193 protein-coding genes, 4 tRNA genes, 3 rRNA genes, 1 other RNA gene, 3 pseudogenes and 1 riboswitch (2 of these 205 only partly in view) are annotated in these 230,686 nt (G+C 43.5%); of the genes and pseudogenes, 107 read left to right on the plus strand and 97 right to left on the minus strand.

The features are described from left to right. Both nadC and KKZ03_RS07210 read left to right on the plus strand, forming a co-directional pair. Positions 1 to 758, plus strand: partial view of a carboxylating nicotinate-nucleotide diphosphorylase gene (gene nadC / locus KKZ03_RS07205; RefSeq protein ID WP_243220839.1) — the 3' portion only. 91 nt of this gene lie to the left of the window's left edge; only the last 758 of its 849 coding nucleotides appear in the window; the start codon falls outside the window, past its left edge; it ends in the stop codon at positions 756 to 758. Positions 759 to 854: 96 nt separating this feature from the next. Next, positions 855 to 1,240 (plus strand): annotated as a pseudogene (locus KKZ03_RS07210) (flavin reductase family protein). Between the two features lie 235 nt (positions 1,241 to 1,475). On the opposite strand, the gene KKZ03_RS07215 reads toward KKZ03_RS07210, so the two are convergent. The 3 genes from KKZ03_RS07215 to KKZ03_RS07225 are packed head-to-tail and all read right to left on the minus strand — an operon-like array spanning position 1,476 to position 3,057. Continuing rightward, positions 1,476 to 2,060, minus strand: a complete 585-nt coding sequence (locus KKZ03_RS07215; RefSeq protein ID WP_243220840.1) for a BON domain-containing protein — start codon at positions 2,058 to 2,060, stop codon at positions 1,476 to 1,478. Positions 2,061 to 2,091: 31 nt separating this feature from the next. Then, positions 2,092 to 2,676 carry an SIS domain-containing protein gene (locus KKZ03_RS07220; protein WP_243220841.1) on the minus strand — a complete coding sequence of 195 codons (585 nt, stop codon included), beginning with the start codon at positions 2,674 to 2,676 and terminating at the stop codon, positions 2,092 to 2,094. 15 nt (positions 2,677 to 2,691) lie between these two features. After that, a complete protein-coding gene (locus KKZ03_RS07225; RefSeq protein ID WP_243220842.1) occupies positions 2,692 to 3,057 on the minus strand; it encodes a YraN family protein in 366 nt (121 codons plus the stop codon). A 157-nt stretch (positions 3,058 to 3,214) separates the two neighbouring features. Here KKZ03_RS07225 and rsmI point away from each other — a divergent pair, with 157 nt between their 5' ends. From rsmI to ftsZ, 18 genes and pseudogenes are all read left to right on the plus strand, one after another. Next, on the plus strand, positions 3,215 to 4,075 hold the full coding sequence (gene rsmI, locus KKZ03_RS07230; protein ID WP_243220843.1) for a 16S rRNA (cytidine(1402)-2'-O)-methyltransferase: 861 nt from the start codon (positions 3,215 to 3,217) through the stop codon (positions 4,073 to 4,075). A 144-nt stretch (positions 4,076 to 4,219) separates the two neighbouring features. After that, an RNA gene (gene rnpB / locus KKZ03_RS07235) (RNase P RNA component class A) lies at positions 4,220 to 4,570 on the plus strand. A 392-nt stretch (positions 4,571 to 4,962) separates the two neighbouring features. Then, positions 4,963 to 5,430, plus strand: a complete 468-nt coding sequence (gene mraZ, locus KKZ03_RS07240; protein WP_243220844.1) for a division/cell wall cluster transcriptional repressor MraZ — start codon at positions 4,963 to 4,965, stop codon at positions 5,428 to 5,430. A gap of 18 nt (positions 5,431 to 5,448) precedes the next feature. Next, on the plus strand, positions 5,449 to 6,375 hold the full coding sequence (gene rsmH / locus KKZ03_RS07245) for a 16S rRNA (cytosine(1402)-N(4))-methyltransferase RsmH (RefSeq protein ID WP_243220845.1): 927 nt from the start codon (positions 5,449 to 5,451) through the stop codon (positions 6,373 to 6,375). Then, positions 6,376 to 6,642 (plus strand): cell division protein FtsL, encoded by a 267-nt coding sequence (ftsL, locus tag KKZ03_RS07250; protein WP_243220846.1) that lies wholly within the window; start codon positions 6,376 to 6,378, stop codon positions 6,640 to 6,642. Next, the gene (locus KKZ03_RS07255) at positions 6,643 to 8,370 is read left to right on the plus strand and encodes a penicillin-binding protein 2 (RefSeq protein WP_243220847.1); all 1,728 of its coding nucleotides are present in this window, start codon (positions 6,643 to 6,645) and stop codon (positions 8,368 to 8,370) included. A gap of 8 nt (positions 8,371 to 8,378) precedes the next feature. Next, the gene (locus KKZ03_RS07260; protein ID WP_243220848.1) at positions 8,379 to 9,887 is read left to right on the plus strand and encodes a UDP-N-acetylmuramoyl-L-alanyl-D-glutamate--2,6-diaminopimelate ligase; all 1,509 of its coding nucleotides are present in this window, start codon (positions 8,379 to 8,381) and stop codon (positions 9,885 to 9,887) included. Between the two features lie 2 nt (positions 9,888 to 9,889). Next, positions 9,890 to 11,269: a UDP-N-acetylmuramoyl-tripeptide--D-alanyl-D-alanine ligase gene (gene murF, locus KKZ03_RS07265; protein WP_243220849.1), complete on the plus strand. Its 1,380-nt coding sequence runs from the start codon at positions 9,890 to 9,892 to the stop codon at positions 11,267 to 11,269. Between the two features lie 3 nt (positions 11,270 to 11,272). Continuing rightward, positions 11,273 to 12,355: a phospho-N-acetylmuramoyl-pentapeptide-transferase gene (mraY, locus tag KKZ03_RS07270; RefSeq protein ID WP_243220850.1), complete on the plus strand. Its 1,083-nt coding sequence runs from the start codon at positions 11,273 to 11,275 to the stop codon at positions 12,353 to 12,355. 67 nt (positions 12,356 to 12,422) lie between these two features. After that, a complete protein-coding gene (gene murD / locus KKZ03_RS07275; RefSeq protein ID WP_243221560.1) occupies positions 12,423 to 13,793 on the plus strand; it encodes a UDP-N-acetylmuramoyl-L-alanine--D-glutamate ligase in 1,371 nt (456 codons plus the stop codon). Beyond that, positions 13,790 to 14,965 carry a putative lipid II flippase FtsW gene (ftsW, locus tag KKZ03_RS07280; protein ID WP_243220851.1) on the plus strand — a complete coding sequence of 392 codons (1,176 nt, stop codon included), beginning with the start codon at positions 13,790 to 13,792 and terminating at the stop codon, positions 14,963 to 14,965. The genes murD and ftsW overlap by 4 nt, the downstream gene beginning before the upstream one ends. Further along, positions 14,950 to 16,026, plus strand: a complete 1,077-nt coding sequence (gene murG / locus KKZ03_RS07285; protein WP_243220852.1) for an undecaprenyldiphospho-muramoylpentapeptide beta-N-acetylglucosaminyltransferase — start codon at positions 14,950 to 14,952, stop codon at positions 16,024 to 16,026. Before ftsW ends, murG begins: the two co-directional genes overlap by 16 nt. Then, positions 16,023 to 17,489, plus strand: a complete 1,467-nt coding sequence (gene murC, locus KKZ03_RS07290; RefSeq protein WP_243220853.1) for a UDP-N-acetylmuramate--L-alanine ligase — start codon at positions 16,023 to 16,025, stop codon at positions 17,487 to 17,489. Before murG ends, murC begins: the two co-directional genes overlap by 4 nt. Then, positions 17,486 to 18,349, plus strand: a pseudogene (gene murB / locus KKZ03_RS07295) (UDP-N-acetylmuramate dehydrogenase); the annotation flags it as partial. The gene murC and the pseudogene murB, both read left to right, overlap by 4 nt. Beyond that, the gene (locus KKZ03_RS07300; RefSeq protein ID WP_256452013.1) at positions 18,338 to 19,297 is read left to right on the plus strand and encodes a D-alanine--D-alanine ligase; all 960 of its coding nucleotides are present in this window, start codon (positions 18,338 to 18,340) and stop codon (positions 19,295 to 19,297) included. The pseudogene murB and the gene KKZ03_RS07300, both read left to right, overlap by 12 nt. Continuing rightward, positions 19,297 to 20,061, plus strand: a complete 765-nt coding sequence (locus KKZ03_RS07305; protein WP_243220854.1) for a cell division protein FtsQ/DivIB — start codon at positions 19,297 to 19,299, stop codon at positions 20,059 to 20,061. Before KKZ03_RS07300 ends, KKZ03_RS07305 begins: the two co-directional genes overlap by 1 nt. Before the next feature lie 39 nt (positions 20,062 to 20,100). After that, positions 20,101 to 21,327 carry a cell division protein FtsA gene (gene ftsA, locus KKZ03_RS07310; RefSeq protein ID WP_243220855.1) on the plus strand — a complete coding sequence of 409 codons (1,227 nt, stop codon included), beginning with the start codon at positions 20,101 to 20,103 and terminating at the stop codon, positions 21,325 to 21,327. Between the two features lie 32 nt (positions 21,328 to 21,359). Continuing rightward, positions 21,360 to 22,520 (plus strand): cell division protein FtsZ, encoded by a 1,161-nt coding sequence (gene ftsZ, locus KKZ03_RS07315; RefSeq protein WP_243220856.1) that lies wholly within the window; start codon positions 21,360 to 21,362, stop codon positions 22,518 to 22,520. 218 nt (positions 22,521 to 22,738) lie between these two features. On the opposite strand, the gene KKZ03_RS07320 is transcribed toward ftsZ, so the two are convergent. From KKZ03_RS07320 to hemP, 7 genes are all read right to left on the minus strand, one after another. Continuing rightward, entirely contained in the window at positions 22,739 to 24,895 is a 2,157-nt protein-coding gene (locus KKZ03_RS07320) for a TonB-dependent siderophore receptor (protein ID WP_243220857.1), read from the minus strand. A gap of 371 nt (positions 24,896 to 25,266) precedes the next feature. Continuing rightward, positions 25,267 to 25,962: a PepSY-associated TM helix domain-containing protein gene (locus KKZ03_RS07325; RefSeq protein ID WP_243220858.1), complete on the minus strand. Its 696-nt coding sequence runs from the start codon at positions 25,960 to 25,962 to the stop codon at positions 25,267 to 25,269. Between the two features lie 319 nt (positions 25,963 to 26,281). Beyond that, entirely contained in the window at positions 26,282 to 28,450 is a 2,169-nt protein-coding gene (locus KKZ03_RS07330) for a TonB-dependent siderophore receptor (RefSeq protein ID WP_243220859.1), read from the minus strand. A 72-nt stretch (positions 28,451 to 28,522) separates the two neighbouring features. Next, entirely contained in the window at positions 28,523 to 28,948 is a 426-nt protein-coding gene (locus KKZ03_RS07335; protein WP_243220860.1) for a biopolymer transporter ExbD, read from the minus strand. Then, positions 28,948 to 29,637: a MotA/TolQ/ExbB proton channel family protein gene (locus KKZ03_RS07340; RefSeq protein WP_243220861.1), complete on the minus strand. Its 690-nt coding sequence runs from the start codon at positions 29,635 to 29,637 to the stop codon at positions 28,948 to 28,950. Before KKZ03_RS07340 ends, KKZ03_RS07335 begins: the two co-directional genes overlap by 1 nt. A gap of 4 nt (positions 29,638 to 29,641) precedes the next feature. Further along, positions 29,642 to 30,499 carry an energy transducer TonB gene (locus tag KKZ03_RS07345; protein WP_243220862.1) on the minus strand — a complete coding sequence of 286 codons (858 nt, stop codon included), beginning with the start codon at positions 30,497 to 30,499 and terminating at the stop codon, positions 29,642 to 29,644. An 89-nt stretch (positions 30,500 to 30,588) separates the two neighbouring features. Beyond that, a complete protein-coding gene (hemP, locus tag KKZ03_RS07350; protein WP_243220863.1) occupies positions 30,589 to 30,780 on the minus strand; it encodes a hemin uptake protein HemP in 192 nt (63 codons plus the stop codon). A 391-nt stretch (positions 30,781 to 31,171) separates the two neighbouring features. On the opposite strand from hemP, the gene KKZ03_RS07355 reads away from it, so the two are divergent. The 3 genes from KKZ03_RS07355 to KKZ03_RS07365 all read left to right on the plus strand — a co-directional run bounded on the left by KKZ03_RS07355 (position 31,172) and on the right by KKZ03_RS07365 (position 33,724). Continuing rightward, on the plus strand, positions 31,172 to 32,614 hold the full coding sequence (locus KKZ03_RS07355) for an ATP-binding protein (protein WP_243220864.1): 1,443 nt from the start codon (positions 31,172 to 31,174) through the stop codon (positions 32,612 to 32,614). Continuing rightward, the gene (locus KKZ03_RS07360) at positions 32,611 to 33,297 is read left to right on the plus strand and encodes a response regulator (RefSeq protein ID WP_243220865.1); all 687 of its coding nucleotides are present in this window, start codon (positions 32,611 to 32,613) and stop codon (positions 33,295 to 33,297) included. The genes KKZ03_RS07355 and KKZ03_RS07360 overlap by 4 nt, the downstream gene beginning before the upstream one ends. A 112-nt stretch (positions 33,298 to 33,409) precedes the next feature. Continuing rightward, complete coding sequence (locus KKZ03_RS07365; protein WP_243220866.1) at positions 33,410 to 33,724, plus strand: Spy/CpxP family protein refolding chaperone; 315 nt, start codon at positions 33,410 to 33,412, stop codon at positions 33,722 to 33,724. A gap of 121 nt (positions 33,725 to 33,845) precedes the next feature. Here KKZ03_RS07365 and KKZ03_RS07370 read toward each other — a convergent pair whose 3' ends face one another. The 4 genes from KKZ03_RS07370 to KKZ03_RS07385 all read right to left on the minus strand — a co-directional run bounded on the left by KKZ03_RS07370 (position 33,846) and on the right by KKZ03_RS07385 (position 39,864). Then, positions 33,846 to 35,801: an alpha-amylase family glycosyl hydrolase gene (locus KKZ03_RS07370; RefSeq protein ID WP_243220867.1), complete on the minus strand. Its 1,956-nt coding sequence runs from the start codon at positions 35,799 to 35,801 to the stop codon at positions 33,846 to 33,848. Between the two features lie 171 nt (positions 35,802 to 35,972). Then, positions 35,973 to 36,866, minus strand: coding sequence for a carbohydrate kinase (locus KKZ03_RS07375; protein ID WP_243220868.1), 894 nt, complete (start codon positions 36,864 to 36,866; stop codon positions 35,973 to 35,975). Beyond that, complete coding sequence (locus tag KKZ03_RS07380) at positions 36,856 to 37,710, minus strand: HAD-IIB family hydrolase (RefSeq protein ID WP_243220869.1); 855 nt, start codon at positions 37,708 to 37,710, stop codon at positions 36,856 to 36,858. The genes KKZ03_RS07375 and KKZ03_RS07380 overlap by 11 nt, the downstream gene beginning before the upstream one ends. A 15-nt stretch (positions 37,711 to 37,725) precedes the next feature. Next, entirely contained in the window at positions 37,726 to 39,864 is a 2,139-nt protein-coding gene (locus KKZ03_RS07385) for an HAD family hydrolase (protein ID WP_243220870.1), read from the minus strand. Between the two features lie 525 nt (positions 39,865 to 40,389). Here KKZ03_RS07385 and KKZ03_RS07390 point away from each other — a divergent pair. The 7 genes from KKZ03_RS07390 to KKZ03_RS07420 all read left to right on the plus strand — a co-directional run bounded on the left by KKZ03_RS07390 (position 40,390) and on the right by KKZ03_RS07420 (position 46,280). Beyond that, positions 40,390 to 41,697 (plus strand): NAD(P)/FAD-dependent oxidoreductase, encoded by a 1,308-nt coding sequence (locus KKZ03_RS07390; protein ID WP_243220871.1) that lies wholly within the window; start codon positions 40,390 to 40,392, stop codon positions 41,695 to 41,697. A gap of 30 nt (positions 41,698 to 41,727) precedes the next feature. After that, positions 41,728 to 42,258: a YcxB family protein gene (locus KKZ03_RS07395; protein WP_243220872.1), complete on the plus strand. Its 531-nt coding sequence runs from the start codon at positions 41,728 to 41,730 to the stop codon at positions 42,256 to 42,258. A 220-nt stretch (positions 42,259 to 42,478) separates the two neighbouring features. Continuing rightward, entirely contained in the window at positions 42,479 to 42,703 is a 225-nt protein-coding gene (locus KKZ03_RS07400) for a hypothetical protein (protein ID WP_243220873.1), read from the plus strand. Positions 42,704 to 42,811: 108 nt separating this feature from the next. Next, the gene (locus tag KKZ03_RS07405) at positions 42,812 to 43,207 is read left to right on the plus strand and encodes an MAPEG family protein (RefSeq protein ID WP_243220874.1); all 396 of its coding nucleotides are present in this window, start codon (positions 42,812 to 42,814) and stop codon (positions 43,205 to 43,207) included. 55 nt (positions 43,208 to 43,262) lie between these two features. Then, positions 43,263 to 45,146, plus strand: coding sequence for an ATP-binding cassette domain-containing protein (locus tag KKZ03_RS07410; protein WP_243220875.1), 1,884 nt, complete (start codon positions 43,263 to 43,265; stop codon positions 45,144 to 45,146). Positions 45,147 to 45,310: 164 nt separating this feature from the next. Continuing rightward, positions 45,311 to 45,823 carry a hypothetical protein gene (locus tag KKZ03_RS07415; protein WP_243220876.1) on the plus strand — a complete coding sequence of 171 codons (513 nt, stop codon included), beginning with the start codon at positions 45,311 to 45,313 and terminating at the stop codon, positions 45,821 to 45,823. Positions 45,824 to 45,833: 10 nt separating this feature from the next. Then, the gene (locus KKZ03_RS07420) at positions 45,834 to 46,280 is read left to right on the plus strand and encodes a universal stress protein (RefSeq protein WP_243220877.1); all 447 of its coding nucleotides are present in this window, start codon (positions 45,834 to 45,836) and stop codon (positions 46,278 to 46,280) included. Between the two features lie 514 nt (positions 46,281 to 46,794). Here KKZ03_RS07420 and KKZ03_RS07425 read toward each other — a convergent pair. From KKZ03_RS07425 to KKZ03_RS21995, 6 genes are all read right to left on the minus strand, one after another. Then, positions 46,795 to 47,100, minus strand: a complete 306-nt coding sequence (locus tag KKZ03_RS07425) for a hypothetical protein (RefSeq protein ID WP_243220878.1) — start codon at positions 47,098 to 47,100, stop codon at positions 46,795 to 46,797. A 236-nt stretch (positions 47,101 to 47,336) separates the two neighbouring features. Then, positions 47,337 to 49,091 carry a GGDEF domain-containing response regulator gene (locus KKZ03_RS07430; RefSeq protein ID WP_243220879.1) on the minus strand — a complete coding sequence of 585 codons (1,755 nt, stop codon included), beginning with the start codon at positions 49,089 to 49,091 and terminating at the stop codon, positions 47,337 to 47,339. Between the two features lie 8 nt (positions 49,092 to 49,099). Beyond that, the gene (locus tag KKZ03_RS07435; protein WP_243220880.1) at positions 49,100 to 52,000 is read right to left on the minus strand and encodes a response regulator; all 2,901 of its coding nucleotides are present in this window, start codon (positions 51,998 to 52,000) and stop codon (positions 49,100 to 49,102) included. Positions 52,001 to 52,058: 58 nt separating this feature from the next. After that, positions 52,059 to 52,604: a YfiR family protein gene (locus tag KKZ03_RS07440; RefSeq protein ID WP_243220881.1), complete on the minus strand. Its 546-nt coding sequence runs from the start codon at positions 52,602 to 52,604 to the stop codon at positions 52,059 to 52,061. 3 nt (positions 52,605 to 52,607) lie between these two features. Beyond that, the gene (locus KKZ03_RS07445) at positions 52,608 to 54,644 is read right to left on the minus strand and encodes a TonB-dependent siderophore receptor (RefSeq protein ID WP_243220882.1); all 2,037 of its coding nucleotides are present in this window, start codon (positions 54,642 to 54,644) and stop codon (positions 52,608 to 52,610) included. Positions 54,645 to 54,885: 241 nt separating this feature from the next. Beyond that, positions 54,886 to 55,020, minus strand: a complete 135-nt coding sequence (locus tag KKZ03_RS21995; protein ID WP_371744870.1) for a hypothetical protein — start codon at positions 55,018 to 55,020, stop codon at positions 54,886 to 54,888. A 204-nt stretch (positions 55,021 to 55,224) separates the two neighbouring features. On the opposite strand from KKZ03_RS21995, the gene KKZ03_RS07455 reads away from it, so the two are divergent. The 3 genes from KKZ03_RS07455 (at position 55,225) to KKZ03_RS07465 (ending at position 56,668) form a co-directional block, all read left to right on the plus strand. Beyond that, entirely contained in the window at positions 55,225 to 55,569 is a 345-nt protein-coding gene (locus KKZ03_RS07455) for a transposase (RefSeq protein WP_243220883.1), read from the plus strand. A gap of 51 nt (positions 55,570 to 55,620) precedes the next feature. After that, positions 55,621 to 56,022 carry a transposase gene (locus tag KKZ03_RS07460; RefSeq protein ID WP_243220884.1) on the plus strand — a complete coding sequence of 134 codons (402 nt, stop codon included), beginning with the start codon at positions 55,621 to 55,623 and terminating at the stop codon, positions 56,020 to 56,022. A 232-nt stretch (positions 56,023 to 56,254) separates the two neighbouring features. Continuing rightward, complete coding sequence (locus tag KKZ03_RS07465) at positions 56,255 to 56,668, plus strand: TM2 domain-containing protein (RefSeq protein WP_243220885.1); 414 nt, start codon at positions 56,255 to 56,257, stop codon at positions 56,666 to 56,668. A 91-nt stretch (positions 56,669 to 56,759) separates the two neighbouring features. On the opposite strand, the gene KKZ03_RS07470 is transcribed toward KKZ03_RS07465, so the two are convergent. The 8 genes from KKZ03_RS07470 to KKZ03_RS07505 all read right to left on the minus strand — a co-directional run bounded on the left by KKZ03_RS07470 (position 56,760) and on the right by KKZ03_RS07505 (position 64,919). After that, a complete protein-coding gene (locus tag KKZ03_RS07470; protein ID WP_243220886.1) occupies positions 56,760 to 56,963 on the minus strand; it encodes a cold-shock protein in 204 nt (67 codons plus the stop codon). Between the two features lie 130 nt (positions 56,964 to 57,093). After that, the gene (locus KKZ03_RS07475) at positions 57,094 to 57,504 is read right to left on the minus strand and encodes a CBS domain-containing protein (protein ID WP_243220887.1); all 411 of its coding nucleotides are present in this window, start codon (positions 57,502 to 57,504) and stop codon (positions 57,094 to 57,096) included. Next, positions 57,501 to 57,851: a P-II family nitrogen regulator gene (locus KKZ03_RS07480; RefSeq protein WP_243220888.1), complete on the minus strand. Its 351-nt coding sequence runs from the start codon at positions 57,849 to 57,851 to the stop codon at positions 57,501 to 57,503. The genes KKZ03_RS07475 and KKZ03_RS07480 overlap by 4 nt, the downstream gene beginning before the upstream one ends. 20 nt (positions 57,852 to 57,871) lie before the next feature. Then, on the minus strand, positions 57,872 to 58,633 hold the full coding sequence (locus KKZ03_RS07485) for a DUF1538 domain-containing protein (protein ID WP_243220889.1): 762 nt from the start codon (positions 58,631 to 58,633) through the stop codon (positions 57,872 to 57,874). Further along, complete coding sequence (locus KKZ03_RS07490) at positions 58,630 to 59,358, minus strand: DUF1538 domain-containing protein (protein WP_243220890.1); 729 nt, start codon at positions 59,356 to 59,358, stop codon at positions 58,630 to 58,632. The genes KKZ03_RS07485 and KKZ03_RS07490 overlap by 4 nt, the downstream gene beginning before the upstream one ends. Before the next feature lie 259 nt (positions 59,359 to 59,617). Next, a complete protein-coding gene (locus KKZ03_RS07495) occupies positions 59,618 to 60,553 on the minus strand; it encodes a response regulator transcription factor (RefSeq protein ID WP_243220891.1) in 936 nt (311 codons plus the stop codon). Positions 60,554 to 60,637: 84 nt separating this feature from the next. Next, positions 60,638 to 63,994 carry an ATP-binding protein gene (locus tag KKZ03_RS07500; RefSeq protein ID WP_243220892.1) on the minus strand — a complete coding sequence of 1,119 codons (3,357 nt, stop codon included), beginning with the start codon at positions 63,992 to 63,994 and terminating at the stop codon, positions 60,638 to 60,640. 121 nt (positions 63,995 to 64,115) lie between these two features. Next, positions 64,116 to 64,919 (minus strand): hypothetical protein, encoded by an 804-nt coding sequence (locus KKZ03_RS07505; RefSeq protein WP_243220893.1) that lies wholly within the window; start codon positions 64,917 to 64,919, stop codon positions 64,116 to 64,118. 266 nt (positions 64,920 to 65,185) lie between these two features. On the opposite strand from KKZ03_RS07505, the gene fmdA reads away from it, so the two are divergent. The 20 genes from fmdA (at position 65,186) to KKZ03_RS07605 (ending at position 85,651) form a co-directional block, all read left to right on the plus strand. Continuing rightward, a complete protein-coding gene (gene fmdA, locus KKZ03_RS07510) occupies positions 65,186 to 66,409 on the plus strand; it encodes a formamidase (RefSeq protein WP_243220894.1) in 1,224 nt (407 codons plus the stop codon). A gap of 29 nt (positions 66,410 to 66,438) precedes the next feature. Continuing rightward, a complete protein-coding gene (locus KKZ03_RS07515; protein WP_243220895.1) occupies positions 66,439 to 66,804 on the plus strand; it encodes a zinc ribbon domain-containing protein in 366 nt (121 codons plus the stop codon). A gap of 108 nt (positions 66,805 to 66,912) precedes the next feature. Then, on the plus strand, positions 66,913 to 68,163 hold the full coding sequence (gene urtA, locus KKZ03_RS07520; RefSeq protein ID WP_243220896.1) for an urea ABC transporter substrate-binding protein: 1,251 nt from the start codon (positions 66,913 to 66,915) through the stop codon (positions 68,161 to 68,163). Positions 68,164 to 68,267: 104 nt separating this feature from the next. Continuing rightward, positions 68,268 to 69,185, plus strand: a complete 918-nt coding sequence (gene urtB / locus KKZ03_RS07525; protein WP_243220897.1) for an urea ABC transporter permease subunit UrtB — start codon at positions 68,268 to 68,270, stop codon at positions 69,183 to 69,185. Positions 69,186 to 69,196: 11 nt separating this feature from the next. Next, the gene (gene urtC / locus KKZ03_RS07530) at positions 69,197 to 70,345 is read left to right on the plus strand and encodes an urea ABC transporter permease subunit UrtC (RefSeq protein WP_243220898.1); all 1,149 of its coding nucleotides are present in this window, start codon (positions 69,197 to 69,199) and stop codon (positions 70,343 to 70,345) included. Continuing rightward, positions 70,338 to 71,081: an urea ABC transporter ATP-binding protein UrtD gene (urtD, locus tag KKZ03_RS07535; RefSeq protein ID WP_243220899.1), complete on the plus strand. Its 744-nt coding sequence runs from the start codon at positions 70,338 to 70,340 to the stop codon at positions 71,079 to 71,081. Before urtC ends, urtD begins: the two co-directional genes overlap by 8 nt. Before the next feature lie 52 nt (positions 71,082 to 71,133). Next, complete coding sequence (gene urtE, locus KKZ03_RS07540; RefSeq protein WP_243220900.1) at positions 71,134 to 71,823, plus strand: urea ABC transporter ATP-binding subunit UrtE; 690 nt, start codon at positions 71,134 to 71,136, stop codon at positions 71,821 to 71,823. 959 nt (positions 71,824 to 72,782) lie between these two features. Next, the gene (locus KKZ03_RS07545) at positions 72,783 to 74,054 is read left to right on the plus strand and encodes a hypothetical protein (protein ID WP_243220901.1); all 1,272 of its coding nucleotides are present in this window, start codon (positions 72,783 to 72,785) and stop codon (positions 74,052 to 74,054) included. A 172-nt stretch (positions 74,055 to 74,226) separates the two neighbouring features. Further along, the gene (locus KKZ03_RS07550; RefSeq protein WP_243220902.1) at positions 74,227 to 74,814 is read left to right on the plus strand and encodes a HupE/UreJ family protein; all 588 of its coding nucleotides are present in this window, start codon (positions 74,227 to 74,229) and stop codon (positions 74,812 to 74,814) included. A 4-nt stretch (positions 74,815 to 74,818) separates the two neighbouring features. After that, a complete protein-coding gene (locus KKZ03_RS07555; RefSeq protein ID WP_243220903.1) occupies positions 74,819 to 75,670 on the plus strand; it encodes an urease accessory protein UreD in 852 nt (283 codons plus the stop codon). A 21-nt stretch (positions 75,671 to 75,691) separates the two neighbouring features. Continuing rightward, positions 75,692 to 75,994, plus strand: coding sequence for an urease subunit gamma (gene ureA, locus KKZ03_RS07560; RefSeq protein ID WP_243220904.1), 303 nt, complete (start codon positions 75,692 to 75,694; stop codon positions 75,992 to 75,994). Between the two features lie 63 nt (positions 75,995 to 76,057). Further along, complete coding sequence (locus KKZ03_RS07565) at positions 76,058 to 76,375, plus strand: urease subunit beta (protein ID WP_243220905.1); 318 nt, start codon at positions 76,058 to 76,060, stop codon at positions 76,373 to 76,375. After that, entirely contained in the window at positions 76,372 to 78,075 is a 1,704-nt protein-coding gene (ureC, locus tag KKZ03_RS07570; protein ID WP_243220906.1) for an urease subunit alpha, read from the plus strand. The genes KKZ03_RS07565 and ureC overlap by 4 nt, the downstream gene beginning before the upstream one ends. Positions 78,076 to 78,221: 146 nt before the next feature. Continuing rightward, positions 78,222 to 78,659 (plus strand): urease accessory protein UreE, encoded by a 438-nt coding sequence (gene ureE / locus KKZ03_RS07575; RefSeq protein WP_305852369.1) that lies wholly within the window; start codon positions 78,222 to 78,224, stop codon positions 78,657 to 78,659. After that, positions 78,652 to 79,326, plus strand: a complete 675-nt coding sequence (locus tag KKZ03_RS07580; protein ID WP_243220907.1) for an urease accessory protein UreF — start codon at positions 78,652 to 78,654, stop codon at positions 79,324 to 79,326. Before ureE ends, KKZ03_RS07580 begins: the two co-directional genes overlap by 8 nt. A 12-nt stretch (positions 79,327 to 79,338) precedes the next feature. Continuing rightward, a complete protein-coding gene (gene ureG / locus KKZ03_RS07585) occupies positions 79,339 to 79,962 on the plus strand; it encodes an urease accessory protein UreG (RefSeq protein WP_243221563.1) in 624 nt (207 codons plus the stop codon). A 504-nt stretch (positions 79,963 to 80,466) separates the two neighbouring features. Next, a complete protein-coding gene (gene cysK, locus KKZ03_RS07590) occupies positions 80,467 to 81,444 on the plus strand; it encodes a cysteine synthase A (protein WP_243220908.1) in 978 nt (325 codons plus the stop codon). Further along, positions 81,441 to 82,379: a serine O-acetyltransferase EpsC gene (epsC, locus tag KKZ03_RS07595; RefSeq protein WP_243220909.1), complete on the plus strand. Its 939-nt coding sequence runs from the start codon at positions 81,441 to 81,443 to the stop codon at positions 82,377 to 82,379. The genes cysK and epsC overlap by 4 nt, the downstream gene beginning before the upstream one ends. Positions 82,380 to 82,626: 247 nt before the next feature. Continuing rightward, the gene (locus KKZ03_RS07600) at positions 82,627 to 83,544 is read left to right on the plus strand and encodes a family 2A encapsulin nanocompartment shell protein (protein WP_243220910.1); all 918 of its coding nucleotides are present in this window, start codon (positions 82,627 to 82,629) and stop codon (positions 83,542 to 83,544) included. Beyond that, the gene (locus KKZ03_RS07605) at positions 83,531 to 85,651 is read left to right on the plus strand and encodes a family 2A encapsulin nanocompartment cargo protein cysteine desulfurase (protein WP_243220911.1); all 2,121 of its coding nucleotides are present in this window, start codon (positions 83,531 to 83,533) and stop codon (positions 85,649 to 85,651) included. Before KKZ03_RS07600 ends, KKZ03_RS07605 begins: the two co-directional genes overlap by 14 nt. Before the next feature lie 133 nt (positions 85,652 to 85,784). On the opposite strand, the gene ald is transcribed toward KKZ03_RS07605, so the two are convergent. Together ald and KKZ03_RS07615 are read right to left on the minus strand one after the other, a co-directional pair. After that, positions 85,785 to 86,894 (minus strand): alanine dehydrogenase, encoded by a 1,110-nt coding sequence (ald, locus tag KKZ03_RS07610; protein WP_243220912.1) that lies wholly within the window; start codon positions 86,892 to 86,894, stop codon positions 85,785 to 85,787. 223 nt (positions 86,895 to 87,117) lie between these two features. Continuing rightward, on the minus strand, positions 87,118 to 88,008 hold the full coding sequence (locus KKZ03_RS07615; RefSeq protein WP_243220913.1) for a hypothetical protein: 891 nt from the start codon (positions 88,006 to 88,008) through the stop codon (positions 87,118 to 87,120). A 440-nt stretch (positions 88,009 to 88,448) separates the two neighbouring features. On the opposite strand from KKZ03_RS07615, the gene KKZ03_RS07620 reads away from it, so the two are divergent. After that, a complete protein-coding gene (locus KKZ03_RS07620; RefSeq protein WP_243220914.1) occupies positions 88,449 to 89,258 on the plus strand; it encodes a sulfite exporter TauE/SafE family protein in 810 nt (269 codons plus the stop codon). Between the two features lie 47 nt (positions 89,259 to 89,305). Next, positions 89,306 to 90,742, plus strand: a complete 1,437-nt coding sequence (glgA, locus tag KKZ03_RS07625) for a glycogen synthase GlgA (RefSeq protein WP_243220915.1) — start codon at positions 89,306 to 89,308, stop codon at positions 90,740 to 90,742. 167 nt (positions 90,743 to 90,909) lie between these two features. Here the strand turns inward: glgA and KKZ03_RS07630 are convergent, their stop codons facing one another. From KKZ03_RS07630 to KKZ03_RS07765, 28 genes are all read right to left on the minus strand, one after another. Continuing rightward, on the minus strand, positions 90,910 to 92,436 hold the full coding sequence (locus tag KKZ03_RS07630) for a PepSY domain-containing protein (RefSeq protein ID WP_243220916.1): 1,527 nt from the start codon (positions 92,434 to 92,436) through the stop codon (positions 90,910 to 90,912). 257 nt (positions 92,437 to 92,693) lie between these two features. Beyond that, the gene (locus tag KKZ03_RS07635; RefSeq protein WP_243220917.1) at positions 92,694 to 93,455 is read right to left on the minus strand and encodes a cytochrome c; all 762 of its coding nucleotides are present in this window, start codon (positions 93,453 to 93,455) and stop codon (positions 92,694 to 92,696) included. 2 nt (positions 93,456 to 93,457) lie between these two features. Beyond that, a complete protein-coding gene (locus tag KKZ03_RS07640) occupies positions 93,458 to 94,048 on the minus strand; it encodes a peroxiredoxin (RefSeq protein ID WP_243220918.1) in 591 nt (196 codons plus the stop codon). 30 nt (positions 94,049 to 94,078) lie between these two features. Continuing rightward, positions 94,079 to 94,465 (minus strand): hypothetical protein, encoded by a 387-nt coding sequence (locus KKZ03_RS07645; protein WP_243220919.1) that lies wholly within the window; start codon positions 94,463 to 94,465, stop codon positions 94,079 to 94,081. Between the two features lie 212 nt (positions 94,466 to 94,677). Beyond that, positions 94,678 to 96,126 carry a DUF1501 domain-containing protein gene (locus KKZ03_RS07650; RefSeq protein WP_243220920.1) on the minus strand — a complete coding sequence of 483 codons (1,449 nt, stop codon included), beginning with the start codon at positions 96,124 to 96,126 and terminating at the stop codon, positions 94,678 to 94,680. A 124-nt stretch (positions 96,127 to 96,250) separates the two neighbouring features. Next, entirely contained in the window at positions 96,251 to 98,797 is a 2,547-nt protein-coding gene (locus tag KKZ03_RS07655) for a DUF1549 and DUF1553 domain-containing protein (protein ID WP_243220921.1), read from the minus strand. A 58-nt stretch (positions 98,798 to 98,855) separates the two neighbouring features. After that, positions 98,856 to 99,332: a rhodanese-like domain-containing protein gene (locus KKZ03_RS07660; RefSeq protein ID WP_243220922.1), complete on the minus strand. Its 477-nt coding sequence runs from the start codon at positions 99,330 to 99,332 to the stop codon at positions 98,856 to 98,858. Positions 99,333 to 100,073: 741 nt separating this feature from the next. After that, positions 100,074 to 103,040: a TonB-dependent receptor plug domain-containing protein gene (locus KKZ03_RS07665; RefSeq protein ID WP_243220923.1), complete on the minus strand. Its 2,967-nt coding sequence runs from the start codon at positions 103,038 to 103,040 to the stop codon at positions 100,074 to 100,076. 764 nt (positions 103,041 to 103,804) lie between these two features. Continuing rightward, complete coding sequence (locus KKZ03_RS07670; protein ID WP_243220924.1) at positions 103,805 to 104,266, minus strand: cytochrome c; 462 nt, start codon at positions 104,264 to 104,266, stop codon at positions 103,805 to 103,807. Between the two features lie 248 nt (positions 104,267 to 104,514). Then, positions 104,515 to 105,234, minus strand: coding sequence for a cytochrome b/b6 domain-containing protein (locus tag KKZ03_RS07675; RefSeq protein WP_243220925.1), 720 nt, complete (start codon positions 105,232 to 105,234; stop codon positions 104,515 to 104,517). A 16-nt stretch (positions 105,235 to 105,250) separates the two neighbouring features. Next, entirely contained in the window at positions 105,251 to 105,871 is a 621-nt protein-coding gene (locus KKZ03_RS07680) for a redoxin domain-containing protein (RefSeq protein ID WP_243220926.1), read from the minus strand. Between the two features lie 439 nt (positions 105,872 to 106,310). After that, the gene (locus tag KKZ03_RS07685; protein WP_243220927.1) at positions 106,311 to 108,449 is read right to left on the minus strand and encodes a protein-disulfide reductase DsbD; all 2,139 of its coding nucleotides are present in this window, start codon (positions 108,447 to 108,449) and stop codon (positions 106,311 to 106,313) included. 198 nt (positions 108,450 to 108,647) lie between these two features. Beyond that, on the minus strand, positions 108,648 to 109,538 hold the full coding sequence (locus KKZ03_RS07690) for a dienelactone hydrolase family protein (RefSeq protein WP_243220928.1): 891 nt from the start codon (positions 109,536 to 109,538) through the stop codon (positions 108,648 to 108,650). A gap of 104 nt (positions 109,539 to 109,642) precedes the next feature. Then, positions 109,643 to 110,608 (minus strand): SMP-30/gluconolactonase/LRE family protein, encoded by a 966-nt coding sequence (locus KKZ03_RS07695; protein ID WP_243220929.1) that lies wholly within the window; start codon positions 110,606 to 110,608, stop codon positions 109,643 to 109,645. Between the two features lie 174 nt (positions 110,609 to 110,782). Beyond that, positions 110,783 to 111,196: a biopolymer transporter ExbD gene (locus KKZ03_RS07700; protein WP_243220930.1), complete on the minus strand. Its 414-nt coding sequence runs from the start codon at positions 111,194 to 111,196 to the stop codon at positions 110,783 to 110,785. Beyond that, a complete protein-coding gene (locus KKZ03_RS07705) occupies positions 111,196 to 112,143 on the minus strand; it encodes a MotA/TolQ/ExbB proton channel family protein (RefSeq protein ID WP_371744871.1) in 948 nt (315 codons plus the stop codon). The genes KKZ03_RS07700 and KKZ03_RS07705 overlap by 1 nt, the downstream gene beginning before the upstream one ends. A 10-nt stretch (positions 112,144 to 112,153) precedes the next feature. Further along, complete coding sequence (locus KKZ03_RS07710) at positions 112,154 to 112,963, minus strand: energy transducer TonB (protein WP_243220931.1); 810 nt, start codon at positions 112,961 to 112,963, stop codon at positions 112,154 to 112,156. Positions 112,964 to 113,902: 939 nt separating this feature from the next. After that, positions 113,903 to 114,235, minus strand: coding sequence for a hypothetical protein (locus tag KKZ03_RS07715; RefSeq protein WP_243220932.1), 333 nt, complete (start codon positions 114,233 to 114,235; stop codon positions 113,903 to 113,905). Positions 114,236 to 114,266: 31 nt separating this feature from the next. After that, a riboswitch (cyclic di-GMP riboswitch) is annotated at positions 114,267 to 114,340 on the minus strand. Positions 114,341 to 114,709: 369 nt separating this feature from the next. Further along, positions 114,710 to 115,099 (minus strand): glycine zipper family protein, encoded by a 390-nt coding sequence (locus KKZ03_RS07720; protein ID WP_243220933.1) that lies wholly within the window; start codon positions 115,097 to 115,099, stop codon positions 114,710 to 114,712. Between the two features lie 591 nt (positions 115,100 to 115,690). Further along, positions 115,691 to 117,169, minus strand: a complete 1,479-nt coding sequence (locus tag KKZ03_RS07725) for an efflux transporter outer membrane subunit (protein WP_243220934.1) — start codon at positions 117,167 to 117,169, stop codon at positions 115,691 to 115,693. Positions 117,170 to 117,185: 16 nt separating this feature from the next. After that, positions 117,186 to 120,311: a multidrug efflux RND transporter permease subunit gene (locus tag KKZ03_RS07730; RefSeq protein WP_243220935.1), complete on the minus strand. Its 3,126-nt coding sequence runs from the start codon at positions 120,309 to 120,311 to the stop codon at positions 117,186 to 117,188. Next, entirely contained in the window at positions 120,311 to 123,454 is a 3,144-nt protein-coding gene (locus KKZ03_RS07735; RefSeq protein WP_243220936.1) for an MdtB/MuxB family multidrug efflux RND transporter permease subunit, read from the minus strand. Before KKZ03_RS07735 ends, KKZ03_RS07730 begins: the two co-directional genes overlap by 1 nt. 2 nt (positions 123,455 to 123,456) lie before the next feature. Continuing rightward, entirely contained in the window at positions 123,457 to 124,728 is a 1,272-nt protein-coding gene (locus KKZ03_RS07740) for an MdtA/MuxA family multidrug efflux RND transporter periplasmic adaptor subunit (protein WP_243220937.1), read from the minus strand. An 11-nt stretch (positions 124,729 to 124,739) separates the two neighbouring features. Then, complete coding sequence (locus KKZ03_RS07745; protein ID WP_243220938.1) at positions 124,740 to 125,384, minus strand: CerR family C-terminal domain-containing protein; 645 nt, start codon at positions 125,382 to 125,384, stop codon at positions 124,740 to 124,742. A 550-nt stretch (positions 125,385 to 125,934) separates the two neighbouring features. Beyond that, entirely contained in the window at positions 125,935 to 128,187 is a 2,253-nt protein-coding gene (locus KKZ03_RS07750; protein WP_243220939.1) for a xanthine dehydrogenase family protein molybdopterin-binding subunit, read from the minus strand. Further along, a complete protein-coding gene (locus KKZ03_RS07755; RefSeq protein WP_243220940.1) occupies positions 128,184 to 128,657 on the minus strand; it encodes a (2Fe-2S)-binding protein in 474 nt (157 codons plus the stop codon). The genes KKZ03_RS07750 and KKZ03_RS07755 overlap by 4 nt, the downstream gene beginning before the upstream one ends. A gap of 135 nt (positions 128,658 to 128,792) precedes the next feature. Continuing rightward, complete coding sequence (locus tag KKZ03_RS07760; protein WP_243220941.1) at positions 128,793 to 129,221, minus strand: desulfoferrodoxin family protein; 429 nt, start codon at positions 129,219 to 129,221, stop codon at positions 128,793 to 128,795. Between the two features lie 129 nt (positions 129,222 to 129,350). Beyond that, positions 129,351 to 130,085 (minus strand): lectin, encoded by a 735-nt coding sequence (locus tag KKZ03_RS07765; protein ID WP_243220942.1) that lies wholly within the window; start codon positions 130,083 to 130,085, stop codon positions 129,351 to 129,353. A gap of 805 nt (positions 130,086 to 130,890) precedes the next feature. Between KKZ03_RS07765 and KKZ03_RS07770 the strand changes: the two genes are divergently transcribed. Further along, complete coding sequence (locus KKZ03_RS07770; protein ID WP_243220943.1) at positions 130,891 to 132,018, plus strand: sigma-54-dependent Fis family transcriptional regulator; 1,128 nt, start codon at positions 130,891 to 130,893, stop codon at positions 132,016 to 132,018. A gap of 81 nt (positions 132,019 to 132,099) precedes the next feature. Here the strand turns inward: KKZ03_RS07770 and KKZ03_RS07775 are convergent, their stop codons facing one another. The 13 genes from KKZ03_RS07775 to hrcA all read right to left on the minus strand — a co-directional run bounded on the left by KKZ03_RS07775 (position 132,100) and on the right by hrcA (position 146,845). After that, on the minus strand, positions 132,100 to 132,999 hold the full coding sequence (locus KKZ03_RS07775) for a LysR substrate-binding domain-containing protein (RefSeq protein WP_243220944.1): 900 nt from the start codon (positions 132,997 to 132,999) through the stop codon (positions 132,100 to 132,102). Between the two features lie 346 nt (positions 133,000 to 133,345). Beyond that, complete coding sequence (locus tag KKZ03_RS07780; RefSeq protein WP_243220945.1) at positions 133,346 to 134,389, minus strand: sulfate/molybdate ABC transporter ATP-binding protein; 1,044 nt, start codon at positions 134,387 to 134,389, stop codon at positions 133,346 to 133,348. A gap of 108 nt (positions 134,390 to 134,497) precedes the next feature. Beyond that, positions 134,498 to 135,364: a sulfate ABC transporter permease subunit CysW gene (gene cysW, locus KKZ03_RS07785; protein ID WP_243220946.1), complete on the minus strand. Its 867-nt coding sequence runs from the start codon at positions 135,362 to 135,364 to the stop codon at positions 134,498 to 134,500. A 13-nt stretch (positions 135,365 to 135,377) separates the two neighbouring features. After that, on the minus strand, positions 135,378 to 136,205 hold the full coding sequence (gene cysT / locus KKZ03_RS07790) for a sulfate ABC transporter permease subunit CysT (RefSeq protein ID WP_243220947.1): 828 nt from the start codon (positions 136,203 to 136,205) through the stop codon (positions 135,378 to 135,380). 259 nt (positions 136,206 to 136,464) lie between these two features. Next, positions 136,465 to 137,502, minus strand: a complete 1,038-nt coding sequence (locus KKZ03_RS07795; RefSeq protein ID WP_243220948.1) for a sulfate ABC transporter substrate-binding protein — start codon at positions 137,500 to 137,502, stop codon at positions 136,465 to 136,467. Between the two features lie 144 nt (positions 137,503 to 137,646). Continuing rightward, positions 137,647 to 138,657, minus strand: a complete 1,011-nt coding sequence (locus tag KKZ03_RS07800) for a sulfate ABC transporter substrate-binding protein (protein WP_243220949.1) — start codon at positions 138,655 to 138,657, stop codon at positions 137,647 to 137,649. 25 nt (positions 138,658 to 138,682) lie between these two features. Continuing rightward, positions 138,683 to 140,242: a porin gene (locus tag KKZ03_RS07805; protein WP_243220950.1), complete on the minus strand. Its 1,560-nt coding sequence runs from the start codon at positions 140,240 to 140,242 to the stop codon at positions 138,683 to 138,685. 118 nt (positions 140,243 to 140,360) lie between these two features. Further along, the gene (locus tag KKZ03_RS07810) at positions 140,361 to 140,531 is read right to left on the minus strand and encodes a DUF2292 domain-containing protein (RefSeq protein ID WP_243220951.1); all 171 of its coding nucleotides are present in this window, start codon (positions 140,529 to 140,531) and stop codon (positions 140,361 to 140,363) included. 373 nt (positions 140,532 to 140,904) lie between these two features. After that, complete coding sequence (gene dapB / locus KKZ03_RS07815; RefSeq protein ID WP_243220952.1) at positions 140,905 to 141,708, minus strand: 4-hydroxy-tetrahydrodipicolinate reductase; 804 nt, start codon at positions 141,706 to 141,708, stop codon at positions 140,905 to 140,907. A gap of 3 nt (positions 141,709 to 141,711) precedes the next feature. Further along, complete coding sequence (gene dnaJ, locus KKZ03_RS07820; RefSeq protein ID WP_243220953.1) at positions 141,712 to 142,842, minus strand: molecular chaperone DnaJ; 1,131 nt, start codon at positions 142,840 to 142,842, stop codon at positions 141,712 to 141,714. Between the two features lie 289 nt (positions 142,843 to 143,131). Continuing rightward, entirely contained in the window at positions 143,132 to 145,057 is a 1,926-nt protein-coding gene (gene dnaK, locus KKZ03_RS07825) for a molecular chaperone DnaK (RefSeq protein ID WP_243220954.1), read from the minus strand. A gap of 71 nt (positions 145,058 to 145,128) precedes the next feature. Beyond that, positions 145,129 to 145,731 carry a nucleotide exchange factor GrpE gene (grpE, locus tag KKZ03_RS07830; RefSeq protein ID WP_243220955.1) on the minus strand — a complete coding sequence of 201 codons (603 nt, stop codon included), beginning with the start codon at positions 145,729 to 145,731 and terminating at the stop codon, positions 145,129 to 145,131. 61 nt (positions 145,732 to 145,792) lie between these two features. Continuing rightward, a complete protein-coding gene (gene hrcA, locus KKZ03_RS07835; protein WP_371744890.1) occupies positions 145,793 to 146,845 on the minus strand; it encodes a heat-inducible transcriptional repressor HrcA in 1,053 nt (350 codons plus the stop codon). A 602-nt stretch (positions 146,846 to 147,447) separates the two neighbouring features. Here hrcA and KKZ03_RS07840 point away from each other — a divergent pair. The 3 genes from KKZ03_RS07840 to KKZ03_RS07850 all read left to right on the plus strand — a co-directional run bounded on the left by KKZ03_RS07840 (position 147,448) and on the right by KKZ03_RS07850 (position 149,469). Next, complete coding sequence (locus tag KKZ03_RS07840; RefSeq protein ID WP_243220957.1) at positions 147,448 to 148,011, plus strand: SRPBCC family protein; 564 nt, start codon at positions 147,448 to 147,450, stop codon at positions 148,009 to 148,011. Positions 148,012 to 148,021: 10 nt separating this feature from the next. Then, positions 148,022 to 148,981: a cytochrome D1 domain-containing protein gene (locus KKZ03_RS07845; RefSeq protein ID WP_243220958.1), complete on the plus strand. Its 960-nt coding sequence runs from the start codon at positions 148,022 to 148,024 to the stop codon at positions 148,979 to 148,981. 200 nt (positions 148,982 to 149,181) lie between these two features. Further along, positions 149,182 to 149,469 carry a hypothetical protein gene (locus tag KKZ03_RS07850; RefSeq protein ID WP_243220959.1) on the plus strand — a complete coding sequence of 96 codons (288 nt, stop codon included), beginning with the start codon at positions 149,182 to 149,184 and terminating at the stop codon, positions 149,467 to 149,469. Positions 149,470 to 149,567: 98 nt separating this feature from the next. On the opposite strand, the gene rfbB is transcribed toward KKZ03_RS07850, so the two are convergent. The 4 genes from rfbB to rfbA are packed head-to-tail and all read right to left on the minus strand — an operon-like array spanning position 149,568 to position 152,911. Continuing rightward, complete coding sequence (rfbB, locus tag KKZ03_RS07855) at positions 149,568 to 150,575, minus strand: dTDP-glucose 4,6-dehydratase (RefSeq protein ID WP_243220960.1); 1,008 nt, start codon at positions 150,573 to 150,575, stop codon at positions 149,568 to 149,570. After that, complete coding sequence (gene rfbD / locus KKZ03_RS07860) at positions 150,572 to 151,459, minus strand: dTDP-4-dehydrorhamnose reductase (protein ID WP_243218360.1); 888 nt, start codon at positions 151,457 to 151,459, stop codon at positions 150,572 to 150,574. The genes rfbB and rfbD overlap by 4 nt, the downstream gene beginning before the upstream one ends. Further along, positions 151,452 to 152,024 carry a dTDP-4-dehydrorhamnose 3,5-epimerase gene (gene rfbC / locus KKZ03_RS07865; RefSeq protein WP_243220961.1) on the minus strand — a complete coding sequence of 191 codons (573 nt, stop codon included), beginning with the start codon at positions 152,022 to 152,024 and terminating at the stop codon, positions 151,452 to 151,454. Before rfbC ends, rfbD begins: the two co-directional genes overlap by 8 nt. Further along, the gene (gene rfbA, locus KKZ03_RS07870; protein ID WP_243218358.1) at positions 152,021 to 152,911 is read right to left on the minus strand and encodes a glucose-1-phosphate thymidylyltransferase RfbA; all 891 of its coding nucleotides are present in this window, start codon (positions 152,909 to 152,911) and stop codon (positions 152,021 to 152,023) included. The genes rfbC and rfbA overlap by 4 nt, the downstream gene beginning before the upstream one ends. 618 nt (positions 152,912 to 153,529) lie before the next feature. Between rfbA and KKZ03_RS07875 the strand changes: the two genes are divergently transcribed. The 16 genes from KKZ03_RS07875 (at position 153,530) to tadA (ending at position 169,112) form a co-directional block, all read left to right on the plus strand. Beyond that, positions 153,530 to 154,357: an ABC transporter ATP-binding protein gene (locus tag KKZ03_RS07875; protein WP_243220962.1), complete on the plus strand. Its 828-nt coding sequence runs from the start codon at positions 153,530 to 153,532 to the stop codon at positions 154,355 to 154,357. A gap of 115 nt (positions 154,358 to 154,472) precedes the next feature. After that, on the plus strand, positions 154,473 to 155,252 hold the full coding sequence (gene mlaE, locus KKZ03_RS07880; RefSeq protein ID WP_243220963.1) for a lipid asymmetry maintenance ABC transporter permease subunit MlaE: 780 nt from the start codon (positions 154,473 to 154,475) through the stop codon (positions 155,250 to 155,252). Between the two features lie 4 nt (positions 155,253 to 155,256). After that, positions 155,257 to 155,724, plus strand: a complete 468-nt coding sequence (gene mlaD, locus KKZ03_RS07885) for an outer membrane lipid asymmetry maintenance protein MlaD (protein ID WP_243220964.1) — start codon at positions 155,257 to 155,259, stop codon at positions 155,722 to 155,724. Continuing rightward, a complete protein-coding gene (locus KKZ03_RS07890; RefSeq protein ID WP_243220965.1) occupies positions 155,721 to 156,074 on the plus strand; it encodes a lipid asymmetry maintenance protein MlaB in 354 nt (117 codons plus the stop codon). Before mlaD ends, KKZ03_RS07890 begins: the two co-directional genes overlap by 4 nt. 9 nt (positions 156,075 to 156,083) lie before the next feature. Continuing rightward, a complete protein-coding gene (gene murA / locus KKZ03_RS07895) occupies positions 156,084 to 157,349 on the plus strand; it encodes a UDP-N-acetylglucosamine 1-carboxyvinyltransferase (protein WP_243220966.1) in 1,266 nt (421 codons plus the stop codon). Positions 157,350 to 157,358: 9 nt separating this feature from the next. Further along, a complete protein-coding gene (gene hisG / locus KKZ03_RS07900; protein WP_243220967.1) occupies positions 157,359 to 157,985 on the plus strand; it encodes an ATP phosphoribosyltransferase in 627 nt (208 codons plus the stop codon). Positions 157,986 to 157,989: 4 nt separating this feature from the next. Further along, positions 157,990 to 159,300, plus strand: a complete 1,311-nt coding sequence (gene hisD, locus KKZ03_RS07905) for a histidinol dehydrogenase (protein WP_243220968.1) — start codon at positions 157,990 to 157,992, stop codon at positions 159,298 to 159,300. 66 nt (positions 159,301 to 159,366) lie between these two features. Further along, on the plus strand, positions 159,367 to 160,449 hold the full coding sequence (gene hisC, locus KKZ03_RS07910) for a histidinol-phosphate transaminase (protein WP_243220969.1): 1,083 nt from the start codon (positions 159,367 to 159,369) through the stop codon (positions 160,447 to 160,449). Positions 160,450 to 160,755: 306 nt separating this feature from the next. After that, entirely contained in the window at positions 160,756 to 161,355 is a 600-nt protein-coding gene (gene petA, locus KKZ03_RS07915) for a ubiquinol-cytochrome c reductase iron-sulfur subunit (protein WP_243220970.1), read from the plus strand. Further along, the gene (locus tag KKZ03_RS07920) at positions 161,352 to 162,779 is read left to right on the plus strand and encodes a cytochrome bc complex cytochrome b subunit (protein ID WP_243220971.1); all 1,428 of its coding nucleotides are present in this window, start codon (positions 161,352 to 161,354) and stop codon (positions 162,777 to 162,779) included. The genes petA and KKZ03_RS07920 overlap by 4 nt, the downstream gene beginning before the upstream one ends. A 1-nt stretch (position 162,780) precedes the next feature. Next, positions 162,781 to 163,500: a cytochrome c1 gene (locus KKZ03_RS07925; protein ID WP_243220972.1), complete on the plus strand. Its 720-nt coding sequence runs from the start codon at positions 162,781 to 162,783 to the stop codon at positions 163,498 to 163,500. 239 nt (positions 163,501 to 163,739) lie between these two features. Further along, entirely contained in the window at positions 163,740 to 164,345 is a 606-nt protein-coding gene (locus KKZ03_RS07930) for a glutathione S-transferase N-terminal domain-containing protein (RefSeq protein WP_256452014.1), read from the plus strand. A gap of 10 nt (positions 164,346 to 164,355) precedes the next feature. Beyond that, positions 164,356 to 164,736 (plus strand): ClpXP protease specificity-enhancing factor, encoded by a 381-nt coding sequence (locus KKZ03_RS07935; RefSeq protein WP_243220974.1) that lies wholly within the window; start codon positions 164,356 to 164,358, stop codon positions 164,734 to 164,736. A 743-nt stretch (positions 164,737 to 165,479) separates the two neighbouring features. Beyond that, on the plus strand, positions 165,480 to 166,946 hold the full coding sequence (gene guaB / locus KKZ03_RS07940; RefSeq protein ID WP_243220975.1) for an IMP dehydrogenase: 1,467 nt from the start codon (positions 165,480 to 165,482) through the stop codon (positions 166,944 to 166,946). Between the two features lie 127 nt (positions 166,947 to 167,073). Continuing rightward, positions 167,074 to 168,660 (plus strand): glutamine-hydrolyzing GMP synthase, encoded by a 1,587-nt coding sequence (gene guaA / locus KKZ03_RS07945; protein ID WP_243220976.1) that lies wholly within the window; start codon positions 167,074 to 167,076, stop codon positions 168,658 to 168,660. After that, positions 168,651 to 169,112: a tRNA adenosine(34) deaminase TadA gene (gene tadA, locus KKZ03_RS07950; protein ID WP_243220977.1), complete on the plus strand. Its 462-nt coding sequence runs from the start codon at positions 168,651 to 168,653 to the stop codon at positions 169,110 to 169,112. The genes guaA and tadA overlap by 10 nt, the downstream gene beginning before the upstream one ends. 65 nt (positions 169,113 to 169,177) lie before the next feature. Here tadA and pgi read toward each other — a convergent pair whose 3' ends face one another. Continuing rightward, a complete protein-coding gene (gene pgi / locus KKZ03_RS07955; protein ID WP_243220978.1) occupies positions 169,178 to 170,815 on the minus strand; it encodes a glucose-6-phosphate isomerase in 1,638 nt (545 codons plus the stop codon). 274 nt (positions 170,816 to 171,089) lie between these two features. Here pgi and KKZ03_RS07960 point away from each other — a divergent pair, with 274 nt between their 5' ends. From KKZ03_RS07960 to KKZ03_RS08050, 19 genes are all read left to right on the plus strand, one after another. Then, a complete protein-coding gene (locus tag KKZ03_RS07960; protein WP_243220979.1) occupies positions 171,090 to 171,704 on the plus strand; it encodes a hypothetical protein in 615 nt (204 codons plus the stop codon). Positions 171,705 to 171,892: 188 nt separating this feature from the next. Then, on the plus strand, positions 171,893 to 172,792 hold the full coding sequence (locus KKZ03_RS07965) for a copper oxidase (RefSeq protein WP_243220980.1): 900 nt from the start codon (positions 171,893 to 171,895) through the stop codon (positions 172,790 to 172,792). A 62-nt stretch (positions 172,793 to 172,854) separates the two neighbouring features. Then, positions 172,855 to 173,280: a YqaA family protein gene (locus KKZ03_RS07970; RefSeq protein WP_243220981.1), complete on the plus strand. Its 426-nt coding sequence runs from the start codon at positions 172,855 to 172,857 to the stop codon at positions 173,278 to 173,280. Positions 173,281 to 173,347: 67 nt separating this feature from the next. Then, positions 173,348 to 174,118, plus strand: coding sequence for a hypothetical protein (locus KKZ03_RS07975; protein WP_243221565.1), 771 nt, complete (start codon positions 173,348 to 173,350; stop codon positions 174,116 to 174,118). Positions 174,119 to 174,234: 116 nt separating this feature from the next. Next, positions 174,235 to 174,663 (plus strand): desulfoferrodoxin family protein, encoded by a 429-nt coding sequence (locus tag KKZ03_RS07980; protein ID WP_243220982.1) that lies wholly within the window; start codon positions 174,235 to 174,237, stop codon positions 174,661 to 174,663. A gap of 57 nt (positions 174,664 to 174,720) precedes the next feature. After that, positions 174,721 to 175,596 (plus strand): glycosyltransferase, encoded by an 876-nt coding sequence (locus KKZ03_RS07985; protein ID WP_243220983.1) that lies wholly within the window; start codon positions 174,721 to 174,723, stop codon positions 175,594 to 175,596. A gap of 165 nt (positions 175,597 to 175,761) precedes the next feature. After that, positions 175,762 to 176,979, plus strand: a complete 1,218-nt coding sequence (locus tag KKZ03_RS07990) for an O-antigen ligase (protein ID WP_243220984.1) — start codon at positions 175,762 to 175,764, stop codon at positions 176,977 to 176,979. Further along, on the plus strand, positions 176,972 to 177,709 hold the full coding sequence (locus KKZ03_RS07995) for a glycosyltransferase family 2 protein (protein ID WP_243220985.1): 738 nt from the start codon (positions 176,972 to 176,974) through the stop codon (positions 177,707 to 177,709). The genes KKZ03_RS07990 and KKZ03_RS07995 overlap by 8 nt, the downstream gene beginning before the upstream one ends. 9 nt (positions 177,710 to 177,718) lie before the next feature. Further along, positions 177,719 to 178,804, plus strand: coding sequence for a hypothetical protein (locus KKZ03_RS08000; RefSeq protein WP_243220986.1), 1,086 nt, complete (start codon positions 177,719 to 177,721; stop codon positions 178,802 to 178,804). Between the two features lie 88 nt (positions 178,805 to 178,892). After that, positions 178,893 to 180,647 carry a lipid A export permease/ATP-binding protein MsbA gene (gene msbA / locus KKZ03_RS08005; protein WP_243220987.1) on the plus strand — a complete coding sequence of 585 codons (1,755 nt, stop codon included), beginning with the start codon at positions 178,893 to 178,895 and terminating at the stop codon, positions 180,645 to 180,647. A gap of 48 nt (positions 180,648 to 180,695) precedes the next feature. Further along, on the plus strand, positions 180,696 to 181,250 hold the full coding sequence (locus KKZ03_RS08010) for an SIS domain-containing protein (RefSeq protein WP_243220988.1): 555 nt from the start codon (positions 180,696 to 180,698) through the stop codon (positions 181,248 to 181,250). Beyond that, entirely contained in the window at positions 181,240 to 182,664 is a 1,425-nt protein-coding gene (gene hldE / locus KKZ03_RS08015; protein ID WP_256452001.1) for a bifunctional D-glycero-beta-D-manno-heptose-7-phosphate kinase/D-glycero-beta-D-manno-heptose 1-phosphate adenylyltransferase HldE, read from the plus strand. The genes KKZ03_RS08010 and hldE overlap by 11 nt, the downstream gene beginning before the upstream one ends. Further along, on the plus strand, positions 182,661 to 183,614 hold the full coding sequence (gene rfaD / locus KKZ03_RS08020) for an ADP-glyceromanno-heptose 6-epimerase (protein WP_243220989.1): 954 nt from the start codon (positions 182,661 to 182,663) through the stop codon (positions 183,612 to 183,614). Before hldE ends, rfaD begins: the two co-directional genes overlap by 4 nt. 433 nt (positions 183,615 to 184,047) lie before the next feature. Then, positions 184,048 to 185,582: ribosomal RNA gene (locus tag KKZ03_RS08025) — 16S ribosomal RNA — on the plus strand. A gap of 68 nt (positions 185,583 to 185,650) precedes the next feature. Beyond that, positions 185,651 to 185,727 (plus strand) — tRNA-Ile (locus tag KKZ03_RS08030). Positions 185,728 to 185,790: 63 nt separating this feature from the next. Then, positions 185,791 to 185,866, plus strand: a tRNA-Ala gene (locus KKZ03_RS08035). A gap of 393 nt (positions 185,867 to 186,259) precedes the next feature. Beyond that, positions 186,260 to 189,152: ribosomal RNA gene (locus KKZ03_RS08040) — 23S ribosomal RNA — on the plus strand. A gap of 228 nt (positions 189,153 to 189,380) precedes the next feature. Continuing rightward, positions 189,381 to 189,496: ribosomal RNA gene (gene rrf / locus KKZ03_RS08045) — 5S ribosomal RNA — on the plus strand. Together the 16S, 23S and 5S rRNA genes with 2 tRNA genes alongside form the textbook arrangement of a ribosomal RNA operon. Positions 189,497 to 189,660: 164 nt before the next feature. Then, complete coding sequence (locus tag KKZ03_RS08050) at positions 189,661 to 191,241, plus strand: peptide chain release factor 3 (RefSeq protein ID WP_243220990.1); 1,581 nt, start codon at positions 189,661 to 189,663, stop codon at positions 191,239 to 191,241. 118 nt (positions 191,242 to 191,359) lie between these two features. On the opposite strand, the gene KKZ03_RS08055 is transcribed toward KKZ03_RS08050, so the two are convergent. Continuing rightward, positions 191,360 to 191,626: a hypothetical protein gene (locus tag KKZ03_RS08055; RefSeq protein WP_243220991.1), complete on the minus strand. Its 267-nt coding sequence runs from the start codon at positions 191,624 to 191,626 to the stop codon at positions 191,360 to 191,362. Positions 191,627 to 191,859: 233 nt separating this feature from the next. Beyond that, the gene (locus KKZ03_RS08060; RefSeq protein ID WP_243220992.1) at positions 191,860 to 192,663 is read right to left on the minus strand and encodes a metallophosphoesterase family protein; all 804 of its coding nucleotides are present in this window, start codon (positions 192,661 to 192,663) and stop codon (positions 191,860 to 191,862) included. Between the two features lie 240 nt (positions 192,664 to 192,903). Between KKZ03_RS08060 and KKZ03_RS22000 the strand changes: the two are divergent. The 4 genes and pseudogenes from KKZ03_RS22000 to KKZ03_RS08075 all read left to right on the plus strand — a co-directional run. Continuing rightward, positions 192,904 to 192,957 (plus strand): annotated as a pseudogene (locus KKZ03_RS22000) (PT domain-containing protein); the annotation flags it as partial. Between the two features lie 265 nt (positions 192,958 to 193,222). After that, on the plus strand, positions 193,223 to 193,879 hold the full coding sequence (locus tag KKZ03_RS08065) for a biliverdin-producing heme oxygenase (RefSeq protein ID WP_243220993.1): 657 nt from the start codon (positions 193,223 to 193,225) through the stop codon (positions 193,877 to 193,879). 3 nt (positions 193,880 to 193,882) lie between these two features. Then, entirely contained in the window at positions 193,883 to 194,185 is a 303-nt protein-coding gene (locus tag KKZ03_RS08070; RefSeq protein ID WP_243220994.1) for a hypothetical protein, read from the plus strand. 54 nt (positions 194,186 to 194,239) lie between these two features. Beyond that, positions 194,240 to 196,984, plus strand: coding sequence for a PAS domain S-box protein (locus tag KKZ03_RS08075; RefSeq protein ID WP_243220995.1), 2,745 nt, complete (start codon positions 194,240 to 194,242; stop codon positions 196,982 to 196,984). A 22-nt stretch (positions 196,985 to 197,006) separates the two neighbouring features. On the opposite strand, the gene KKZ03_RS08080 is transcribed toward KKZ03_RS08075, so the two are convergent. Together KKZ03_RS08080 and KKZ03_RS08085 are read right to left on the minus strand one after the other, a co-directional pair. Beyond that, positions 197,007 to 197,531, minus strand: a complete 525-nt coding sequence (locus tag KKZ03_RS08080) for a carboxymuconolactone decarboxylase family protein (RefSeq protein ID WP_243220996.1) — start codon at positions 197,529 to 197,531, stop codon at positions 197,007 to 197,009. Positions 197,532 to 197,750: 219 nt separating this feature from the next. Then, entirely contained in the window at positions 197,751 to 198,077 is a 327-nt protein-coding gene (locus KKZ03_RS08085) for an EthD family reductase (RefSeq protein ID WP_243220997.1), read from the minus strand. 115 nt (positions 198,078 to 198,192) lie between these two features. Between KKZ03_RS08085 and KKZ03_RS08090 the strand changes: the two genes are divergently transcribed. Beyond that, positions 198,193 to 199,065 carry a LysR family transcriptional regulator gene (locus tag KKZ03_RS08090; protein ID WP_243220998.1) on the plus strand — a complete coding sequence of 291 codons (873 nt, stop codon included), beginning with the start codon at positions 198,193 to 198,195 and terminating at the stop codon, positions 199,063 to 199,065. A gap of 39 nt (positions 199,066 to 199,104) precedes the next feature. On the opposite strand, the gene KKZ03_RS08095 is transcribed toward KKZ03_RS08090, so the two are convergent. Further along, complete coding sequence (locus tag KKZ03_RS08095; RefSeq protein WP_243220999.1) at positions 199,105 to 200,169, minus strand: TIGR03790 family protein; 1,065 nt, start codon at positions 200,167 to 200,169, stop codon at positions 199,105 to 199,107. Between the two features lie 275 nt (positions 200,170 to 200,444). On the opposite strand from KKZ03_RS08095, the gene nspC reads away from it, so the two are divergent. From nspC to KKZ03_RS08135, 8 genes are all read left to right on the plus strand, one after another. Further along, positions 200,445 to 201,665 (plus strand): carboxynorspermidine decarboxylase, encoded by a 1,221-nt coding sequence (gene nspC / locus KKZ03_RS08100; RefSeq protein WP_243221000.1) that lies wholly within the window; start codon positions 200,445 to 200,447, stop codon positions 201,663 to 201,665. A gap of 13 nt (positions 201,666 to 201,678) precedes the next feature. Then, positions 201,679 to 203,106 carry a saccharopine dehydrogenase family protein gene (locus KKZ03_RS08105; protein WP_243221001.1) on the plus strand — a complete coding sequence of 476 codons (1,428 nt, stop codon included), beginning with the start codon at positions 201,679 to 201,681 and terminating at the stop codon, positions 203,104 to 203,106. An 899-nt stretch (positions 203,107 to 204,005) separates the two neighbouring features. Next, the gene (locus KKZ03_RS08110) at positions 204,006 to 205,910 is read left to right on the plus strand and encodes a LapD/MoxY N-terminal periplasmic domain-containing protein (protein WP_243221002.1); all 1,905 of its coding nucleotides are present in this window, start codon (positions 204,006 to 204,008) and stop codon (positions 205,908 to 205,910) included. Then, complete coding sequence (locus KKZ03_RS08115) at positions 205,897 to 206,595, plus strand: transglutaminase-like cysteine peptidase (RefSeq protein WP_243221003.1); 699 nt, start codon at positions 205,897 to 205,899, stop codon at positions 206,593 to 206,595. The genes KKZ03_RS08110 and KKZ03_RS08115 overlap by 14 nt, the downstream gene beginning before the upstream one ends. Before the next feature lie 445 nt (positions 206,596 to 207,040). Then, positions 207,041 to 207,640: a polysaccharide biosynthesis/export family protein gene (locus KKZ03_RS08120; protein WP_243221004.1), complete on the plus strand. Its 600-nt coding sequence runs from the start codon at positions 207,041 to 207,043 to the stop codon at positions 207,638 to 207,640. Between the two features lie 34 nt (positions 207,641 to 207,674). Then, positions 207,675 to 208,892 (plus strand): TonB-dependent receptor, encoded by a 1,218-nt coding sequence (locus KKZ03_RS08125; RefSeq protein WP_243221005.1) that lies wholly within the window; start codon positions 207,675 to 207,677, stop codon positions 208,890 to 208,892. 1,285 nt (positions 208,893 to 210,177) lie between these two features. Continuing rightward, positions 210,178 to 212,211 (plus strand): LamG-like jellyroll fold domain-containing protein, encoded by a 2,034-nt coding sequence (locus KKZ03_RS08130; RefSeq protein WP_243221006.1) that lies wholly within the window; start codon positions 210,178 to 210,180, stop codon positions 212,209 to 212,211. Between the two features lie 162 nt (positions 212,212 to 212,373). Continuing rightward, positions 212,374 to 213,912: a hypothetical protein gene (locus tag KKZ03_RS08135; RefSeq protein ID WP_243221007.1), complete on the plus strand. Its 1,539-nt coding sequence runs from the start codon at positions 212,374 to 212,376 to the stop codon at positions 213,910 to 213,912. 107 nt (positions 213,913 to 214,019) lie between these two features. Here the strand turns inward: KKZ03_RS08135 and KKZ03_RS08140 are convergent, their stop codons facing one another. The 16 genes from KKZ03_RS08140 to KKZ03_RS08215 all read right to left on the minus strand — a co-directional run. Then, complete coding sequence (locus KKZ03_RS08140; RefSeq protein WP_243221008.1) at positions 214,020 to 214,919, minus strand: beta-1,6-N-acetylglucosaminyltransferase; 900 nt, start codon at positions 214,917 to 214,919, stop codon at positions 214,020 to 214,022. Positions 214,920 to 215,057: 138 nt separating this feature from the next. After that, positions 215,058 to 215,837: a polysaccharide deacetylase family protein gene (locus KKZ03_RS08145; RefSeq protein ID WP_243221009.1), complete on the minus strand. Its 780-nt coding sequence runs from the start codon at positions 215,835 to 215,837 to the stop codon at positions 215,058 to 215,060. Then, entirely contained in the window at positions 215,834 to 217,351 is a 1,518-nt protein-coding gene (locus KKZ03_RS08150; protein ID WP_243221567.1) for an O-antigen ligase, read from the minus strand. Before KKZ03_RS08150 ends, KKZ03_RS08145 begins: the two co-directional genes overlap by 4 nt. Positions 217,352 to 217,700: 349 nt before the next feature. After that, positions 217,701 to 218,345 carry a bifunctional 2-polyprenyl-6-hydroxyphenol methylase/3-demethylubiquinol 3-O-methyltransferase UbiG gene (locus tag KKZ03_RS08155; protein WP_243221010.1) on the minus strand — a complete coding sequence of 215 codons (645 nt, stop codon included), beginning with the start codon at positions 218,343 to 218,345 and terminating at the stop codon, positions 217,701 to 217,703. A 506-nt stretch (positions 218,346 to 218,851) separates the two neighbouring features. After that, positions 218,852 to 219,940: a Gfo/Idh/MocA family protein gene (locus KKZ03_RS08160; RefSeq protein WP_243221011.1), complete on the minus strand. Its 1,089-nt coding sequence runs from the start codon at positions 219,938 to 219,940 to the stop codon at positions 218,852 to 218,854. After that, positions 219,937 to 220,995 (minus strand): NAD(P)-dependent oxidoreductase, encoded by a 1,059-nt coding sequence (locus tag KKZ03_RS08165; protein ID WP_243221012.1) that lies wholly within the window; start codon positions 220,993 to 220,995, stop codon positions 219,937 to 219,939. Before KKZ03_RS08165 ends, KKZ03_RS08160 begins: the two co-directional genes overlap by 4 nt. A 42-nt stretch (positions 220,996 to 221,037) precedes the next feature. Beyond that, entirely contained in the window at positions 221,038 to 221,943 is a 906-nt protein-coding gene (locus tag KKZ03_RS08170) for a glycosyltransferase family 2 protein (RefSeq protein WP_256452002.1), read from the minus strand. Between the two features lie 279 nt (positions 221,944 to 222,222). After that, positions 222,223 to 224,052, minus strand: coding sequence for an asparagine synthase-related protein (locus KKZ03_RS08175; RefSeq protein WP_243221014.1), 1,830 nt, complete (start codon positions 224,050 to 224,052; stop codon positions 222,223 to 222,225). Between the two features lie 208 nt (positions 224,053 to 224,260). Further along, positions 224,261 to 224,335 (minus strand) — tRNA-Thr (locus KKZ03_RS08180). A 204-nt stretch (positions 224,336 to 224,539) separates the two neighbouring features. After that, a tRNA-Thr gene (locus tag KKZ03_RS08185) sits at positions 224,540 to 224,614 on the minus strand. 44 nt (positions 224,615 to 224,658) lie between these two features. Next, entirely contained in the window at positions 224,659 to 225,594 is a 936-nt protein-coding gene (locus tag KKZ03_RS08190; RefSeq protein ID WP_243221015.1) for a hypothetical protein, read from the minus strand. Positions 225,595 to 225,664: 70 nt separating this feature from the next. Continuing rightward, the gene (locus KKZ03_RS08195; RefSeq protein ID WP_243221016.1) at positions 225,665 to 226,618 is read right to left on the minus strand and encodes a glycosyltransferase family 2 protein; all 954 of its coding nucleotides are present in this window, start codon (positions 226,616 to 226,618) and stop codon (positions 225,665 to 225,667) included. Between the two features lie 32 nt (positions 226,619 to 226,650). Further along, on the minus strand, positions 226,651 to 227,823 hold the full coding sequence (locus tag KKZ03_RS08200; RefSeq protein ID WP_243221017.1) for a hypothetical protein: 1,173 nt from the start codon (positions 227,821 to 227,823) through the stop codon (positions 226,651 to 226,653). A 149-nt stretch (positions 227,824 to 227,972) separates the two neighbouring features. After that, on the minus strand, positions 227,973 to 228,983 hold the full coding sequence (locus KKZ03_RS08205; protein WP_243221018.1) for a glycosyltransferase family 2 protein: 1,011 nt from the start codon (positions 228,981 to 228,983) through the stop codon (positions 227,973 to 227,975). 148 nt (positions 228,984 to 229,131) lie between these two features. After that, entirely contained in the window at positions 229,132 to 230,202 is a 1,071-nt protein-coding gene (locus tag KKZ03_RS08210; protein WP_243221019.1) for a glycosyltransferase, read from the minus strand. Between the two features lie 88 nt (positions 230,203 to 230,290). Next, positions 230,291 to 230,686 carry the final stretch of a glycosyltransferase gene (locus KKZ03_RS08215; RefSeq protein WP_243221020.1) on the minus strand. It continues 576 nt past the right edge of the window, so 396 of the gene's 972 nt are visible here — the last part of the coding sequence; its start codon lies off the right edge, out of view — the gene reads right to left on this strand; the stop codon is at positions 230,291 to 230,293.

Genomic DNA, 230,686 nt, shown 5'->3' on the forward strand with positions numbered 1-230,686 from the left:
CCGATCATGCGCTTGCAGAAGTCGTTACGCGTGAAGATATGATAATGTGTGGCCAGGCTTGGTTTGATGCGGTATTCAAGCATTTGGATGCTAACGTAACTATTAGTTGGTTGGTAGCAGAAGGCGAGGCCGTTAAAAAAAATAGCACATTATGTAAGCTCAGTGGTTTGGCGAGAGGGTTGCTAACCGGCGAGCGTACGGCGTTAAATTTTTTACAGTTTTTGTCGGCGACCGCAACCGTTGCCAAGCATTATTCAGATGCGGTTGCCGGCACCGGATGCAAAGTGCTGGATACCCGCAAAACTATTCCGGGACTAAGAAATGCGCAAAAATATGCCGTTGCCTGTGGTGGCTGTTATAACCATCGTATAGGTTTGTATGATGGTGTGTTAATCAAAGAAAATCATATTATGGCAGCAGGCTCGATTACCGAGGCAATAGTAACGGCTAGATTACTAACTAAAGTGTTGGTGGAAGTTGAAGTTGAATCCATGACGGAATTAATTGAGGCGCTTGCGGCAAAACCGGATCGGATTATGCTTGACAATTTCAGTCTTGACGATTTGTACGCAGCGGTAAAACTGACTGCCGGCGCCATAGAGCTTGAGGCATCCGGTAATATTGAACTCGATAATATACGCAGCATTGCTGAAACCGGCGTTGATTATATTTCTATCGGCGCATTAACTAAACATGTTAAAGCGGTTGATTTATCCATGCGTATAAAAGTTGGTGAGTTAGATAAATCGTCAATGTAGAGGCAATGTTGTGTGATTGAAAAATAACGTAGGGGCAATCCTGTGTGATTACCCAAGACAAGTAACCTAAAAAGGCGACTTAGATGGCTGAAAATATTGAAGCATTATTTAAATAAACTAGTTGCGGGGGGTTATGTTATTGGCGTCAGCGATGGTGAGCGGAAAAATGCATTTATCGCAGCGTGGGTGATGCCCGTTTCTTTTACCCCGTCTTTGCTGGCGATCAGCATTAATCCGGAACATTATTCTTATCAGTTGTTGCAAGCTGGGGGCGTTTGTACGGTCAATATTTTGGGGCAAGACAATCTACCGTAGAGGAGCATTTTGGTCGCTCAGCCCAAGATAAAATAAGTGGCTTTCAATGGCAAAAAGGTAAAGCCGGTGCGCCGATTTTATTAGCAAGCCTGACATATTTTGATTGTGAGGTCAGTCATTACGCCGATGCCGGCGACATGGATGGCAGTAGTCAGTTATATGAATAATTTGTTCTTGTTATCCACGAAAATTACAAAAAAATCAAATAGATAGGAGGCTGTAGATGCCTATAGATTGTTACCTGACGGTGAGTTAATATCTTGATATATTTGGTTTTTCTTGGATTCGTTTGTTTTGGGCTTTGGTGTTCGAGTCGCTATTTTAAAACGAGGCAGGCACCAAAGTTAGCCAAGGTGTTGCTCGGAAAACGCCAGTTGTTAGCGTCAAAAAATAGCGGGTTTTTCAATCAACGTATTCAAAAACGGTGATGATTTGTTTTATGCCAGGTTGGAGTCTGGTAACGTTGATAACAATAGTACCTTCATCACGATGGACTAAACCCATCAAGTAAACAATTCCATTTTCAGTAATGACTTTTATCATGGCCGGGTCAAAATCGGGCATTGTTCTAATTTGATCAAGTGCTACTTTTACGGTTTCGGTAATTAATTGGTCATTAGCGCGTGAACTGGAATCACTGGGATACGCAATAGTTAAATTGTCATGTATTAGTTTTACATTGGGAGCAACCTGGACGATAGCAATGATTTTTTTTTTCAATTCTTCGCTAGGGGCTTCTCCGGTAATCAGTACCGCACCATTATAGGCAGTTATAGTAAAGTGACATTGGCTGGGCAAATCATCTTCGGAATTTAGCTCCGAGTAGGCTTCCATTTCAATATTTTTATCAATTAAAATGGCTTCACGAGAACGACGGTCTTGTAATAACGATTGCTCTGTTATTTCCTGGTAGTTTCTTGGGGCGGTAGAGCATGCGCCAATCAAAAAGCAATTAAGCAGGATAAAGGACAAAAATATTTTTTTCATGGCTTAAGTAAAGTAAGTAGATAAATAGTTATCAACCGAATAATTGATGATCAATCAAATCACACAGGCAATGGGTAATTAGTACATGAATTTCCTGAATGCGTGCGTTTGAGCTTGACGGTACCCGAATTTCTATATCTGTTTCACGCAGTAAGGGGGCAATCATGCCGCCATTGTTGCCGGTTAACGCGATAACTGATATGTCTTTGTCATGTGCAGTGGTAATCGCTTTGGCTATATTGGCTGAATTATTGCCATCGGTATATACCATTAATATATCTCCGCTTTGCCCTAGTGCTCTAAGTTGTTTCGCGAAAATGTCATCAAAGTTATAGTCATTAGCTATTGCAGTGATGGTTGCCGTGTCTGTGGTTAAGGCGATGACCGGTAACGAAGGGCGATCTCGCTCAAATTGGTTAAGCATGGCTGATGATAGTAGTTGTACGCAGGTTGCTGAGCGACCATTGCCACAGGCGAGTATTTTTTTATCATTCAGTAACGTAGTAACCAGTCGTTGCGAGGCATACTCTATCAGTTCACACAGGTAGGTCATGGCATCCTGCTGGGCTTGGATGCTGTCAGAGAAATGATTAATGATTCTGTCTTGTAAGTTCATGGTGTGATGATTAGTTTAAAAAGCATTTTGTATCCACTCCAGGTTACCATTGCCGGAAATGGCAACAACATCAAAGCGTAGTGGTCGGTCTTCTTTTTGGGTTGATAAGTAACTATGCGTTGCCGCTATTATACGTGATTGTTTTGCCCGCGTGATACTCTCTAAGGCACTACCGTATTGATCTGTTTTACGATAGCGAACTTCGATAACAACCAGGGTTTTCTGGTCGCTCATAATTAAATCGAGTTCCCCCATTTTACAGCGGTAGTTACGGCAAACCGGCTTTAGTCCTTTATTTACCAGAAATTTATGGGCCTGTTCTTCAGCGCTTTCACCGCGAATCAAGTGTGCCGCTTTGGTTTTTAATTTAGTAAACAGCATGGTTAATCTCCTGTTGGCATTTATTCTGTTAACAATAAAAAGATCAAGATACTGATATAATTTGGCACTATTTGGGCAAGTGCTGAACATAATCATGGTAGTCCATGATTTTTATAATGTATCTTTTAATTAGAGGTTATATGAATGAGCGTATCGAATGTTAACTGAGTTTGGCAAATTATACGTTGTTGCTACGCCAATAGGTAATTTAGGCGATATGAGTTTTAGGGCGGTCGAGGTATTAAAAAAAGTTGATTTGATTGCTGCTGAAGATACCCGGCACGTAAAAATGCTGTTACAGCATTATGGCATTACCAACAAGCTGGTTTCATTGCATCAGTATAACGAGGATAAAGCATCTTTGGTATTACTGGAAAAATTGCGGGAAGGACAGTCAGTTGCGCTGGTCTCCGATGCGGGAACGCCGTTGTTAAGCGACCCGGGCATGCCGCTGGTGAAAATGGTGAAGGATGCGGGTCTTGATGTTGTGCCCATTCCGGGAGCTTGTGCGTTAATTGCAGCATTATCGGCGGCAGGGTTGCCGGTTACGCAGTTTTCATTTGAGGGCTTTTTACCGAGAACCTCATCGGCACGTAAAGCTTTTTTTAGCGAAAGGCTTTTGTCCCAAAAAACCTGGGTATTTTATGAGTCCTGTCATCGAATTTTGGCCTCATTACAAGATATGGCAGAGATATTACCTTTGGATCGCCAGATCGTCATTGCCAGAGAATTGACCAAAATTCATGAGACTATTGTGAAAACCACTTTGGGGGATGCCCTGCAATTGGTAGAGCAAAACGATAATATGAGAAAAGGCGAATTTGTTGTTATTGTCGATGGGGCTGTTTTTGATAAAAAAGAACAACTTGTTACCCCTGATCAGGAAAAATTGCTTAATGTGTTATTGCGAGAGTGTTCTATTAAGACTGCTGTTGCAATGGCTGTAGAAATTACCGGAGTTAGAAAGAAGTTGTTGTACCAGGCAGCATTAGAAATTGATAAAGGAAAAGACGCTTAACTTTAATGTTATCGATATGCGATAAATAATCTTGCTCACCTATGTTTTTACTATAAATAGTGCAAAAATTAAATAATTCTGGAGCAATTGCTTGATTTATTAGATTAGCGTTGGCTTGATTAATACAGTATACTAAGGAGTGAAAGAGTTGGCTGGACAGTCGCTGTTTTATCGTCATGATAAAATGGAGGAAAGTCCGGGCTCCATTGGGCAGGGTGCCAGGTAACGCCTGGGAGGCGTGAGCCTACGGAAAGTGCCGCAGAAAATATACCGCCTGTCATTTATGATCGGTAAGGGTGAAAAGGTGCGGTAAGAGCGCACCGCGCAACTGGTAACAGGAGTGGCATGGTAAACCCCACCCGGAGCAAGATCAAATAGAGGGACAGACGCGTGGCCCGCGCGGTTCCTGGGTAGATTGCTTGAGCTGCAGGGTGACTTGCAGTCTAGATGAATGACTGTTCTCGACAGAACCCGGCTTACAGGCCGACTCTTTCTTTTTTGTTGCTGCCGCGTGTTTTTTGATCATGGAATTACTTGATATCAATGAAATTCATTGATATTTTTGACTTAAAGAAGCGCCGGTTAGCATAGCGCCACAATATCCTCTTCGTTATTCCACTCCTCATTAAAAAGCCTACCTCCTTTTTGTAAGCTTGTACTTAAAGTATTACCTTAACTAGAGTAATTAACCACCTGATAAAACATAGGATTTTTTTTGCCGTATTTTGCGTGGTGTAAGCTTTTTTGGAGGGACAGGCAAGTCATTGTAAAAAAAAAAAGACTTTAAGTGAAATCATCCTTGACTATGAACAGTTTGGAATTTATAGTGATTCCAAGTGGTAATAAAGTGGTTAAAAGTGGTTTTTTTAGGGTATATGGATTAAGTCATGTTTCGGGGAATCAGTTTAATTAATTTGGATGATAAAGGACGTCTTGCAATTCCAACCCGTTACCGGGAAGAATTACAGGATTGTTGTGAGCGTCAAATGATTGTAACGGTTGCTGTAGACGAACGATGTATTGGAGAAAATGGCTGTTTATGGCTTTATCCACTACCTGAATGGGAAAAGCTTGAGTTAACTATTAGCAAGTTACCAACTTTAAATAAGATGGCCGGAAAGTTAAGGCGCTTTGTTATTGGTAACGCATCTGAATGCGAAGTTGATGGACAAGGTCGTTTGTTATTACCGGACAAGCTAAGGAAATTTGCTGGTATGGATAAAAAAATTATCTTGGTCGGTCAGCTTAACAAGTTTGAAATATGGAATGAAAGTGCCTGGACAGCCAAAGAAAAACAATGGCTGGATGGTGATGATAATGAAGGTCTGGAAGAGTTGGGGTCTTTATCTTTTTAAATTACGGGAGATTTGTTAGTGAAGCATTTACCCGTTATGTATGCAGAAGCCCTGCAGCAATTGGCGATTAAAGAAGATGGTATTTATCTTGATTGTACATTTGGACGTGGTGGGCATAGTCAGGGTATCTTGAATCTGCTGGGCGAAAATGGACAGCTAATTGCTTTTGATCGTGATTCTGATGCGATCAACTCAGATTATGCAGAGGCAATGCTTTCGGACAAGCGGTTCACGCTAAAGCATAGCTGCTTTTCTCAATTGGAAAGTATAGTCGAAAGTGTAAGCTTGGTAGGAAAAGTTGATGGAATCTTGCTGGATTTAGGGGTGTCGTCACCTCAATTGGATAATCCTGAGAGAGGTTTTAGTTTTTTGCGGGATGGTCCTTTGGATATGCGCATGGATGGTAATGCAGGTGTTTCTGCCGAGCAGTGGTTGGCAAGTGTTGATGAGAAAGATCTGGTTAAGGTCTTGTTTGAGTATGGTGAAGAAAAATTTGCACGGCGTATAGCTCGGGCAATAGTAGAAAAAAGGGTGGAATCATCTATTTCAACAACCCGGCAATTAGCCCAGCTAATTGAAGATGTAGTTCCGTTAAGAGAGAAGCACAAGCATCCTGCAACACGGACTTTTCAAGCAATACGTATTGAAATTAATAGCGAACTGGATGAATTAAAAAATGTTTTGGAGCAGTCGGCTCGGGTGCTTGCACCGGAAGGGCGATTGGTCGTGATTTCTTTTCACTCGTTGGAAGACAGAATTGTAAAGCGTTTTATTAGAAACGAATCCGGTGCCAAGTATAACCCTGGTAAATTACCTATAAAGGAAGTTGATATTGCCAAAGGTATCTTAAAGAAAGTGAGTAAAGCGTTGAAAGCTGATGCGCAGGAAATAAGAGAAAATCCAAGAGCCAGAAGTGCCGTCATGCGAGTTGCTGAGAGAGTTTAAGTGGTTATAAATCGGCTGGTAAGTGTGGTAGGTATCGTACTTTTATTGTCGGCGTTAGCAGTGATTTATAGTAAATACTACTCACGTTTGATTTTTATTGAGATCCAAAAACAGGAAAGAGCTTTGGATCAATATGAAGTTGAATGGGGACAGATGCAGTTAGAGTTGACTATGCTGGCAGAACAAAATCGGATAGAACTGGTGGCACGCGAGCAATTGAAGTTGGTTATGCCATTACGAGAAAAAATTATTTATATCAAACCGTAAATGTTAGATTTTCGAGCAAGAAGTACGACAAAACAATCGACAGACAATTTTTCAGGTAGAAGAAAATTTCTGGTTATTTTTATGATGGTTTGCATGCTGTTACTGACCGGGCGTGCGATTGATTTACAAGTCGTGAGCAAACAATTTCTTAAGCACCAGGGTGATATGAGGCAGGTTGATGAGGTTTCTGTCTCAGCATACAGGGGTATGATTACAGACAGAAATGGTGATCCTCTGGCAATTAGTACGCCAGTCGAATCTATCTGGATAAATCCCCGAGAGCTTAAGTTTGCGAAAGAAGATCAGTTAAGACTGATGGAAAAACTGTTGCATTTGCCAATTGGAAAAGTCACTGAATGGATTAAGGAGGATTCACACAGACAGTTTCTTTATATTGCACGCCGGGTTAATCCACAACTGGGTACTCAAGTGAAAGAGTTAAAACTTGAAGGCGTTTATTTTGAGCGCGAATTCAAACGTTTTTATCCTTCAGGGGGCGTTTCTGCACATTTGGTCGGCTTTACCAATGTTGATGATATCGGGCAGGCAGGAATGGAGTCTGGTTATGAACAATTGTTGAAAGGAATTTCTGGTAGCAAGCGGGTTATCAGGGATGGTCAGCGTCGAATTATTGCTGATATAGAAAATATACAAGAACCTGTTTCAGGAAAAACTCTTGAGTTAAGTATTGATCAGCGTATTCAATATCTGGCGTATCGAGAATTGCAATTGGCAGTTAGCGCCAATAAGGCAAAGTCCGGGGCATTAGTGGTATTGGATGCAAAAAATGGGGAAGTTTTGGCGGCAGTTAGCCAGCCATCTTTTAATCCGAATACCAGAAGTAATTTGAAAGAGAGTTTGTATCGGAATAGGGCGGTTACTGATGTATTTGAGCCCGGATCAACGGTTAAGCCTTTTGTTGTTGCTGCGGCTTTGGACGGCGGTTATATAAGTCCTAATGCCATTTTTGCTACGCATGGAACCTATCAAATAGGGCGCAATACCGTTAAAGATACCCATAATTACGGCACCATGGATTTAACACATGTTATCAAGAAATCCAGCAATATTGGTGTCACTATGATGTCCTTAAAAATGCCACCGAAATATTTTTGGGGTATTTATCATCAGCTTGGTTTTGGCGTTTCAGCGGGTTCAGGTTTTCCAGGCGAGGCCAGTGGTACTTTGCTGGGTTATAAAAAATGGCACGATTTCGATCGGGCTATTTTGTCATTCGGTTATGGTTTGAGTAGTTCGACATTGCAACTGGCAAGGGCTTATACGGCGTTGGCAGATGATGGTATTTTGCATTCGGTAAGCTTGCTAAAACGTGAAGAAGATGATGATGCTGTGCGGATATTTTCAGCTAAAACAGCAAAAAGTGTCAGGAAAATGATGGAAACCGTGATTATGAAAGATGGTACTGCTTATGAAGCCAGAGTAGACGGTTACAGTGCCGCAGGTAAAACCGGGACAGCAAAAAAAGCCGGCTCCAGAGGCTATACAGAGAAGAGTTATTTTGCTGTTTTTGCCGGAATGGCGCCTGCCAGTGACCCGCGTTTGATTATTGTCGTTATGATTGATGAGCCTTCTGCCGGTCAGTATTATGGCGGTCTGGTTTCAGCACCGGTATTTTCAAAAGTAATGGCTGGAGCATTAAGAATACTTGGGGTTGCTCCCGATCAAGAAGGAACTATGCCGGTTTTGTTAACGCAGAAAAGTCAGTAACACAGATTATGAAACTCAGTGATTTGTTGGAGGATTTTGTCTCATTTCCTGGTTCAAGCTTGGACTTGATAAATACTGTGCCCATTACGGGTCTGACTTTAGACAGTCGGAAAGTCGCTAAGGGTAATGTATTTATTGCCTTGGCAGGTGCCAGCCAACATGGACTGGTTCATGTTGTACAAGCTCTTGATAAGGGTGCTTGTACGGTTGTTTTTGATCCTGCCGGTGAGGGCAGGCAATTGGCTGGTCAGATTAGTTATGTGCCGATTATTGCGGTCGACGATCTGAGTTTGAAGCTGGGTGATATGGCATCCCGTTATTATGATCAACCGTCTAAATTTATGGCGGTGATTGGTATAACCGGGACTAACGGAAAAACGTCTTGTAGTCAGTTTTTAAGTCAGATGCTTAATGATTGCGGCATCATCGGCACATTGGGCTGGGGTGAGTGGGGCAAGCTGGATAAAACGCTTAATACCACGCCTGATGCCTTGGAAACACAACGCATATTGGCAGAATTAAAAAAAGACAACAAAAAAATAGTCGCTATGGAGGTTTCGTCGCATGGTTTGGAGCAGGGCAGGGTTAATGGCGTTACTTTTAAAGGTGCGGTGTTTACCAATATTAGCCGTGATCATTTGGATTATCACGGGACTATGGAAGCCTATTTACAGGCTAAATTAAAACTGCTTAACAAGCCGGGGCTGGAATTTGCCGTAGTCAACCTTGATGATTTCTATAGCGACCGTATTATTGCCGCTGTGCCTGAATCAGCAGTTGTCTGGGGTACTAGTGTTCAAGGGAGAATGCTCGGCTCCTGCGAATCCGTTAGCGCAGACGCTGTTGTGCATAAAGCCGATGGTATTGAATTTGATGTCCGCTGGAGGCAAGACAGTCAGCGGGTAAAAGTGCCACTTTATGGTGACTTTAATATTGAAAATATCTTGACCGTGCTTGCTGTGATGTTGGCAATGGGTGTTTCAATGTCTGAGGCGGTAAAAAAATTACATTTTATAACGCCGGTTACAGGACGTATGGAGCGTTTTGGTGGCGATGGACAGCCACTGATTTTTGTCGATTATGCACATACTCCTGACGCACTGGACAAAGTTTTATCCAGCTTGAGAAAACATTGCGAGCAAGCTTTATGGGTGGTATTCGGCTGTGGAGGCAACAGGGACAAGGGTAAACGTCCACAAATGGGGCATATTGCCGAGCAGTGGGCGGATCATGTGATTGTTACCGATGATAATCCGCGATTTGAAAATAGACTGGACATAGTTAAGGATATTTTAGCGGGTTGTACTGAGCTGATTGATCAAAATTCCAGCGGTAAAATTGAAGTGATAGAGCATAGAGAGCAGGCAATACATAGTGCGATAGCCAGGGCTGGTGAACAAGATTGTATTGTGATCGCAGGTAAGGGCCATGAAAGTTATCAGGATATCAGTGGAGTGCAAATAGCATTCAATGATAGTCAGGTTGTTATTGACGCATTAAAAATGAGAACCGGATAAAAATGAAAATGATGCTAAGTGAATGTGCTGAAGCAGTAAAAGGGATGCTGGTTGGAGAAGATACCGCCATTACATCTATCAGCATAGACACGCGGGCAATTAAGCCGGGACAACTTTATATTGCTATTAAAGGATACAACTTTGATGGTAATGAGTTTGTTGATCAAGCCGAACAAGCAGGAGCAGCTGCGGCTGTTGTGCACCAAGGTGTTAAATCAACTTTGCCGCATATTATTGTCGACGATACACGCTTGGCCTTGGCTGGACTGGCAGGAGCTTGGCGACGGTATCTGGCCGGGCATGGAAGCCAGGCACTTTCGGTAGTCGGTATTACCGGTAGTAACGGTAAGACGACGGTCAAGGAAATGGTTGCTGCAATCTTGGCAGTTGATGCGTCTGTACTGTTTACGCAGGGTAACCTGAACAACGATATTGGGGTGCCATTGACGTTGCTGCGATTGAATGAACAGCATCGTTATGCGGTGATTGAAATGGGCGCCAATCATGCAGGAGAAATTGCCTACACCAGTACTTATGCGCAGGCTGATGTTGTCATTATTACCAATGCAGGCGCGGCACATCTGGAAGGCTTTGGAACTATTGAGGGTGTTGCAAAAGCGAAAGGCGAACTTATTGAGACACTTAAAAAAGACGGCATTGCTGTTATTAATCATGATGACGACTATTTTGACTATTGGAAAGCAGTCGCCGGAACTAGACAAATTACCTCATTCGGTCTGAATGACGGTGCCGATGTATCGGCTAAAATGATTAAAGCGGAAATACGTAATCAAGCTTTTGTTACCACATTTGATTTGGTTACCAGGCTGGGTACGGTTGATATTATTTTAAAACTGGCAGGTCAGCATAATGTGGTTAATGCTCTCGCGGCTACGGCGGCAAGTCTGGCTTTGGGGTTGAACCTCAAACAGATTAAGCAGGGCCTGGAAAGTGTCAAGCCGGTGACCGGAAGGTTGCAGCCTTTGGTTAGTCGTTTGGGCAATATCGTTATTGACGATACTTATAATGCAAATTCGGCTTCACTGACAGCAGGGCTTGATGTGCTGGCTAATTTTACGGGTAAGCCTTGGTTGGTCTTCGGTGCTTTTGGTGAATTGGGTCCTGATAGTCCAAAAATACATGAGGAAATGGGTGTTTTTATTAAAGCCAAGGGCGTTGTAAGGCTGTTGGCTGTTGGTGAGGATAGTAAAAATACTGTAAAAGCCTTTGGCGATGGAGCCACTTTTTTTGAAAAACAACAAGATTTGATTGACGCACTAAAACAAGAATTAAAAGGCGATGAAACGATTTTGATTAAAGGCTCACGAGTGCAGCACATGGAAAATGTAGCGGCAGCTTTAGTTGAAAATTTCAGGAATTAAACGATGTTACTTTATTTTGCAGATTATTTAATGACTTTTGATGGCGGTTTCAGGGTATTTCATTACCTGACTTTTCGCGCCATTTTGGGTGCATTAACCGCATTGCTGATTTCTTTTATTATCGGTCCGGTAATGATTAGAAAATTAAGTCATAAAAAAATAGGCCAAAGTATTCGTGAACTGGGACCGCAATCACATTACGAGAAATCAGGAACGCCTACCATGGGCGGAACTTTAATACTGGTTGCCATTGCGGTTAGTACTTTGCTTTGGGCTGATCTTGGTAACCGTTATATATGGGTAATCCTTTTGGTAACAATGGGTTATGGCGTCATTGGTTTTGTCGATGATTACCGCAAAGTTGTCAAGCGCAATAGCGATGGTTTGTCGGCTAAAGCCAAATATCTGGCGCAATCAGTCATAGGTTTAACGGCTGCGATTTTTTTGTATAAAACGGCAATTTTACCGGCAGAGACCCAATTCATCATTCCCTTTTTTAAGGACGTTATGGTGGATATGGGCTGGATGTATATTGTCCTGACTTATTTTGTCATCGTTGGAACCAGTAACGCCGTAAATTTGACTGATGGACTGGATGGTTTGGCAATTATGCCGACAGTTATGGTTGCCGCAGGTTTGGGTATTTTTGCTTATCTGTCAGGACATGTGACTTTTTCAGATTATCTGGCTATTCCTTATCTGCCTAATGCCGGGGAGTTGATGGTATTTTGCGCTGCTTTAGTGGGTGCCGGACTAGGTTTTTTATGGTTTAACGCCTATCCCGCCATGGTGTTTATGGGGGATGTCGGAGCATTGGCACTGGGTGCTGCTTTAGGTGTGTTGGCGGTGTTGGTCAGGCAAGAAATTGTATTGATGATTATGGGTGGTGTTTTTGTCATGGAAACGTTATCAGTGATCATTCAGGTTGCCTCTTTTAAGCTAACGGGAAAACGGGTTTTTCGCATGGCTCCGATACATCATCATTTTGAATTGAAAGGATGGCCGGAACCCAGGGTTATTGTTCGATTCTGGATTATCACGTTCATTCTGGTGCTGATTGGCTTGGCAACATTAAAATTGAGATGATAAAAATGCACAAGATAAGTAAATGGTTTTGTCTGCTTTCAGCTTGGCGAGTGATTTCAAGATGATCATGGATAGTGTGGCGATTATCAACTCGTTAAAAAAGAATTTTGCACTGGATCCACAAACTTCAAAAGTTTTGGTGGTAGGGCTTGGACATACCGGTATTTCGGTTGCGCATTATTTACACAAACTCGGGTTTAATTTCGCCATCACTGATAGTCGTGATAAGCCGCCATTAATTGATGAATTTTTGCAGGTGATGCCTGATATGCCGGTTTTTAGCGGCGGTTTTGATGAGGCTGCTTTTAAAGTGGCAACACATTTGGTGGTCAGTCCAGGCGTCCCTCTGACTGAAAAGTCGATTGTCAAAGCAATTGCCAATGGTTCAAAGATAGTTAGTGATATTGATCTGCTCGCCTGTTCCGTTAACGTACCGATTGTCGCAATTACCGGCTCTAACGGTAAAAGTACGGTTACGACCATGCTCGGCGAAATGGCAAAATATGTAGGGAAAAAAGTTGGCGTTGGTGGCAATTTGGGTACGCCAGCATTGGAATTGTTGGAGCCGTCCACCGAATTGTTTGTCCTGGAGCTTTCCAGCTTTCAGCTTGAACGAACTACTGTTCTGAATGCCGCTGCGGCAACTGTGCTTAATATTTCTGCCGATCATCTTGACAGGCATGTCGATATACAAAATTACGCACAGGAAAAACAGCGCGTGTTTAGAGGTAATGGTGTCATGGTCATTAATATCGATGACCCTATTGTCGACGCGATGCAAAAAACAGGGAGGCGTATTTTGACATTTTCGATTAAAAAAGAGGCTGATTTTTATATCTCCCATAAGCAGGGTGTCGAGTATCTGATGCACAATCAACAGTGTTTGATGCCATTAGCCCAATTACCGCTTGAAGGCAGGCATAATGCCGCCAATGCGCTGGCTGCGCTGGCGCTGGGTGTGTCGATAGGATTAGATGAACAAGTAATGTGTCAGGCCTTGAAAACATTTAAAGGGCTTGATCACCGAATGCAACTAGTCGCAGAAATAGCTGGTATTACTTGGGTAAACGATTCAAAAGCAACCAATATTGGTGCCTGTATTGCAGCATTACAAGGTTATGATCGTAAGGTCATTCTGATTGCGGGTGGTGACGCGAAAGGGGCTGATATGAACGAATTGACACCTGCCATCAAAGAAAAAGCAAAAAGTGTTGTGTTAATGGGTAAGGATGCTGGCTTGATAAAACAGGCCTTGAATGATTGTGTTCCTGTTTATACGGCTGAAAATATGGCGCAAGCGGTACAAATTTCCGCTGGTCTTGCACAGGTTGGCGACAGTGTATTGTTGTCTCCTGCGTGTGCCAGTCTTGATCAATATAAAAATTATCAGGATAGAGGCGATCAATTTTCTAAAGCAGTATTAGGGTTGCTTGCATGAATAAACGAGCGAAGCCATCCCGGATAGGACGGTTTCATTTTGATCCCATACTGATTGTTGTAACTACCAGTTTATTACTGATGGGTTATGTCATGGTGGCATCATCATCTCTGCATTTGGGGGTAAAAATAAGTGGTAACAGCTTTTATTATCCGATCAGGCAGACTCTGCATATAGGTCTTGGCTTGTTTTTAGGAACCTGTGTAGCACTAACACCTATCCATGTCTGGGAAAAAGCCGGGCAATGGTTGTTCATCGGCGGCTTGTTATTATTGGTGATTGTTCTGATTCCGGGGCTTGGCGTAAAGGTTAACGGGAGTACACGTTGGCTGTCACTAGGTGGTTTGAGGATACAGGTATCAGAAGTCGTTAAGTATTTTTCTATTATATATATGGCCGGGTACGTCACCCGACATCATAAATCAATACGGGAATCTGCTTTCGGCTTGATTAAGCCGTTGATTTTGTTTTCAGTAGCTAGCGTATTGTTGTTAATGGAACCGGATTTTGGTTCATCTGTGGTGATACTGGTTATTGCCATGGGTATTATGTTTTTGGCAGGCGCACGGCTATCGCAATTTATCATGTTGTTATCTTTTGTGGGTTTGCTGGCAGGATTACTGGTTTATTTTGAGCCTTATCGTATGAAACGGGTAACCAGTTTTATGGATCCATGGGCCGATCCTAAAGATACCGGTTATCAATTGGTTCATGCCCTTATTTCATTTGGACGTGGAGAATGGACGGGCGTGGGTTTGGGTAGTGGAATACAAAAGTTATTTTATTTACCTGAAGCGCATACCGATTTTTTATTTTCAGTTATCGCTGAAGAGTTAGGGTTGGTTGGCGTATTGACTGTTATCGGTTTATTTTCATTATTGGTCTGGCGCACTTTTCAGATAGGTATGGCAGCAGAGAAAGCCGGCGAGCAGTTTTCTGCTTTTATTGCTTATGGTTTGGGTATCTGGTTTGGATTTCAATCATTTGTCAACATGGGCGTTAATATGGGAATTTTGCCAACGAAAGGATTGACCTTGCCATTAATGAGTTATGGTGGAGGCAGTATGATGATTATGTGTTGTGCAGTGGCGTTGTTATTCCGGGTACAAAGCGAAGTTGCGGAGATCAATGCGAACACGCCAAAAGAAAGGTCAAAATGGTCAAGCGTATAGTTATTATGGCCGGAGGAACCGGTGGACATGTATTTCCGGCATTGGCAGTTGCACAATTGCTAACCGAAAAAGGCTGGCAAGTTAGCTGGTTAGGTACGCATAAGGGCTTGGAAAGTCGTGTAATTCCAGAGCATGGCATTGAAATCGACTGGTTGTCTGTTGCCGGTGTTCGTGGCAAGGGTTTGGCTGCCAAGATAACGGCCGTATTTATGCTGTTCAAAGCAGGTGTTCAGGCTATGAAAATATTACGCCGGCGTAAACCTGATGTGGTATTGGGGATGGGTGGCTTTGTTGCCGGTCCCGGTGGTTTGGTAGCAAAGCTGTTAGGTTTGCCTTTGGTTATTCATGAGCAAAACCGCATACCAGGCACTACCAATCGCTTGCTTGCACGTTTGGCGAATCAGGTGCTGGAGGCATTTCCAGGCAGTTTTAATGTCAAGATTAAAGCAAAGTGCACCGGTAACCCGCTAAGAAAACAGTTTCTTACCGCCTTGGAAAATGGCCGTCAGCGGCCTGAAAAAGAGGTCAGAATATTGGTTTTTGGTGGTAGTCAGGGTGCGCAAATATTAAATGAAATGGTACCGGAAGCTATCGCCGAATTTCAAAAATTCGGCTTGGCAACACAATCCGTGCAAATCAGGCATCAAACTGGCGCAGCTATGTTGTCTCAGGTTGAAAGTCGATATCAAGCTTTAGGTATTAAAGCAGAAACCAGTGCGTTTATTGATGACATGGTAGCGGCTTATCAAGAAGCTGATTTAGTGATTTGTAGGGCAGGAGCAATGACCGTCAGTGAAGTTGCGGCAATGGGTATTCCCGCCATTTTTATACCGTTACCAAGTGCTATTGATGATCATCAAACGGCTAATGCACGCTATTTAACTGATGCAGGCGCAGGACTACTATTAATGCAAAATAATTTAAATCCGCTAACGCTGGCAGAGCATATCACCAAGGCTCTCAATAATCTGGCTGTCATGAGCGATGCTGCACAACACTGCGCGCGTCTCGATGCAACAGCGGTTGTTGCCGGTTATTGTATTGCTGAGGCCGGTTTATGAATATCCCAAGCAGTACGCATGTGGCTTCTACCTTTGGTAATATTGAACGCATACATTTCGTTGGCATAGGCGGCACGGGAATGAGTGGTATCGCGGAGGTTTTATCTAATCTGGGTTATAAAGTTTCGGGTTCAGATATCAAAGCCAGTCCGGTGACGCAAAGACTCGTGGATTTGGGTGTGACGGTAACTATTGGCCATAAGCGTGAAAATGTCACGAAAGTTGATGTGGTGGTTGCGTCAACTGCCATAGATCGTAGTAATGAAGAAATTGACCAGGCGTATCTTAATAGAATTCCGGTGATTCCGCGTGCGGAAATGCTGGCTGAATTAATGCGCTTTCGATTTGGTATTGCGGTTGCCGGCACCCATGGTAAAACGACGACTACCAGCCTGACAGCCAGCATACTCGCAGAAGGTGGGTTGGATCCTACATTTGTTATTGGCGGTCGTTTAAATAGTTCGGGTAGTAATGCCAAGCTGGGTTTGGGTAATTATTTGGTTGCCGAAGCCGATGAAAGTGATGCGTCATTTTTATATCTCCAGCCCATGATGGCGGTGGTCACGAATATAGATCAAGATCATATGGAAACTTATCAGAATAGCTATCAACGCTTAAAAGATACGTTTGTAGAATTTTTACATCACTTGCCATTTTACGGTTTGGCGGTGATGTGTCTGGATGACGAAGGCGTAAGAGAAGTTTTACCGCAGCTATCCAAGCCGGTAATAACCTACGGGGTTCATGAAGATGCGGATATTCGTGCGGTAGCTATTAAGCAAGACGGGATGCTGACGACTTTTAGCGTCATTCGTCGAGGTGACTATCCGCCGTTACAAGTAACCTTAAATATGCCTGGTTGGCATAACATGCTTAATTCACTGGCGGCTATTGCTGTGGCAACCAAGTTGGAAGTTGCTGATGATGCCATCGTTAAAAGTCTGGGTGCATTTAAAGGCGTAGGCAGGCGTTTTCAGGTTCAGGGCGATTTGGCACTTGATGGCGGCAAGCTTACTCTGGTTGATGATTATGGACATCATCCTCGAGAAATTGCTGCAACTCTGGAGGCATTACGTCAAGCCTGGCCTGATAGGCGTTCTGTGGTCATTTTTCAACCACATAGATACACAAGAACTCGTGACTTGTTTGAAGATTTTGTACAAATACTGTCAACGGTCGATATCCTGATTCTTATGGATGTTTATTCGGCAGGCGAAGCCGAAATTGCCGGCGCAGATGGCAGGGCATTATGTCGGGCCATTCGAATGCGTGCACAAGTTGACCCAATATTTGTTGATGAATGGCAAGAGCTGCCAACAATATTGGCCGGCATCGTCAAGCCTGATGATGTGATTCTGACCATGGGCGCCGGCAATGTTGGACACTTTGCTACGCAGTTGCCCGAGTTATTGGCTGAAGCGCTAGAGTGTCGGACTTTGTCTGCGCATACGTTACCGGTATGAAAGGACGCTTGTTAAGCAATGAGAAACTGGCCAAATATACCAGTTGGCGTGTGGGCGGCCCCGCTGACCGACTGTATATTCCTTTTGACAAGCAAGACTTGTGTGAGTTTATAGGAGCTTTGCCAGCTTTAGAACCGGTATTTTGGATGGGATTGGGTAGCAATTTATTGGTCAGGGATGGTGGTATACGTGGCACGGTTATTAATACCAAGGGACGCTTGAAAGCAATGGAACTTGCCGAAGATGGTTCGGTTTATGTTGAGGTGGGTGTGCCTTGCGCCCATGTGGCCCGTTTTTGTGCAGAACAAGGTTTGATCGGTGCCGAGTTTTTGGCAGGTATACCCGGAACCATGGGCGGTGCTCTAAAAATGAATGCCGGAGCCTTTGGCGGAGAGACGTGGGGCATTGTTAAGCAGGTAGAAACGGTTGATTTGGCGGGTAAAACAGCATGTCGATATCCCGCAGATTTTAAGGTCAGCTACCGCTCGGTAAAAAGTATTGAAAACCAATGGTTTCTGAGTTGCCGATTGGAGCTGACGCAAGGTGACACCTTGACCAGTCAGCAAAAAATAAAAGGCTTTTTGGAAGCGAGGGCAAAAACACAGCCAACCAACCAGCCTAGTTGCGGATCGGTATTTAAAAATCCGGACGGTGATTATGCGGCAAGATTAATAGAAGCAGCAGGGCTAAAAGGATTTGCAATTGGTGGGGCCTGCGTATCGACAAAACATGCCAATTTTATTGTCAATACGGGTAACGCGACTGCTACTGATATCGAAGAATTAATTTACACTGTTCAACATAAAGTAAAGGAGTATCAAGGCGTGGAATTGCTGACTGAGGTTTGTATGGTAGGCGAACGTGACATAGAAACGAAAAATCTTGTTTCGCTACAAAACCCCGAAAAATTTGGCCGTGTTGCCGTATTGATGGGGGGATCAGCTGCAGAAAGACCGGTTTCACTAAGAAGTGGTGCCGCTGTTTATGACGCGCTAATACGTAAAGGTGTAGATGCTGTTGCTATTGATGTCAAGGGTAGCCCTATCGACGCGTTGGCCGGCATAAAAGTGGATAGGGTATTTAATATTATTCATGGTCGTGGCGGTGAAGACGGAGTACTTCAGGGTGTTCTGCAGGTTATGGGCATTCCTTATACCGGTAGCGGCGTTATGGCTTCGGCATTAACCATGGATAAGCTCAGAACCAAATTATGTTGGCAGGGATACGGCTTGACAACACCCGAATGGTGTTTGTTGCAAGATGAAAATGACATTGATAGCTGTATCGAAAAATTGGGTTTCCCTGTTATCGTCAAGCCTGCACAGGAAGGTTCGAGTATAGGAATGAGTAAAGCAAACTCAAGAGATGAGCTGCAAAAAGCGCTGCAAGTCGCATTGGCCTATCGTTGTGATGTTTATGCCGAAAGCTGGGTTACGGGCAAGGAATATACGGTTGCGATATTAAATGATGGGTCCTTACCGGTCATTCGTCTGGAATCTCCCAACGCTTTTTATGATTACGAAGCAAAATATAACGCGACGACGACTCAATATCATTGTCCTTGTGGTTTGGATCAAGAGCAGGAATTGTTCGTCAGAAATCTGGCATTAACTGCCAGTAAAGTCGTCGGCGTAAAGGGGTGGTCAAGAGTCGATGTTTTTATTGATGATTCTGGGCAGTATCAACTGATTGAAATCAATACCGTGCCCGGTATGACCGATCATAGTTTGGTGCCGATGGCCGCCAAACAGGCCGGTATCGATTTTGAAGAATTGGTCTGGCGGGTATTAGAAACCAGCCTAGAGTAATGAGTAACGTCGGCACTAAAATCTTGGTGATCGGGTTACTATTATTCGGTCTGGTTGGAATAGTTGGGTATGAAGTAGTAACGAATGAGTACATTAGGTCATTGCCTATTAAAAGTGCCTCACTACCCATTAAGTATGTGAGAACTGAGGGTGTTTTTCAATACCTTGCCAAAGACGAGGTAAAGGTTGTTTTAGAACCATTAGTCTTAACCGGTTTTTTTGATGCGGATATGCAGGCTATACACTTGGCGGTTTCAACCCTGCCATGGGTAGATTCAGTGACGGTAAAGCGTATTTGGCCTGATGCGATTGATATAAAAGTGCATGAAAAAAAACCTTATGCACGATGGGGTAAGGATAGTTTGATTACCGGGCAGGGTGCGATATTTACGCCAAAGAATATAGAGGGGTTTCAGAAGCTGACGGTTGTGACCGGGCCGGAGTTACAGCAAGTAAAAGTCCTGGAAATAATGAAGGGTATTAAAACAGCGTTGGCCGATCAGTCTATGGAATTGGCTGAGTTTAGTGTTAATAATCGGGGTGCCTGGAAAATCAAGTTGGCAACCGGCCTGGAAATACTGTTGGGGCGAAATGAGCAATTAAAAAAATTACAACGTTTTTTAAAAACGTTGACAGTACTAAAAAAAGAGCAAGTTGAGCAAATAGCAATTGTTGATTTGAGATATCCCAATGGCTATGCAGTTTCATGGAAACCTGGAGTCGCTGAGATTGATTGGCATGCCATGCAACCGACCCCCCAATGAACAAGCAAGAACACGAAAAGGCGAGACAGAGTAAATAACATGGCAAAAAAAACAGAGCGTAATTTAATAGTCGGATTGGACATCGGAACGTCAAAAGTCGCGGCTATTGTTGGTGAGCTCACCAGTGATGGCAACATAGAAATAATAGGCATAGGCACTTCGCCATCGCGAGGTCTTAAAAAAGGCGTTGTAGTCAATCTGGAGTCAACTGTTCATTCTATACAAAAAGCAATTGAAGAAGCCGAGCTAATGGCAGGATGCCAGATTAAGTCAGTTTTTGCGGGTATTGCAGGTAGTCATATTAGAAGTCTTAATTCTCATGGCATTGTGGCCATTAAGGATAAAGAAGTTACCCAATATGATATAGATAGGGTGATTGATTCTGCACGCGCTGTTGCCATTCCTGCTGACCAGAAAATTTTACATATTTTGCCGCAGGAGTTTGTTATTGATCTTCAGGACGGGATTAAAGAACCAATCGGGATGTCGGGTATTCGTCTGGAAGCTAAAGTACATATGGTTACAGGGAGCGTTAGCGCATCTCAGAATATCATTAAATGTATTCGCCGTTGTGGACTGGAAGTTGAGGATATAGTCCTTGAGCAATTGGCATCTTGTAACTCTGTGCTTACCGAAGATGAAAAGGAATTGGGTGTCTGTTTAATTGATATTGGCGGCGGCACAACGGATATTGCTATTTTTGTCGAAGGCGCAATTAAGCATACTGCGGTTATACCCATAGCTGGCGATCAGGTGACTAATGATATTGCCGTTGCTTTACGCACGCCAACGATAAATGCAGAAGATATCAAACGAAAATATGCCTGTGCGTTAACCCAATTAGCGAATGTTGATGGCATTATTGAAGTGCCGAGCATCGGCGATAGGGCACCACGAAAAATTTCAATGCAAAATCTGGCCGAGATTATAGAGCCGCGCTATGAAGAATTAATGTTGTTGGTGCAGTCGGAACTTAGGCGCAGTGGCAATGAAGAGTTAATAGCTGCTGGAGTTGTATTGACGGGTGGTAGTTCAAAAGTAATGGGATTAATTGAGCTGGCAGAAGAGATTTTTCACATGCCGGTGCGGATGGGTGGACCACAAAATGTTACCGGGTTAACTGAAGTGGTGAGAAATCCTATTCACTCCACGGGGGTAGGATTATTAATGTATGGAAAAGAACATCAAAGCTTGGGTAGAAGCATTGATTCTGAAGGTTTAGGGTGGTTTGCAAAAATGAAAAACTGGTTTCAGGGTAATTTTTAATAATATAAATTGTTTTTTTAAGGGGTAGTGTCGTGAAATATGAATTGGTTGATACATATAGTGAAACAGCCGTCATTAAAGTTATTGGTGTTGGTGGTGGTGGTGGTAATGCAGTTAATCACATGGTTGGTTGCCATATTGAGGGGGTTGAATTTATCTGTGCAAACACCGATGCACAGGCATTAAGAAAATTAACTGTTGATACCATCATCCAGTTAGGCGTCGAATTGACCAAAGGTTTGGGCGCAGGTACCAATCCTGAAATTGGCAAACATGCCGCAGAAGAAAATAAAGAGCGTATAAAAGAAGTTTTACAAGGCGCAGATATGGTTTTTCTGACTGCCGGTATGGGCGGTGGCACAGGTACTGGTGCTATTCCTGTTATTGCCCAAATCGCAAGAGAGATGGGTATCTTGACGGTTGCTGTAGTCACCAAGCCTTTTCTGTTTGAAGGCAAGAAGAAGCAGATCGTTGCAGAGCAAGGTATTGTAGAGCTTGAAAAATATGTAGATTCATTGATTACTATTCCTAACCAGAAATTATTGCCGGTACTGGGTAATAATGTGTCCTTGATAAATGCCTTTAAAGCGGCAAATGATGTATTACTGGATGCGGTACAAGGCATTACCGAGCTTATTATTCATCCCGGCATGATCAATGTCGATTTTGCCGATGTCAGAACGGTAATGTCGGGTATGGGTGCCGCTATTATGGGCATGGGTTCTGCATCTGGCGAGCATCGTGCACGTGAAGCTGCTGAAAAAGCCATTGCTTGCCCATTACTTGAAGATATCAATCTTCAAGGTGCGCGAGGTATTCTGGTTAACATTTCTGCAGCTGATATGGGGGTTGCCGAGTTTAATGAAGTGGGTAATATAGTTCATGAGTTCGCCTCAGAAGATGCCATTATTAAAATTGGTATGGCTATTGATTCTACCTTGGGTGATGAACTTAAAGTAACTGTTGTGGCTACCGGCATGGGTGCACCTCCGATGGCTGTTAAAGCACCGGTTAAAATGATGCAGAAATCGACTGCCAGTAATGCTAATTATGATGAATTGGATAAACCAACAGTTATGCGGCAGGGGGGCAAGAGCGAAAACAGAGAAACCCGTTTTGGTGCGCAAAGTAAAAAAGAGGTCGATTTGGATTATCTGGATATTCCGGCTTTTTTAAGACGGCAGGCAGATTGATTGTACTGAAAACAAAAAGCATAAATTCGGGAAAGGACAGGGTGCTCACCCTGTCCTGAACTTTATGTTGGTTTTTATCCCTGATCATGCCAACCAGGAATTTTGGGTTAATGTTGATTGGGTATTTGTTTAGCCTTGAAAATTATCGCGAGGAGTCTTGGTATTCTTCAGTCTACACAAAATTAAAGTACCTATTAATATCTGACATGAGCAATTATTTAGAAATCGTAACTTAAGGTAACCCGACCGGTAATGGGGGAGCCAGGCATGATGTTATTGTTATTATGTGCGGTCAGTACATAATTTTCGTTGGTTAAATTTTCCATATTCACTTGTAAACGTAACTTCTGGGTAAGTTTGGCGAAGAGTGCTGCATCCAGACGAGCATAAGCTGGGAGTACGGCACTTTGCGTTGCTGTTGGTAATTGTGCATACATATCAGAACGACTGACCACACCAATCGCAGCACCCCACATATTATTGATGTTATATCGATTCCACAGTGAGAAGGTATGCTTGGGTGTTTGCGCCAATTGGGTACCTTTCAGGATTGCGTTAGCACCGTTACCTTGTTGTTTGGTAATTTCACCATCCTGATAAGCGTAACCACCGAAAACACTCCATTTTTCAGTGATGTTGCCCGAAAAACCTAATTCTATACCGCGAGTTTCCTGACCATCTACCAGAATCGATTGTGTGCTATTTTGTGGGTCGGTAATGGCGACATTGGCCCGCTCCAATATATATAGTGCTGATGTAAGCGCAAAATTGGAATTTACGTCCCATTTAGCACCAATTTCATAGTTGGTAAATTTTTCCGGGTCAAATGTTTTATTGCTTAGCGTCAGTGAGGTCAGTTGATCGCCTGCACGTGGCACATATGAGATACTATAATTGGCATAAATAGAAACCGGTTCTATAGGTTTAAAAATCAACCCGGCGCGTGGTGACAAAAGATTATTGGTAACATCAAAGTTCTCGGAAACAGTTGTGCCACTGGTAGTGCCTTTTTTTATACTATCAACATTAGTTTGAAATTTATCATATCTAAGGCCCAGAATGGCTTGCCATTTCGGCGAAAATATAATTTGGTCTTGAACATAAAGCCCTACGGTATCGACCATGGATTTATTATCACTAAACGGACTGTTACTGTTGACAAGGTTGGGTCTAAAGCTGACCGGCATGTTACCAATTTGTGTGGTGTTATTGGCATTTAAATTTACTTGGGTGCCTGTGCTTGTAAAGTCATTGTTAAAAAAACCTGCCATACGCAAGTCTTTTGTATCTTGCGAGACAAGTTCCATACCGGTAAGCAGTTTATTCTCAATACCCCACCACTTTGCGGTATAAGTCAAATCTGTTTGGTTAACAACATTTTCACGGTTAGTTGCGTTGTTATAAGCACTTACTGCGAAAGTACCATCATTGGCAACAGAGCTATTAGCAAACACATTTTGATAGAATTTGTTGTAATTTGCCCAGCGGGTACGATTTTTTACGTTAATGCCGCTATTAAACTGATGTTCAATCATGGCATTAAATGCAAATGTCTCTGTATCGGTGGGGCTAAGCTCTGAGCTACCAAAGAATGCAGAGTTATCACCAAGATTAAAAGGTTTTCTGCTGTTAACGTCATTATATGCACCGTTTGCAGAGGGAATACCTCGATCAGCAATACGTTTATCTTTAAAGTATTCTGCTCCTATTACAACTTTAGTGTTGTCAGAAGGACGGATTGTGAAAGTTGGCGTAGCGCCATAACGCTCAATATTCACTCCATCACGATAGGAGTTGGAATTTTCATAAACTGAATTGAGGCGAAACGCTATATCCTCGGTTAACGATTGACCAAGATCGCCGGCAATGCGTCTTTGGTTATATGCACCATAACTGGCAGTAAGTTGCCTGACAGGATCCCAACCAGCTTCTTTAGAGACGCGATTAACTACTCCGCCTGCGCCGCCACGACCAAATATCATGCCGTTAGAACCTTTTAATACTTCAATGCGGTCTGTATTATATAAATCGCGGTAGGTTTGTACATCATCACGAACACCATCAACAAAAAAATCACCTGTGGTTGCATTTCCGCGAAGCACAATGGCGTCACGGTTACCTTCACCCTGAGATGCCTGTACGCCAGGAACGTAACGAATAGCTTCAGCAACACTTTGAACAGATTGGTCTTTGATTATATCTTGCGTGACGACTGAAATTGATTGCGGTATATCAAGCAGTTTTGTGTCAGTTTTTGTGGCTGTTGTGCTGCTTATGGCATTATACCCATCTACGGGTCTTGTATCGCTTGCTATAGGTGCAGTAACGTCTATTGTTTCAAGTTTAATGATATTATTTTCAGCAGGTTGCGTCATTGCGTTACCTGATACCAAAGTAGCCGAGACTGAGACTGCCAAGCTAAAAATTTTTTTGTTTATTTTTGACTTCATAAGATAGAAACAATGATTATTATTTGTCTCAATGATAATCGTTCTCATTAATAAAGTAAACTGTTTATCTTAAATTTAATAGCCTTTGCATTTACCAATTGTTTGGAATACTTTGGACTTTAATGATTTTATAATGGAGTCCTCTCATAGGCCTTTGGTGCTGGATTTTTGTATTGATAGGACTAACGAGCGCTATTAACGATTTCTTGATATTCGCGTAAATTATAGTGGCAATCAGCCAGGTCGGCTCTTGAAGAGCTATCGATCTGAGTGCTCGGAATCCCTCTCAACAAGGTTTACCCTTCAATGGTTTGTAATGCGAAAAATATCGCCAATCCTAACGAACCGAAACCAAGACCTGCGGCTACCAGTCGCTTGCCGTGCAGCCCCGTCCATAGTAGGGTGCCAGTCAAACTCAGTAATATCAAGCCGCCAGCTAAGGTATCAACTAGTAGCACCCAGCCCACCCCCATACCGGTACCTTTATGTAGATTAGTCAGTACCGATAATATATTGCCTTGACCTTGTTTGACGCTGACAAAGGCATTACCTTCCCAGTATTCGGCCTGCATCATTCGTTTAGGATTACGCACAGTGATTTTCCAGAACGACGGCTGTTGAAACTGGACATTATTCCATATCACCATTTTTCTGGCTTCTTGCTGGATTTTGGCGTGATTGGTGTTTAGTCCCAATGATTGACCGAGCCAAGCCGCCATAGCTTCAGGATCGGCAGGTCGTGGTTCCGGTAGCGCCAGTTGGATTTCCTGTTGTTCCATTTTACCGATCGGGATTTTCATAACATCACGGTGATTGAGTAAAATACCGGAAAATCCAAACAATAATCCTAGCGCTGCACCCCACAACCCTACCCAGGCATGAGTTCGGCGCAGCCATTTTAAAAAGGTGCCGCGCGACAAGCGTTTGGGGAGGAATAAATAGCCGCCTGAAGGTTTATGAGGTGGTGGCACGATAGTGTTTGGAATATTCATTGTTTATTTTTTCAAGTTTGAATGGGTTGATATTTATTATGAGGTTCGTAGAATTAGTTGAAGTAAAAGGCATCTGAAAAAACGTCTTTCCCGTGAAGGCAGGAAATCCGTTTGTCGATTTAACTGGGTTCCAGATTTAATAGGGATGACTATTAATTTAATAAGAATGTCCTGAATAAGAGCCTTTTTAAAAAGTATTGTTGGGCAAGCAGGTTCAATGACTTATCCTGTAAGCTACCATAGTTTACAAAAACGACAGAGTTTGTTTGGGAATCGATTTTTATTGCTTTTTACCAGTGCTAATCAAGTATAAATTTTACTAAAACTTTATAGTGATTCCGCCGTTAACAGCAATTGGTGATCCTGGCGTGATATTGTTGTTACTGTGGGCCGAAGCATAATACTGTTTGTCAAACAGGTTTTCGATATTCACTTGCAGTTGAATATTTTTAGTAACCTTATAGTAAACGGCTGCATCGAAACGCAGGAAGCCCGGTAGGGTCACCAGATTGTCCGTGGCCGCATACATTTTGCCGCGATATATCGAGCCTAGGCCGACGCCCCATTGTTGGGTAATGTCATAACGGTTCCACAGCGAAAAAGAGTGTTCCGGCACTTGCGCCATGGTTGCACCCGCCAAGGCGGAACTTGAAATACTTTTGGTTATCTCGCCATTCTGGTAGGCATAGCCGCCAAAGACTTTCCATGCATCGGTAATGCTACCGCTCAGACCCAATTCTATGCCTCGTGAACGCTGGCCATCGACCAAAAACGATAGCGCTGAATTATTGGGGTCAGTAGCAATGGCATTGAGGCGATCCAGTTGGTAAAATGCCAGAGTCGCCGATATATCGGGGATAATATCCCACTTGGCACCCACTTCGTAATTTCTGAATTCTTCCGGTTTTAGCGCTTGATTACTCAGCGTAAGCGATGATAGTTGTTCGCCGGCCCTGGGTACATAGGCAATGCTGTAATTAGTATACAAGGAGAAGTTGTCAAAAGGTTTATAGAGTAAACCACCTCGTGGTGACACCAAGTTGTTGGCAGTCGTAATATTTTGACCATTGTTGTTATTCTGGAAATCGACGTCAAAGCGATCATAGCGTACCCCCATAATAGCCTGCCAATGCTGCGTTAATTCGATCTGATCCTGCACATAACCTGCGGCGGTAGTTGCAACGCCGTGATTATTCGCGTCTGTGGCGCTATGCCGGAAAGCGACAGCGCCGTTATATCTTGGATTGGCCACGGAAACATTAGCTGACGTAGCATTAGCTCCTATATCGGTAAAATAACCACTATTCCTGAAGTTATCGGTTTCCTGATGGCCAAACTCGGCTCCGGTCAGAAACTTATGCTTGAAAGGCCCGGTGTGCAGCGAAAAGGTCAGATCGGTTTGGTTAAAGAAATTCTCACGCTGGGTAGCGCTATTATAGGCTGCGATCGCTACCTGGTCGCCTACGGCGTTGACCGCGCCGGCAAATATATTTTGAGCGAACTGATCATAACTAGCGTAACGACTGCTATTACGAACCGAGACACCACTACCAAAGTCATGATCAATTATTGCACTGAAAGAATCAACCTTTGCTCCGGTTGGACTTCGATCCGGATCCCCAAAAAACGTAGAGGCATCGGTGTTGACCGGCCGACCATTGAATGAGGAAATTCCTCGATCCGCCGTTCTGTTATCCTCGTAATGCTCATAGCCCAGCGTTACATTAGTCTGGTCGTTGGGACGCCAGGATGCAGTAGGATTAATCCCCCAGCGCCGGGCATTGAAGCCGTCCCTATAGCTGCGGGAATTTTCCCACATACTGGTCAGGCGCACGGCAAAGTTATCGTTAATAGCTTGATCGACGTCCCCTGTTAACCGGTATTTATCGAAGGAACCAAACTGTATATTCATTTCGCGGCCAGTATTCCAGTTTGCTTGTTTGGTAGCCCGATTAATCAAGCCGCCCGAGCCGCCGCGACCGAAGATCATCGCGTTGGGGCCCTTCAGTACATCTACCCTTTCGATGTTGTAAAGATCACGATAATACTGTACGTCATCGCGTATGCCATCGACATACATATCTGAACTTGAACTGTTGCCACGAAAAATCGGATTATCTCGCCTGCCTTCACCTTGAGCGATACTAACACCAGGTACATAGCGAACGGTATCGGCTATGCTCTGCATGTTTTGGTCCTTGATTAATTCTTGCGAGATAACGGTGATTGACTGCGGGAGGTCGATCAGGGCAGTGTCGGTTTTAACGGCTGTGGCGTTACTTTTGGCTTGATAGCCTTTAATTATATTTGGCTTTTTATTGCGTACCGCCTTAACTTTAACGTCCTTTAGAATGATTTCCTGCTCTTCATTCACTGCGGGTTTCTTGATCGGTTCGGCGGCCACTGCCATACTGCTTAATAGCGCTCCCAGCGGTAACAAAGTCCTCAGTAGCCAGCTGTTTTTTATTTTTGCATTTTTTTGATACATACGTTTCCCGCTTTTGTCGCTTAAAAAGTAAATGGCTGCCTGGCGGAAAACGCGGGGTGGCTGATTATTTTGTTATTGGTTATTAGTATCTGGTTCAGAAACAAAACCGATGTGGGTAATACCGGCCTTGGTTGCATCAGCCAGGGTTTCGGCAACAAGTCGATATGGCGCGGCTTGGTCGGCCCTGATATGCAATTCCGGTTGCGGCAGTTGTACGGTGATTTCCAATAAGTGTTGTTGTAGTTCTGTACGTGTTACCGGTATTTCGTTCCAGAATAACTGCTCGTCAAGATTGATGGATAAGGTAATATGTTCAGGTTGTTCGGGCTGCGCCTGACTGCCCGCTTTGGGCAAGTCAATTTTCACCGTATGCGTCATCATCGGTGCTGTGATCATAAAAATGATCAGCAGCACCAGCATCACATCAATTAGTGGCACCATATTGATTTCGGCGACAGGGTGGGTGTTTTTACTTTGATCGAAACCGCCGAATGCCATTACTCTGCTCCTGAATTAAGCGGTACAGACGCACCTGTGGTTAGAAAAGCAAATAAGTCATGGGCAAAAGCATCCAGCTTTGCCAGCACCAGTCGATTGGATCGGGAGCAATCGTTGTACGCCAGCACCGCAGGGATAGCCACGGCTAGCCCTAAGCCTGTCATAATCAAAGCTTCGCCGACCGGCCCGGCAATTTGGTCGAGTGTGCCCAGACCGCTTTGGCCAATACCGATCAGAGCGTGGTAAACCCCCCATACCGTGCCGAACAAACCGACAAAGGGTGCAGTGCTGGCAATCGACGCCAGCGCGGTCAAGCCCCATTCCAGATGGGTGGTTTCCTCATCAATAATACGACGCATGGCACGCGTTAAAAATTCGGTGGATGAGCCAGCCTCATGCAGTCTATGGGCACCATGTTTGGCATGGTGCCGGGCAGCAGCGATGGCATGGCTGGTCAAATGCCCAAACGGTTCGCTGCTTGGGTGTTGCTTTAGTGACTTGGCTACTTCATCCAGCGAAGCGGCATCCCAAAAAGTGTTTAAAAATTGCTTGCTGCAATGGCGTGCCCGCCTGACTTGCCAAGCCTTGATAATAATAAAATACCAACTGGCCATCGACATAAAGATAAGCATGCCAAACAGGAACAGCCCTACTGTGTCGTTTTGTGTTAAAAAATGTTTGAAATCCATATATTTATCCTTCAAGTGAAAATGTAACGGGTACTACAATCCAAGCCGATATTTTCTGTTCGCCACGCTGAGCAGGAACAAATCGCCATTTTTTAACGGTATCCAGTGCGGCTTGGTCCAACCGGTTAAATCCGCTACTTTTTCGTAGTACTACTTGTGCAACAGTGCCATCGCTATTGATCATGGCGCGTAGCAGTACCCGGCCTTGTTCGCCAAGTTCGCGTGAAACAGATGGGTAATCCGGTGCCGGATTATTTAGATAGTCGGCATTAAGATTCGGTAGTGTTACCGGCACATCGTTGGCAGTAGTATCTGGTGTCACGGTTATCGCATTGATTGCCGCAACAGTCGGGAGTTCTGCGTGAGTGTTCTGTGACTGTGTTATAGTCGATTCGGCTTCCGGACTGGGTGCGGCGATGACTGGTTTAGAAGCAGCTATTTTTTTAGATTTTAGTTTGGGTTTGGATTTGACGGCTGGTTTTACAGTAACCTGTTTAGGTTGAGTTGCAGGTTTGACGGGTTCTGCATGAGTTGGCGAATTGTCAAGCCATTCCACCATGATGGGTTTTGGCGGTGCAATGGTTTGCTTGGTTTCGACTATCGGAGTCGTAACAAACCATAGTAGATGTAGTGCCAGGGTTAACAAAATACCAATCAGGTATTCATTGCGTGTTAAAGAGGCGTATAAATTCAAACGACCATGTTTATTAGGTCGATTTTTGTCGGTTGCGTCAGGGTATTTGTTACTGCTGTTAACAACAGTTAATAGCCTGGTAACAGGTAGTTGATTGTGTGTAGTCGAATTAAGATTTTGTTCGGAAGATGCCGGAAAATCTGGTTTCTTTAGAAAATTTACTGACATAACCATACCTTGAGTTTAAATGAAGGCTGGCTGGCTTCCTGTCCCAATAGGCAAGGTGGCTGGCTGTGCTGCTAATAAGAGGGTTTGAACTATTTGGTCAAAATCAGTTTGCCGTTACTGGTAATGCGAAGACGATAGTCGTCACTCTGATGCTCAATGATAATTTCATTTTGCGTACCAAAAAGCTGTTGACAGTTAAACCGAGGCTTGGCGATTGCAATTTCGCGCCTGTCTTGCGATTTTATTAAATCAGATACCTGATCGTTAACGGGGATTTTCATTTTTATAAGTACATAAGTTGTTTATATAATCAGTTTAATTACATTAACTCTGTTGGTGTGGTTTCTGGCATGTTGATGTTACTGACGAGAAGTTAATGGGCATGTACTGATTCGACTATTGGGTGACTAAACAGGTGTAGCAATAATAGCAAAATAGCCATTACTTGTAAATGATAATGATTGTTATTTGTAAATAAAATAATAGGATTTTAATTTGTTTTGGCTTTTTGAAAAACAAACAATACTTCAGATAAATAAATTCTATTCTTTGAGTAGGGTAACTCTAATTTTAATGAGAAAATTTGGAAATTTAAATTCTGAAGATTTCTGTTTTCATAATTCTTGCACAGTTAATGATAACAATAGGTTATTCATTGTTGGGAGTGTAGCCATGCATAAAACAATCCGGGCCAAATTTTTTTTAACGTTTCTTATGACTACGCTTCTGGTCGTTTCAGGGATGTATGTTTTTATGCGCTGGTCTTTAAATCAAGGCTTTACTGAATTTGTAGAGACCCGGCAGCAGGAACAGGTGACAAACCTGATTGAAGAACTGACCGAATATTATGCAGGTAATCAGAGCTGGAGCAATCTTGCCACTGACAAGCAAAAATGGATTGATTTGTTGTGGCAGTCCAATCCCCACGGTCATCATCGACCTCCACTGTGGGCCAAGCAGGCACAGAAAGAAGCCAATAATATTTGGCCGCCGGTAATACCTGATTTGCCTGTAAAAAAACGTTTTATCCCTCTTGAGCTTCGAGCTATGTTATTAAATAGTGACAAGACGATTATTTTTGGTCGTAAAGAAGCTCTACTACAACTAGCCTTGCAACCTGTTTTTTTTCAAGAAAAAATAGTTGGTTTTCTTGGGCTTTTACCGGGTAAAACAATTAACCAAGTCAGTGAAGTCCGATTTATGGAGCGGCAATCTGAAGCCTTTATCTGGATTGCCTTGCTGATGATTTTTTTGTCTGCCGGTCTTGCCTGGTTACTGGCCTACACCTTGGGACGACCGCTCAAACGTATCACCACAGCGGCAAAGGCGCTTGCTGTAGGTCGTTATGATAGCCGCTTACCCGTCGAATCTAACGATGAGTTAGGCCAATTGGCCCGAGATTTTAATGATATGGCTGCAGCATTGGAGCAATCAGAACAGGCAAGGCGGCGCTGGGTGGCGGATATTTCTCATGAATTGCGTACCCCTCTGGCCATATTACGTGGTGAACTGGAAGCCTTGCAAGATGGCATTCGACCTCTTACCGCTGAGGCTATAGATTCGCTATTTGGTGATGTGATGCGACTTAATCGTTTAACGGAAGATCTTTATCAATTGTCCCTGTCTGACCAAGGTGCATTAAGTTATCGCAAAGTACACGTTGATCCGGTGGAACTATTAAAAGAAGACTTGGCGGCATTAAAACCGGAATTTCAAAATAAAAAAATCACTATTGAGCTGACTAATAAACTGGCCGGCTCTATCCGTATTTACGCTGATCCAGACCGCTTGTCCCAACTTTATCGAAACCTGCTTAACAATAGCGCGAATTACACCGACAATAATGGACAGTTAGCTATTATCATCTTTCAGGAAGGCGATAAGCTGGTGCTCAACTTCTCTGATAGTTCACCTGGCGTGCCCGAAAGCGAACTGCCCAAATTATTCGACCGGTTTTATCGACTGGAAAGCTCACGCAACCGTCATCATGGCGGTGCTGGTCTTGGCTTGGCTATTTGCAGTAATATTGTTGAGGCTCATAATGGTACGATACAAGCACAACTGTCGCCTTTAAAAGGGCTTACTATCCGCATTGAATTACCGATTAGCTCATGAATCATATCCTGATTGTAGAAGATGAATTAAAACTGGCTCGCCTGCAAGTCGATTATCTGCAAAACGCAGGCTTTGACACCGATTTTTTAAGTAATGGTTTGGAGGTGTTCCCGTGGCTTAAAGTAAATCACACTGATTTAATCTTGCTGGATTTAATGTTGCCGGGCCGTGATGGTCTGGATATTTGCCGTGAACTTCGACGTTTCAGTACTGTGCCTATTATCATGATTACTGCGCGTATTGAAGAAATAGACCGCTTGCTAGGACTGGAGCTGGGAGCAGATGATTATATTTGTAAACCTTTTAGTCCTCGTGAAATGGTTGCCCGCGTCAAAGCAGTGCTTCGCCGGCAGCAAGTGCCAACGATAGAGGCTGGCGCCAGGGCTGTAAAGCTGGATCATAACAGTTTCCGGGTACTGGCCGGTGAGCAAGACATAGAATTAACCACAGTCGAATTTCAGTTGTTACAGGCTTTATATCAGCAGCCCGGGCGTATTTTTTCACGTTCAAAATTAATGGATCTTATTTATCCCGATCAACGTATCGTTTCAGACCGGACTATTGATAGCCATATCAAAAAACTTAGAAAAAAATTAACCGATTTATTGCCAGATCAGGAATTGATTCATTCGGTTTATGGTGCCGGCTATCGATACGATCCTCAGGACAGAGTTGTCGATTAACAGATTCACATTATTTACACATTTTCTTCAAATTTTTTGCGCTTTTCATCGTTAAAGTAATAACCAAGAACAGAGAACTGTTCGGTAACCTTAAATCAATGAGAGAGCAAACATGAACAAGAAAATCATAATTTTGGCAATGGCATTAGCGCTTCCATTAACTGTAGCGGCATCTTCTGGCGATAAAAACCATGTCGGCGGCCATCATGGCAACAGAATTGAACATATGACCAAGAGTTTGGACTTGACGGCTGAGCAAAAAACCAAAGTGGAAGCCTTATTCAAGGAACAAGGCGAAAAATCAAAAATCATTCACGAAGAAACCCAAGCACGATTACAGTCTGTTTTGAGCAAAGAACAACTAACAAAAATGACGGAGCTGAAAAAACAACGTCATGAAAAATGGCAAAAAAACATGAAGCATTAACCGGTCAAAAAGCCGTTGAACAAACGCAATAATTTTCTACTTTCTGCATAAATAAAAATGCCTGATCGATATTGATCAGGCATTTTAGTATCAAAAATAGTGACTACTTTGTCTGATGACCTTATATTTCTGTTAACCAATAAAATTGATAAGGCTGTAAGATAATTTGGCGATCATGTTGAGTAGGACTGCTGCCAGTATATAAATCAACGACGTGGTTATAAAAATTAATACCTTTGCCGTTTAAGGATTCCAAATCAAGATATTGAGGTTTGGCATCAAAATTGGCGATGACCATGACCCGATCTGCGGGACGTAGGGGATTAAATCGGACAAAACAAATTAAATGTTCATTGCTGATATCCAGTAATTCACGATTGTTGAAATCGGCAAATGCTGATGTTTCTTTGCGAATAGCGATCATCTTTTTCAGGCCATTAAACAAGGTATATTCTACTGTGCCTTGTTTTTTTCGTAATTCAGCCCTTTCCCAGTCGATTGTGGGGCGGTTAATCCAGCGGCTATCGTCGCTTTTGCTGGGATTATCCTGATAACTATAGTCGTTGGTTACACCAAGTGCATCGCCACTATAAAGCAGAGGAATACCGCCAAAAGACATAATAATACTGTGTAGTAACAGAATTTTATTGATGGAGGCCGAAATCAGGGTCTGGTCATCATTTTCCAATGCTGACTCCAGGCCTGCCAAAGATGCCAGAGAACCGCAAATACGTGCATCGCCGGTTTCGTTGTTAAACATAAAGACCATGCCTCTGGCAGGAGAAGCATTGAACTGACCACTAAAATAATCGACCAGAAATTTTCGATGTGCAAAAGGCTCGTACCCTGAGGCCCGGACGTCGTTGTCATCGAAACCGAAGCCGATGTCATCGTGGCAGCGCACATAGTTGAGCCAGGTTGCCCGTTCCAGTTTGTCAGGCAGGTTTTTTATCCCTTGATAGAGCAATTTAGTATTTTTGGTGGCAATGCCATCCCACAACAATGCCATCAACGTGGCGTTGTAAGCAATTTCACATTCCTTGGCAATGATGGCATCTTCGCCGAAATATTTAATGATTTCAACCGGTGCAACAATTGCTTCAGCAATAAACAATACGCCAGGTGCGGTCACTTGGCAGCAATCTTTCATCAACTGTAAAATCAAGTGTGCATTGCGCTCATTCTGGGAGGCTGAGCCGATTTTTTTCCACAGGAAAGCAACGGCATCAAGACGTAGCACGTCAACACCCTGATTGGCCCAGAACAGGATGATATCGAGCATCTCAATAAGTACGGTAGGGTTACTATAATTTAAATCCCACTGGTAATTGTGGAAGACTGTCATTACCCATTTTTGCGTCTCTTCATTCCAGGTAAAGTTACCCGGATCGCTTTCGTGAAAAATTTCCGGCATATTCTGCTCGAACATATCCGGAACTTCACGGTTATCGAACATAAAGTAATAATCTTGATAACGGGGATCGCCGCTCATCGCTTTTTGGGCCCATTCATGTTCATCGGAAGTATGATTCAGCACGATATCCAGAACCAATAGAATATCGCGTTTCCTGAATTCTTCCGCTACCCTGTGTAAATCCTTGAGATCGCCGATCCGGTCGTCGATTTGCCGGAAATTACTGATGGCATAGCCGCCATCACTTTTACCGGCAGGGCACATCAAAATGGGCATAATATGTACCATATTGATGCCTAGCTCCTGGAAATAAGGCGTTTTGTCAGCCAAATCATCTAAACTCTCGGCAAAACCGTTGGTATAAAGTGCCATACCGACCCAGTTTTGTGACAAGAACCAGTTATGATCCTGCTCACGTTGGATATCGATACCTTCAAGTTCCGAAGAACGATTAATATAGCCTTCGGCCATCGTTTCAACAAGGCGTAACATTTGCTCTTTAAAGTCCTCACGATGTCCGTAGAGGGTAAAAAAAAGCGAATAAATAGCATAAAAATTGGCGCCCAGACGAGTATAAAAATGCCGTAAATTCTGCCTCCTGATTTCCGGTTTTAAATCATCCAGAATGGCATTCAAGAGGGAGTGGGAAACTTGTTCGTACATTTTTTATTATCCTAGATATGTTAAGTGTGCCGGATACGGCAAGGCAATTGTTGTATTGATATGGGCGATTGACTTTTATCGCTCATACCCTTCGGGAGACTGCTTTCAAAAAAGTGTAAATCGTGACGGTTTGCCGTATTGTCGAACATTATTGGCTATTAATTGTGGTGTTCAATGCCATTGTTCGCTGAATAATTGATAAAATTCTTTATCAGTTACGGTAGCTCCACGTCTGCCAACCAAGGCACAGGCGAACGCTTGCGCCCGGTCGAGGGTTACTTCAACAGGCCATTGTTTGCTCAGTCCCAGTAGCAACACTGAAGCGAAAGCATCGCCGGCACCGACGGTATCAATTACCGGTGTGCTTGCCGGTGGCTCGACAGTTATGAAGTGTAGTTGCTTATCGTAAGCGGCGGCACCTTTTGCGCCACAAGTTACGACCAGCGTTTCCAGGTCGAATTGCGCACAAAATGCCTGCATGATCTTTTCCAGTCCCTGGTCTTTAAAGCCTTCAGGGCATAAGGCAGCCAGTTCGAGTTCATTGAGTTTGACCCAATCGGCATCATGTAGCAATGGCACCAGTATTTCTAGCTCCCACCAGGGTTGCCGTAAATTGATATCAATAAAAACCTTGCCTTGATGGCTGGCTTTAATGACTTGCAATGCTGCAAGTGAGACAGGATTTCTGATGGCTAACGAGCCATGGTATAAAATGCCTGCGGTGTCTTTTTTTTCCAGTAATGCCGTGTCGATAAAATCGTAGGCACTATCGGCAACGATATCGTAATATGGCTCTCCATCCTTGATGATTACCCGAACACTGCCGGTAGGATGCTTACAATCTTTTTGCACGGCATCACGGTTCATGCCCCAGGTATCCATTAACGTGGCAATTTCATGGCCCGCAAGATCATTGCCAATCCTGCTAATGAAGCGGGGAGCTTGTCCAAAGGCCTGCAAATGCCATGCGACATTAAATGGTGCGCCGCCCAGAACATCGCTGCCATCGGGGAAATGGTCGATTAGTACTTCCCCGAAAATATGGATAAGAGGATTATTGCTCATGGTTTTCTTCCATCCAAAGTCGTGTTTCAGGGTGATAATGGGCGATGCCCTCAAGAATTCCGGCACTATAATTGCCGTTCATGCCCAGAAAACCACCTTGCGCAAGATAAAATGCCGCCATCGTTTTCAGTTTTCGGGCTTCGATTTTAGCCTGCTCAATAACATCGCCATCGGCATTGGCAACCAATACCGATTGAATGGCGCTAGTGAGTACCGGTAAATCGTTACCGCTATCGCCAGCGAAAACTGTATTGGCGTAGTCAAAGCCCTGATGCTGCATTAAAAATTCTACCGCATGCAGTTTTGTGGCGTGCGCAGGTAATATATCCAAGAGCCCCATCGACGTTGCCTCATCAACGCTGTAGATCAAACTGGCAGCCAAGTTTTGCGCTTCCAAGCGCTGTGCCATTGTTTTTTGCAGGGCAGTAATATCTGTTTGTAATGGCACATAATAGCTTAATTTGTAGCGATTTTGCTTGGCTTCTTCCTGTAAGCATAACGCGGGTAAATCTGTAAATAAAGCGCGTAAATCGTTGGCTGTTCTTCCTTGCCAATCAGTGGCGATTTCCTGTTCCCATTCAAACCAATGTAGCCATTCCCGGTTCTGTAACCGGTAAATAGTTGTGCCGACATCACCGATAATCCAATCGGGTAACGGCAGTTCGTATTCACTGATGGCATTTTTGACTAATTCAAGATGCCGACCACTGACATAAGCCAGTGTCACTTCGGGGCGCGAAACCAAACGGCTAAAAACTGATCGGGCTTTGGGCGATTCTGGTTGCTTGCCATTTGGCAACAACGTCCGGTCGAGATCGGTGCAAATCAGGATATGCTTAGGCATGGGCTCTATGCTCCATTAAAGGTTAAGAAAATCATAGTGCTTGATCGCTTCCAATATGCCCCAGGCATGCGGTCCCTCGGCGAAATAGACATGTTCGGTATCGCCCAGTAACGATAATTCTTCACGGTGGCGGTTGGCAACCACTACACCGAGTGTGTTGCCACGCAGCATGTCTTCATCGGCACCGGAGCCGCCTGTAACCAGGATACGCTCCAGAGGAATATTCCATTGCCGGGCAATATAGCGTAAGGCAAGTCCTTTGGAGGCTCTGGCCGGGATAATGTCGAAAAATTGACCAAACGAGAGTGTCGGGTTGGCAGGTAGTTCATGTTGTCGCAGTAGCGTAAGGATTTCTTCAATTGACGGTGCAATATTGCTGTCGTAATGATAGGAAAGTTTAAACCGGCTTTGCTCGCTTTTAACTTGTGGTGTCAGACCGGGTAAACCACTAACGATGCGTTGTAGCACTTTTGGTGTCCACAAGTGATCAATATGATGAGCCCAGGTGATGTCAGCAACTAATTGCGGGGCGTAATAGATTTCAGTGCCGAGACTGGAAATTAAAATATCCGGCATGGGGATGTGGTGTTTTTTTAAAACGGCCAGTGCCGAATCCATTCGTCGTCCAGTGGCTATGCCGAACAGAAATTTTTTACGATTCTCGCGAATAAATTGTACGAATTGTTCAAGCCCTTTGGGATCGCCCAATAGGGTATGATCAATAGAGGTGAAAATGGCACGTGCAGGATAGCGCCCTGTTTTGGTAACCGGAGGCATTTTCGGAAGGTTTTCACGGTATTGCGAAAATGTCTGTATTTTCTGCAAATAGGCTTGTGCGTGGGTTTCCCAGGAATAAAGTCGGGCAACGTTCTTCAGCCCGTTTTCGGAGAATTTTTGCCAGATTTTTGGATTTTCGAGGATAGTCAACAGTGCCTTGGCAATTGCCGGTTTATCCAATGGATCGACCAATAAGCCGTTATGGCAATTACCGATAATATCGACCGGACCGCCATTTTCCGTGGCAACTAGCGGCAATCCACTAGCCGCAGCTTCCAACAAGGTTAAACCAAACGGTTCGGTTAATGCCGGGTTGATAAAAATACCGCCAGTTGCCGCCGCAAGACGATAAATATCGGCAACTTCATCAGATGAGTGGTGTTTGGGTAGGGCGACAAGGCCGTAGAGATCGTAGTAATCTGTCACCAGTAATAATTCGGTTAAAACGCCTTGCGGGCCGTCACTCATTTCCCTGATATCTTCCCTATTACCAGCGACTATCACCAGATTGGCTAATTGTTGTAATCGTGGTGATTCACCATAGGCTTCCAAAAGCCCTATGATGTTTTTTCGTTCATCGGGTCGGGAAAGCGCCAAAATCATCGGCTTATCCTGCTTATGCAGAGACATTTCAAGAGTTGCTGCAAAACTAATGTCTTTGCCTGCGCAGGTGGGCGGATGAAACATGTCGAGATCGGTTCCCGGCGGAATGATAGCCATCTTTTCAGGCATATAGCAATCGTAGAGCTCGTATTGCTCTTCAATTTCATTACGGGTACTGGTTATCACCATATCGGCATTGGTCAGCGTATCTTCTTCGGCATCAATGCGGCGTGATAAATGATAGCGTTGTTCGATATCTTCCATCGACAAGCCGTTGGCCAGCAGTTGGCGGCATTTGTCGCGCCCCAGAGAATGCCCGGTATGAATTAACGGTAAGCCTGTTCTATGCGAAAGGCGGACGCCAACATAGCCGGCATCGGCATAATGGCTGTGCAAAATATCCGGTAATCGGGGCTGACGGTGTAGCCAACTGAGTAAATTATCGGCGAAACTGTCCAGATGATCCCATAGTTCTTCTTTGCAGATATAGGCTTCGGGACCGCCTTCAATACGGATTATTTGTAAATTTTTAGCCAGTAGTTCGATGGGTTCTGCATAATCGGTGCTTACTTGACTGTCGATTATTCGCCGCGTTACCAAATCCACGCGTTCGACATCCGGTTGCTGTGCGAGCGCTTTAGCCAGCTCAACGACATATTTGGTTTGGCCTCCCGTATCGGCATCACGTCCCAATTCCAGGTCGTGTCCCCGAATCAGACCGTGGATGCTAATTAATACAATATACAGTGGACCGGTTTTAGTATGTTCAATCATGATGGTCATTCTCTAAATTATCGGTTTCTTAATTAAAATAAGTCTCTAAGTAGGGTTCAATAAAGGCCTGATTTTATGGGTATATTTTATTATTGAAGAGCGTTCAGTAATCATTCAATATAGCCAGATAAATTTTCTGATGTGATATTTTTAGTTATTGACTGGGATATCAAACAAATAATTTTGAAATTTTGATAATCCTTAGCGGTAGGAAAGTCATTGATACCAACTTGTTTCCTAAAGGCTTACTCTCATAGTAACAGTATCGAGGTCATTTGTGTGATTGGTCTTTGAATTAATTACCGTTAATTAGTTGAATAGTTAGTGGTTTATTCTGGTTAATTGACATTGTTTTAAATAGACAGGGTATGCCAAATTTTATCGGAATTGAATATTTTAAATGCAGTAATAACCGTATTTTTAAGGATAAGGAGCAAATTTAAAAGCAGTCTGTTTAGTCACTGAGGTACTGATTAAATATAATGTTATAGTACGCAAACACATTTGAGTGGGGAAGGAAGGACAATGGCTGAAAATAATAATGAAAAACATAAAATAGTAATCGTTGGTGGCGGAGCTGCTGGTCTTGAGCTGGCGACCAGTTTAGGCAGTAAGTTAGGTAAAAAAGGCTTGGCGGAAGTGACGTTAATTGATGCAGCATCGACGCACATCTGGAAACCGTTATTACACGAAGTTGCCGCAGGAACATTGGATGAGTCAGAACAGGTTGAATATTTGCCACAAGGGCATCGTAACCATTTCCGTTTTAGATTAGGCAAAATGGAAGGTCTGGACAGGCAGAAAAAGCAAATTTTTGTCAGCCCCACGCTGAGTGACAGCGGCGAAGAGCTTATCCCTGGTCGTACTTTTAGTTATGATACCTTGGTCATGTCGGTTGGTAGCGTCAGCAATACCTTTAATATTAAAGGTGTCGCAGAACATTGTCTGTTTTTGGATGTAACTGCTCAAGCGTTTAAATTTCAAAAGCAATTATTTGAATCTTATCTAAAAAGTTATATAGGTAAAGACAGTGCCAATGTTAAGCCTTTGTCCATCGCTATTGTAGGTGCAGGTGCTACCGGCGTTGAGTTAGCTGCACAACTGCACGAAGTAACCAATGTTCTGGCAATTTACGGCTTAAATGAAAAAAGTACGGTTAAGTTGACAATTATTGAGGCAGCAACGCAATTATTACCGGCTTTACCGATTAAACTGGCTGCTGCCACACAGCAGCAACTTATTGATTTGGGCGTTGATCTTAAAATGGGCCGCCGGGTCATCGAAATAACCAAAGAAGGTATCACGACCCATGATGGTGAATTTATTGAAGCCGATCTTAAGGTTTGGGCTGCGGGTATTAAAGCACCGGATTGGATGAAAAATCTGGATGGGTTGGAAACCAATCATATTAATCAGTTAGTCGTTGATAGTACCTTAAAAACCAATGATGATGATATTTTTGCCATGGGTGATTGTGCGGCTTGTGTTTGGCAAGGCCATACCGGCAACGTACCTCCCAGAGCGCAAGCGGCTCATCAACAGGCATCAGTTTTATGTAAATCAATTATCAATCGCTTAAAAGGCCGTCATCTGGTTAATTTTGTTTATTATGATTACGGCTCGCTGGTTTCCTTGGGTAAATACACTACGGTCGGTAATTTGATGGGTAATTTAATGGGAACGGTGAGCATTGGCGGTTTTATTGCCAAAGTCGTTTATTTGTCCCTTTATAAAATGCATCAGGTAGCCATTCATGGTTATTTTAGAACGGCCATGTTAACGCTTTCCAATGCTTTCAGGCGTGGTGTTTATACCAAAATAAAAATGCACTAATATTTTTTAAACTTCAAAAGAACTAAGACTATGTTTGAAATAGAATACGAATTTGGCGAAGAAGATTTAATTCATTTTAATGAAATTCAATTCATGAAGAATGACGAGATACAGTTCAACATTAAGAAAAATCGCTGGATAGTGCCTGGTATGATGGGGCTTATCGGGGCTTTTTATTATTTTTATTATGGTGATAAGAACTCGGCAGGCTATGTACTGGTTATTGCCGTTCTTTGGGCGCTGCTGTCACCTAAAATAATGATGTTGGATTTACGCAGACAAATCCTTAAAAATTATACCCCTAAAGAAAAAATCAATTTATTTGGTACTTACACCTTAACCATAGACCCTGCCAATCCTAATTATTTACTGGAGCAATCACCCAGTGGTAAAAATAAAATGGCATGGGGGGATTTAGTCAGAGTGGAATATGGCAAACGCTATGTTTATATCTATATTGATTTAAGCACCGCTCTGGTTATTCCCGTCGATAAGATAAAAAAAGGTAATCTTGAGCAGTTCGCTGAACAAGCCGAAAAAATGATTGAACGATTTGCGTAAAAAATATAAGACGCAAGGCAAAAGGTGAAAATATCATGGATATTTGCCGAAGCGTGACGGGGGGTTGTAATCCCGTCACTCACTCCTTGCGACCTTCAAACGTTCTGGTCGGGGTTACAAACCCCGACCAGTTTAGTAGATTTTTGTCAATGGTACTTCGTTTAAGCTCGATGAACGGCATTCCGTTTTCCAGTATCGCTAGTTGGCGAAGAAGCATTTTATGATCGCGAGAATATTATTTGGCATTTTCGGTTTGCTGATGATTCTGTTAGGAGTATTGATTATTGTGTTTGACTCGACGGCGCGATGGGAATGTATGGTATTAGGTATTTGCTTTTGCATTATTGGTGTATTCATGGTTCGCGAGTCGTACTGCGGAACTACTGGCACTGTTGTGCAAGCTCTTGGTACTTTTATTGAGGGCTTTTTCAGGGGGTTATATTAACAAACGAAGCGTGACGGGGTTTGTAACCCCGTTACTCACGTTTTGTAAATCCTTGCGGTGTTCAAACATTCCGGTCAGTTACAGGTTAAAAAAACAATAAGGGTATCCATGATTACGTCACTATATGCATCGCTCTTAGCTTTATTGATAGTGAGACTTTCTCTTTCAGTAATAAAACTTCGTAGAAAAAACCGGATAATTATTGGTGACGGGGGAAATGAAGAGCTGCAATTAGCAATTCGCACGCAAGCTAATGCATTGGAATATATTCCTATAACACTGTTGCTTTTATTAGCGCTCGAATTAAACGGAGCGCCGAAAATACTTATCCATATATTGGGAGCCACGCTGATAATAGGGCGAATAATTCATGCGATCGGTCTTCCCGCAAAGAATCTCCGGAAAAGAGTATTGGGAATGCAGATAACCATTTATCTATTAATTGCCTTGGCAATACTGAATATACTATTCTTGGTATTTTCTGGGCCGCTTAAACTTTATTAATCACAGACATATGAAGCATTTGTCCACAAACTTTAACCTTTTTTCTTGAACATTAATGCTAAATTTTAAAAATATAGCCCTGCGCCGTGGAGTGCGGGTGCTGTTTGCCAACTCTACTTTTACTATTCACAAAGGCCAAAAAGTCGGCTTTACCGGTGCGAATGGCGCCGGTAAGTCCAGTTTATTTGCGCTGGTAAAAAATGAACTACATTTGGATGAAGGCGATTTTTCCATGCCGCCCAATCTGGAAATCGCTCACGTTGCCCAGGAAACTCCTGCTGTTTCCAGTTCGGCAATTGATTATGTTATTGATGGCGATCAGGAATTAAGGCGATTAGAGGCCAGATTAAAGCTTGCGGAAGAGGCTGATGATGGTTTAAAGCAGGCCGAATTACACGCGGTTTTAGATAACGTTGGCGGTTATACGGCTCAAGCCAGAGCTTCCCGACTATTGAACGGTTTGGGTTTTACGGCTGATCAGGAACACAATGCCGTCAACTCGTTTTCCGGTGGTTGGCGGATGCGTCTTAATCTGGCGCAAGCCTTGATGTGCCGTTCCGATGTGTTACTGCTGGATGAGCCAACCAACCATCTTGATTTGGATGCGGTTATCTGGTTACAAGACTGGTTATGCAAATATCCGGGTACTTTGTTGTTGATTTCTCATGATCGTGATTTTCTTGATTCTATCAGCGATCACATCGTGCATATTGAGCAAGGTAAAGCCGAAATATATACCGGCAACTATTCCGCCTTTGAAAAAATGCGCGCCGAAAAATTGTCGCAGCAACAATCCGCTTTCCAGAAACAACAACGCGAGATTGCCCATATTCAAAGTTTTGTTGACCGCTTTAAAGCGCAAGCGACAAAAGCGCGGCAAGCACAAAGTCGTATCAAAGCCTTGGAGCGTATGGAGTTAATTGCCATGGCGCATGTGGATTCGCCGTTTAATTTTAGTTTTGCCAAGCCGGGGAAAATGCCTAATCCCTTATTAACCCTTGATAAAGCCGATATAGGTTATGGCGATACCTGTGTGATCAAGCAGGCCGGATTATCCATTTCACCGGGTGATCGTATCGGGTTGTTGGGGCCGAATGGGGCAGGTAAATCCAGCTTAATTAAAGTGCTGGCGGGCGATATGTTGCCTTTATCGGGCAAAAGACAGGAAGCTGAATCTTTAAAAATCGGTTATTTTGCCCAGCATCAACTGGAGCAATTACATCTGGATGAAAGTCCGTTATGGCATTTACAAAAGCTGGATAATCAGGCTACGGAAAAAGACTTACGTAATTTTTTGGGTGGTTTTGATTTTCAGGGTGATAAGGTTTTAGAGGCGGTAAAACCTTTTTCCGGTGGTGAAAAAGCGCGTCTGGTTTTGGCGTTGTTGGTTTATCAAAATCCCAACCTGTTATTACTGGATGAGCCAACCAATCATTTGGATCTGGATATGCGCCATGCCTTGAGTGTGGCTTTACAAGGCTACGAAGGAGCTATTGTGGTGGTCTCGCATGATCGACATTTATTGCGCTCAGTGACAGATCAGCTATTATTGGTTGCTGGAGGTAAAGTACAGCCTTTTGATGGTGATCTTGACGATTATCGGTTATGGTTGACCGAGCAGAAAAAGGGTGATGAAAGAACGGAGATTGAGGTTTCGCCAACGGTATCACGCAAAGACCAAAGAAAGCTGGATGCAGAACGCAGGCAAAAACATAAGCCTTTGTTTGATGCGTTGAAAAAAGCGGAAATTGCTGTTGAAAAATATCATAACGAACAGCGACAACTGGAGCACCAATTGGCTGATCCCGAGATTTATGCGGAATCCGAAAAGGTGCGTTTGAAGCAGTTGCTGGAAAAAAAAGTACAAATTGATAAGGCGCTGGATGAAGCAGAAACGGCGTGGATGGAAGCAGAAGAAAAGATTGAAAATACTGAGTGATCTATCATTTCTGGTGAATTAATAGCTGGCAAAAATTAACCTCCAAGTTGACCGGTAAGGTCGGCGTGTTGAATTTTCTGGTGGCTTTCGTGTATTTCATGGAATGAGGTTATTGCTGATAGTCGTATTTTTGCCAACGTTGTTTATGGATCAGGAAGAAGCTAATGTTTGACATTATAAAGTTGGTATTTGATATTTGTCTGTTTAAAAAAGGACCCCAGGATTTACCCGGCTCTATATGGCTGTTACGGTTATTATTGGCTGGTTATATCGTTATCCGGGCCTTAATGTTAAGGATCTACTTCGATTGGCTTGATACGCTATTACAGCTCATGGTTGAGATTTTTCTGCTGGTCGGATTTGTCTGGATATCATTATATCTGGTGCGAAAGTTGGGGCGATTTTCTCAAATGCTGGCGGCTTTATTGGGTACCGATGCGCTGATCAGTTTTTTTGCTCTGCCCGCAATAGCCTCAATGGCTTCGGGGCACGGCGGAATATTCGCATTTTCGGTCATGCTGGGATTAATTGGCTGGCATTGGGCGGTTACCGGGCATATCATTCGTCATGCGTTGGACAAAAACTTAATTTTTAGTTTAGGTCTGGCATTTTTATATCTACTGGGATCTTATCAGGTAATGGCGTTATTATTTCCTGAAGTTGCCGGCGTTGAATAGGGGGAGAATCATGGAAAGCTATACACATATTTTATTGGCAGTGGATTTTTACGAACACTGTGAAGTTGTTGCAAACAGGGCGAAGGATTTGGCTCTTAAATATCAGGCAAAGCTGAGTATTATTCATGTGGTGGATAGTTTGCCGATTACGGATGCCAGTTATGGGGGGGATATTCCTTTTAACATGGATATAACAACAGAGTTAATGACCGGGGCGAAAAAAAGACTGGCTAAATTGGCTGAAAAGCTGGCTGTTACCGAAGACAGGCAATGGTTGGAAATGGGCAGTCCCAAGACAGAAATAGTAAGGGTTGCCGAAGAAAACAAGGTAGATTTAATTGTTGTTGGTTCCCATGGTCGACATGGCTTGGCTTTGTTGCTGGGGTCGACTGCCAACGGGGTGCTACATCATGCAAATTGTGATGTGTTGGCGGTGCGTTTGCTGGATGATGAATAGTCAACGATACGTCTCGCAACATTTATAACACCGTCACTAAAACACTATACCTAATATACTATAAGGTAGCCACATAAGCTCTTTTCTCTCCGTGTAGCAAATATAAGCTGTAGAGTTGGATTTATCCGCAGTACAATGCGAATAAATCCGCCGCTACAAAGGACAAAATCCCCCCGGGTAGCGATATCAATCGGGCTCACTAACTAAAAAATAAAAGTGCTTATACAATGACCCAATTTTTAAATTGGCTGATTTCGTAAAGCCCTTATTGGTAGCTGAAATTCAAATTTTCATAGCTGCCAGTCGATTTTAGTAAACTAACCGGATGATAAAAGCGTGTCAAAGATGGCTAAATGAGTAACCAGCACAGATAACTTTGTATTTTATTGCATACCTTCATGATGTGCGTATATGATGTTTTACTAAAATTACAGTGTTTGATTGGGGTGAAGGTAATGCGCGTAAGAACGACAAGCATGGCGTTTCAATGGCTGAAACTGTAAAGTGAACCGTTCTAAAACCAGTCCAGGCCGTAACTGCTGCGACCGCTTTTGGGTAAAAAGCTGGCATCAATTGCTGATATCCATTCACCTTTATCCGTTGAATCTTTCAAGCTCAGCAAATTGAAGGTAACAAAATAGAACGAGCGATGAAACCATCTTGAAAAGGTTTTTTCATTCAGAGGACTATAACGGCCAAGGTTTCGGAAATTCATCCTTCGCGGCAGATATGTCAGGGCTGTTAGCAAAATGAATATAAACTTACGCTGCGGTTTTTCTACACTGGAAATTTGCTGAAAAATGGGTTCTATTAAGTTCATGGAGGCCTTTGGCGTGTTGGGCTGTTATCGTCGTTGACGACATCTTCACATGTTAGAGGCTTCCAGACTATTTTTTAATCAAATCAAAACTGTCCGAAGTATTGATATCTGTGTTGGTTAATTTTAACTTTTTACGGTTACTTAAACCTTTCCCGAAAATCTTACCGGATTTTTTCAGCATTGTAGTCAAGTCTGTACACTATTTTTGGGGCTCCATGAATTTACGACAGGCTTTCCTAATTTCCATGTATCTGCTTCATAAGAAATTCTTCGGTTTGTGCCATTGGTAGAGGCTTACTCAGAAGATACCCCTGTACTTCGTTACAGCCCTTATTGGTCAGAAATGCCAGCTGGCCTTGGGTTTCAACGCCTTCTGCTATAACTTTTAATCTAATGCCTTTGGCCATGTTGATGATAGCGACTACAATCGCCGCACTGTCCGAATTTAGTTCCAAGTCGCTAACAAAACTTTGATCTATCTTCAATCGATCGATGGGAAAATTATTGAGTCGACTCAAGCTGGAGTAGCCTGTCCCAAAGTCATCTATCGCCAATTGGACGCCTATTTTCTTCAGCGATCGCAGGATGTCCAGAACGATAGTTTCATCATTGATCAAAATGCTTTCGGTTAGCTCCAATTCCAACACGTCAGGCTCTAGTCCTGTTTCAGCCAATATCATCTCTACTTGTTTGGAGAAACCTTTTTGCAGGAATTGAGTTGCCGAGATATTGACGGCCATGTTGCTCAAAGGAATACCCTGATCTCGCCATTTTTTGGCCTGTTGGCAGGCCTCGCGTAGCACCCACACACCAATAGTTACGATCAGACCGATCTCTTCTGCCAAAGGAATAAATTGATCAGGAGAAAGGCGACCCAACTCCCGGCAGTTCCAACGTATTAATGCTTCCAGACCGCTAAACTCACCTGTTCGAATATCGAGTTGCGGCTGGTAATGTAGCTCCAGTTCATTGAGTTCTATAGCCTTACGCAGATGATTTTCCAGATTGAGTCGAAGTAATGCCGTTTCTGACATCTTGGCCGTGAAATACTGGTATGTATTACCCCCAAGGCGTTTTGCGTAGTACATGGCCAAATCGGCATTTTTTAGCAGTTCCTCTGCGGTCTCTCCGTCGTTCGGGTATATGGCAATACCGATACTGGTACTCGTGTAGAGTTCTTGATCACCACAGAGGAATGGTTGGGCCAAACTGGTACATATTCGCTGGGCAACGGTTGCAGCATCTTCATTACGATCTATCATCGGCAAGAGTACGGTGAATTCATCACCACCCAGTCGTGCTATTGAGAGTCCGTCTTGGGTCGCGCCCGTTCTTACCAAGGTATCACTACTTCGTATGTTTTTGCGCAAGCGGTCGCCAGTAGTCTGAAGAACCAAATCGCCCAGATGGTGCCCTAAGGTATCATTGATTCGCTTAAAGCCGTCAAGATCCATAAACAGTACAGCTAGTTTTATTTTTTTCCGTTGCGCCAAATTAATCATGATCTGTAAGTGTTCTAGAAAAAAATGTCGGTTGGGTAATTCGGTCAGACAGTCAAAATAAGCCAAGTTGTGTAAGCGTTGCTCACTTTCTACCAAGCGCCGTGTAGTTTGACTGGCTCTGAGCATATAGCGAACCCGGTAACCCAACAACGGGATATTGATGGGTTTGGTTATGAAGTCGGTCGCACCGACTTCAAAAGCGTGATTAATTGACTCCATATCCTCCAAGCCTGTCATCATCAGCACTGGGATGTACTTGGCTGTCGGCAATTTTCGAAACTCCGAACAGGTCTCAAAACCATCCATGCCGCCCGGCATGATGACGTCCAGCAAGATCGCGTCCGCTCCTTTTTTATGAAATAATTGCAAGCCTTCTTTGCCGCTAGCCGCTTCGCTGGTTATAAAGCCGGCCGCCTGTAGTGCCATGGCAACCACTAATCGGATCAGGGAGTCATCGTCGATGATGATAATGTGGGATGGGACTTGCATGTCTGTTCCTAATTAATGGGTAAGGATTGCTCAAGATACGTGTTCAACGCAGCATGGGTATTGGAGAATTCCTGTTTTATACGTAAAAGCGTTTGCTCCGAAGTATCATAGCAATGATTTCGCGCATCGTTTTCTACCTCATGGCACAGCTGGGCCAGCCCATTGGCACCGACCTGATTGCTGCTGGACTTTAGCGTGTGAGACGCCGAGCGGATGGCACCGAGATCGCCTGTGGCCCAGCCTTGTTCTAATGATTGTAGGAGTGTGTGGGCATTACTCAGATAGAGTGTAATTACGCGGAGCAGTAATTCATTACCGCCTATGGTGCGAATTGCTACCAGCGCGGTATCATTGATGACCAATTTTGCTGCTATGGCAGGATCTCCGATGTTATCGGCCATAATTGCGAAAGCTTTTACCCATAGTTTAATTAAGCGGAGCAAGGCTTCAGTCCTGAACGGTTTAGCCAAGTAATCGTCCATGCCGGCCATTATGCATTTCTCGCGGTCACCTTCGATCGCATTGGCTGTCAAGGCAATGATGGGAATATGGGGTAACTTACCGGAGCTTTGGCGGAGTCTTATTTCCTTAGTTGCAGCGTAGCCGTCCATTTCCGGCATCATGCAATCCATCAGCACCAGGTTATAGGAATTGTGCTCAATGGCCTGGAGCGCTTCCAAACCATTTTGGGCGATGTCAACCAAGCAACCGAAGCCTTGCAACATGGCTTGGACAACCTCCCGATTGACGGGATTATCCTCGACCAGCAGGATATGTGCGCTTGGCGATGTCGATGTGGAGCAAGAAACGTCGATATTTTCTGTCGTTGTCAGGTTTGAGTCAGGCAACAAGGCGCTCAGCAGAGATTGATAAAGTTCGGCCTTACGTATTGGTTTGATAATAAAAGCTGCAAATTCGGTTTTTTTCGCTTCGGTGACTTCGGCTTTAAACTGCGTAGAGGCCAGCATAACTAGAGGTATGAGTGCCAATTTCTGGTCGGCTTTGATGTGTTGACCTAATTCGAGTCCATTCATGTCGACTATCTTCATATCGATTATCACCAAGTTGTATTGCGATTGGTGATCGGCCGATTTTCTGAGCAAGCCCAAGGCCGATAAGCCGCTTGATACAGCGTCCACCGACATGCCCCAAGACATTGCGTAGTTTTTTAAAATATCCCTGTTGGTATCATTATCTGCAACGATCAGTAGCTTAAGGCCCGCCAGCCCTGAAGGCTCCAACGATAGGTTTGGTTCTAAACTGTTTGCTGTCAATAGAGGGAGGGTAAAGGAGAAGGTGCTTCCTTGGTCGGGATAAGAGTTTACGCTGATCTTCCCCCCCATTAATTCTACCAATTGCTTGGAAATCGCTAATCCTAGACCGGTGCCACCATATTTACGAGTGGTTGAGCCATCGGCTTGAGAGAATGCTTTGAATAGATGTGACAGTTCATCTTCACTGATGCCAATACCGGTGTCGCGCACTGTAATGCGAATATTCAACGGGGCGGCATCGGCTACCTGCGCGGATGCTCCCGGATTGTCGTTTAGGCTGACATCAACCATTATTTCGCCATGTCCGGTAAATTTGACGGCATTATTTACCAGATTGCCAAGAACTTGCTGTATTCGGGTAGGATCGCCTTTGAATATTTCGGGTATTTCTGATGCAATACGGTAGTTCAGTCGCAGGCCCTTGTCATGGGCTTGTTCAGCAAAAATTTCAACAACGTCCTCAATGATTTTATGGAGTTTGAAATCCAGATTTTCCAATTCCAAGTGTCCTGCTTCGATTTTGGAAAAATCGAGGATGTCGTTTATGATCGATAGCAGTAATTCCCCGGATTTATGCGCCATTAGCGCGAAACGCCTTTGTTTTTCCGATAAGTCGGTACGTAGCAATAATTCGGTCATACCCAGCACTCCGTTCATAGGGGTGCGGATTTCATGACTCATATTGGCAAGAAATTGGGATTTGGCATTGCTGGCAGCTTCAGCCTGCTCTTTTGCCGTGATTGCATCTTGAATAGCTGCTTCAAGGCTCTGGTTTTTCTCGGATAACTCCTGGGTACGAGCGATAACTTGTTGTTCCAGATGCATTCTATATTGCTGTAATTGTTCGTCACGTTCCTGAACTTCGATCAGCATGCTGTTATAAACAGTTGCCATTTCACCAAATTCATCAGCGCCGATTTTGGTGATCCGATGTGTGAAGTTTTTTTCACGGGCTACGGTTTGCATAGCCAGTATCAGTTCCAATAGAGGCGCCAGAAAAACCTGTTGTAATTTAGTGGAGACAATGATGATTGCGATGCCGGTAACAACAAAAATCAGACTAATGATTAAATAAAATCTGTTAAGTAAGGCTTGCAGTCCACTTTGGTCATCAGCTAAATGTAAAATACCTTGTAGTTCATCATCTTGTAAAATAGGCCTGAATAAATTTAAAATATTGTTTTCATCATAAGTAATGACTTGTCTATAACGTGGTAATGGTGCATTTTTTGTATTTGGCTGTAATAATTGACTATACCAAGTGATTAATTGTGATTGTAGGTATTCAATCAGGCTATGTGTTGGCGTACTGTTTTGAGGGATAGCGATGATGTTTTTGATGGTTTCGCTGGTTCGGATTGTTACCGGCTCTTTTGATGATTGGTAAGCCGCAAAAATAGTGCCGTTCTTGTCATACAAACGGGCAGCGATTACGCTGGACTGGCTACGCATACCGTTTAGAAGTTCCTGACCAGTTTGGACGTCATTAAAAGTTAATGAGGCGGAAGCGTTCCAGACGATAATATCCGCTATTAACGACAGCTGATTTTCGGTGGCGTGCTTTTTGGTGAAGTATTCATTAATTACTACGGAAGCCATTACCAGAAGCAGAGCCAGCATGGTTGTTAAAGTCATGATCGAGATTAACTTTACCCGTATCGGAGCGTTATTAAACCATTTTATAGTCATTTTTTCATTCACCGATAATTTTGGCCAGTTTTAATAATCTTGCGCTGATATTCAGCTTTGATTCGTGCACTACAGGCAAATTGACATGTAAGGTAATTTTTCCGTCCACATTTTCCAGGCCTACCATGCCGCCTTGCGCGGCAAAATCGTAGCCTTGGCCGATGGTTAGTAGTGGATGTTTGTTTATGTCGGCAAAAACTTGTAACAAAACGTTTTGCTTTAATTCGCTGATATATAGGACGTGACAATCTTCAAAATTGCGCAAGCGCGATAAATTGATAATTTGTAGCGTTTTATTGCCTACGACTTTATTGTTAATACTGATAAAGGATTCTTGTACGACGTTATCGCCTATCACACAGAAATCAATTGATTCTTTGATGCGCGTTTGCGCTTCATCAGGCCAAGTGGTGAAACGTACAATATTCAGCGCCAGGGCTGCCAATACCGTTTGTTCTTCCAATGATTGGGCATACATTTGCGAGTGAGTGTTGAGTAATAAACTTAGCCCCAGTAATGGCGGTAGAAATTTTTTGACCTGATTTATCATATGTCAAAATTTCCAGCTTACTTTTCCATACATCCCACGGTTAATTAAGGTTGGAAAGGTCTGGTTTTCTGCTATATATTCAAGATGATTTGGTGACAGCAGATTTTGGCCAACCAGCGACAATTCAATATCTTTGATGGGGTGCCACGCCGCGCGCAAATCCAGTGTGGCGTAGCCTTTGACAGTAGTCTTGCCAAATGAGCCTACTGAAAAATTGCTGTCCACATAACGAAGCCAGAAATCCAGGTCTATGGATTGCCAAGGCGAGAATGCGCCACGCAATGACATCCGCTGTTGAGGGCTGATGTTAGTCTGCGTAAAGGGCATATTGTTAATCTGTGTCTGTAACCAACTGTAATTGGCATCCCAGCGCCACCAGTCCAGCATTTGCCAGACAGTGGCGATTTCGACACCATAAGTTTTACCTGCCAAGGCGTTGGTAAAATCTAGTGGCACAACCATTGCGTTACCTGTGAAGTACGGCGTTCCTTGAAGCGCATAACGCAGGTCGTGGTAATCATTGTAAAATCCGGTAACATCCAGAGAAATTGCTTTGGAAAAGGTCGTTCTATAACCCGCTTCATAAGTCATGACTTCTTCAGACATATAGTCAGAGTTACCTTGGGCTAATGTTGCTACAGGTGGCGTACCAAAAGGGGGAAAAGGCAGGGTTTGGGGAGGAATAACGCCGGTTAGAACCGAACCACCTTTTTCTATCCGTGATGGCGTACGAACAGCTCTTGAAACGCCAGTCCACAGCCTATGTTGATTGTGCGGTGCCCACATGATTTTGGCTGATGGTTGACCCTCGAAACCACTGTAGTCGTTATGTTCGAATCTGGAGCCGATCGTTAGCCAGAGTTTGTTGTTTATTAGTGTCAGTTCATCCTGAATAAAGGCACTGTACAATTGGTCATTGACACTGGCCGGATTTATATTTGCGATTGGTGCTGAACCATTTTGGAGCTGGTTACCTGCAATACGGTCATGACCATAACGGTAACCCGATCCCCAGATGATTTCATGCCAGTCCAGCATGGCAAAACGGTGTTGGAATTCCAGATCCAGGGTGTCACGATTATCGCTATACATACTCTCATTATGGGCGTAGGTATCGTAATAAAACTGTAGCGAATAATCCGATGTTGGTGAAAAAGTATGCTGCAAGCGACTAAGGAGGTTGCCGCCAGAGTCGCTGTTTTTAACATTTTGGGTGCCCTGATAAGGAGACGTGATTTGCGAAAAATAGGCAAGTTGGTTGATATTGGCTTGATAAATATCACCCTGAACTGTCAGTGCATCCTGGGTGCTTAGGTGCGAGTCCAATCGAAAGCCACCTTGCACTTTATCCCAGTTATCACCGGCTTTCCCGCCTGACTGCAATGTGTTTTGGCTGCGATCAAAACCTTTCACATAGGCTCTTGCCGTGGTGTTTTCACCTAATTTTGTGCCATAGCGCAATGAGCCAAAGCCCTGCTCTTGGGTGCCGCCGCCTGCATTTACCAAGCCACCCTGAGTTTGGGATGAAGATTTGGTGATTACGTTGATAACGCCATTTACCGCATTATTGCCCCACAATGCTGCTCCCGGGCCGCGGATGATTTCGATGCGGTCGATGTCTTCCATCATGACATCTTGGTTTTCCCAGTACACGCCGGAAAAAGAACGACTATAGGCGTTACGGCCGTCAATAAGAACCAGTAATTTATTGGCAAAACGGCCGTTAAAACCTCGGGAGCTGACTGCCCATTGGTTGGCGTCAATTCTGGCAACATCCAGACCAGGCGCAAGACGTAAAGCATCTGGAATGTTAGTGGCACCGGAGCGTTTTATGTCGTCATTGGAAATAACAAACGCAGCGGCAGGCGCATCATTCAGGGATTGGGCTTTTTTGGCCACGGAAGTGACTTCGACATTGAGTAGGTCTTCTACACTCAAGTCGACTGCCTCAGTTTGTTTTTCAGCGATAACCAGCGGGCTGAAACATAAAATAAGTAAGGATAGATAATAGTCAATGACTACTTTTTTATTATTAATCATATAACTTAATCTTCAGTATTTTGGAAAAATCAGTAAAAATAATTTATTTTATGCCATTTATTTTTTACCTATATTGGCGTAAATATTATTTTATGCGCAGTATGTAAAGTAAAATAATAGAACTTATTGGCAGGATGATACATTATGATTTGTGATTAATAATAATGATTAGCGAGGATTTATGGTCATTAATCATAATAAATATGAAAAATTTACGTGCATTGCCTCACTAAAAATTAAACTACTTAAGTATCGTTGCTTCATCTAAAACCATACTACTTTTAAATACTATTTTTGCCGATAAAAGCGGTGAAAAAGGGACCACGAACAAGGAGAAGTTGGCCGCATTGTTGACTTGCATTTCTTTGGCATTCATAAAATCTTCCAACCCCAATATTGTTTGACATCGCGGAAGTTAAACTCGATTTGAAACCGCAAAGAGTAGTAGCTGATCAATTTTTCACTGGCAAGCGTCAGGCCATCACTAAACAACAGTACCTTTGCGATACTGGTCTGGTTGAAGGACTATGGAAACGTTAAACTTTTTCGAATACGGCTAAAAGACCAGCTGCGTCATTATGTGGTTTATCTGCCCAACGAAGAAAAACTCAGCCAGTTTGATCGTCAAGCATTTGACCTTGAACATGATAAGCATTGGCAAATCGAACAATATCATCGTGCCATCAAACAGGTTTGTAATACCGAAAAGTTTCAAGTGCGTGGTAAGCAGGCTACAAAGAATCATTTGTTTGCCGCTATTTATGGTTATTTTCAATTACAAAGACTTACGACAAATAAGACCATCATGAACTGTTACCAAATACGCCATGAATTGTTCAAAAAGGTCGTCGCTACTTTCATTTCTGAATTCATCATTGGGAATGAAAGTTTAAACCCCGTTCTTTCATTTGCCGTCAATACGTAAATTCTAGAAGACAAGAAATAAGAACGCTTTGTACGAATCAGTCAACTGGAATTGACAGATAAAAAAGCAGTGCGTGGCTGGATGAAAGGTTTCCCTCATGAGGTGCTTTTTGTCAGCAGAATCTTTACAAACAAAGACGGCAGCATTGGCTTATTGAATCTGGTGTGCAGTGATTTAACGTGCAATGGCGAACAAGTAGCAGCAATCTACCAAAAACGATGGAAAGTTGAGGAGTTTCATAAATCATTAAAACCCAATGCGGGGTTGGCGAAATCACCAACCCGTACCATCACCACACAGAACAATCATGTCTTCATGTCGATTTATGCTGTATTCAAGCTGGAATGTCTGAAGATAAAACACAAGGCCAATCATTTTGTATTACTAACTAAGCTGTTCATCAAGGCGAACCAAATGGCTTATGCAGAGCTGCAAAAATTACGGACTGCGTAACATCAGATATAATTAAGAAAAATACGATATGATGTTGTGCCATCCTTGTTTTTTATTTTTTTGAGCGGTTGCCATTATTTTTATCCTAAGTGTACCGTCAAACTATCGGTGCAGATATGGTGCGGCATAAATTAAAACAAGCAAGAATAGTAACAAATAAACGATAATAAATGTTTGATAAAACAGACGGTTAGCTGTTAAGTCTACAAGCTGAATATAATAGAGGGTATAAATGATTGGATATATTGAAAGTTATGATGCCGATAGCCAAACCGGGGTGGTAAAAAGCGAGAAAAATTCTTATACGTTTCATTTGGATGACTGGGTTGCGCAAGTATCTCCAGACGTGGGTGATGATGTCAGCTTTGACTCGGAAGGAACGCTGGCGCGACAGATTAAATTGGTAGGTGCTTATTTGACTCCGCCTACAGCCGTTAAATATAAGTATGTAGCGGCGGTGTTGGCTTTGCTTTTGGGTGGTGTAGGCGTGCATAGGTTTTATTTGGGCTATTATAAAATAGGGCTTATGCAGTTAGCGTTGACCGTAGCAACTCATGGATATGGAGTGCTATGGGGATTTATCGATGCCATTCTGCTTTTTGGCGGTCATATCAATAAAGATGCTAAAGGCCGTCCTTTTAAATAATTTTAAAAAATAATCGATATAAAATTTCCGGACATAAAAAAAGGCTCTTGCCAAATAACAAGAGCCTTTTTTGAAACTGAGTGGTTATCGCTTATTTGGGATAAACATTAACAGCGGTTAAGCCTTTTGGTCCAGATTCAATGTCAAAAGTCACGGTTTGACCTTCAATCAGGGTTTTAAAGCCATCACCCTGAATTACGGAATGATGAACGAAAACATCTTCGCCGCCATCAGAAGGTGCTATAAAACCAAAACCTTTAGTGTTGTTAAACCACTTTACAGTGCCTGTTGCCATTTTGAAAAACTCCTAAAATAAAACTTACGGTTAACACAGAACTACAACATTGATAACCGGGAGATCCACTCGTTCAACATCTTTACTCTGCTGGGGGAGGATTGTACTGCTATTTTCAACAGGATGCCATTTATTGAACTGTTTTGTACAGCCCATCCAGAACCATTGAATTAGGACTGACCATACCGATAACTATCTTGTTTTCAACAACAGGAGCTCTGATCAGGTTGTAATTGGCAAAAAGCCGCGAGCAATAACGGATATCCATATCGGGATGTACAGTAATTACCGGTTTACTCATGATCTCATAAACATTGACCCGGTCAGGTGCGCGGTCTTTGGCGAGCACGTGACGAGCGATATCACCTGAAGTCAGCATACCGTATTCATCATTTTCATTGCGTTTATTGACAATAAGCACCGCTGTTTTAAGTGTTTTCATCTTTATTAAGGCCTCCGCTACCGTGGCAATGCCGTCAATGGTAGCAAAATCGGTTTTCATGACGTCTTTGACACGGATGGGGTTGCTTTTTTCTATCATATTGAATCCTCAAGTTCATGGGTTAGTTCTTCAACCTGGTGCATGACGCCAATGGCGTCTTCAACATCAATCTGGAAAGCAATGCCGGTGCCGGGTTTATTATCAAATTCCGCCGTTGCAGCAATGGTTTCCAGAATGCGCCTGCTGTGGTGTTCTTCGACCAGAAATAACAGTACATCCCGTTGAGTTTCGAGGGTCAGGCCAAAAAAGGTTTTGGAGCGCTTGCGGCCTTCGCCGCGTGCATTATTGACAACAGTTGCGCCTTTGGCACCATTTTTACGCGCCGTTTCAATCACCAGATCGGTTTTATCATCTTCGACAAGGGCAATAATTAATTTGAAATGCATGGTTTTTCTCAGAGTTTAGATTAAGTTCTGTTTAGCCATTGGGCAATTTGCGCATAACCCAGAACAGCAATGATGGGGAATAAACTGGCAAAGGCTATTAAGCCAAAGCCATCCAATAACGGGTTTCTGCCCGGTACGGCTTCGGCCAGTCCCAAGCCTAACGCAGTCACCATAGGTACGGTAACCATTGAAGTCGTTATCCCGCCCGAGTCATAAGCCAGCCCGATAATCATTTTAGGGGTAAACCGGGTTTGGATCAGCACAATAACATAGCCCGGGATTATGAAATAATAAAGTTCTATTCCTGTGACAATTCGAAAAGAACCAAGAGCCAGGCCAAAACCAACGCCGATGGCTACAGCAATTCGCAATCCCCATGCATTTATGGTGCCGCCGGAAATTTGTTCGGCTTTAAGGGCAACAGCGAGTAAAGAAGGTTCGGCTAATGCCGTAGCGAAACCGATGCTGGCAGCAAAAATATAAATCCAGAAATAAGTTTGCCAGAAAATGGTTTGATCGAGTGGATTAATGCCTAAAAATTCAGGGGTAGTCAATTGCGATGCCATTATACTTCCCAGCGGAAACAACGCCATATCCAGGCCTTCCAAAAAGAAAGCAATTCCTAGTAGAACATACAAAAAACCGATCAATGTTTTTTTAAGACGAGGTAGGGGTTTACGAATAACCAATAATTGAAAACCGATGATAACGGCAACAATAGGCAAAATATCTTTACAGGTTTCCAGTAGTTGCAGGGCAAAATTAACCATCCATTCAATCATATAATCATCCCGTAAGCCATCACAAAAATCATCGGTGTTATTGAGGCAAGGATGATCAGTCCAAAGCCGTCTGTCATCGGGTTACGACCCTTGATGGCAGTGGCCAGTCCGACACCCAGAGCAGTTACTAAAGGCACGGTAATCGTTGAGGTGGCGATACCACCTGCATCATAAGCGATGCCAATAATTTCTGCGGGTGCAAAGGGTGTTATGATAGCTACGCAGGCATAAGCGCAAAAAACCGGGTAATAGACCGGCCAGCCACGGATAATTCTTAATATGCCGATTAAAATGGAAAAACCGACAGACAGGGCGACAGTCATCCGCAACCCGAAGGCATAATTACCCTTGGCAGTATCGGTTTGTTCAATCATGTTACCAATACTGGCGATATTTGCTGCTTTTTCAGCAATGGCTAGCAGGGCAGGTTCAGCAACGGCGGCTCCAAAACCCAGGCAAAAAGCAAAAGCTAACAGCCAGAATAAACTACCTTTGTTGGCGAAAGCGTAAGCCATTGACTCACCTAGAGGAAAAAGGCTTTGTTCCAGTCCCTGAATAAACAGGGTAAGGCCAATAATAACAAAGAGTGCGCCGGTAATTAAATTAGCGGCATCAGGCAAAGGCTGGCGAATAATCAGGACCTGAAAAATCAAAACAACGACAAGAATTGGAGTAAGATCTATGAAACTGCTGAATAGTTGTTGCACAAAACGGTTCTTTAACATAGGCCTTCCAATTTTTTAACATCACCTGATTGTATAGTAAATTGGACGAGTAAAGCTACCCTGTACATAAGAAACTTTAAAGTTCAGCAGGCTTAAGCATTGTCAGGTTGGCGTTAAAGAACTATGACTTTGTGCAATCGCTGAAGGTTATTATTGAATCTTTTTAGGCGATTTATTGGGAATAACAGACCCGACTTGCCGGTCTTTTTATTCATTTCCTGCATCCTTGCAATCGTTGTTAATAACCAAACGGGTCTATTTATCTTGAGTCCGTACGTTGCAGCACTATCGCAACTGCGGCTGCACGGGTTGCTACACCAAGTTTTTCAAAAATATGTTCCAGATGTTTGTTGACGGTACGATGGCTGCTTTCGAGTATTAGTCCGACCTCTTTATTGGTTTTTCCTCGCGATATCCACATCAGTATTTCCGCTTCACGAAAGGTAAGCCCTAAAGAGTCTTTCAATGATGCCAGATTCCATTCACGGCTGCTTTTCTTTAACAGAAGCAGATACTCACCAGAGCTTTGGCAGGGTGCCATTTTGATTGAGAAACCGGTGTTGGTAAGGTAATCATCGGCGGATTCCTTGTCAGTTGTAGCAACAGATTCAAGGCGTTTTTTTGCCCAAGCGAGTATTGGTTCGGGTAAATAGTCATTGATTGTTATTGATGCAGTGGGCTGCATTACTTCGATGAGCAGTACTTTAGCTGCAGGGGTTAGCCAAGTAATACCGCCGGAGGCGTCGATAGTCAATGCCGAGAACGTGCCTTGACTTAGTGCATTTTCTGCACGCCGTTTATCGCGAGCCAAGCCAAGATGGACATCTATTCTGGCCAGCACTTCCGGTGGACGTATCGGTTTGATAATATAATCCAGGCCACCTTCACTAAAACCGCGGAGCAGATCGTCAAGTTCGCTTAAACCGGTCATGAATAACACCGGAATATCGGCTTTAAGCGGATCCGCTTTAAGCCGTCGACAGGTTTCAAAACCATCGATACCCGGCATGAGAACATCCATCAAAATGATGTCGGGTTTTAAATAATCAATTTGTTCCAGCGCAGCGAGGCCGTCAGTAGCGACCAATACGCGGTAACCCGCTTCGGACAGTGTATCGGACAGCAGTGCCAGATTTCCGGGCGTGTCATCAACAATCATCACCGTGCCATTGACGTAGGGTGTTTCAATTTCCATTCGAGAATCTCATGTTTAAATAGCCATTGGATTTTTTTATAATCCATTATTTGAATGATTTGTTACCCTGGCCGCAGGGTTTATTTATGCCAATAGTTTCTTGATTTCAGCAATACGAAATTCACTGGCCAGTGCTTTAACTCTTGACACAAACGGTTGATATTTTGGTTGCTTCCTGATCAGTTCATCAAGGTGCTTGTTAAGTCCTAAAAGGTCACCTATTCGAACAAAATGGACGAGGTTTTTAATTTCGTCGGCTGGTGGTAGCAATAAAGGCTCTTCGGTTGATGTAGCAGCCAAATCAATATTATCATTCTGGCAAATCCAGTTTAGCGCCAGATGCAGTTTTAGCTTGTTTAACAAGTGCGGAACCTTGACAGGTTTAGCCAGAAAATCATTGGCTCCGGCAGTCATGGCATTAAGACGGTCGGCTTGATAGGCGTTCGCGCTAAGTATGATAATCGGCATTAACAGACCTTTATTACGCAGTTGTCGGGTGGTTTCCGAGCCATCGATTCCAGACATGGCTAAATCAAGCAGAATAAGATCAGGCTGTATTTTCTCTACCTTTAACAGGCAATCTTCACCAGAATCGGCTTCAGTCATTATAAAGCCCAAGGGTTCCAGAATTGATACCATTAAATCACGGTGATCGTGCTGATCATCAACGACCAGTATTTTTTGCCGACGCCCCTGGTAACCGGCAATGTTTTCGGCTTCATAAAGGTCGGGACTGGCTCCGAGGTTGGCTAAAAATAACCGTACTGTAAAAGTGGAGCCCTGACCGGGCTTACTGGTGACAGTGAGCTCTCCACCCATGATTTCAGCGAGAATTTTACTGATCGTTAAGCCCAGACCACTGCCCGAGATAGCGGTTCCAGTGGCATTGTGCAGGCGGGTGAAAGGCTCGAAGATATCTTGTAACTGTTCCTCCGGAATACCTTCACCGGTATCGGTAATCTCGAATTTGGCAACGCCTCCGTTATAGCCGATACTAAAAATGATTTCACCTGTCTGGGTGAATTTAACGGCATTGCTCAGGATATTAATCAAAATTTGTCCAACGCGTCTTTCATCGGCTCGTACGCGTTGCGGTAAGGTATTGATTATCTGACAACGAAACGATAAGCCTTTATCTTCCGCTTGAGCTTTGTAAATACGCATCAAATGCTCAATAAATTCATGAAAATTAAACGGCTCGTAGTTTAATTCAAATTTACGTGCTTCGATGCGGGCAATATCAAGTATATCCTCTATTAGAGCCGATAAATGTTCGCCACTACGCTTCAGTGTATCAACTGCCTGCCTTCTGTTTTCAGGTATACTTGGGTCTTTGTGCAGTATATAGGAATAGCCGATAATACTGTTTAAGGGGGAACGTATTTCGTGGCTCATATTGCTGAGAAAACGGCTTTTCGCCTGATTGGCCGTATTGGCCATTTTCATGGATTCCTTTAATTTACTGTCCGTTTTTTTATGCTCTTCAATTTCCAATAGTAACAGTTGAGTCTGTTTAACCGTTTCTTCCTGCGCTACCCGTCGACTTTCTACATTTAGTATCAGCCACCAGGTACACAGGCCGATAAACACCAATAGCGAGGCATAAATTTTAAAAAAATTATTCAGTAGCAGATGAAACGATGCAAAGTTATGTTGCACACTCATCAGATCCTGATAATAAATGATACTGATAAAAACCCCGGTCAACATAGACAGGAATAAAAACATCAGGGTAAAACGCAGTAAGCGCAATCGGGATGTCATATCCATCGCCGCAGGCAGGCAGCGTTTTGCCAGTATCTCCAGATAATCATCAAAACGAAAGCCGGTTTTGCAGGCATCCAGACAACGCGCGTCCAATGTGCAGCACAGCGAGCAAATACTCCCTGCATACGCCGGGCAATAGGCCATATCTTCATGCTCGAATTTATTTTCGCAAATTGAACATTTATTGGCTGATTTAGGGTTGTTTTCGTCGCGGTCGCGCGTCAGATAATGTTTGCCTTTTGTTAACCAGGCAATGATCGGTGTTAGTATAAATGCCAGTCCCAAGGCGATAAAACCTGAAAATGCTTTGGGAATTTCTCCAAACAGACCGATATAGGCCAGTATCGACATTACTGAGGCGCAGAGTGTGGAAAAAATGCCGACCGGATTAAAATCTGACAGATAGGCGCGCTTGAACTCAACGATATTCGGGCTTAAGCCTAGTGGTTTGTTGATCATTAATTCTGCGGCAATCGTACAAATCCAGGCAATCGCCATATGAGAAAATAATCCCAGCACTTTTTCCAATGCGCCAAACACACCAAATTCCATCAGTAACAAGGCGATCAATACATTAAACAGTAACCAGACGACTCGTCCCGGATGACTATGAGTTAGCCGCGAAAAAAAGTTGGACCAGGCCAGCGAGCCGGCATAGGCATTGGTTACATTAATCTTGACCTGGCTGAGAATGATAAATAGTGTGGTAGCCGCTAGCGCCCATTGCGGATTACTGAAAAGCTGGTTATAAGCGACCAGATACATTTGGGTAGGTTCATGGGCATGTTCCGGGCTAATGCCGTGACGTATGGCCAAATGTGCTAGCAAAGCGCCCAATAACTGCCTGAGGGCTCCAAATATGATCCAGCCCGGTCCGCCGGCAATCATCGCCACCCACCAGCGTAGTTTGTTCGCTTCGGTTTTGTCAGGCATAAAGCGTAAAAAATCCACTTGTTCACCGATTTGCGCCATCATGGAAAAGGCAATAGTCGCTGCGGCACCGAACAATAGCCAGTCGAAGCCTTGCCCACTGCCGGCAAACCAGAAATAGGTTTTTAAGATCGGTATTGCATCAGGTTCGCGCAGTGCCACTGCCACATAGGGTGCAATGAGTAACAGTAACCATAACGGCTGTGTCCACAACTGCATTCGGCTAATGGTGGTTATGCCGAAGGTCACCAGAGGGATTACCAGTACCGCACTGATAATATAAGCAATCGCCAACGGAATATGGAAATACAACTCAAGTGCCAGCGACATGATCGAGGCTTCAAGCGCAAACAGGGTGAAAGTAAAGGATGCATAAATCAACGAAGTGACCGTGGAACCAATATAGCCAAAACCGGCACTGCGGGTTAATAAATCAATATCAATATGGTAGCGGGCGGCGTAATAGCTGATGGGCAAGCTGGTGATAAAAATCACGATGGCGACCACCACAATTGCCCAAAAGGCATTGGTAAAACCGTAGTTGATCGACAAAAAGCCACCGATTGCTTCCAGCACCAGAAACGAGGTAGAGCCGAAGGCGGTATTGGCGACCTGAAACTCCGACCACTTACGAAAACTGCGTGGCGCGTAGCGCAAGGCGTAATCTTCCATGGTTTCATTGGCTACCAGAGCATTATAGTCGCGGCGAATTTTGGTAATGTGTTGATGAATGTTGGCTTTCACGGTATTCGGTTAATTCGATTTCTATCCAGAAGGCTGTTTAAAGGCGAGTCTGCACAATTTATAAAATGCAGACTCGCCTTTAGCCATTCAACTGGCAGAGAGCGTAGAAGCAGTGCAGAAATCAACGTCGCTCATGACCTAAATGGAGGGTCAGCGGAGATCCCTGATTGTTAATGATAAGCTCTTTATCGCTTACCTTGTTGGTTTCATTATCACTGTCACTGGAATCGGGTTTTTCAGTATTCACCGTGCCGGGTACTTGTTTCACTACCTTAGTATTCACCGTGCGGGGAACTTGTTTCACTACCACTTGCACCGTAGGCATCCAGGTCGGCTTAAACGAAGTGGTCTCCGGTTTTTTGTTAAGCGCAGGTATCTTTAAATCATCCAACAGATCAAAGCAGGTAGTACTTATCTGATCAACCAGCTTTTCGGTTATTTTAGTCTGGCTGGAGTCGTTAAAAAGTCCGTGAGCACTGAAAGTCATTTTATGTTCGACAGGACTACCGGTACTGCCAATTTTACTCAGTCTGCAGCTGATCGGCAGTACGTCGGTTTTTTGGAAATCGGCCGCTCTTGGGTCTGCATTACCACTGCTAAACGAGAACCCAACCGGTGTTTCTTGATGGACTATCTTATCCAGTCTGGCTTCAAGAGTATGCGAATAATGACTGTCAGCAAGTTTGACGGGAAACTGCCATTCGGCCAGATTTTTGCTTACCTGTTCAGCTATCTGCTGCCGTGACAAATTAAAACCAAACTGTTCGATATTTTCATTGGCAAGACTGAAGTTAATCGCGGTTATTGCTGCCGGGTCGATACTCGCGGACTTGGGTTCAACGGCAAGCGCAGATGTTCCGGTAAGACCGGTAAAAAGCAGTGCGCCGATAACGGCATAGTGTTTTGGTAAATCATGCAAGCTCATGGCAGCTCCTAATTATAGTGTACCGATACTGTACGAAAATCAGCCTTTGGCTGCCATACGTTAAATGACTTATGCGTTATTTGACGGATTGTGCCGACTGGCTGAAAACTGAATAATCTTAATCGACAGCTTTACCCGCATTACGCTATAACGAATGCATTTATATTTGGCAACAAAAGGGGGCTTTGGATGAAGGATCTTATTAAGAGGGCTTTATATGAAACAACCCTGTTGTTATTGAAATTTACCGTTAAGGAGATTGCCTTATGAAAAGTTTAATTAAATTGGATCGTAATAAAAAGCCATGGGAGCAAGAGGGCTTGATTCATAATCGCTGGCATCCTGATTTGCCTATGGTTGCAATGGTCAAACCCGGTGATGAGTTTCGTGTGGAATGTATGGATTGGACCGGCGGTCAAATAGGCAATAATGACAGCGCCAATGATATAAGGGATGTCGATTTAACGCAAGTACATTACCTGAGCGGTCCCATTGGTGTTGAAGGTGCCGAGCCGGGTGATCTGATGGTCGTGGATATTTTGGATGTGGGTACTTTTGACGATTCCCAATGGGGTTTTAACGGACTTTTTTCCAAGGAAAACGGGGGCGGATTTTTAACCGATCATTATCCTGAGGCGCGTAAATCAATTTGGGATTTTCACGGTATTTACACAACGTCCAGACACATCCCTAATGTTAAGTTTGCAGGCATTATGCATCCTGGTTTAATTGGTTGTTTGCCGTCAAGAGAATTACTCGAAACATGGAACAAGCGCGAAGCCGAGCTCATTGCTACGGATCCTGATCGCATTCCGGCCTTGGCGCTGCCACCAAATTCCCAGTCTGCGGTAATGGGTAAATTGACTGGCGATGCGGCCAAAGTGGCAGCAGCAGAAGGTGCCCGAACAGTACCTCCTCGTGAGCATGGTGGTAACTGTGATATTAAAAATCTTACCAAAGGCTCCAAAGTATTTTTTCCTGTTTATGTGAAAGATGGTGGCCTCTCCATGGGCGATCTGCATTTTTCTCAAGGCGATGGTGAAATTACTTTCTGTGGTGCCATTGAAATGGCAGGTTATCTGGATATTAAAGTTAGTTTGATTAAAGACGGCGTCAAAAAATACGGCATCAAAAATCCAATTTTTCAACCCAGTCCACTAACGCCTTCGTATCGTGATTATCTCATTTTTGAAGGGATTTCAGTCGATGAAAAAGGCACGCAACATTATCTGGATGTGCATGTCGCTTACCGTCAGGCCTGTTTAAATGCAATTGAATATCTCAAGAAATTTGGTTACAGCGGTGCCCAGGCCTTATCGATTTTGGGTACTGCACCGGTTGAAGGGCATATCAGCGGCGTTGTTGATATACCGAATGCCTGTGCGACGCTCTGGTTACCTACAGAAATATTTGATTTTGATTTGAAACCGAATGCGGACGGGCCAAAGAAAATTATTACCGGTAGCGCCGACATGGCAAAGACAAGCTAGTTATAGACAGTAATCAATGGAGTTTAGGTATGCCTTTATATGAATATCGATGTGATGACTGCGGTACTTTTTCGGCAATCAGGAAAATGAGTGAATCCAGTCTGCAAGGTATTTGCAAAAACTGTGGCGCGGCAAGTGAACGCATAATTTCTGTGCCGCACTATGCCTTGGTAGGTAACGACCAGCGTGTAGCCCATGAGCGCAATGAAAAATCAGCTCATGAACCGGCAACCAGGCGTCGCTCCAGTTGCGGATGTTCAGGCGGGCATACCTGCCAACCAGGGACGGATAAATCTCGTACCAAAAAAGATCAGGCTAGTCAGTCTGAACAGCAGGGGGCTGTTTTTCAGATGCAAACAAAGAGAACGGCAAGGCCCTGGATGCTCGGGCATTAAACAATGGGTAAAAGTTGGGATAAGAAAATTTGGATTGGATTGGGTTGGGAAGGGATTTAATTTTGAACAGATGTATGAATGTTTTATTTTTTTAATTAGGAGAAACTGATGAGTAGTTCTGATAGGCGTCAATTTATAAAAAAGGCATCTGTTCTTGTAGGTGTCTCTCTTGCCTTGGGTCTTTCCATGGCTACGGGTAGTGCGAGTGCGGCTGATTTTCCAACGGCAGCGGTTAGCACAACGGGTCTTGCGGTTACCGATAAAACGGTAACGGTAGGTATTTTGCATTCGGCAACCGGCACTATGGCGATTAGTGAAACGGGTTCCATTCAGGCTGAAAAACTGGCGATTGCTCAAATTAACGAAATGGGCGGTGTGTTGGGTAGAAAAATTGAGGTTGTTCAGGAAGATGGTGCCAGTGACTGGCCTACCTTTGCTGAAAAATCCAAGAAACTATTGGAAAGTGACAAAGTGGCCGCTGTTTTTGGCTGTTGGACATCGGCATCTCGTAAGGCCGCGTTGCCTGTTTTTGAAAAAGATAACGGCTTACTGTTTTATCCCACTTTTTATGAAGGCCTTGAGCAATCCAAAAATGTGTTTTATACCGGCCAAGAGGCAACCCAGCAAATTCTTGCCGGTTTGGATTGGATAACAAAAGAGAAAAAGGCCAAAACTTTTTATCTGATTGGTTCTGATTATATTTGGCCACGTACTTCCATGAAAATTGCCCGTAAACATATTGAGCAGCATTTGGGCGGCAAGGTTGTCGGCGAAGAATATGTGGCTTTGGGTGATACGCAGTTTGGTTCTGTGATTAACAAAATCAAGCTAAAAAAACCTGACGTAATCTACGCAGCTGTTGTTGGCGGTAGTAATGTTGCCTGGTTTAAGCAATTGAATGCAGCCGGTTTAAATTCCAAGAAACAAACCATGCTGACTATTTCAGTAACCGAAGATGAGGTGCTGGGTATTGGTGGTGAAAATCTGGAGGGTTTTTATTCGGCAATGAAGTATTTCCAAACTTTGAAGAATCCTAATAACGATAAATTCGTCGCAGAATTCAAGAAAGCTTATGGCGAAAATGCGGTGATTGGTGACGTAACCCAAGCGGCTTATCTGGGGCCTTGGTTATGGAAAGCGGCTGTTGAGCGTGCCGGCAGTTTTGACGTGGACAAGGTAGTCGTCGCATTGCCGGGCTATGAGATGACGACGGCACCTGAAGGTTATGTCAAGGTCGATGCAAACCACCATTTGTTAAGCAAGTTACGAATCGGAAAATGGCGTAAAGATGGTCAGGCTGATGTCGTTTATGAGTCTGGTTTGATTAATCCTGATCCATTCCCCAAAGGTTATCAATAAAGATTGAGCTTTAGGAAGTAAGCCGTAGCAGTCTTAAGCTGAAGACTGTTACGGTAAGTAAAAACAGATTTCTATGTGTAAGATTGGTTAGCCGGAGGCTGGTTATGTTTGGATATACGATGGATGAAGTAGGCAACATTATGGTAATGCAGGGCTTTTCGGGATTAAGCCTGTTTAGCGTCTTGTTACTGATGGCGCTGGGTCTTGCCATTATTTTTGGTCAGATGGGTGTGATCAATATGGCGCATGGTGAGTTTATGATGGTTGGTGCATATACGGCAGTATTCATGTCAAAACTGGCTGTTAAATACGAGATGGTTAACTCCTACTTTGTTTTTGCCATCATTGCCGCATTTATCCTGGCCTTTTTCATAGGTTATTTAGTTGAGTATTTGTTGATTCGACATCTTTACAAACGGCCTTTGGATACCTTGCTGGCGACATGGGGCTTGAGTCTGGTCATGCAGCAAACATTTCGCTCCAGCTTTGGTGCCAAAGAAGTGAGCGCAGAATTACCGGAATGGTTACTGGGTTCATTTCAACCCACCGCTGATATTGATATTCCGATTAATGGTGTGTTCGTGATGGTTTTGGCCCTGGTCGTTACGCTGGGTGTGTATTTCTTTATGTTTCGTTCAAGGGGAGGCTTGCGTGTACGGGCAACCGTGCAAAATCGGGTTATGGCCAGTGCTGTTGGTATCAATACCCAAAAAGTCGACAGGCTTACTTTTGCCTTGGGCTGTGGTATTGCCGGTGTTGCCGGCGCAGCATTTACAACAATCTCTTCTACCGGCCCTACTACCGGCTCTCTTTATATTGTCGATAGTTTTATGGTGGTTGTCTTTGGTGGTGCAGCAAGTTTGATGGGAACTATTGCCTCAGCGTTTGGCATTGCCCAGGCACAATCTATTTTGCAATTTTTTATGACCAGTTCCATGGGTAAAGTCGCTACCTTGATGACGATTGTTATTATTTTGATGATGCGACCCGAGGGTTTGTTTGCATCTAAAGTACGTAGATAAAGGAACCTGTTATGAAAGAGCTATCAAATAAGTTGTTGGGCGGAAGGCAAGGGGCTGTTGGCTTGGCGATATTGGCTCTGTTGCTGCTTGTGGTTTTTCCCTTGTGGCTGGATTTGTTTCGCTTGGGTCTTTTAGGCAAGTATGTTACCTACGCCTTTGTGGCAGTCAGTTTGGTGTTGTTGTGGGGTAATGGCGGAATTTTAAGTCTCGGGCAAGGCATGTTTTTTGGCTTGGGCGGTTACTGTATGGCCATGTTTCTTAAGCTGGAAGCATCAGACCCTGTCAGTACCAAGATTCAAACTACGCCCGGTATTCCTGATTTTATGGATTGGAATCAAATAACCGAGCTTCCCTGGTTTTGGCTACCCTTCAAAAGCTTGCCTTTAACACTGGTACTGGTGTTGGTTGTGCCGACGTTATTGGCTTTTATCATCGGTTATGCCATGTTTAAACGGCGTGTGGGTGGTGTTTATTTTGCCATTATTACCCAGGCGATTGCCCTGATATTAAGTATTTTAATTATCGGTCAACAAGGTTATACCGGTGGTGTTAACGGTATTACTGACTTAAAAACCATGCTGGGCTGGGATATCAGAACGGACAGCGCGAAATACATTTTATATTTTGTTAATGCAGGCTTGTTAATCGGCTGTATGTTGCTGGCACGTTACATATTAACGTCTAAATTTGGGATGTTGTTGTTGGCGATGCGTGATAAAGAAGAGCGCGTCAGATTCTCCGGCTATGATGTTTCAAATTTTAAAATATTCATTTTTTGTGTTGCGGCCATGATGTCGGGAATTGGCGGAGCCATGTTTACGCTTCAGGTCGGTTTTATGTCGCCCAGTTTTGTCGGTATTGTACCGTCCATTGAAATGGTTATTTTTGCCGCAGTGGGTGGGCGTATGTCCTTGATTGGCGCTGTTTATGGCACCTTGCTGGTTAATTTTGGCAGGACGATGTTTTCCGAGACATTTCCGGAGTTATGGTTGTTTTTGATGGGTGGGCTGTTTATCGCTGTGGTCATGTTTTTTCCTGACGGTCTGGCTGGAATCTATGACAAGTATGCCAGGAAATTTAATGTCTCCGGAATCGCGTCTAAATACGTTGCCAAATTCAGTAAAAAAGCCGCCAAGATGATCGGAGAAAAATATGAGTAATACCGACTTTGTACTGGCTATTGAAGACTTAACGGTTTCATTTGACGGGTTTAAGGCAGTTGATGCCTTATCGATGTATATCGACAAAAATGAATTGCGAGTGGTGATTGGCCCCAATGGTGCCGGCAAGACCACGGTACTGGACTTGATTTGTGGTAAAACAAAATCGTCATCAGGCTCCATCAAGTTTAATAATATAGAACTGACCCAACTTGCCGAGCACGAGATTGTCCGCGCCGGGATTGGCAGGAAATTCCAGACACCTTCTATTTATGAGAATCTGACTGTTTATCAAAATCTTGAAGTGTCTTATCCGGTAGGACGGTCGGTCTGGGGCAGCTTAACTTTTAAGCGCACGCAGGCATTGAGCGAACAAGTTAACAAAATCGCGGCAGAAGTGTTACTGACTGAGCATTTACAAATGGAAGCGGCCTTGTTAAGTCATGGCCAGAAACAATGGCTGGAGATTGGCATGTTGTTGATGCAAGACCCGGAATTGTTAATGTTGGATGAGCCAGTAGCCGGAATGAGTGCTAAAGAGCGTGATCAAACAGCCGATTTACTCAATCGAATTTGTCAAAATCGTTCTGTTTTGGTGATTGAGCACGACATGGAGTTTGTGAAAAAAATTGCCCATAAAGTGACGGTACTGCATCAAGGTAAAATTTTGGCAGAAGGATCGATGGAAAAAGTTCAGTCGGACGAAAAAGTTATTGAAGTTTATTTAGGTCACTAGACGGTTTTTGATTGCAAGATAAAACCGGTTAACCAGCAAGAGGAATTTAATCATGTTTGAAGTAGCGGATTTACAAGTCAGTTATGGCCAAAGTCAGGTGATTCATGGCTTAAGTTTTAAGGCAGAAAAAAACGAGACACTGGCCATTATGGGCCGAAACGGCATGGGCAAAACGACATTGTTTAAATCCCTGATGGGCATATTGCCCAGTAATGCCTCTAAAACCATGGTCGATGGCGTTAATTTAAACGGTGTGGAAACCTATCAACGTGTTGCAAAAGGACTGGCTTACGTACCCCAGGGAAGAATGATTTTTCCAACCATGACCGTACAGGAAAATATTGAAACGGGTTTGGAAAAATCCAAAACCCGGGAGATTCCTGATGACATCTATGCCTTATTTCCGGTGTTGTATGATATGCGTAAACGTAAAGGTGGTAATCTTTCCGGTGGGCAACAGCAACAGTTGGCGATTGCACGGGCTTTGGTTACCAACCCTAAAGTGCTGTTGCTGGACGAACCCACCGAAGGCATACAGCCCTCCATTATTAAAGACATTGCCAAAGTCTTAAATGAAATCAGGAAAATGCGTGAGATTACCATTATAGTCTCTGAGCAAGTACTCAGTTTTACCATGGAAATTGCTGACCGTATAATTGTGATGGATAAGGGCAAGTTTATCCATGAAGATAAACGTGGTGAAGTGGATGCCGCACAGATTAAAAAATATTTGTCGGTTTGACAGAGAGCATGTCTTAACCAACTTTTTATTACCTCAAATATAGAGTCCGAAGTTAATTACTCGACATTACTTTCTGTAGGGCGTGCCGTGCGCGCTTTGAAAGCTAAGGTGTGCACGGCACGCCTTACGTAATTAATTCATGGCTCTAACTCTGACCGTTGGTTTTCAGTCGCAAGGGATCACGGTCAACTAATACGATTAAAACACTTCAATCCATTGATTCATTTAAATGTTCAGATAATCAGCCATCTTCTGGCTGACACGGTGTTTTTTTAATTACATCAGCCATACTCCAGCCTATCGTCGTTTAATCCACAACAAGTCTTTAACCGCTTTGAACTTCCAAATCCCGATATATATTTTCAGATAAATAATTTTTCTGTCGATAGATACCATCCCTTCAAGGGATGTTATCTGTATAAGTCTACGACGACGCGAATTTAGAAATTTTATTTTTGGAAATCTATAGCATCCAACACGTTGTCGTTTTTTACCTTAACCAGTTATCCGCTTTAATCCCCGATTTATCGTAAAGGTATGCATCAGTAGAACCCTTTTTGCGGATGGTTTCAGGCTAAACGGCAAGCTTCTGCAGTTATTTCAATCAGGTTATTCAGTGTCATGACAAGTTAATTTCTGTGGTTACTTCTCTTGCCATTTATTCTTGTCTTTGGTTCGCTCAAAACAAACGGCGAAAGATGCGGGTACTCCTCTGAAAAAAGCCCATTTACCCGGATATATTTACTCGATTTTAACAGCAAAAATATTGTCGATGCGCCCATTTTAGGATTCTGCAGGCCAATAAAGCCGGTTTTCCTGTTATACGTCAAATAACTAATGAGTTATCTGACGGATTGTGGGAATCGGCTGCAAACTGAATAATCGACCCTGCCAGTTTTGGTGGCATCGCTATTGGGTCGATGCATTTATATTTGAGCTTGTGAACCAGGGGATTTTAGATGAAAAGATATATCAAACAGGCAGTCGGTGGCCTAAACACAAGAATACTCTGCACAGCCTTGGTAACTGCAATGGCTGCTGGTCATGCATCTTCCGGGTATGCCGGAGCAACTTTCAAAATTGATGATACTAAATGGATTAGTCTTGGTTTAGGCCTGCGTAGCAGCTTTCAAACTGTCGAGGGCGCGGCCGGTAATAACGGCAATAAGTGGAGTAACGATTTCAATCTGGATAATACCCGTTTGTATGTTAACGGACAAATTCATAAATATTTGAAAGTGGAGTTTAACACTGACTGTCAAACGTGTAGTAATGGTGGCGAGCTTCGGGTATTGGATGCGATAGGAAAGATTGAATATAACTCCATGGTTAATTTATGGGTTGGTAGAATGCTGGTTCCGGCTGAACGCAGGGAGATGAATGGCCCGTTTTACAGTCCTATCTATCAGGTTTATAGTTCCGGTTCGCCGTTTGAGCCTGCCGATTTTAATACAACGATTCAAAATAATGGTACTTCTGCGGGTTCTTTTGGTCGTGATGACGGTGCCACTTTTTGGGGCTCGGTATTTAATGACCGTTTTCAATATGCTATCGGCTTTTTTCGTGGCTTAAGAGGCGGTGCCAACGTTAATGACAATATTTTGTACGCCCAACGGGTATCCTATAACTTTTGGGAAGTCGAGAAAAATCCCGGTTATTACACCTCGGGTACTTATTATGGTAAAGGTGGTGATATCTTAACCGTTGCTGCCAGCAATCAGTATCAGCAAGACGGTGCAGGTCAAGGTGCAACGAGTGTAAACAATGTTGCAATTGCCGCTGACCCGGGTAACTTTCGTGGTACCGGAGTCGATGTATTGATGGAAAAAGTGCTGCCCAATAATGGTGTGGTTACGTTAAATGGCGAATACAAAAACTATGATATTTCCGGTGGCTATAGTCAAGCGACGCGTAATGCAAATTACCCGAATAGTTTCGCGATGTTTGAAGGTAACTCCTATGATGTCAGCGGTATGTATCTGTTTCCACAAAAAATTGGTATTGGTTTGATTCAGCCTTATGTTCGTTATGTGAATATAATGCCTGACACCAGTTCCAATCGTAATTCTTACCAGGCCGGTGTGAACTACGTTATTGATGGTCATAACGCCGTTGTCTCTTTAAATTATATCTACGGCGATATGGCGACTAAAGGTATTACCAATTACCAATCGAACGTAACAGGTGACAACGTTAATTCGCTTGTTCTTGGCTTTCAGTGGCAGATTTAAGGACTCTTGATTACTCTGTATGAGTGCCATGAGCCAATTATCTTCAGAACCAGGAATATCAGCTATTTCTGGTTCTGAATAAGGCTGGTCTTTGTGGCATAATTACGCTAGATTTATACTCGTTATCAAGGTTAAATTTAACGATTTAAATAAAAAATAATGAGGAATTGTTATGAAAATAAAATTACTGGTTGTCGTTACCGGCTTATTGTCAATCATATCGCTACCCGTACATGCGCATACCGGCTTGGGTACCGTGCACGGTGTTGTCGACGGATTGTTGCATCCGTTAACGGGTATTGACCATTTACTCGTTATACTGGCGGTCGGCTTATTGGCAGTAATGCGCGGTGGACGAGAACTATGGTTATTGCCTGCCAGTTTTTTACTGATGATGACCGTAGGCGCGGGATTACATTTTGCCGGTTTCACGTTAAGTGCAGCAGAAACCTGGGTAGCCTTTTCAGTCATGGCTTCAGGGTTGCTGTTGTGGACAAATTATAAAGTGTCATCAGGCTTGGCAGTCGCTTTGGTCGCTGTATTTGCGCTTGGTCACGGTTACGTTCATGGTAGCGATTTGCAAACGGGAGCTGATGTTGCCGGGTATACGACAGGTTTTCTGCTTACGACGGCATTATTGCAAGGCTTGAGTATTACTATGGGGTTATTGCTATCAGGAACGTCCAGTTTAAAGATAATGACTACCGGATTTGGTCTGCTGTGTGCGGTAGTCGGTACGACCTTATTGGTTGGAGCCTGAGTAGATGGTTGCAGAACCTGTGGATATAGGGTTCGCCAATACAGAGATTACCCCACAGGGGTGGGAAGCAACACTGGAGTTGGGCTTTAAGTTAAGCAATGATAAAACCGTCTTGGCGCATCGTCGCCATCATGGTCCGTTAACCGTACAACGACCTTTTTATCCTGAAGGCGGCGTTTGTCATTTGTATTTGTTGCATCCGCCAGGTGGCGTAGTGGCAGGTGACAGCTTGACGATCACGATAAACGCAGCCGCCAATAGCGCAGCACTGGTAACAACGCCAGCCGCCGGCAAATTTTACCGCAGTACCGGAGAACTGGCACGGCAATCCGTTACCTTAACAGTCGCCGCAGGTGCGGCTTTAGAATGGTTGCCACAAGAAACCATTATCTATGAAGGGGCACGGGTCGCATCTGAGCTTCGCGTTAATCTGGAATCCGGTGCCCGCTTTATTGGCTGGGAAGTTCTCGTTTTGGGTCGTCCTGCCGCCAATGAAGGTTTTACAGTGGGTCAAGCCTGCATGAGCTGGCAGATTTTTCGTGCCGATGAGCTTTTTTATCGGGAACGTTTAAAGCTGGATGCCCAGGCATTTTTAGCGCGCTGGGGGCTGAACGGACATTCCGCTTGTGGGACAATGTTCGCCTGTCCTGCTTCAGTCGTGCAGTTGGAAGCGGTGCAACAACTTATTGGCGAGACGGCCGGGCGCGGTGTTACGTTAATAGATGATCTGCTGATCTGCCGCGCTCTTGATACCAGGGCTGACCGGTTACGCGGATTTTTTCAGCAGGTTTGGGCTGCACTAAGGCCCGACGTTTTGCAGCGTAAGGCTTGTGAGCCGCGTATCTGGGCAACCTGACCAACCAAAAAAGGATAATTAATGCATTTAACGCCACGCGAAAAAGACAAACTATTGATTTTTACTGCCGGATTATTGGCAGAACGACGCAAGGCCCGAGGGTTAAAGCTTAACTACCCCGAAGCCATTGCCTATATTACCGCAGCAATTATGGAAGGAGCCAGAGATGGGCGCACGGTTGCCGAACTAATGGAATTTGGTCGCACCTTGCTAAATCGCGATGATGTTATGGACGGTATCGCTGAAATGTTACCGGATGTGCAGGTAGAAGCCACGTTTCAGGATGGTACGAAGTTGGTTACGGTTCATAACCCCATTGAATAGCGAAGTAGGATGTGCCGTGCGCACTAAAGACGATAATGACCATGAAAGAATAGGAGCACAGCCATGATACCTGGAGAAATTATCCCTGCCGAGGGTGATATCGAGCTGAATGCAGGTTGCGCAGTTATCACGCTGGTTGTCGCCAATAGCGGTGACAGACCAATACAAGTCGGTTCACATTACCATTTTTTTGAAACCAATCCGGCGCTGCATTTTGACCGGGACAAAACACTGGGATTCAGATTGGATATACCTGCCGGTACCGCTGTCCGTTTTGAACCTGGACAGTTTAGAGAAATACATCTGATACCTTTTTCCGGATTACGCCGTGTTTACGGTTTTCGTCAGGCAGTCATGGGCGAACTAAAGGAGTCCGTATGAGCAGAATCAGCAGGCAGGCTTATAGTGATATGTTTGGCCCGACTACCGGCGATAAAGTGCGCCTTGGCGATAGCGGTTTGTTTTTACAAGTCGAAGCGGATCGTACGATTTATGGAGAAGAAGTTAAGTTTGGTGGTGGCAAGGTTATCCGCGATGGTATGGGGCAAAGCCAGGTTGATTCCTCGGTGGCGATGGATTTGGTTATCACCAATGCATTAATTGTCGATTACTGGGGTATTATCAAAGCGGATGTTGGTATCAAGAATGGCCGTATTGCCGCTATAGGCAAGGCCGGTAATCCCGATATCCAAAACGGTGTTGATATTGTTATTGGCCCCGGTACCGAGATTATTGCCGGTGAAGGGCAAATTTTAACCGCAGGTGGCGTTGACGCACATATCCATTTTATTTGTCCACAGCAAATAGAAGAAGCCCTTTCATCCGGCGTTACCACGATGATTGGCGGTGGCACCGGGCCTGCGACCGGTACTAATGCGACGACCTGTACGCCCGGGCCCTGGAATATTCAGCAGATGTTGCGTGCGCTTGACGGTTTTCCGATGAATTTTGGTTTGCTGGGGAAGGGTAACGCCAGTTTGCCGGCTGCGTTGGAAGAACAGGTTCGTGCCGGTGCCATGGGTTTAAAATTACATGAAGATTGGGGCACAACGCCGGCGGCGATTGATTGCTGTTTGTCGGTAGCCGAGCGTTTTGATGTACAGGTCGCGATTCATACCGATACCTTGAATGAATCCGGGTTCGTTGAAGATACCATCGCCGCTTTTAAAGATCGCACGATTCATACCTACCATACGGAAGGTGCGGGCGGCGGCCATGCGCCGGATATTATCAAAGCTTGCGGCTTGCCTAATGTACTGCCATCGTCAACCAATCCAACACGACCCTTTACGATTAATACGGTTGATGAACATCTGGATATGCTGATGGTGTGCCATCATCTTGATCCCGGTATCCCCGAGGACGTGGCTTTTGCCGAATCACGCATCCGCCGCGAAACCATAGCGGCGGAAGATATATTGCATGATTTGGGCGCTTTCTCGATGATTTCATCGGATTCCCAAGCAATGGGCAGAGTCGGTGAAGTGATTATCCGTACCTGGCAGACAGCGCATAAAATGAAACTGCAACGCGGCAGTTTGCAGGAAGATTCTGCAAACAACGATAATTTTCGCATTAAACGTTATATCGCCAAGTACACGATTAATCCGGCGATTAGTCATGGTATCTCGCACGAAGTTGGTTCGATAGAAGTTGGTAAGTTGGCCGATCTGGTGTTATGGAATCCGGCTTTTTTCGCCGTAAAACCCAGCCTGATTATCAAAGGTGGTTTGATAGCATTAGCGGCCATGGGCGATGTCAATGGGTCAATTCCAACGCCGCAACCGGTACATTATCGCCCGATGTTTGGTTCGTTCGGTGAGACTGCATCGGCCACATCGATGATTTTTTTACCACAAGCCGCTATTGATGGCGGTGTTTCAGAGGCTTTGGGCTTGCGAAAACGCGTTGGTGTTGTTAAAAATACCCGCAATATCGGTAAAAAAGATTTAGTGCATAATCACTACCAGCCCACTATCGAAGTGGATCCGCAAACTTATGTAGTACGTGCCGACGGGCAGTTACTTACCTGTGAGCCGGTGGCTGTTTTACCGTTTGCACAACGCTATTTTCTGTTTTAAGAAAATTCACCGACTTTTAAGCAGTGAAAATTTTTTACTTCAAGGTGTCTACCAACCAAGCCGGGACAGATAACATCGCTTGACGCGATGTTATCTGTAAAGTCTTCCCGCTTTAAGTTGGTAGCTCTTCAACGGATACTTCTCTAATGATCACTATGTTGAAATTGACCGAACTTGCTCCACCAGAAACCCAGGCTGACGATGTCCTGACGTTGCCTTTTGAGTATCGCCAGAAAAGCCGTTTACCTGCACGCACAGATGGTGGCGTAGCTGTTGGCGTATTTTTGCCGCGTGGACATCGTTTGCGCTCAGGTGTTATTTTGACCGGTACAGAGCGCTTTAAAGTGCTGATAAAAGCGGCTCCGGAAACGGTTTCGGTAGTGTGCAGCGATGATGCCCTGCAATTTGCACGTGTTTGTTATCACTTGGGTAATCGTCATGTCGCCTTACAGATTTTGCCGGGTGAGCTGCGCTATTTGAGTGACCATGTTCTGGATCACATGGTTGAGGGCTTGGGCTTGGGAGTGATGCACGATATCATGCCGTTTGAGCCAGAAGCCGGTGCTTATCATAGTCATGATTAATGATCTTGCCCTGCTGCGCTTGTTGCAATTGATTAGTCCGGGCTTGCCGATTGGCATGTACAGCTATTCCCAAGGGTTGGAACGTGCCATTGATGATGGCTTGGTGACCAATGCCGATGACGTCCATGAATGGCTTGAAGGTTTACTGGTGCATGGCATGACACAGCTTGATTTACCGGTCATGGCCCGCTTGTTTGATGCCTGGACATTGGCTGATAACGTTGCCGTTGTCCAGTGGAGCAAAACCTTGATTGCTTGCCGTGAAACGTCTGAATTACGTGCTGAAGACAGGCAAACCGGGCAGGCACTGGCGCGGTTGCTGGTCGCGCTGGAACTGGACGAGGCGGCAGAGTGGTTACGCAAACCGGAGGCAACACTCGCCACTTTATTTAGTCTCGCTGCAGTGCGCTGGGCCATTCCCAAACGTGAGGCGGCTATCGGTTACTTGTGGAGTTGGCTGGAAAATCAGGTGTTGTGTGCCGTTAAACTGGTGCCCTTGGGTCAGGTTGCCGGACAGCGCTTATTAATGGCATTGGCATCCAGGCTGCCTGAACAGGTTAATCGTGCGTTGTTGCTGGCTGATGATGAAATCGGCAGCAGCGTGTTTGGTTTGGCCTTGGTTAGTAGTCGGCATGAAACACAATATTCCAGATTATTTCGTTCTTAAAGAGAGTTAATGATGAGTGATAAACAGGTACTTCGGGTAGGTATAGGCGGGCCGGTAGGTTCCGGGAAAACAGCACTGGTCGATGCCTTGTGCAAACGCATGCGTGATCAATTTGAAATCGGCGTGGTAACCAATGATATTTATACCCGCGAAGACCAGCAATTTTTGATTCGCAGCGAGGCTTTGCCGGAAGACAGGATTATTGGCGTGGAAACCGGCGGCTGTCCGCACACGGCAATCAGGGAAGATGCCTCAATGAATCTTGCGGCTGTTGATGAGCTCTGTGAGCGCTTTGATAATCTGGATTTTATTATGGTGGAAAGTGGTGGTGATAATTTAAGCGCAACTTTTAGTCCAGAGCTGGCTGATCTGACTATTTATGTGATTGATGTGTCGGCAGGCGATAAAATACCGCGAAAAGGCGGTCCCGGCATTACCCGTTCTGACTTACTGGTGATTAATAAAATTGATTTGGCTCCTTATGTCGGTGCTTCTTTGGATGTTATGGATCGTGATGCCAAAAAAATGCGCGGTGAGCGGCCGTTTGTATTTACTAATCTTAAAACCGGTTTAGGGCTGGACACCATTACCCAATTTATTGTTACTGCGGGTATGCTGAGTACAGTAGCAGCGTGACACTGATTAAGCGTTATAGCAACAGCTAGTAGCTTCGATGTAAATGGAGGAATATCGAAGTCAGCAAACCCTGGATTACGTTTCACTACATCGAGGCTAATGGCTTACTCATTTTGTTCATCAAACCTTGGTTAGCGCTGCAAGGCTTTTCTTTTGATCACTAAAACAGATATAACTATCGAATAATATCGTTTTATTAAAGGGATATCATGATTTATTATTTGCACCTTAGACGCTATTGATGATGAATTATCTGTTTGTGTAATTTAAATTCGATGGTTTTTAGGTGAAATATTAAAGCGTTATTGCCTGGCAATAATGCCTTAGGCAGAATTGATAAGCTACTTTACACGCTTGACAAAACATAACGTGTAAAGTACTTTAACCTAAAATTGCAAGCTGACCGGACAACCGGAAGCCAGTGAGTCTATAATGACCGCTGGCTTTTTTTTGGCCAAAATTTGGCTATAATCAAGCTTGATAATTAAATTACAGGAGACTTTTATGTCACATTGGTACGAAGATAATTCTCAATCCATAGGAAATACACCGCTGATTCGGCTTAACCGGATCACTGATGGAGCCTCTGCTACCGTGCTGGCAAAAATTGAAGGACGTAATCCCGCTTATTCCGTTAAATGCCGAATTGGTGCTGCGATGATCTGGGATGCAGAGCAGCGTGGCTTGCTCGGGCCGGGTAAAGAGCTTGTTGAGCCCACCAGTGGCAATACCGGTATTGCGCTGGCCTTTGTTGCCGCAGCGCGAGGCATGCCATTGACCTTAACCATGCCGGAAACCATGAGTCTGGAACGTCGTAAGTTGTTGATTGCTTATGGTGCCAAACTTGTTTTGACGGAAGGTGCCAAAGGCATGAGCGGTGCCATTTCCAAAGCGGAGGAAATTACTGCCTCCGACCCTGAGCGTTATGTTTTGTTGCAGCAGTTTAAAAATCCGGCAAACCCTGCCATTCATGAACAGACCACCGGGCCTGAAATCTGGAACGATACGGATGGGGCGATTGATATCCTGGTATCCGGTGTGGGTACTGGTGGCACCATTACCGGCGTTACCCGTTATATCAAACAAACCCAAGGCAAGGCAATTATTTCAATTGCGGTAGAGCCGACTGCCAGTCCGGTACTGACCCAGTTTCGTGCCGGTGAGCCGCTTAATCCTGGTCCCCATAAGATTCAAGGTATCGGCGCGGGCTTTGTTCCTGGTGTGCTGGATCTTTCCTTGATAGATGAAATCGAGCAGGTGACCAACGAAGACGCCATCGAATATGCACGGCGTCTCGCCAGAGAAGAAGGCATACTCGCAGGTATTTCTTGTGGTGCAGCCGTTGCTGTGGCAATACGTGTTGCCAAACGACCTGAAAATGCCGGTAAAACTATTGTGGTGGTGTTGCCTGATTCAGGTGAACGTTATTTAAGTTCACCGCTGTTTGAGGGTATTTTCGATGCCAGTGGTTTGGCTGCATGAATGATATTACCCATTTAAATGGTAAGTATGATTGGGGTATTGATACCCTGGTTGCTCAATTACGTGATTTACGCGTGCAGTCGCTGGAAACTCGAAGTCGACGCGATAAACCACCCAAATTGCCTTCACGAAAAGAGCTACAAATTATATTGGAGGGGCTGAGTGCGGTCTTGTTTCCAAATCGTCTGGGACTGCCCGATCTTAATGACGAAGGCATCGATTACTTTGTGGGACACACCCTTGAAACCCTGTTACGCGAGCTTTATAAGCAAATTCGCCGTGAATTACAGTTTATCTCCGGACATGAAGGTGTCGACAAGGTCGCTAATGACCAAGCCATTAGTATTGCCCGCCAGTTTGCCGCCCGGTTGCCCACGGTAAGGGCATTGGTTGATACCGATATTCAGGCGGCCTTTGAAGGTGACCCTGCCGCAAGAAGCCCGGACGAAGTGCTGGTTTGTTATCCCGGCATTACTGCCATCATTCATCATCGACTGGCGCATATTCTTTATCAATTGGGTGCACCGTTGGTTGCCCGCGTTATCGCAGAAGTTGCCCATTCAGCGACGGGGATTGATATTCATCCCGGCGCACAAATTGGTGAGAGTTTTTTTATTGACCACGGTACGGGTGTGGTTATCGGAGAAACTGCCGTGATTGGGCGACATGTTCGCGTGTATCAGGCCGTGACTCTGGGCGCCAAACGCTTTGAAAAAGATGAGAACGGGTTGTTGGTTAAAGGCAATGCGAGGCATCCTATCGTTGAAGATAATGTGGTCATTTATGCCGGTGCTACCATTTTGGGTCGTATTACCATTGGTCACGGCTCAACTATTGGCGGTAATGTCTGGTTAACCCATAGCGTAGCCCCCGGTAGTAATATCACTCAGGCGTATGCCCGTAGTGAATTATTTCATGGCGGTGCGGGAATATAACATTTTTTAATTCAGAAAACGTTTATATTTAAATGCTGGAAGACCCATGATTCCGTGGAATACACCGGTAAAGTTTTTGTGCCTGCTGCTGCTATGTTGGTGCTGTGAATTGTTGATTTATGTATACGAAGTCAATAAGTTTGTCCCTGGAAATTAAACTTTTCTGGATCTCTATACTGCTAATTTTCAATCAGGAGATTAGCAATTAATTCTTTTAACTAATCGCAACAATAACAGGAATAAAGTCATGACCGATATCCATGAAGCCCATACCGCACTAGGCGATGTCGCTGCGCGTACCTTGGCGAATGCCACCAAAACCGTGCCTATGTTATCAACCATCACGCCACGATGGCTGGTGCATTTGATGCAATGGAAACCGCTTGAGGCAGGTATTTATCGCGTTAACAAAGTTAAAAATGAAAATGAGCTCTTTGTTGATTGTTCCAGCCTTGATGAAAAAGAACTGCCGCAAACTTTTGTTGATTACGAAGAATGGGGCCGCGAGTATCGCTTGAATGCGGTTAATACCGTACTGGATGTGCATACCCGTATTTCTGATTTATACAGCAGCCCACATAACCAAATCCATGAACAGTTGCGTTTGACTATCGAAACTATTAAAGAACGCCAGGAAAGTGAGCTTATTAACAATGCCGAATATGGCTTGCTTAATAACGTTGCTCCAGGTTTTAAAGTACAACCGCGTACCGGTGCACCCACGCCTGATGATTTGGATGAACTTATTTCCCGCGTTTGGAAAGAACCGGCATTTTTTCTGGCTCATCCACTTGCCATTGCAGCTTTCGGTCGTGAATGTACCCGTCGCGGTGTTCCACCGGCAATTGTTACCATGTTCGGTTCACAGTTCATGACTTGGCGCGGACTGCCTTTGATTCCTTCTGACAAGCTTAAGGTTATCAACGGTAAAACCAATATTTTACTGTTACGTACCGGTGAAAGCCGTCAAGGTGTCGTGGGTCTTTATCAGCCTAATCTGACCGGCGAACTGAGTATGGGCCTTTCAGTCCGTTTTATGGGCATTAATCACAAAGCGATTGCCTCTTATCTTATCTCTCTGTATTGCTCGCTGGCGGTGTTGACTGATGATGCGCTCGGAGTACTTGAGAATGTCGAAGTGGGCAAGTACCATGACTACAAGTGAATTTGATCAAACCAATTTAGTACCACAAGGTTTTACCGAAAATTCAGGAGCTGCATCGTTACCTGATGTCGATTATTTAACCAAACTTGCCAACGAGCTATTTTCAGCGTTGCCTTGTGATGGTTCAAGACTGGGTATTGGGGCATCTGCAGCACCTGGCGGGGCGGTTTCATCGTTGGCTGGCCTGGGTAATTCCGGGGTAGCCGCAATTGCACCGCAAGGTCTTGGTTTGCCTGGCGAGGTGGAATTGCGGCAGTTGTTTGCGCCGCGTAAGCCGTCTTTTGAGAGCGTTCCTGACAGTCTGGATACGGGGTCGGTTTTAGGCAATACGCCTGCCGGTTTGCCCTCATCTTTTGCAGGTCTGGACAAAGCCGTCTTGTCGGGTATTTTTCCGCATGATTTTGGCTTGCCCAGTGAAGCTGAATTGCAAAAGTTGTTGGTTTCGCACACGCCTTCGGAAACTAATGCTCCCGGAAATATTGGTATTCCGGCGTCGGTGCCGGCTCAAGAGTTGACTGGCGAACCGCTGGAAGCTGTTGAGAAACCAGCGGATACGTCTATTTCACCGCAGGTTTTTGAAACCGAGTTGCAAAAGCTTTTTGCTGCCAGTACAACGGCAAGTGGCTCGATTCCCGGTATTCCGGTTGCTACGGCAACGCCAGGTTTGACAAGCTCCTTTGCCAGTCTGGATGCTTCACTGATTGCGGGTCTTTCACCCGAGGTTTATGGCTTGCCGGGCGAAGCCGAGTTGCTAAAGTTTTTCGCCCCGTTGTCGGCACCTTCTTCAAGTACTTCGGAAAGCGCAGGATCTGGCTCAGCATTTTATTTTCTTGATGAGTTGAAGAGCGGTGGTTTTAATGCGCCAGCTCTGGGTTCTGCGCATCCGCCGTTTGATGTGCATGCGGTACGCCGTGATTTTCCGATTCTACAAGAGCGTGTTAACGGTTATCCGATAGCATGGCTGGATAATGCGGCGACAACCCAAAAGCCGCAAGTAGTGATTGATCGGGTTTCGTATTTTTATGAACATGAAAACTCCAACATTCATCGTGCGGCGCATGAACTGGCAGCGCGATCTACCGATGCTTATGAAAAATCTCGTGATACGGTCGCGCGATTTCTTAACGCACCTTCTGCAGAAAATATCATTTTTGTAAGAGGTACTACCGAAGGTATCAATCTTGTTGCACAAAGCTGGGGGCGACAAAATCTGGTTGCCGGTGATGAGATTATCATCACGTGGCTGGAACATCATGCCAATATTGTACCGTGGCAACAACTGACCGAAGTTACCGGTGCAATACTACGAGTTGTACCGGTTGATGAAAGCGGTCAGGTGTTACTGGGTGAATATCAGAAACTGTTGAGTTCACGCACTAAACTGGTCTCGTTTACCCATGTCTCCAATGCTCTTGGCACCGTTACGCCAGCGCAGGAAATTATTGCCATGGCCCATCGTGTTGGTGCCAGGGTTTTATTGGATGCCGCTCAGTCTGTTTCACACTTACAGGTTGATGTGCAAGCGCTTGATTGTGATTGGTGTGTATTTTCCGGACATAAGGTATTTGGTCCAACCGGTATTGGTGCTGTCTATGGCAAGGCCGAGTTACTTGAGTCCATGCCACCATGGCAAGGCGGCGGTAACATGATAGCAGATGTCACTTTTGAAAAAACGGTCTATCAACCTGCGCCTGCCCGTTTTGAAGCCGGTACCGGTAACATCGCTGACGCGGTAGGTTTGGGAGCGGCGCTTGAATATCTGACCAAAATCGGTATCCATAATGTCGCGCGTTATGAGCATGAGTTGCTGGTTTATGGAATGGAGGCGCTTAAAAGCATTCAAGGCTTGCGCTTGATTGGTACGGCTCCTGAAAAAGCCAGTGTGTTATCGTTTGTACTGGCCGGTCACAGCAATCAGGATATTGGCGTCGCTTTAAATAAGGTAGGTATTGCTGTTCGTACCGGCCATCATTGCGCACAACCCATCTTGCGTCGTTTTGGACTGGAAAGTACGGTACGTCCTTCGTTGGCGTTTTACAACACTTACGAAGAAATTGATCGATTGGTTAGTACTGTTAAAAAGATACAGGGCGGTCAAATCATTTAACCGCTAGTTCGATGTTATGGTTCCCATAGTTTGTATGGGAACCATGATGACGCTATGTTCTTTAAAAAACTTTCACCGTTTAGAATAGTTGCTTACTGGCTTGTCATTCAGGTATGCATCGCCTGCCTTTTTATTATGCCAAGGCTTGCAAAGGTTCTGCAAATTGCAAATTAAAAGTTTCAGCCACAGCAGGATAAGTCACTTTACCTCGATAGGTATTAAGGCCATATTGCAACGCCCGGTTTTTACGCACAGCGTCCAAGCCGTCATTTGCCAAGTGCAGTATGTATACCGCAGTTTGATTGTTAAGGGCAAAAGTACTGGTGCGTGGGACAGCGCCAGGCATGTTGGCGACGCAATAATGCACAACGCCATCAACTTCATACGTTGGATTGCTATGGGTAGTCGCATGGGTAGTTTCTACACAGCCGCCTTGATCAACCGCCACATCAACGATCACCGAGCCTTTGGGCATGGTTGGCAGCATGTTTCGGGTAATTAACCAGGGTGCGCGTCCACCAGGTATTAACACAGCACCAATCACCAGATCGGCTTCGCAGATAACTTCTTCAATATTATATTCATCACTGATGCGTGTTTGTAATTGCCCGCGATAAATATCATCCAGATATTTTAAGCGATCATGGCTAATATCCAGTACCGTCACTTGTGCGCCCAGGCCAACAGCAACCCGTGCGGCATTGGTGCCGACAATACCGGCACCCAAAATAACCACATTAGCGGGAGCTACGCCGGGAACACCGCCCATTAATACACCCCGACCACCATGGGATTTTTGTAAATAGGTTGCCCCCACTTGCGTTGCCATGCGTCCGGCAACTTCACTCATGGGGGTCAATAACGGTAGTTGTCCGGTTTCCGTTTGCACGGTTTCATAAGCAATTCCTGTCGTGCCGGCGGCTAGCAGGGCATCGGTAAGGGGCTTGTCGGAGGCCAGATGCAGATAGGTAAATAAAATCAAATCCGGGCGTAGATACTGATATTCCAAAGCAATCGGCTCTTTTACTTTAACGACCATTTGAGCAGCCCACGCATCTTCTGCGAAATGTACAATTTCGGCACCGGCAGCCTGGTATTCTTCATCGGAAAGCGAGCTGCCGATACCGGCTCCACTTTGAACCAGAACTTGATGGCCACGTCGTGTCAAAGCCTTGACTGCACCCGGCGTCATGCCGACACGATTTTCGTTATCTTTAATCTCTTTGGGTAGTCCAATGCGCATGGTACGGCTCCAGATTGTAGATTTATTATGTGTCGATAGTTGTTTGTTATAACCGCTTGTCTTATCTACAAAGTAACATTATTGGCTAGAAATATCGAACAAATAAAGCGCATTATATTTTTTTGTAAACGGCAGCCAAATTAATTAACAACTCCATATATGCTTTGGAAACATGCTTTGGCATTACCGGCATATTATCGTTACAACCTGACAGGTCAAGTTATTAGCCATAATGACCGGTATTCAAATCATAAGGATCCGGTTTCGAATCATTTAAATAGTCAAATGCGATGGCGCTATAGTAACTACCTTCGACGAGGTCAAAACCAATATTACGTGCCAATAAATCGGATTTTTTTTCATCGATTTGTTGCAGAATACTTTGTCCGCCAACTGACGTTATTTGTATTTTCAATTGCTGCAATTTTGTCAGCAACAGATCATCATGAGCTTGATTTTCCATATTTCGCGCTGAGGAGCTAACGTAATTCGGGGCTATCCTGGCTATCAAATTAAACGCTTCGCTTTCCTGGCCAAGGTATTCAAACTTCAGCGCAATTTTATAGCCTCTACGTTGATAATTATGCAGGCCATTAATCAGTTCCTGATAATAGGGCGCATATTGGCTGCTGACAGACAATACGACGACGACATTTTTGGTTTCCAAGCCACACTGTGCTATTACGTCTTCAAAGTAGGCACCATGATCGTGTTTAATGCCCAGTATATGCCGTGGATCAACTTCCAAAAACAGTACGCCTTGCAGATGCGCCAAAGTGAGATAGTTAAGCATGTGTACGGTACGGGACAAGCGGTCGAAATTAATGATGGATTCAAAATCACCGGCTTGTACGGAGTTATTGGCTAACAGATTTTCGATTTCGTTGGCATACAGGTGTTGGGTTTTATTGGGAGCAACCAAAATTTGCGCCGTATGACCGACAATAACGATAGGCTTCGATGTTTGTCGTAACGGTGTAAAGCAACTGTCGATTTGAATGGGGCCGAAAAGTCCGCTTACTTTACCTTCTTTCAAAACAAAAGGTCGAAAACTGGAACGATGTTCTTGTCCTAATCGGTCATTAAAATATTCCACTAAATTTTGTAACGGCATAAACTTTCCTCAAATTTACTATTATTCAATCATCGAGTTGCAGACTGGCATAAGGCAATTATTTATGATTGACCAGTTTTTACTAACAAAAAAAGCGGGCTTATAGCCCGCGAAAAAACATCCCTGTGTATCAGGAGGCAAAACTTTAGAGTCCTTTATAAAAAGTCATAGATCATTAAATCGTCGTTATCGCCAAGTATAATTTCATAGGACTTAAAAAATTCGGTAACGGTTTTTTACTCTTGGAAAACAGTTTAATGCCGTTTTTATGATTAATAAAACGATATATTTAGATGTTTATATCTTATAAAACGATAAATAATGTGATTGCATTAGTTGCACTGAGAGATCTGGTTTATGGCTTAAATCCTCCAGCTTGAGCTGATTAACTGTTATAGTGTGAAGATTTTTAAACCCAATAAAACACAAGGTTAGTTTTAATGAATTTGGCATATACGATTTCGGGCTTTGCCGTCGGCTTATTGGTTGGCGTGACTGGCGTAGGGGGCGGATCGTTGATGACGCCTTTATTGGTATTTTTATTCGGCTTCAATCCCGCGGTAGCGGTCGGTACCGATCTTTTATTTGCTGCCATTACCAAAACGTGTGGTGTTTGGGTACATCATGGTAAACACGGTTCGGTCGATTGGAAAATCGTAGGCTGGTTGGCGCTGGGAAGTCTGCCTTTTGCGATTATTACCTTGTTTGTACTTAAATATTATATGGCGGTAGGCAAGCAAACAACCGGAGCCATTACTTTTACTCTGGGTGTTGCTCTTATATTAACGGCTTGTGCGCTGTTTGTTCGAAGTGTGTTGTTAAATCGGGCGGCAAAGCTTGAGCGTATTGATGATGAACATAGTAATCCCGATAATGCATCACGCTTCAAGCATTTGCAAATACCGGCGACGGTGATTATTGGCGCTGTTTTAGGTGTTCTGGTTACCCTTTCATCGGTAGGGGCGGGTGCGCTGGGTACGGTAGCACTGTTATTTCTTTATCCCCGAATGACAACACTTAAAATTGTTGGTACTGATTTGGCGCATGCCATTCCGTTAACCGCTGTTGCAGGGATTGGCCATCTTAGTTTAGGCAATGTGGATCTGGTTTTGTTAAGTAGCTTGCTGATAGGTTCGCTGCCAGGGATTTGGGTCGGTAGCCATCTGAGTGCAAAGATTCCTGAAAAAGTTTTACGTCCGGTTTTGGCGACGATTTTGTTACTAATTGGGCTTAAGTTTATTTTACAATAAGCCCTTGATATTACTCTTATTTTAAAATTATAGCTGACGTTAAATAAATGCAAAAAAAAATACTTTTTGTTACCAGTGAAGCGTATCCCTTGATTAAAACAGGCGGGCTTGCCGATATTTCCGGTAGCTTGCCCAAGGCATTGCTGGATTTGGGTGTTGATGTTCGCTTGATAATACCTAATTATCAGGCAATAAATACCACTGAAGAAATTTACTATAAAAGTACGGTTCGGGTAAATAATATTGATGCAAACATTCTGGAAACCCGCTTGCCTGGCTCTCAATTATTGGTTTGGTTGGTAGATTGTCCGGAATTTTTTGGTTTTCCGGGTAATCCGTATGTCGATGAGCAAGGTAATGACTGGGGTAATAGTGCGGAACGTTTTTCCCTGTTTTGTCGTATAGCGGTTGAAGTAGCAATGAACCGTGGGTATTTGGACTGGACTCCTGATATTGTTCACTGTAATGACTGGCAAAGTGGACTGGTTCCGGCTTTGTTGTCTTTGGAAACCAAGCGACCGGCGACAGTATTTACCATACATAATTTGGCTTATCAAGGTCTTTTTCCAAAAGCGACCTGGACCTCGCTGAATTTACCCAGTCGGATTTGGAGTCCAGAGGGGCTTGAATTTAACGGGATGCTGTCTTTTATTAAAGGCGGCTTGGCCTATGCAGATCGTATTACTACGGTTAGCCAGACTTATGCGGCAGAAATTCAGACGGCTGTTTTTGGCTACGGCCTTGAGGGCTTGTTAAGTTATCGAAAAGATGATCTGACCGGTATTATTAACGGTATAGATGCCGATCAGTGGAATCCCGAAACGGATCCCGCTATTAGCGAACGTTTTGATAGCTTAACGTTGCCAAAAAAAAAGCTCAATAAAACGGCTCTGCAAAAGCAACACGCGCTACCTGTTGACAATGCTGTTCCGGTCTTTGTGCTCATTAGCCGTTTAGTGGAACAAAAAGGCATAGATCTGGTGTTGGAATGTCTTCCCGAGATGCTGACATTGCCGTTACAGTTTATTTTGCTCGGTAAGGGTGAAAAGCATTTTGAACAACAATTATCAAATTTTGCCAGTCGATATCCCGATAAAATAGCCATTACTCTGGGCTACGATGAAGACTTGGCGCATCAACTTGAAGCCGGTGCCGACGTTTTCCTGATGCCGTCAAAATTTGAGCCTTGCGGCCTAAACCAGCTATACAGTCAACGCTACGGTACCGTTCCCATTGTTAGAAAAACCGGCGGCTTGGCAGATACCGTTATTGATGTTTTACCGGTCACTCTGAACAATAAGGCGGCAACCGGCTTTGTTTTTAATCAGGCGACTTCCGGATCGTTAATGGAAGCCATTAAACGTGCCTTGATTGTTTATAGCCAACCTGAAATCTGGAAACAAATACAAACCAACGGGATGCAAAAAGACTACTCGTGGAATAACAGTGCCAAAGAGTATATGGGCTTATACGAACAGCTTTGATTGAAATAAAGTGCTTAAACCAATACCGGTGTTTTTTATGGAGGAATTTAGGTTAACGTGAGTTAGGGCTAAAAAAGTAGACTACCAATTTAAGCGGGGATAGTATCAGTCCTTGCTCAAGTAGGTAGCTGATTTTGGATATCACCTAAAGTCAATTTTCTAAAAGGTCATAGATATCTGGGCGAGGTTGGTACAGGCTTTCGGGTTTCAATTTTCTTGGCACGAACAGCTTTCTTTTTAGGAAAGAAGGTTTGTTTAATGCGTCGCCAGCCAACCACCAGCGAACTGGCGCCGAGCACCAAGCCAAACGATACCCATATCAGCATCCAGGCATCCCATAGTGGCCGTTGATAAAGCCAGCCAAAATCCCAGTGATGTAATCCTGAGTAAAGCCAGCGGAAAATCCGGCGACTTTGATCCAGTTTGGCCAATAGTCGACCATCCTGTGGATCCAGATAAAACAGCGTGCCGGTATCGTCAGCCATTTTTACCAGCAGGACCGGTAGCGGCTTTTCAATCAAACTTTGATGGTGTCTTGGATAGTAGTAACTGTCGTAGTTATTTAAAACGGTTTGTGACTCTACGTTGGTCTTGCCAGCCACGCGTTCTACGGCAGCGAGTAACGATGTCTCACTAAACTGCTGAGTGATCGCCGTATCAATCAGGGTTTGCGGCAGTCGCTGACCATCACGGGTATGTGCCAGCAATACGGCTTCACCAGCCAGATGCCGCCAGCCCAGTTCGACGATATCCGCACCATCCGTTGCTATAGCCAACATGGCGGGCAGAACAGGTTGCCAATTACGCATGGCATCCGGTACGCCCTTACCCAAATAGCGCGCTATTTCTTCCTTGCCGGGATTAGCCTGAGAAAATATTTTCCCCGGATTGGTATCAACAAAACCACTGGTAGCCCAAGACAATATTACGATACCGCCGATCAGCCCACTCCAGAAATGCCATTTAAACCAGAATTCCCGGTAGGGTTGGGTGCGCCCCTGAGAATATGTGGGTTTGCCTCGTAAACCAGGTCGCCAGCGCAACCAGCCGATAATAAGACCGGTTAATGTGGAGGCGTGCAATACTTCGCCGGTACGTTCAGATATCAGTAATTCACCGCCCTCTTTATTGACGGCAATACGATGAAAAGGGCTTAAGGCTTCCTGATTGCGCAAGATAACGGGATTTGTAGTTGTCTCCAGAAAACTGGTCTTGATAATATCGGTGTTATCAGTGTTTTCAAACCATTTTTCGGCAATTTTTAGCGCCTGATCTACCGAGGTTTTGTGCACTGAACCATCAAGCGCAGATAAGGCGAAATACTGACCGCGACTATCTTCGACCAGCCACAAGGGTTCACCGGCACTGCGTACCAATCGGGCATCAGCAATGTCAGTGGTGACAATATTACCGTTACCGGGAGGCTGTTTACCGGTACCAGCCATGGTTTTGGCTTTATGTTCCGCTGCAGCCTTACGAGGTTCAGCGCTACGATCCCAAGCTTCACCCAGGCTCAGCCAGCCGAATTCGGGAGCCAATGTTTCGGCATGGGCGAGCTGCTGACTACGGTTTTGCGTGGTCGGAGTGGAATACATGATGACCAAACCGGTAGCAAACCAAAAAAACATAAATAAGCCTAATACGACGCCTACCCAGCGATGAGCTTGATATAACAGCCAATTTAAAGATTTCATTGCCATTCTCTAAAAAAATACATAGTGAGGTAATACTTAGGTGATTTCCTGAGAATAATATACCCAGCTTGCTGGTCTTTTTATTCATTTACTGCGTTGTCAAAATAGTTACGTAGCCAGCTACGTGCCTATTTTTCCGCCTTGTAAATAAACAAAAATCCTGTGCCAATTGGGACTATTAATTCTCGGATATCACCTTAATTGAAAATAGTGTTTTATTAACACGGTCATGGGTTTTTAGCTTGGCAGGCTACTTTTTACAGCCCGCAAATATAATTGGCCAAGGCATCGATTTCATCATCAGTAAGTGATTTGGCAATTTTATTCATCACGCCATCAGTACTATTTTTTCGATCGCCAAGCTTCCAATTAATTAATTGAGAGCGTAAGTAAACTCTTTGTTGTCCGCCAATGACAGGGTAGATAACCCTATCGGCAATTTTGCCCTTGCCGTTGTCGCCGTGGCAGCTTATGCAGGCTGGAATATCTCTGGCCTGGTCGCCGTTCACAAACAAATTTTTGGCGGGCGTATTATCGTTGCCACCTTCGCCGTGCATGATTTTCTGACTGGCGAAATAAGCGGCTATATCGGCCTTGTCAGTAGCGCTTAAGTCTTCAGCCATAATGGTCATTACTACATGATACCGTTCACCGGACTGGAAATTACTCAACTGTTTGATCAAGTATCCTTCATGTTGTCCTGCATGGTTAGGGATTCTTTCATCATTACTGTTGCCATCCACACCATGACATTCCTGGCACCGACCGGAATCAGACTTCTCCTTGCCGATAACAGGATTACCACTCCCAATTTGTTGTGCGGAAATTACCACAGGCTCATCTGCCGCCATACTCTTGACCGAAGTGATTAGCGCGAGAGTACTGATAGCAAGAAAAGAACTCCTTTTCCAGTATTGATGGAGTAGTTGTTTGTGTCGCCTTTGCTGAGAAAAATCTACTTGAGAAACTATTGCAACAGGGACGATGTTTAGCCGCGACACAAAACGTGACAACCTCATACTTATTTTGCCGTTTGCTTGTCAGTGGCAAGTTTTTGCACGATTTCAAGTGCTTTTGCAACATTTTCAGCGGGCTTAAGTCCTTCCAAAGTCGCTGCGATTTTGCCATCAGTGGTAATAATAAAAGTGGTGCGCTCGGCAAAGCCATGAGTGATTTCAACGCCGCGTGAATCCTTTTTGCCCTCGGCAGCGTCTTTAACGGTCAAATCATAGGATTTGGCTATAGCGCCGTCAGCATCGGAGGCAACGGCGACTTTTCCGGCGCAATAGTCCGGGTCGGCCGAGAAATCGTTAAGTCTTTCTATACTGTCCAGAGACACACCAATAATGGTGGCACCAGCGGCAGCGAAGTTGTCAGCGTTGACAGCAAAGGTGTGTGCTTGAATGTTACAACCGCCGGTGTAGGCAGAAGGGTAAAAATAGACCACGACAGGACCTTTCTGCAGGGCATCTTTCAATGAATAACTAAATGCCTTGCCAGCCAGAGAAGCTTGGGTTTTAAAATCCGGGGCTGGATGACCTGTAGGCAACGCGGCGACGGCGGGAAATGTGATGGCACTTGATAAGAGGCAGCCCAATAGAAGACGTTTCATAGTTTTACTCTTTAAATAAAAGGGGAGGGGTTAAAGTGGTTTATAGGTATCGTGACAAGCATCATCACAAGAATTTGATATTTCAATAGCCTTGACTGATGCCGAATCAAAATTACCGGCTTCAACAAAGGCTACGATTTCGGCGGCCATATCTTCATATCTTTTGGCGTCGGTGACCGCATCAGCGGCATTGCCTCGTTTTTCAAAAAAACCTTCGACCAGTTTGAAATCGCTCTGCATTTTTTTTGCAAGCGTGATCGTTGCAGTAGCATCTTTGCTGGCGATATTGCCCTGCAGATTATGAGAATTGTTGTCTATTGACTCCATTAGCTCTTCGAAATCAAATTCGGCTTCAGCATAGACAATACTGCTTGCCAGCACGAAAATAATTCCGCAAAGATTAATTGTTTTACGCATATTATTTTGGTCCTTAAAAGGCTGATTTCCAGCTTGCCATGCCGTGTGCATAAACGATTACAGTAGATGGTCTCATTGAGTTTATTGGTTTGAAAAGTGAATAAAATAAAAATAACCCGGAAGGTATAATCCTGCCGGGTTATTATCGAACCCAGTTAATACGATAAGGTTACCAAGGTGACAAATATACCCGAATGGCGCAGAAAATCATCTTAAGCGATAAGCTCCTTAATAACCTTGCCATAAACAACGGTAGGACGTTCCGAACGGCCTTGATGTGTATAGATTAACTTTAAATGATCCAGCCCCATCTGATTGAGAACCGTTGCGTGTAAATCATAGGTATCGACTGCCGTACTTTTATCAGCCACCTGCAAACCAATTTCATCAGTTGCGCCATACGTTGTTCCGGCTTTAACGCCGCCGCCGGCAAGCCATTGCGTGTAGCCCCAGGCATTGTGGTCTCGTCCGGTGCCGCTTTCGCCCCATGAGGTGCGTCCAAATTCAGATGTCCATACGACTAACGTCGAATCAAGCAAACCTAAGGCTTTCAAGTCTGTCAGAAGACCGGCAATCGGTTTATCGACAACTCTGGCATGTTTGCCGTGATTTTCTTCCAGTTTGGTATGAGCATCCCAGTCTCTTTCATCACCATCTACATCTACCGGGCCGGTAACGACCTGTATGAAGCGCACACCGCGCTCTACCAGGCGTCGTGCACGCAACAAATTGGTACCGTATTCTTTGGTAACATCATCATTCAAACCATAAAGATTCTTGGTGGCGTCGGATTCTTTATTGAGGTCAACGGCTTCCGGCGCTGAAGTTTGCATACGTTCAGCCAGATCGTAAGCGCGGATACGTGCCTGAAGTTCAGTATCTTCAGGGTATGCAATGCCTTTGATCTCGTTTAACTGCTTTAAGAGCTTAAGATTATCGCTTTGTTGTGATGCCGCAACCAGCTCAGGGCGATCCAAATGCAGGATAGGCGATTTTCCTGAACGGAAAGCCGTACCTTGATAAACAGCCGGCAGGAAGCCGGAACTCCAGTTTACAGCGCCACCACTGGGTTCCTTCTTGCCATTGTAGAGAACGACATAAGCCGGTAAATCAGGGTTAGCCGAGCCCAAGGCATATTGAATCCATGCACCCAAAGCAGGTCTTCCAGGATTTAAGCCGCCAGAGTTTAACTTGAGTATTGAAATGTCATGGGTAGCACCTACGGTCACGCTGGACTTGATGAAAGCAATATCATCGGCATGTTGGGCAATATTTGGCAACAGGTCAGAGAACCAGGCACCGCTTTGCCCATGTTGCTTCCAGGTTCGGTCCGAAGCAAACAGTTTGCCGAGTCCGCCTTGCGTACTGGTCTTGATGCCCTTCAGGAAAGAAGCCGGAACCTCTTGCCCTGCCATTTTTATCAGCTCAGGTTTATAGTCGTATAAATCAAGCGTACTTGGCGCACCGTGCTGATGTAGCCAAATTACCGATTTGACTTTACCGGGGAAATGCGGCTGTTTGGGTGCCAAAGGATCAAGCAGGTCGGCTGCTATTGCACTGGAAAATATGCCACCTGCGCCCGGCAGTAATCCACTCAGCGCAAGTCCGCCGATGCCATATCCTGATTTGAGTAAAAAATCTCTACGTGATTGATTGTTCATGATGTCTGTTTCCTTTAAAAAAGTAGCTACCAACTTAAGCTGGGATTGATTTCACCCCTTGAAGGGCTGTCATCTGTAAAATTGTCCCGGCTTAAATGGGCAGTCAAAAAAATGATGGTTATCGTTAAAACCGGTAGATGAATTCGTTGGAATTCGCGACCGTATGCACCAGATCAACAAAAGCAGCTGCACGTATGGGATCCAATTTTTTATTATCCTTTAAGCCGGTAGGTATGCTGACCGCGAATTTACCTTCTGATGTTTTTTCTCTGACGACCTTTTCGTGATTATTCAAAAACTTTTGCAAAGTCTCTTTTTCGCTATCGGAAGCTTTTCGTGAAAATAATATTTGATAGAGCCTGTCCAACTGAGCCGGCTCATCATTACCCGCCTCGTTAATAACCCTTCCGGCCAACGCTTGTGACCATTCGAAAACGACATCACTATTAATCAAGGCAAGTGATTGTAATGGCGAAGTTGTTACTTCACGTTTACTGTGCGCTTCTTGTGCTGAGGCCATGTTAAAGGACTCCAGTAATGGGTAAGGGACACTGCGACGGGTAAAAATATACAAACTACGTCGATTATAATCATGGGCATTCTTGGAAACCTCCCATAGATTGCCGGCACCCAAGTTTGCAGGAACTGGTGGAAATACACTCGGGCCACCCACTTGATCCTCAATTTTTCCCGAAGCAACCAGTAGCGAGTCGCGAATTTGTTCTGCCTCAAGACGTTTACGTGGGAATACTGCCAATAACTTGTTGTCTACATCGGCTTTGGCAATATCTTGACGGTAATCAGAAGATTGACGGTATACGCTGGATAATAAAATCTCACGATGCAGTTTTTTTACGCTCCAGCCTTGCTTGATAAAATTGGATGCCAGATAGTCGAGCAACTCAGGATTGGTAGGTTTTTGACCCGCCTTACCAAAATCACTGACGGTTTCAACGATACCGTGTCCGAAATATTCTTCCCAGACACGATTAACGTAAACTCTTGCTGTCAGCGGGTTAGTATCGCTAGCTATCCAATTTGCCAGAGCTGTTCTACGGCCTGATGAAAATGCGGTGGGTTTAATATCCGGTTTTTCGTCAGTAATAGCTTCAGGAAACGCCGGTTGTACCTGCTCCAGTGGCCGTTCATGATCGCCGCCAAAAAATACATAACTAGGCGGTGCATCAGCATGGCCAAGTTCGGTCATTGCAGAAATTTGAGTCGAGCCGGTAGTTGGCTTAAGATCCTTAAATTTCTTCAAATCATCAGTTAACTTTTCATACTGTTCCCACTTTGCCGTGATTTCCGGGCTGGAATCGGTATCTTTGCCTTTGCTTTCCGCTGCATCCCTAAGGTAAGCCGTTAAGCTGGCTTCACTAGTTACGTTCGCCAGGCGATGGTTAACCCAGCGATCCTGAGCATTCCATTCATTCTTGGGTTTGAAAATGGCTTCTCTGCTATCGGTCAGGTAACGTTCTTTATGATGTTTTTCTGCTTTTTCCCTGACGGTGTCGATAATTGCTTTTTGTTTATCGTGAATTTCTTTGGTAGCGGCTTCCCATTTGTTCCACGCAGTATCATAGTTATGTTCCACAGCGCCTTTTACAGCCGGGATATTGTCAACAGCGCTGACATTGGCAAAAAACGATTGCAACGAGAAGTAATCTTTCTGACTAATCTTGTCGAATTTATGATTGTGGCACCGTGCGCATTCAACAGTCTGGCCCAGCATAACCTTACCTACGGTATCGGTCATATCAGTGGCAATTTGATATTTTCGCTGCACCAGGTCGCGTGAGTTGCTATTGTCCGGGAAGCCCGCCAGAAAACCAGTCGCTATCAAGCCTTCCTGTTTATCAGGTAATAGCTCATCACCGGCAATTTGCTCCTTAACGAATTGTGAATAAGGTTTGTCATGGTTAAACGCGTTGATCACATATTCGCGGTAACGCCATAAATTGGGCCGTGTCTCATCATTCTGAAAACCGGTACTGTCTGCATAACGTGCTAAATCCAGCCAGCGACGCGCTTGACGCTCACCGTATTGGGTCGATGCCAACAAGCGATCCGCGAGTTTTTCATAAGCATCGGGTGACGTGTCATTGACAAAAGCGGCGACTTCTTCCGGCGAGGGGATAACTCCCCAGGCATCCAAAGTGGCGCGGCGTATAAACGCCGAGCGATCTGCATCAGGTGAAGGTGTCAGGCCTTTTGCCTCCAAAGGCCCCAGAACGAAAGCATCAATGGGTGTGCGTACCCACGCTTTATTATTAACAGTTGGCGGCGTCGGTGATTTTACCGGTTGATATGACCAGAGTTTTGATTTGGTCGTTTGAGGCGCCGGAGCCTCTGCAGCCGCTACTTTGGTGTCTATTACTACCGCTGCCGATGGAGCTGTTTGCGGTGCTGGCGTAGCTGTTGATGCTTTTACTTCTGGAGTTACTACTGCGGCTGGCTGGCTCTCAGCTGTGGGCGCTAATGCCGGGGCTGGTGCTGCCGTCGCCGCTGGTGAACCGATTACAGCTACCGGGCTGTTAAATAGATCCGCTTGTGGTTTCTCACCTATGACACCAACCGGATTATTGAATAGATCCGCCGTTGCCAAAGCTTCCCCTGCTATTGCGCCGGTAAGCCCCCACAAAATTGCGAGATACAGTTTCTTTTTGTTCATTGATTTACTCCAAAAATAAAAGCGTTTGACATCTTTGTTAGCATCGCTGTATCAAAAATTAATGGTTGGGTTTTTCTGCAGTTTTGGTTTTGGGTGCAGGAATGGCAATTTTGGTAAGTTTTCCGCCCTCGGCTTCGTAGTATTGTGCGCCAACGTAACCGGCCACTTTATAGCCTTTACTGGCTAATAAATCAGCTGACTTGCCTGAGCGTCCGGCATGGTTGGATACGGTAACAATTGCTCTGTCTTTGGGAATAAAATCCAGACTTTTTTCCAGTTGATCAGCCTGAATGCTCAGGTAGACAGGAAAACCGCCAATTGAACTGACTTCATCCGGGCGTCGTAAATCGATAATCAGTAGTTGATCAGGCTTGGCCAGTAAAGCGTCCAGTCCTGCGCGGTTAATTTGTGGAGACTTGGGTTTATAAGCTTCAGCAACTGGCGCTTCTACTTTTGGTGCGTTTTTGGTTGCTCCAAAGGCGATAGGAGTAGAAAAAATCAATAATAGCAGTAGTAATTTTGAAGATTTCGTCATGGTTATTTCTCGTTGATTAATTGTTAAAAGCGTATAGAGCACGCGTCATAGTGATGCAGTCAATTATAGGTGAGCAGCTATCATGCCAACGCTGCCGTAGCCATCACAGGGATAAAAAAAACGGCCTAAAAAACTGTTAGTCTATTGATTTTTAACAGTAAAATTATTTTAGTGGTGGTTGTGATTGGTACTGCCTATTGGCTGCGCTATGTGGTGCCTAAACGAGTTTGTTGAAAAAACAGCAGGCCAGCATCAGGCACTGTCGCTGCATAAACAGATAATGACTGCGATGAGTCTTTGCGGAAAATTAAGGCGCTGGAGAATATAAAAATCAGACTACCAATTTAAAGTGGGATGGTTTTACAGATATCATCCCTTCAAGGGATGGTATCTGTTCTGGCTTGGTTGGTAGCCAAAAATCAGATGAGATGACGGCGGTAAAAAATGCTGGTGCAGGCTTCTTGGGGGTATTACTGATTAATGCAGGAGCAGTTTTGTATCTGTGAAGCGTGACGGGGATTTGCAACCCCGTCACTCATGTTTTGAAAACGTTTGAAGCCTTCAAACGTTTCGGTCAGGGTTGCAAATCCTGACCGGCATCGTAATAACCCTTAATTCCTTCAAGGGATGGTATCTGTAAAAACGTCATATCTTAAAGCAGTCAATCCGGTCATAGCCATTGTTGGCATACTCGCGTGCGGCATGCAGAAAACGTTTGTTCTTGGTTACGTTTGAAAAGTCTTACATTTTTGCGCTTAACTGAACACCATACCAAACCGGATAAGGGTAAGGACTATAAGAGTTCCAGCCCTGCTCGTGCTCATTATTATTAAATAAGTTTTTGACTATAAAGCTGGCATCCAAAATATTGTTTTTGGTACCAACACCCACAGCAAGGTCGGTTAAACTTCTTGGATTAGTCGTGCCGTAAACTGACAAATTGTCGGTGTTATTGTAACCACTCTGGAAATTGGTCGTCACGCTGGTATGGAACACATATTTATTATAAAAGGGCTTGCTATAATCGGCACCGACAACAAAACTCCATTTGGAAGCACCGGGCAAGGTTTTACCGCTCATATCAACAAAGCTGCCGGGCAGGTACGCCAACTCTTCCGGCTTGGCGGCATTTTTGTAGTCTACATATTTGGCAATGTTGTAGGCACCATTCAAGCGCAATGACAAGTCAGGAATTAGATTAAATACACTATCCAACTCGACACCATGCACACGGACTTTGTTAACGTTGCCTTGTGCCGCCGTATAGGCCAATGGATTGACTACACCGTTGGCAATATTTTGATTAGTCGAAAATTGGTCGACCACTTGAACGGTTTGTTGATAGTTTTTTATATCCATTATAAAAGTATCAACATTAACGATCACCTTCTTATCCAGCCAGAATGATTTCAGTCCCAATTCTGCGGCGTTGGTTTCTTCGGGTTTAACGGTATCTGGTAAGCCATTGGTAACAATTGCAGAACCCGATTTTTGACCATATTGCCAAGACACATAGGTGGTTAAGTCGTCATTGATCTTGTAAGTCGGTGTAAATTGACCGGTAAACAATACAGCGTCATATTCACTATTAGCCGTATTATATAATTGCCCAATTTGGTTGGCGCGGACTGTTTTTGCGGTGCCAATCTGGGTTTTTTGGGCAGCGGTCAGGCTATTGTAAGCCGCCCCAGCGGTATTGGTTATCGCCGTGCCAAAGTAGCGGTTAGCCACACTATCTGCCAGTTGTAATTGAGTAGCAGAGTTGGCGCCTAAAACACCTGTAGCGTTGGAGTTAAATCCTCCCGTTTGGACACCGCGCACGGCAACAGGATTTAAGGCGGACCCCGCTCCGTTGGCAGTGACGATTCTGTTATCAGCTGTTTCGCGATGCTCCTTGGTTACTCGTAAGCCGGGAATTAAAGAAAATTTGTCGGTAAAATGCAATTCTCCTTCACCAAAAATAGCGCCGGATAACGTACTGACTTTGGTTGCCTGCTTGACACGTGCGTCTTGTAAAGAATCTTTAAGCAGTGCCAGTCCGGCACCCCGATTGGTACCCGCATTTTTATCCAGGATATTGTATTGCGCATTGGTGGCAAACCACGCGCCGGCATCAGATCCCCAACCATTTTTTGAATCAATGGTATCGTTGGTTTTCATTCCAAATAGACCGGCTTTATAATCAAAAAAACCGCCGAGGTTATTTTTGATTTTAATTTCCTGGGTGTATTGTGAATAATTTACGCCGCCACCGTTATCGACATTGATATCGAAAGGTGTGTATTCGTCATTGTGTGCGTCGAATCTATATTGGCGCACTGCGGTAATGGAACTTAAAACATGGTCAGCAACACTCCAGTCAGTCTGTAGTGAAGCCCCTTGATTGGATACGGTTTGACCTTTATTTTGATCAAACCACACGGTTTTGCGCGCTTCACCGCCAATATAATCGTTCCAGTTAAAACCCCGGCCCTGGAAATAAGCACGTGGGCCGGTAAATGCGCCGGAAGTATTGGTAAAACCATACAGCCTTGTTGATGCCAGCGACCCTGCACCATTCGGATCTACAAGGCTGCCATTGGCATAATTTTGGGGTTGGGCATGATAGAAATTCAGGCCATTTTGAAGTTGTGGTTGTTTGGGCTCAAAATCAGCCATTAATCTTGTAGTTATAGTAGAGGTAGGGGTAAACAGTAACTGCATCCGTCCACTGAGTCGGTCCCTGTTATAAAGACTGTAGTTTGAATCATACTCCTGCCCATAGTAACCTTTTGCTTTGTCGACAATGAAGGAGCCCCGCCAGGCCAATAGATCATCAACCACAGCGCCACCAAGTGCACCTTTAATAACAAGGGTTTCTTGTTGCCCATAGGCTACGGAGAGATCGGCTGTAGGAGTAAATGTAGGCGCCTTGGAGGTAATAATAACTTTACCTGAGCTGGCACTTAAACCGCCTTCGGTACCTCTTGGGCCTCGTGTAACAACTGCGTTATCAACATCGTAAAAACTAAAGTTGGCCAGTTGCGATAAGCCATAGCTGACATTGTCGACCGTTATGCCAACGCTCGGATCTTGGGTTTCTGTAAATGACCGTTTGCCTACACCACGAACAGAAAGGGAGGCGCCTCGGGTATTATTTTGGTTAAACTGGACGTTTGAAGCGCGTCGTGTAATACCACCCAAATCTTGCACAAGTTGTTTATCAAGATCCTTGCCTGAAATAATTGATTCTGACTGTTTTACATCATGTAGCTTTTCAAGCAATGGTTTTGCGCGGCGGCCACTAACAACTACTTCACCAAGATCCTTGGTTTCCTCAACTTCTGCTTGAGCAACCACTTCGGCAGGCTCGGTTGTCGCTGCATCTGGAGTTTCTGCGCCAATAGTAGATGTAGCGGATGTAGCCGGTATCGCTCCCGTACCAGATGTTGCACCAACTTTTTGCGCCGCTTGTAATTGCTCCAGTTGCTCGCGTAAACGGGCATTTTCCGCCTGCAATTCATTCACCACATCGACTTTATGAATTTTGTTTTTTGATTTTCTCTTGCTGTCAGCTGCGTCAGCATCCTCAATAGCCATTATGGAAGAGCAGGCCACCAAAGCCGCTGCCACGCAGACAGAAAGTGTTTTTTTACGGCTTACTGTATGAGGTATACCCTGCTGTCGGCTAATGCCGTCTGTAAAAGCACTTATTGAGTTATAGTTCATTATTTATTTTCCTTGATTAAAAATTCAAACCCATGTGACAGCTTCAAGTATTTGAAATGTATTTTTGGTTTTTTGCTAAGCTAATGCCGGCACACGTTGATTTTATAGCCAATTTAGCTGGTGACATCCCTGAAACGGGCAGGGTTATCAGGTACTAAAGCAAGCTCTGTACCAATTTTGAAATAGCTGGAATTTTTCTTTGAAATAGAGTGAAATGACAAGGCAAGATATTGATTTATAGTGATAATTATATTTTTTTGCGGAGATGTTTTTCTGTAATTAACGAGATAGGCAGAGGCAATTAAGGTTCTTTTACCTGCTTATGAATATGCACCCTCTGTTGATATAGTGTTTGTTAATCAACAGTCGTACCTTGTTAATCAGTTGATGTTTCACCAATAATTGTTAGTGCCGTTATCATGAAAAACGGCTGCGTAACATCAATAACCCTGTTTTTTTTTTGCAGGCTTCCGAGGCAAAACCATGGGTTAATCAAGTCTTGTAGGGAATAAGGTCGCTTAAATATCGAGGGGATTTATACGGATTGGATTTTCAGGTATTTCAATGTTGATGACAGGCAACGAACTGAAAGTTTTGTAAAACGGAGGAAGCTGTTTTTTAGAAGAAATGCGCTGAATGCAGGTAGGGTAATTAAAGCGAATAACAGGGGAGGACTTTATTAAAAAACCTTCGGCGGGTTAGGGTAACAATCGCCAACCCGCCTTTTGTCAAAAGATCATGCAGTCGCTATTTTGAACAGGGTTTTACTCCTTGATACGAATCAGGTCATGGCAGCCTTTGCAAGACTCACCGACTTTGCCAAACTGGGTCTTGATCAAATTGACATCACCGGTTGCTGCCACTTTTGCCAATTCGTTTGCCGCTTCATTAAAGGTATTGGCCGCGACGGTCACTTCGGCTTTTTTCTGGAAAAATTCCGGTTTAAGACGGGTTTTTACCCAGCCAATACCCTGATCTGTCCCTTCACCATAGAGTGCGCCCAATCCTGAGTTGGCAATGGCTGCAATGGCATTGGCCGCTGCCGTAACGGTATCTTTGTTATAGGTTTCGGGGTGATCGACTACCTGGCTTTTTATTTTTTGAACATTCCAGGCCGCAAATGAGTAGGCAGACTGACGAAATCTTATTTGTTCTTCAATGGGACCGGCTATGGCCGCGGTCCCGGTTGCAGCAAGCAAAATCGCGAGTGTTAATTTTTTTTTCATTTTTTGGTTCCTTATTGAGTGTTATAAAAATGTTGATGCCTTAGGCGATTTCCTGTGAAGAATATACCCACGTCGCTGGTCTTTTTATTCATTGGCTGCGTTGTCAAAATAGTTACGTAGTCAGCTACGCGCCTATTTTTCCGCCTCGGCAACTGCTCCTGCGTTACTCTACCTCCTGCATCCTTGCAGTCGTTGAAAATAAACAAAAATCCTGTGCCACTTGGGACTATTCATTCTTGGACATCGCCTTAAAAACTTGATGGTGCCTGTGCTGTTTGTTGTTGGCTTTGAACGGGATATAGTTGCGTTATTCCGCCAGAAACACCCCACACCACAGTGCCGGAAATAATCATCGACAAAATAAAGCGCATTGGGCCAAAGCTTTTATCGGGGGTTATTGCCATTGCTTCTGCCAAGGCGACGGGGATCTCTTTTTTTCCGGTCAGCATGGGAGTCACCAGATTGGTTTTTTTTACCCATCGGTAAAAAATGATGGCGACTATATGCAAAACAACAAACCCTAACAAGACATAGAAGGTGGTACTGTGCAAGCCGGTTAACTTGTTGCTAAAAGACTTGTCGACAAAGTCGAACAACGGCCCTTCAAAGGCGATATCGTCGTTGGCAAACAATCCGGTACCTACCTGCACAGCAACTGTAGTCAGCAGGGCTATAACTGACAGCGCTCCTAACGGATTATGACCGATACCCTGCCAGCGACCTTTAAGATAAGCGGCAAGTCGTGAAAAGGTCGGAAAGAAGGTCGAAAATCGGGAATGTGTCGAGCCAATGAAGCCCCAGATAATCCGAAAAATCAGTAAACCCAAAATAAAAATACCTAAACGACCATGCCAATCAATGAGCGATCCACCGATTTTGGCGGTGATGTAAGAGGCTGCCACAGAAACTGCCAGTAGCCAATGAAACAGCCTGTGTGGCAAGTCCCAAATATGAATAGTAACTTTCATCTTGATTCACCTTTATTTAACTGGCGTACTTAACTGAACAGCCGTATGGTTTGGTATTGGTTTTGGTGATTTTTCTGCCTGCAGCAAGATCGGCCAAGGCTGCACTGATGTAATTTTCGGCTTTGGCAATGTCAGACTGATCGGCAGAAGGGATACTGTCTATGCCACCTTTGTAAACCAACACGCCTTGCGGATCGATAATAAAAAACTGTGGCGTATTGGTTGCACCGTAAAGCTTGCCGATTGAACCATTACTGTCCAGAACGGTATTTGTTGGGGTTGCGCCGCGATGAGTATTCAGTTTCTGCGCGGTTTCACCGGTAACATTACCTTCTTTACCCGGTGCTGAAGTGATGACCTGTAGCCAGACAATGCCTTTAGCGACGGCATCTTTTTGTAAGGCAGGAATATTGCCGCTTTCATAGTGTTTTACGACGAACGGGCATTCATGGTTGGTCCATTCCAAGACCACGGTTTTTCCCCGTAAGTCGGCAAGGTTGATGGTACTGCCATCAGCGGCTGCTCCGGAGAATAAAGGTGCCGGCTTATCGATTATGGATTCGGAGTGAACTGCCACGGATGTAAAAGCGAAAGCCAGGCTTAATAAAGCCATTGGGTAAAATCGATATAAAAACATACAAACTCCGTAATAATTATAAAAGGGACGGTAAAAATCGTGACAAGTCGTTGGTGATGATTTGTCAGTATAAATCCGACCTAAATTGCCATACATTCAATGATCCCTTTATACATATACTCCACACTGTCATAACTCGATCATAAATTCCGTAAACATGACCGTGCTGAGTATGCGTATAACGAGATCCCAAAAAATATTAAAAAGGCAGAAAATCAATCCATTGTGTTCCTGCCAAAACTGATCCATCACTGGCGAATAATTAACTGATTGGTAATGTTTATTGGTTTTATCGACTTCCTAAACAAGGAACTTGATCACATCGACTTGCCTGTTGACGTTACCTTTGTCAGTTTATTCGTTTCCTGATAAGGAGATAACCGCTCCATGGATATCTTCTTAATTCTTACTCTTCCTGCATTATTTGCCCGGGTAATGACTAGAGCGCTGTTTCTACCAGTAGCGAGGGAGCAACGGCTTTTGTTACAATTTCCGGGGTCAATATCTGGGGGAGTACAACCGGATTTTTTAAATTGCCGATTCCTCCCGGATAAAAGACATAAAGCGGTACACCGCTACGGCCAAATTCGGCAAGAATTTTGGTGATTTCAGCATCGCGGTTAGTCCAGTCGCCTTTTAGATAAGTAACATCCGCTTTTTCAAAAGCATCAATGACTGAATCCTGACTGAGGGCAACTTTTTCATTAACCAAACAGCTGATGCACCAGGCTGCCGTCAAGTTAAGAAATACCGGTTTGCCTTCGCTACGTAATTTGGTTAAACGCTCTGCGGAGTAAGATTCCGAATTATTTGCAGAGGCAACCTTTAGCGAGGGCGACGCAGGGGCTGTTTCTATGCCAAAGTAACTTCCGATTAAAGCCAGCCACAGCGAGAATCCGGCAACGCTGGCGCCACTGAGTTGTGTGGATCTTTTTGCTGTTTTGGTGGCTTCGTAGAGCCAGGCAGCAAAGGCGATGATAACCATCCCGCCTAAAGCGATAGCAACGGCATTAACGCCGGCTTGTTGTGCCAACACCCAAACCAGCCAAACTGCTGTTGCATACATGGGAAATGCCAAGCCCTGTTTTAACCTATCCATCCACAGGCCAGGCTTGGGTAATCGTTTTTGTAAGGAGGGCCACTGGCTTAATAGTAGATAAGGTAATGCAAGTCCCAAACCCAGGCAGAAAAATACCGCTAACAAGGCAGCGGGTGGTTGAGTTAAAGCAAAGCCCAGCGCAGCTCCCATAAACGGCGCGGTGCAAGGTGTCGCAACAATAGTGGCCAAGACACCGGTAAAAAAGCTGCCACTGTAGCCGCTGCGTCCGGCCAATGAGGAACCGATTCCCATTACCGAGCCGCCAATTGAAAATACACCGGACAGACTAAGTCCGACGGTAAACATTAAATAGGCAACTGTCAGCACAAACAGCGGTGATTGAAATTGAAAGCCCCAGCCAATTTCAGCGCCACCGGCTTTTAACGCAATCAGTGCGATACCCAGCAACCCAAAACTCACCAGTATGCCCAGCGTGTAGGCCAAGCCATGCAGGCGGTTTTGCCGCGGTGCTTGCTGTGCATGTTTTATTAAGGCCAAGGCTTTAATGGACAGTACCGGAAAAACGCAGGGCATCAGGTTTAATATAATGCCGCCCAGGAAGGCCAACAGTAAGGCGGAGGCGAGTACCAAGTCGGGTTTTTCGGTATTGATGGGTGCAATACCGGCAACCGTTTTACCTGTAACGTTTACACTATATCCGCGTGTAACCGTGCCGCTGCTACCATTTTCGGTAATTGTTAAAATACCGGTCAGGTTTTCGCCGGGAGATAATGGTGCATCTCCCGGTTTTAGTTGTAACTCAATGGTATTACCTGAAAATTGCCAGGGTTGTTCCGCACCGTGTGCAACATTTCCCCATTTGGCTGGATAAAACCGGATATTTTTAACCGCGGTGGGTTGTAGTTCGGCATCCGTTATTTGCAACGATAAGGTCTTTTCGCTGTGCGTCAATTTTATCGGCCAAGGATTTATCTTCGGCAAACCGGCAAGAGCGGTTTTGATCAGCGGACTGCCGTTTCCAGTGTTGGTACCGGGTAAAACAATCGGTAAAGACAGCGTTAAATCGACTTTTTGAGGAATACATATTTCTTCACAAACCAGCCATTTTACTTTGGCATTAATACGAAATTCGCTGCCGACGACACTATCAAGCGGCACTTTAATGCTGGAAAGTAAGGTAACTTCGTTTTCATAGCCGTAATTGGTTACCGGTCCCATAACAATGCGACCAGGAGTCGGCCATTGAATTTCACCGGCTGTTGCGCCGGCAGGCAGAGTATAGACAATTGTCGTGGGTAAACCGGAATCTCCGGGGTTTATCCAATAGGTATGCCAATGAGGAATAATGCGTTGATGCACACCTACCAAAATTTCATCGCCCGGATGTACGGCACCGACAGAGGCAATCAGTTGCGCCTTGACCTGGTCGGTTTCTGCTGCAAACGAGTCGGCCTGTGCGTTAAGACTGCACATGCCAAGCAAAATAAATACAATAGTCAGTAGGCGAAATTCAAACATAAACATCCGGAATTATCGGTAATAAGGTGATTCCCGAGAAAGAATCTTGCATCAAGACTCTGCTTGCCAAGAAAAAACAGGGTCCACGAAAATCACGAAAATCACGAAAAGCACGAAAAGCACGAAAAAAAAATAGTTAAAATAATATTGTTACAAGATTTTTGTGGGTTGATTCCTTATTGGAAACCAACCTCGGCCTTAACTACGCAATTGTTGGTTAAAAAATTCGATCGTGCGTTGCCATGCCAATTTTGCAGCAGCTTCGTCAAAACGCGGCGTGGTGTCATTGTTAAAACCGTGTTGTACGCCCGGATAAATGTAGGCTTGATAGTGAATGCCGGAGGCTTTTAAGGCGATCTCGTAAGCCGGCCAACCCGCATTGATACGCTCATCTTCGCCGGCATAATGAAGTAATAAGGGCGCTTTGATTTTTGCCGTGTCTTCTGCAGTGGGTTGGCTGCCATAGAAAGGTACACCAGCGGCCAGATCAGGAATTTGTGTTGCCAGAAAATTAACAATACCGCCGCCGTAGCAAAAACCTACCGCGCCCACTTTACCGTTGCCTTCGGGCAGATTTTTCAAGATGCCGGCAGCGGTGATAAAGTCGGCGTGCGTTTTAGTTTGATCCAGTCCTTTAAACAGCTCACGCGCCTTATCTTCATCACCGGGATAACCCCCTAACGGAAACAGGGCATCGGGAGCAAAAACGATAAAATTATCAAGGGCAATACGTCTTGCAATATCTTCGATATGTGGGTTAAGGCCGCGGTTTTCATGCACTACCAACACGGTCGGTAATTTACCGGTAAATTTTGCCGGCTGAACCAAATAACCACGAATCTTTCCGTAACCGGCAGGCGAGGGATATTCAACGTATTTTGCCGTCAGTCGAGGATCATCACTGCCTATTTGTTGCGCTTGCGCAAAGTTTGGACTTAAGGCTTCAAGCAACCCTTCGGCAGTCAAACCCAATACGGTAAATTTTGCCGCCGAAGCCAAAAATCCCCGGCGTGATAATTGGCCGTGGACATAGCTGTCAAATAGTTTCAGCACTTCCGGTTCGAAGTCTTTCGCGGTTTTACGTGTCATAGGATTTCCTTGGATATTGTTTATTTACGGATATTACAAATCAACGTATCTGTGTCGGGTTACGGCTAGCGCCTAACCCGACCTGAACTTGCCGTGCAACAAAATTATTTCGCGCGACCTTTAAATCCTTGCGCAAGCAGAGGAATTTTGTAAGCAGCTCCGCGTCCTACGGCATAAAGTGTTTTTTTATCGGTGCCTGCAAAAGCTATGTTTTGCGGCTTTTTGGGCAGGATAATAATACCCAGCGCTTCGCCCTTGGCACTAAATACTTCAATACCGGAATTGGAGGCGACATAAAGTCTGTCTTCATCATCAATGGCAAGACCGTCTGCACCGCTAGACCAGATGTTATCTTCATTTTTCCAGCCATCCAGCTTGGCAAAGTTTCTTTTATTTGAGATCGCACCATTAGTGCCAACGTCATAAGCCAAAATGTTTTCGCCTAGCGTGTTGGCGACATACAGCACTTTTTCATCTTTACTCAATTGAATACCGTTGGGGCGCTCAATATCGTTAGCCAGTCGCGTTAACTGACCCGCAGGGGTAACGTAAAATACACCCGGATGAGAAACAGGAGGGGTAGGGGTTTCTTTCGTCGGCCGGGTACCACTGTCAGTAAAGAAAATACCACCACTCTTATCCAGCACGACGTCGTTGGGTCGTTGAAACAGTGTTCCTTCAAAATTTTCAGTAAAGGTTTTTTGTTTATCAAGCGGGTAAATAATGCCTACCTGAGGTTTAAGGGTTTGCACGGCAATGATTTCACCACTGGCATTTAAGGCAAGGCCGTTGGCACCATTGGAGTTTTCCAAAAATGTTGAAACGGTATTGTCAGGTGCGATACGTATAATCCGGTTAGCCTGTGTTTCTGTAAACAACAAACTACCATCCGGGTAGCCAATAGGCCCTTCTGTACCTTTAAAGCCATCTTTGATTAATTCGATGATCACACCGCCTGCCGCCACGCCAGGAATAGGGGGGGTAACCGGATCGTCAGCCTGCGCCGAGGCAGTAAACGCCAAGGCAGCCAACGCTAAAAATAATTTCGTGTGTGAAGTTTTAAGTAACATCTATTTTATCCTTTGAATTAATCTTAAATAGTCTTTTAAAGTAAAAGTTTGGCGGATAACAATCAGCTTTTAGTCTTATTTGTAGCCTGTGATTTCAGATCCTTTTTAGTAAACTGGTTGCAGATGCTAACCAGCTCCAAAAGAGCCGGTCAGTCGTCTGATTTTTTGCCCTGATTACTTGGGGATCGTTAGTACGGCTAACTTGGTAATGCCGGAGCGTTCTATTGATGCCATCACTTTGGCGACAATGCCGTATTGAACGGCATCGTCTGCGTTAAGATTAAGTGCAATCTCAGGATCAGCGGCCTTACGGGTTATCAGTTCGTTTTCAAAGGCTTCGATAGCAATCTCTGTTTTGTCCATGAATACTTTCCCTTTGGCATCAACGCTGATATAAACTGCATCTTTTTCTTCGGGAGCCGCAGTTTCAGCAGTCTTGGGCAGATTGACGTGTACGGCTTGAGTCAATAAAGGGGCTGTTACGATAAATACGACCAACAGTACCAGCATCACATCAACCAGTGGCGTGACGTTGATTTCACTCATCACATCATCATCATCACCGCTATCTTTGGTATTAAAAGCCATTAGATTTGCGCTCCTTCTGGTTGTAATTCATTATGATTTGTTTTGATAACCGGTTTTCTTGTTACCGGCTCGTTGGAGCGTGACGGGGCAGGCGCACCGTAACCTTGACGCTTAATCAAGAATGCCGTTTTTAAGGCAAGATGAACAAAATCGATAGAGAAATCGTCAAGAAATGCCCAAATCACCTTGTTTCTGCGAATAAAAAAGTTGTATCCGATTACCGCCGGTACCGCGACGGCAATACCCACAGCGGTAGCAACAAGTGCTTCACCGATAGGGCCGGCAACTACGTCGAGACTGGCTGAGCCGCTTTTACTGATACTGGTCAGTGCGCCCATAATTCCCCAGACGGTACCGAACAAACCCACAAATGGCGAGATACTGCCTACGGTTGCTAATATGGCCAGTCCGCCTTCCAATGCACTGCGTTCTTTTTGCATTTGTTGGCGTAAACGTCGATCCAGCAGTTCCTGACGATCGCCGGTATGCTCCAGATCATGGGTCGTTGTCCCGCCATCGGCTTCCAGTAACGTGGCGAACCCCGCTTCAGCGACTCTGGCAGCCGGGCCGTTATTACCTTGTATTGCAGAAGCGGCCTGAAAATCCTCGGCTCCCCAAAACTTCTTGCTAAAAGCCCGATTGTGATGCGAAATCCGCAGATGCTGTATACCCTTAATCATTATCAAAGCCCATGTTACGGCAGAAAACGCGATTAAAATCCATAAAGTGGCATCTACAATTAGCGCCGAGGTGATTTCAGGAGCCGCAGGTGCTATATCCGCTGCCGAAGTCGCCAGATTTGTAGCTGCAGGTGAAGCATCCGCAACGGTTGTTGCCGCTCTATTAGCCGCGCCGGCAATATCAGTGCCTGAAATTGGTGAGCCTGAAAGGGGTGTTTGAGTGGCTGCTTGTGGAATTTCCGCTGCAGCAGATGTTGTTTCTGTCATGATTAAAACCTCAACCTTGTAAATTAAAAGAAATTGGAACGGTTACCAAGCCATCGATTGGCGTGGTTCCTCGCATAGCCGGAACAAATGACCATTTTTTAACGGTTCTAACCGCTTCATCATCCAAGACATCTTTGCCGCTGGATTTAAGTACAGAAACAGTGTCAGGCTTGCCACTGGCCAGAACATGTACTTTCATCAGCACTTTGCCTTCCCAGCCACGATCCATGGCTATTTCAGGATAAACCGGCGGTGGATTATTCAGATAACCGGCGCCTGCACGTGGTTGGGTTACTTTTTCCACTACCGGTGCGGGAGGAGCAGGAACTAGCGGAGCAGCTGCATCAGTGACCGTACTGGTTGATGGAGCAGGTGGCTGCTCGATAACCGGTGGTGCCGCTTTGGGTTTTATCTTGGGTTTGGGCGGTTTTTTAAGCGCCACCACTTTGGGTGGCGGCGGTGGCGGTGGCTGAACGACCGGCTTGGGTGGCTGGGGACGAACAAATGAAATTTGCACCTTAGATGGCGGCTTAACCGGTTCGACCAACTCTTCTTCGACAGGTATTTGCTTGAAGTGATCGACGACAAAGGAGTGTATGACTATCGACAAGATGCCGATAAGCAGATAATCGATGGCTTTGTTGTCGCGAACTTCTGAATTATGTTTAAAATCGCTCAACACTACAGGGACCGATGAACCGGAGAATCTTTTTATCAGTCGACTGGCACCCACATTAATGGAAATGACATTACCCTTTTTCTTTTCCGGTATAAATGTAGATGGATCAACTCTATTAAAAACTTTTAATTGACTACTCATGCGATATCTCCCGTTGTTTAAAAAGTCACCGGACCTTAGCTGTTCAATGACAAATCAGCTTGATAATCCAAGTGCTGGCCGGCTTTAATTAATACTGTTGATTTAGATAAAGCAGGTACCGTGCCATATTTTCTTAAAATCATAAATATTAGGAGGGAATGTTATAGAAAATGACTATAACCATCTGTATTTAATGGTTTTATAGCGTTATGACGAGTTTTGTGAAGCAGGTTTTTAGGATAGAAATTCGACTTGATGGCAATGATTACTCAATTAACGACTGTTTGTTGATCATCAGTTTGAATAACCTTTTGTTACTCAGGTGTTTCCTGAGCAACAGTTTATGGAGTCAGGCCTGGCTAATTTTCAGGTGATAGGGTGAACAGGAAAGCAATGTTGGAATTAAATCTTGGGTAAGACGGGGGTTTTGCAGAAAATCATGCCCTCTTTATTTATTGTCCACGAAAAGCACGAAAGACACGAAATAAATGCAGAGTTTTTATTATTAAGCGGGGCTTGGGTTTGCAATCTTCTTATATTTCATCTGGTTAACTAAGTCATCGGTCAAAAGCAGTAGGCAAAAAATCGTTGTCCACCCTACCGAGAGAAGTTTTTTATGGTCAGCATCGACTGGCTTAAGGTGGAATTTAAGAAGGCCGCAAATATTGCCTGTATTGGTGGGGAAAAAAGCTAGTCTTATCCTAAATGGAGTGCGATACAACGTGTCATATTGGAGAAGTAAGGCTAACAAGCAAAATCCAATGTCCACGAAAGTACGAAAAAAGGCACGAATTTATTGCTTTTCTGGGCTTGTAATCAATAAATAGGAGCCGATAACATCCCTTATAAGGGATGTTATCGGTAAAATCGTTTTACTCTGACTAATTTTCAAGCAGAAGCTTGGCTACTATTAAGAAATTATTTTCGATTGAGAATCAGTCAATTGCCGAATAACCCGATATTTTTACGACGATTTAAGCCCATTATTCCGAGCATGCCGCTCAATAATAGCCAGACTGCACCGGGTAATGGCATTGTAGCAGGTACCGAAACGATGGCAACATTGCCCGGACGAACAGCCCATAAATACAGATTCTTAGACTTAATGGAAGGGTTTAGGTAACCAGCACTAGTGTCTTGGGACCAGTTAATGTCTTGCACTGAGTCATAAACCGTCAAAGGGTCACTGGACGTTAAAGACGCATGGGCTGTGCCAGTTGCTACGGTGCCAATAATTAAGGCTAGTGCTAAGCGTGTTTTTTTAGGTTGCATATTGTTACCTATAGAAAATTTTTATTAAATTTAATGTAACCCGGCTGGCTTATAAGCGCCGTGGCTGTCCGTCCTTATCTTGTAATAAGTTTGGCTTTTTTATTCGTCAATCATGCACACTTGGATAAAAGTGTAACACAATCTTGCAATTTCTATAAGCAGGCAAGCTCGCCTGCTTATAAATGCTTAAAATTGTTGCTATTTCAAAACCGTAAATAAATAAAGAATAACTTCTAAAAATAGTGAGTCGGGTTTTGAATGGTAACAAGCACTCTACAGACACTAAAGTCATGGGCTGTGCTGAGTTACGACGCGCATCGTTCGTGATTGATAAGATATTTTGATGACGCTATTGAGTGGTATCAGTCAGGTTAATAGCTGCTGACAATAAATATTAAGACAATCTGCAGCAGAAATTTCGGTTTTTTCAGGAACTGTCAATTGGCCAAAAATAATGATTTTTCAAGGTTGCCTTTAGTTGACCAGTGTATGGTTGCGCTGACGCATACAGGTTCTGAATGCTCGTTTAAAGTCCTCGTTGGCTTCATAGCCTTTCCACAAGCCAACGGGAATAGCCAAAATAGCACCACCTGCGGCACCTGTTGCCGCACTGCCGGCTATAGCGCCAACAGCTGCACCACCTGCGGCACCAGTAACAGCACCAACACCTGCACCCATAGCGACTTCTTTGGTGATATCTGATGCTTGATCTGCCAGTGTCTTACACTCTGCCATGTCGCGCTGAACGGTTTCCGGATGTTCATCCAGGCGGGGATCAAGAATTGGACGCCACCCACTCATAGACGCACATCCGGTAGCTAATGCGGAAACCATTAATATTATGGGTAAATTATATTTTTTCATGTTTTCTCCAAAAAAGGATATAGGTCAAACAGCATGCAAAATTTTCCGGTCTTTATAAAATGAACGTCCAGATTTTTCTGCTAATAATTGCTGATTTATTAATATTTATAGGGCCTACTGTCAGGATGGACTGAAATAGCAGTCGCAGAAAATAGCAAATATAGGAAGCAGGTCTTATCTGTTTAAGTGTCTTAGTCGACGATGATAACGACGGAAAGCACGTCTTACGATAGGGTACAGACGATCAAACCCCATCCTGTTTTCCAGGTCGGATTCCTTTTGTCTGGTATTCAACAGCACAAAAAGATGTTGGGCTTGATTTATTAAAAGTTCATTATCCATTTCCAATCACCGCTAAGTTACTGCTGCTTATATTGTTGGGTTTAAAGCCGGCTTTACGGGCAAGTTTACGACTGCGTACAGCTTACATAATCAACATGAGAGGAAGCCTGTAGGTTTGATTAAGATTAGATAAAGATAGCCATAAATTTAACAAGGTAAATGAAACAGTCTCATTTTGCATTGTGACGGTTTTACCGATTAATGATCGCTATTGGTCTGCTACCTGACTACTACTATCAGTCAAACTGCTCAGTTAACCGGATATGGTAAAAAATCTGTCCACTTCACTTCGCCACCGGCTTCGTCAGGTGTCGGCAACATGGCGACATTCCAGCCTCCGCCCAAGGCTTTAACCAGTTGAACCGAGGTTCCCAGTCGATTACCCAAGAGTTGTATCGCCGTTTGCTGGTTATTTAGCGCCACCGCCTGAGCGGTCATTACATTCAAATAACTGACCATACCGGCCTGATATTGATTGGATATCATCGCCAATGCTTCGCGAGCCGCCGTTACGGCTTTGTCCTGAACTTGCGCTTCTTCTTCGAGAATCCGCAGTGCCGCCACATTATCTTCAACTTCCTGAAAGCCGGTAAGTACGGTCTGTTTGTAGAAAGCCACAGTGGCATCGAAACCATCCAGGGTTTGCTTATACTGCGCGTTTTTTCCGCCACCATCCAATAGCGTCAGAGCTGCCCCCGCAGGTCCCAAGGCCCAGTAACGTTTAGCGGCAGTAAATAGCGTCGACAAGGTATTACTTTGAAAGCCGGTACTGGCACCCAGATTTATCGTGGGGAAAAAGGCGGCTTTTGCAACGCCGATCTGAGCGTTGGCAGCGGCGATTTTACGTTCAGCGCCGGCAATATCAGGACGTCTTTCCAGTAATTCCGACGGCAGACTGACTGGAATCGGCGGCGGTGCGATATCCAGCGGTACTGCAATCAGGGATAACTCGGTAGGCGATTTACCTGTCAAAACCGCAATGGCGTGTTCCAGTTTTGCACGCTGCACGCCAAGATTAATGCCTTGTGCACGGGCTGATTCCAATTGGGTTTGGGCTTGTACGACATCGGTTCTGGCGACAACACCGGCGGTATAACGATTTTTAGTAATTTCCAGGGTCTTGGTATAAGCGGCTACGGTTTCATCAAACACCGCTTTTTGTGCGTCTAGTGATCGCAATATAAAATAATCTTCAGCCAGAGTAGCCTGGGTAGATAGTTGCAAGGCCTGCAAGGTGGCGGCACTGGCTTGGGCGCTACCTTCATTGGCTTCAACCTGGCGTCGGATACTGCCCCATAAATCCGGCTCCCAAGCTAATGCCACGGCGGCACCGAAAAGATTTCTAACACCACTGACAGCAACATTTTGACCACTGGCAGCACGAAACCGGTTGGTAGTGCCGGTAACCGTCGCGGTGGGAAAGTAAGCCGATTGTGCCGAGCGCACCAGATCCTGAGCCTGGCGATATTGTGCTTCGGCCTGGGCAATTGATTGATTCCCGCTGACAACCTGTTCTTCCAGACCGTTAAGCCGGGCATCGTTGAATATTTCCCACCATTTGCCGACCAGTAAATTATCACGGGGCTGGGCCTGCTTCCAGCCTTTTATTTCCTTAAAATTATCGGGAATGGCTGTTTGTGGGCGCACATAGTCAGGCCCGACGGTGCAGCCGGTCAGTGGCAGAGTTGATAGTGAATAAATCAGGGTTGGGATAATACGAAAATTCATGACAATCTCAGATGCACTAAGCAGGTTTATCAGCCAGTGTAGCGGCGCGATTAAAAAAACGGCGATGAAACCACAGCCGGAAACGATCCAGATAAATATAAACAACGGGAGTGGTGTACAGCGTTAGTAGCTGACTGAAAATCAGTCCGCCGACAATGGCAATGCCCAGTGGTTGACGAAGTTCTGCGCCGTAACCACTACCCAGAGCCAGTGGCAGGGCACCGAACATTGCTGCCAGTGTCGTCATCATGATCGGGCGAAAGCGCAGCAAACAGGCCTGAAAAATCGCTTCGGAAGCCTTCAGTCCCTGCCCACGTTCAGCTTGTAAGGCGAAATCTATCATCATAATGGCATTTTTTTTGACGATACCAATGAGCAAAATGACACCGATTAAGGCAATGATGCTGAATTCGGTGCCACAAGCTATCAACGCCAACAGGGCGCCGACTCCTGCCGAAGGCAAAGTAGACAGGATGGTCAGCGGATGAATGGTACTTTCGTATAAAATTCCCAGCACAATATAAATACTGAGCAAAGCGGCCAGGATTAAAAAAGGTTGATTGCGTAACGATTCCTGAAAGGCTTTTGCAGAACCCTGAAAACTACCTTGTATCGAATTAGGCACGCCAATATCAAGCATGGTTTTCTCGATTAGTTGGGTGGCAGTAGAAAGTGAAGTGCCGGGTTGAAGATTAAACGACAAGGTAGCTGCAGCAAACTGACCCTGATGATTAACCGACAACGGCGTGGTGGTTGGTGCAAAACTGGCAAGCGTCGACAACGGTACCTGGCGCGCGCCAACCTGTTCGCCGGACGGTAAACGTTCGGCCGGGACACTAATGTAAACCTGTTTTAAGGCTTCAGAACTTTGCCAGTATTCGGGTGCCAATTCCATGATTACCCGATATTGGTTAAGTGGATTGTAAATCACCGATACCTGACGTTGACCAAAGGCGCTATTAAGACTGTTGTCGATCATGGCCTGGCTGATGCCATAGCGGGATGCCATATCCCGATTAACTACCAAACCAATCTGTTGGCCTTTGTCTTGCTGGCTGGTATTGACATCGCTGAGTTGCGGTAGCTTGGACAGCGCGGCAATAACTTTTGGCATCCATTCCCGAAGCAGGGTAAGGTCGTCGGATTGCAGCGCATAGTCAAACGAACCGAAAGACGGGCGCCCGCCGATACGTAATTCTTGCGCCGGGAACATGTGCAGTTCGGCACCGGGAATGCGTTTGACTTTATCACGCAAGCGCCCCATGACTTCTTCAATGGGCGCGCGTTCATTGTGCGGTTTGAGTATAACGAAGACTCTGGCACTATTACTGCTGGAACCGGCTCCACCAAATCCGGCGACATTACTGACTGCCGGATCTTTCATTAATAGCTCGGAATATTCATAAAGCTTTTTTTGCAGGGACAAAAAAGACGTCCCTTGGTCGGTTTGAATCTCACCGATTAATCTGCCGCCATCCTGAGTCGGGAAAAAGCCTTTGTCTATTATTGTGTACAGATAAACATTGAGGCCGATGGTGCCGAGCAAAATCAACATCATGATACGGCCATGATGCAGTGCCCAGCGTAGTGAACGTTCATAAGCCGCTTGCAACCAGTCGAAGGCAGATCCTATACCATTATAAATACAGCCATGCTTTGGACTTTCCTTGCCCAGCCAACGCGCACAGAGCATCGGCGTGACCGTCAGCGAAATCAGCAACGACACCAGTACCGCCGCCGACAGCGTTACCGCAAACTCCCTGAACAAGCGGCCGACTACACCACCCATCAATAAAATGGGTAAGAACACGGCAATCAGCGATACACTCATTGCCATTACGGTAAAGCCGACTTCCTTGGCCCCCAATAATGCCGCCTTAAAAGGCGGCACACCTTTTTCGATATGACGATTGGTGTTTTCCAGAACGACAATGGCATCGTCAACGACAAAGCCTGTGGAGATGGTCAATGCCATCAGCGTTAAATTATTCAGACTGTAGTTAAATAAATACATGACGGCACAGGCGCCGATCAGTGATACAGGTACCGCTATAATCGGTACGACTGTCGAGCGAAAATCCCGTAAAAACACCAGTACCACCAGAATCACCAAGCTAATGGCAATTAACAAGCTGTGTTCGACTTCGGTAATTGAGGCCCTGATAGTTAACGATCTATCAACCACTACCGACAAATCAATAGTGCCGGGAATGTTGGCGCGTAGTTCCGGCAACAAGGCCAGAACTTCATCGACAGTTTGAATGACATTGGCGAGTGGTTGTTTTCTGATAATCAGCAACACGGACGGTTTACCGTTTTTTAGTCCGGTATTGCGCAGATCTTCTACAGAATCAACGGCCTCACCAAGATCAGCGATGGTAACCGGTGCGCCGTTGCGATAGCTGACGATTAACGGCATATAATCACTGGCTTTACGAGCCTGATCGTTAGCCAGAACCTGCCAGCGTTGCTTGCCGTTTTCTATGACTCCTTTGGGGCGCGTAACGTTGGTTTGGGTGATGGTATTTCTGACATCCTCTAAACCGATACCGTATTTGCTCAAGGAGTTTGGATTTAGTTCAACCCTTACCGCCGGTAGGGCGGCGCCGCCGATCTGTACCTGGCCGATACCGGGAGTCTGTGCTATTTTCTGTGCCAGGATGGTCGATGCCACGTCGTATAGTTGACCGCGACTAAGGCTATCCGAGGTTAACGCCAATATCAAAATCGGCGAGTCGGCCGGATTATCGCGCCGGTAAGTAGGGCGATTGGGCATATTGACGGGCAACAGGCTGGCAGCGGCATTAATCGCCGCTTGCACATCACGGCAAGCACCATTGATATCACGATCCAGATCAAATTGTAGGGTAATCTGGGTAGATCCCAATGAGCTGCTGGAGGTCATTTCGGTAATGCCCGCGATGCGTCCCAACGCCCGTTCCAGTGGCGTGGCGACCGAAGTCGACATGGTTTCAGCGCTGGCGCCGGGAAGCTGGGCCTGCACACTTACCGTCGGGAAATCCACCTGCGGCAACGATGACACCGGTAAATTTAAAAAGGCCAGCGTACCCACCAGAGCGATGGCAATTGTTAATAGTGTGGTGGCCACCGGTCGATAGATAAACAGTGCCGATAGATTCATTACAAACTGCCCTCGTTTTCGACAACTTCGGTTGGATTAAGGCGCACCCAACCGGAGACCCGTCTGGCCAGATTATCCATCCATAAATAAATGACCGGCGTGGTATATAAGGTTAATAACTGGCTGACCAATAAACCGCCGACCATGGTAATTCCCAAGGGATGGCGTAACTCCGAGCCAACACCACTACCCAGCATCAGTGGTAACGCGCCCAGTAATGCTGCCAACGTGGTCATTAGAATCGGTCGAAAGCGCAGTAAACAGGCTTGAAAAATAGCATCGGCTGGCGGCATAAGGTTTTTGCGCTCGGCTTCCAGGGCAAAATCTATCATCATGATGGCGTTCTTTTTGACAATGCCGATCAACAAAATAATGCCGATGATGCCGATAATACCCAGATCACCGCCAGAAATTATCAGTGCCAGTAATGCACCGACTCCGGCAGAAGGTAGTGTGGATAAAATGGTGATCGGGTGAATATAGCTTTCGTACAGTACGCCAAGGACAATGTACACGGTAATAATGGCCGCCAGAATCAACCATAGCGTGTTATCCAGAGAGGCTTTAAAAGCCAGTGCCGCGCCCTGATAACTGGTACGGATGCTTAATGGTAAACCGATCTCGTCTTTGGCGCGGTCGATAGCTTTCACGGCATCGCCCAGTGCGGCACCGTGAGCCAGATTAAATGACAGCGTGGCTACCGGAAACTGGTCGAGATGATTGATCGATAATGGTGTTGGCCGTTCCGATATTTCAGCTATCGCCGATAACGGAACTTGAGTGCCATTGCCGGAAGGAATACGTAAATCCTTGAGGGTTTCCGGGGAATGTTGGTCGGCAGGATCAACTTCAAGCACGACCCGATATTGGTTGGACTGGGTAAAAATAGTCGATACCAGTCGCTGCCCATAAGCGCTGTACAGTGTGTTATCGACTGCGGCAGTCGTGATGCCAAGGCGACTGGCGGTACTGCGGTCTATATTGACATAGACTTGCCGACCTTGGTCCTGGACATCGCTGGTGACATCGCTAAATTCCGGTTGGCCGGTAAGTTGTTCTACCAGGCGTTGGGTCCAGCGGTTAAGTTCCTCCGGATCCGGGGTTTCGAGGGTAAACTGGTATTGGGTACGACTGACCCGATTTTCCATAGTCAGATCCTGTACCGGTTGTAAATACAAGGTAACGCCGCTCAATTCGGCCAGTTTGAGTTTTAATCGGGCGATCACTTCGGAAGCGTTGACGGTGCGTTCGGCGTGCGGTTTCAGATTAATCAGGAAACGACCGCTATTGGGTGTGGTATTGATGCCATCGACACCGATAAACGAAGAAAGATTATCGACTGCCGGGTCTTCAAGAATCAGTTTACCCAGTTTTTGCTGATACTCGGCCATTGCTGAAAAAGATACGTTTTGTGGTGCTTCCGAAATACCCTGAATAATACCGGTATCTTGTATCGGGAAAAAGCCTTTGGGAATGGCGATGTACAGTGTCACGGTTAATGCTACGGTGGCGAAAAAAACCAGCATGGTTAACGTTTGTCGTTGCAACACCCATTCCAGGCTACGGCCATAAGCGGCAATTAATTTGTCGAACCAGTCGACGGCTTTATCAACTTCGTTATTGCCATGTTTGGAGTCCTGACGCAATAATTTGGCGCACATCATCGGTGTCAGGGTGAGCGATACCATGGCAGAAATCAGGATTGCTACGGCCAGGGTAATGGCGAACTCCCTGAATAATCGCCCGACTACGTCACTCATAAACAGTAGCGGAATCAGCACGGCAATCAGTGAAAAGGTCAACGAAATGATGGTGAAACCAATTTGTTCAGAACCTTTCAGTGCGGCTTTTAACGGCGACTCGCCGCGTTCGATGTAGCGGGAAATGTTCTCAATCACCACGATGGCATCGTCGACCACAAACCCCGTAGCAATGGTTAGTGCCATCAGGGTCAAGTTGTTAATGCTGAAACCGGCCAGATACATGACGATAAAGGTACCGACCAGGGACAGGGGAACAGCAATGCCAGGAATGATCGTGGCAGGCACATTGCGCAGAAATACAAAAATGACCATTACCACCAGCACAATAGCCAGCAGTAATTCAAATTGCACATCATGTATTGAGGCGCGTATCGTCACGGTACGGTCGGTTAACGGTACGACTTCAATGCTAAGCGGTAAGGAGGCCTGTAATTTTGGCAGCAGTTCTTTTATGCTGTCGACGACTTCGATGACGTTTGCTCCCGGTTGACGTTGGATATTGACGATTACCGCGGCCTTGTCATTAGCCCAGGCTGCCAGGCGGACATTTTCGGCGCCGTCTACGACGTCGGCTACTTCAGACATTTTTACCGGTGCGCCGTTACGGTAGGCAATGATCAAGTCGCGATATTCCGCCGCAGAGCGCAGCTGATCGTTACTATCAATGATTGCCGAGCGCATCGGACCATTAAACATACCCTTGGGTTGATTGACGTTGGCGGCCGCGATTACCGTGCGTACATCTTCCAGACTAATGCCATAAGCTGCCAGTGCTTTGTGGTTGACTTGTACGCGTACCGCCGGCCGCTGGCCACCACTAATGCCAACCAAACCGACGCCGGGTAACTGGGCGATTTTTTGCGCCAATCGGGTATCGACCAGATCTTCAACCTTGAATAAGGGCAACGCTTTGGAGCTGATTGCCAGCGTCATAATGGGTGTGTCTGCCGGATTAACCTTGCTGTATATGGGTGCTTGCGGTAAGTCGTCGGGGAGGAAATTACTGGCTGCATTAATTGCTGCCTGTACTGATTGCTCGGCAACATCCAGATCCAGGGTTAGATTAAATTGCAGGGTAATTACCGAAGCACCACCGGAACTGGTCGATGACATTTGGGTAAGACCGGGCATTTGGCCGAACTGGCGTTCCAGTGGCGCAGTGATCACCGAGGTCATGACATCGGGACTGGCACCCGGATACAAGGTGACTACTTGTATGGTTGGATAATCGACTTGCGGTAAGGCTGAAACCGGTAACAAACGGTAAGCCAGTATGCCGACCAATAACATGGCCACCATTAACAGTGAGGTCGCCACCGGCCGTAAAATGAACAGTCGGGAAGGATTGAAATTCGCCAGCGCTTGCGTTGAGGATGTCATGATTATGAACGCCGATCGCGTTTACGAAACCTGGCTTCGGGTTTGGTTAACGTATCGGGACTGGCCGCTACGGTTTGGCCATCTTTTTGGGCAATATCGACCAGACTGCCTTCGTGAAGCCGGTCGGTACCTTCTACTACCACCGTTTCATTGGCAGCAAGGTTGGTCAGTACGACTACTTTGTCGGCTTCGATTGGCCCCACGGTAATTCGGCGCAGTTGTGCTTTTTTTTCCTGATTGATTACATAAACAAACGCGCCTTCGCCATCATGCTGAATGGCGGCACTGGATACCAGCGTGGCGTCGGGCAGAGTTTCCAGATGCATTTTGACGTTGACGAACTGATTGGCGAACAGAGTGCTTTCGTTATTATCAAATTGCGCCTTTAGTTTTAGTGTGCCCGTAGTGGGATCAATCTGGTTATCGATGGCCAGTAATTTACCTTCGGCCAGTTTGATTTTTCCGGCACGGTCATACGCAACCACGGTAACGGACTGATTGGAGCGCCAACGTTGTATTACTTGCTGTACTTTGTCTTCGGGCAGGGTAAATACGACGCTAATGGGTTGTAGCTGGGTAATTACCACTAAACCGTTAGTATCATTGGTATGAACAATATTGCCTTGATCAATTTGGCGCAGTCCCACTCGTCCGGGAATCGGCGAGGTTAGTCGTGCATAGCCAAGCTGGAGTTTGGCGTTATTGACCTGGGCTTTATCCATTTCTACGGTACCTTGATATTGTTTAACCTGAGCTTGCTGGGTCACGGTCTGTTGAGCGGAAATGGAGTCCTGTGCCAGTAGTTTTTGATAGCGGTCATGGTCTATTTCGGCATTTTGTAGTAAAGCCTGATCACGTAGCAACTGACCTTCAACCTGTTGCAACTGTATTTGAAACGGGCGTGGATCAATTTCCGCCAGTAGCTCGCCTTCCTTAACCATTTGGCCTTCGCTGAAAGCTACCCGCACCAGTTCGCCGTCAACTCTGGGTCGTAAAGTTACGGTTCGCAGCGCGGTTACCGTGCCCAAGCCATTCAGATACACTGGAAAATCAGCTTTTCCGGCAGTTTCTATCGCTACGGCTGCCGGTGCCTCATAATTTTCGCGTCCACGTTTACCATCAGCGGCACCAAACTTGCCATCGGGTGCCGCTGAGGACTGCTGAAAATAAAAGCCGACGGCCGTAATCGCCAACACGATCAGTGAGCCGGGCAGTATATAAGCTCTGCGTCGACCGGCGAGTGGCGTTGATTGGTGGTGCTTGTTTTCACTCATACGAACAGTTTTTAATTAAGGGTTTGAGAACGGATGGCTTGGATGCCCGCCAGAGAAAATTGCACGATGTGTTCGGCAAAAGCTTTGCTGTCGCCCAAGTCGCTGGCAGGGCTACGAAAATGGCGGGCATTTTGCATGTGTTTTAAGCGCAACAAATGAAAACATTGGCCCATAATACTGGTATGGCAATATTGAATCTGCTGATCGCTTGCTGCTTGCCCAAGGCATTCCTTTAACAAACCGATCATTTGCAAGCGTTGCGGATTGATTTCTTTTTCCATAATGTCGGAAAGCAGTCGGGTTGGCTGTGCCATTTCTTTATTGATAATGGCAAAAGAATAAGAGTTATCGTCAGTAACCCGATTGATTAATGACCGGATTCTTCCGGCTAAGCGCTGTTCAGCCGGAGCATCTGTCCTTACTCCACCATTTGGAGGATACAAACTCAGTTCCTTGTTAAAGGCAAAGCGCCAGGATTCCAGATACAGGGTTTCTTTATCACGAAAATGATAATTAACTGAAGCGATATTGGTTTCTGCTTGTTCGCAAATTTCGGCTATCGTCGATTCCTGAAAACCTTTCTCGGAAAAAATGCGACTGGCTGCTGTTAACAGGCGATTACGGGTCTTTTCAGACTTGGTTTTCAGGCTAGTCATAGGCTAAAAAAATGAACAAGTGATTAATCCCGATGGCTAATTAAAATTTATAATTCAAACGTACATTAGGTTAAGCAAAACACATGCCAAACAATGGCCTGTTGTTATTGGTTAATTATTCTTGTTTTAAGCCGATGCGCTGCTTAAATATCAGCAGTCTTTGCTTGCGGCATGACTGCCAGACAACAGTCCGCTATTTTTTATAGCGGGTGCCATAATGGATGTTCGTTTTGAATTTTATGTCAGCCGTAGGTATGGCATGAATTAGCTAAATCTATTGATTTAACCAATGTTGCGAAGTTAAAAAGCTTGCCGAACGAGGTAAGGAACGAGCACGAAATAACTTGAGTGAGTAGTGCCGGCAATACGGTAAAGTTAGAAAACTAAAATCTTGAACAAAAATTTATAATGCCGTCCGCTTACTCGGCAGGTGATTCGATGTATGAAACTAAAAAGTGGGTGTTGACTTGTGCCAAAATTGGCTCTCTATTGGCTGAAGAGAGCTTTAAAGTTAGTTGCAACACAAAATATTACTGTATAACAGCCAAGATTAACTCCAGCTCAGATCAGTTCGCAGTAATGGCAATTGACGAACGCGTATCCCCGTAGCGGCGAAAATCGCATTGCACACTGCCGGTGCCAAAGGCGGTAGCGCAGGTTCACCCAAACCGGTTACCGGATAGACAGTCTTGAGAAAATGCACATCTACCCGAGTCGGAGCATCGGCTATACGAAGCAGCGGATAATCACCGAAATTGCTCTGGACAATCCGTCCCTTCTCGATATTCAGCTCCTGAAACATCAACGCACTAAGACCGTCAATCACCGAACCCTGGACTTGATTTTCCGCTCCGCTGAGATTAACGATTTGTGCACCAATGTCAGTTGAAACCACAACACGGTCAACCTTAAGTTTACCTTCCATGGACACGGTAACTTCAGCGACCTGGGCAATGTAACCACGATGACTAAAATGGAATGCGATGCCTTGACCTTGACCACGTGGAAAGGTTTTTTTCCCCCATTCAGATTTTTCTGCCACATGTTGTAAGACATGCTTCATACGATTGACGTCATAGGGTATATCCTGCTTCCCCGTTCCGGGGATAACGTCCTTATTACCCAAAATTTCCAGACGAAATTCCAAAGGATCACGTCCCGCAGCATGAGCCAGTTCATCAATAAAACTGTGAAACACCCAAGCCAATACGTTACTGCGTGGTGCACGCCAAGGCCCCATTGGAATATTGCACTCAAGCGGTGTTTGCTCCAACAGACAGTTTTCAACCCAACGACCGGGAAATTCATCGCCGGACAGATTGGCACCGCTACCTAGTTCCAGTGACGACTTACCGTCTTTAATAACCTTATGGGCAAAGGTAACAAAATGGTTATGCCAAGCGACTAATTTACCTTGGTCATTAAGTCCGCCACGCAAAAAATGAAAACCACCGGCGCGATACTGATCATGCTGTAAGTCGTCTTCGCGCGTCCAGGTCAACTTAACGGGCACCTTTACCTGTTGAGCAATGGCCGCCGCTTCGATAATATAATCAGGAATCAAGCGCCGCCCAAAACCACCGCCGCTACGGGTAATATGTAAAATGATTTTGTCTTTAGGAATACCTAACGTTTCCGTGACAATTTTTTGACCGGCTTCCGGGTTTTGTGTAGGCGCCCAGATTTCCATGGCTCCATCTTTGTACCAAGCCGTACAATTTTGCGGCTCTATGCTGGCATGCGATATAAAGGGGTAACTATAAGCCGCATCTACCTTTTTCACAGATCCGTCAAGCGCAGCCTTAATATTGCCATCATTACGTAAAATCTCAGTACCGGGTTGAGTGGACAACTCCTTGGCCTTGGCAGTAAATCCTGCCCAGCTTTCCGCTGCTGCCTCGCCATCATCCCAGACAACTTTCAGTTGTTTGCGGGCACTGAATGCAGTCCAAGTCGAGTCGGCCAAGATAGCCACACCGGGCAATAAACCCTTAAGATCAGATCCTCCACTGATAATAAAGGCATTGCGTATACCTGGTAGCGACTTGATTTTATCCAGATTGGCACTAACGACCTTACCTCCGAAAACAGGTGACTTCTCGTAAACAGCATATAGCATCCCTGGCAACTTAACGTCGATACCGAATAAAGGTTTGCCGGTAACAATACCCGGATTATCGACACCACCGATACGAGTGCCCAGCAGTTTATAATCTTTTGAGTCCTTCAAGTGAACTGATTCGGGAGCTGGAACCGGTAAGGTGGAAGCCTTTTCGACCAGCTTGCCATAATTCAGTTGCCTCCCGCTGGCAAGATGATGAATGGCACTGTCTTTCGCGATAAGCTCGGTTGCCGGAAGCTTCCAAAGCTCTGCGGCCGCTGTGATAAGCATGGTACGTGCAGTAGCACCGAGCCGATGAAATTCCTCGTAATTGGTCGGTGTTGAACGCGAGCCACCGGCACTTTGACTCCCATAAACGGGATCAAGATCGCCCTGAAGGATAACGACATCCTTCCAGTTGACCTCCAGTTCTTCAGCGATCACCATAGGTAGTGAGGTTTTTATACCTTGGCCGATTTCAGGCTGCTTGCTGATCAACGTCACTTTGCCGCTGAGTGCAATATGAATAAAGGCATTGGGTTTAAATCCTGCCGTTTCTGAAATAGTGGATGGCTTGGCGACTCGTTTCGCTGCGCTGTCAGCCGGATTAAGATAAAAACCAAGAACCAGTCCCCCACCAGCAAGTGCTGTTTTGCGGAAAAAATCACGCCGACCGGCATTTTCAAGATTGACTGAGTTCATATTGATTCCTTACTGGCGATTTCTGCTACACGGTGGATGCCTGCACGAATACGAAGATAGGTACCGCAACGACACAAATTACCGCCCAGAGCAGTATCAATGTCCTCATCCGAGGGCTGTGGGTTTTTCTTCAATAATGCCGCTGCAGTCATGATTTGACCCGCCTGACAGTAACCGCATTGCGGTACATCAAGTTCTTGCCAGACTTTTTGTAAAGGATGTTCGCCATTTGGACTCAATCCTTCTATGGTGGTTATTTTGCTTTTACCGACTTTGGCGATGGGGGTCAGGCAAGCCCGGGCAGGCTCGCCGTTAATATGCACAGTACAAACGCCGCACTGACCGATACCACAACCAAATTTAGTACCAACCAAATTTAAATGATCTCGCAACACCCACAACAAAGGAGTATCAGAGGTAACGTCTACGGTTTTTGGCTTACCGTTTATGTTGAGATGGTATTTACTCATGAAATAGATTCTCGTGTTATAAATAACTTAACTTTAACGGATATTCTTGACCAGACTTTGTTTTAAGAAATGGTGGTTTTATGCATTTTCTGCATCAAAATGTCCATATTATTTCATTTTCATTCTTAAAAGCAGCTACACCTCAGAGCTATTTAACCAAAGATCATGTTTGTTACACAAACTGAGTGCGTACACCGTACCACTATAATTTGTCAGCGTAAATGTTGAAATAGCCGCGTTATCCTTGGCTGGATCAAATAAATGTTCATCGATAAATTTATAATTTTTATCCAGTAAAACATGCTTGACAATATAATGCTCGTAACCTTTTATCTCGTGTGGAGTAATAATTTTTACGTTGGTAATGTCCCCTGCCTTGGTAAAATCAATAGTGGGTAGATGAGTCGCTACTTTTCCAGCCCAACGCCCTGGCGCTTCCTTAGTGTAATAAATATCTCTTGATGCGGTCACCGACTCATTACCAGCGGCCAATGCCAGCTTGGGTATAATAAGACTTCCACCTGCACTTGCTAAACTTAAGCGTATAAAATTACGACGTTCCATAGTATTTCCTTGTGATTATTTAGAGGTAAACTGCTTTGAATATCACGGGCTACTTGTTTTTTTTAAAGGGTATCTGAATAGGATTTTTATCGGTAAGAAACTATTCAAGCCAAAGAAATTGCAAGAGTTTTAATTAATTGTAAAACAATAAAATAAGCCTGCACCACCAGTTTTAACCAGATTTTCCTGACTACATCCTTTGCTGGCATGCGCTGAATTCCAGGAGATATTACCGCCGCCCGTACGATCGAAATGACCAACCTGAGCTGAACCGTCTATGCCGCTACTGGTATAATTTTTACAGGTATGATCGTCAGCATCCGTAAAAGCGGTGCCGTCAGGCTGAGAACCGGTAAGAATATCGTGCTCATTGGGCTTGTCCCCAGCACCTTTAATCGCTTCACTTTTCTCGGTAATCGCAGTTGTTCTGCTTAAATTATTACCGAGTCTTGCAGCTTCCAGACTATCGCCATGTAAATGTTCAACATTCTTGGCCACCTCCACACCTTTCGCGTTGTACCAAGGGCCTTGCCCAATCCGGGTACGGGCATGAACTGCTGGTTGGCCATCAACGGCTTGGGTACTTAAGTAAGCGTGCCAAATCTTGTTAACACTCCCCGACACTTGTGCAAGTTTTTGGCAATGATCGTCAGCGCCCGTCAAACCACCGAGTTCCGCTCCTTTACCTATTCCTACACTGGTAATAAAAAAACTCAATGGCTCTTTAGCTTTGGCATCAACCGCAGGGATAGTTGTTGGTACAGGAATTGGTATCGGTATCGGACTCACAGACGCTGTCTGATCGGCAGCCAGGTTTACCGTAGAGCTTAGCAGTAGTGAAACAAACAGGAGAGACTTCTTCATGTTATTTTCTTGTTTATATTTTTAATATTACTAACTAGCAAATTTTGCGCCAAAACTTATAGACAGTCGTTGGTCAGTACCGAATAATTTCATCAGAAATTATTTAAGCAATTGTTTTAAAAGTTATTATTTTTTATTGGGATTTAGCGGTTACTGATAATTTTCAGTAACGTGGTTCATGCTCAAAACCTAATATGTTGATTTAAAGACAGTCATTCAGCAGTTATTATTGCCATAGCAACAGAATAAGAAGCTGGCTGAAAAGTTTTGGAGAGATTTAAATAATAATGGAATTATGTCGCTATTTCTGTAACGTTAATTTCAAAAGTTGCTTAAGTTATTTTATGCACGTTACTAAGTCATCTTTTTTAAAGATATGAAAATCTAATAATATCGTTTTATTACATATAATGATTGTTCTATCATAAACACCAAAGCCAATGAAATTGGTATTAAGATTTGATAATTTTGGCTGCCAACTTAAAATCGGGACAGATAATAACCATTAACCACTTGAAAGGATGGTATCGGTAAAATTGTCTTGCTTTAAATTGGCATCCATAAATTCTGCTACCTGATTTTTATCAGCAGGCATAAGACGCTGGGTGATAAAAACGGTCTTTTAGGTAAACTGGCTAGACACCTTGGCTTAAAGTTTGCCGGCATCAAGAAACGCTTAACAAGTTTGTGTTCTTTGTAGTTTTTATGAGGTTTGGGTAACAGTAATGATTTGATTTAAACCTGGATGATGTGCTTGACGTGGAGTACCCCATCCAATTTTTGCAAGGCAAACGAGTACATTATTATGGATACATTTATAGGCAGAAATTTTGCCAATGGACAAGAAGACCAAGCCTCGACGTTGCTGGCGTTTGATGAATTACAGTCGCGTTCGTTGTCATTGTCTGTCCGTGCGACTGCTCTGGTTTTTGAAGATCCTGTTTCTCGTCGATTGCTGGAACAGATCGAACGTATTGCGCCTAGTGATGCAACCGTTTTGATTATTGGTGAAACCGGAACCGGTAAGGAGCTTGTCGCCCGGCATGTACATGCCCTTAGCAAACGCAGTAAAAATGTTTTTGGGGCATTGAACTGTGCAGCGTTGAGTGAAAACCTCATCGAGAGCGAATTATTTGGCCATGAAAAAGGCTCGTTTACCGGCGCTTTTGCCAGTAAAGAGGGCTGGTTTGAAACAGCTAACAAAGGCAGTTTGTTTCTTGATGAAGTGGGTGATTTGCCCTTGGGTATGCAGGCAAAATTACTGCGCGTGCTACAAGAACGCGAAGTGGTTAAAGTGGGTTCCAGACAACCTGTGCCAGTAGATGTCAGAATTATTGCCGCGACCAACGTCAATCTGGAACAGGCTGTTGCTGCTTCTCACTTTCGCGCCGATTTATATTATCGTTTTAACGTTGCAACCATTCAGTTAAGTCCTTTGCGTGAAAGACCGGGCGACATCATGCCTTTGGCGAGGCACTTCTTGAAGATTTACGGAGAGCGCTTGGGTTATGGCGAAATCAAGTTATCGCCAGCCACCGAAGTTACTTTATTGAATTATGATTGGCCAGGCAATATCCGCGAACTTGAAAATGCCATTCACCGTGCGATTCTGGTTTGCCCCAGTAATTGTTTACGGCCTGAAGACTTTCAGTTATCCGGCATTAGAATTCTGGAACCAGAGTCAATTGTGTCAATGACGTCTTTGGAAAATGCATTGCAGGGTCTTTGTGAGCAAGCGCCACCCAAGCTATTTGAAATTATGGAAGAGACAATTATTCGAACCGCTTTTGGCTTCTGCGAGGAAAATCAGGTTCAGACCGCGCGTTTGTTAGATATTAGCCGTAATGTATTAAGGCATAAGTTGGGTCTCTATGGGATGCTGCCAAATACCCCGAAAAAAACATTAGCGGCTTGTAACGGGGTGGAAGCTTAAAGAAAAGAGGCTAGCAACTTTTGGTCGGGACGCCTGTAGATAATTATTTCCCGCCCAGGCTTAAGTTGATAGCCAATCACTTCAGCATTTTATGTCTTTGGCTGCCAGTAATAATTCGGCAATAAAATGCTGGCTATATAAGGGTAAATAGTTGTGTTTTAAATAGGCTATTTTAGTTTTTGAGCTGGGAATTAAATGCGATAAGTCCCGTGCGACCAAATCCCAATCTGCCTTGGGGTCGTACGCCATTGCCGTAATAAGGCCAACGCCCATCCCCAAACGAACGTAGGTTTTTATTACATCGGTATCGGAAGCCGCCAAGGCAATATCCAGTTCGAGTCCTTTATTTTTAAAAGCACTTTCAATATTTGACCGCCCGGTAAAACCAAAACTATAGGTAAGGATAGGGAACGAGGCCAGGCGTTCAAGAGTAATCTCGCCCTCACTTAGCGGATGTTGTTGGGGTACGACCAACGCATGATGCCACTCATAACAATTTTCAATCACCAGATCAGTCTCCTGATCGACTTTTTCGGTACAGATGGCAATATCCGCTTTACGCGTATGCAACTGGGCAATCAGTTGTTCCGGTGATGATTGCGCCATATAAATTTTGACGCCCGGATATTTTTCCCTAAACCGTTGGATAGGTACGGGTAAAAAATACTTGGCTTGAGTGTGAGTAGTCGCAATGTGCAGAATACCTTGATTACTGTCAAGGTAATCGGCAGCCAGATTTTGAATATTGGTTTTGGCTCGGTTAATTATGGCGACCTCATCCATGATACGTAGTCCCAACGTTGTCATGCCGATCAATTTTTTGCCCTGTCTTTCAAATAACGGCGAGCCTAATTCATCTTCAAAAAGATGTAATTGCCGACTGACTGCTGATTGCACAATATGCATTTTTTCAGCGGCTTTTGAAAGATTTAAGTTTGTTTCCTGGAGCACACGAAGTAATTCAATTTGGCTCAAATTCATGTTTTAGTGATTCCTTATCGACTATTCCTGATTATTGTACACGGATGATACTGATTATACGGGTTTCAACTGATTTTGTTGTTAGCTGTAGGTCGGCATAAGGCCACCCAAGCATGGCGCTTGGTGGCGTTTCCGGCACACTCGTGCATAGTGCCGAAAACGCTTATTCTCGCTTGTGTTCGAGAAGCCTTATTCCAACTTACGCCTGTTTTTTAATGGCTGAGTAGTTAAAAAGTATTTATTCAGTCCCCCTCTTTGAAAAGAGGGGTTAGGGGGAGATTTTATTAGATAAATCCCCCTCAATCCCCCTTTTTCAAAGGGGGAGGTGAATGCTTACGTTAAAAAACTAATGAAACCAGTGCGCCTGGCGTATTTTCAGATCAACTTTGTCGCCTCGGTTTAAGTTTAATTGTTTAAACTGGTCATTGGGCATTTCTGCAAAAACAGGTGCTGCCGAACCATTGGAGCCGTTTTTAACCAGCTCAAGACGAATCAGTGCACCCAGATGTTGCCAGTCTTTCAATGTTGCCGGTGCTGCTTGGTCTGCTGTTGATTTTTCAATGAGAATGTCATGAGGCCGCACATGGGCAATTTTACCATCGCTATGGGGGGGCAATAATCCGGCTGTTTGTAGCCAGTCAGCGTCGTGTTTATCCAAATCAAAAACATTGGTTTGTCCTATAAAACGCGAGACAAAAGCATTGGCGGGATGATCGTAAATATCGCTGGGTGAGCCTTGCTGTTCGATGCGGCCATGATTAAGTACGACCACCTGACTGGCAACTTCCATGGCTTCTTCCTGGTCGTGGGTAACAAAAATACTGGTGACATTTAATTCATGATGCAGGTTTCGTAACCATTGCCGTAAATCCTTACGCACGCTGGCATCAAGTGCACCAAACGGTTCATCCAGTAATAATACGGAGGGTTCTACAGCCAAGGCTCTTGCCAAAGCAATACGTTGACGTTGGCCACCGGATAGTTGGTCGGGATAACGATCATTGAGCCAGTCCAGCTGAACCAGTTCCAACAAGGCATGAACTTTTTTGGCAATAATATCGTTACTGGGACGGTCACGACGCGGCTTGACCCGTAAGCCAAATGCCACGTTCTCAAATACGGTCATGTGCCGAAACAGCGCGTAGTGCTGAAACACAAAGCCAATGCCGCGCTGGCTAACATTTTGATCCGTTTTGTCTTCTTCGTTTATTAGCACACGTCCCTGGTCGGCATGCTCCAATCCGGCAATAATGCGTAATAGTGTCGTTTTGCCACAACCGGAAGGGCCTAACAAGGCTACCAGTTCGCCTTCTGGAACTTCCAGATTAATATGGTCCAGGGCAGCAAAGGTGCCAAAATTTTTACTGATATCAGAAAGTAAAATACTCATAGTCGAATCTCTAAAATAAAATCATGGTGGTTAGGTGATTTTCTGCGAAAAATATTGGCTATCACCTTACCAAATTAATGTCTTGTTCCTGGGAGGCTGTCCGAGAACTTATCGGTTGCCCTGCTTCCATTCCAGGGCCGTTTTTAAAATCAGGGTAACGATGGCCAAACCTGCCAGAATTGAAGCACTGGCAAAGGCACCGACGACATCATAGTCGTTATAATTGACTTCCACATGTAAGGGCAATGTATTGGTTAAGCCTCGAATATGACCTGAAACGACGGAAACTGCGCCAAATTCACCCATCGCTCTGGCGTTACATAGTAATACGCCATAGAGTAAAGCCCATTTAATATTGGGTATGGTAACGGCCCAAAAAGTTTGCCAACCACTCGCGCCTAATGACAGTGCAGCTTCTTCTTCCTGGTTACCCATCTCCTGCATGAGGGGAATCAATTGCCTCGCTACGAAAGGAAAGGTAATAAACAAGGTAGCCAGGATAATCCCAGGTACAGCAAAAATAATTTTTATATCATGGACGATCAACCATTCGCCAAACCAGCCTTCTGCCCCAAACAACAGCACAAAAATGAATCCCGAAATAACCGGAGATACTGAAAACGGCAGATCGATCAATGTGGTTAACAGGCTTTTACCTTTAAAATCAAAACGGGTAATTGCCCAGGCGGCGGTAACGCCAAATACCGTGTTTAACGGGACTGTGACCAATGCAGTTAACAGGGTCAGATTGATGGCAGCTATTGTGTCATCCTGGGATAATGCCGACCAATAAGCCTCGACGCCTTTCGAGAAGGCCTGAAAAATAACCAGACCCAGCGGCAGGCATATAAACAGACTAATGAAACCGATGGCGGTAGCGATTAAAGTCCATCTGACCCAGTCGGGATCTTGTAAAGCCAGCTGTTGGCGGGCAACTAATTTAGCGGGATTTATGGGTTGAGTAACGGCATTCATATTGACATTATCCTTATAGTTGTCCGGAGCGTTTACGCACCCAGTATTGCAGTACGTTAATCAATAACAGCATTACGAAAGAGATAACCAGCATCGTCAAGGCAATGGCCGTAGCGCCTTGAATGTCAAATTGTTCCAACTTGGTAACAATTAACAATGGCACTATTTCTGATATATAGGGAATATTGCCGGCAATAAAGATAACAGAGCCATATTCACCCACGCCTCTGGCAAAAGCCAGGGCAAAGCCGGTTAGTAAGGCCGGGAAAACATTTGGAAAAATAATTTTGGTAAATACTTGCCAGCGCGTAGCTCCGAGACTGGAGCCTGCTTCTTCCATGGAAGATTCAAATTCAAGCAATACCGGTTCGACGGTACGTACGACAAACGGGATGCTGATAAAAATGAGTGCCATCACAATACCCATGGGTTTAAAAGCGACCTGTACGCCAAGTGTATTTATCAGTAACTTGCCAAGAAAACCACTGGGTTGGAAAATAGTGGCGAGGACAATACCGGCGACGGCCGTTGGCAGGGCAAAAGGGAAGTCAATCAAGGCGTGAAAAAAAGGTTTACCTACAAATGAATAACGTACCAACACCCAGGCGACAATAAAACCAAAAAAGCTGGCGATGAGAGCGGCTACCAGCGCAGTGGAAAAGCTGACGCGAAAAGAGGATATTACGCGCTTGTTGGTAATGATATGGACATAATCATTCCAATCCAGCTCAAAACTTTTAAACACTAACGTGCTCAACGGTATTAAAACGACCAGACCCAGATAGAGAAGGGTAAATCCGATGGTTGGACGAAATCCCGGCATAACACTACTTTGTGACATTACCTATCTCCATTGTTGATTGAGTACATTGTGTCAGTGGCGATGTCGCCTGATTGACAATAGATAATCTTGTTTTCATTGTTGTTCTCAAAAAGTTAATTCCTGGCGGGGTAATGGTAGTCGCCCCAACGGTTCTATTCGATTAAGAGCTTATTTCCCGGATTATAGCGTCATAAATACATCGTGTTATTGGCAGTATTTATGACCTGGCAATTTTTAGCCCGATAAGGTTAAGCTGATTGTCGGGATATTGGTTTTATTATCGGCTATAAATTTGATCAAATAGCCCACCATCAGCAAAGTGAATCCGTTGCGCGGCAGGCCAACCACCAGGAATAATATCCTTAATTGAAAATAACTCCAGGTGTGCAAATTGGTCGGCATGACGGGCAAGAATTTCTGGATTGCGTGGACGATAATGATGTTTGGCAATTATTTCCTGACCGGCATCGGTCCAGAGAAATTCAAGATAAGCTTCAGCCACTTTTTGTGTGCCTTTTTTAGCGGCGACCGGATTAATAATCGCAACCGGATGTTCTGCTTCTATGCTGGTTGACGGAACAATAACATCAAATTTATCGGCACCCAAGTCTTTGGCAATCAAGAAGGCTTCATTTTCAAAAGTTAACAATACGTCCCCGGTATTATTCTGAATAAAGGTATTGGTTGCAGCGCGTCCTCCGGTATTTAAAACCGGTACATGCTTGAAAAGTTGAGTAATAAATTCTCGTGCTTTTTCTTCACTGCCGGATTTGCGCAAGGCATAACCCCATGCCGCTAAATAACTGTAGCGGGCATTGCCGGAAGTTTTAGGATTGGACAGGATAACAGCATTGTCGGCTTTAATCAGGTCATCCCAATCCTTGATGTTTTTAGGGTTACCTTTACGCACCAAAAATACGGTGGTTGATGTGTAAGGCGCACTGTTATCAGGGAACCTAGTAAGCCAGTCTTTGCTGATCAAGCCCTTGGTCGCAATCTTGTCGATATCGGTTTCCTGGTTCATCGTGACAACATCTGCTTCCAGACCAGCTATGACAGCGGCTGCCTGTTTGCTGGAACCATCGTGCGATTGCTGGATGTTCACTTTATCACCGGTTTTTTTTAGCCAGTAATCGGAAAATGCGACGTTAATATCTTTATATAATTCTCGAGAAACATCATAAGAGACATTGAGTATTGAGTATTCCTTAGCGCTAATCGTGCCTGTAAAAGTCAGCGTTAGTAAACCCAATAGATAAAGTGAGCGGTGAATAAGCCGCTTATTAAAAAGATCTATAAGTATCATTTTTTGCATTTGAAAAAATTCCGGTAAGGGTAAGTTGGTTTTTGATAAGCGCACTATTTTTTGATAAAGCGCTTTAGCAAAACAAGACAGGGTGAACAAAGCATTTCAGCGCTTGTTCACCCTGTGTTTTACCAGTGATAGGTAAACCGTGACTTATTTGCCGGGCCCATAGATTTGGTCAAATACGCCATCATCAGAAAAATGCTTTTTCTGAGCGGCATCCCAGCCGCCGAATGCATCGATTTTAACCAACTGCAACGGCTGAAATTGTTTGGCATATTTGGCTGCTATTTCAGGATCTGTGGGGCGATAAAAGTTTTTGCCGATAATTTCCTGACCTTCCTTGCTGTATAAATACGTCAGGTATTCTGTCGCCACTTCTACAGTGCCATGTTTACGTGCTATATCTTCAACAACCGCTACCGGTGGCTCTGCCAGAATACTCAATGAGGGTGTGATAATTTCAAACTTGTCTGCGCCGAATTCACGTAATGCCAGATAGGCTTCGTTTTCCCAGGCAATCAATACATCACCAATTTCGCGCTCGATAAAAGTGGTGGTTGAGCCACGAGCACCGGTATCCAATACGGCCGCATTTTTAAACAATTTACCAACAAATTCTTTTGCTGCCGCTTCGTCATTATTGTTGGTTTTAAGCGCATAAGCCCAGGCGGCCAAGTAGTTCCAGCGTGCACCACCGGAGGTTTTCGGATTTGGCGTGACGATACTGACGCCAGGTTTGACGATATCATTCCAATCCTTAATAGCCAGCGGATTGCCTTTGCGTACCAGAAATACAATAGTGGATGTGTAAGGTGAGCTATTGTTAGGCAGCAAAGTTTGCCAGTTTTCAGGGATCAGTTTGCGTTTTTGATAGAGTTGATCAACATCATAACCAAGTGCCAGAGTCACGACATCGGCTTCCAGTCCCTCCAGTACAGATCGTGCCTGTTTACCGGAGCCCGCGTGAGATTGATTGATGGTGATGTCATCGCCGGTTTTGGCTTTCCAGTATTTGGCGAATACCGGGTTGTATTCTTTATATAATTCACGAGTTGGATCGTAAGACACATTGAGTAGTTTTACCTCAGCTGCGTTGGTATTGCCTACTGCCAGAATACTCAGTACAGCAGCAAAGAGCAGATTAAAAAAATTATTTCTCATAAATAAAACTCCTTAGGTAAGGTTGTTAAAACGATAATTGAAATCGGGTTGCAAAGACTTGTTCGGTAGGACGGTCGGCTACATTTTTTATAGTTCCTGCTCCACCATTAAAAGATACCTGCTCATAATCGGCTCTAATCAAAGCATAGGCATTAAGATACCAGTTGATGCCCAGTGCCCATGCAGTAGCGTGATTGGCTGCCTGACTGGGATCAATGATCTGAAAGGTACTTTTGTCAATACTCATCTCGGACCAACGGGCGGCAATTTGCCACGCTCCCCATTTACCATCCAGCGGGCTAAAATTTTGAATAGGTTTTACCGAACCAAAGGTATTGTCTTCACCTGTCAGCACGTAAGAAGCAAATACCTGCCAGGCTTTATTTTCCTGCTCAATATTGATTGCTTTTCCAGCTTTTGTGCTGGAGAGGTGCTGAGTCGAAACTGCATATTCGCCCATCACACCAAAGGGGCCTGAATACCAGTAAGTTTGAGGATAAATGCGGTGCCTGTCACCATCAGCTGTTGGTGCAGCATAGCCGGTGTTAACTTTGGTATAATCCAGATAGGTCGTTCTACCAATAGGCGTTGCCTGGTTCTTCAGTGCCTGTTTACTAGGATCTCCTACCGTACCGGCTAAACCAATACCCAGTCCTTCCAGCCATGGCGTGGTGTGTTGAAATGGATGTGCAAACACTCGCCCTACAAATTCTTTACTGTCAAAGGTCGCGCCGGCATTGTAGTTAGGGCTGCCGTCGTCGCCAGAGCCATTATCGACTTCAAGTTGATAGGTGAAAAAGTTTTTAGAGTCTATAGGCCCTGGTATTTTCTCTACGCTATAACCCGGTTTGGCGAAGGCACCATGGACTTGTATACCTACGTCACGGTTACTTGCCAAATAGGTTGGGAAAGCACGTTCCAGAAAAGTGCCATCGGAGTCACCCTGCAAACGTTCAAGACTGATTGCGGGCTTAAATTTACCCACTAATAAACTGACTGCGGGATCGTAGGCATAGTCAATATAAGCATCCGGTAAAATATTACCACTCGCTGCAAAATCGGGCATGATCTTGTAGTAGATATCCTTGAATACATAGCCTTCCAACCAGACACGTGCTTGTTTAAGGTCAAATGAGGTGGTATTAAGATTATGGTCATCGTCAACGAAGTAACGACCATCCGCCTGAACTGCTCCACGTATCCGTACCTGGTGTTTTTTGTCCGAAGAAGTAATTCTGAAACCATTTTCACCGACATCAAATACGGGTAATTTTTGGAGGGCTCCGGTAGTAACTTCATCCTGCACTTCCAGTTTTCGTTCCAGGGTATTCACTTTACGCGTGAGTTTGACTACTTCTGGTGAAACTGCTGTTGCAGCAGGTAATGCGGACGGCTTCGTTGATAAAGTTCCCACTTGATCCAGCTTTTCCAAGCGACTTTCCAGCTGATCCATTTTTTCTAAACGGTGTTCGAGTTCGCGAATGCGTTTTTCCAAAGTTTCGGTATCAGTGGCTTGGGCATCGGTAATGCCCAATAAAGCCAGATTAATGACACTGGCTATCGCTGTGCGTCGGAAGGTGCTCATATTCTTGTCCTGTTTTGAGTTTTAACTTCCGGTGATCCGGTTAGTCTGCTATCACTTTGAAAAATGTTTTTCGCCGTTTTTTCACGGTAGAGTGGATTTGATTATTTAACTCAGGCACTTATTTGGTGTCAAAGCGTAGCTTTTCTTTACGTTCAATTTGTACAACCTTGCCGTCATGGATGATAATTTCAACCGATCCAAACTGGATTCCTTGTAAAACAGAGACAATCTGATCGACGATTTCAGTCTTCAGTTTTACTTGACTGTGTCTTTTTGTATCGGTAGTCATATAGCGCCCCTACAACCTGTTACTATTGAAGATAAACGTGTTATTGACGTTCAGTGTATTTAAAAGCTGGGTGCACTATAGCAGTGAAAATGTAAGATATTTAATGATGTATTTTGATATGTATATCTTATTAACTGATAAAGATATGCGATAGGTAACTATTGTTGAGTTTTTATATACGGTTTTTATCGATGTAATATTTTATCGCCAAGCGGATAAAATCATCAGCTACCGGATTTTTACAAAAAAAGAAGCAAAAAAAACCTCGTTTGGAAAAATCCAAACGAGGTTTTTTGTTTTGGCTGGTATAGCGAATTAGTAATTAAGACAAATATCGATTACAACAAAAATAGTAGATTCGTATGAAACCAGTTTACGAAAGTTCCAAAACATCTTGCATATCATAAAGTCCGTTGTGCTTGTCTTTTAGCCAGACCGCAGCCCTGACTGCGCCATTGGCAAATGTCATGCGACTGGTGGCTTTATGGGTGATTTCCACCCGTTCACCGTCATCTGCAAACATAACTGTATGTTCACCGACGATATCACCGGCGCGAATGGTTGAAAAACCAATAGTTTTTCTGTCGCGTTCGCCGGTATTACCCTCTCTGCCGTAAATGGCACAATCTTTTAAATCACGTCCCAATGCATCGGCAATGACTTCGCCCATCCGTAATGCCGTACCCGACGGTGCATCGACTTTGTGACGGTGGTGAGCTTCAATTATTTCAATATCGGTATAGTCACCCATGACTTTAGCAGTCATTTCCAACAATTTTAGCGCCAAGTTAACGCCAACGCTCATGTTGGGTGCAATGACTATCGCCACATCTTTGGCAGCCTCGGCAATCACCGCTTTTTGCGCATCGCTGTAACCGGTCGTGCCAATGACTATTTTTTTGCCGGCCTGTCGACATTCTTCTATAAATGCCATTGACGCATCGGGACGGGTAAAATCAATTAGGATATCAAACTGATCAATAACAGAAGCCAAATCATCGACTACTTTTACAGCCAATGTCTGAATGCCGGCTAATTCACCGGCATCTTTACCGATTGCATCACTACCTGGACGTGAAACCGCAACGGCTAATGCGGTTTTATCAGCCAGTGCTGCTGCTTTTATTAAGGATAAACCCATGCGACCGGATGCGCCGACTACCGCAATACGTATCATGACTTATCCTGTTAATTTATCAAAAAAGCTTTTTACACCGGCAATCCACGAGTGTTCCTGAGGACTATGCTGCTTGCCACCGCTGGATAATGATTCTCCCAGTTTTTCAATCAGTGCTTTCTGTTCTTTTGTTAACTGAACCGGCGTTTCGATTTTTACCTTACACAGTAAATCACCGACGGCACCACCCCTGACTTGTTTAACACCTTTGCCGCGTAACCTGAACGATTTTCCGGTTTGTGTTTCAGGCGGGATGGTTAGTTTTACTTCACCATCCAAAGTAGGTACTTGTATGACATCACCCAAGCAGGCGGTAGCGAAATTAATGGGTACTTCGCAATATAAGTTGGCACCATCACGAGTGAAAATATCATGCTCTTTTACCCGGATTTCAATATAAAGATCACCCGAGGGACCGCCACGCTCTCCGGCTTCGCCTTCTCCAGTCAGGCGTATCCGATCACCGGTATCGACACCGGCAGGAATTTTTGCCGACAAGGTTTTGGTTTCCTGAATACGTCCCTGACCATTACATTTGCCGCAGGGATCTTTAATTTGTTTGCCCGTTCCACGACACGTAGGGCAAGCTTGCTGCACAGAAAAGAAACCTTGCTGCATCCTGACTTGACCATGGCCATGACAGGTGGTGCAGATAACAGGGCTTGAGCCTTTTTTTGCTCCCGAGCCTTTACATTCGGTGCAGCCAACCAGTACAGGAATACGAATTTTGGTTTCGGTTCCAGCAACGGCTTCTTCCAGCGTTAACTCCAAGTTATAGCGTAAATCAGAGCCGCGTTGGACATTGCTGCGTTGTTGTCTGCCGCCGCCAAAAATATCGCCAAAGACATCACCGAATATATCACTGAAACCTTCATTGCCACCAGGACGACCACCCATAGAGGGATCAACACCGGCATGACCAAACTGGTCATAAGCAGAACGTTTTTTAGGGTCTGATAAAATTTCGTAAGCTTCTTTGATTTGCTTGAACTTAACTTCAGCCGCTTGTGGATTGTCAGCGTTTCTGTCAGGGTGAAACTTCATTGCCATAGTGCGATAGCTTTTTTTTATCTCCGCATCGCTGGCGTTTCTATCAACGTTGAGCAGTTTGTAAAAATCTTCTTTTGTTGCCATTTTCCAATCCGCTCCTGAAAAACTGCTCAGGAGATTAAGCATTGCTGCAAGGTTATTAAAAGCCGCATACCAAAAAAGCGCGGAATAGTTTTAATGTGTATTGCCTCCAAAAAGGCGGGCAATAACATAAGAATTAAAGTAATAACTTAGCTATCCAGCCAAATTATCAGGCATCTTTCCTTGATGCTTTATGTAAAAAGCAGGTTGAGACGGATATCTCCATCTCAACCTGCACTTTATTTCAATTCGTCTCTCAAAAATGAAGGAGAATTAATACAGCCGGATTGTGTTAGTCTTTTTTGACTTCTTCAAATTCAGCATCAACCACACTGTCATCCGCTTCGTTATGATGTGCAGAAGCGCTATCATGATGAGCTTCGCCGCCTTCAGCGCCGGCTTTTTGTGCATAAACGCGTTCAGCCAGTTTACCTGATAATTCAGTTAAGTCATTGGTTTTAGCTTCAATGGCCTCTTTATCATCACCTTTAACTGCTTCTTTTAGTGCTTCAATCGCATGTTCAATGCTGGTTTTTTCCTCAGTGCCAACTTGGTCAGCCAATTCTTTTAAAGACTTTTCAGTGGCATGAATCATTCCATCCGCATGATTACGGGCATGAACTAATTCAGTCAACTTGCGATCTTCATCAGCATGGGCTTCAGCATCTTTAATCATACGATCAACTTCATCATCTGACAAACCACTGGAGGCTTTAATAATAATCGATTGTTTTTTACCGGTTGCCTTGTCTTTGGCCGATACGTTTAAAATGCCGTTGGCATCAATATCAAAAGACACTTCAATTTGTGGAACGCCACGTGATGCTGGTGGGATGTCCGCTAAATCGAAACGGCCCAGTGATTTATTAGCCGAGGCTTTTTCACGTTCACCTTGCAATACATGAATAGTGACGGCAGTTTGATTGTCATCAGCTGTAGAAAATACTTGTGCTGCATTGGTTGGAATGGTGGTGTTTTTTTCAATCAACTTGGTTAAAATGCCGCCCATTGTTTCGATACCCAGAGACAACGGAATAACGTCCAGTAACAAGACATCCTTAACATCACCTGACAAAACACCAGCCTGAATCGCCGCGCCTAAAGCAACTGCTTCATCGGGATTAACGTCTTTCCGGGGATCTTGACCAAAAATACTTTTAACCATTTCCTGTACTTTAGGCATACGGGTTTGGCCGCCCACCAAAATCACATCATTGATTTCCGATGCTTTAAGACCGGCATCTTTCAGCGCCATTTCGCAAGGGCCTTTAGTACGATTAATCAGTTCTTCAACCAAAGATTCCAACTTGGCGCGAGTCAACTTAACATTTAAATGCTTGGGGCCAGAGGCATCCGCAGTAATGTAAGGCAAGTTAACATCGGTTTGTTGGCTTGACGATAATTCGATCTTGGCTTTTTCTGCCGCTTCTTTTAAACGTTGCAGAGCCAATGGATCGTTGTGTACATCTACGCCACTTTCTTTTTTAAATTCAGCGGCAAGAAACTCGATAATTCTTGAGTCAAAGTCTTCACCACCCAGGAAAGTATCGCCATTAGTTGATAATACTTCAAATTGATGCTCACCATCAATTTCGGCAATTTCAATGATGGATATATCAAAAGTACCGCCACCCAAGTCATAGACAGCAATTTTGGTGTCGCCTTTAGGTTTGTCCATGCCGAATGCCAATGCCGATGCAGTGGGTTCGTTAATAATACGTCTAACTTCCAAACCTGCAATACGACCGGCATCTTTGGTTGCCTGACGTTGTGAATCGTTAAAATAAGCCGGAACAGTAATAACCGCTTCGGTTACTGGTTCGCCTAAATAAGCTTCCGCATCTTTTTTCAACTTCATCAAAATACGGGCTGAAATTTCTGGCGAGGCCATTTTTTTGCCATGTACTTCTACCCATGCATCCCCGTTTTCTGCTTCGACGATTGAGTAAGGCACCATTTTGATATCTTTTTGTACGACATCATCTTTAAAACGACGACCGATCAAGCGTTTAATTGCAAATAGTGTGTTTTTTGGATTGGTGACTGCCTGGCGTTTTGCTGATTGTCCTACCAACACTTCATCATCACTACTAAAAGCAATAATGGATGGTGTAGTACGTGCTCCTTCACTGTTTTCAATTACTTTTGCAACGCCGTTTTCCAACACAGCAACACATGAGTTGGTTGTTCCTAAATCTATGCCAATTATTTTAGCCATTGAATGCTCCAGACTGAATTTGTATAAAAAATGTAAAAGTTATTGTCGATATGGGGGCTGTTTTATGGTGTTCAAGCCTGTGCATTATCTTCGGATGGTTTTTCTGGTGCTTTTGCCACAACAACCATGGCGGGTCGCAGTAAACGTCCATTCAGGACATAACCTTTTTGAAACACGTTAACAACGGTATTAGGTTCTGCACCTTCTATTTCCTGCATCATCATCGCTTGATGTTGTTCGGCGTTGAAGGGTTGTCCCAAAGGATCAATGGCAACGATGTTAAATTTTTCAAACAAGGCTTCAAACTGCTTAATCGTTAAGTCACTGCCTTCTCTGAATTTTTTTACGTCCTCGCTATCGCCTGTTGCCGCTTGCAGGCCCAAAACCAGGCTGTCAAATACGGGTAGTAATGCTTTGCCAAAACTGGTTAAGGCAAATTTATGAGCATCTTCCAGATCCTTTTGAGTTCTTCTTCTCAGATTTTCCATTTCTGCCTGGCTGCGAACGGCTTTATCCCAAGACTCATGCGCTTTTTGTTTGGCTTCTTCCAGTTCTTGTTTCAGCTCTTCAATGGTGTATTCATGCTCACCGACTTCAGTGTGTACTTGCTCTTCATCGGTAGTCTTGGCTTCAACATCAATCTGTGATTCAGGTGTTTCCTGATCAATACTCATCTTTTAAGTTCCTTAAAATAGTTGTAATAACGTGCTTAAACGCACAAAGAAATATTGCTATCTATGATGGGGTCGATGTTTTTGGATTCAAGGCTGCACCCAATATTTTTGCGGTAATATCAACAAACGGGATGATTTTTTCATAAGCCATGCGTGTTGGTCCAATAACACCAAGTACACCAACTACTTCATCATCAACAGAATAAGAAGAAGTAACCAGGCTACAATGGTCAAATGCCTGGCAACCGGATTCTTCGCCTATAAAAATCTGCACACCTTCCGTTTTCATGGATTGGTCCAGAAGATGAATAACATCCTGTTTTTGACTAAATGCTTCAAACAATTTTTTTAAATGATCTCGGCCTGATAACTCGGAAAAGCCCATTAAATTGGTTTCTCCGGTTAGTACATAATCATTTTTTTCAGGGTTGTCGGATTGAAACGTCAATTGTGCCATTTTTATCGCATCGAGCATCGCCTGATTCATGCGTTCCTGATCATCTTGCAGTTCTTTTAAAACGGCAGAACGAACAGCCGTCAGGCTGTGACCACCATAAATTGAACCAAGATATGCGCCAGCTTGTTGTAGTTCTGCCGCGCTAAACAGCTTGTCGGTATGAATAACTTTGTTATGAACTTCTTGTTCATTAGTGACAAAAATAACCAGTACGCGTTTATGCGATAAAGGTAAAAATTCAATATGTCGCAAGCAGACTAATTCTCTTTTTGGTAAAGTCACTACCCCGGCCATTTTGGTTAAGTCTGCAATTAACCGTGATGCAGCCCCAATCATGTTACTGGTGTCTTCTTTTTTCGACAATCCCTCGTACAGTCTGGTCAATTCTTTAATGTCTAACGGCTTAATGATTAGCAAGCTGTCAACAAACAAGCGATAGCCACTAACGGTAGGTACGCGTCCCGCTGACGTATGTGGTGAATGTATCAAGCCCAAATCTTCCAGATCGGCCATGACATTACGAATGGTCGCAGAGCTTAAATTTAACTCCGAATCTGTTGATAACACTCTGGAACCGACAGGCTGTCCATCATTGATATAGCGTTTAACCAGTGTTTTTAATAATTGCAACGACCGTTCGTTTAAATCCCGAGTAATCTTACTCACCTATACCTCTATAAAGCCAACGCGTGAGTGATAATCCTGAAAAATATCAGTTCACCAGGTCATTGTCAACAAAGGGCAGGAACCGATATGTGGTAATGAAAGTAAATTCATCCTTTATCGAATCTTCTCTGGCTTGGTTGAAGGGTTCAGGATTGCCGCTATTGGTACCTTAAACGATTAGGCTTTTGGTAGGTGTAAAAAAGTAAGTTCATTATTGACACTACAAAATTAATAGTTGGTTGGCTAAATGAACAGGTAGTGTGGGAATGTCATACTTAAATGCTCCCATAAAATACCCCGTAATAAATATGCCCAAGTGTGCGTTGGTCAATGGATAAATTGATTCAATCACGCAGGATATTAAATTTTTAAGTACGCCAATTAATGCTTGGGATACTCAGTTGACATATAATATCCAAGTTGGGCATAAACTTTTAATAACTTGAGCATAAGAGTAATGTGTCAAGAACAGGCTGAGTATCAAATGTTTTATCCCCATACTTTGTATCTCGGCATAAACTATGCTGAGTATGAATGACCCAAACTAATAAATATTCATGCCTTACCATTTATATTCACAACCAGGAGTTACTATGAAGAAATTTACCCTAATTACATCAGTTGCACTGTTCTTGTTTACGGCGATTGCCAATGCACATGGTCCTGTACGTCAAAAAGCTGAGGAACAAATTACCATCAATGCGCCGGCTGAAAAAGTATGGGCTCTTATTAAAGATTTTGGGGATATGTCCTGGAGTCCCAGTATAGCTGGAACAAAGGCAGAGGGTGGTAACACAAAAGGTGCTACTCGTGTTCTGACTTTAAAAGAGGGTGGTACTATTAAGGAAGAGCTGAAAAAATACGATGAGACAAAAATGTCTTATGCTTACAAAATTACCGAAATGAGTACTGCAAAAACAATCACTCATGCCGGTGCTGAAGAAAATGTACCGGTATTGCCGGTAGATAACTACTCGGCAAGTATTGATATAGAAGCTAAAGGCGATACTTCTGTCGTTTCCTGGACTGCCGGTTATTACCGTGCTTATACAAACAATAATCCACCTGCAGAAATGAACGAAACGACTGCTAACGAAGCAGTGACTGCAATTTTAAAAGAAGGCTTGGCCAACTTGAAAGCCTTGGCTGAAAAGTAAGGGTTATCGAGTGTTTGTTGTGAATTATCAAGCGGTAGCGATAGTTATCGCTACCGCCTTTTTTAGCACGCCACTTTCAGCGACTCCTTTTGCTTATATTACCAATCAACTGGACGATACTGTTTCCATTATTGATACTGAGCAGGGCAAGGTAGTCGATACGATCAGTGTGTCCGGGAAGCCTGCCGGCGTTGCCGTTGCTCCTGCCGGAGATAAAGTCTATGTTAGTACTCCGGAAGCTCATGGTTTCGCCGTTATAGATGTAAAAAAACGCGAAGTTATTGCCAAGGTTGTTGTAAGTGACGGTGCATTAGGTATTGCTGTCGCTGCTGATGGCAAGCGTATTTATGTAGCAGATTGGTACAACAACAGTGTTGATGTTATTGATGCCGACAGTTTCAACATCATTAAAAACATTCCCGTGGGTGATTCGCCATCAGGTTTGGTGGTTAGTCCTGACAATCGTTGGTTGTATGTCGCTAACCGGCTAAGTAACTCGGTTTCTAAAATTGACCTTAATAATCTTACTATCAGCAAAACCACGGCAGTGGGTACGCATCCTTTTGGGCTGACCATTGATGCCAGAGGCGAACGTATTTATGTCGCCAATGTAAAAAGTGACGATGTAACCGTTTTGGAAACCAGGCGCATGTTAGCTATTGCCACCATAAAAGTTAATATGCTGCCTTATGCGGCCGCATTGGCGCTTAATGATAGTCGTTTATTTGTGACTAATCAGGATGACGGCTCTGTGTCGGTTATTGATACCGAAACGTTAAAAGAAATCGGCTTGATTGAAGTCGGTGATAAACCTGAGGGTATTAATACGCATCCTGATGATAGGCATGTTTATGTTGCCAATTGGTTTGATAGTACCGTATCGGTGATTGATGCCCAGACCCTTAAAATCGTTAATACCATTAAAACCGGCGAAGGTAGTCGAGCCTTTGGGCAGTTTTTTGGTAAATAGCTTGGGTTTCGGTTACGCTTTGTAGGCAAGGTAAAAGTCGTTAACATTAAATTTAAGCGTTTGCCGGGTTGACTTTAGTCGATCAAAGAAGAAAACTGTAGTCACAAACCGGCTTTCAGTCATTTGTGTAACAGTAATGGATTTGCGCATTGGGCCGTTGTGATAAGCCCCTAATTAAACATTGATTATTTGAGAATAAAATGGCTGAAACTGTAGATGAATTGACGGTAACGTACGAAGATGGTGGGATAGAGACAGTTAAAGAGCTGGATAAAAAAGTACTGACCAAAGGTGCGTGGGCTACGGTTATGTATCGTTATCAGGACTGGAATCGTGCCAAAGAAGAATACGGTCCCGATAAATATACCATTCGTCGCTATCAAAAACGCAATGGTGAATACCAGCAAAAATCAAAGTTTAATATCTCCAGTAAAGATCAGGCAAAAAGCATCATTGCGGCACTGGAAGAATGGATAAATATCGACTGATCAGTATAGGAACCATGTTCTGATAAATCTTTAAAGTTAGTCAGTGGTAACTGCCGAACGAGTTTTTTAGCCCGTTCGGCGCAATACCTACAGGTATTTTACGCTTTCCCCAAATACCACTTAATCGTCTTAACAATCCCTGTTTCAAAACTTTCATCGGCTTGCCAGCCGAGCTCTGTTTCTATCTTTGTGGCATCAATGGCATAACGTTTATCATGACCGGCGCGGTCTTCAACATAGTTAAGCTGATCTTTATAGCTGCCTTGGGCTTTGGGGCGCAGTTCATCCAGAATTTCACAGACTTTATCGGCAATGTAATTATTGTTGCGTTCATTTCTGCCGCCAATATTGTAGACTTCGCCGACGTTACCGCTATGGTAAACCAGATCAATGCCTTTGCAGTGATCCAGCACATAAAGCCAGTCACGTATATTTTTGCCGTCGCCATAAATGGGGATATTTTCGCCGGTAATTGCTTTGCGGATGATGGTTGGAATCAGCTTTTCGTTATGTTGTTTGGGGCCATAATTGTTGGAGCAGTTAGTGATGACGGTGTTCATGCCGTAGGTATGATAATAACTGCGGACAATCATATCGCTGCCGGCTTTACTGGCCGAGTAAGGAGAATTAGGCGCGTAAGGTGTGGCTTCAGTAAACAGGCCGGTTTCCCCTAACGTTCCGTACACTTCATCGGTAGAGATATGATGAAAGCGACAAGCCTCATAGCCGGATTTGAAGGCAAACGGTTTTTCCATCCAGTATTTATAGGCCACATCAATCAGGGTAAACGTGCCGTTAACATTGGTTTGCACAAAAACACCGGGGTTTTTAATGGAGTTATCTACATGACTTTCTGCGGCAAAATGGATAACCCCACGAATATCATGCTGGCTAAACAGTTGCTCCAGTAAGTCACGATCACAAATGTCGCCGTGAATAAATGTATAACGGTCACTACCGGCAATTTCGTCAAGATTTTCAAGATTGCCTGCATAAGTCAATAAATCAAGATTAACCAAGTGATAATCAGGATACTTGTCTAAAAAATAAGGTGCAAAATTACTGCCGATAAAACCGGCGCAGCCGGTGATTAAGAGAGATTTCATAAGTGCTCGGTTCCGGTTAAGCTATTCAGGCAGTCAGCTAAGCTGTCTTTCCAATAAGGGATAGTCAAGTCAAACGTATTTTTGATTTTTGCTTTGTTCAGCAAGCTGTAATGCGGACGGCTTGCCGGTGTTGGATAGTCTTTGGTTTCTATCGGTTTAACCCGGCACGTAAGCGCTGAAAGCGCAAAGATGGCTTTGGCAAAGTCATACCAACTGCAAACGCCTTCATTACTGAAGTGATAAACTTCGGTGTCAGTCACGCTCTCCAGTTTCGGGTGTCGAATAATCGCCAGAATGGCTTCTGCCAAATCGCGTGCCGAGGTCGGTGTCCCTACCTGATCATAAATAACGCCCAGCTCTTCACGTTCTTTGCCTAAGCGCAACATGGTCTTGACAAAGTTATTACCAAATTTTGAATACACCCAGGACGTGCGGATGATAACGGATTTTGCCGGATTAATCGCCAGCATTGCCTGTTCGCCTTCAAACTTGGTTTGTCCGTAAATGCCTTGCGGATCGGTAAGGTCTGTTTCGTTATAAGGTTGGTAATTTTTACCATTAAACACATAGTCGGTTGAGATATGAATCAACGCGCTGTTTTTGGCTTTGGCAATCCGCGCCAGCGTTTCGACGGCGACGCTGTTAATGGCTCTCGCCAGATCGGGCTCTGCTTGGGCTTTATCGACAGCCGTGTAGGCGGCACAATTAATAATGACGTCAAAGGTTTTATCAACAAACCAGTTTTGTATGGCCGCCGAGTCACTTAAATCCAGCTCGTCCCGACTGATAAAAGTAAAGATAAAATCGGTGTTTAAGTTACTCAGTTCGCGCAGCTCACTGCCCAGTTGTCCATTTGCACCGGTCACCAGTATGGCTTTAGGCATAAAGACTACCCGCATTAACAAACAACTCCGCCTTATCCAGCGTGGGTTGGACGGTATCTTTTGCGGACAGTTGTAGTTGTTCCTTTGTTACCAGCCAATCAATGCCTAAAGACGGATCATCAAAAGCCAAGCCCCGGTCGTTTTCCGGCGAGTAATAATTGTCCACTTTATAAGCAAAAATGGTGTCATCTTCGAGCACGACAAAACCATGAGCAAAACCGCGCGGTACAAATAGTTGGCGTTTGTTTTGTTCGGACAACTCGACACTCACATGTTGTCCAAAAGTCGGACTGCCGACTCTAATATCCACAGCGACATCCAGTACCTTGCCTTTGATCACCCGTACCAGTTTGGTTTGTGAGGCCGGTGCCAGTTGATAATGCAAGCCTCTTAATACGCCGTAACCCGATTTTGATTCGTTATCCTGAATAAAATCAACATTAAAACCCAAAAAAGCATTTAGTTTATCTTGGCGAAACGTTTCCACAAAGTAACCTCGCTCATCACCAAAAACGCGGGGTTCAATGATAATGACATCGGGGATGGCAGTTTTTATAAAATTCATACGCTTACCAAACCTTCGCCTGCGCGGCGTAACAAATATTGGCCGTATTGGTTTTTTAACAGCGGCTGGGCCAGTTTGATTAATTGTTGTTGAGAAATATAGCCCATCTCATAGGCAATTTCTTCAATACACGCCACTTTTAAGCCCTGTCTATTTTCAATGGTCTGAATAAAGTTAGAGGCTTCCAGTAAAGATTCATGGGTGCCGGTATCCAGCCAGGCATAACCACGGCCCATCAGTTCAACTTTTAAATTGCCTTGTTCAAGGTAAATCTGATTAACAGTAGTAATTTCCAGTTCACCACGGTGCGAAGGTTTAATATTTTTGGCAATCTCAATCACACTGTTCGGATAAAAATATAAACCTACGACGGCATAATTACTTTTAGGTTGGGCTGGCTTTTCTTCAATACTTAGCACATTACCGTTGTCATCAAATTCGGCAACGCCGTATTGATCAGGGTCTTTAACATGATAGCCAAACACGGTCGCTTTTTTATGCTCGGTGACATTGATAACCGCATGAGCCAGCATCTCGACCAAGCCATGCCCGTAAAAGATATTATCGCCCAGCACCATGCACACATCATCGTCACCAATAAAGTCAGCGCCCAGAATAAATGCTTGAGCCAAGCCATCCGGTGACGGTTGCACCTTATAAGAAAAAGACATGCCGATGTCCGAACCATCGCCCAATAATTCTTCAAAGCGGGGCAAGTCTTTAGGCGTAGAAATAATCAATATTTCTGTAATGCCCGAAAGCATTAAGGCCGACAGCGGATAATAAATCATGGGTTTGTCGTAAATCGGTGTTAGCTGTTTACTGACGCCTTTGGTAATCGGGTAAAGCCTGGTTCCGCTGCCACCCGCTAAAATAATACCTTTCATTTAATCACTCCATTAAAAACTATAAAATAAACCGGTTATTGAATCCGTACAGGTACTACTGCCGCCAGTTGCTTGATTGTCGAGACTTACTTGTTTTTGCATACGCTATTTGATTGACTTAGACCTTTATACAAGATTAGTCGATTTAAAATGAACTCTCTGTGAATACATTCAGACAGTGATTTTTAACCATTAAGCAGGCACATCATACTTTCTTTGTAATGTTAAAAAACTTACTAATTGTATCATTCTCCCCAAAATCATTTCATTCTTAAAATATGCTTACAAGAAGAGTAATTTTATTTATGCAAGAAGTCCTGCGAGCCCGGTAAGCATGATATTTTATCCGGTGTGCGATAAATCAATACGAAAAATCAGCTGCGCAGCTTTCCCGGTTCAAAGCTGCGCTTGTTTTTATAATGATCATTGGTCAGCCACGAATCTTGTCAGGAAAGTCTTTAATTGAGTACAAATATGTAAAGGCAACTTGTTCTTTTTGTTGTCATTGTAGTTTATGATTTGCCGGCATTTTTGAATAACTACGACAATAGATTGACTTCATTGGGAGTAGTCGTAGAAAATAGCTTGTTTAGATTTACATATACTTTTAAATTCCGCATGGATAATAGAGTTTCTTCTCAAGACAGTTTGGTTTCTGTTCGTAATTTGTCGTTTTCTCGCGGCGACAAGATAATATTTGACGATATTTCGCTGGATTTTGAACGCGGTAAAATCAGCGCTATCATGGGGCCTAGTGGTACGGGTAAAACTACCTTATTGAAGTTGATTGGCGGGCAGTTGTTTCCTGATAAGGGTTCAATTACTGTTGATGGTCAAAATGTCCATAAATTACGCAGAACTGAGCTGTATAATTTGCGTAAACGTTTGGGCATGTTGTTCCAAAGCGGCGCATTGTTAACGGATATGAGCGTTTACGATAATGTGGCGTTTCCGTTACGAGAGCATACTCATCTTCCTGAATCCATGATTCGTACCTTGGTATTAATGAAGTTGCAGGCGGTAGGTTTGCGGGGTGCCCGCAATTTGATGCCTAATGAGCTTTCGGGCGGTATGGCCCGGCGTATTGCTTTGGCAAGGGCGATTGCCCTGGATCCGATGATGATTCTTTATGATGAGCCATTTACCGGGCAAGACCCTATTTCTATGGGGGTTTTAGTGCATTTGATTAAGTCTTTAAATAATATTTTGGGACTTACCAGTATTATTGTTTCTCATGATGTTCATGATACGTCAGCGATTGCTGATTATATTTACGTGTTATCAGGAGGCAAAATTGTAGGTCAAGGTACTCCTCAGGAAATTCAGCAATCTGATTCTGAATGGGTGCAACAATTTATGACCGGTGCGGCAGATGGACCGGTACATTTTCATTATCCGGCCAAAGATTATGTTGATGATTTGATGTCAACTGGAAAACGTTATTAACATAATTAAAACCCATATCGCCTCTGAACTCTCTGCTTTTAACCTTCTAGTGGTTAATTTTAAAGCGGTTGGAACACCACAAACTTAATGCTAGCCAGGTAAAATAGACTATAAAATGATTCGAATTCTACAATATTTGGGTAAAAGTACGCGTACCAGCTTTACCAAGCTGGGCCGAGCTACGTATTTTTTACTGCAAACGGTTTCCGGCATACCCAGCGTGTTACTTCGTCCCAGGTTACTGCTTAATCAGTTGTATTCTGTGGGTGTGTTATCTTTTTTGATTATCACTATTTCCGGGCTATTTGTCGGTATGGTTTTGGGTTTGCAGGGGTATTACACACTCTCTGATTTTGGTGCAGAAGAAACGCTGGGTGTTATGGTAGCGGCTTCTTTGGTTCGAGAGTTGGGGCCCGTTGTTTCGGCGTTGTTATTTGCGGGCAGGGCAGGCTCTGCTTTAACGGCAGAAATTGGTTTAATGAAGGCAACCGAGCAATTATCAGGTATGGAGATGATGGCAGTTGACCCGATTAAGCGTATCATTACCCCGCGATTCTTGGCAGGATTGCTGGCAATGCCTTTACTGGCTGCATTATTTAGTGCAGTGGGTATTATTGGCGGGCAGATAATTGGTTCCGGTTTGTTGGGCGTTGATGAAGGCGCTTATTGGTCGCAAATGCAGGCTAGTATTGATTTCCATGATGATATTCTTAATGGCATTATCAAAAGTATTGTGTTTGGCTTTGTTACGTCATGGATAGCATTATTTGAAGGTTCTGATGCCATTCCCACTTCGGAAGGTGTTAGTCGAGCGACTACCCGTACCGTAGTTAATTCAGCTTTTAGTATTTTAGGTCTGGATTTTATCCTGACCGCACTCATGTTTGGAGAATAATAACATGCAGCATACCAGTACTCAGGACACGCTTGTCGGGCTTTTTGTTGCGGCAGGTATTGTAGGACTGTTTTTTCTTTCGATGCAAGTAAGTAATTTAAGCTCTTTTGGTGATGAGGAAAGCTATACGATTATTGCCCGGTTTGAAAACTCCGGCGGCCTTAAAGTTAAGTCTCCGGTTTCTGCTGCCGGTGTAAAAATTGGCAAGGTCAGTTCAATCAGTTTTGATCCTAAAACTTACCAGTCAGTTGTTCATATGAGTATTTATACACAGTACAACACGATTCCAACCGATACCAGTGCCAGTATTTATACTGCAGGTTTATTGGGTGAGCAGTACGTTAATCTTGATCCAGGTGGTTCGGAAGAATATTTACAGCAGGATAGTGCTATTGAAATTACTCAGTCGGCGATTATTCTTGAAAAAGCGATAGGCCAATTCTTGTTTAAGTCAGCGGCAGAAAAAAAGTGACAGAATTAAGTATTGTTGATCAGGGCGCCGGGCGCTTTATGGTTGATGGCGATTTGACTTTTGCTACTATTAACAAGAAAACGGTAAAATCTTTTGCATTTTTAACGGCAACGAAATTGATCACTATTGACCTTGCAGGTGTTGATAATATAGATAGTGCAGGTCTTGCGTTAGTGATTGAATGGATTAAATATACGCGTCAGCATAGAACACGGATAGCGTTTAAAAATATTCCCGAGCAATTACTCAATCTTGCCAAGCTTAGTGGTTTTGATAAAACCAGCCATTTTTCAACGGAAACTGCAGGGGATCAAGAAGTTGACGCCCTGCCATCTACAGAGACAATTTAAGTACCCATTATGGATAAATTAACGATTACTGGCGGCGCACAACTTTCTGGAGATATCCGTATCTCTGGTGCAAAAAATGCTGCCTTACCTATTCTGGCGGCAACGTTACTTTCACATACGCCTGTTAGTGTCGGTAACATACCTCATTTGCATGACATAACTACAACCATGGAATTATTGGGCCGCATGGGTGTGCGTTTGGTTGTTGATGAGAAAATGAACATTGAAGTCGATAGCAGTACTATCAACAGTTATGTGGCTCCTTATGAGTTGGTGAGGACTATGCGTGCCTCAATTTTAGTATTAGGGCCCTTATTGGCGCGGTTTGGTGAGGCGCATGTGTCATTGCCCGGTGGTTGCGCTATCGGTACACGGCCGGTTGATATTCATATTAACGGCCTTATCAAGATGGGCGCGAATATTACTGTCGAAGGCGGTTTTATTCACGCAACGGCTAATCGGCTTAAAGGTTGTCGTTTAATACTTGAGCAAATTACGGTGACCGGCACAGAAAATTTATTGATGGCCGCAACTTTGGCTGAAGGAACGACCATCATTGAAAATGCCGCTAAAGAACCTGAAGTGACGGATTTAGCGCATTTTCTCAATGCCATGGGAGCTAAAATTACCGGGATAGGTACCGATGTGCTGGTCATTGAAGGCGTTGAAAAGTTGGGCGTAGAAGATTTGCATTATGATATTCTTCCCGATCGAATCGAAACCGGTACCTATCTGGTTGCTGCCGCTATTACTGGTGGAAAAGTCAGATTGAAAAAAACCCGCCCTGATATTCTGGATGCTGTTTTGGAAAAATTGGTTGAAGCTGGTGCTGAAATTAGGGTCGGTGAAGACTGGATTGAGCTGGATATGCACGGTAAAAGACCAAAAGCGGTTTCCCTTCGAACTGCGCCTTACCCGGCGTTTCCAACCGACATGCAGGCACAGTTTATTGCGATGAATTGTATTGCTGAAGGCGTCGGTGTTATTACCGAAACGATTTTTGAAAATCGGTTTATGCATGTTCAGGAGCTGCAACGCATGGGTGCTGATATCAGGCTGGAATCGAATACGGCCATTTGTACCGGTGTTAAAAAACTGACTGGTGCGCCGGTAATGGCAACCGATTTAAGAGCATCCGCGAGTCTTGTGATTGCGGCACTGGTTGCAGAAGGCAGTACTCTGGTTGATCGTATCTATCATATTGATCGGGGTTACGATCATATTGAAGAAAAGTTGTCGCAGCTAGGCGCGACAATACGCCGTGTGCCAAGGTAAGGGATTGCTATGTTAACCATTGCTGTATCCAAGGGCAGGATTTATGAAGAAGCTTTGCCCTTGCTGGCAGAAGCAGGCATTGTGCCAATTGACGACCCAAAAACCTGTCGTAAATTAATTCTTGCAACTACTCGCGAAGATGTTCAGTTGGTGATTATTCGTGCCACTGATGTGCCTACTTTTGTTGAGTATGGCGCGGCGGATTTGGGGATTGCCGGAAAAGATGTGCTGATTGAACATGGCGCTGAAAGTCTGTATGAGCCGTTGGATTTAAACATTGCTTGCTGCCGACTGATGACTGCCTATCACAAAGATGCCACTGAACATCGAGGCCGGATTCGTGTAGCTACCAAATACGTTAAGATAGCCAAGAGTTACTTTGCCAGTAAAGGCATACAAGCTGACATTATTAAGTTGTATGGCTCAATGGAGCTCGCACCATTAGTCGGTCTTGCTGATTGTATTGTAGATTTGGTTGACACGGGTAATACCTTAAAAGCTAACGATCTTGAGCCTCGTGAACTTATTATGAATATAAGTTCCAGACTGGTGGTTAATAAAGCGGCCATGAAAATGAAGCACACAGCGATTTCAGAATTACTGATTCAATTTGAAAAAACCCTGGCAAATAGGTAAGTCTATGCCCTGTTTAAACCTCACTAAACTGGATGCTGCATCAGTCGATTTTGATCAGCAATTACAACAGCTATTGGCTTGGGATGAGTCTGACGACTTAGAGATTCATCAGCGGGTTTTAGATATTATTGCTGATGTTCGTAACAATGGTGACAAAGCGGTTATTGAATATACCAACCGTTTTGACCAACGCGATATTACTCAAGCTGGCGAATTTGAATTATCCAGGGAAACACTTAAAGCAGCCTGGGAGAACTTACCGACTGATCAAGCGCAAGCGCTGCAAATCGCGGCTGACCGTGTCCGTGCTTATGCCGAGCATCAAAAAATGCAGTCCTGGCAATATACTGAGGCTGACGGTACGGTATTGGGGCAGAAAATCACGCCGCTGGATCGGGTTGGTCTTTATGTGCCGGGTGGCAAAGCATCTTATCCTTCATCGGTTTTAATGAACGCGATTCCGGCAAAAGTTGCCGGTGTTGGCCAGTTGATTATGGTGGTACCTACGCCTCAGGGTGAAACCAACGAATTGGTATTGGCGGCGGCTTTTTTGGCGGGTGTCGATAGGGTCTTCACGGTAGGTGGAGCACAGGCCATCGCCGCACTTGCTTATGGGACTGAAACGATTCCTGCGGTTGCAAAAATTGTCGGCCCAGGTAATATTTATGTGGCTACGGCCAAAAAACTGGTCTTTGGGAAGGTAGGGATTGATATGATCGCCGGACCTTCGGAGATCTTGATTATCTGCGACGGTAAAACCAATCCCGACTGGATTGCGATGGATTTGTTCTCCCAAGCAGAACATGATGAAAATGCCCAAGCTATTTTAATTAGTGATAATAGTGATTATCTGAAAGCGGTTGAAGAAAGCATCAATAAATTATTGCCGGGTATGGAGCGTGCCGAAATTATTAAAGCATCGTTGTCAGCACGCGGGGCGTTAATTAAGGTGGATAATTTAAAGCAGGCTGCCGATGTTGCCAATATTATTGCACCAGAACATTTAGAGTTGTCTGTTGAAGATCCCGAAGCGTTGAGTGAGCATATTCGTCATGCGGGCGCTATTTTTATGGGGCGTTATACGGCGGAAGCTTTGGGTGATTACTGTGCGGGTCCCAACCATGTTTTACCAACCTCGGGTACGGCACGTTTTTCCTCGCCTTTAGGGGTCTATGATTTTCAAAAGCGCTCCAGTTTAATCAATTGTTCTCAAGTCGGGGCAGATACTTTAGGTGAAACTGCGTCTGTTTTGGCGCGTGGTGAAAGCTTGACTGCCCATGCCCGATCTGCGGAATTTAGAATAAAATCAGGTTAATGAGTGTAAAGTTCAAGGTGTAAAAAACAAAAAACTACCTTTTGGCCATTATCTTTTACTGTCATCATGACCCAAAATAATAACCTGATTTCTGCTGTTTTTCGCAAAGAAGTATTGGCAATGGCCGCTTATAAAGTCGCTGATGCCGCAGGGCTAATCAAGCTGGATGCCATGGAAAATCCTTATAACTGGCCGGAAGCCAGTAAAAAAGACTGGTTGGAGGCGTTAAAGGATTGTCAGTTAAATCGCTATCCTGATCCTGAAGCGCGCCAGCTTACAGAAACTATCAGGCACTTGAATCAACTGCCTGAGCAATTTGATCTATTGCTGGGTAATGGTTCTGATGAAATCATTCAATTACTATTAATGGCATTACCGGCAACAGCCAGTGTTTTGGCTCCAGTTCCCGGTTTTGTCATGTACAAGCAACTGAGTGATTGTTTGGGATTGAATTATCTGGGTATTCCTTTGCTGGCCGAGTCCTTTGATTTGGACTTGCCTGCCATGCTGGCAGTTATCGGGCAACATCAACCTTCAGTTATTTTTCTCGCCTACCCTAATAATCCTACCGGTAATTTATTCAGCGAAACAGCAATTCTGGAAATCATAAAGTCAGCTAAAGGTTTGGTTGTGCTCGATGAGGCTTATGCACCTTTTGCCAATGCCAGTTTTATTGATGCATTGGATCAATACGATAATTTGTTGGTTATGCGTACCGTTTCCAAGTTAGGTTTGGCCGGTTTACGCCTGGGTTATATTATGGGTAATCCGGCAATTATTGAGCAACTTAATAAAATTCGCCTGCCTTACAATATCAATAGTCTGACACAAATCAGTGCTGATTTTGCGCTTTCCAATAAAGTACTTTTTGATGAGCAAACTCAAAAAATTTGTGCTGAAAGAGCCTTTGTTTTTAAGGAGCTTAATAAGCTTGACGGTATAACTGCTTACCCAAGTGCTGCGAATTTTATTCTGTTTAAAACACCTAAAGATAAAGCCACTGAGATTTTTTTGTCGATAAAACAGCAAGGGGTTTTAATTAAGAACATGAGCGCTCAGGGAGGCTTGTTAAGTGACTGCTTGCGAGTCACTATTGGAAAGCCTGATGAAAATTTGGCATTTCTTGCCGCCTTAAGAAAAAGCCTTTAATAAGTAAGTCTATAATAAAAGGGCCACTAAGCTTTTGGCTTAGGTAAAAATAAACTAACGATTAAGTATGCTGGTGCAAACAACGGCTTCCTTGCAAACAAGATTAGTGCAACGAGGCCATTGTTCCTATAGCGTTTTGTAAATCTTTTGTTTAAATGACGTGATATTGGGGTGAATCTGTTAAATACCCTGCATCATCTCAAACAATTCACACTAAGCGCTTTAGATTCATGGGCTTCTAGTGGTATATTGACGCAAAATAAAAATGAGCTGTAAAGCCACGGATAAATCCAGGAGAGTTCCATAATGAATAATAAAGGCGTCGATAAGTCTAAGCGCCAGTTTTTAACCTCGGCTATGACCGTGGTTGGCGCTGTGGGCACAGGCTATTTAGCTGTTCCTTTTCTTGCTCAAATGCAGCCTAGTGTCAAAGCTATGGCAGCTGGAGCACCTGTTGAAGTTGATATCAGTAAAATGGAAGTTGGGCAGCTGATCAGAGTTGCCTGGAGAGGTAAGCCGGTATGGGTGCTCAACAGAACACCTGAAGTTCTTGCCACATTAAAAACCCTCGATGCCGAGCTTAGAGATCCGCTTTCTAATGAATCAGAGCAACCGGCTTCCAGCAAAAATCCGGGAAGATCGCTTAAGCCCGAGATTTTTGTTGCCGTGGGTTTATGTACTCATTTAGGCTGCTCGCCTACTTTTCGTCCGGAAATTGCGCCTAATGATTTGGGTGACAAATGGAAAGGTGGTTTTTTCTGTCCGTGTCATGGTTCCTGGTTTGATCTGGCTGGCCGCGTTTATCGTGGTGTACCCGCGCCTACCAATCTGGAAATTCCGCCTTATCGCTACGTTAGTGATACAAGAGTAATCATTGGCGAGTCTGCTGAGGAGAAAACCGTATGAAACCAACCCGTTTAACTGAGTGTGGCAACTGGGTTTTAGATCGTTTTCCGGTGACTAAATTTTGGAATGATCATATGGCGCATTATTATGCGCCCAAGAATTTCAACTTTTGGTACTTCTTTGGTTCTTTGGCGTTATTGCTTTTAGTCAATCAGATTCTTACGGGCATCTTGTTAACCATGAACTACAAGCCGGATGCAAAGCTGGCTTTTGATTCTGTCGAGTATATTATGCGTGATGTGCCGTGGGGTTGGCTGGTGCGTTATATGCATTCAACCGGTGCTTCTGCATTTTTTATTGTTATTTATCTGCATATGTTCAGGGCGTTGCTTTACGGATCATTCAAGCACCCGCGCGAGTTGATCTGGATTTTTGGGATGCTGTTGTTTGTCGCCTTAATGGCAGAAGCATTTATGGGATACTTATTACCTTGGGGGCAAATGTCATTTTGGGGGGCCCAGGTAATTATCTCTTTATTTAGTGCTATTCCTCTTGTCGGTGATGATTTGTCACTTTGGATCAGGGGCGATTATGTTATTGCCGATGCAACGTTGAACCGGTTTTTTGCCTTCCATGTTATCGCCGTACCTTTGGTGCTGGTAATGCTGGTTTTTATGCATTTAGTCGCGCTTCATGAGGTTGGCTCCAATAACCCAGACGGCATTGAAATCAAGGAATCCAAAGACCCTTGGGGACATCCTGTCGATGGTATTCCTTTTCATCCTTATTACACGGTTAAAGATCTGGTTGGTGTTGGCGTATTTTTATTGTTTTTTGCGACGGTTATCTTTTATATGCCGGAAATGGGCGGCTATTTTCTTGAGCATGCCAATTTTATTCCGGCTGATCCAATGAAAACACCGGAACATATCGCTCCCGTTTGGTACTTCACGCCGTTTTATTCGATTTTAAGGGCTATTCCCGATAAATTTGCCGGTGTTATTGGTATGGGTGGCTCCATTTTTGTGCTGTTTTTGATGCCTTGGCTGGATCGTTGCAAAGTTAAATCGATTCGTTATCGCGGCGGTATTTTCAAAAAAGCGTTGTTCTTGTTTGTTATTAGTTTTGTCGCGTTAGGTTATTTGGGTACTCAACCGGTAACTCCAGTAGCGACTACCTTGGCCAGACTTTTTACGACCATTTATTTTGGCTTTTTTCTGTTAATGCCCATATACACCCGCTGGGAAAAGACCAAGCCGGTACCAAAAAGATTGACAAGATTGCATAGTCTTGAGGAACAATTACATACGCTTGAGGAGCAATTGCCCGCGTTAATTGAGGAAATTACCGAATTAAAACCAGTGGTTACCGAGATTGGTCACCCTGCATTTAAAGGTACCTTTTTTAATAGAAGACCTAACCCTCAAGGTATGGCTCATGTGCTTAGTCGATTGGCCAAGAAATTAAAAGGGAGTCTCGACTAATATGAAAAATTTAATCACATTACTTTTATTGTTGACGTTGTCTTTTGGTGTGGCAGCTTCCGAAGCGATAGAGCTTCAAGAGGCCGATGTAGATCTTTCAGATAATGAGTCATTGCAGCGTGGTGCCCAGCATTTTGTAACCTATTGTTTGGGTTGTCATTCTGCCAAGCACATGCGTTACTTGCGTTTTGCGCTCGATGTTGGCGTAGACCAAAAGAAAGTGTTAAAAGATATTGCGCCTGAAGGGGCAAGTATCTATGATCAGCTCCACAGTGCCATGAACAAGCATGATGCCGAAAAGTGGTTTGGTGTTCAGCCGCCTGACTTGTCGTTAATTGCCCGATCGCGAGGTGCTGATTGGCTATACAGTTATTTGAAGAGTTATTATAGCGATACTTCCAGGCCATTTGGTGTTAATAATTTGGTATATCCGGATACGGCAATGCCTAACCCCTTATGGCAATTGCAAGGTGAGCAGCATGCTGAACCTAGAAAAACTATCTATGGTGAATATATCAAGTTAGTTCTTGAGGATCAGGGGACTTTGTCGGAAAGAGAATTTGATCTTTTTGTTAACGACCTGGTTAATTTTTTGGTCTATGTTGGTGAGCCGGTTCAACTTGAAAGAGAGCGTCTAGGTAAATACGTCATATTTTTCTTGCTGATGTTCGTGGTGATTGCCTATCTGCTGAAAAAAGAATATTGGAAAGACGTTGACTGATAATTATTATTTTAAGTCTGTAGTCAATTTTATTTGACTTACACAAGTGTCGCTCCGGGTGCGATTTAAAAATTCTGGATACCTGATCGCATCCAGAGTGGCACTACCATCAAAGAATGGATGCTAAATAATGCCAACAGTCAAAAGCTCGATGGTTTATGTTACAATGGCAACTTTATCGCCCTATACGTCCAAAGAGGTTGCTATTCGTGGCAAATATTATTACTCGTAAATCTGTAATGACGCTTTTTTCATCTCCGACATGCGCAATGAGTCACTGCGCGCGCTTTGTTTTACAAGAGAAAGCAGTTGCGGCAGATATAGAATATTATGACCCGACTGATCCGCCAGAGGATTTACTTGAGCTAAATCCTAATGGCACATCACCCACATTGATAGAGCGTGATCTGGTTCTTTATGATTCGCGTATTATTATGGAATATTTGGATGAGCGTTTCCCACATCCTCCTTTACATCAAATGGATCCGGTTTCACGTGCAAATGCCCGTATGCTGATTAAAAGAATAGATCAGGATTGGTATCAATTGTTGGATGAAATATTGTTTTCAGGTGAGAAAAAGTCCGCGCGTGCCAAGAAAATGCTCAGAGAAAGTATTTTATCAGCAGCACCAATTTTTGCCGCCAGACCTTATTTTATGAGTGATGAGTTTTCGCTGATCGATTGTGCGATTGCTCCTTTATTATGGCGACTACCTAGTTTTGGCATTGATGTGTCGACGCCGAATGAGGTTATTAATAATTACGCCCAGCGTATATTCAAAAGACCTGCATTTAAACGCAGTCTTAGTGAAGCTGAAAAAGAAATGGCTGAACCTTTAAAATAACTATCGCAACATGACTCCTTTAAAGCCCTATTTAATTCGTTCGATTTATGAATGGATTATTGATAATGATTTAACGCCGCATCTACTGGTTAATGCAGAATTCAGTAATGCAATTTTGCCGCAACAATTAGTTGAGGACGGCAAGATACTTCTAAATATAAGGCCTGAAGCTATACAAGGTCTTTCTCTTGGTAACGCTGAAATTGAATTTAATGCCCGGTTTAGTGGCAAGCCCTTGCATATTGTCGTGCCTATGGCAGCAGTAATGGCAATTTATGCTCAAGAAAACGGTAAAGGTATGATCTTTGATCAGGAAGATGAGGGCTCTGATGAAACGCCACCACCCGAAACTAAACCGCCAACAAGACCTACGTTACGCATAGTAAAATAAATAAATCCTTTGCTATGTTACGCACGGCTACACATAGCATTGTTTTTTTAGCCAAGATATTTGCAGGTAAAGCTGGCAGTTAGGTTGCCTACAATTATTTAGATATCCCATGGGTTATAAGTCCGCATGCCATCAAAGTTTCTATTCTGTGAGTGTCACCAACTATCTGATTGATTAGCGTTTTTAATAACTATTATGAAAAATAAATATCCCTTAAGTGGATTGTTTTCCAAATAGATACCAACATTTTTCCATCAATTTCTATTAAGCAGCCATCGGTAACAGCGGTCACTGTCATCTGTCTGTATATTACGGCGTTCTTCTACTGCAATTTGGATTATCTTCCGTAAAATACCTTCTTGAATCAAGAAAAAAGACTTTGCTATTTCACTTTTTTGTGTGCAAAAGCTTCATTGTCATAAAAATAACGACGTTTTCAGGTTATACTTTTTTAGAGTTGGGGTCGTTAATTATATTTTTCAATTGAATATTCCACGCTTCTGTTTCTTTTGGTAAGTTGTTATGCGTTTATAGCCTTTATTGCGATTAGCTTAAAGTGTTGTATTTAATGTAGTTGAAATGGGGATTTTAGAGTATGAATATACTAAAGTAAGTCGTATTTTATGCCGGAGATTTTCAGGAGATTATTCTATTATTAAGAGACGCGATTTTTTAGTGCTACAGTAGTTGCTAAACTCGTCGTATAATGCTTGGTTATTTTAGTAATTGTTTAGGTGTGGTTTATGCGAATTATTCAGGAAGCGCTCACGTTTGATGACGTCTTATTAGTGCCTGCGCACTCAACTGTGCTGCCACGCGATGTAGAAATGAAAACACAGTTGACGCGAAGTATTACACTAAATATTCCGCTGGTTGCTGCGGCTATGGATACGGTTACCGAGGCCAGGCTTGCCATTGCCATTGCCCAGGAAGGTGGTATCGGCATTATTCATAAAAATATGACGACAGAGCAGCAGGCCAGGGAAGTTCGTCATGTGAAAAAATATGAGAGTGGCGTCATTAAAGATCCGATTACTGTCTCTCCCGATGTCAGTATTCGTGATGTTATCAACTTAACCCGCTCCAAAAATATTTCCGGTGTTCCTGTGGTTAATGGTGATGAATTAGTCGGCATTGTTACCAGTCGCGATTTGCGCTTTGAAACGCGTTTTGATGAGCCCGTCTCAAAAGTGATGACGCCTAAGGAGCGTTTAATTACGGTTAGTGAAAATGCGGACCGTAAAGAAGTTATTGCTCTGCTACATAAACACCGTATTGAGAAAGTGCTGGTGGTTAATGAGTCATTTCATTTGCGAGGCTTGATTACGGTTAAAGATATTCAAAAAGCCAAGGATTATCCTTTTGCTTGCAAGGATGAACAGGAGCGTTTGCGTGTCGGTGCCGCAGTTGGGACCGGGCACGGTACAGAAGAGCGTGTTGCGGCATTGGTTGATGCCGGCGTAGATGTCATCATTGTTGATACCGCGCATGGGCACTCACAAGGTGTTTTAGATCGAGTACGCTGGGTTAAGCAGAACTATCCTTCGGTGCAGGTTATTGGCGGCAATATTGCAACAGCCGCAGCTGCATTGGCTTTGGTTGAAGCCGGTGCCGATGGCGTTAAGGTGGGTATAGGGCCTGGATCTATTTGTACTACGCGAATTGTTGCCGGTGTTGGTGTTCCCCAAATTACCGCAGTGAGTAATGTTGCTGATGCCTTAAAAGGAACCGGTGTGCCGTTGATTGCCGATGGTGGTATCCGTTATTCGGGTGACGTTGCCAAAGCCTTGGCGGCCGGGGCGCATGCAGTTATGTTGGGCGGAATTTTTGCAGGTACTGAAGAAGCTCCCGGAGAGGTTGAATTGTTTCAGGGACGTTCTTATAAATCGTATCGCGGTATGGGATCTTTGGGGGCTATGGCGCAACAGCAAGGTTCCAGCGATCGCTATTTTCAGGAAGAAACGGATTCAGTTGAAAAATTGGTACCGGAAGGTATTGAAGGTCGGGTACCTTATAAAGGTAGTTTGTTGGCAGTTATTCATCAGCTGTTGGGTGGCGTACGTGCCAGTATGGGCTACACAGGTAGTCAAACGATTGCCATACTGCATGACAAGGCGCAATTTGTACGGGTAACCAATGCCGGTATGCGTGAAAGCCATGTACACGACGTCACTATCACTAAAGAAGCGCCTAATTACCGCGCTGAGTAACAATTAGTACACTAATGACAGGGATTTAAATGGATAGCTACGGATAGAAATTATAAATAATCCATGTAAGTCTGTTCTAATCCGTGTCGCACGTGCGCCTTTTCATCCAATATCTACATACAATACCGTGAAACAAGAAGTCACTAATATCCATAGTCAAAAGATCCTTATTTTAGATTTCGGCTCACAATATACTCAGTTAATCGCACGTCGTATTCGTGAAATTGGCGTTTATTGTGAAATTTTTTCCTGTGAATGCAGCGAAACGGAAATCAAACAATTTGTTCCTAATGGCATTATCTTGTCGGGTGGCCCCGATACTGTCACCAGCGATGATACACCGCGAGCGCCCAATATAGTATTTGAATTGGGTGTGCCGGTACTCGGTATTTGTTACGGCATGCAGACCATGACCGAACAAATGGGCGGCAAGGTGGAATCCTCTGATCATCGTGAGTTTGGTTATGCACAAATAAGGGCGCGTGGGCATTCAAAGTTATTGGCAGGCATAGAAGATCATCTTTCCGCAGAAGGCTTTGGTTTGCTGGATGTATGGATGAGCCATGGCGATCGTGTTGTTGAATTGCCTCAAGGTTTTATCTCTATTGCCAGTTCGGAGGGTGCGCCAATTGCGGGTATTGCCAATGAGGAAAAGTCTTATTATGCCTTACAGTTTCATCCTGAAGTTACGCATACCAAACAGGGCGGTCGAATTTTGTCGCGCTTTGTATTGGATATTTGTGGTTGTGATGCGCTCTGGACTGCCAGTAATATTGTTGAAGACAGCATTAAGGCCGTACGTGAAAAAGTAGGTAGTGATCACGTTATTTTAGGCTTGTCTGGTGGCGTAGATTCCTCCGTTGTTGCTGCCCTTTTGCATGAGGCCATCAAAGATCAGCTTACTTGTGTGTTTGTTGATACCGGCTTGCTGCGCTTGCACGAAGGTGATCAGGTGATGGCAATATTTGCTGAACATTTGGGTGTTAAAGTCATCAGGGTAGATGCTGAAGAGCGTTATTTGAACGCCTTGGTCGGTATTTCGGACCCTGAGCAGAAACGTAAAATTATCGGCAATTTGTTTGTGGAGATTTTTGATGAAGAGGCATCAAAAATAGCTGATGCAAAATGGTTGGCGCAAGGTACGATTTATCCTGATGTCATTGAATCAGCGGGTTCTAAAAGCGGTAAGGCACATTTGATTAAATCACATCATAATGTCGGTGGTTTACCGGAAAATATGACTTTAAAGCTGGTTGAGCCGTTGCGCGAATTATTTAAGGATGAAGTAAGGCGGTTGGGTTTGGAGTTAGGTTTACCCGCTGACATGGTTTTTCGCCACCCATTTCCAGGGCCGGGTTTGGGCGTAAGAATCTTGGGTGAAGTTAAAAAGCAATATGCCGATTTATTACGTCAGGCAGATGCTATTTTTATTGAAGAATTGTATCGGCATGATCTTTACGACAAGGTAAGTCAGGCATTCGCGGTATTTTTACCGGTTAAATCAGTGGGTGTCATGGGTGACGGGCGACGTTATGATTATGTTATCGCCATCCGTGCCGTCGAAACTATTGATTTTATGACTGCGCGTTGGGCACATTTGCCTTATGAATTTCTTGATCTGATTTCCCGTCGCATTATTAATGAAGTTCCGGGTATTTCGCGTGTTGCTTATGATATATCGGGTAAGCCACCAGCAACCATTGAATGGGAATAAGCCCTGCTGAGGATGAGGCATGGATGCGTTATGCTTTCAGGTTGGCACAAAGAGCCGGCGAGCAAGGCGAAGTGCCGGTTGGGGCGATAGTTGTCAAAGATAACCGATGTATCGCTGAAGGTTGGAATATTCCTATTACAACGCATGACCCGACTGCCCATGCTGAAATGGTGGCCTTAAGAAGGGCAGGGCGGGTTTTGGAAAATTATCGCTTGTGTGACGCTACGTTATATGTGACTTTAGAGCCTTGTGTGATGTGCATGGGGGCGATCAGTCACGCCCGCATTAGACGTCTTGTTTTTGGTGCGCCTGATTCCAAGCGGGGAGCAGTTTGTAATGCGTTGAGTCTTTCCGATGCAAGTTTCTTAAATCATCGAATTGACTGGCTTGGCGGTGTCTTGGAAGCGCAATGCTCGGAACTGTTAAGAGATTTTTTTCGAGCCAGGCGCTGACGTTTACGAAGTTTCTGTACATCGTTCGTCAGCAACATGGTGATTCGACAATGGGTCTGACTGGATCAAGATTCCCGTAATTTTTTATAGGTGTTAATCAGGGCATTAGTCGAGCAATCATGGCTGGTAATTGTTTCATCATTTTGAAGTTCAGGCAAAATCACATTGGCCAATATTTTGCCTAATTCCACGCCCATTTGATCAAATGAATTGATATTCCAGATGGCACCTTGAACAAAAATTTTATGTTCATAAAATGCCAATAACGAACCCAAGGTTTTCGGGGTCATCTTATTAAAAAGAAAAGAATTTGATGGTTTATTACCGTCAAACACTTTCGATGCAACGAGGACGGGATCCGCTTGTTCGTCAGGGGTCAGTTTAACTTTAACTTCTTCAGCGTTTAAGCCGTTCATTAACGCTTCCGGCTGTGCGAGAAAATTTGATATTAAAATATCGTGATGACCTGGTAGTTTGTAATGACTGTTTGCAGCAGCCAAAAAGTCGCAGGGTACGAGTTTGGTGCCCTGATGTATCAGTTGGAAAAAAGCATGCTGTCCGTTGGTGCCCGGTTGTCCCCAAATAATTGGACCGGTACTGTAATCGACTTTTTCACCTCGTAGGGTAATACTTTTGCCATTACTTTCCATATCGCCTTGTTGAAAGTAATCGGCGAAATAACGCATGGATTGATCGTAAGGTAGTAAAGCATGAGAGTCAGCATTAAAGAAGTTGTTATACCAGACTCCCAGTAAGGCCATAATTACCGGTATGTTTTGCTCAAAAGGCGTGTCGCGAAAATGACAATCGGCTTCGTATGCGCCCAGTAAAAGATCTTCAAAATGATCCATGCCTATGTATAAGGCAATGGATAAGCCTACTGCTGACCAAAGAGAATAACGTCCACCCACCCAGTCCCAAAATTCGAACATGTTGTTGGTATCTATACCAAACTTGGCAACATTTTCGGTATGAGTTGAAATCGCGACAAAGTGTTTGGCAATTGCGAGCGGGTCTTTTGCGCTATCAAGAAACCAGTTTTTTGCGGATTGTGCATTCATCATCGTCTCTTGTGTGGAAAACACCTTGGAGGCAACAATAAATAAAGTGGTTTCTGGAGATAATGGCTTTAGTACTTCAACAATATTGGTTTGATCAATATTGGAGACATAATGTACTTTTAAGCTGTCTGAGCTATAAGGTGTAAGCGCCATTGAGACCATCTTTGGCCCTAAGCCAGAACCGCCTATGCCAATGTTGACAATATCGGTGATAGCTTTTCCGCTGTAGCCTTTCCATTCACCCGAACGAACCGATGCGCAGAAAACCCGCATTTTTGCCAAAACCCGATTAATGTCCGGCATAACATCTTGTTCATCAACATAAACGGGATGATTGCCTTTATTGCGTAATGCAGTATGCAGAACGGCTCGATGTTCGGTGGTGTTAATTTTTTCACCGGAAAACATCGCTTTAATTTTTATATCCAGTTCTGCATGGTTGGCAAGGTCTCCCAATAACAATAAAGTTTCATCTGTTATTCTGTTTTTGGAATAATCAAACAGAATCTCGTTAAAATTAATAGAGAATTTATTGAATCGATTAATGTCCTTTTTGAAAGCGTCACGTAGAGAATTATTTTTAGTTTGATAGTAATGGTTTTGTAATGCAGTCCACGCTTTTGAGGTAGTCAAAGATGACATTTTTTTTTGGCTCCGATTAAAATAATATAGCTTAAGTCTACGAAAAGGACGGTTAGATAGCAATAGCGTAATGCGCGTATTATCATTTGTTTATGCAATGCCTATTTTAGTCTGGTTTTCTATCAATTGCTTTATTTACATGAGCTGATATGCTAGAGTTGGACTTGATATAAGTCAGATATATGGCAAATGCAGCTTTTTTTTGACCAAATCAAACTTATAAAAGAGCCATTAAAAATGGCTCACATAATAATTATTTAAACAGGAAGGTATCATGAATAAAGTACAACTAATAAGAAAAAGTCTGTTGGGACTTTTGGGATTGTTTTTTTCGGCATCTATCTGGGCTCACGGTGGCGCTGCTGGTACCGATACGGATCAATGCAAATTTGAGTTGCAACCTACTCATTGGGTTCATTACACGGCTTATCAACCTAGTGCCTATCCTGCAGAAGAATTTTGCGGTAATCTGCCTGCTATAAACACCTTGACGCAATTGGTTTTTGATTATCAGGATATGAAATACAGAAACATGTTGGTTGAGTTTGAAGTGACCAAGGAGCCCGAAGGTACGCGTGTATTTTTTCTGCCCAGTGCAAAACATAAAAAAGGTTCTGTTAATTTAGAGTTGAAAAATGGTGTACCAGAAGCAGGTCAATACCTGATTCATATTACTTTGGTTCCAGATCCTGCTGATACAGAAAATCGCACTCAGGGTGAGAGATTGGACGTACACATGGGTTTTAAGGCAGGTGCAGGTCAAGCTACAAGCAGAAACAGCATGTTGCTATATGTGTTTTTAACATTTGCTGGCTTGTATGTGTTGTATTTATCAAACGCAGGCTTTAAACGTAAAGTTGATGAAGTGGTTGCAAAAATTAAAAAATAAAATATTAGCCGTTCGCTAGGAATGTTAAATATTTTAAAATACTATTTATTTATTTTTAAGACGAACGCGTAATTTTGTTAAACAATATAAATTGTCTGGTAGGTTTGGTTATTTGAGCTTTAGCGTCCTTACTGATAATTGATCGTAAAAAGTGTATTGATTATGTCAAGTAAAAGAGGAAATTAAGAATGGTGAAGTTATTGTCGGTTGGAGTGCTGATGGTTCTTTTCTCTGTGCCTTTAATGGCTCAGGAATATGAAGATCATGACAGCATGCTGATGGATCATGGTGATGGCCATTTGATGGACATGGCTGGCGGTATGGTGATGGGGCAGAATACCGATACTTTACCCGGTGGTTGCGACAGCATCTCTGAAACCAAAGAAATTACTGTGCATGCCGGTCATAAATATGCTGAAAAATTTCCAGGTAGAATGTTTGCATTTGATACTCAGGAATTTAAATTTAAACCGTGCACTAAATTAACGGTTCATTTTATTAATGAGGATAACGTGCGGCATCAATGGATGATGCATGGTCTGCCTAAATATTTATATCCTAAAGGGATGTTTCATTTGGAAGCGACTGGTCCTTCAAAAATATCAGGAACATTGATTTTACCGCCCGGCGATAAAACCTATCTGGTGCATTGTGATATTGCCCAGCATATGGAAAAAGGCATGAAAGCCCAGTTTAAGGTCGGTGAAGGTGATGGTGATTTGCCGAGTATTCCGGGTGTCACGGCTTATGTTATAGCGGATGATTATAAGGCAACGTTGCCTGAATTGATGGTAAAAGCTGCGAGTGTCATTGATAGCGCACCTGCAGCCGATGCTGCCAGTCTTGCTCCCAAACCGTCTGTGCCGCAGGATGATTCTGTTATTTCAGGTGTTACGGTGATTGGCTTGGCATTAGGTCTGCTTGCTGCGCCCTTTCTGGCTCGCAAGTTTAAAGGCATGAGCGTGTCAGAGGTAGTCGCTTACGTGTTTGATTTGTTGAGAGCCTTTATTGAGCTAGCTGTAAAGCTACTTTCTCGCCTGATTAGATTGATCATTGCTTATAAAAACAAGATATTGCCTGAAAAATAAATACAGGTAACATCAAAAACCCTGTGCTCTTCGAACGCAGGGTTTTTTTTTGAGATAAATAAATGCAAGAAATAGTGAGTGGTATGTGGGGACTGTTTCTCAGTGCATTTATATCATCAACTATTGCACCGGGTGGTTCTGAAGCTGTTTTGGCTTACATGGTGTCGGAAGGGCATTTTCAAGTTCGGCATCTGGTTATTGTAGCGGCTATTGGCAATACTTTGGGCGCAATGACAACATGGGGGTTGGGGATACTGGCAGAGAGAAAATTTCCAGTGGCCAATCTGTTGTCAGATAAAAAACAGAAAGCGCTAAATATGGTAAAAAAAAGAGGTGTCTGGGTGCTTTTTTTTTCATGGTTACCGGTAATCGGTGATGCTTTATGTTTCGCGGGCGGATGGTTAAAGCTCCCTTTGTTGCCGGCCTGTTCAGTTATTTTGTTAGGAAAATTTAGCAGATACGCGGTGATCGCATGGATGTTTGTTTGACGCTGAAAAATAGGTTTGTTCAATGATTGATTTAAAGCTTTTAAGATTAAGATTAAATGAAGTTGCTTTGCTAAGTCATTTCCCGGCTTCTCATATAGCTTATCCGCATAAGAAGCGGGATTATTTTATAGCAGCATTTACTTTTTTTTGTGTAGCAATCTGCTTGATTAGCGATGCGGATGCCGGCATAGAAAAACAAAATGCACTTGGAGTTAGTGGCTGGGTATTTTTAATTGGCTTGTTGCTCGGAGAAAACAGGGAAATTAGAATGCAGGTTGTCATAGCGGTTATTTTTGCCACTATCGGTGAACACTTTGCATCTCCTTTTATGGGCGGTTACACTTACCGATTTGGAAATGTACCGGCGTATGTGCCGCCCGGTCACGGTATGGTTTATTTAACGGCGGTAGCCTTGGCACGTTCCGGCTTGTTTTTAAGATATGCCAGAGAAATTACTGCGCTGGTAATAGCCGTCTGTGGTATCTGGTCGCTTTGGGGTATTAGCGGCTTGCCGCAGCAGGGTGATGCAGTGGGTGCCTTGCTATTTTGTGTGTTTTTGGTTTATCTGTTTAAAGGCCGTTCGCCTATGGTTTATCTGGCGGCTTTCTTTATTACGACATGGCTGGAATTAATAGGTACTGCGGTCGGCACCTGGAAATGGGCAGCAATTGATCCAGTTTTGGGTTTGCCTCAGGGTAACCCGCCAAGTGGCGTCGCAGCCTGGTATTGTCTGGTTGATGCGGTAGCCATAGGCGGTGCGCCGCTGGTATTGAATGGTTTAGCCAAGGTATTGAGTTATTTAAAAGCCAGAACATTACGCTCACGAACAGCAGATTGATGCTTATAAATTTTTTGGTCAGTTTTTAGTGCATAAGTTACCAAGTCTGTAAACACCAGGCAGCGTGTCTCTGCCTCAATTGAGATGCAATAAATAATCCAAAAAGAGGACCAACTATGGAACGTCGTAATTTTATTCGTTTAAGCGTCGCCAGTATTGGCGCGGGTATCATCGCTCCAACAATAGCCTTGGCTAATACTGAAAAGCAGGTAAAGGGAGCCAGCGATATTTATTATACCAAGGAAGATGCTGGTCGTTGGAGTGGAAAGGTTGCAACGCATTTACCTAGCATTGATATAGAGAGTGCGAATGGAAAAATAACCGTAAAAGTAGTAACGCCTCACGAAATGAAAGGTTATGAGCACTATATTGTGAAGCATGTATTGTTGGATAGTAATCATAAGTTTTTAGATGAGCATATGTTTGACCCAACCAAAGATACCGCTGCAATATCAACATTTACACTGCAAGGCTATAGCGGGATGCTATACGTGTTGAGCATGTGTAATAAACATGATTTGTGGTTAAACGAAGCCAAGGTATAAACGAATAATGTCATTCCTAATAATCACCTGGGAATGACACCATTGTATTAAATAATAATGAAAATTAGCGCATTTACGTTTATTAAAAATGGTGAAATACTAGGTTACCCCTTTATTGAATCCATTAATTCTATTTTATCAATTGTTGACGAGTTTGTTATTGCAGTAGGAAAAAGCGAAGACAATACCCTAGCACGAATTAAAGCTATTCCCAGTGACAAAATACGCATTATTGAAACGTCATGGAATGATAATATGCACGATCGCGGCTATGTATATGGTCAGCAGAAAATGATTGCGCAATTCAATTGTACGGGTGATTGGGCGTTTTATCTGGAAGGTGATGAAGTTGTTCACGAAGATGATTTGCCAAAAATAAAAGCATCCATGCAAGCCTGTTTGCATGATGATAACGTGGAAGCTCTCGTATTTGATTACTACCATTTTTATGGCAACGCTAATACTTATTTGGATTCACCAGCATGGTATAAAACTGAAGCGCGTATTATTAAAAATTCAATTAGAAGTTATGCACCTGATGGTTTGTTTTGGTTGGTGCTGGATAAAAATAAAACGGGCAGATACCCAAAAGCTGCACATACACAGGCAAAAATTTATCATTACGGCTGGGTAAGAAACGAACAGCAAATGAATTTAAAAGCACAAAAAGTACAGACTTATTGGCATAAAGACAATCAGTCGGCAAGTATTGATCAGGTAAATTATAGAGAGATAGATTCGACTATTTTAAAGTTATTTACAGGCGTACATCCCCAGGCTATTAAAGATTGGTTACCGTCGGAAGCAGGTTTATTTGTTACCAATCCCGCCTATCAGTTAACCAAAAGAGAAAAAAAACATCGTTTATTAATGCGAATAGAAAAAATATTTGGATTAAATTTTACTAAAAGTCACTATAGATTAATCAAGTAACTTAAAAATCTTGGCAATATTAGCGGTATAGATTGATCGAAAATTCGCACCTGATCAGCTAAGCTAAGCTCTCTTCAGAGTATTTAATAACCAATAGGCGTACAGGCAAAGTATTTGGCATAGCGCTAAAATATCTATAACACTTAATTTTACAGTTTTCGAGATATGAATTTCAATACAACATTGGCTCAACGAGTACAGTTACGTACACATGAATATGAAACTTTTATTACTGTTTTATTGGTGGTTTCAATCTATTTTTCAACAACGATAGCAATAGTTGTCTCAGCCTTATTGGGCGTTGTGTGGTTGCTTTCGACCCAGTTTATAGAGCTGCCAGGCACCTTAAAAAGAAATCCTGTTGCTGCCTGGGCGTTGCTTTTGCTGGCGTGGTTCATTTTTGGCTCATGTTATACCAGTGCAACAAACAACGATGCCTTTTCAATGATAATGAAGTATAGGGAGTTATTGTTTATTCCTGTTTTAATTTCATTTTTAACGACAGAGCGTTACCGTAGCTGGGTATGGAAAGCTTTTTTTATCACCTCTGTGCTGGCACTTTTAGTTTCCTATTTAATGTATTTTGATATTCTTGATCTTAACGGTCAGGGTGATCCTTGTTTTAAGGGGCGTATTACTCATAGCATTTTTATCTCTTTTTTTGCTTTCTTTTGTGCTCATAAGGCTTATAACCAGCAGCGCTATGCAAAGCTTTATTTGATTTTATTTGTCTTGAGTCTCTATAATCTTTTTTTTGTGGTTCCCGGTCGTACCGGTCAATTAATTATTGTTGCTTTGGTTTTATTATTTGCGATGCAACGATTTGGTAATAAAGAACGTTTATTGAGTGTTATTGCCGTTGCTCTATTAGTAGCATTGTTTTTTAATTTTTCTGATAAGGCAAGTCGTATTAATGAAGGTATTGCTAATACTCAAGCTTACTTAAAGCCTGTTCCGGAGCAAACTGAGTCTTCCATGGGGCTGCGATTTACTTTTTGGAAATACTCAATAAAACTAATCGCTGAAAAACCTTTATTCGGGCATGGCACAGGTAGTTTTAGTAAAGAATATAAGCGCCTTGTTCCTGACGAGCGTTTTAAATCAACAAATCCGCATAATGAATTTTTTATGATAGGTGTTCAATTGGGCCTTGTAGGATTATTTATTTATTCAGGATTCCTTGGTAGTCAGTTTTACTACGCCAAGAAATTACCTGATAAAGAAAAATGGCTTGCTCAAGGTCTTTTACTCTCTTTAATTATTACCAGTATATTTAATAGTCCTATTTTGGATCACACCGAAGGTCATTGGTTTGCTACCATGATAGCCTTATGCTTTTCGCCTCTTCAAGCCAAGAATACATCTCTGATAAGTCATGCTTAGTGTCATTATCATCACTAAAAATGAAGCACATTCTATAGGTGCATGCTTGGCATCAGTAGCATGGGCCAATGAGATTATTGTCGTAGACTCTGGAAGTGATGACGATACGGTAGCAATCTGCCAGAAATTTGGTGCGCTGATCTCAAAAAACGAATGGCCTGGCTATGGCAAACAAAAAAACCATGCCTTGTCACTGGCAAAAGGTGACTGGATATTATCAATAGATGCTGATGAGCGAGTGACTCCCGAATTGCGTCAAGAAATAGAACAGGCTATTGCTAATCCTGGTGACTCTGTGGCTTGGAAAATCCCACGATTATCAAGTTTTTGTGGTCGATTTATACATCATTCCGGTTGGTGGCCTGATTATATTACCCGTTTGTTTCATCGGGATTATGCAAAATTCTCTGACGATATTGTTCATGAACGAGTTATCGTAACAGGCTTAACCGGTACATTGAAGGCGCATTTCCTGCATGAAAGTATTGAAAATTTAGAGGATTTATTAACAAAAATGAATCAATATTCTACGGCTGGTGCGTTAATGTCGCATGAAAGAAATAAAACGGCCTCATTGCGAAAAGCTGTTGGGCATGGTCTTTGGGCCTTTTTTCGAAGTTATTTATTGCGTGTCGGCTTTCTGGATGGTCGCGAAGGTTTTATCCTGGCAGTATCGACGGCTGAAAGTACTTATTATCGGCATCTTAAGCTGATGCTGATGAACAGATAATACGAGATTATGTCGCAGATTGTTAATATCGTTGAACCTACATTAACTAGTGAAGCCGGACATTGTTTTAGTTTTGTGAGTAGCTTATGTCAGGCCGACAAGAAAACACGATTTATATTATGGGGAAATCGTTTGTCATCGCTGACATCACCTGCAAAAAACGTTGAACTTAAAAAATATTTTTTCCGAAAAATCCGCAAGATTCAAAGCTTTTTTTTGTATAAAAAATTATTGACTACGCAGCAAAAAATATTGGTTTCTACTGCGGGACGTGTTGATTTGGCAATTTTTGACTGGGTGTCAAAAGGAGTCATCCCGCCCAATAAAGTTTATTTTTATTTTCATTGGATAAATGAAAGTCATAAAAAAATTGCCCAATTAAAAAAGCTTGCTCTTAAGCAACCCAATATGGTTATTCTTGGGCCAACACCCTCGGTGGTGAAAGTGTTTCAAGAAGCGGGTTTTAAGCAGGTGCATCTGGTTCCGTACCCTGTTTTAGCAGCTGTTTTAAAAAATCCTGCGCAAGTGACGCCATTCTCAAGGGTTTGGTTTGCAGGTGCCGCACGTCAGGACAAGGGTTTTGGCAAGGTTGTCGATTTAATTGAATATATTGGCAATCTGGGGTTTGATATTCCTTTTACGCTGCAAACGTCTTCAGATCATTTTGGTAAATACGACACAGAAACCAAAGCCGATATTGTGCGACTAAAAAAGCTTACTTACGCGCATCTTCAAATGCTTACAGACACCCTGTCTACAGAAGCTTATAGCCGTTTATTTGCCGGTGCTATTTGTATACAACCCTATCGGACTGCTGATTTTGCCGATCGTATTAGTGGCGTAACATTAGATGCGCTTTCTGCTGGCAGCCCTGTCGTCACCAGTGCCGGGACTTGGATTGCACGGCAAGTTGAAAGATTTGATGCCGGGATTATTGTTGATACAACTTCTCCCGAGCATTTGCTTGCGGCAATTAAAAAAGTGATTGCCGAATATAGCTATTACAGTGAAAAAGCGGTCACTGCCGGTCAAACGCTACAGGATGAGCATAGTGCGAATCATCTCGCAAACGTCATTCTAGCGAACAAGATTTAGTATACTTCTTTATTATTTGTAGGGGTGATGCATTCACCTTGGTGATTAAAGTCATCTCTACAGTGCTGTTAATACAATATTCAAAAATATGAAAAAAAAACCTGATACAAGCATTCAAATATACAAACGATTATCGACCTATGTAACACCACATCGCGGTCTTTTTGCCATCAGCATTGTTGGCTTTCTGATTTATTCCAGTACCCAGCCTTTATTTGCCGCATTGGTACAGGAAATTATTGACACGCTGCAAGCCAAATCACGCGAAAAAATGTACTATTTGCCGTTGTTTTTTAGCGGGTTGGTTCTTGTTCGTGGTATTGGTAATTATTTTGGTAATTATTTTTTAGCCAAAGTGTCATTGAATGTTATTCATGCTTTGCGCTGTGAGATTTTTAATAAATATACGCAGTTGCCGACCGCTCATTTTGATGCCAATAATAGCGGTTACATGATTTCACGTATTACCCATAATGTCGGACAAGTTGCACAAGCAACGACTGATGCGGTGCGTAAAGTAGTGCAGGAAGGTTTAACTGCTTTAGGTTTGTTGGTGTATTTATTTTATGTTAACTGGTTGCTGTCACTGGTTTTTTTGGTAGTTGCACCGCTTATTGCCTTATTGGTTAATTATGTCAGCAAACGACTAAGGATGTTAAGTAAGCGTATCCAGGAATCAATAGGCGACATGACACATATTACCTCGGAATTGGTTAATGGACATCGCGTGGTGAGAAGTTATGGCGGCGAAGAGTATGAAAAACAGCGGTTTTTGGAAAGTAGTTTGTATAATCGCCGGCAATCATTAAAATTAACAACGACAGGCGCTATTCATAATCAAATTATGCAATTAATTATTGCCTTGGCGTTGGCATTTTTAATGTACATGGCATTGTTTTTTATGGAGCAAGCCAGTGTTGGCTCATTTGTCGGGTATTTAACGGCAGCATTTTTATTGCCCAGACCGATCAGGCAATTAAGTGATGCCAACAGTGATATCCAAAAAGGCATAGTAGCAGCTGAATCGTTATTTGAAATATTGGATGAGCCGGGCGAGTTGGATGAAGGAACTTATCAGGCTGAAAGATGCAAGGGAGCACTGGAATTTAAAAAGCTGTCATTTCAATATGCCGGTGCCAATGAACCTGCGCTTATCGACATCAATTTCAAGGCCGAGCCGGGCCAGACTATTGCCCTGGTTGGCGCATCGGGTGGTGGTAAAAGTACCTTGGTTAATTTGGTATCACGATTTTATCCTCATGGTAGTGGTGAAATATTATTGGATGGCGTGGAAATCAATACCTATCAGTTAGCAAACTTAAGGAAGCAGTTGGCATTGGTTAATCAGCAGGTCACTTTATTCAATGATACGATAGCCAATAATATTGCCTACGGTGCGTTGACGACAGCAACTCGTAGCGAAATTACCACAGCGGCGACAGATGCTTATGCCATGGAATTTATCGGTAAATTGGATAAAGGACTGGATACGGAAATAGGTGAAAATGGCGTTAAATTATCGGGTGGACAGCGGCAAAGATTAGCTTTGGCCAGAGCATTGTTGAAAGACGCGCCTCTACTGATTTTGGATGAAGCGACTTCTGCATTGGATACTGAGTCAGAACGATATATTCAGGCCGCATTACAAAAAGTGATGCGTAACCGGACAACTTTGGTTATTGCGCATCGGTTATCGACGATTGAAAATGCCGATATGATTTTAGTGATAGATCATGGGCGTATCGTAGAAAGAGGCTCTCATGAAGAGTTGATTAAAAAAAATGGAGCTTATGCTCGTTTGCACCAAATGCAGTTTAAGGAGCATCCTGAAAAAAATGATTAACACAGTGCAAGTCTTTATTGTTGAGGGGATGTTATTTTGAAGACATTTATGTCGGAAATTGAAGAGCATCAATCCATGATAGCCAGGTTGGCTAATTGCACCGAAGTAATTGAGATGGCCGCAGAATTACTGACCTGCACTTTACAGCAGGGCGGCAAGATATTGTTATGTGGTAATGGCGGTAGTGCGGCTGATTGTCAGCATATCGCAGCAGAATTTGTTGTGCGCTATGAAAAAAAGCGCAAAGCTATGGCTGCCATTGCCTTGACGACAGATAGTTCTATTTTGACAGCTCATGCCAATGATTTTGATTTTGAAACGGTTTTTTCGCGTCAGGTGGAAGCGCTTGGTAACGACAAGGATTGTTTGATCGCAATTTCTACCTCAGGAAAAAGTAAAAATATACTAAGAGCAGTCGAAGCTGCAAAGTTAAAAGGCATGGCGGTTATTGGCTTAACCGGCGGTGATGGCGGTGAGCTAAGTGGGCTGGCAACGGTTTCGGTTATTGTGCCTTCGACGGTCACGGCAAGAATACAAGAAGCACATATTTTAATTGGTCATTGGTGGTGTGGTGCGATTGAGGAGGCTTTAAGTGCTGTTTAAAACACCTGATTTTGGATTGGCCCGAATCATTGTTATTGGTGATGTTATGCTGGATCGTTATTGGTCCGGGCAGGCGTTGCGTATATCTCCTGAAGCACCCGTGCCAGTTGTTAAGGTTAAATCGGTTGAAGACCGCATAGGCGGCGCTGGCAATGTCGCGCTTAATATCGCCAAATTAGGCGGCAAAGTGACTTTGCTGGGTGTTGTGGGTGATGATGCCGAAAGTAAAATTTTAAGGGAGTTACTCGAAGCCGAGGGAGTGGTGTGCGATTTTGTTGTTGAGCCGTTGTTACGTAGCATCTGTAAGCTTCGTGTCATGGCGCAGCATCAACAATTGATCCGGCTGGATTTTGAAGATACGCCGATAAAATTTGATCAAGAGGCTTTAAAGACGGCCTTAATCAGGCATTTTCCACAAAACGATGTGGTAGTTTTTTCCGACTATGGCAAGGGAACTTTGGCGGATGTTTCAGCTTATATTATTGCCGCCAGACAAGCCGGTGTTAAGGTTTTGGTAGATCCCAAGGGTGTTGATTATCAGCGTTATGCGCAAGCTGACTTGATAACGCCGAACCTGGCTGAGTTACAAGCGGTGGTGGGGGCCTGTGAAAATAATCAACATTTAATTGAAAAAGGGCGTGAGCTTTTAGCTTTGTATCAAATTCCAACACTGTTATTGACTCGTGGCGAAGCGGGTATGACGCTGATAGATCATGATCAGGTGCATTCATTGCCGGCGCAAGCCAAAGATGTTTTTGATGTAACCGGAGCCGGAGACACGGTTATTGCTGTAATGGCTTTAGGTGTCTCGCTTGGTATGCCGTTGGTTGAAGTTATGTATCTGGCTAATTTGGCTGGCGGTATTGTGGTCGGTAAATTGGGAACATCAACGGTTTCATTACAAGAATTGGCGCGCGCCATGCACGGCGATAGAGATTCACTGTATGGCGTTGTTTCCGAAGAAGAATTGGCCAGGCTTTTTGCACGGGCAAAAGCCCATGATGAAAAAATCATAATGACTAATGGTTGCTTTGATTTGCTGCATGCCGGGCATGTCGCTTATTTGGAGCAGGCAAAAGCACTGGGTGATCGTTTGTGTGTGGCAGTTAATTCCGATGCTTCAGTTAAACAACTCAAGGGTGAATCACGACCGATTAACGGTTTACATGAACGTATGACAGTACTGGCCGCATTGGCTTGTGTTGACTGGGTGGTGCCGTTTACAGAAGAAACACCTGAGCGTTTGTATTGTGCATTGTTGCCTGATGTTATTGTTAAGGGTGGTGATTATAGCCCTGAGCAAGTCGTAGGTGGCGATTGCGTTATTAAGGCGGGTGGTGAAGTAAAAATATTGCAGTTTGTCGATGGTCAATCAACAACAGCGATGATTAACAAGGCGAGGAAGATGGAATGATTATTGTCACGGGTGGTGCTGGTTTTATAGGGAGTAATCTGATTCGGGCATTAAATCAGCGCGGTGAAAGTAATATATTGTTGATTGACCACTTGGTCAATGGTCGAAAGATGCACAATATAGCGGATCTTGATGTGGCTGATTACATGGATAAAACGGAATTTATCGAACAGATTGAAAAGCCGGGTTTTTTAAGTGGTGTACGGGCAATTTTTCATCAGGGTGCTTGTTCTGCAACCACGGAATGGGATGGACAGTTTGTTATGAAAAATAACTATGACTACTCAAAGCGCTTATTGCATTGTTGTATTGAAAATAACATTGCTTTTATTTATGCGTCTTCTGCTTCGGTTTATGGGAACGGAGAGCATGGCTTTCGTGTTGACCGTAGTTGTGAGCAGCCCATTAATATGTATGCTTATTCAAAGTTTCAATTCGATCAATATGTTCGGCGGGTATTGCCGACAACAACAATTCCGATTGTAGGCTTTCGCTATTTTAATGTTTACGGCCCAAGAGAACAGCACAAAGGGGCTATGAGTAGTACAACGTTCCATTTTAATCAACAGGTCATAGCGCAAAAAAAGGCAAAATTGTTTGAGGGTTGTGATGGCATGGCTAATGGCGAACAACAACGCGATTTTGTTTATGTCGATGATGTGGTCGATGTTAATTTATGGTTTCTTGATCATCCAGAGCAGCGTGGTATTTACAATGTAGGGACGGGTAAGGCGGAAACGTTTAATGCTGTTGCCAACGCAGTCATTGCTTGGCATAAGGACGGTTGTATTGAATACATTCCTTTTCCGGAGCATCTAAAGGGAGCCTATCAAAGTTATACGCAGGCAGATATTTCCGGATTAACGCAGGCAGGTTATACCAAAGAGTTTTTATCTGTTAAACAGGGAGTTACAAAATATCTGGATTGGCTGAATCTAGGTGTGAGGTAATTAAACATATAACCGCTTGACGGTTTTGATTGTGGCTGTATAATACGCAGTTCTTTCGGGGCAGCGACTTCGGAAGGGCAGGAGGCTTTAAGTTAAAGTTAACACGGAGGTTGACAAGTTGTTCAGGTAGGCTATAATGGCCGGCTTCTTCGGGGTAACGTAGTTTGACCCTGAACCAAGACAGCAACAGGCAATGTCGACAAGGAGTTGACAAACCGAATCCGCTCTGTATAATAGGCGGACTCAACGGTGCTGCGGCACCAACGCTCTTTAACAACTTGATCAAAATAATTTGTGTGGGTACTTGTGGTGATTGTTAGGCTGTTAAAAAATAATCGACACAAAAACAACACATTAAGAAGTAATTTTTAACGTTTAGTTTTGTAGTCGAGCCAAGATTGGCTACTCATCTTATTGAGTGGCAAACTGATTTAAACTGAAGAGTTTGATCATGGCTCAGATTGAACGCTGGCGGTATGCTTAACACATGCAAGTCGAACGGTAACAGGCCTTCGGGCGCTGACGAGTGGCGGACGGGTGAGTAACGCGTAGGAATCTGCCTTATAGTGGGGGACAACGTGGGGAAACCCACGCTAATACCGCATACGCCCTACGGGGGAAAGGAGGGGATCTTCGGACCTTTCGCTATGAGATGAGCCTGCGTTAGATTAGCTAGTTGGTAGGGTAAAGGCCTACCAAGGCGACGATCTATAGCTGGTCTGAGAGGACGATCAGCCACACTGGGACTGAGACACGGCCCAGACTCCTACGGGAGGCAGCAGTGGGGAATATTGGACAATGGGCGAAAGCCTGATCCAGCAATACCGCGTGTGTGAAGAAGGCCTTAGGGTTGTAAAGCACTTTCAATTGGGAGGAAAACCTGCCGGTCAATACCCGGTAGCTTGACATTACCTTTAGAAGAAGCACCGGCTAACTCCGTGCCAGCAGCCGCGGTAATACGGAGGGTGCGAGCGTTAATCGGAATTACTGGGCGTAAAGCGTGCGTAGGTGGTTCGTTAAGTCAGATGTGAAAGCCCTGGGCTCAACCTGGGAACTGCATTTGAAACTGGCGGACTAGAGTTTAGTAGAGGGGAGTGGAATTTCAGGTGTAGCGGTGAAATGCGTAGATATCTGAAGGAACACCAGTGGCGAAGGCGACTCCCTGGACTAAAACTGACGCTGAGGTACGAAAGCGTGGGTAGCAAACAGGATTAGATACCCTGGTAGTCCACGCCGTAAACGATGTCGACTAGCCGTTGGTCCTATTTACAGGATTAGTGGCGCAGCTAACGCATTAAGTCGACCGCCTGGGGAGTACGGCCGCAAGGTTAAAACTCAAATGAATTGACGGGGGCCCGCACAAGCGGTGGAGCATGTGGTTTAATTCGATGCAACGCGAAGAACCTTACCTACCCTTGACATCCAGAGAATCTGTTAGAGATAGTAGAGTGCCTTCGGGAGCTCTGAGACAGGTGCTGCATGGCTGTCGTCAGCTCGTGTCGTGAGATGTTGGGTTAAGTCCCGTAACGAGCGCAACCCTTGTCCTTAGTTGCCAGCGGGTAATGCCGGGAACTCTAGGGAGACTGCCGGTGATAAACCGGAGGAAGGTGGGGACGACGTCAAGTCATCATGGCCCTTATGGGTAGGGCTACACACGTGCTACAATGGCCGGTACAGAGGGCTGCGAACTGGCGACAGTAAGCAAATCCCAGAAAGCCGGTCTTAGTCCGGATTGGAGTCTGCAACTCGACTCCATGAAGTCGGAATCGCTAGTAATCGCGAATCAGAATGTCGCGGTGAATACGTTCCCGGGCCTTGTACACACCGCCCGTCACACCATGGGAGTGGGTTGCAAAAGAAGTGGGTAGTCTAACCTTCGGGAGGGCGCTCACCACTTTGTGATTCATGACTGGGGTGAAGTCGTAACAAGGTAGCCCTAGGGGAACCTGGGGCTGGATCACCTCCTTACAAAGATGGTCTATCGTCATCATGCGTATCCACAACAAATTATTTTGATCAGTAGCAGTATGAGCCCAGGGCCTGTAGCTCAGTTGGTTAGAGCGCACCCCTGATAAGGGTGAGGTCGGTGGTTCGAGTCCACCCAGGCCCACCACCTTGCCGCAAGGTAAGCGTGATGAGGCCTGGGGGATGTAAGCAAGAACAAGCAAGACACACTGGGGCTATAGCTCAGCTGGGAGAGCACCTGCCTTGCACGCAGGGGGTCAGCGGTTCGATCCCGCTTAGCTCCACCAATTCTATAACGTTTCGATTCGCAAAACGAATCAGCAGAGACCTTATAGAATTGGTGTATATACTTTATACACGAATAGCTCTTTAACAATTTGGAAATCTGTAACAACGTAATCTTGATCTGTAAAGGTGACAGGATTACGCAACGAGTTCGAGTACACAGACGAAGTCAGCAAATAGTAGCAAGGCTAGCAACATTAAGCAATTAATCAAGCAAAACCGGCGACTAGATAGCGAAACAACAGAAAAGTACGCGAATGAGTTCTCAAAAACAGAAAAAAGCGATTAAGAAAGCTGATCGGTATAACACGTAATGCTGTTAACCGACTGGCCAGGCAACAGAAAACACCCTGTTGGCTGGTGGGTCGGCGAAAACAGACTTATTGGGGTTATATGGTCAAGTGAATAAGCGCATACGGTGGATGCCTAGGCAGTGAGAGGCGATGAAGGACGTTGTAGCATGCGATAAGTCTCGGGGAGTTTGCAAACTAACTTTGATCCGAGAATTTCCGAATGGGGAAACCCGGCGTGCATCAGCACGTCACATTACAGTGAATACATAGCTGTATTGAGCGAACCCGGAGAACTGAAACATCTAAGTACCCGGAGGAAAAGAAATCAACCGAGATTCCCCTAGTAGCGGCGAGCGAACGGGGATTAGCCCTTAAGTTGTATAGTTGTTAGTGGAACAGTCTGGAAAGTCTGGCGATACAGGGTGATAGCCCCGTACACGAAAACGCTATACAGTGAAAACGAGTAGGTCGGAGCACGTGAAACTTTGACTGAACATGGGGGGACCATCCTCCAAGGCTAAATACTCCTTACTGACCGATAGTGAACCAGTACCGTGAGGGAAAGGCGAAAAGAACCCCGGAGAGGGGAGTGAAATAGATCCTGAAACCGTATGCGTACAAGCAGTGGGAGCACCCTCGTGGTGTGACTGCGTACCTTTTGTATAATGGGTCAGCGACTTAATCTCAGTGGCAAGCTTAACCGAATAGGGGAGGCGTAGCGAAAGCGAGTCTTAATAGGGCGTTTAGTCGCTGGGATTAGACCCGAAACCGGGCGATCTATCCATGGCCAGGCTGAAGGTGAGGTAATACTTACTGGAGGGCCGAACCCACGTATGTTGAAAAATGCGGGGATGAGCTGTGGATCGGAGTGAAAGGCTAATCAAGCTCGGAGATAGCTGGTTCTCCTCGAAAGCTATTTAGGTAGCGCCTCGTGTATAACTGTTGGGGGTAGAGCACTGTTTCGGCTAGGGGGTCATCTCGACTTACCAACCCGATGCAAACTCCGAATACCAACAAGTTTGAGCACGGGAGACACACGGCGGGTGATAAGGTCCGTCGTGGAAAGGGAAACAGCCCAGACCGTCAGCTAAGGTCCCAAAATCTATGCTCAGTGGGAAACGATGTGGAAAGGCCCAGACAGCCAGGAGGTTGGCTTAGAAGCAGCCATCCTTTAAAGAAAGCGTAATAGCTCACTGGTCGAGTCGGTCTGCGCGGAAGATTTACCGGGGCTAAGCATAGTACCGAAGCTACGGGTTCATCTTTTAGATGAGCGGTAGAGGAGCGTTCTGTACGCCTGCGAAGGTGAACTGAGAAGTTTGCTGGAGGTATCAGAAGTGCGAATGCTGACATGAGTAACGATAATGGGGGTGAAAAACCCCCACGCCGAAAACCCAAGGTTTCCTGCGCAACGCTAATCGACGCAGGGTTAGTCGGTACCTAAGGCGAGGCTGAAAAGCGTAGTCGATGGAAAGCAGGTTAATATTCCTGCACTAGTAGTAACTGCGATGGGGTGACGGAGAAGGCTAGGTCAGCTGACGGTTGGAAGTGTCAGTTTAAGCGAGTAGGGAGGGTTCTTAGGCAAATCCGGGAACCTCTATTCTGAGACGTGATGACGAGACTCTCCTCGGAGAGACGAAGTGATTGATGCCATGCTTCCAAGAAAAACCTCTAAGCTTCAGGTTACTAGTAGCCGTACCCCAAACCGACACAGGTGGGTGGGATGAGAATTCTAAGGCGCTTGAGAGAACTCGGCTGAAGGAACTAGGCAAAATGATACCGTAACTTCGGGAGAAGGTATGCCCTTGGTAAGTGAAGTCCCTTGCGGATGGAGCTGAAGAGGGTTGCAATAAAATGGTGGCTGCGACTGTTTAGCAAAAACATAGCACTCTGCAAACTCGGAAGAGGAAGTATAGGGTGTGACGCCTGCCCGGTGCTGGAAGGTTAATTGATGGGGTTATCTTCGGAGAAGCTCTTGATCGAAGCCCCAGTAAACGGCGGCCGTAACTATAACGGTCCTAAGGTAGCGAAATTCCTTGTCGGGTAAGTTCCGACCTGCACGAATGGCGTAACGATGGCCACACTGTCTCCAGCCGAGACTCAGTGAAATTGAAATTGCGGTGAAGATGCCGTATACCCGCGGCTAGACGGAAAGACCCCGTGAACCTTTACTATAGCTTGACACTGGACTTTGAATCGATTTGTGTAGGATAGGTGGGAGACTTAGAAGCCGGAACGCTAGTTTTGGTGGAGTCAACCTTGAAATACCACCCTGGTTTATTTGAAGTTCTAACCTGGATCCATTATCTGGATTGGGGACAGTGTCTGGTGGGTAGTTTGACTGGGGCGGTCTCCTCCTAAAGAGTAACGGAGGAGCACGAAGGTACCCTCAGCCTGGTCGGAAATCAGGCAATGAGTGCAATGGCATAAGGGTGCTTGACTGCGAGATAGACACATCGAGCAGGTACGAAAGTAGGTCATAGTGATCCGGTGGTTCTGTATGGAAGGGCCATCGCTCAACGGATAAAAGGTACTCCGGGGATAACAGGCTGATACCGCCCAAGAGTTCATATCGACGGCGGTGTTTGGCACCTCGATGTCGGCTCATCACATCCTGGGGCTGAAGCAGGTCCCAAGGGTATGGCTGTTCGCCATTTAAAGTGGTACGCGAGCTGGGTTCAGAACGTCGTGAGACAGTTCGGTCCCTATCTGCCGTGGGCGTTTGAGATTTGAGGGAAGCTGCTCCTAGTACGAGAGGACCGGAGTGGACGAACCTCTGGTGTTCCGGTTGTCATGCCAATGGCATTGCCGGGTAGCTACGTTCGGACAGGATAACCGCTGAAAGCATCTAAGCGGGAAGCCCCTCCCAAGATGAGATCTCACTGGGACCATGAGTCCCCTGAAGGGCCCTGGAAGACTACCAGGTTGATAGGCACGGTGTGGAAGCGCAGTAATGTGTGAAGCTAACGTGTACTAATTGCCCGTGAGGCTTGACCATATAACACCCAATCAGTTTGGGCGAGTTATACGCCGGGACGGTTAGCAATAACTGTTCTGGCCAGCCGATTATCGCTAATCACTGTAAAAAAGAACACAAAAAAAGCAGCAAAAAGTTAGTTGATATGAAGCTAACCAAAAAAGTGTTACAGATTTCCAGCGTTGTGTTTAACCGCACAGCGAAGACCGTCGACAGGCAAATAAAATAGCCTGCGACGACACCAGTTTGCTTGGTGACCATAGCGAGCGTGAACCACCCGATCCCATCCCGAACTCGGAAGTGAAACCGCTTAGCGCCGATGATAGTGTGGCAGTTTGCCATGCGAAAGTAGGGAATTGCCAAGCGCTTAAATTAAAAACCCAAGATAATCTCTTGGGTTTTTTTTTGCCAAAAATTTATACGTAAACTCAGACATGGTAGTCGTGGAATTTGCTTTATATAGAAAATACATCACTATGAATAATAAGGTATAATTTAAACTTTTCGTGGTAACTCCAGTAAATAAAGCATGTCAGAAACACATCCAGAATTGCAACGGCGTCGTACATTCGCCATCATTTCACATCCAGATGCGGGTAAAACCACCATTACTGAAAAACTCTTGTTATTCGGTGGTGCTATTCAGCTTGCCGGTTCGGTAAAAGGGCGTAAAGCGGCGCGTCACGCGACCTCTGACTGGATGGAGATGGAAAAAGAACGAGGTATTTCTGTTACCACGTCAGTAATGCAGTTTGAACATAATAATTGCATTATTAACCTGCTCGACACTCCCGGACATGAAGACTTTTCGGAAGATACTTATCGAACGTTAACTGCGGTAGATTCAGCGCTGATGGTAATAGACGTTGCCAAAGGCGTTGAAATGCGCACGATTAAGTTAATGGAAGTGTGTCGGTTACGTACTACGCCCATTCTTACCTTTATTAATAAATTGGATAGGGAAGGACGTGAACCCATTGAATTAATGGACGAAGTCGAAAATGTATTAAAAATTAAATGTGCACCTATGACATGGCCTATTGGCATGGGTAAACGCTTTAAAGGGGTTTATCATCTTTATAAAGATGAAATTCATTTGTTTAGCGCACAACATGGCGGAAAAATTGCTGAAGCCCAAGTTATCAAAGGTTTAAATAATCCCAAACTGGATGAATTGCTTAAATATCAGGCAGAAGAATTACGGGACGAAATTGAATTGGTTAAAGGTGCCAGTCACGAGTTTGATCTTGAAGACTATCTGGCAGGAAATTTAACGCCGGTGTTTTTTGGTTCTGCCGTCAATAATTTCGGGATTCTTGAGTTACTGGATGCCTTCTCGGAATATGCGCCATCACCCAGGCCAAGACAGGCCGAACAGCGAGTCGTTTCCCCTGAAGAGGAAAAATTTACCGGTTTTGTATTTAAAGTTCAGGCCAACATGGATCCATCTCATAGAGACCGGGTTGCGTTTTTGCGTGTATGTTCCGGTAAATTCGATAAAGGCATGAAGGTTCATCATGTTCGCATTAATAAAACTATTCAGGTTGGTAATGCCATCACCTTTCAGGCAGACACCCGTAAAAGCGTAGAAGAAGCATATCCCGGTGATATCATTGGTTTACATAACCACGGCACCATTCAGGTTGGTGATACTTTTACTCAAGGTGAAATACTTAAATATGGCGGTATTCCTTATTTTGCTCCTGAATTATTCCGTCGGGTTATTTTAAAAGATCCGCTGAGAGCCAAAGCCTTACAAAAGGGACTTGTGCAACTGACTGAAGAAGGCGCAACGCAGTTATTTAAACCATTAAAAAATAATGACCTTATTCTGGGTGCAGTCGGTATTTTACAATTTGACGTTACCGCATTTCGACTGAAAGGCGAATATAATGTTGAATGTGTTTATGATGCTGTGCCCATCTCAACGGTGCGCTGGGTCAGTTCTGACAAGCCCGCTAAACTTGAAGATTTCAAGAAAAAAGCATTTGATAATCTGGCTGAAGACGGTGGTGGTTATCTGGTTTATCTTGCCAATAGCCGGGTAAATTTACAGTTGACAGAGGAACGTTGGCCGGATATTAAATTCAGTGCTACCAGAGAATTATAGGTAATAGTTTAACCTTGCAAAAATCAATCCCAAAGCCAAGTGCTTGGGGATTGATTAAATAACGAGCAAACCTTGGTACTATAAATATTAAAGACGCGTACGTTATTAGATAGAAGGTTTAATCAGTCAGGCGTTTACTGATACGAGCGTAAGCATCTTTCAACTCTTCACCCACTATTTTAGCTTTGGCTATAAACTCTTCCGATGTTTCTTTTGATTCATCAGCGATCTCAGCCGCCTTGATTTTTAGGGTATCCCAATGTTTATCTGCTTCTTCAAATTCTTCCTTGGCTTCCATAGAAGCGAGATGAAGTTTTAGCGTAATTTCATCACGTTCTGATTTCAACTTTTCCAATAAATTATCAAATTCTATTTTGACTGACATGATTTACCTCATTGTTACTTGATTAAAAATTCGGAGTATCAGGAATAAAAACATTCTATCCTAAAGGTTTTTATTATTAGAAAGCTATTTAGTGATCCACAACTTGCTCTTTTCAAACTATATCATAGCTTAAAAATTTTGCATGGTCTTTATTCTGGTGCGATTAAAAACCATGGTCTATTTTTGTGCAGCGGTTATAAATCGATTTCCGGATAAGGTAATACTCCAGAGAGTTATAAAAAACGACAATTTATAGATTCAAAAACAGCACAGGTTAATCTTCCTGATGCATAAGCACCGGTGTCTAAACCGATACGATTATGAAGAATTTCCGGCTCATCAGTGATGGTATGTCCATGTACGATGATCTTGCCGTGAAATAAGTCGCTAGTTAAAAATTCTTCCCGAATCCACAGCATATCTTCAGGGCGTTGAAGATGAAGTTTAATTTTAGGTTTAATGCCGGCATGTACAAAAAAATAGTTACCTATTTCATATTTAAGGGCTAAGTGTTCAAAAAAATCTGAATGTCTGGCGGGTAATTTTTTTTTAAATTCAACTTGTAATCGTGCTAAATCAGTTAAAGTTGGAATGCCATCAATATGCACACCGTAACTTGCCAGTGTTGACAGGCCGCCAAATTTGAACCAGTCGTGAGCAATTAAGGCGTCTTTACCCAATAAAAATTGTAATAAAACCTGTTCATGATTACCTAATAAAAATACTTTTTTAAAGTCAGGAAAATTATTTCCTAACAAACAATCAACAACTTGTCTGGATTGATTTCCTCTATCGATGTAATCACCCAGATAGACCAGTATTTTAACACCCTCAAAATGTGCGGCATCAAAGCTGATTTTCTGGTGAGCTTCTAACAATAAATCTAAGCGACCATGAATATCGCCAATACAATAAAGCCTGTGGTTTTTTGGTAAGCCAGGGACGGAGGGCTCATTTTTTTTTGAGCATAGAATTTTTTTTAAGATAGATTTCAAAACAGTATTAGATTTTTTCCAGTCATCAAGTGAATAAGGCAATTTCCTAAGAAGAATATACCCAAGTCGCTGGCCTTTTTATTCATTGTCTGCGTTGTCAAAATATTTACGTAGCAAGCTACGCGCCTGTTTTTCCGCCTTGAAAATAAAAAAAATTCTGAGCCACTTGGGTATATTCATTCTTGGATATCGCCTAAATTAAAGCCTCTTTAAAGAGTCGTTTTTAGTTTTAACAGGTAAGGTAATAAATTAAATTGAAACTCAGCCATAACTAACTAACTAACTAACCAACCAACCAACCAACCAACCAACCAACCAACCAACCAACCTGCGTGATTGTTTGGTTATTAGCTTACACGTTTTTTTTTATAATTTGCATTATAGTTTTTAGTTTTGTAAGTATTTAACGATAGTTATGTTAGTCTGTCCATGATAATCAAGGGATTCATAACAATATGCAAAAACTGTTTTTGTTACCCATATTATCTAGCGTTAGCCGCTTCCTAATTTTTATAGTCCCGTTATCTTTTATTTGATTTCCATCATGACTACTGAAGTTGTTTGATTGACCACTCCAAAAACGTAATTTTTGAGAATTTTTATGACATCATCATTCAAGAGTTCGCAGGATAAAAATAAAGGCTTAACATTACGAACATTACTGCGCGATGCGACTCATCACCATCACTTACAGCTCAATCGACATCTGTTACTCGCGGGACTGACGCAGCCAAACTATCCGTTAAGCCATTACCAGACTCTGCTATGCACTTATTATCAGCTTTATGCCTTACTGGAAGGGCGTATCAATTTATTTCTTAAAGGTCATTTGGTAGCATTTAATTATAGCGAACGCAGCAAGTTATCCTGGCTGATTAAAGATCTGGATTTTTTTCAAATTGATATTCTGGCTCTGCATACTTTGTCACAAACCGCGACCGATTTTTTAAAAATAGAGACTATCGGGCAACTGGTGGGAGTGCTGTACGTGGTGGAAGGATCTACCTTGGGTGGGCAGATGATTTCTCAAGTGTTGGCAAAAAATTATAGTTTTAGGCATGATGCCGGTAGTTGTTTTTTTATCGGTTATGGCGAAAAGACAATGACCTTCTGGCAACAATTCATTGCTTTTTCTGATACCCTTTCGGGCGATAAACACGAATGCCAAGCCGCAGTTGAGGCAGCTGGCCAGACTTTTCAATTATTTAATCAGGTTCTGGATGACGTTGTGCATCAAAACTACATGACGGTATCTTAAGCGATGAATAAGGTAAATCAACAGGCGCTGGAACAAGCTTTACAACTCTGTGCTGCAGAGCCCATTCATCAGATTGGCAATATTCAGCCGCATGGTGCAGTACTGGTTTTAAGTGCGGACAGTCAGCGCACCATACTTCAGGCTAGTGCCAATATTAACTGTTTTATTGATTTTTCTGGCGATGTTGTACTTGGTAAATCACTGGCAGAATTGATAGGAACTTCTTCAGCATTACATATTGAGCAGTTGCTTTTCGATACCCCAATCCACCACCAGGCTACCTGTTTAATCAGCGTTTATCAGTAACAAATATCGGTAGACCTTGATGTACATATTTATAGTGCCGGTGTTTTCTGGGTATTGGAATTATGCAATGACGATGGTTTGCCCAAGCGAGAAAAACTGGGTGAACTGCTTATGCACATGCAGAATTCACTACTGGCTATCGAATCAGGTACTGAAACTACCGGTTACTTTGAACAAGTGACAGGATTGGTGCAAGCGCTGACCGGCTATGATAGTGTTATGGTTTATCGTTTTGAAGCTAATTGGGACGGCGAGGTTATTGCGCAAAGTCGCATTGAAGCTGCCAAAGCCTATTTGGGTTCACGATTTCCTGCCAGTGATATTCCGCCACAGGCCAGGTACTTGTACACTAAAAATCTGGTACGTATCGTTGCGGATGCCGGCGTTAAACCGGTTCCTGTAGTACCGGTATTAAATCCGGTCAATCAACAACCGCTTGATATGACTTATTCAGCACTGCGCAGCCTTTCTCCGATCCATTTAGAATACCTCGGCAATATGGGGGTTCAGGCATCAATGGTAATTTCACTGCTGCAAAACGGGCGCTTATGGGGTTTGATTTCTTGCCATCACATGACCTCAAAACGGGTGTCGTTTGCCATGCGGGAAGCGGCCGTATTTATTTCCCGAATGATATCAACAGAACTAACCTCGATTGAGATGAGGAATGAGCGCTTGCTGCTCAACAAAGTCTCGTCTATTAAAACGACGTTACTTAAATCCATCCTCATCCATTCTGAAATAGAGGTTCTGGGCAGTTTAAGCGCTGATCTACTTAATTTAGTGGATGCTTCAGGTATGATTGTTGTTGTCGAAGGTCAGCGTTATTTTCAGGGTCAGGTACCTGAACCTGAAGCTGTTGACGCGCTTCTGAACTGGTTAAGCTTGCAGTCAATAACCGACGTTTTCAGCTGCGATCATCTGTCAAAACAGTTTCCTCCTGCCAGCGCTTATACAGAAATTGCATCAGGAATCATAACAACGGCACTTTCAAGCGATATGTGTAATTGCCTTATTTGGTTGCGCAAAGAGAAACAACGCACAGTCAAATGGGCAGGTAGTTACGAGCAAGGTCTCGTACAAACTGCGGCTGGAAATTTCCGTCTTAATCCTCGCAGTTCCTTTGAAAGTTGGTCGGAATTATGGCGTGGATACAGTGACCATTGGACTGCAGCTGATATCAATATTGTTAATGCCTTAGGGAAAACCTTGTCGGAAGGGTTAGCGCAGAAACATAACGATCAATTGGCAAAAAATGAACGTGACAGCTTGCGGAAACTTAACCTTGTGATGGAAGCTGAGCGTGCAGAGGTCTTGGGTCGCCTGCAGAAAATTGCCGACCAGTTACCGGACATGATTTTTCAACTTCATTTGAGTGTTGACGGAAAAACCTCTTTTCCTTTCGTCAGCGAAGGCATTCGTGACATATATCGACTAGTCCCTGAGGACGTTAGCGAGAATGCATCAAAACTGTTTGCTTTGGTTCATCCAGACGACTACGACGACTTTATTGCCGTCACCCACGAATCGGCTCTAAATTTAACCCCGATTAGCCATGAATTCCGTGTGAAGTATGACGATGGCACGGAGCGCTGGCTGTTTCGAAAGTCTCAGCCGCAACGAGAAGCTGATGGTTCTACACTTTGGCATGGTTTCACTACAGACATTACCGAACGCAAGCAGTCGGAAGACAAGCTGCGACTTAACAATGAAGCTCTGAAAGTAATCACCCAGGGTGTCCTCATCGCCAGTAATGACCAGAGTATCTTGTGGGCTAATGATGCTTTTGCATCAATTACCGGTTATAGTCAGGCAGAAATTCTGGGCCGGAATTGTCGATTTGTTCAAGGCCCACTTACCGATCTACAAACGTTGAACGAGATTCGTGTGGCGTTAAAAAGTTTGAAGCCATACTTCGGCGAAATACTCAATTACCGCAAAGACGGCACTATCTTCTGGAACGAACTGACGATTTCTTTTGTGTTTGATGCGCAAGGTCAACTGACTCACTTTATTAGTACGACTCGTGATATCACCGAGCGTAAGTATCAGGAACAGCAGGACCGGGAGCATTTAAGCCAGCTTGCCCATGTCACTCGTCTTGGTTTAATGGGTGAAATGGCTTCCGGGATTGCTCATGAAGTCAACCAGCCTCTGACTGCAATCGCTACCTATTCACAAGTTAGCTTAAACCTGATGAAAGCTGAAAATCCTGATTTGATCAAGCTTGCCGAGATTTCATACAAAACCCAGCAACAGGCATTAAGAGCGGGGCAAATCATTCGTCGCTTGAGAGACTTTGTTAAAGGCAATACAAAACAAACCGCGTGCATTGATATTAACGAATTAATAAATGAAGCTGCCAACTTATGTCTATCTGAACTTAAACACGGCAACATCACGCTATCAGTTGAATTACAGCAAAACTTGCCGTTTGTGATTGTTGATACTATTCAAATTGAACAGGTCATCATAAATCTGCTTCGAAACAGCGCCGATGCCTTGGAAAGTTGTCTCGAAAACCAGCACCGTAAAATATCCATTCATAGTCTGTTAATGCCCAATGAGACTATAGAAGTCAGGGTAAAAGACAATGGCCCCGGCATTGATGACGAGCAGCAACAAAAAATAATAATGCCTTTTTACACTACCAAGTCTGACGGCATGGGCATGGGATTATCAATCAGTCGCTCCATTATTGAGGCTCATGAAGGTACTTTGCGATTCAACAGCAAAGTGGGAAAGGGCACTACATTTTATTTCAACCTGCCAATAGAGAGCAAAGCGGGTCAGTATTAATCATAGATTAACATTGATTCTTTCAACCAGCATAACCCAAGGTAAATAGCATTTTGTCGGAATGATTACTACCGGGAGAATCGTCTTCGACGCCTAAAGCGGTAACAATACGATTCATACAATTAATAATTGAGCAGATACAAACAGAATCAAAATAAGCGTGTTCATCCCAGCCTGCATCGAATATTTGTTGAGCATCGGCAGGCGTTATTTTGTCAGGTGTAAGGGTTAGTTTTTTTATAAAACGGAGGATTGGTTTTAGTTTGTCATCTATTTTGGGACTGTTGATATCCGTTTTTAAGGCGGTAAATACCGATTCATCAAGACCTGAAGCCACCGAAGCGGCTTTATGGAAGTCATAAGATATACTGCATTGATTTAAATCTGACGTGTAAGCAAACAGTAACTCACGTATTCCCTTGCTGAAAGGTGAAAGGTTACCCATGATTTCTTCCATGGCCTTGAACATCAACACCCGACGACGCGGATATTTTTCCAGTATATCTGACAAGGTATTAAGAGCCGGGCTTGACGTTTTATTTAACATGATAGCTCCTGATGATAGCGGTATACACCCGATAATTGATTGCTATATCCGGTTAAACTGCCAGGAGGTTGCCAGAGAATAGGAATTGTGCGAGGGGAAGCCATTTTTAGTCGGATTTTTTGGTCATTTGAGGCGAATAGTTGTGCCATTAAACGAAAATCTGGCAGAAATGGCTTTTCCGCAGTCGGTTTTCTATACTCGGACAGCCTCTGTAAGATATTAAAAATCGAAACTTTCAACTTCTGCGATTAAAAAAAGTGGTGTACCGCCAGTTGAAATAGTAACGGCATGTTGCGCTGTTTCCTGACCGCCAAGTGAGTTTAAACAAGTCTCCAGATCTTGCATTGACGGGAAATAAATTTCGGCAATACGATGAAAAGGTGTTTGTTCGAGACCTACCGCAACTTTAATAAGAGAGGCAACAAAGCGGGTTTTACCAGCCAGTTTTTCTATGGCCATCGGGACATGCTCTTGGGCATAGCGATGTTCAAAAGTATCAATATCGGTAGGCGTTGGGTACATCACAATCAATTTTGCTGCTTTCATGGTCTGCTCATATTGTTTTCTTTAATGGAGATCCACTATATATTGAAAGGTAAGCGTTTGTATAATACCGGCTTTCTATGGAACAATAGGTTTTTTCTATACTAAGAGCGTTATCATGGAAATACAGCAAATCCGTTATTTTTTGGCAGTCTGTGATCATGGCACCATCACGCATGCGGCGCAACGTAGTTATGTCTCGCAGCCGTCGTTGACTCAGGCAATAAAAAAGCTGGAAGATGAAATAGGCGGAGTGTTGTTCGCACGAACTCGTTCAGGTTGTCAGTTAACGCCGTTAGGCCGTATGGTTGAACCCAATTTCAGGCAAATTTATAAAGACCTTCAGGCAACCAAAGCAGAGGCAATTCGTTTTACCCGCTTAAATACCATTCCTTTACGTATTGGCCTAATGAAAACGATAGGCTCACAACGCCTGAGTCCTTGTTTGGCAGGGTTTCAGCAAGATTTTCCAAATATCGAACTGGAATTAATTGTCGACAGCGAAGTCGCTTTATTAAAGCAACTGGATTTGGAATTACTGGATATCGTAATCAGTGCGCCTATACATACTTTGGCAGCACCGTATCAATCAAAAGTACTCTACGAAGAACGCTATGTAGTGGCATTTAGCGCTACGCATCGCTTTAATCAATTGCAAAAAATCGATCTTAAAGCTCTTCAGTCAGAACCTTATTTAGACCGGCTAAACTGTGAGTTAAGGGAAGGTTTGAAAGAGGTGTGCCACAATCAGGACATTGATCTTTATGCGGCTTATCGCAGTAACAGCGAAGAATGGATTCTGCGTATGGTAGAAGAGGGGATCGGTGTTGCATTAATGCCCGAATATACCCTGCCGAAGGAGGCAACCAACATCAGTTATCGTTATCTTGTTGAGCCGGCAATCAGTCGTCAGCTTTATGTGATTTACATGCAGCAGATATCAGTAAAGTCCGAATTACAGGCATTGATTAGCCATTTAAGCCTTGCATAAAATGGGTTGTTGGCTCTGAATGCTGTTAAACGGTAAAAACTAGTGAGCTTGCTTTATCGGTGGTGAAGCAAAAGGCCGGGCCAGTGGCTCACCGACAAAAATGCCTTGTCCGGGTTCCGAAACACTCTTCCAGTAAGCCTCAATCAAAGAATTGCCTCGCAGATAATAATAGAGCAATATACCGGGATGAGAAAATTTGACCGGATAGTTACAAGGCTCGACGACAGCGCCATAGCTGGCAGTCGCTCCCGCAGTTATCCAGTCAAGAATATTCATTTGATTGCTACCCGTCAAAACGCCACCTGTTGAGGTTAAATGATCGGCGATTGCCCCCGGTAGATAAGTGTTTTTGTCAATATTGGGTACTTGCATTAAACCGGTAAAATAAAACATAACATCAGTTTTGTTTTCAAGTGAATTTTGTTCCAGATAATTAACGGGCCATTGCCCTGCAAATACTTTGGCCACTTCAGGAAAATAAATTGCTCGCGTACTACGTGCCTGATCGCTGGTTTTTAATAAATACGCCGAACCTTGGGGACGAGTGAAATCAGAGGCAACTCCACGATCAATCAGACGCTTGACGTCTTCAAAAGAGCGTCCAGCCAAAGTCATGGTAGGACGCCAGCGATAATCGGTAAACGGTTTTTGACTATCAGATGAAAAATAAGGGCTTTTACGAGTTTCCTCACAAACCTTCGCACAAAAGGCTTTGTCAAAACCCGCTGCAAAAGCGGTAGTAATCGACATGCAATCAACACGAAAAGGCTTTAGCCACGTCAATACAAATGCTTGTACCTGATTCGGGGTTTGTTTGTCTACCTGGTGTTTAAGGACGGCAAATTCTTTTTTTGACAAAGCGTTAGCTGATGCATCAAAGCGGATATGAATAATATTTTCCGGTGGAATCTGCCGTATGTCTTGATAATAATTGGTAATACGAATACTTAAGGGGTCTTCATCATTTACAATCACAGCCAGTTGTTTAGACGTTAGCGCTGGCAAAGGCCGGTATAGTAAAGGAATTGTTGCAGCATGCAAGATGTCGGTGAAAAATAATAAAACCAGTGCTAAAGTAATAAAGTTAGGTTTTTTTATCGGCATTCTTTAAGTCCCTTCATATTAAATTGTGGCACAGCTTCGTTTTTTGATTCTAGATATATTACTATAAGCGCACGTCAATATTACAAAAATATGTAGATAGTTTTACGAGTGCAGAAAAATCGTCTGGAGTGTGTGCTTAATTTAACTACTTGATATTTGGTAAAGCATTAAAGATATTTTGCCAGAATAATTTTCATTAAAAAGTCACATTTGCTTTATATTATAAACGTTCCGCCACTTATGTTGATAATTCCAGTATCAAACACAAGGAAGCCATGGATGGCAATATTGGCTTACGCAAACCAAATTTTAGCGATTTAACGGGATTGACAAATGCTGCCAATGACTTTATTGTCAGACAAGCTTATCGCTTTTCTGCGAGACTGAAGATGACGCAACTGCGAACCCCGTACTATCTTATTGACGAAGTCAGGCTGCAAAAAAACCTCGAAATCATACAATACCTACGCGATGAATCCGGTGTCAAGTCAGTACTAGCATTGAAATGCTTTTCAACTTGGTGCGTGTTTGATTTGATGCGTCAGTACATGGATGGAACAACGAGTAGCTCGCTTTTCGAGGCGCGACTTGGGCGCGAGAAATTTGGTAAGGAGGTGCATGCCTACAGCGTTGCTTACTCTGCTGAAGAAGTTGAAGCGGTGGTCAAGATTGCCGATAAAGTGATATTTAATTCCGTCTCTCAACTCAATACCTATCACCACTGCTTAAAAGGCTTGAGAGTCGGACTTCGGGTTAATCCGGGGATTAGTTACTCCCACTTTGAGCTGGCTGATCCGGCGTGCAGATATTCACGGCTGGGAGTTATTAATGAACATGAACTTCATGGGGTAGCCAACCTGATCAGCGGGATAATGTTCCATTTTAATTGCGAAAACGACGATATTGACAACATTGCCTCTACTATAGAGCAGATCGGCATAAAGTACGCTTCGATACTGAAAATGATGACGTGGGTCAGTCTTGGTGGCGGTATACATTTTACGAAAGAGGGATATCCGCTGGAAAGATTCTGTCAGGTTTTGAAAGATTTCAGTAAAAAATATGGTGTACAGGTCTATCTTGAACCGGGCGAGGCAGCCGTCACCAGTAGTACTGAACTGGTAACTACGGTGCTCGATATAGTCCATAATGAAGTTGATATTGCGATCGTTGATGCCGCTGTCGAAGCGCATATGTTGGATCACTTGATATACCGGACTAGTCCGAGAATTTCATCTCCAGGCCCCGGAAGCAAGCAAATTGTAATCGCTGGTCGGTCATGTCTGGCTGGCGACTTGTTTGGTAGTTACCAACTCGAAACTGCGCTTAAAGTTGGTGATGAAGTACGCATTGCTGATGCCGCTGGCTATACGATGGTAAAGAAAAACTGGTTTAACGGGGTTGCTATGCCTTCTATTGTGGTTCGACGCCTAAATGGCACGGTAGATATTGTGCGTCGTTTTGAATATAAAGATTATTTAGGCAATTTATCATAAGGGGATTCATAACATGAAGAAGAACGTAATGATTATAGGAGCTGGCGGAGTCGCCCACGTTGCCGCTCACAAAGCAGCAATGAATAATGATATTCTTGGCGACATTTGCATTGCATCGCGAACTCAAGCTAAATGTGATGCAATCATTGAAAGCATAACCCGAAAGGAGCATCTTAAAGATCCTGCCGGTCGGCTCTATTCAGCCCAGCTCGATGCCTTGGACATTGCTGCCACAGTGAAGCTGATAAAAAAGAGCAAAACGAAGATCGTGATCAACCTTGGCTCAGCCTTTATTAATATGTCAGTGCTGGAAGCGTGCATTGAGGCTGGAGTGGCTTATATAGATACAGCCATTCATGAAGACCCTGACAAGGTCTGTGAAGAGCCACCCTGGTATGCCAATTATGAGTGGAAGCGTAAGGACATCTGTAAAGAGAAAGGAGTGACGGCAATACTGGGTGCCGGTTTTGATCCGGGTGTTGTTAATGCTTATTGCGCACTGGCTGCCAAACGCTTTTTCGATAAGATTGATACGATAGATATTTTGGATGTCAATGCCGGCAGTCACGGTAAATATTTTTCCACCAACTTTGATCCGGAGATCAATTTTCGGGAATTCGTCAAGGTCTGGACATGGATCGACAAGCAGTGGCAGGAGTATCCTACCCATTCTGTAAAGCGGGAATATGATTTTCCTGTGGTCGGAAAGCAGCCGGTCTACCTGAACGGTCATGACGAACTGCATTCGCTGTCAAAAAATATTGATGCCAACAGTATCCGTTTCTGGATGGGTTTCGGCGACCATTATATTAACGTATTTACCGTGCTCCGTACCCTTGGCTTTCTCTCTCATCTGCCGGTGACATTGACTACCGGTCAGGAAGTTGTCCCTCTTAAGGTTGTCAAGGCACTGCTACCTGACCCGATGACGCTTGCTCCCGGTTATACTGGGAATACTTGCATCGGCACCTTTGTAAAGGGTTGGAAGGAAGGCCAAAAGCGCGAGATTTTGATCTATCAGGTATCGGATCATAAACAATGTTACGAAGAAGTCGAGTCTCAGGGGATAAGTTACACAGCAGGTGTGCCACCCATTGCCGCCGCCATACTGGTTGTAACTGGTGCCTGGGATGTGAAGAAGATGGTTAATGTTGAGGAGCTAGATCCTGAGCCGTTTCTCGAAATTCTTGATCGCATCGGTCTGCTTACCGAGATAAAGGAAATCAAGCCTGACAGCAAGTATTCATTCGATGGAACCGTCGGGGCTCTTGAGAAAGAGCTTTCAAATTCGACAGCCACAGTCACCGTTTCAGCTGCGAATCCGATGATTGCGCTTTCTCCCGGTAAGTCGGCCAAAGCAAAGCATTCGAAAGATAAAGCAGATTCCGACAAAGTGGATTCAGACAAAGCGAAAAAGTCGCATAAGAAAAAATCCAAATAGATGTTTAGGGTAACTCGCAAAAATCAAATGCCACACATTCTGTGATTAGATGTTTTCTAATTATTGAATCTGTGGCAACTTTAGTCGTTAAAGTATGTATAATTTTTCAGAAATTAAATATCCACTCTATGTCGTTTAAAGTTTTTACAAATACCATCCTTTCAAGCATTAGTTGTCTACACAATTTTTCCTTATAATAACAATAGTTAGTGTGCGACAAGCTAAGCTTGTCATTTCGTGCAAGGTAAAAATCTTTGTCTGGAACTCAAGGGAATGAGTTCAAAGGCCAAACCAGCCAGCCCCCAGTGCTATTGGCCAAGCAGGTCAAGGGGCACGAGAAAATTTTTCATTATGTAAGGAGGTATGGGTATTCGGCAAGGCAAGCAATTATAAGATAGTCTAAAATGTATCCTGACAATGAAGAGAAAATTGTTATCATTACAGGGGCTATCTGGATGAAAGGTTTGACGACGACAGAGTAGATTACTATTTCTTGTTATGCCTGTTTCCTGGAAAGTCATCTTAGCTCAATATGTTGGTCGGTTGCACCGATTACATGATGCAAAAACCGAAGTCAGAATTTACGACTACGTAGATTGCAACGTACCCATGTTATACATGATGAGCGAGAAACGAAAAATCGGATATAAGAGTTCAGGATAGACAATAATTAATTCAAATTCTCAAGCGGATATGATTATCCTTTCTACCGATACTGAAATGAACATGGATTGTTACCGCAATTTACAAACTTTTTTGAGCGATGCTATGCTCAGTGTGAAATCGATAGTTGGAAAGGTCTTAAAAAACGGGTAAAGTTTTTGTAAATAACCGGATTATATAACGACCGTCATTCGACATTAATTCTTAGTGCCAAGCGCATAACTCCTGGTGTATAAATGTCCTTATCAAAACAACTGTTAATATTAATTTCAGCCTTATTTTTAATACTTTTTAGCGTCAATTTTGTATTAAGTGTCAAAAATATCAAGACTTATCTGGAAGGCGAATCGCAAAGTCATGCCCAAGATACGGCAACTTCTTTAGGTTTGTCGCTAAGTCCCTACATGATGGATACTAGTGATCCAGTAATAAAAACAATGGTTAGCGCCATTTTCGATATGGGGTATTATCAGGAAATTCGTCTGGTCGATGCCAGTAATAAAGAGCTGATCTCTTTGACTAATGGTAAAAGCGTTGACGGGGTACCAAGTTGGTTTATCAGTTATTTACCGATGCCTTTAATTATTGCGCAAAGCGAAATCAGTTACAACTGGATGATACGCGGCGTTGTGTACGTCACCATAAACCCCTCTTTTGCTTATAGTAAACTCTATCAACAGGCTAAAACTTCGTTTTACTATTCGTTAATGATTTTTTCTGTATCGATTGTCTTTTTAGTGTTGTTATTGCAAATAACATTATCATCATTAAAAAGAATTAATGACTGTGCGTTACATATTGCTGAAGGCCATTTTGAAACTATAGAAAACTTGCCATGGACTACTGAAGTAAAAAATATCACCATATCGATCAATAAGATGTCGAAAAAAATAGAGAAAACCATTGTTGCTCTTAACAGCAAATTAGACAAAATGGGTGCAAGTCTATTGCGTGACGATTTAACCGGGCTTTATAAAAAATCGGTATTCGAAACGGATATTATGAATTTAATGATGGCTTATAGTCCGGCTTATTTGATATTAATCAGAGTGGATAGTCTGTCTGATCTTGCCAGAGAGAGAGGTAACGATAATATTGACGAACTTCTGCAAGCAGTTGCCGAAAAATTGAAAAGTTCGGCAGAACAACACTCAGATAGCCTAATGAAAGTTTACCGTTTTTATGGTGGCGAATTTGCAATGTTGATCAAGAACAGCAATAGTGACCAGATTGAATCAATCGCCAGAGTATTAAGCAGCGATTTTACGGAACTTGGCGAAAAATATACCAGGTCTGGCCTGGCGCATATCGGTATAGCACCTGTTAATTCAATAGGTACTCCTGAAAGTATACTGGAGTCTGCTCATGAGGCTTATGAACAGGCACGATTAATCGGCCCAAACAGCTATTACATTCGTTCGGATGAGAGCTTTGCCAGAGACATTTTTGCCTGGAAGGAATTGGTTTATAGCTGTATTGATAATGCCGAATATTCGTTGTCTTATGTTGGTCAAATTACCAGTTTTCAAACTGAACAACTTGTCATGGAAGAAGCTTTTACTCAAGTGCATGACAAGAACGGCCAATTAGTCGCTATTGGACCTTTTATTTCAATTGCCGAGAAACTCGCTAAAATTATCGATCTGGATAAAGGCGTAATTAATAAGGTGCTGGACTATATCTTTAACGCTCAGATTTCGCATGCTGTTGCTGTTAACTTGGCAACGGACACCATCAAAAATATCGGTTTTCGCCTTTGGCTGGAAAAGCTTATTAAAAATAATCCATTGGTAACCCGACAACTGATATTCAGTTTTTCAGCGTATGCAGTAGCACAAGATTTGGAAACCTATGTTGATTTTATTGATGTGGTACATCAATGGGGCGGCAGGGTGATGATTAAGCGCTTTGAAAGTCAATCAATGCCACCTGAACTTACAAAAAAACTCAGCCCTGATTTTATTCGGCTTGCAAGAGAAATTGGTAACGGTATCAGTTTGTCCGAGAAAAAATACCAGTTTGTTCAGGCTATCCAACAAATGGGAGTATTGCTGGATATTACGGTATTGGCTGAAAATGTTCAGGCTGAAAACGACTATCTTTTTTTAAAGACAATAGGAATTGCAGGTGCCAGCCGTTAAACACCAGATACTTTTTCGTATAATTATTTTTGTTGTCATTTGTATTGCTTGTATCTCAATTATTCGTGAGTTTTTTTCAGAAGCAAGCAATGTTTATGGTTGGTTGCAACTTCAGCCTGTTATCTTGGAGAAGATTGAGAAAAAATATGGTTTGGCTGCAAGACAACGCTTTGTCGATTGGCAGAAATTGATGGATGCCGGCAAAATAATGACAGAGCAAGATAAGCTGGAGCAGGTTAATGATTTTTTTAATCGCAACATCAAATTTGTCGACGATTCAGTCTTATGGCGAAAGAGCGACTATTGGGCGACACCTGTCGAATTTTTAGCCAAGGGCGCTGGTGATTGCGAGGATTTTTCAATTGCCAAATATTTTACTTTGATAGAAATTGGCGTTGATGAAAGCAAACTGCGAATTACTTATGTTAAGGCATTGGATTTTAATCTCTCACATATGGTGTTGACTTATTTTGAATCTCCTCAGGCTGTACCGTTGGTATTGGACAGCCTCAAGCCGAATATCCGTTATGCGACAGATCGTAAGGATTTATTACCGGTTTATAGTTTTAACGGCCGTAGTTTGTGGTTGGCTAAAATCAAGGGCAGTGGACAATTGGTCGGTAATGCAGATCAACTAAATTTATGGGCCGATCTTAAGCGCCGGATGTTGGAAAAGTTGCTTTAATCGTAACTGCGCATCCATTAAAAGTAGCAGGCTGAGACTGTTATAGATTCGCCAATTATAAAATAATTTTTTTTGTGTTTGGATAATTCATTGTTTTCCAGAAATTAAATCTCCATGGTACGTCGTTTAAATCTTATACCAAATACCATCCATTCAAGGGATCTGTTGGCATATAAATTATTTATCTGAAAATATACAGCTATAGCCATACCTGAGTGAGTCAAGTTTTTTTCAAAAATCGCTTAAGTTAGTTGTAGGGATGAAAAAACGTTCCTACATACGTCCGATAATTAAATTTCCAACTATACTTACAAGAGATTTTTAAAATCAGTGATGTTCTGGATGCCGCATGAGATTTGTTTGAAAAGATATGCTTACAGACAGGATAAATCTGCGCTTAAAACATACATTTATAAATTAACGCGACGATTCGGATTACCAACAAATGACCAGATTCAGCTTAAAGAGTTTGATATTTTCATATTACAGGGGCAATACCGTGTTGTTTTTTTTCGGTTGCATACTTTGGCTGTCCAGCCAGTCTTTTGCTTTGGCGGCTGATGTTTATCGTCTTAACCCAGGCGACAAGCTGGAAATTACTGTTTGGCAGGAGGAGGACTTAAAACAGGAGGTCGTTGTACTGCCGGATGGTACGATCTCTTTCCCTTTGGTTGGTCACGTCGCTGCTGCCGGTAAAACGACTGAGGACTTGGTCAGCTTGCTGCGGGAACGGTTAAGTAAATTTATTCCTGATTCACAAATAAATGTTAGGCTGCTTGCTGCAGAGGGTAACATGATTTATATTGCCGGCGAGGTCGCCCATCCGGGTGCATTCGTCATGAAAAGGCCCACAAATATTATACAAGCATTGAGTATGGCGGGTGGCTTGACGACATTTGCAAAAAAAAATGACATCATCGTTTTAAGGAGTGAAACAGACGGACGTAATAAATCTTTGCCCTTCGAGTATGGCGATATTGAGGATGGAAAAAACATAGAATCGAATATCCTGTTGCAAAGCGGCGATACTATCGTTGTACCTTGATTTGTTTCAGAAAAGTATGCGCTGGAACCGAAAAATGGCATTGCTTGTTATCTGCTGTATTGGCTGTGGGAGAGATATAAGCGCAGCCGAATGGACGTTGAAAGGATCCTTGGGGCAACAATTACAGTATAACGATAATATTGCCATGAGTCCTGTTAGTAAAGAATCAGTGGTTGGATATCTTTTGGCACCGGGCTTCCAAGCAACCCGAAAGTCGGGAGCCTTGGATATTGGCTTTCAAGGGCAGGGTGATATTCGTCGTTACGATGATTCGCGTTGGAACTGTGATAATTATAATCTGGGCCTCAACAACGATTATCGAGTCAGACGCAGTATTTTTAGTTTAAATGGTGGGTATACCGTTAGTTGTTCATATGCCCAACAACTTGCCCAGACAGGGATTTTGGTACCTAATAGTCAGTCTACAAATTACCGATTGGCACCCTCGTGGACTTGGCAGTGGACAGATCGTGATCAAATGATCCTGGCTTCTTCATATTCCAAAACAAGCTACAGCAACTCTTTAGGTGGCATCGCTTCAAATACTGACATAGGTTTCAGTGGTAATGATACTTACGCTGTTAATCTGAGTGCTAATCATCTATGGAGTCGACGCCTTTCTTTAAATGGAAAGCTTGTTTTTTCCAATATCCAATACACAGGGTCAGACTCATCGACTCAAAATCTGTTTGGCTTTCAACTGGGAACCAATTACACCATTAACCATTATTGGGCAGTCAGTGCGAGCGGTGGCCCAGTCTGGGTTGATACCAAACAAAGTTCGTCTGGACAGGCTTCTTCGTTGTCTTTAGGGAGTATTGCCAATATCAGTTTAAATTTTAATGGCCAGTTGGCCAAATTTTCTGGCGGATATTCTAACTCGGTTAATCCGAGTGCCATTGGGCAAACACTGCAAACCCGATCCATATTTGCCAATTATTCGTACCGATTATCCCGGCATGTTGTGCTGGATCTTGTCAGTAGTTATTCACGTAGCGAATCAATCGGCGGGCAGTCGACTGATAATATAACCAGCCAATTTAACCGTAGTTACTTTACTGCATCTCCAGGCATTGTCTGGGAGCTTGAAAAAAACTGGAGACTGAGAGGCAGTTATAGTTATAGTTGGCAGGATTATCAGCAAGACAACAATGTAGCAAATATAAATACGGGGGTGAGCGATTCTAATTTGGTGATGCTTTCTCTAAACTATTCTTGGGATGGAATACATGGCTTTCCCATAAAAAATTAACTTGCTCAAGCAGTATTAATGCTTGGTTTTTTCTTAAACTGCTCAACAGTTTCTTAAGTGAGCGCTTGGAATAGCAAAGTAATTTGATTTTTTAGTTAGTATCTGTAGGTATTTGTACGTATTGTTTATTGATGATTGAAGTGTTACGATCCTGCTCAAGTACCCGATTTATGAGCGTTTTATACATTACTGTTAACAATAATCGGTTGTTAGCTTCTAATTGCAATTTATGGAACGTGCATAAATTCAGCAGAAGGGTGTTCATTTATAGGCAGATGAATTAAGTGTGTGATTTAAATTGCTAAACTTATTTCATGGGGACTCCGATGCCATCTTTTTTCCCAAGATTACTCGCAATAATTTGCTTCCCTTCTTTGAAACAGACTATTTGTGTGGACAGATATTTAATCTTGTAAACCTTGCTTCATGCATCCCTGCAGATTAGGCGTTTTAGGCCATGCATGTAGTGGTTGGTGAAGGTGTTTAACAATGCAAGTTTGTTTTTTTACGATCTGTCCAGTACTTGCGCGTATGTTTTAACGTTAGAGATAAAAATTCATTTTTATCAAGATACAGTCAGTCTTTTTAAAAATTTAGAAGGTATGATTGTATTATTTAAAATGATATGTACTGAAATCAATTTGTTGTGTGTTTTTAATATAAATAATTTGTAGTTAGTCATTTAAAATACTTGGTCAAGTATATATTTCAAACGGTGAGTCGCCGTAAAAATAAGTAATTTTCCTTAAGATATGTTGTTGTTTATTTAAATAATATCCTTGGGGGAAGCAATACCTTGTTCCGCTAAGCACGACTCTTAAAGTGAATGGTGTCAGTGTCTTGCGGTTAATATATTGTTTTAAAGTTGCCTGCAGAATTGGTTATAATTTATAATAACCATAATATTTAAAGGTAATATAAATAGTCCAATAGGGTTGTCTTTACCGAATATCCTGAAAAATAAAGAGCGAAAATACAGAAGCCTTTTGTTCAATTACTTATGCTGTTAACTAAACGATTGGATTCAGCGATATAAAAGTTAATACTTGACGCATAAATAAAATTACAATAAATATTAATCACTTAGAATGTATTATCCTTTTGAAGCATAGGTGTCCATACAACTTTTCTGCACAATTAGAACAATAGGTTGTAAAGATATCACATTTCCTGTTCTGTTGGAGAGGCAGTAGAACTTGTGTAGATGTTTATATTTTCAAGGGACTATGTAAAATAGCCATTTCGTAGTTGAATCAATAAGTTAAACTTAGGTGAGGGTGCGGTTATGAATATTAAAATCGATTTACGCAGCTCGTTTATTAGCGCGGGCTTTTCAATGATATTTGGTTTCCTGTTGTGGCAAACAGCCTCAGCGAGTAATGGAGAAGGCATTCCCAATTGGCTGTTTTGGTTTTATGGTCGACCGGAATGGATTTTAGCGCTGGTACTGGCCATCATCTTTGCCGGATTAGCATTGCTTGCCTTGGTTGCATACCCTCGCTGGCGAGAACTTAATGGTTCGAAGCCCAAGGTACTTTATTCGGCAACTTTGAGTGGCGCAGTGTTGGGAGTCGTCATTGCCCTGTTAATCGCTGGCTCATGGAAGGCCTATATGTTTAACTATCAGCCACCAACCTCGGTGGTAGGGGCAAGCACAAATTTGGCATGGGATGCCAGTACGTCATCCAATGTGGGTGGTTACATATTGTTTTACGGCCAAAATAGCGGCAATTATACGGCAAACGTTGATGTAGGTAAGACGACCAGTTATACCGTTCAAGGCTTACAAGAGGGGGCTACCTACTATTTCAGGTTGAAGGCCTATGATACAACACGCACTATCCAGAGTGCTTATTCCAATGAAGCTACGTTGACGGTGCCTGTTACACCTATAGTAACAGCAGATTTCACACCAAGCGTAACCAGTGGTGTCGAGAACTTGATGGTGAATTTTACGCCCAAGACAACGGGGACAGTTACCAGCTGGGTATGGGCTTTTCCAGGATCATCGACACCTTCCGTCACCAACTCAACAGCTCAAGTTGTCAGCGTAACCTATCCAACCGCCGGGACGTATTCAGTGAGCCTGACGGCAGTTTCGCTCAGCGGAAGTATTTCCAAGACTTATCCGAATCTAATTACCGTCACGGCACCACTGCCACCGCCTCCACCAATTGTGCTGCCTCCTCCTCCCCCACCAGTTTCAGTCTCCAGCTTGGTTGGCTTGGTAGCGGCCTATGGCTTTGAGGAAATCAGCGGTACGACTGTTGCTGATGCTTCAGGCAATGGTAATCATGGCACAATTAAAGAAGCTGTCAGTATCCCTAACGGGCATAGCGGGAAAGCGTTAAAATTTGACGGTGTAAATGACTGGATCACTATCAATGACAGTCCTTCACTGGATATTTCAGCAGGTATGACTCTCGAGGCATGGGTATATCCAACCGTATCGATGAACCGTACGATGACTGTAATCATGAAGGAGCAACCGGGCCAACAAGTATATACACTTTATGCGAACACTGATTCGAATCAACCTGCCGTGGATCCTTGGATTAACGGTGGTGAACGGTTACTTGCCGGTGGAACCCTATTGCCGGCTAATCAGTGGCGGCATTTAGTGGGAACTTATGACGGACAGAACGAGATTTTGTATGTTAATGGCCAGCAGGTCGCAATAAAACCCCAGTCCGGCCCCATTCTGACTTCAACGGGAGCTTTACGCATCGGTGGAGATAGTATTTGGAGTGGCGAGTTTTTTCAAGGCTATATTGACGAGGTACGCATATACAATCGAGCCTTGACCCCGGCGGAAGTTAACTACAACCAGGCGACCGCAATCAGTGTTTCAAATCCACCGAAGTTTATCATGGGCAATCAAACCCTGGAGCCTTGGGTTGGCTATAATGTTCAGGGTAAGGCACAAGCATTTCAGACAGTACCTCAAAAGTCAGGAATAGTAACTGCTGTACAGGTATATCTGGATCCCAGTTCAACGGCTACGGCGCTGGTTGCTGGTGTCTATAAGGACAATAAAGGTCATCCAGGAGCTCTTGTCGCTCAAGGTTCATTGAGTACACTTAAGTCAGGAGCCTGGAACTCGGTACCGATTCCGGTAGCCTCGGTTACTGCTGCACAACCCTATTGGATTGCAATACTGGGATCGAAAGGCCAAATCGGATACCTTAACCGAATAGGCTCTGCAACAGGCAGGATGGAATCAAGTTCTTCCAATAGACTAACTACATTACCTGCTACCTGGACGGGAACGGCATACCAAACCAATTCGGCTATGTCTGTGTTTGGGCTTGGGTATTGATTATTTTACCGGCTACTTAAACTAGTAGATTGGCGGAACTGACCTCGCCTCGCTTGGTACGAAGTCAGTTCCTATTAGTAGTTAACGGCTGTATAAAAACCAAAACCTTAATGTTTTGAATAATTTTGTAATCAAGAATTTCATTATTACCGGAGATTCATCATGAAAATGAATACTATTAATGATGCCATAGATAGAACTAATCGCTCTGATATGGTATGTGGTTTTATATTAAAAATCTGTTTTATAACGATGGTTATTGGCTTTATATTTGCTTCACGGCCCGCCTTTTCAGATTGCACGGGCACAAGCCCAACATGGATATCTACTGTAGATTACAGCTCGCTTAATACCTGTGTTTCCAGGGCTGCTTCTGGAGATACTATTAATGTATCAGCAGGAACTGCCACATGGACTGGCGGTATTACCATGACTAAAGCCGTTAATATTATTGGTGCAGGACCGACTTCAAGTATTATAAACGCCAGTAATGTCGTCGCTTTTAAAGTCCGTGCATCTAGCGGAGTTTTCCGCGTTTCAGGTTTTGGTTTTACTGGAACAGGTGGGAATACGGGTTTGCATACGGGCATGCTACAGGCATCTGGGATTCAGAATGTGGGAATGTTTAGTTCGGTACGTTTTGACCATCTTCAATTTAACAGTGTTCAAAATTGGTCAATTGTTGTTGGTGAATGGTGGGATAATAATATGGCACAGCCAAAAGTATTGGTAGATCATATTGTGGGAATTAATCTTTCAGGGGGGTTTCTACAAATTGAAGGTTTCCCGGGAACATGGAAACTTCCGGATAATTATGGCACTGATAATGCAGTGTATCTTGAAGATTCCAACTTATCCTTCGGTTCATCAGGCGGTACTGTTACTGATACTGAATATGGCGTAAGAATGGTGATTCGGTATAATACTTTTCTTAATGGTACTGTCCAGATGCACGATACAGGCTCTACCCAAGGCGCTAGAGGCAATCGTCTCGCGGAAATATACAATAATACCATTAATTGCACGGGTTCTGGCTGTGGTAATATGCCCGCAATGGGACTGAGGGGAGGGGGCTATATTGTCCATAATAATATTATTAGCGGTGGGTATTTTGCGGCTGCATGGCCCCAAATATGGCGGGGCATATCCGGTTACACTGGTTTTTTGGGTAAATCGTGTGGAGTGAATGCCGTTAAAACCTGTGATACCCCTAATTTTTATCATTGTAGTGGCGGTGATCACAGGGCTTGTGGTTATCCAGGTGACAGTGTTTGTAGTTCGGGCGGCGGTTCTGGTACTTGCCAAGTTGCTGCAGCAAGTCAAAGTGATTGTCCTGTCGGATCTACATTTCTTTCAACGGTAGACAATGTAAATGGTGGCAGTGATTCATCAGGCTGGCCATGCAGAAATCAGACCGGGTGGGGAATGGAAAGTGCCGACGGCAAAACAGAAGAGCCATCGCCCGTTTATTGGTACAACAATCTTTTTAGCGGCCAATTAGTTACTGCAGCTAATTCTCAACCCACCTATTTCGCACAAAATAGAGATTGGTGTAACCATGATCCTTCAACGGCTTGCGGAACTAAAGCGGGATGGATATATACTCCCTACCCCTACCCACATCCTTTGCAGACGAGTTCAGTTTTACCTCCTCCTCCACCGAGCCTTCTAAGCCCAACTAATCTTCGGATAACTTTATAGTATTGCATTCAGATAAAGAGTCTGTAGCGAGAAGTGACAATTGCTATCTCGCTACAGTCATCCGTAAATTGTGAAAAACACATTTATTATTGGAAGAAACGTGGAGGTTAATAGTTTCCTTCTTTAAGTTCGATTATAGTATCCAACTTATCGACCACATCCAAATTTTCATCAGAAAATTTTCTTGCAAAAATCATCTCCCCCGAACCCCATAGGTCGGACTGGATCACCTGATCACTATCCTCAAATAATTTAATATGCTTTTCAGTGATCATGGCAGGATGGCCTCCGCGACATGACCAATCCTCATAAATCAAATTTCTGTGGATTTGTGATTTAAAGTGTGAATTACCTAAAATCGTATGAAAGAACATTTCCTCAGGTGCAAAAGTATCTTCAAAATATTTACAAGTCGACGGGTTCTCCTGCACGAATTCCAATATGAAATCACTAGCTTCTCTTGTTAGAGCCCACCACGTATTCCCTGCATAAGCTTCTAAATTACCGAGGTATTTTTTATAGTCACGCTGAGCCAGCCCAAGTTTTGCCATAACTCTACTAATAAATCGATAAATTGGTTTATTAGATTGTATTCTCAAAGTATTTATTCGGGACAGCGGTTTACCGGCATCTTCATTAGGAACTTTTATTATATTTATAAATTCTTTGCCGCAGTTTTTTAAAAAAAAATCATCAATGTATTTCTTACTTCTTATTGGATAATCACTACCACTTAGTAATACATAATAATCATAATCTTGTGGCATGGCACGAGCTTGCTTAATTAAAGTAAGTATGGCTTGGACACCTGAATATTCTCCCCAATAAACAGAGACCCGTTCTGCAGTAAAAAAAATATTGCTACCCTGGATTTCTGTAAAATCCTGTATTTCCTTTTTCTTATCTATATGGATAAAAAATGCAGTATCCTCAGAGGAAAGATATTGTATGGCTTTTTTCATAAGCTTAGGGTTTTTGTAAGCAAAAAAAAGGTAAGCAATTTTCATATAATCCTCTCTCTATCAATATTGTAATATTTGATTTTCAGATTTTTGATCTGTCCGGCTTTTACGGATATTTTAGTTAAATTTCAGTCAAGATAGTTGTCGCCAAACATAGCGATTTGAGTAATTTGAATTGTCACCTTATTTTTGGTGGCAAATCGAATCATCCATAATGGAGTCCAGCGCTTCAGCTACCGGCAATATTCTTGCTCCGGAATCAGAACAATATTTTACAATCTGTTCAAAGAAGGCTGGGGTGCACTGATAGGGAGAAGGGACTTCGCTTATGCCATGGGCGGCAAATATCAGCCATCCGTTAGCCCGAGAGTTTTGATCGATAACGTATTTGATAGCATCCAAATTATTTCGACTATGTTCAATAAAATACGACTTTAGAAGGTTCAGGTCGACTGTATCAGTATTAAATGTCTGCCCACCGCTTCTGCAGCAATCAAAGTATTTTCTAGTTCTACGCTTTATACCAGGTCGTGGACCTACGTTAGGGTAAGAGAACGATCTAAAATTGGCACCAGGAAAAAGTGCAGTCAGGGTTTGTTTGTTCTTGATTATAGAATCTTCAAATACTTGTGGACTGGTTGTGGCCGAATGACAGTGATCGAACGTATGGCATCCCAGCTCATGTCCCTGTGTGAAAAACTCTTTAAGATCTTTAATCGAGAAAATCATGCCGGTTGGGCCTTCAGTACCCATCAGCCCTAAAGAGGCATAATAAGTTCCTTTAAGACCAAACTTCAACAGAATATCGCCACCTGTATCCAACGCTGAACGTGGAAAATCGTCAAAGGTAAACGAAATATAGGGTGCGCTGTTATGCATTGTGATGGACCGCTTAAAAAAAAGGTCGCTGATAGTTCGTTGGTAACGGCTTTGGATTCGTGAATAAATCGGTGGAGTGCTCATTGGATATTAACCTTCATTTTATTATTTAATTTGGATTTAGGGTTAACACCATACTTAACAGGTGTCTTGGCTTCGTAATTAGATCCAGTTCTTATAAAATCATTATTTCTACTTCGTGCTATGTTAATTGGTATGTAATCATTCAAGGATGAATAGTTCAAGGAGGAGAGAATTAGGATAACCCATTGAATGCTAAGTCTATTAAACGTAGCTTCTGTCCAATTAGAGAATACTAAAATGACAAGAAAAGAAAAGCAGAGCGTTCCAAAGCTATTACCTAGTAACATCTCCTTCTTTAGCTTGCTGCCAGTTGAGATGATGACAGCAATGAGCAAGCAAAGTCCTATTAACCCACCATTCAAATATGTTTCCAGGTAACCGTTGTGAGCTTGATTCGGATGAAAATAATATTTCTCCCAAAGACTTGTCGCCTCTGATCCTAGCCAGAAGCTTTGATATCCGCTCCCCAGAAAAGGGTTAATAGTTGATTGCAGCAAGTCCGCCCAGAGATCGGTACGCCCTGTCAGGGTCATATCTTCACCCAGTAATTCAAATAATGATTGAAGGATATCCGGAAAGCTGTACAGCAGAAGCAGTAATAAGATCAATATTAGACAGCATGTTCCTAAATATCGTGTAAGGAACTGTTTTTTTGCGAATGAGCGGCGTATAAAGAAAAAAATGCACATCCCAATAAATAAACTTACCAGTGAGGTCGAGCTGTCTGCTTTGGCTATCAGGTAAAACACCATCAATAGCAGCAAGACGTGGCTTGCCAAGTCCAAACTGGTCATCATTATAGTGTCAGCAGTGCTTTTGGCTACGAAGGGCCGGCGATGATTAGTTCCTTTAACGTAGATTATTTTTTTCTGTTGTAATGATGACGATTGCTTTGCAAAAAAAGGCTTATTTACTTCATTTTTCTCTATAGAGTGCTTTGTTCGTATTTCGATGAAATCCCACATTAGAAACAACCCCGAGATTAACGCCAGACATCCCAGAGCATTCTTGTCCTCAGTGACGCCAATATATGAATATTCCCACGTCCATTGATTAATATTTCTCCCGAACTCCGGCAAATAATTAATGAAAAAAACAGAAAGTGGAACCGTTAAGTATGAATAACGAAGAAATACGGCTTTTATTGCCTGTACATGATCTTTTTCAGATAAAACGATCAATACCATAATTACATTACCAAAATCTTTAATCCATCTCTTGGAAGCAACAATTGGATAATCTGACCAAATGATACTTATAAAACAATACAAAAAGAAAGCAAAGAGCCAAGGGTTCGATGCCAAGAGCATGCCCCACCTTAACCTGCGTCTTATCAAAACACTGAATCCAATAATAATCAAAAGGAAATACACGAATGCATCTACTGGACTCCCCTGAATATAACCTTGAGGTGTTTCAGGTTGTAGTCGCCCAATGCCAAACCAAGCTGAAACAGGCCTCGATCCGATAATAATGATCCACCATAAAGGCACCCATAAGCCCCATGATGTCATAGGCTTCAACTTGCGATCTCTGGCGAAGAGCCATACAATTAACAGAATATAAATAAAAATTGCTAATTTGGGCGACATGAAAAACCTAATCTTAAATTAAATACAGTAACCCTTAGGCTAGTTAAAAGCAGAGCGGGCAGAAAAGAGATTATGCTTGTTCCGCCCGCCACGCTGAATTCCAACATTAAAAAATTGTAGCCACAGTATAGTTTCTTGTGAACACCGGACGATGACTTTAAAGTCTTGGTAAATGAAGGCAGGTAGTCTGGTGGTTATTTGTTGTAATATCTATAGCGCGGTCATCAGATGAAGACGGAAATGAATAATATCAATTTAGTGTCATTGCTGTCTAAATCAAAGTTTCCAGCTTCCTTATCGCTTTGCCTTCCCCTGTCTTCCAGCAAGCAATTTGCCACGAATTACCTGATCTATTGGTTACAGTCGTTGAATCTTCGATATGGCAAGTTCTTTCGAGAATTTTCCAGATCTTTTTTGTTCTATCAGCAAGGTACATTGATACTATTATGAGGCCATCGTCCTTTAAAAAACCTTCATATCTTCGTACAAAACTTAATGGATCCTTAAAGTAGTACAAACACTCGTTAATAATTACTATGTCGAATCGCTCGTCGGGTACATATAGCTGAGCGTCAGAACAAATAAAAAAAGTCTTGTGATCTCTATTTTTGCTTGCTCTAGTTATTGCCTCAGACGAGATGTCTATGCCAGTGTAGCTACTATAGGTTTGCGAGCCCAGTCTGTTTTGAAGAATGCCCTCTCCGCAACCTATGTCAAGAACAGATCCTAACCCTTTAAAATAATTACAATAGCTTACGATCAAGGTGTAACGAGCAAGTTCACCGATATGACTTAGGTGGCTCCAATTTTCGTTTTTATACTGTATTTCCCAATTGTCCAAGGTAACTTCAATGGGTTTATAAGGCAACACTTTGGTACACAAGCTTCTAACTGCTCGTTTAAATAAGTTTTTCATATTTAGTCCCTCTTCAATTTAGTTGTGGTCACGGTTTTTCTGGACAGAAATCTATTCTCCATAACTTGATTTAGTGTATTGCTCTGCTCATTGAAGGAACAGACTTCAGCTGAGATGCCAAATTTGGCAAGCTGCCTGTCTGGAACATTACAAAGTAAGCACGAAAAAAAACCTAGTATCGCGATTAATTTCTATGGCGTCCAACAAGCAACAGCCTGACGAGCCCAACACCAAAACTCCACTTTAAATTTGCAAGGGTTCGTGTAAAACTATCTCACAACTTAATATCCAGTGCCATGGATAACAAGGTTAACACCATCCTTGATGTCTGGATTCCGACAGTCCAAGGTGGAATGACAATCTTGGAAAATAGTCATAATAAAGTCTGATAAAGTAAAATTACTAAAATGCCTTTCTTGCTGTTTGTAAGGATTGTATTGAAATATTTTTTACCGTCCCAATAAATCGCAATTGATCAGGTTTAATGTATTAACAATATGTACTGCTTAAACGGAATCAACATTTTTTTTTAGTTGGGCAAAAATTTCGTCCATGATTCTTGATGTTAATAATATCTCCTTATAAGAAATTGGTAAGCTTGTATCATCAGTGATTGATTTGTAAAACGATTCAATCAGATATTTCATACCGCCTTTCATATGAAAGTCACGGCGCAAAAAATGACCAATATTGGTTAAATTATTTGCCGCATATTGAGCCGAGAATAAAATAGGAGGAACAAATTTTTCAAGATAGCTTTTATATTTTCGACCAGTAATTTTAATGCAAGTTTGTTGATCATGATCAACATCCAAGGAATTATTATTTCCGTACACCCTGAAATGATGCAGGGTAGGTCTGATTTGTGTTGAAAAAGTAAAATAAGCTGATCGGCAGTCGTTTTCAATAATGATAACCCTGACCTCATCGATTATGTCATTTTCTCCAAGGTCTTTGAGAAACTGGCTGGTATAACCTTTGGCAATGACTACAGGATTATCTTCAGTTAGAAATTCAGTAATACTGGCTATTCCATGGCTTATATTGTTATGCATCAAGGTGCCTGGCAACATCCTTACCCAATGCTTTTTATCCCCTAAAATAGCCCTTGCATAAGTTTCCGAGCCGAGTTCATAGCAATGATAGCTTTCCATATGCAATGGCAGGCCACCCAGGTAACCAGAGCTAATAAGCTCACGCATCCGCCGTTTTGCGTGTGTAAATTGATAATCGTGACCGACTGTAATCTTTTTGTCTAGTTTATTGGCTAGATCAATTAGTGCGGCAGCTTCAACTGCATCAACAGTAAAAGGTTTTTCCATGTAGACATGGGCACCTGCTTCCAAGCACAGTTTACCAAGTTCAAAATGGCTTTGTGGCGGTGTTGTGATGTGAACAACATCTGGGCGTGACTTTTCTAAAAAGTCCTTAGCATCGTTAAAATACGATGGTATATTATAACGCTCAGAAAGTTGCTTCGCCATTAACTCTTCAGTGTCACAGGTTGCAACGATTTCCGCCCCTTTTATTCTGATTATCTGTTCTACATGAGAATCTGCTATTTTACCGCAGCCAATTATGCCAACCCTTATCATCTGTTTGCCTCTTTTTGCTTTTGGTATTCAAAATAACGTGAGAAGGCATCATTGGTATCCACTCTGGGTTTCCAATCTAACATATCCTTTATTTTATCATTTGAATAAGTATTGCCCTTCCAGTAACTTGACCATCTCTTGCAATTAAAAGTAGGGGGAAGTTGTCGCTCTGACCAGTCAGAGTATTTTTCCCATAGGTACGACAGGAAATAACTTGTAAAATGTGGTAGGTATACCGATGGAAACCACCCTACGCTTTTTTTATAAGCTTTCAAGAACTTCCTGCTCGTCGGAAGATTGTCGTCAACAATGTTGAATACTTCACTTGCCACTCCATTTGTGATGCCTGCCAAGACAATGGCTTCAGCACAATTGTCAACATAAGATAAGGGGATTTGGTTGCTACCACCCAGATGAAGGAATATCCCGAATGTTCCTATCCCGACTCTTCCGGTCAGACCTTTGTTTCCCGGGCCATATACAACGCCTGGTCTGGCAATTACATAGGGTAAGTCGTATTTCTTTCCATATTCAACCACTAACTCATCTTGTCTCACTTTTGCGTAGCAGTAAGCTTCGCCGGTAAGGTGCGGTTGATTTTCGATCTCACAAGACTCGTTTAGTAATCCACCCGGAAGTATTTTTAAAGTTGAATAAACTGCGAATGAGCTAATATTAACAAATCTTTCAAATTTGGAGTCTTTGACGGCGTCAAGAATATTACGTGTTGTAACAACCGAATTCATATAGGCGTCAGCGTAAGATTTTTCGCCCCTTCCGGCAGCTAAATGATATATAACCGAGATGCCCTCTGCGCATCTTGCGCAATCTGCACGAGATTGCAAATTACCTTTAATAATTTCAATTTGAACGTCTTTTTTATGATTAATAATTTTTTCCAGCGCAGCAAGGTTGCTTGATGGCCTTACTAGACACCTAAGATTTGTAAATCCATAATCTATTAAAATCTCGACCACTTTTGAACCGATAAATCCACTGGCTCCAGTAATAAGAATCGGATCAGAATAATTTATTATAAAAGCATTATCATTCATTGTTTGTTCCATTCGTTAGCCCATCGATATTTTTAGTTACAATCACTTTGTTATATATTTATCTTTAATGACATCCAGTCCAAAAAAAGAAATGACCCTGCCAATATGATCAAAATAACTGACTAAATATTTCATGAATAAATGATGTTGTATTAATAGTAAAAATGGGAGGAGCAGAGTATAAAGTGGAATGGCAATAAGAGACTTTGCGTATGAAGCATAGTTCTGATTGTAAGGAGTTTTTCCTCTCAACAATGCACGTCTTAACATAAACCATCTTTTATGTCGTTCTGGTGGCACTACCTCATAAACCGGTGCCTTGGCACACCATACAAATTTATGGCCTTGGTTTATCATGCGTCGAAAAAAATCCCTATCTTCTCCGCCGCTACCAAACTCGGCTTTGAACATGTTTCCGCTAATATCAAAAATATCCCTTCTAAGCATTACATTTCCGGTTCTTGTTTGTGTCCATGACAAAACTGTTCCTGTTTCATGTAGCGGTCTTTCATGGAACCGACCTTTCACCACCCATTTGGGAGGTTGTTGCTCATAAAAAGGCAAAACAGGACCAAGAACGCCATCAGCATCAAACTTTAAATAAGCTTTAAAAAGTTCTAATAGCCAATTTTCTGGCGGGAATTCGTCATCATCAATAAAAGCTATTAGCGAACTGTTGGCATTAGCTACAGCCCGGTTTCTCGCAAGAGCAATATTTTGTTCGGGTTCTACATCGTAGCGTACGTTAATTTGAGAGTTTTGCTGGAATGTTTGAACAACTTCACGGGCGGTTTCGCTAGAATCATTGTCAATTACCACAAGTGAATATTCGAAGAGTTTTTCAGTAAGCTGGCACTGTAACTTTTTCAATAAACGCTTAAGCAATTCAGGTCTCTTAAATGTACATATACATATGGTTATTTGAATAGTAGTTGAAATTTTAGTCATCAGCCGACCTTATTTAACAAAAGAGTCATTTTTGTATGGATTTGCAGAAATTAAATTTTCATTACGCAGGACTTTAGGTTAAACAGATACCATCCCGTCGAAGAATAGTATCTGCTGGTATATAAAATATTTTTCTGATAATACATCGGGGTCAAACAGCGAAAACCTTTTATTTTGTATAAAAGGTTTATTCAATAACCACATGACGGTTTATTTTCTATTTAATAGAATATAAGTGTATTTAACTTCGATACCGAAAACTTAATAGAAAGAGCTGTATTATTTATCAAACATCTGTCTCTGCAGCAACTCGATAGTGAGTAGTTTGGTTATTTCATTGGTGTAGTTTCTACGCCCCGAAGTATGATCCTCGACTATTTTCCTGACAAATTGTTTATTTACATAGGACCGGTTAAGGCTTTTATCATCCAGCAATATTTCTTTAACATAGCTAGATAATTCGTCTCGAAACCAGATACGAAAGTGATGAAATTTGTGTCTGCCTAAAAAGATTTTTTCAACTTGTAGTGGAGCTAAAATCAAATGATCGATTGCAGCAAGCCACTGGGGCATACCATAATTGAAGGCATAGTCAGCCTTGAACAGTACTTCGCGATAAAGATGTATATATTTGGAATATATATCAGACTGTTCGCTACCCCGCAAACCTCTGTCAGTCATAATATTACCGAGTTGAGGATTGCCGTCATTAATCAGTCGAAACGAGAGGTCACTGTTTCGTAGAAGCTCTTTTGGAGCCCGAAACATCAGACTGACCAATTCGTTATCCAGATATGGAGATCGAATAGCCAATTGAGATTGCTCTAAACTTAGTCGATTATAATGATGCCAAGGTGCCTGTTTAAAAGCCGCCAAAGATACCGGATGCCCTTGCCATGCTTTATTTAAGGTGTCTCCTGCAAGGCTTATTTCTCTTTCAAAGCCAGGTTCAAAGAGACCTTTACAAGGTGGTATCGCTTTTAAGTGCCTTGCTCCTCTTAGAATTTCACTACCGTAATTGCCTGTCAAGCGAACTGATGCAATGTCTCTTGCCAGTTTGTTTACATAAAGATCAGCGGAACCTGTTACATCAAGTCCACCATCAGAAATATAGACCGTTTTTTCGGCCAAGCCAGAGAACTCAGAAAGAAAGTTCTTACCTACTTCAAAGACTTGATGTTTTTGATTGGTAATTTTCGAGATTTCACGTGAAATTTTTACGTCATAACATTCATTATGCATGCCGCCGAAGCTATAACCTGGCAGCATGTCTGGCAAAATATCAAGGTTCGCCAATATCATTCTGGTGTCTAATCCACCTGTTAGTGATATGGCAACATCATTATCAGGTTGCAAATATTTCGGTAAAATCTTAATAAATGTTTGCCTGAAGGTGCTATAAAACTCTTCTGTTTCAAGGGGAGGTTGGCTTTCCCAAGTTTCCGGATTGAAATAACAACTCTTATTGATACAACCTCTTTGATTAAATTGCCAAAGCGATCCTGGAGGTAATAGTGAAACCTGTTCGAAAAGGCTTCTGTTTTCCAACACGCAACCAAAACTAAAAGACTCGCCCAAGCTTTTAAAATCAAACTGCCTTAATTCCGGGCAGACTGCCAGTAGAGCCTTAGCTTCAGAGGCGAAATAAAGACGATCATTGCATTCATAATAATATATTCTTTGCATTCCATAGCGGTCGTTGAATAGCATCACTAATTTATTTCGAAGATCAATTACCAGGCCACTAAACCATCCATTTAAAAGTGGTAAGGCATCAGTGCCAAGTTCTTCAAAAAGATCGATCAAGTAGACAGCTTGAGAATATTCGGATTGTTGACCACGAGGGTCTGGTTTTTCAGAATATCGTTGATTAGAGAAATCTTCTCCCGAAAATATCAGGCATAGATCGCGGTTCTTGTTCCACAAAGGCATACAGTCTGCAAAAGAACCCGCTCGATTGACCCATCCAACGCACAAATTAAGACTCTCATTAACATAGCTATCAGAGGTATAAAATGATTCATGCATCATATGCTTTATCATCTGGTGAACCATTGTCGCATTTTCAACGGAAGAACCGGATCCAATTATTCCTACAATTCCTGGCATGTGAATCCTTTTTCGTATTTCTTGAATAGGTAGATATAGACGTTACGCATTGACAATAAAAATTAATAGGTTGACCGTTTATTTATCTCTAATATAGAGGATTTACAGGTATTTTCTTTAATAAAGAAACCACTAATTTAAACTAAGCATTTTATTTGATGATAAATATTATTATCAATGCGTAACTTCTATTATAAAGAAGGTTTGGTGGAGCCGGCGGGAGGATTTGAACACTCCATCAACTGATTACATTTCAGCCACTCTAACATTGAGCTACACCGGCATACGCAAAAGCATTTTAACTACACACTAGCGGCAAAATTGATTCAATAAACAATTTTTTACTCTACTTACTCCTCAAACTACATGCAATATTAATAACACTATATATTGTCAAGTGCTTTAGTTCTGGATGACGCCTTAATGTCAGCGCTATCTTGCCTTTATAGGTCATTTGAATAAAAAAACCTTTAACATAAATAGCGGGTGGAGCCGGGGGGAGGATTTGAACACTCCATCAACTGATTACATTTCAGCCGCTCTATCATTGAGCTACACCGGCAATACGCAAAATCATTTTAACTAAACACTAGCGGCAAAGATCATTCAATAAGAAATTTGCTTTAAAAACTTTTTTTTACTCCACGTACTCCTTAAGTTACGAGCAATGTTTAGTAGGCTTTCTGGTAGCAGCGGCTTTAGTCCTAGATGAAGCTTTAATGTGAGCGCTATTTTGCCTTTGTAGGTCATTGGAATAAAGTACCTTGGTACAAAATGTTGCTCAAAGCCGTTACGTCGTTTGAACTCTGTAAGCGAACTTTTACTGTTCTTGCCGTAGATAAACTTCCCGTAAGTTAAATATTTTAAGCCTTTATCGGAAGAAACTTTAACCGCTCTGGCTAATAAAGCATTAGCAGGCCGTTTATCATAATGCTCATTCATACATAAGATTTGTAATATCGAGCAAATTTGTCCCATATAAACCATTTTGATAAAACCTATTAGGACATCATCGTAATAAGCACCGATAAATTCGCTTCTGTCTAAAAATGACGAATATTCTGCTTTTACAACATCAATGCTTTTTCCATAATGCCAAAAAGGCCTACCTTGCCGTACTGGCGTTTCATTATTAATCCCTACAATTCCTTGTAACAACTCATCATTGAATTCAACTTCCCGAATGACCAGTCCACGTCGTTCTGCTCTTCTGGCATTTTTTCTCGCTTCTTGCGGGAGACTATCCCACCAAAACTTGTAGTCTGAAGTAGGTATCGCAGCAACATTATCCCACTCCATTGGGAAATTAAACTTTGGTGTAATATTTGGCAGTTGTTGTGCGAAGGTGAAAATGTCAGCATTTAGATGTTCTTGTTTTAATTTGGCTATGCATTTCATTGGGTCATTAATGGCCCCATCTTCCAGCCAGGCTTCATCTTTAACCCTGCCAATCTTAAGCCAGTTACCAGAAACAAATATTTCCCTTCCGTCCATTTCAATAGAAGGGACATTGACAACTCGACCTTTGACACTAATTTCCACTTTACCAAGCTCCCGATCATTGTAGGTTATTTGCAGCAATAACTTCTTACCAAAAACAGAATTTAAGTAGTTAAAAAAATACTCTATTAAAATTATTCAACAACATTGATTTAAATATTTTCTTTAAACGGTGTTTTTGTTCACTTCTGCGAAAATCGACAAGCTCTTGAGATATAGGCCTTTGCAACTGGTTTATAAATCCCCAAAGATAGCCGCAATACAAAAATAAACCACTTACTATGTAGGGTTTATTTTTCATCTGATATATCGCTCGAAATAGCTCCCATACTGGATGCCCGCCCAGATAATAGTCCTGTTTACCGAATTTAAATCGTGATCTGAGAACTGTGCTTGTCCCGGTACCCATCTTTCTATGGTGAACAAAAGACTTTTCAGTAAATGTTCTGGTATCCCATCCTCTCATGCGTGCTGTAGTTACAGCTGTCCAATCAATTCCACCTCCTTTGATTGGAAGGTACCCGCCAATTTCATCAAAACAATCGCTTCTAAAAAGCTGGCATTGACCAGAAACATGTTCGATATTAACAATGTCGTAGTTATATGCGATGGTTGAATCTTCAATAAATGCTGTTCCGGCAACACCCAGCTGAGAATTATTTCTAAACTTATCGAGAAGAAACTCAAAATGGTCCGGGCCAAATGAAATGTCAGCATCTACATTACCAATAATTTCATGTTCTAGGTTCTGGGCAATCTTATAACCAGCATTGAAACAATGCACTTTTCCGGCAAAATTACGCTCTGCGCGGTCAGGCATTTTTATAAGTTCTATCCAGTGATACTTGGTCGTATATTTTTCTATAATCTCATCAGTACCGTCAGTTGATCCGTCACTTACGATTATCCATTTAATGGGTAGAACCGTCTGTAATATCATTGACTTTAATGTCAACTCGATGAAAGCAGCCTCATTTCTGGCTGGTGTAATTATCACGTAGGCAGGAAGTTGCTTTGTTTCAGGCTTGTTGTCTGCAGATGTTGGTTTTTGTATATAATTTGTCATGTAGATATCTCACACTAAAAATTGTTTTTTAATTAACCAATGCTGCTTTGCTTTGACTCTTCTATGAGATGGGTAAGTGCCAAGAGCATCCAGGCCTGTGACCATCTAATATAAGAAATCTTGTTTTTACCAATTGGTAACACCTGATAGTAAAAGTAACCTCGTTCATCCCACATGTGTTTCAAACTCCAGTTAAATATAGTGTAGACCAAGTTGAGATTATTACTATCAAGATCCTTAAAATTTAGTAGTGTAATAATACTTTGTGCAATGCTATGTATGTCAATTGGGAAAGTGTGATTATGAAAATATTTAGGGGCGCCATCAATCCTGAAAAAGTGATCTCGATAAAACTCAAATCCACGACGAATATTAGTATCAAACTCTGACGTTTCTACGTATTGCGAAATAGATCGCAAAGCACACAAGTTGTAACCTGTATGAAAATTGTCTACCCAACGTTGTTTGGGTGACTCGCCGTAATCCCATGATCCGTCATCATGCTGCTTTTTTGCGGAGTATCGAGCGACAGTCAATGCCGGCTCAAGGAATTTTTTCTCGTCAGTGAGTTTGTAGACTCTACAAAGAAGTGCTGCGCCCAGAAAATTTGCGTTATGTACTGGAGTTTGTGATGCTGGAAGCGGATAGGCGAAACTACCGGTAGTATCATCCTTTGTCCAGAAAAGCTCGTTCAGAATATATTCTGCAGCACTGACCGCCATTTTTAGGCAGTTGTCCTCGCGGTTTAATTCGTATACATCTAAAAGTGCATTGGCTACGAAAACCGTACAAACAAGATTTGGCGAGCCTCTGGGTACCAATATAGTCCGCGTCTGCCATGGAAAGCTATAACCCCAACACCAGTAAGAGCTCTCTTGTGATCGATGGGCTATTAGCTTATTAACCATTGTCGGAATAAGATCTTTTTGGTCCAGAAGTCCAAGCTTTAAAAGTTTAATGAACGCCATCAGAAATAATGCCATCGCCTTAGGATTATTTGTTTTGGGGACTAGTAACAATGACCTGATATTAATCGGACTTCTTTTCAATACTTGAGTTAATACAAGCCGAGGAATCCTGGTATTGAGGACAGGCAACAAGTTGAATATCTTGCTATTAATTGCATCATAAGGATCATAACCTACCCAGTCATTTTTACTGCAATAATCAAACAGCTTTTGTGTTACAGCTATTGGGTCTTCCAAGGTAAATTCTCCAGTGATACAAAAAAGATTATTTGAAAAAATCGGATTTTTTAAATTAAATTGAGATAATTTTATGGATAACGCTACTTCAGCCGGTTTAGCGTTATCTGCTTTAATTTAAGTTGTTTGAATGCCTGTTAAAGTGCCCATTACTGGTTACCATTTTTTGCTATAAACAGCATTTCATCCCACTTGACAACAGTGGAAAATTTTATTTTTCGTAGCGAGTCTATAGTCACTTCGGCTGCTTTTTGTCCCAATAAACGTCCTAGAAGACTGGATTTCCACTTAAGAATAGGGGGGGTAAATTGGCCACCCAATTCAAAAGCCAGTACATTAATTTCTTCAAGTAGTTCGGGATTTTCGGTAAGGAAAAACTGCGAATACATCTGCAAAAGTGCCACGCTAAGTTTTCTCGTTCTTTCATTGTCTTCAAAAGATCTTAGGTGTTGAATGGAAAGTTTTAATGACAAGAGTAAAGACTGAATACCTTTTTCAGAAGTATCCCTGCTTAATTGTGTAAAGCCTGTACTGCGGTAATATGATTTTGCCGTGCTGACAAACTTCACCGCTTCACTCGATAATACAACTCGGCAAATATACTCACCATCATCATTTAAAGACAGTCTTTCATCCCAAAAGCCAGCCTCATCAGTGAGCTTTCGACTTATAAGCCACGCCGCCGGAACCATATAAGCCTTACCATCAGTAAAGTTTTCTGTGATCCAATCAATAGGTGATAAATCTCGCCATATTCCATTTGGGGTAAATCTTGCTTTGTTGATACGATAATGAAACACTCCATAAGCTGATGAAAGTAGCTGTAAGTTCTTATGCCCCGTTTCGGCCACTTTCATTTGTTTGGATATCTTGTCTGGTGCCAATAGATCGTCTGCATCAAGCCATTGAATATAATCTCCTTGCGCAAATGACAATGCTTTATTCCTGGCAGAACTTGCTCCGCTGTTCTCTTGCGTTACGACTTTGACGTATTTCGATTCAAAGCTTTTTGCTACTGATAAGGTATCGTCAGTTGATCCGTCATTGACTATTATAATTTCCTTATTCGGCCAGGTTTGCGAAAGGGCAGAGGTTATTGTTTCCGCAACCCACTTTTCAGCATTATATGCTGGTATTAAAATAGAAACTAAATGTGACATTGCAGTAAGTCCTTATTATTTATTTTAAAGACAGAGATATTCTGCATCATAATGAAACAACCTGTTTTAAGCAGCATAGCCCCTGAAAAATTCATAATTAACAGTCTGGATTAATCAAACTTAACAAGGTGCGACTCGATTTATTTTGTTAGTTGCTATATCGAAACCAATGCAGTAATGACCTAAAGGGTCGCCCTAAAATGATCGGTCGGGTAATGGCTGCGTGGACAGCAATTAGTATGCTTTTTACAAATCTCCTTTGCTTCCAGTGTAGCTGCGCCGCCAAGATGCGGAGATCAGTAATTACACGTTTCTCAGCCTGTTTCCAGTCACAAGTCTGCAACATTTCAGTAAGCACATTAAAGGCGTCCGAGTATTCACCATTATTGTATAGAATACCAATACTCCAAAGGTATCTCCTGGCCAAAGCTGATTGTTGTATTCTCTCATTTACACCAAGGTCGACTAGCACCGCTGAGGTAATATCCACAATTGAATCCAATGGGTCGGGCTTTCCATCTCTTCTGAGCGTTGCAGCTGCGCGGGCTGCAAGGGTACTAAAAATTAGCTGTTTACCTTTGCTCACTGTTATCTGATGAGGATGATGCCGGTAATGCAGCAGTACTGCTCCAAGGTTGGCGAGTTGGTAATGGTCTGCGACTCTCAACCATAGGTCGTAGTCTTCAGAGCCGAAAACAACTTTCCTGTAACCTCCAACTGAGACAAAAACGTCTTTCCGCATAAGAACAGTGGGGTGCCAAATCGGACAGTCGTCAAGGAGGGCAATTCTAATGTCGTGGTCTTCAATTGGATTGGCACAAGTTCTTAATGACATACCCATTATATCGATTATCTCAGCGGCACCACCAAGGACGCCAACCTCCGGATGTTGCTCCATGAACTCGACCTGCCACCCTAGGCGGTTTATAACAGAAATATCATCGGCATCCATTCGTGCAATGTACTTGCCCTGTGCGCGACCACAACCGCGATTAAGGGATTCAACCAAGCCCCTGTTCTCTTGGTGGTAAACGTGCATGCGTGAATCTTTCTCTTGGTAAGAATCAAGAATCTGACCAGTAAAGTCGGTTGAGCCGTCATTAATGACGATAAACTCAAAATCACGAAAATTTTGATCAAGAATGCTTTCAACTGCTTCACGTAAGAAGCGCTCGCCGTTGTAAACACTCATCACAACGGAGACTATTGGACTAACCATATTATTTTCCTTGGGTATTTTTCTCTTACTTACTAGATAGATAAGTCATGGCTCTAAATGGACTAATAATCTTGGTGGATTCTGGATTCTACGATTTTCCACCTTTATTTATTATCAACAGGTTTATGTTTATCGGAAGGAACGAGAGAAAATACTTTCCTATTGAGCGTATTGATGGGTCCATGAAGAGTGCATATCTGTAAGACTCCCTGGCACCTGCAAGGTCACCATTTTTTATCAAAAGATTACCTATTGCGCGTCTATTGGTACTTAAAAGCTCCTTCAATGCTTTTCGTTCCATACTTTTTAGGGTCTTGATTTTTTGCAGTTTTTGGTAAATTTTCTCATCTGACTTTTTAGCTTCGATTGGATATTTCTTTAGTTGATTGGTCAGGCACTCGGTTGATTCATCTCTCCTGTACATGACAACCAATACTTCCCTGATTAATCCAAAAGCCCCCTGGAGGGCAGCACGAGCCATAAG

Origin of the sequence: Methylobacter sp. S3L5C (assembly GCF_022788635.1) — a bacterium.
GTDB lineage: Bacteria > Pseudomonadota > Gammaproteobacteria > Methylococcales > Methylomonadaceae > Methylobacter_C.

Coding starts and splice junctions, on each gene's coding strand:
- KKZ03_RS07605 (WP_243220911.1), top strand. CDS start 83,531: ATGACTACAAGTGAATTTGATCAAACCAATTTAGTACCACAAGGTTTT.
- pgi (WP_243220978.1), bottom strand. CDS start 170,815: ATGTCATCTTTGACTACCTCAAAAGCGTGGACTGCATTACAAAACCAT.
- KKZ03_RS07985 (WP_243220983.1), top strand. CDS start 174,721: ATGAAAATTAGCGCATTTACGTTTATTAAAAATGGTGAAATACTAGGT.
- KKZ03_RS07360 (WP_243220865.1), top strand. CDS start 32,611: ATGAATCATATCCTGATTGTAGAAGATGAATTAAAACTGGCTCGCCTG.
- KKZ03_RS08095 (WP_243220999.1), bottom strand. CDS start 200,169: ATGCCGATAAAAAAACCTAACTTTATTACTTTAGCACTGGTTTTATTA.
- murA (WP_243220966.1), top strand. CDS start 156,084: ATGGATAAATTAACGATTACTGGCGGCGCACAACTTTCTGGAGATATC.
- nspC (WP_243221000.1), top strand. CDS start 200,445: ATGGATGGCAATATTGGCTTACGCAAACCAAATTTTAGCGATTTAACG.
- KKZ03_RS07650 (WP_243220920.1), bottom strand. CDS start 96,126: ATGAACAATCAATCACGTAGAGATTTTTTACTCAAATCAGGATATGGC.
- KKZ03_RS07565 (WP_243220905.1), top strand. CDS start 76,058: ATGATACCTGGAGAAATTATCCCTGCCGAGGGTGATATCGAGCTGAAT.
- petA (WP_243220970.1), top strand. CDS start 160,756: ATGAATAATAAAGGCGTCGATAAGTCTAAGCGCCAGTTTTTAACCTCG.
- guaB (WP_243220975.1), top strand. CDS start 165,480: ATGCGAATTATTCAGGAAGCGCTCACGTTTGATGACGTCTTATTAGTG.
- KKZ03_RS07850 (WP_243220959.1), top strand. CDS start 149,182: ATGGCTGAAACTGTAGATGAATTGACGGTAACGTACGAAGATGGTGGG.
- KKZ03_RS07355 (WP_243220864.1), top strand. CDS start 31,172: ATGCATAAAACAATCCGGGCCAAATTTTTTTTAACGTTTCTTATGACT.
- KKZ03_RS07730 (WP_243220935.1), bottom strand. CDS start 120,311: ATGAATCTATCGGCACTGTTTATCTATCGACCGGTGGCCACCACACTA.
- KKZ03_RS08050 (WP_243220990.1), top strand. CDS start 189,661: ATGTCAGAAACACATCCAGAATTGCAACGGCGTCGTACATTCGCCATC.
- hemP (WP_243220863.1), bottom strand. CDS start 30,780: ATGAAAATCCCCGTTAACGATCAGGTATCTGATTTAATAAAATCGCAA.
- cysK (WP_243220908.1), top strand. CDS start 80,467: ATGTCACATTGGTACGAAGATAATTCTCAATCCATAGGAAATACACCG.
- KKZ03_RS07680 (WP_243220926.1), bottom strand. CDS start 105,871: ATGTTTTTATATCGATTTTACCCAATGGCTTTATTAAGCCTGGCTTTC.
- KKZ03_RS07630 (WP_243220916.1), bottom strand. CDS start 92,436: ATGAAATCTTTAAATTGGCTGTTATATCAAGCTCATCGCTGGGTAGGC.
- KKZ03_RS08165 (WP_243221012.1), bottom strand. CDS start 220,995: ATGAATGATAATGCTTTTATAATAAATTATTCTGATCCGATTCTTATT.
- KKZ03_RS07480 (WP_243220888.1), bottom strand. CDS start 57,851: ATGCATTTCAAATTAATTATTGCCCTTGTCGAAGATGATAAAACCGAT.
- KKZ03_RS07765 (WP_243220942.1), bottom strand. CDS start 130,085: ATGAAGAAGTCTCTCCTGTTTGTTTCACTACTGCTAAGCTCTACGGTA.
- KKZ03_RS08080 (WP_243220996.1), bottom strand. CDS start 197,531: ATGTTAAATAAAACGTCAAGCCCGGCTCTTAATACCTTGTCAGATATA.
- KKZ03_RS08055 (WP_243220991.1), bottom strand. CDS start 191,626: ATGTCAGTCAAAATAGAATTTGATAATTTATTGGAAAAGTTGAAATCA.
- KKZ03_RS07515 (WP_243220895.1), top strand. CDS start 66,439: ATGCCTTTATATGAATATCGATGTGATGACTGCGGTACTTTTTCGGCA.
- murC (WP_243220853.1), top strand. CDS start 16,023: ATGAATATCCCAAGCAGTACGCATGTGGCTTCTACCTTTGGTAATATT.
- KKZ03_RS07545 (WP_243220901.1), top strand. CDS start 72,783: ATGAAAAGATATATCAAACAGGCAGTCGGTGGCCTAAACACAAGAATA.
- ftsW (WP_243220851.1), top strand. CDS start 13,790: ATGAATAAACGAGCGAAGCCATCCCGGATAGGACGGTTTCATTTTGAT.
- KKZ03_RS07435 (WP_243220880.1), bottom strand. CDS start 52,000: ATGACTTTAACAACCATGCTGGCTCTGCTTCTGGTAATGGCTTCCGTA.
- KKZ03_RS08085 (WP_243220997.1), bottom strand. CDS start 198,077: ATGAAAGCAGCAAAATTGATTGTGATGTACCCAACGCCTACCGATATT.
- KKZ03_RS07980 (WP_243220982.1), top strand. CDS start 174,235: ATGGAACGTCGTAATTTTATTCGTTTAAGCGTCGCCAGTATTGGCGCG.
- KKZ03_RS08175 (WP_243221014.1), bottom strand. CDS start 224,052: ATGCCAGGAATTGTAGGAATAATTGGATCCGGTTCTTCCGTTGAAAAT.
- urtB (WP_243220897.1), top strand. CDS start 68,268: ATGTTTGGATATACGATGGATGAAGTAGGCAACATTATGGTAATGCAG.
- KKZ03_RS07345 (WP_243220862.1), bottom strand. CDS start 30,499: ATGTCAGTAAATTTTCTAAAGAAACCAGATTTTCCGGCATCTTCCGAA.
- KKZ03_RS07325 (WP_243220858.1), bottom strand. CDS start 25,962: ATGAATATTCCAAACACTATCGTGCCACCACCTCATAAACCTTCAGGC.
- rfbA (WP_243218358.1), bottom strand. CDS start 152,911: ATGAAAGGTATTATTTTAGCGGGTGGCAGCGGAACCAGGCTTTACCCG.
- KKZ03_RS07555 (WP_243220903.1), top strand. CDS start 74,819: ATGGTTGCAGAACCTGTGGATATAGGGTTCGCCAATACAGAGATTACC.
- dapB (WP_243220952.1), bottom strand. CDS start 141,708: ATGATACGTATTGCGGTAGTCGGCGCATCCGGTCGCATGGGTTTATCC.
- KKZ03_RS08125 (WP_243221005.1), top strand. CDS start 207,675: ATGGCATTGCTTGTTATCTGCTGTATTGGCTGTGGGAGAGATATAAGC.
- KKZ03_RS08150 (WP_243221567.1), bottom strand. CDS start 217,351: ATGACATCATGGGGCTTATGGGTGCCTTTATGGTGGATCATTATTATC.
- rfbD (WP_243218360.1), bottom strand. CDS start 151,459: ATGCCTAAAGCCATACTGGTGACCGGTGCAAATGGACAACTGGGCAGT.
- KKZ03_RS07690 (WP_243220928.1), bottom strand. CDS start 109,538: ATGACACGTAAAACCGCGAAAGACTTCGAACCGGAAGTGCTGAAACTA.
- KKZ03_RS07415 (WP_243220876.1), top strand. CDS start 45,311: ATGTTTGACATTATAAAGTTGGTATTTGATATTTGTCTGTTTAAAAAA.
- hisD (WP_243220968.1), top strand. CDS start 157,990: ATGCCCTGTTTAAACCTCACTAAACTGGATGCTGCATCAGTCGATTTT.
- KKZ03_RS07365 (WP_243220866.1), top strand. CDS start 33,410: ATGAACAAGAAAATCATAATTTTGGCAATGGCATTAGCGCTTCCATTA.
- KKZ03_RS07420 (WP_243220877.1), top strand. CDS start 45,834: ATGGAAAGCTATACACATATTTTATTGGCAGTGGATTTTTACGAACAC.
- KKZ03_RS07645 (WP_243220919.1), bottom strand. CDS start 94,465: ATGCGTAAAACAATTAATCTTTGCGGAATTATTTTCGTGCTGGCAAGC.
- KKZ03_RS07740 (WP_243220937.1), bottom strand. CDS start 124,728: ATGAGTGAAAACAAGCACCACCAATCAACGCCACTCGCCGGTCGACGC.
- KKZ03_RS07695 (WP_243220929.1), bottom strand. CDS start 110,608: ATGTTACTTAAAACTTCACACACGAAATTATTTTTAGCGTTGGCTGCC.
- KKZ03_RS08195 (WP_243221016.1), bottom strand. CDS start 226,618: ATGACAAATTATATACAAAAACCAACATCTGCAGACAACAAGCCTGAA.
- KKZ03_RS07715 (WP_243220932.1), bottom strand. CDS start 114,235: ATGCAACCTAAAAAAACACGCTTAGCACTAGCCTTAATTATTGGCACC.
- KKZ03_RS07620 (WP_243220914.1), top strand. CDS start 88,449: ATGAATTTGGCATATACGATTTCGGGCTTTGCCGTCGGCTTATTGGTT.
- KKZ03_RS08065 (WP_243220993.1), top strand. CDS start 193,223: ATGACATCATCATTCAAGAGTTCGCAGGATAAAAATAAAGGCTTAACA.
- KKZ03_RS07220 (WP_243220841.1), bottom strand. CDS start 2,676: ATGAACTTACAAGACAGAATCATTAATCATTTCTCTGACAGCATCCAA.
- KKZ03_RS07700 (WP_243220930.1), bottom strand. CDS start 111,196: ATGGCTTTTAATACCAAAGATAGCGGTGATGATGATGATGTGATGAGT.
- mraZ (WP_243220844.1), top strand. CDS start 4,963: ATGTTTCGGGGAATCAGTTTAATTAATTTGGATGATAAAGGACGTCTT.
- murF (WP_243220849.1), top strand. CDS start 9,890: ATGAAAATGATGCTAAGTGAATGTGCTGAAGCAGTAAAAGGGATGCTG.
- KKZ03_RS07760 (WP_243220941.1), bottom strand. CDS start 129,221: ATGGAACGTCGTAATTTTATACGCTTAAGTTTAGCAAGTGCAGGTGGA.
- KKZ03_RS07430 (WP_243220879.1), bottom strand. CDS start 49,091: ATGCAAGTCCCATCCCACATTATCATCATCGACGATGACTCCCTGATC.
- KKZ03_RS07485 (WP_243220889.1), bottom strand. CDS start 58,633: ATGATTGAATGGATGGTTAATTTTGCCCTGCAACTACTGGAAACCTGT.
- KKZ03_RS08210 (WP_243221019.1), bottom strand. CDS start 230,202: ATGGTTAGTCCAATAGTCTCCGTTGTGATGAGTGTTTACAACGGCGAG.
- KKZ03_RS07875 (WP_243220962.1), top strand. CDS start 153,530: ATGGATAATAGAGTTTCTTCTCAAGACAGTTTGGTTTCTGTTCGTAAT.
- KKZ03_RS07800 (WP_243220949.1), bottom strand. CDS start 138,657: ATGAGAAATAATTTTTTTAATCTGCTCTTTGCTGCTGTACTGAGTATT.
- KKZ03_RS08140 (WP_243221008.1), bottom strand. CDS start 214,919: ATGAAAATTGCTTACCTTTTTTTTGCTTACAAAAACCCTAAGCTTATG.
- KKZ03_RS08120 (WP_243221004.1), top strand. CDS start 207,041: ATGACCAGATTCAGCTTAAAGAGTTTGATATTTTCATATTACAGGGGC.
- KKZ03_RS08110 (WP_243221002.1), top strand. CDS start 204,006: ATGTCCTTATCAAAACAACTGTTAATATTAATTTCAGCCTTATTTTTA.
- rfbC (WP_243220961.1), bottom strand. CDS start 152,024: ATGAATTTTATAAAAACTGCCATCCCCGATGTCATTATCATTGAACCC.
- KKZ03_RS21995 (WP_371744870.1), bottom strand. CDS start 55,020: ATGAATGCCAAAGAAATGCAAGTCAACAATGCGGCCAACTTCTCCTTG.
- KKZ03_RS07675 (WP_243220925.1), bottom strand. CDS start 105,234: ATGAAAGTTACTATTCATATTTGGGACTTGCCACACAGGCTGTTTCAT.
- KKZ03_RS07340 (WP_243220861.1), bottom strand. CDS start 29,637: ATGGATTTCAAACATTTTTTAACACAAAACGACACAGTAGGGCTGTTC.
- KKZ03_RS08155 (WP_243221010.1), bottom strand. CDS start 218,345: ATGAAAAACTTATTTAAACGAGCAGTTAGAAGCTTGTGTACCAAAGTG.
- KKZ03_RS07960 (WP_243220979.1), top strand. CDS start 171,090: ATGAATAAAGTACAACTAATAAGAAAAAGTCTGTTGGGACTTTTGGGA.
- KKZ03_RS07655 (WP_243220921.1), bottom strand. CDS start 98,797: ATGAACAAAAAGAAACTGTATCTCGCAATTTTGTGGGGGCTTACCGGC.
- KKZ03_RS08070 (WP_243220994.1), top strand. CDS start 193,883: ATGAATAAGGTAAATCAACAGGCGCTGGAACAAGCTTTACAACTCTGT.
- KKZ03_RS07810 (WP_243220951.1), bottom strand. CDS start 140,531: ATGACTACCGATACAAAAAGACACAGTCAAGTAAAACTGAAGACTGAA.
- KKZ03_RS07300 (WP_256452013.1), top strand. CDS start 18,338: ATGGTAGGCGAACGTGACATAGAAACGAAAAATCTTGTTTCGCTACAA.
- KKZ03_RS07600 (WP_243220910.1), top strand. CDS start 82,627: ATGACCGATATCCATGAAGCCCATACCGCACTAGGCGATGTCGCTGCG.
- KKZ03_RS08090 (WP_243220998.1), top strand. CDS start 198,193: ATGGAAATACAGCAAATCCGTTATTTTTTGGCAGTCTGTGATCATGGC.
- KKZ03_RS07755 (WP_243220940.1), bottom strand. CDS start 128,657: ATGAGTAAATACCATCTCAACATAAACGGTAAGCCAAAAACCGTAGAC.
- KKZ03_RS07395 (WP_243220872.1), top strand. CDS start 41,728: ATGTTTGAAATAGAATACGAATTTGGCGAAGAAGATTTAATTCATTTT.
- KKZ03_RS08010 (WP_243220988.1), top strand. CDS start 180,696: ATGTCGGAAATTGAAGAGCATCAATCCATGATAGCCAGGTTGGCTAAT.
- epsC (WP_243220909.1), top strand. CDS start 81,441: ATGAATGATATTACCCATTTAAATGGTAAGTATGATTGGGGTATTGAT.
- KKZ03_RS07255 (WP_243220847.1), top strand. CDS start 6,643: ATGTTAGATTTTCGAGCAAGAAGTACGACAAAACAATCGACAGACAAT.
- KKZ03_RS07995 (WP_243220985.1), top strand. CDS start 176,972: ATGCTTAGTGTCATTATCATCACTAAAAATGAAGCACATTCTATAGGT.
- KKZ03_RS07390 (WP_243220871.1), top strand. CDS start 40,390: ATGGCTGAAAATAATAATGAAAAACATAAAATAGTAATCGTTGGTGGC.
- KKZ03_RS07260 (WP_243220848.1), top strand. CDS start 8,379: ATGAAACTCAGTGATTTGTTGGAGGATTTTGTCTCATTTCCTGGTTCA.
- KKZ03_RS07795 (WP_243220948.1), bottom strand. CDS start 137,502: ATGCAAAAAATGATACTTATAGATCTTTTTAATAAGCGGCTTATTCAC.
- KKZ03_RS07495 (WP_243220891.1), bottom strand. CDS start 60,553: ATGGAAATTGAAACACCCTACGTCAATGGCACGGTGATGATTGTTGAT.
- KKZ03_RS07225 (WP_243220842.1), bottom strand. CDS start 3,057: ATGCTGTTTACTAAATTAAAAACCAAAGCGGCACACTTGATTCGCGGT.
- KKZ03_RS07445 (WP_243220882.1), bottom strand. CDS start 54,644: ATGATTAATAATAAAAAAGTAGTCATTGACTATTATCTATCCTTACTT.
- KKZ03_RS07920 (WP_243220971.1), top strand. CDS start 161,352: ATGAAACCAACCCGTTTAACTGAGTGTGGCAACTGGGTTTTAGATCGT.
- KKZ03_RS07475 (WP_243220887.1), bottom strand. CDS start 57,504: ATGATAGAAAAAAGCAACCCCATCCGTGTCAAAGACGTCATGAAAACC.
- KKZ03_RS07720 (WP_243220933.1), bottom strand. CDS start 115,099: ATGAAAAAATATAATTTACCCATAATATTAATGGTTTCCGCATTAGCT.
- KKZ03_RS07385 (WP_243220870.1), bottom strand. CDS start 39,864: ATGATTGAACATACTAAAACCGGTCCACTGTATATTGTATTAATTAGC.
- mlaD (WP_243220964.1), top strand. CDS start 155,257: ATGCAGCATACCAGTACTCAGGACACGCTTGTCGGGCTTTTTGTTGCG.
- KKZ03_RS07380 (WP_243220869.1), bottom strand. CDS start 37,710: ATGCCTAAGCATATCCTGATTTGCACCGATCTCGACCGGACGTTGTTG.
- rsmI (WP_243220843.1), top strand. CDS start 3,215: ATGTTAACTGAGTTTGGCAAATTATACGTTGTTGCTACGCCAATAGGT.
- KKZ03_RS08130 (WP_243221006.1), top strand. CDS start 210,178: ATGAATATTAAAATCGATTTACGCAGCTCGTTTATTAGCGCGGGCTTT.
- KKZ03_RS07705 (WP_371744871.1), bottom strand. CDS start 112,143: ATGACAGAAACAACATCTGCTGCAGCGGAAATTCCACAAGCAGCCACT.
- KKZ03_RS07410 (WP_243220875.1), top strand. CDS start 43,263: ATGCTAAATTTTAAAAATATAGCCCTGCGCCGTGGAGTGCGGGTGCTG.
- KKZ03_RS07770 (WP_243220943.1), top strand. CDS start 130,891: ATGGATACATTTATAGGCAGAAATTTTGCCAATGGACAAGAAGACCAA.
- KKZ03_RS07400 (WP_243220873.1), top strand. CDS start 42,479: ATGATCGCGAGAATATTATTTGGCATTTTCGGTTTGCTGATGATTCTG.
- KKZ03_RS07660 (WP_243220922.1), bottom strand. CDS start 99,332: ATGACGAAATCTTCAAAATTACTACTGCTATTATTGATTTTTTCTACT.
- KKZ03_RS07925 (WP_243220972.1), top strand. CDS start 162,781: ATGAAAAATTTAATCACATTACTTTTATTGTTGACGTTGTCTTTTGGT.
- KKZ03_RS08205 (WP_243221018.1), bottom strand. CDS start 228,983: ATGTCACATTTAGTTTCTATTTTAATACCAGCATATAATGCTGAAAAG.
- KKZ03_RS08160 (WP_243221011.1), bottom strand. CDS start 219,940: ATGATAAGGGTTGGCATAATTGGCTGCGGTAAAATAGCAGATTCTCAT.
- KKZ03_RS07465 (WP_243220885.1), top strand. CDS start 56,255: ATGATTGGATATATTGAAAGTTATGATGCCGATAGCCAAACCGGGGTG.
- ftsA (WP_243220855.1), top strand. CDS start 20,101: ATGGCAAAAAAAACAGAGCGTAATTTAATAGTCGGATTGGACATCGGA.
- KKZ03_RS07405 (WP_243220874.1), top strand. CDS start 42,812: ATGATTACGTCACTATATGCATCGCTCTTAGCTTTATTGATAGTGAGA.
- KKZ03_RS07990 (WP_243220984.1), top strand. CDS start 175,762: ATGAATTTCAATACAACATTGGCTCAACGAGTACAGTTACGTACACAT.
- KKZ03_RS08170 (WP_256452002.1), bottom strand. CDS start 221,943: ATGACTAAAATTTCAACTACTATTCAAATAACCATATGTATATGTACA.
- KKZ03_RS07965 (WP_243220980.1), top strand. CDS start 171,893: ATGGTGAAGTTATTGTCGGTTGGAGTGCTGATGGTTCTTTTCTCTGTG.
- ald (WP_243220912.1), bottom strand. CDS start 86,894: ATGCGCATTGGACTACCCAAAGAGATTAAAGATAACGAAAATCGTGTC.
- ureG (WP_243221563.1), top strand. CDS start 79,339: ATGAGTGATAAACAGGTACTTCGGGTAGGTATAGGCGGGCCGGTAGGT.
- KKZ03_RS07490 (WP_243220890.1), bottom strand. CDS start 59,358: ATGTTAAAGAACCGTTTTGTGCAACAACTATTCAGCAGTTTCATAGAT.
- KKZ03_RS07320 (WP_243220857.1), bottom strand. CDS start 24,895: ATGACGCAACCTGCTGAAAATAATATCATTAAACTTGAAACAATAGAC.
- hisC (WP_243220969.1), top strand. CDS start 159,367: ATGACCCAAAATAATAACCTGATTTCTGCTGTTTTTCGCAAAGAAGTA.
- hisG (WP_243220967.1), top strand. CDS start 157,359: ATGTTAACCATTGCTGTATCCAAGGGCAGGATTTATGAAGAAGCTTTG.
- KKZ03_RS07685 (WP_243220927.1), bottom strand. CDS start 108,449: ATGTTTGAATTTCGCCTACTGACTATTGTATTTATTTTGCTTGGCATG.
- KKZ03_RS07710 (WP_243220931.1), bottom strand. CDS start 112,963: ATGAGTAGTCAATTAAAAGTTTTTAATAGAGTTGATCCATCTACATTT.
- KKZ03_RS07215 (WP_243220840.1), bottom strand. CDS start 2,060: ATGAAAAAAATATTTTTGTCCTTTATCCTGCTTAATTGCTTTTTGATT.
- glgA (WP_243220915.1), top strand. CDS start 89,306: ATGCAAAAAAAAATACTTTTTGTTACCAGTGAAGCGTATCCCTTGATT.
- KKZ03_RS07735 (WP_243220936.1), bottom strand. CDS start 123,454: ATGACATCCTCAACGCAAGCGCTGGCGAATTTCAATCCTTCCCGACTG.
- murD (WP_243221560.1), top strand. CDS start 12,423: ATGGATAGTGTGGCGATTATCAACTCGTTAAAAAAGAATTTTGCACTG.
- grpE (WP_243220955.1), bottom strand. CDS start 145,731: ATGAGTATTGATCAGGAAACACCTGAATCACAGATTGATGTTGAAGCC.
- urtD (WP_243220899.1), top strand. CDS start 70,338: ATGAGTAATACCGACTTTGTACTGGCTATTGAAGACTTAACGGTTTCA.
- urtC (WP_243220898.1), top strand. CDS start 69,197: ATGAAAGAGCTATCAAATAAGTTGTTGGGCGGAAGGCAAGGGGCTGTT.
- rfbB (WP_243220960.1), bottom strand. CDS start 150,575: ATGAAATCTCTCTTAATCACCGGCTGCGCCGGTTTTATCGGCAGTAAT.
- KKZ03_RS07335 (WP_243220860.1), bottom strand. CDS start 28,948: ATGGCATTCGGCGGTTTCGATCAAAGTAAAAACACCCACCCTGTCGCC.
- KKZ03_RS07550 (WP_243220902.1), top strand. CDS start 74,227: ATGAAAATAAAATTACTGGTTGTCGTTACCGGCTTATTGTCAATCATA.
- cysW (WP_243220946.1), bottom strand. CDS start 135,364: ATGAATGCCGTTACTCAACCCATAAATCCCGCTAAATTAGTTGCCCGC.
- KKZ03_RS07305 (WP_243220854.1), top strand. CDS start 19,297: ATGAGTAACGTCGGCACTAAAATCTTGGTGATCGGGTTACTATTATTC.
- ureA (WP_243220904.1), top strand. CDS start 75,692: ATGCATTTAACGCCACGCGAAAAAGACAAACTATTGATTTTTACTGCC.
- KKZ03_RS07930 (WP_256452014.1), top strand. CDS start 163,740: ATGACGCTTTTTTCATCTCCGACATGCGCAATGAGTCACTGCGCGCGC.
- KKZ03_RS08135 (WP_243221007.1), top strand. CDS start 212,374: ATGAAAATGAATACTATTAATGATGCCATAGATAGAACTAATCGCTCT.
- KKZ03_RS07615 (WP_243220913.1), bottom strand. CDS start 88,008: ATGCCGTTACAAAATTTAGTGGAATATTTTAATGACCGATTAGGACAA.
- tadA (WP_243220977.1), top strand. CDS start 168,651: ATGGGAATAAGCCCTGCTGAGGATGAGGCATGGATGCGTTATGCTTTC.
- urtE (WP_243220900.1), top strand. CDS start 71,134: ATGTTTGAAGTAGCGGATTTACAAGTCAGTTATGGCCAAAGTCAGGTG.
- KKZ03_RS07780 (WP_243220945.1), bottom strand. CDS start 134,389: ATGAGTATTTTACTTTCTGATATCAGTAAAAATTTTGGCACCTTTGCT.
- KKZ03_RS07440 (WP_243220881.1), bottom strand. CDS start 52,604: ATGATAAATCAGGTCAAAAAATTTCTACCGCCATTACTGGGGCTAAGT.
- KKZ03_RS07425 (WP_243220878.1), bottom strand. CDS start 47,100: ATGAACTTAATAGAACCCATTTTTCAGCAAATTTCCAGTGTAGAAAAA.
- KKZ03_RS07840 (WP_243220957.1), top strand. CDS start 147,448: ATGAAGAAATTTACCCTAATTACATCAGTTGCACTGTTCTTGTTTACG.
- dnaK (WP_243220954.1), bottom strand. CDS start 145,057: ATGGCTAAAATAATTGGCATAGATTTAGGAACAACCAACTCATGTGTT.
- KKZ03_RS07935 (WP_243220974.1), top strand. CDS start 164,356: ATGACTCCTTTAAAGCCCTATTTAATTCGTTCGATTTATGAATGGATT.
- dnaJ (WP_243220953.1), bottom strand. CDS start 142,842: ATGGCAACAAAAGAAGATTTTTACAAACTGCTCAACGTTGATAGAAAC.
- KKZ03_RS08000 (WP_243220986.1), top strand. CDS start 177,719: ATGTCGCAGATTGTTAATATCGTTGAACCTACATTAACTAGTGAAGCC.
- KKZ03_RS07580 (WP_243220907.1), top strand. CDS start 78,652: ATGATTAATGATCTTGCCCTGCTGCGCTTGTTGCAATTGATTAGTCCG.
- ureC (WP_243220906.1), top strand. CDS start 76,372: ATGAGCAGAATCAGCAGGCAGGCTTATAGTGATATGTTTGGCCCGACT.
- fmdA (WP_243220894.1), top strand. CDS start 65,186: ATGAAAAGTTTAATTAAATTGGATCGTAATAAAAAGCCATGGGAGCAA.
- KKZ03_RS08145 (WP_243221009.1), bottom strand. CDS start 215,837: ATGAGCACTCCACCGATTTATTCACGAATCCAAAGCCGTTACCAACGA.
- cysT (WP_243220947.1), bottom strand. CDS start 136,205: ATGTCACAAAGTAGTGTTATGCCGGGATTTCGTCCAACCATCGGATTT.
- KKZ03_RS07665 (WP_243220923.1), bottom strand. CDS start 103,040: ATGAACTATAACTCAATAAGTGCTTTTACAGACGGCATTAGCCGACAG.
- KKZ03_RS07750 (WP_243220939.1), bottom strand. CDS start 128,187: ATGAACTCAGTCAATCTTGAAAATGCCGGTCGGCGTGATTTTTTCCGC.
- KKZ03_RS07505 (WP_243220893.1), bottom strand. CDS start 64,919: ATGAGCTTGCATGATTTACCAAAACACTATGCCGTTATCGGCGCACTG.
- KKZ03_RS07375 (WP_243220868.1), bottom strand. CDS start 36,866: ATGAGCAATAATCCTCTTATCCATATTTTCGGGGAAGTACTAATCGAC.
- KKZ03_RS07370 (WP_243220867.1), bottom strand. CDS start 35,801: ATGTACGAACAAGTTTCCCACTCCCTCTTGAATGCCATTCTGGATGAT.
- mlaE (WP_243220963.1), top strand. CDS start 154,473: ATGATTCGAATTCTACAATATTTGGGTAAAAGTACGCGTACCAGCTTT.
- murG (WP_243220852.1), top strand. CDS start 14,950: ATGGTCAAGCGTATAGTTATTATGGCCGGAGGAACCGGTGGACATGTA.
- mraY (WP_243220850.1), top strand. CDS start 11,273: ATGTTACTTTATTTTGCAGATTATTTAATGACTTTTGATGGCGGTTTC.
- ureE (WP_305852369.1), top strand. CDS start 78,222: ATGATCACTATGTTGAAATTGACCGAACTTGCTCCACCAGAAACCCAG.
- KKZ03_RS07330 (WP_243220859.1), bottom strand. CDS start 28,450: ATGTATCAAAAAAATGCAAAAATAAAAAACAGCTGGCTACTGAGGACT.
- urtA (WP_243220896.1), top strand. CDS start 66,913: ATGAGTAGTTCTGATAGGCGTCAATTTATAAAAAAGGCATCTGTTCTT.
- KKZ03_RS07470 (WP_243220886.1), bottom strand. CDS start 56,963: ATGGCAACAGGCACTGTAAAGTGGTTTAACAACACTAAAGGTTTTGGT.
- KKZ03_RS07725 (WP_243220934.1), bottom strand. CDS start 117,169: ATGAATTTTCGTATTATCCCAACCCTGATTTATTCACTATCAACTCTG.
- KKZ03_RS07775 (WP_243220944.1), bottom strand. CDS start 132,999: ATGAATTTGAGCCAAATTGAATTACTTCGTGTGCTCCAGGAAACAAAC.
- KKZ03_RS07745 (WP_243220938.1), bottom strand. CDS start 125,384: ATGACTAGCCTGAAAACCAAGTCTGAAAAGACCCGTAATCGCCTGTTA.
- KKZ03_RS07635 (WP_243220917.1), bottom strand. CDS start 93,455: ATGAGGTTGTCACGTTTTGTGTCGCGGCTAAACATCGTCCCTGTTGCA.
- msbA (WP_243220987.1), top strand. CDS start 178,893: ATGAAAAAAAAACCTGATACAAGCATTCAAATATACAAACGATTATCG.
- KKZ03_RS07970 (WP_243220981.1), top strand. CDS start 172,855: ATGCAAGAAATAGTGAGTGGTATGTGGGGACTGTTTCTCAGTGCATTT.
- KKZ03_RS07670 (WP_243220924.1), bottom strand. CDS start 104,266: ATGAAAAAAAAATTAACACTCGCGATTTTGCTTGCTGCAACCGGGACC.
- KKZ03_RS07805 (WP_243220950.1), bottom strand. CDS start 140,242: ATGAGCACCTTCCGACGCACAGCGATAGCCAGTGTCATTAATCTGGCT.
- KKZ03_RS08105 (WP_243221001.1), top strand. CDS start 201,679: ATGAAGAAGAACGTAATGATTATAGGAGCTGGCGGAGTCGCCCACGTT.
- KKZ03_RS07640 (WP_243220918.1), bottom strand. CDS start 94,048: ATGAAACGTCTTCTATTGGGCTGCCTCTTATCAAGTGCCATCACATTT.
- rfaD (WP_243220989.1), top strand. CDS start 182,661: ATGATTATTGTCACGGGTGGTGCTGGTTTTATAGGGAGTAATCTGATT.